A 230,686-nucleotide genomic window follows, 5' to 3' on the forward strand; every position below is an offset into this window, starting at 1 on the left:
GGTTTCGTGACTCGCGTTTACCAAGGCGTGAAAGAGAACGGCGCGATCTTCTCGCATCCAAACCCATGGGCATGGGTAGCCGAAGCGAAACTGGGTCGTGGTGATCGTGCGATGGAGCTGTATGACGCACTCAACCCATACAACCAAAACGACATCATCGAAACCCGTATTGCTGAACCGTACTCTTACGTACAGTTCATCATGGGGCGTGACCACCAAGATCACGGCCGCGCTAACCACCCATGGTTAACCGGTACTTCTGGCTGGGCATACCATGCGACCACCAACTATATCTTGGGTATCAAAGCGGGCTTCGATGCACTGGAGATCGATCCTTGTATCCCAACTTCATGGCCGGGTTTTGAAGTCACTCGCGAATGGCGTGATGCGACTTACCAGATCAAAGTTGAAAACCCGCAAGGTGTTTCAAAAGGCGTGAAATCCATCACCCTGAATGGTCAAGCGATTGAAGGTGCCGTTCCTGTGCAAGCCGCAGGCAGCGTTAACCAAGTCGTGGTTGTTCTAGGTTAATCCATTTTCGGGCACTCGCTGAGTGCCCGTTTGCTAATACCTAAGCGTTTTATATGCCCAGACCACTTGTCGTTGCAGCCAACACTCTTGCAGCGCCAAGTGGGAAGGGATAGGGGGAGAAAATGATTAAATTTGGTACTGGCGGCTGGCGTGCGTTTATTGGTGAAGAATTCACTAAAGATAATGTGCGCTTGGTGGCTCAAGCGTTAGCCAACATCATCCATCATGAACAAGCCGCAAACGAAGGCTTCGTAATTGGTTACGATCGCCGTTTTCTGTCAGACAAAGCAGGGCGCTGGTTTGCTGAAGTGTTAGCCGCCAATGGCGTTGTGGTGAGCTTTATTGATAAGTTCGTACCAACCCCTGTGGTGATGTTTAAAGCCAAAGAAATGGATTGCGCTTATTCAGCTTGTATTACCGCCTCACACAACCCAGCCGACTATAACGGCATCAAAGTGTTTATTCGTGGTGGCCGTGATGCAGATGAAGTGATCACTCAGAAGATCGAGCAGCAAATTGCCACACTGACTTTACAAGACGTGAAATCGATCGACTTTGATCAAGCCGTCAACGACAAACTGATCGACATCATCAACCCGATGAACGAGTTCGTCGACAGCATCATCAACTTCATCGATATTGAAGCGATCAAAAAAGCCAATCTGCGAGTGTTGATCGACCCGATGTTCGGGGTGGCGAAAAACGCGCTGCAAACGGTACTGATCAATGGCCGCTGCGACGTGGACGTGATCAACGATGGCAAAAACCCTGATTTCGGTGGTTTGATGCCTTCGCCTAGCGCTGCCACCTTGTATCGCTTGAAGCATCTGGTGAAACACGAAGGTTATGACATCGGTATCGGTACCGATGGCGATGCGGACCGCCTTGGCATCATCGATGAAAAAGGCAACTTTATTCACCCGAACGAAGTGCTGATCCTGCTGTACTACTACATGCTTGAATACAAGGGCTGGAAAGGGTCTGTGGTGCGTAACATTGCAACTACGCATCTATTGGATAAGATCGCCGCCGATCATGGTGAGCGATGCTTTGAAGTACCAGTAGGCTTTAAACACATCTCTTCGCAAATGGAAGCAGACGACTCTCTGATTGGCGGAGAGAGCTCGGGTGGCCTTACGATTCGTGGCCACATCAAGGGTAAAGATGGCGTGTTCGCCTCTAGCCTATTGGTGGAAATGATCAGTGTGACGGGCAAGAAACTCTCTGAGCTGTTAACCGAGATCTATAGCCGTTACGGCTATGCCTACACTGCGGAAGGCGATTGCAAATTTAAGCCCGCCCAGCGTGATGAGATCTACAACAAAGTCTACATTGAGAAAAAACTGCCTGAGTTTGAATTCGACATCGACAAGGTCAGCTATGAAGATGGGGCGAAAGTCTACTTCAAGAATGGTGGCTGGGTAATTGCCCGCTTCTCCGGTACTGAACCTTTATTACGTATTTTCGCCGAAATGGCCGACAAAGATACTGCGGAGCGTGTTCTTCAACAGATGAAAGCTTTCTTGGCGTTGTAATCATCGCCTTGTCAAATCATCCCCTGAGGTTAAGTCCCCTCAGCGGAGAAGAACACTTGCCCGACGCTCGACGTCGGGCTTTTTTATGCAGGTAAAATACTTGGGTAACACAAGACGCTTGGCAGAAGGATTTAGGCGAAAGCGAGCACGCCTTGGGTATCAATATTGACCGAGACTGACTGCCCTAACTCCAGCGGTTGCGAAGAGGTCGCGATAAGCTGAGTGCCATGTGCATCAATCAGATAGCGACAATGGTCGCCCATAAACTGCTGCTCCGTCACCGTCACACGGCTCTCCTCTTCCGCGCGAATTTGCACCTGTTGTGGACGCAGCAGTAACTTACACTCCGCCTCTACCGCGATCGGTTGGCGCGCAATCGCTTCGACCACCCCAAGCGCCGTTTGGTACTGAGTTTCACTGATCCGCTTGGCGCTTAAATAACTGCCCCCGCCCAGAAAATCGGCCACAAATTGACTCGATGGTTGGTAGTAAAGCTCTGCGGCGGTGCCGTATTGTTCAATCACCCCACGATTCATCACCGCCATTTTATCAGCGAAGGCAAACGCTTCTTCGCGTGAGTGAGTGACGAAAATCGCCGTGACTCCGTGCTGTTTAAAGATCTTACGAATCTCAATGATCAGCTCATGGCGCACTTGAGTATCGATATTGGAAAACGGCTCATCAAGCAGTAACAGATCGGGCTTATACGCTAAGGCACGAGCAATGGCAACACGCTGCTGCTGCCCCCCCGATAGTTGATGCGGATAACGCTCTGCGAAAGCGTCAAGATGAACCAGAGCCAGCATCTCGGCAATTTTGGCCTGCTTTTGCTTCGCGGACATCGCATCTAACCCAAAACCAACGTTTTGCGCCACGGTAAGATGGGGAAACAATGCGTAATCTTGGAAAATCATTCCGATATTGCGCTGCTCAGGAGGCAACCAGCGTTTACCGTCATCCAAGGTGACACAGTTAAGGCTAAGCTGACCAGAAGCCAAAGGCAGCAAGCCGGCAATCGCCTTCAGCAAGGTGGTTTTACCACAACCACTTGCGCCAAGCAGACAGACAATTTCGCCCGGATTGACTTGCAAAGAGAGAGATTTCAATACGGTTTGTGCATCGTATTGGCAAGTGAGATTTTCAATCAGCAGTGCGCAACTCATTAGTGCTTTTGCTCCAAAGAACGGTTAACCATAACAAGAGGAATAAGCCCGACCAACACCAGTAAAATGGCGGGTAGCGCCGCCAACTCTAAACGCTCATCTGAAGCGTAGTTATAGACGTAAGTAGCGAGAGTTTCAAAGTTAAACGGGCGCAGCAAAATCGCCGCGTTCAATTCCTTCATCGATTCAATAAACACCAACAAGCCTGCGATTAATGCGCCGCGGCGAATCAGCGGCAAGTGTACACGCTTGAGCATTTGATTGGCATGGCAGCCCATAGTGCGCGCTGCCATATCCAACGAAGGTGACACTTTACTGAGGCTACTTTCGATGCTGCCAATGGCTACCGCCGAGAAACGCACCACCAGCGCGAACACAATCGCAAATAAGCTGCCGGAGAAAACAAGCCCAGGACGTCCCCACTCCATCATTTTAGCGATATCGTTGATCAAATGATCCAGTGCGAGCACAGGCACTAAAATGCCAATAGCCAGAACGGTTCCCGGCACCGCATAGCCCATCGAAGAGAGGCGCATCAAGGCAACACTGGTACGATTATTTTGTAAACGAGCATAAAAGTTAGCCACTAAAGCCACCAAGACCGCTACAACAGCTGCACTGATCGAGACGGTAAAACTGTTGATCGCGTACTCTTTAAATTGGGTGGTCCAACTCTGGGCAAAATAGGTCCACGCGTAACTGATAAGTTGCAGCAAAGGCAGAATAAACGCCACGGCTACTAATCCCCAGCACCAGATTAAAGCTGCCCATAAGCGCCAGCCTTTTAAGCTATAACGATACTCTTCATGGCTATTAAATTGGGTTTGATACAGTTTTTGTCGACGACGACTATAGCGCTCACTACTGAGCAGCAGCAGCACCATCAACAACATAATTGCCGAGATTTTTGCAGCCGCATTAAGATTAGAATAACCGAGCCAAGTATCGTAAACCGCGGTGGTCAACGTATTCACCGCAAACAGGCTTACCGTGCCGAAATCACCAATGGTTTCCATGGCCACCAAAGACAAACCCACCGCAATCGCAGGCCGTGCTAACGGCAGAGAAATACGTCGAAAACTTTGCCACGGTGAACACTTCAGTAAGCGCGCAGACTGAAGCAAAGTGACGTTTTGCTCCATAAACGCCGCGCGGCACAAAAGATACACATAAGGATAAAGCACCAGTGCTAGTACAACACTCGCACCGCCTAGGCTACGAATATCAGGAAACCAGTAGCTACCCGCTTGCCAACCGGTCCAATCACGCAAGGCGATTTGGATGGGACCTGCGTAATCAAACCAATGGGTAAATAAATACCCAATGATATAAGCAGGCATCGCCAATGGCAGGACAAGCGCCCATTGCAGCCAACGTTCACCGGGCAGTTTACACATGGCAATCAGCCAAGCTGACGGTACCCCAAACAGTAAAGCCAAGAGCAATACCGAGCAGGTTAATACCAAGGTATTAAAAATATAAGTGGGCATCACAGTCGCCAGAAGATGAGCAAAAACCTCATCACTGTTGCCGAATGCGGTATAGAAGATCGCTAAGATCGGTAAAACCAGCAGAGTGGTTAACACTAGGCTGCTGGCTTTCCAGGCAAAATATTTTTCTTTCATCGCCTATCAGTATAAGGCTTGAACAGCAAGCAGATACTGCATCCCTCAAATAAAATAGGGGTACGTTATACCCCTGATTTTACTTACAGGTCAAATTTGACTTCATCGATCAATTTGATCGCTGCAGCATTGTTATCTGCAATTTTTTCCAGTGGCAGACTGTCGGCTTTAAACTCGCCCCAAGACTCCACCAATGCAGAACGTTGTACACCCGGTTTGACTGGGTATTCGTAGTTCACTTCGGCATACATTTTCTGAGCCGTTTCACCAGTCAAAAACTCCATCAGTTTCTGCGCGTTTTCACGGTTAGGTGAGTATTTAGCCATCGCCATACCACTCACGTTAACGTGTGTTCCTTGCACATTTTGACCTGGGAAGTTGATGTACACCGCTTCAGCCCAAGATTTCTGCTCTTGATCATTCAGCATGGCGCCTAGGTAGTAGCTGTTACCCAATGAGACATCACACAGACCTTCTTTGATCGCGCGAACTTGGTCACGATCGTTGCCTTGCGGTTTGCGTGCTAGATTCGCTTTAACGCCTTCTAGCCAAACTTTGGCTTCCGCTTCACCGTGGTTAGCAATGATGGAAGCGACTAATGCGATGTTGTAAGGATGCTTACCACTACGAGTACAGATTTTGCCTTTGAACTCAGGCTTTGCCAGATCCATATAGTCAAAATCATCACCGAGCTTACCTAGGCGATCACGTGAAGAATAGACACTGCGAGTACGCTGAGTCAGAGCAAACCATTGATCGCCACTATCACGATATTGAGCCGGGATATTCTCTTCAATAATCTTGCTATCCAGTGGCTGCGTCAGGCCCTTTTCCGCCAACTCAAATAGACGGCTAAATTCAGCAGTTAAAACCACATCAGCAGGACTGTACTCACCTTCTTGAGCAAGCTTTTCGGCAATACCTTCTTTCGCAAACTTCACGTTAACTTTAATGCCAGTTTCTTTCGTAAATTCAGCAAACATCGGCTCAATAAGAAACGGTTGGCGATAAGAGTAAACATTGACTTCTTGAGCAGCAAAAGCAGAAGGGGCAAGCACACTGAGCGTTATCGCTGACAGGCTGAGCAGTTTTTTCATTGAGTATTCCTTTTTGACTAGTAATGATAACCTTTATCAATCGCAATGTATTATAGGAATGTTCAATAAGAAAACAATTGGCAAAAAAACAAAACCCGCCTTTACGGCAGGTTTTGTTCGGGTCAATTTGTAAAATGATATTTCACTTAACAGTAACAAACTCTGGGTAAGCACCGACACCACAATCGTGCATGTCCATCCCTTCCATCTCTTCTTCTTCAGAGACGCGGATCCCCATCGTCGCTTTAAGTACGCCCCAAACCACCAGACTTGCACCAAACACCCATGCGAAGATCACCGCAGCACCGAGTAATTGTGCGCCAAAGGTTGCATCAGCGTTGCTCAGTGGTACCACCATCAAACCGAAGAAACCACACACGCCGTGGACGGAAATCGCACCCACTGGATCATCAATTTTCAGCTTATCGAGGCCAATAATGCTAAACACCACCAGAGAACCAGATACTGCGCCAATCGCTACCGAATAAAGCGGTGAAGGAGAGAGAGGATCAGCCGTAATCGCCACTAAGCCCGCTAATGCACCATTCAGTACCATGGTGAGATCCGCTTTACCCCAAGTGGTTTTACACACTAAAAGTGCAGCGATAGCCCCTGCCGCCGCAGCCGCATTGGTATTGAGGAAAACTTTGCCCACGGACGTCGCATTTTCAAAATCCGACACCATCAACTGTGAGCCACCGTTAAAGCCAAACCAGCCGAACCACAGAATAAACGTACCAAGTGTGGCCAATGGCATGTTGGAACCGGGAATTGGGTAAATTTCACCATTTTTGCCGTATTTACCTTTACGAGCCCCGAGCAGAAGAACGCCCGCTAATGCTGCTGAAGCCCCCGCTAAATGCACTATGCCAGAACCAGCAAAATCGCTATAACCCGCTTCAGATAAGAAGCCCCCCCCCCAAGTCCAGTAACCTTCAACGGGGTAGATGAACGCGGTCAATACTGCGGAGAAAATCAAAAACGCCCAGAGTTTCATCCGTTCTGCGACGGCACCAGAGACGACAGACATCGCGGTTGCCACAAACACCACTTGGAAGAAGAAGTCCGATTCGAGCGAATGGTCAGCGCCATCGGCCTGTGAGCCAATCAGCGCACCAAACGAAGGCAACCAGCCACCTTCCGTATTATCGACATACATGATGTTGTAGCCGACGATCAAATAGGTGGTACAAGCAATCGCATACAGAACAAAGTTTTTCGTCAAAATTTCGGTGGTGTTCTTGGAGCGAACCAAACCCGCTTCCAACATAGCGAAACCTGCCGCCATCCACATGACGAGCGCTCCTGAGATCAGGAAGAAAAATGTATCGAGTGCGTAACGCAGCTCAGTAACTGTGATTGATAGTTCCATAATCAAATCTCATCCTTGAATTTAAAGGGCTTCTGAATCCATCTCGCCAGTACGGATACGCACCGCTTGGCTTAGGTCATACACAAAAATTTTGCCATCACCGATTTTTCCGGTGTGTGCCGCCTTAATGATCGCTTCAACCACGCGATCGACATTGTCGCTTTGAGTCGCAATTTCAATTTTGACTTTAGGGAGAAAATCGACCTGATACTCAGCACCGCGGTACAGTTCAGTGTGTCCTTTTTGACGTCCAAAGCCTTTCACTTCAGACACCGTCATCCCCTCAATCCCAACATCCGCCAGCGCTTCGCGAACATCATCCAATTTGAATGGTTTAATGATTGCGTTAATCAGTTTCATCTCTTCCTCTCTGAAGCAGTCGTCCATTTACTCTTCATTATCCAAGGGGCGTGCCAACTTTTTAACTTAATGATTTTTATGGATATATAGGCATTTGTTGAGTAAAAAAACAAAAGGCCGCACCGATTCGGTGCAGCCTTTTCCCAACAATAACGCACAGCGTATGAGCAGGATGGATTAGAACCTACCCTGATTTTGAATAAAGCTTTGCCACTGTGTCAGTAAGGCCACAAAGTCCTCTCGCCCACAGGCGGCAATACTTTCGCTGTCATACAGAGCAAAATCGGTTTCTAATTCATGCTCACTCTCATAAGCCAGCGCATTGTCTTGCACTGTGATTTCATCGCCTTGCACCAGTAATGAGATTTCACGTCCCGTCCATAAAAACTCTTGGGCTGGTGATTGTTCTGCCTTATCGATCAGCCCTAATACTTGATTAAGTTTGGCTAGGTCTTGGCCAATCTCTTCTTGTAGCCATCGCCCGACGATTTGGTGCTCCATATTGCATCGCACCGCATACTCACCGAGCAGGGTATTTTTAATAAATTCAAATTCCATGGTGAACACTCCACCGATCCACAATGGCGCGAGTATATCGCAAACCCCGTCACGATACTTAGACAAGTGATGACCACCGAATTAGACCGACGGAAAAATACCCATAATAAAGCCGCGACAAGCGCGGCTTTAAAAGAGGATTCAATCACTCTGCTTACGCAGGTTCTTGGAAGATGACCGAATCTGCTTTACTGGTGTACTGCCCCATACGGTGGAAGTTGAGGTAACGGTAGGTATCCGCAGCCGCTGCATCAATCTGCTTCGCATACTCCATGTACTCGGCCATAGTAGGAATTCGCCCCAGAATGGCACCGACTGCAGCGAGTTCAGCAGATGACAAATAAACGTTAGCCCCAGTGCCCAAACGGTTCGGGAAGTTACGCGTTGAAGTCGACATCACGGTTGCTTTGTCCGCTACACGTGCTTGGTTACCCATACACAACGAACATCCCGGCGTTTCGATACGCACGCCAGCACGACCGAAAATACCGTAGTAACCCTCTTCAATCAGCTGGTCACGATCCATCTTGGTTGGCGGAGCGACCCACAAACGGGTATTCAATTGGCCATTGAATTTCTCAAGCAATTTACCCGCCGCGCGGAAGTGCCCGATGTTGGTCATACAAGAGCCGATGAACACCTCATTGATGGCTTCACCCGCACACTCAGAAAGCAGACGGGCATCGTCTGGATCGTTTGGCGCACATAGGATTGGCTCTTTGATCTCAGCAAGATCAATCTCAATGACATACGCGTACTGCGCATCTTTGTCCGCTTCCATCAGTGTCGGGTTGGCTAACCAAGCTTCCATCGCTTGAATACGGCGCTCAATAGTACGGCGATCGCCATAACCTTCAGCAATCATCCACTTCAACATCACGATGTTCGAGTTGAGGTACTCTTCAATCGATGCTTGCGACAGCTTCACGGTACAACCTGCCGCTGAACGTTCTGCGGATGCATCAGACAACTCAAAGGCTTGCTCAACTGTTAGGTGTTCAACCCCTTCGATCTCTAGGATACGACCTGAGAATTCGTTGATCTTACCTGCTTTTTCTACCGTGAGCAGACCTTGCTTGATGCCGTAATAAGGGATGGCATGCACCAGATCACGTAACGTGATCCCCGGTTGCATCTTACCCTTAAAGCGCACCAGAACTGATTCAGGCATATCCAGTGGCATTACACCCGTCGCGGCCGCAAACGCCACCAGACCAGAACCTGCTGGGAATGAGATCCCGAGAGGGAAGCGAGTATGTGAGTCACCACCAGTACCGACCGTATCTGGCAGTAGCATGCGGTTTAACCATGAGTGAATAACACCATCGCCCGGACGCAGTGAAACACCGCCACGGTTCATGATGAAATCAGGTAATGTGTGGTGGGTTTGCACATCAACTGGTTTTGGATAAGCCGAGGTATGGCAGAAAGACTGCATCACTAAATCGGCAGAGAAACCAAGACAGGCCAGATCTTTCAATTCATCACGCGTCATTGGGCCTGTAGTATCTTGCGAACCGACGGTCGTCATCTTAGGTTCACAGTAAGTCCCTGGGCGAATACCTTGTACGCCACACGCTTTACCCACCATTTTCTGAGCCAGCGTATAGCCTTTACCGTTATCGGCAACCGCCACGGGACGACGAAACTCTTTTGACGCATCCAAACCCAATGCATGACGGGCTTTGTCTGTCAGGCCACGTCCAACGATCAGCGGTATACGGCCACCCGCACGCACTTCATCGTACAGGACATCGGTTTTCAGTTTGAAAGTCGCCAGTACTTCGCCCGTCGCGTGGTTACACACTTTGCCTTCAAATGGGTAAACGTCGATCACATCGCCCATATTGAGCTTAGCGACATCCACTTCGATCGGCAGCGCGCCAGCATCTTCCATGGTGTTAAAGAAAATTGGAGCGATTTTACCGCCAAGCACATATCCGCCCGTGCGCTTGTTAGGCACATTAGGAATATCGTCTCCCATAAACCACAACACTGAGTTGGTTGCCGATTTACGTGATGAACCGGTACCGACCACATCACCCACATAAACCAGTTGGTGACCTTTGGCTTTAAGTGCTTCGATCTGTTTGATCGGGCCAACTTTACCCGGTACATCCGGCTCAATGCCATCGCGCGCGTTTTTCAGCATGGCTAATGCGTGTACAGGAATATCAGGACGTGACCATGCATCAGGTGCTGGAGAGAGATCGTCCGTGTTGGTCTCACCCGTCACTTTAAATACGGTTAAGGTCACTTTTTCAGGCAGTGCCGGCTTAGATAGGAACCACTCTGCATCAGCCCAAGATTGCAGTACTTGTTTCGCAAATGGGTTACCCGCTTTGGCTTTTTCTTCCACATCGTAGAAGTTATCAAACATCAATAGGGTATGAGACAGCGCTTTCGCGGCAATCGGAGCCAGCGCGCTATCGTCCAGTAATTCAATCAGCGGTTCGATGTTGTAGCCGCCTTGCATGGTACCGAGTAGCTCAGCCGCTTTTTCACGACTCACCAACGGAGATGCGACCTCGCCTCTCGTAACGGCAGTCAAGAAACCCGCTTTCACGTAAGCCGCTTCATCGACACCCGGAGGAATGCGATTTTCAAGTAGGTCAAGAATGAAAGCTTCTTCACCTTGTGGGGGATTTTTCAGAAGTTCGACAAGTCCTGCGACTTGCTCTGCGTCTAGGGGTTTAGGTACAACTCCTTCAGCGGCACGCTCTGCGACGTGTTTACGGTAGGCTTCAAGCACGACTTTTTCCTCTCATTGCGGTTCACTCAGTTGATTATAAAAATACGAGCGAACATCCTTGGAAACTTGGCTCTCCCTAGCCCTTGTTTTCACTCAAATTGACTGAGAAACAGCGCCATAGAGGCCAAACTGTGGGCGTCAGAATAGCAAGTTTAACGATAAATTAAAATCTCATCATTTTGACCAACATAGCAACTTGAGACTAAAGTTTTAGCTTTCTCACTGAGTGAAAAGCGTGCAAACCCCACCCGTCTCAAGCTCTCACTATTTAAATGTGGTACCAATAATGAAATAGATCGAGTCATAATTCTGCTCGGTGCGACCATAGCCAAACATAATCGGCCCAATCGGCGAATTGACCCCAGCGAAGATCGAACCTGCGCCATACAAAGGGGCATCTTGCAAACGCAAATCGGGATCAGACCAGACGCCACCGTATTCAATCGATGCCCCTAAGTAGACGGGAGAAGTAAACATGCCAAAGTCATTATCAAACCAACGGTAACGGTAAACGAGGTTTCCATACAGCTTGTTTTGACCAATCAAGCTATTGCGAGGTATGCCCGACAAGTTGAGAAAACCACCGATGCTTTTCGGATCAATTGGGGTGGATGAGTGTTTACTTTTCACCACTCCCATATCCAAGTTTGCGACTAAAGTATGGCGTGAGAAGGTGTGTGCGGCGATCAATCGCCCAGAAAGCTCCGATACGGTATCGGAGAAGGGAGACTCCCCTGAAATGGGATTGCTACCATCAAAACTGTCTTTAGAGATCAGATATTCCAAGTCAAAATAAATCCCTTGCTGAGGCAGACTGAAGTCATCCAAAGTATCGTGTCGATAATCGAAAAACACCCCGCGGCGCTGGAAGGAAAAATCCCCAAAAACCGGTAATGAAGAAGCTTCGCCATTGCCTTTGCTGTAGCGAGTACCGAGTTTCATTTCTCGCCATAACTCGATCTGATAACCGAGTGCCAGTTCGGCAACCCATTCGGAATAGGTAACTGGTAAGTAATTCTCCGTAGCCGCGAGAGAGGTGTCATCAAAACCTGCTAAAGGAGCGTTTCGTCGCTCGTTGCTAAAATGCAGCAGTGCTGTCGTAAACGTTTTTTGTCCTGATAACAGTGGCGAATAAAGCTCGGCTTCAATCAGCTTATCAGTCCCCATATCCATATTCAGAGCCAACTCTGCACCGTGTGAGCTGATGTCCGTAAAATTGGTCGAAATTCCAAGGGCATACTGACTTTCCGTATCAAAGTCATCTTCTAAAAAGAAGCGGAAGTTGACGTAATTGGGCCCCCAAGACTTTTCACGCACATCGATTACCAGTTGTTGTTGGTCATCGAGTTGCTCGTATTGATAACGCACCAATTCGAAGCGATCTAGGGCATAGAGATCTTCTATGCTGGCTTCAATCTCTTCGGTGCTGAGCTTTTGTGCGGGCTCTAAATTGAGTCGGTTCAGTAATAGCAGATCGCTGTAGTGGGTGTTGTTTTGCAGAACAATGTCGTCCACCTGAACATTATCACCATAGCGCAAGGTTTTACGCCGCTCTTCTTTCTCATCCACATATTCTTGGTATTGCGCTGAACTTAGGGCAATTTTCTTGAAAAAAGCCTGATTATCCATCGCTTCTTGGTAGCCCATCGCAAACGCCGCCGGCATTTTGTCGAATTCCATGGTCTCCATTTTGCCCACGGGTGGGCGCAGCAGCAGATCGCGCGAGGTCAAATGATCGCTCTGTTTTTCCGTGCTGCGGCGAACTAAATAATTGGAAAGCTGGTCTGCAACCGTAAAAAGATTGGTGAAATCCTCTTGGCTTTTGTAGTCGGTACTGATGTCGACTGCGATGATAATATCCGCTCCCATCGCACGCGCGACCTCAACGGGCATGTTATTGGTGACACCACCATCCACCAGCCACAACCCGTCAATTTCATAAGGTGGTAACGCACCGGGTACTGACATGCTGGCCATCATGGCATCCACCAAAAAGCCTTTATCAAGCACGACTTCTTGAAGGTGAATAATGTCGGTCGCTACCGCGCGATACGGGATCACCAACCCATCAAAAGAATCGAAGGCGGGAAGATTGCCTGTGGTTTCACGCAACATGCGCAGCATGTTTTGTCCTTGCACTACGCCTTTTGGCGCGCGGACTTCCCCCCAGTGTAGGCCAAGATCTGTGGTGATTTGGTAGCGATCTTCATACTCTTTGTCACGGACTCGGCGCTGGCTACGATCGACACGATCTCGATAACCTCGGTTCCAATCCACGCTATAAATCAGCGCTTCAATCTCCTCAGCGCTCATTCCTGTTGCGTATAACCCACCGACATAAGCCCCCATGCTGGTACCAGTGATGATATCGACGGGGACGTGCATCTCTTCCAACGCTCGCAGCACCCCCATGTGCGCAGCGCCTTTGGCACCGCCCCCTGCCAGAACTAACGCGATTTTAGGTCGTTTGGCAACTTGAGCTTTAACTTCTTGTGCCAAGGCCAATGGGGCAAACAATATCCCTACGACTGCGCTGAATGATACCGCCCATTTCATCACGTGAGTTATCCTCGAAATCCTTAAGAATCAAACTAATATATACCTAAACCATTTGGAGTTACAGGTAGACGGTAAGTGAGTTCATTCCTATGAACATGCACAGGCTCTATGATTGGGGTGAACGAACTTAGCCAACACCACTACAACGTCAAGCAGGAAGGGAATAGTCACCTATTGCCACACAAACAACGTGAAGCTGCCGTTAAGACAACTTCACGCCAGCGAATGTATTACCAATCAAACAGCTTTTTGATCCACTCGGTTGGGCGGTTTTCACACTGCTGTTTTAACTGCTGTTGATTGTCCCAAATAGGCAGTTTAAACGCATTATCACAGTCGAGTTTCAATCCACCTTGCGTCTGTTTCGCAAAACCAAAGGTCGTGATGCCTTCAGGCCAAGGTAACTGCAATTTCTCAGGGATACGGTATGTCAAATACTGCGCATAAACACGCAATGCCCCACTCGCGCCAGTGAGCTTGGTTGGCTGATTATCATCACGGCCAAGCCAAATAGTGGTCACTTCACGGCCATCTACACCAACAAACCAACTGTCACGGTTATCGTTGGTAGTACCTGTTTTGCCCGCCAGTGCTGCACTACTGAACTGCGCGTTCAAATAACGTCCTGTACCTTCTTGTACCCCTTGTTTCATGGCGTAAGTCGTCAGCCAAGCGGCTTGCTGATCTACCGCTTGTGACACTTTCGGCAGGGATTCATACAGCACATTACCGTCCAGATCGAGCACAGAACGCAGCGCAGAAAGAGGCGCTTTTTTGCCAGAATTGGTCATAGTTTGGTACATCTGCGCCACTTGATATGGGGTGAGCGAAAATGAGCCTAGCAACATAGAAGGCACTGGGCGTATTTCATCACGATTAACACCTAAACTGGCTAAGGTTGCCGACACTTGATCAAGCCCAAGCTGCATACCTAGCTTAACGACTGGCACATTGAGTGACTTAGCTAAAGCCTGATAGAGAGGTACATCACCACGGTATTCACGGTCGTAGTTCCTTGGTGTCCATAATGAGCCATCACCCGCTTTCAAAGTCAGCGGTGTATCTTCCAAGGTCGTCGCTAAATTGTACTGCTCAGGATGGGCTAAAGCCGTGAGATAAACAGCAGGCTTAACCAGAGATCCAATCTGCCGACTGGCATTGAGCACGCGGTTAAAACCATCATAACCAGTACGCTTACCGCCAACCATGGCACGAATTTCACCACTATTACGATCCACGGCGATCGCGGCAGCTTCCAAATCTTTGCCTGCCGTTTTCGCCAATTGCGGGATCTGTTCGTGAATTGCTTGCTCCAGCTTGGATTGCGAGACGGGATCGAGTGAAGTAAACACTCTCAATCCGGAATCCGCTTTAAATTTGTCGCCCAGTTTTTGTTTAAGCTCAATCGATACTTGCTGGAAATACGCTGGCTGACGGCTAGCGATTTGTGCGGTTTTCTGCACATCCAACGGACGAGTTACCGCTTGCTGGTACTCTTGTGCGGTCAGAATATCGTGCTCCATCATCAGCTTCAGCACCAGATCGCGCCGCTCGCGAGCGCGATCTGGGTAACGCATTGGGTTGTAATAAGAAGGCCCTTTAACCATGCCGACCAACAATGCCAATTGATCAATCCGTAGCTCTTGCAGTGGCTGACCAAAATAGAGTCGAGAAGCCAATCCAAAACCGTGGATCGCATCCGCGCCACTTTGCCCTAAATAGACCTCGTTGAGATAGGCTTCAAGAATACGATCTTTGCTGTAACGATAATCGATGATCAGCGCCATATAGGCTTCACGCAGCTTACGCCACAAGGTGCGATCACTAGAAAGGAAGATGTTTTTAGCAAGTTGCTGGGTCAAAGTACTGCCCCCTTGCACCGTGCGCCCCGCTTTGAGGTTGACCACCATAGCGCGCCCAATCGCGAGAGGCGATACGCCATCGTGCTGATAAAAATCACGATCTTCGGTGACCAAGAGCGCATCAACCAAGACTTCAGGGAATTGATCGCGACGTAAAAAGAGTCGCTGCTCCGACGAATCTTTTTCCAGCATGCCCATCAATTTGGGATCTAAACGCAGGTAGCCTAGTTCCCGCTCTTGCTCTAATGATTCAATTTTGTTCAAACCACTGCCATCAAAGGTGAGCATCACTCGGCGATCCGGCTCTGGCCCATCCGCGAATTCAAATGGACGGCGGATCAGCTCAATTCGACTTGAAGAAGACGCGTACTCACCGGGAAAACGTGGCTGAGCGACTTTACGGTAGTTGAGTACATCCAGCTCATTACGCAGTTCCTGCAAACTGAGGCCGTTGCCCGGTTCAAGATTCAAGATGCGTGCATACACCACGGTCGGCAGATCAAATAACTGACCGTCAAAGCGCGGCTTGATTATCGAATCGAGATAAATACCAATAAAAACCAGCACTGCGGCCAGCGTCAATGCTAATTTCCAGCCAATACTCCAAATCCTTCCCAGCCAGATTTGCAGCTTGGAGGAAGAGGCTCTTTTACCACTGCGCGCTTTACGGCCACGCGATCTGTTACTACTTCTTCTCGTCATGCGTTCAATTGTCGTTTAGTTTTACTGGTTGCCACATGGTTGGCAGGATCATCCGGCCACACGTGTTTCGGGTAACGGCCTTTCATCTCTTTTTGTACTTCTTTGTACGCGCCTGCCCAAAAGCTGGCGAGATCGCTTGTGACTTGTAATGGTCGCTGCGCGGGAGAAAGCAGTTCCATTACCACCGCGCGCGTCTCTTTGGCAACGCGCGGCGAACTTTGCTCACCGAACATTTCCTGCATGCGCACGGAGAGTGTTGGCTCCATCCCCGGCTGATAACGAATTTTTTTGTGATTCCCCGTTGGCAGCAGGTGATGGGTTGGCAACCATTTATCAAGCTGCTGACTAAGCTCCCAGCCAAGATAGTGCTTTAGTGCTTGCAGCACGGAAACACTCTGTAAACCTTTTACCGAGGTCACGCCCACCAAATAAGGCTCTAACCACAGTTCTAGGCTCGCAAGTAATGCGTCATCATCCAAAGTTGGCCAAGCTTCTTCCGGCAGCCATTCGGCAGCACAGCGCGCACGAGCAAGCCACTCGCTTGCCTCTTCGCTCCACTGTAACACTGTTAAGCCCTTGCGCCGGACATAGCTCAGCAAAGCTTGTGTCATTTTTTGTCTATCTGGCTCAGGCAACTTTTCACGGCGAAGAATCAATTGATCAATTCGCCACTGCGCTTGTGCGCTCAAGCGACCCGCTTTTTCATCCCAATCTACTTGTTCAACCCGAGAAATCAGCGCTGGTAATACACGCTCAAGCGCGTGGATATCCAGCTCAAGCGCACTAAAAATTTGACTGGCTTGAGTTTGACCACGCATCAAATCCAAGGCGACCAGATAATCGGCGGCGGACAAACGCTCTTCCACCGCCAGCCACGCACCATGACCATTGGCGAGTAAAAATTGCCCCGTTTGCTGGCCGCGCTGCTGGGCAATCCGATCTGGAAAGGCCAAACACGCCACTAAAGGCAGCCATACTGAATCAACCGAGGAGAGTGAAAATACCGTATCGAGCTTGTGCGCCAAAGATTGGGCGCGTTGGAGCAGCAGTTGTTGCTTAGGATGACGACCTTGCTGCAAGCGGTGCAAGCTGTGCTGTACATCAAGCACTTGTCGCTCTGGCTCTTCAAGCAGTACCGCCAGAGCTAAAGCGCTTTGCCGCGCGGACTCGCCTAAGCGATCAGCGCTCAGCAGCATTGCGGCAATCCGTGGTTCAACCCCGAGTAAATGTGCTTCTTTACCGGACGCAGTGAGCTGTGCTCTTGCATCCAAAAGGCCAAGACGCTGCAACAATTGCTGCGCCTGCATAAACGCGCTGCTCGGTGGTAAATTCAACCAAGTCAAATCGCTCGGCTGCGCACCCCATTGCGCCAGCTCTAACGCCAGCGGCGCTAAATCCGTGTGTAGCATTTCCGGCTCCGGTACCCAAGGCTGCTGCTTGAGCTGCGCTTCGCTGTATAAGCGCACACAAATTCCCGGCTCTAAACGTCCGGCACGCCCTGCGCGCTGCTCGGCAGAGGATTGAGCAATCCGCACTTGTTCAAGGCGAGTAATGCCGGTTTTGAGATCAAAACGCGCACTGCGCTCAAGCCCACTATCAAGCACTATGCGAATGCCTTCAATGGTCAACGAAGTTTCAGCAATATTGGTTGCCAAAACCACTTTGCGCCGCCCAGCAAGTGGGGGAGCAATCGCGCGCTGCTGCGCGGCGAACTCCATCTGTCCGTACAAAGGGCAGATTTCAACCTCGCTAGCCAAATCGCTTAACTGTTCGGTTAAGTGGTTGATGCTAGCGGCACCGGGCAAAAAGGCCAGCAATGAGCCCGTTTCGTGCTGCAACAGGTGACGAATTTGTCGCTGCATCGCGATAACCAACGACTCATCAGAACGTAGAGGTTGATAGCGAATCTCTATCGGGAAACCGCGCCCTTGTGATTCGACATAGCTCGCTTGCGGCAGTAAGTTTTGCAAAGCTTGCTGATCGAGTGTGGCCGACATCACCACGATTTTTAAATCTTCCCGCAGCGCAGACTGCACTTCGAGCGCCAACGCTAAGGCAGTATCAGCGTGAATGCTGCGCTCATGAAACTCATCGAAAATCAGCACATCTATGCCATCCAATTCAGGATCGTTTTGCAACATGCGCGTCATAATGCCTTCGGTGACAATCTCCAACTGAGTGGCTCGGCTGACTCGGTTTTCACCGCGCACCCGATACCCTACACGCTGCCCGACCTCTTCCCCCAGTTGCTGCGCCAAATAACGGGCAATATTACGCGCAGCCAAACGCCGAGGCTCCAGCATAATGATTTTGCCGTGGAACAGTCCCGCTTGCAGTAACTGCAACGGAAAGTAGGTGGACTTACCGGCACCGGGTGCGGCTTTGAGGATGAGCTGTGGAGAGTCGGAGATGCCGGACAACAACTTCGGCATCACCTCAATAATCGGCAGTAGTGACAAGGGCGCTTCCTACAAGGTTAAATGGCCGCGCCATTGTACATAAAATGGAGTCAGTGCCCAAAGTGCATTCCTAGCAAGAAGCAAGGCATACAACCGACTTACTGTGGTGCTGAGTCTTCTGGTTGGGCACCTAAAGGTGCCTCCAGAGTGGGTTCAGATATCGCAGACTCACTCTCTTGGAGTTCAAGTTCTGCCTCTGTCGCACTGGAAAGCGATTCAGCTACAACCTCTGAGGGCATGTTTTCCACACTCGGCAGCACAGGCTCATCGCTAAGATGGGGAGAGATAACACTGGGCTCCGCCACGGCTTCAGTAGGAACGAGTTCGATTGCTGCCGCGATCTTAGACTTCATCCAAGCATTCAAAGCTAATGCCTGATCATCCGTTAAAATGCCGTTATGGCCAGCAATGACACCATCGGCCACAGCAAGTACCCACACCGCCTGACGGTTAGCATCTTCACAACTTTGTACGGTTTTGCGGGCGTGCAATCTGGCGCGAATTTTCCAGCCCGCCCCTTCCAATACCTGCATGCAACCGGGTTTCGCATCGTGATCAAGCAGCCACTGAGGGATTTTGACTACTTTATTGCAGTCGCGTCCAGAGCACGGATCCACATCATGAGTGATTGCCCACGAGTTACCGACGGCACGCTCGCCATCTTTGATCCAGTTAAAAGCCTCACGCACCGCAAAATCAGTTTTAGACTGCAACACCAGCATGGATGGCCCAAAACCGGCAGGGCTCATCCACTTATCCAGCGGCTGATACTCTTGGGCGGAAGCGGCGGGGTTTAAAAGCACAGTAAGATGAGTTTCACCGCGCCCTGCCGCCAGATTATCTAAAATCGCCTGTTTGCGAGCGTGCAGCGCAACCACGCCACCAAGGCTGTGACCCACGAGAATATAGCGCCCCAGCGTACCTTGACGGTGCAGCTTATCCAGAGAACTCAGCAGCTTTCTCACCCCATTCTCGCCCACTCTTCGCGCCACCTGTTTAGTGCTTAAAATGGTCGGAAAATCCAACGCTTCTACCCGACTTTCCGGATCATCCGAACCATCTAACCACAAGGGGTCATATTGATCACCACGCCAACCAATATACAACCCGATGAGACCGGGATTGGTCTTCGCCATCTGGCGATGAAAACGTTGAAAAGCGACAAAATTATCATCAGTGGGAGCCGCATTGTGGTGCCAACCGTGAATAAAAATCAGCAGTTCTGAACCTGGGTTTTTGGCTAACCTCGCCTTCAACATCTCGTATTGCCCAGGCAGGTGCATTTCACCCTCATCATTAAATTCAATCACATGGAAATCAGACCGGCTTAATTCGGGCGTGACTTGATGATAAGGCATATCGGGAATACGAGTAGACCAAATGGACAACGCGAGAACAGCCAACAATACAACCTTAAATATGGCTATATTTTTCAAAAACTTATGCAAGAAATCTTACTCAAAAACAGATACCCAGACTCGGGCGGGTCGCCATTATATGTTCAACTTCAACGCTTCACCAGAGGCCAATGATGTACTTTCTCACCTGCCGCTAACCTCTCGATGGCATCGGCCTTTAACAGCTTGAAACACCGTGGCTACCACTTGCAATAGGAAGGAGATTGCGATTGTGACAAAAGCCACTAGGGTATGTTTAAATGTCCTCGAAATTGGCTATGAACAAGAAGAAAAAAATGCATTTTTCCCCACCTCTGCAAAAAGGAACTTTACTCAAACGTTACCAACGCTTTTTGGCCGATGTCGCGCTGGAAGATGGTTCGGTGATCACCATGCACTGCGCGAACACGGGAGCCATGACTGGCTGCGCCGAGCCAGGCAGTACGGTTTGGTTTTCTACATCGGATAATCCGAAACGTAAATACGCCCACAGTTGGGAGTTGACGCAGACCCAAGCAGGTCACTGGATTTGCGTGAATACCGCGCGAGCCAACGCATTGGTAGTCGAAGCGATTTTGGCAGGAGAGATCCCACAACTACGGGGTTATGACACCCTCAGTACTGAAGTGAAGTATGGTAATGAAAATAGCCGTATTGATATCTTGCTAAAGTCAGATTCTCAACCACACTGCTTTATAGAAGTAAAAAGCGTCACTCTTTTGGATGAGATTCAAGGCGATAAAGGGCAGGGCTACTTCCCTGATACGGTGACAATCCGTGGGCAGAAGCATTTACGTGAACTGGCTGAAGTTGCCAAAGATGGAAGCAGGTCGATACTTTTATTTGCTGTTTTGCATTCAGGGATTGAAAAAGTCGCTCCTGCTCTCCATATAGACGCGAACTATTCACAGTTACTAAAAGCGGCACAAGAAGCCGGAGTGGAAGTGTTGTGCTACAAAGCGTCACTTTCAAAACACGAGATCAAAATGGTATCTGAGGTCAAATTTGCCCATCAAGTGACAAAAAATTGATGGTGTCTTCACATTGACGATAACTTTACCTTCGATTGTTTGCCTCCCCCACTTCTTTTTGCTATAGATACCCGCCTTAAATTTAACTGCTCTCGCAGTTGACTAGGGTTAGTAGGAGATCTGTATGACAGAGTCTAAAAAGAAAACGCTAGGCATCCTAGCCATTGCTGGCGTTGAGCCATATCAGGAGAAGCCGGGTGAAGAGTATATGTCACCTGCGCAAATCACACATTTTACTAAGATTTTGGAAGCGTGGCGCAACCAACTAAGAGAAGAAGTGGACCGTACCGTTCACCACATGCAGGATGAAGCTGCCAACTTCCCAGACCCTGTTGACCGAGCTTCTCAAGAAGAAGAGTTCAGCTTAGAACTGCGTAATCGTGACCGTGAGCGTCGCTTGATTAAGAAAATCGAAAAAACCCTCGACAAAATCAAAGAAGAGGATTTCGGTTACTGTGAATCATGCGGTGTTGAAATTGGTGTTCGCCGTTTAGAAGCACGCCCAACAGCCGATCTCTGTATCGATTGCAAAACACTGGCAGAAATCAAAGAAAAGCAAATGCTTGGCTAAGATGAAACCGTAAAGAAAAGGGAGCACAAGCTCCCTTTTCTTGTTTATTTGCATTATCCCCACACTACTTGGAGTTACAGGTCAATCGCCCTATGAACTATATTGGTCGCTTCGCCCCCTCTCCTTCTGGTCCATTACATTTTGGTTCTTTGATTGCGGCGTTGGGAAGCTATTTCCAAGCCAAAGCACAACAAGGAACTTGGCTGGTCCGTATTGAAGATCTCGATCCGCCCCGGGAAATGCCGGGAGCAGCCGCGCACATTTTGCGTACATTAGAAGCCTACCACCTGCACTGGGATAGCACTGTGGTTTACCAAAGCCAACGTCACGCCTTATACCAAGATCAAATCGATGCTTGGCTCAGAACAGGCCAAGCCTACTACTGCCAATGTACCCGTAAAGAGATCAAAGGGATGGGCGGCTTTTATAATGGCCATTGCAAAAACCATCCGCCCGCACAGCAACAAGATTGCTCGATTCGGCTGCGAATGGATAATCCAGTGCAACAATTCATTGATTTGAAACACGGCACCATCACCATACCCAAGGCATTAGCAGAAGAAGATTTTATTATTAAGCGTCGCGATGGCTTGTTTGCTTACAATCTTGCTGTGGTGCTGGATGATATTGATCAAGGCGTGACTCAGGTGGTACGCGGCGCCGATTTGATAGAACCGACAGGGCGGCAAATCAGCTTGTATCACACTTTAAAACAAAAGCCGGTCAGCTACTTACATTTGCCTTTGGCGATGGATGGGAACGGGAATAAACTCTCGAAACAGAATCACGCTCCGGCCATTGACTCAACCGCGCCTCGGCAGACCATTTCCCATGCGATGCTGTTTTTAGGCTTTACGCTGCCCGCGGATTTTTCCGATGCCAGTGCAGAGCAAATGCTGGCTTGGGGCTGCCAACATTGGCAGGTGAGCCAGCTACCGGAAGCGATCGAGATCACACCAAGATTCTCAAATGGTCCTGCTTAAGCTATTATTAGCGCCAAATTCCGTCCGTTTGAGCGTCAAATTAAGCAGCGTAGCGCTTACAGCGGCAACAGCAATCATTGTCAGAAGCACATGAATAATAACGATTTTGAACCGAGCAACACTCGCACATATCCAGACTTAGCTTTGACCATCATTCCGCGTCAGGAACACCCTATCTCGCGTCAGCAGATCAGCGAAAATGCGCTGAAAGTGCTCTATCGTCTGCATGGTGCGGGGTTTGAGGCCTTTCTGGTCGGCGGCGGTGTGCGTGACTTACTTCTGGGTGGCAAGCCGAAAGACTTTGATGTGGCCACCAACGCAACCCCAGAGCAGCTGCGCCAACTGTTTCGCAACTGCCGTCTGATTGGTCGCCGTTTCCGTCTCGCGCACATTATGTTTGGACGCGACATCGTCGAAGTCGCCACTTTCCGTGGCCACCATCAAGAGACGAGTCAAAGCCAAAATATTGCGGCGCAATCCGAAGCAGGCATGCTGCTGCGTGATAACGTGTACGGCACGATTGATGAAGATGCCGAGCGCCGCGATTTCACCATCAATGCCATGTATTACAACATTGCCGACTACAGCATCCACGACTATGCCGGCGGCATGGAAGATCTGGAAGATCGTTTGGTGCGCCTGATTGGCGATCCTGAAACGCGTTATCGTGAAGATCCGGTACGCATGCTGCGCGCGGTACGTTTTGCGGTCAAACTCGATTTTGATATTGAAGAAGATACGGCAGCGCCGATTGAGCAACTTGCGCCGTTGCTGCGTGATATTCCCGCGGCTCGTCTCTACGAAGAATCGCTCAAAATGCTGCAAGCGGGTCATGGTTTAGAAACCTACCACTTAATGCGTCAATACAATCTGTTCCAGCAACTTTTCCCAACTATAGCCGAGCATTTCACTGCCGATTACAGCTCAAAAACTGAGCAGATGTTGGATTTGGTGCTGGATGCGACCGACATTCGGGTTGAAGAAGATCTGCGCATCAATCCGGCCTTTATGTTTGCCGCCATGCTGTGGTATCCGATGATTGATCTCGCGGATCGCTTAATGGAATCGCTCGATCTCAATGAGTTTGATGCCATTACCGAAGCCAGCAACCGCATCTTAGATGAAGTGGTCAAGCGTATCGCTATTCCGCGCCGCCACACCACTACAGTTCGTGATATTTGGCAGTTGCAACAGCGCTTACCCCGTCGCAGTGGTAAAAGGGCCTTCCGTCTACTTGAACTGAACAAGTTCCGTGCAGGCTTTGATTTCCTCGAAATGCGTGGCGAAATTGAAGGCGGTGAAACCAAACAATTAGCGGAATGGTGGGCCACCTTCCAAAGCGCGGGACGCAATATGCGCCAAGCCATGGTGGGTGATATCGGTAATGCAACGGGCAGCAGCAAATCTGGCGCTCGCCGCCGTAAACCATCACGCAACAAATCCAAGAGTAAATCCAGCGAATGATGCTTGCCTACATTGCGATTGGCAGTAATTTGGGCGACCCTGTCGCCCAAGCACAACTGGCCATACAACAGCTTACTCTCTTACCGAAGTCGCGCCTTATCGCGGCTTCATCGCTCTATAGCAGCACTCCGATGGGGCCGCAAAATCAGCCTGATTACATCAACGCTGTCGCCGCCATCGAAACCGAATTAACGCCACTGGAATTGCTCGATTGCACACAACGCATTGAGCTAGAACAAGGGCGTGTCCGTAAAAGCGAACGATGGGGACCGAGAACCCTCGATCTCGATATTGTGCTTTACGGCAATGAGGTGATAGAGACCGAGCGCCTCACCATTCCTCACTATGGAATGAAAGTACGTGAATTCGTGCTTTACCCGCTCGCGGAAATCGCACCAAATTTAACCCTCCCAGACGGGACTGAAATCCAAGCGTTATTGCAACAAGTACCGCTCAATGGGCTCAGCATTTGGCACTCGCCAACGTCGAGTAAGGACTAAACATGAAAAAAATTACCATAAACGACCTGATGAAATGGAAGCAGGAAGGTCGCAAATTTGCTACATCAACCGCTTATGATGCGAGTTTTGCTCAGTTATTTGAGAGCCAAGAAATGCCCGTCTTATTGGTCGGTGATTCACTTGGCATGGTGTTACAGGGAGAAGCCGACACCTTACCCGTAACGGTGGATGACATTGCGTATCACACCCGCTGTGTACGTAAAGGCAGCCCTAATTGTCTGCTGATGGCAGATATGCCTTTTATGAGCTACGCCACACCAGAACAAGCGTGTGAAAACGCGGCCAAACTGGTTCGCGCCGGTGCAAACATGGTGAAAATTGAAGGTGGCGATTGGTTAGTCGACACCGTAAAAATGTTGACTGAACGTGCAGTGCCTGTGTGTGCTCACTTGGGCTTAACGCCTCAGTCGGTCAACATCTTCGGCGGCTACAAAGTTCAAGGCCGTGAACAAGATAAAGCGGACCGCATGGTACGTGATGCACTGGCGCTGCAAGAAGCAGGGGCACAAATTGTGCTGCTAGAGTGCGTTCCTGCCGAACTCGCCAACCGAATTACTCAAATTTTGGATGTTCCTGTGATCGGTATTGGCGCGGGTAATGGTACTGACGGCCAAATTTTGGTGATGCACGATATGTTTGGAATTTCGGCGAACTACATGCCAAAATTCTCGAAAAATTTCTTGGCTGAGACTGGCGATATTCGCCAAGCCGTTGCCAAATATATCGAAGATGTTACCAGTGGTGCGTTTCCCGATCTCGCCCACACCATTGCCTAAGGAGTCATACATGCAAGTTTTTGCTGACATCGCCGTTCTTCGCGAGCAGATCAAACAGATCAAGCGCGAAGGTCGCCGCGTCGCTTTTGTACCGACCATGGGTAATTTACATGAAGGCCATTTAACCCTGGTTCGTAAAGCTCGTGAGCTCGCTGACGTCGTCGTCGTGAGTATTTTCGTCAATCCAATGCAGTTTGATCGCGCAGAAGATTTGAAAAACTACCCACGTACGCTTGAAGAAGACCTGAGCAAACTCAACGGCGAAGGGGTTGATCTGGTTTTAACGCCGACACCAGAAACCATGTATCCACAAGGGTTGGATAAGCAGACCTTTGTTGAAGTGCCGGGGCTCTCTTACATGCTCGAAGGCGCTTCTCGCCCAGGTCATTTCCGTGGTGTAGCAACGATCGTCACTAAACTGTTTAATATTGTGCAGCCTGATGTGGCCTGCTTTGGCGAAAAAGATTTCCAACAATTGGCGGTGATCCGTCAAATGGTGGAAGACTTGTGCATGGATATCGAGATTGTTGGCGTAGCGACCGTACGTGAGTTAGATGGTCTTGCCATGAGTTCACGTAATAATTTGCTAACGCTGGATGAGCGCCAACGTGCGCCCGTTTTGGCGCGCACTATGCGCTGGATCAGTAGCGCCATTCGTGGTGGTCGTGATGATTATCCATCAATCATTGAAGATGCGGTGGATCAGTTGCGCGCGGCGGATTTAGAGCCAGATGAAATCTTCATTCGTGATGCACGCACTCTGCTACCCATCTGCAGTGACAGTAAGCAAGCCGTGATCCTGATGTCCGCTTTCCTCGGTAAAGTACGTTTGATTGATAACCAAGTTCTCGATCTGCAAACCGACACCAAAGCCAGCAGCGAAGAAGAATAATCCTCTTTGTCTCTGGATCAAAGAAGGTCAACCTCGGTTGACCTTCTTTATATCGATTACCTGATTAGCTGCGTAGCCCTTTTCCTTTAGTCACTAAATAGTGTGCCACCGCATACAGCGCGGCAACAAAGACTAACAGCACCGCAAACGAGGTGGTGATATCCACATCCGATACGCCAAGGAAACCGTAGCGGAACGCATTGACCATGTAGACAATCGGATTGATCTTCGAGACACCTTGCCAAAACTCCGGCAGCAAGCTAATCGAATAAAATACCCCACCAAGGTAAGTCAGCGGCGTCAGCACGAAGGTCGGGACAATTGAGATATCATCAAACGTTTTGGCAAACACCGCGTTAATCAATCCTCCAAGTGAAAACACCACCGAGGTTAAAAATACCGTGGCAATAATGATGCCCCAATGATCGACCTGCAAATCGACAAACAATAATGAAACCGCCGTCACCATAGCGCCTACCAACAATCCACGCGCGACGCCGCCCATCACGTAACCTGCGATAATCACATAGTTTGGCACTGGAGCGACTAACAGCTCTTCAATGTTCTTTTGAAACTTAGAGCTAAAGAAAGAGGACGCCACATTGGAATAAGAGTTGGTGATCACCGACATCATAATGAGGCCGGGTACGATGTACTCCATGTAGCTGAAACCGTTCATCTGGCCGATTCGAGAACCAATCAAATTACCGAAGATGATGAAGTACAGCGTCATAGTGATGGCGGGTGGCACCAAAGTTTGTACCCAAATACGGGTAAAACGGTTAATTTCTTTGCCGAGCAGACTACAAAATGCCGTCCAATAAATTTGATACATGTTGATTAACCTCGCTTACCGCTGTTGACTATGCTGACAAACAGCTCTTCCAAACGGTTCACTTTGTTGCGCATCGACAACACTTTCACCCCTTGCTCGGTGAGTTGGGTAAACACATGGTTGATCCCTTGGCTTTTTTCTAATTCGATCTCCAGCGAGCCTTCCACCATCTGCTGTTTAACCACACCTTGCAGTGGTGCAATGGGTGCGTTGCCATCCACATCGAGAACAAACGTCTCAACGTGCAACTTACCAAGCAGAGATTTCATGGTGGTGTTTTCAATCAATTCCCCGCGTTGAATGATGCCAATGTGGCGACAGAGCATTTCCGCTTCTTCGAGGTAGTGAGTGGTGAGAATGATCGTCACCCCTTGCGCGTTGATTTGCTTGAGAAACTCCCACATGGAGCGGCGCAGTTCGATATCAACGCCAGCGGTTGGCTCATCTAGGATCAGCAGTTGCGGCTCATGCATTAACGCGCGCGCAATCATCAAACGGCGCTTCATGCCGCCAGAGAGGTTTCTTGCTCGTTCGCTGCGTTTTTCCCACAAATCAAGTTGCGTGAGGTACTTTTGCGCACGCTCCTTGGCTAACGCTTTCGGCACACCATAGTAACCGGCTTGCTGCAAAACTATCTGCTCAACCGTTTCAAAGGGGTTGAAGTTAAACTCTTGCGGTACTAAACCAAGCTGCTGTTTCGCAAGCTCAAGCTGTGAATCGAGATCGTAACCAAATACTGTAACTTTGCCGGAGGTTTTATTGACCAGCGATGAGATGATGCCAATGGTGGTCGACTTCCCCGCACCATTAGGTCCCAGCAGAGCGTAAAAATCGCCTTTTTTGACTTGTAGACTAATGCCTTTGAGGGCTTCAAAGCCACCAGCATACGTTTTTCTAAGTTGTTCTATTTCCAGTGCGTACATGGTAGGAACCTTGTTATCAATAACAACAAGGATGTTGCGCTTGTATGGCGTTTTTTCAACCCTTTATACCAAAACTACTTGGAATTGCAGCTAGACGGCAAGAGAGTGACAAATTTGTCTGGAACAAATTTGCACAGCCATCGGCTGGCCTTTGGTGAGAGCCAAGGATGGATCTCATAATCCCCATGAGCATAGATAAACTATGTGACTGGGGTGAGCGAACGTAGCCAACATCGCTGCAACTTCAAGTAGGAAGGGGATATTGGACAATGATCAATACAGAAATAGCTAATATAGGCTTGCCCTTGATTCAAAGGTCAGAGACAAAAATGCCGCATGACTGCGGCATTTTGGCTATCGCCATCAACGAAAGGTTAGGTATTCACCTGTTTGACTGCCGCATTAAGCGCTTCATAACGGAAGGTAAACATATTCTGATCCGGCACCAAGTCGATGACATGAAATTTCTCGAGTTCAGAACGAGTTTTCTCGTTAGGACAGAGAAGATAAACTTCACAGTTCACTTCTAAGGCATTGCGAATCGCATTTTCTAACGCTAAACCAACAGTGACATCAATCATCGGCACATCGGTCAGATCGAGAATCATCGCTTGGTATTGATCAACACTGCTGTGCTGGCGCGTAATGGCTTTCGATACACTGAAAATCATCGGCCCTGATAGGTAGAAAAACAGTACCTTACCATTGGCTTTATCCAGCAGCTTACGCTCACTCTCCGTCAGCGGCACATCATCGTCATCCGCATCACTGATCGCCTTCACTTGGCGAGCCTGCTCACGGCTTAAACGTTCAATGACCAGAATGTTGGAGATAAATACGCCAAGGCCAACCGCCACAATCAGATCGACAAAAACGGTCAGCAACATAACGCCATACATGATGGCCATACCTTGCAGACTGATTTTGTGCGCACGTTGAATGAATGCCCAGTCGAGGATATTCACCCCAACATACACCGCGATACCGGCCAATACCGCCATGGGGATTGGCTCAGTCAATCCACCAGCGACTAACACCACCAGCGCCAACATTAAAGCGCGAGTCACTCCAGACAATGGCGAGCGCGCCCCTACTTGAATGTTGGTCACTGTGCCCATGGTGGCACCCGCACCGGGCAAAGCACCAAATAATCCCGCGACCATATTGGCAATCCCCTGCCCTTGCAGCTCGCGATCCGAATCATGCTCTTTACGCGTGAGAGAATCTCCAATGACTGCCGTTAGCAGCGTATCGATACAGCCCAGAGTACCGAGTACAAGGGCATCAATCACCATTGTCACGACAATATCGCTAGTGAAAGTAGGCACGACGATACTCGGTAATCCCGCTGGGATTTCACCAATCCGACGAATGTCATCAGTAGCAAAGAAAATCACCGAAAACAGGGTCACGACGACCAAGGCGACTAACTGCGCAGGAACTTGCTTGCGGTATTTTTGTGGTAAAAAAAACAAAATCCCGAGGGTGAGCAAGCCCAAAAACAGCTCACTGAATTTTAAATTGGCGAGCAAATCGGGCAGCGCCGATAAGGTACCGAGCACACCGCCACCAGGAGAAGGGTGCCCGAGCAGTGGTGAGAGTTGCAGGATAATCAGGATCACCCCGATACCCGACATAAAGCCCGAAACCACGCTGTATGGCATCAACGTAATGTATTTACCGAGCTTGAGGGTACCGAGCAAAATCTGAAATGCTCCGGCCATCATGACCACGGTAAAAGCAATCGCTGCGCCCGATTCAGGATAGCGTGCCACCATGGCGGTTAAAATCGCCGTCATGATCACCGTCATCGGCCCGGTTGGCTCAGAAATCAGCGTGGAGGAGCCTCCAAATAAGGCGGCAAAAAGGCCAACTAAAATCGCTCCCCACAAACCCGCCTCCGCTCCTGCCCCAGAAGCCACCCCAAACGCTAACGCTAATGGCAGTGAAATGATGGCGGTGGTTACCCCACCAAACAGGTCACCACGTAAATTAAGATCCGCAAATCTCGCCTGAAACACGCACTATTCCTTAAGGTGTCATCGAATGCCCCTAGTTTAAGACCAATGTTGTAAAAACACGTCAGATGAGTTAAGCAGAAAGTAAATTAGATGAGCTTGAATTTGTAACATTGTGTATATTGTTGGCAATTATTTAAGGGAAGTAAGATGCCAGAAATTAAACAACTTTTTGAGAACAACGCAAAATGGTCCGAATCGATCAAAGCAGAAACTCCGGAATATTTTGCCAAACTCGCTAAAGGGCAAAACCCAGATTTTTTGTGGATAGGATGTGCCGACAGCCGAGTGCCAGCCGAACGGCTCACCGGCCTTTACTCGGGTGAATTATTTGTCCACCGTAACGTCGCCAATCAAGTTATCCATACCGATCTCAACTGTCTTTCTGTCGTTCAATACGCGGTCGATGTGCTGCAAGTCAAACACATTATTGTTTGTGGCCACTATGGGTGTGGTGGGGTTACTGCAGCGATCGATAATCCACAACTTGGCTTAATCAATAACTGGTTACTGCATATTCGCGATTACTACCTTAAACATCGTGAATATCTCGATCAGATGCCAGCCGAAGATCGCTCCGATAAACTGGCGGAAATCAATGTCGCCGAGCAAGTCTACAACTTGGCTAACTCAACCGTGTTACAGAATGCTTGGGAGCGTGGACAAGCGGTAGAAGTACACGGTTTTGTCTACGGTATCGAAGATGGTCGACTGGAATATCTCGGTGTACGCTGCGCGTCACGCAGTGCGGTGGAAGATAATTACCACAAAGCGTTAGAGAAGATACTCAATCCTAATCATCGCCTACTGTGTCGTTAATTCTCTCCCAAAGAGCAACGCCCACGAGTTCGTGGGCGTTGTCGGCAATCTTTTATTGTCAATCGTGAGCTTGGATTATTCCGCCAGAGGCACCACTTTACCAATATAAGGCAAGTGACGATATTTCTGCGCGTAGTCGATACCAACACCGACCACAAATTCGTCAGGAATTTCAAAACCGACCCAATTCACTTCAACGTCCACTTCACGACGGGTTGGCTTATCCAACAGTGTACAAATACGGATCGATTTGGGCTCACGCAGCGCCAGAATCTCTTTCACTTTGTTTAAAGTATTCCCTGTATCGATAATATCTTCTACTAGCAATACATCTTTACCTTTGATGTCGTCATCGAGATCTTTCAGAATTCGCACATCACGTGAGCTTTGCATGCTATTGCCATAGCTAGAGGCGGTCATAAAATCGACTTGATGAGTCAGATGAATTTGACGAGCAAGATCTGCCATAAATACAAAGGAACCACGCAGCAATCCAACCAAAACTAAATCACTACTCCCCTGATAATGTTCCGTGATCTGTTGACCTAATTCGCGAATGCGCTGGGCAACCTCTTGCTCAGAAATCATGACTTCAACTGTGTGTTTCATACCATTCTCGTTGTGTTGGGCGATGTCAGCATCGCTGATTTTGGTGGCGCGTATAGTACCACTTCACTCAAATCCTGTTAATCGTTTCCCTACTCATCCTCACTTTGTTATGCACCCGCTCAATAAAACAAACTGAAACGACAAATAATTAACATAGTTGCACATTTTTCACCCAACAAAGATTGACCTTGAATATATGCACCATTACACTCATAGGGCTTTAAATAGCAAATAACAAAATAATCATTAGAGCAAAATGCTCAATCAACAACTCAATTGGCAAGGATATACCCCTATGGACGCATCAATCGTCGAACTCGGCTGTCGCCTCAAAAACGTAAACTACAACTGATGGAAATCGCATTGGAAGTATTTGCTAAACGTGGCATTGGTCGCGGTGGTCACGCTGATATTGCAGAGATTGCGCAAGTCTCCGTAGCAACCGTGTTCAACTACTTCCCAACTCGCGAAGATCTCGTCGACGATGTGCTGAATTTTGTGGTTCGTCAGTACTCCAACTTCTTGACCGATCACATCGATCTTGATTTGGATGTGAAAACCAACCTACAAACCCTGTGCAAAGAGATGGTGAAATTGGCGATGACCGATTGTCACTGGCTCAAAGTCTGGTTTGAGTGGAGTGCATCAACCCGTGACGAAGTTTGGCCACTGTTTGTATCCACCAACCGTACGAACCAACTGCTGATCAGAAATATGTTTATGAAAGCGATGGAGCGTGGCGAATTGTGTGAGAAACACGATGTCGACAACATGGCTAGCCTATTCCACGGCATCTTCTACTCCATCTTCTTACAAGTGAACCGTTTAGGTGAACAAGAAGCGGTGTATAAGCTGGTCGATAGCTACCTCAATATGCTGTGTATCTATAAGAACTAGTTTCTTTGACAGCACTAAGGGCGCATCAGCGCCCTTTTTTGTTTTCAGATGGGTATCACTTCCAGAGGTAATATGCCTAAACGACTTGGAGTTGCAGGCAGGTGGCAAATGAGTGAATCCCCATGAGCATAGATACACTATGTAATTGGGGCGAGCGAATGTTGCCAACACCGCTGCAGCTTCAAGTAGGAAGGGAATAGGAGAGAAAATTATTCGCCTAAATTCTCCAGGCCCCATTTATACAACGCATTCTTTTTCAGCTGGTGAATTTCAGCCACTAAGGCGGCGGCTTTTTTCAATGGCAGCTCTTTAGTCAAAATCGTTAACGTGCGAATAGCCTCATCTGGCAGTTGCTGCTCACCCGCATCGCGATAACCATGAACCAACAACACCATCTCACCTCTTTTACGGTTATCATCTTCAGCAATCCATTCAATCAGTTGTGCTAAAGGCATACCTTGAATCGTTTCGAACGTTTTGGTGAGTTCACGGGCAAGTACCACTTCACGCTCTCCACCTAGCACTTCTAACATATCTTGCAGTGACTCGCAGATCCGGTGCGGCGATTCGTAAAAAATACAGGTACGGCTCACTTTCGCGATCTCTAACAGTTTATCCTTACGTGCTTTGCTTTTTGCTGGCAAAAAACCCTCAAAACTAAAACTATCAGAGGGAAGACCAGATGCGCTCAGCGCTGTGATCACCGCACATGGACCAGGAAGCGGCACAACTTTAACACCTGCTTGACGACACTGAGTAACTAAGTGATAACCTGGATCGCTGATCAAAGGTGTGCCCGCGTCAGACACCAAGGCAATCGATAGACCGGACAGCAGCTTATCCACCAAGACTTGGGCTTTCTGCTGCTCATTATGATCGTGCAAAGCAAATGTTTTCGTCGAAATGTTGAAGTGAGCTAACAATTTTCCGGTATGACGCGTATCCTCAGCGGCAATCATATCTACACTTGCTAATACATCTAGAGCGCGTTGTGTGATGTCACCCAGATTACCAATCGGGGTTGGGACAATATAAAGAGTTGGAGCACCATTTGGCACGGTTTTATTATCTGTCATTTGTTTACCATCACATCAACGATTAATATAGAGACAATTTTACACGGACTAACGAAAGAACTCATGGCTATGAACCACCATCAGCGACGCAGTGTACCACGCTTACTTACTCCGATTGCATTATCAATCGTTTTATCGGCCTGTTCGACCCAACCCTCGTCACCGGACGTGGTCGATATTACCACTCAACCACTCTTAACGGCGCAGACATATTTGATGCGAGCCGATGCCAGCCAAGGTAACCAGCAAACTGATTGGCTGATCATGGCACTCAAAGCTGCCATAGAGGAAAATAATCCCGACCAAGCACAACTTCTGATTATGCGTTTGGCGAAACAACCCTTGACCCCGACTCAGCAAGCACAATGGCAACTGCTGCGCGCACAGTTGTTGGCCAATGCCGAACAATATCAAGCAGCTCTGGAGCAACTGAGTTTCCAAGCAAATTGGTCGTTACCTCAAGTTCAATGGCAGGAATATCATCAGCTTCGTGCGGACATATTCACGGCTCTTGATCGATCTTTTGATTCTACTAGAGAGCTAGTGGCACTCTATGGCCTCTCATCTGATAAGGACAAAGAGGCTTTAGCGGATCAAATCTGGGCCAATCTCAATCACTACTCTGCCAGCAAAATTAGCAAGCTTTCTGCCAAGCCAGATGAAGCACAACTGGATGGTTGGCTACAACTTGCGATCTACATGAAAACGCTGGGTAGCGATCTGCCACAGCTGAAAAATACCCTAGAAAAGTGGCTAGCAGAAAATCCTAAGCATCCTGCGGCGATTTATACCCCTAAAGCCATTACCGATATTTTGGCTTTAGAAATCGTCAAACCGACCAACACGGCTCTACTATTACCTTTAACTGGCAAGTTTGCTAAACAAGCCCAATTTATTCGTGATGGATTTGTATTTGCCATGATGAACGATTCTGATCGCCAAACAAACACGGCGTTGACGATCATCGACACCAATGCAGAAACGCTTGAATCTGTTGATGCGATTCTGACTAGCAAACAAATTGATTTTGTTGTGGGCCCACTGATCAAAAGTAATATCGAAAAACTGCAACAATTCCAGCAAAGCCGTGGTCAGATGATCCCGACTCTGGCGTTGAACATCCCAGATCAAATTGATACTGCTGCAGGCGCTTGTTATCTCGCATTATCACCAGAACAAGAAGTGGCACAAGCCGCGAAACATCTATTCACTCAAGGGTACCGCTACCCACTGATCCTCGCGCCACAAAATGCTTATGGTGAACGCGTGGTTGAAGCCTTTAATGAAGAGTGGCGTCGTTACAGCAAAAACAAAGTGGCAGTCAATCTTTTTGGCGACAAGCGTCAATTACAACGCAATATCAACTCCATTTTTGGCTTACAGGATAGCCAACAAAATATCGCACAGATGGAATCGCTGCTTGGTATGGGATTAGAAAGCCAGCCTCGTAGCCGCCGTGATATCGATGCTGTGTATATTGTCGCAAACAGCTCAGAACTCACCTTGATCAAGCCATTTATTGAAGTGGCTATCAACCCAGATACCCGCCCACCAAAACTGTTCTCTAACTCAAACAGCAATACAGGCGGCCGTCAATACGAAGATTTGTCAGGCGTCACTTACAGTGATATTCCACTGCTAATACAGCCGGCACCCAGCCTTAAAGAGCAGCTAACCAAAATCTGGCCAGAAAGCTCAAATGCCGAGCGCCGCTTGCAAGCTCTGGGGATGGATGCCTACCGTTTGATGGTGGAACTTCCACAGATGAAAATCGTCGAAGGTTATACGATTGATGGGCAAACTGGTGTACTAAGTATTGATGAACAATGTGTGGTTCAGCGTGAAATCAGCTGGGCAGAGCATGGTGTTCGTTAATTCTAGGCAACAAGGAAATCATTACGAACAAATGGCGGCGGACTATCTTCGCCGCCAAGGCCTTTCTTTAGTCACACAAAATGTGAACTATCGGTTTGGCGAATTAGACTTAATCATGCGTGATGGAAACACATTGGTGTTTGTCGAAGTACGCTATCGAAACAATACTCAACATGGTCACGCCTCCGAAACCATAACGAGAACAAAGCGGGCTCGCTTGATCAAAGCCGCAAATTGTTGGATGCTCGCCAACAAGATTAATAGTCACAGTGCGGATTTTCGTTTTGATGTGATTGCTATTCACCAGCAAGGGCAACATATTGATTGGTTAAAAAACGCTATTACTGAAGGATAGACAATGCTCGATAGCATTAAAGACAGTTTTACCGAAAGCATTCAAATTCAAATCGCCGCGGCCGAGGCGTTACCCGATGCGATTATGCATGCCGCACAAGCCATGGTGGCGAGTTTACTTAACGGTCATAAAATTCTCTGCTGTGGTAACGGTGGCTCGTCGGTCAATGCACAACAATTTGTTTCCTGCCTTTTAAATCGCTTTGAAACCGAGCGTCCAAGCTTGCCGGGAATGGCTCTGACTGCAGACAATACTACGCTAACCGCCGTTGCTAACGACTATCACTATCAAGAAATCTTCTCAAAACAGGTTCGAGCTTTTGGTCAACCTGGTGATATCTTGCTGGCAATATCAACCAGCGGTAATAGTAAAAATATCATCAAAGCAATGGAAGCGGCCGTAACTCGCGACATGACTATCATTGCTCTCACAGGCAAAGATGGTGGTGAAATGGCCGGTCTACTTGGTGAGAATGATGTGGAAATTCGGATACCATCACATCGTACCGCTCGCATTCATGAAGTTCACATGGTAACACTACACTGCCTATGTGATTTAATTGATCAAGTGTTATTTCCAGCCCATGAAGAGTAAATATGAAAAACATTAAACTTCTTATCGTCTCCGTCTTGCTCGCCACACTAACGGGGTGTGCAGGACTGTTTATCGCGGGTGCCGCTACCACAGCCAATATCGTTACCGATCCGCGCAGTACGCAAGAGATCTGGAAGGATAACAATGTTGAACTTGAAGTTGCAGGTCTTGCCAATAAAGAGCCTTACCGCAAAGATGCCCGCATTTCTGCCGTCGCATACCGTGGAACCGTCGTTTTATTGGGACAGTCACGTAATCAAGCGATCTTAGAGCAATTTATGGCTCAAGCTCGTCAACTTAAAGATGTGAAAGAACTACATAACCAAGTTCAAATTAAAGCGCCACTCTCCGTTGGTGAAATCAGCAACGATAGCTGGATTACCACCAAGGTAAAATCGGCGCTTTTAACGAAATCTGAGCTCAACGGCATAAAAGTTAAAGTGGTGACAGAGGATCGCGTTGTTTATCTGTTTGGATACGTTTCCTCTGAACATGCAGAGATAGCTATTGATGTCGCAAGAAATATCATAGGTGTCAAACAGGTTGTGAAGGCGTTTCATTACGCTCAGTAGCAATTTTTCCCGAAAGGTTGGGATATGAAAAAGGCAGCGAAACAGCTGCCTTTTTGGTTTTATGCGATTAATTTACTTCACGACACGTAAACTCGGTTTACCTTTAGGGCGTGGCGCCTCTTCAGTGTGCTCATCTGCAACATCAGTTTCTAGCTCAATGAAGGAGTCTTCTGAATCAATCTCTTCAGGAAAATCGACCATATCTAAATAAGCAGGCTCTGGCTCAAACATAGTACCTGCGCCATTTTCGCGAGCATAAATGGCCTGCACTGCGTAAATAGGCACGATAACTAAATGAGGACGACCACCAAAACGGGCATTAAAGGTAACTTCATCATTGCCCAACTCGAGGTTTCCCACTGCACGTGGAGCAACATTTAGAATAATTTGACCATCTTGAACGAATTCAAGTGGCACCTTTACGCCTGGTAAAGTGGCATCAACGACGAGATGTGGCGTTAATTCATTTTCCAGTAACCAATCATAAAATGCACGTAGCAAATATGGTCGGCGTGGTGTCATTTGACCAATATCCATTCCGGCATCCATTAGCGAGCCAGACGCATCTCGCGTTCAGCTTCAGTCAGTGAAGCCAAGAATGAATCACGTTCAAATACACGGTTCATATACACTTTCAGCTCTTTTGAACCTGGGCCAATTAAGTCAATGCCCAGCACAGGCAAACGCCATAACAAGGGAGCAAGATAGCAATCGATCAGGCTGAACTCTTCACTCATGAAGTATTCAAACTCAGCAAACACAGGCCCTAAAGTTAACAGATCATTGCGTAGCTTATTACGCGCATTTTCAGCGACTTCAGGAGAACCATTCACTACTTTTTCTGCCAATGAATACCAGTTTCTTTCGATACGATAAATCATCAGACGGCTGTTACCACGTGCAACTGGGTAAACAGGCATAAGGGGCGGATGAGGGAAACGCTCATCTAAGTATTCCATGATGATCTTTGAGTCATACAGAGCGAGCTCGCGATCAACCAGTGTTGGAACCGTTTTATAAGGATTTAGCTCAATCAGTTCCGCTGGAAGGTTGTTCTCATCAACCAACTCAACTTCAAAACTGACGCCTTTTTCAGCTAGCACAATGCGAACCTGATGGCTATACATGTCAGATGCACTTGAAAATAGAGTCATCACAGAACGTTTGTTGGCAGCTACAGCCATGGAGCCCTCCGGTACAGATGCGGGTACAAAAAATCAATGGAGGCTAGAGCCTCCACTGATGAGTTAACAATCGGGAATTAGCGAAGCATAATAGCACAATTAGTGCACATCACGCCAATACTCTTTCTTGAGTGCGACAACGACAATAGTAAAGATCACTAAGAAACCCATTGTCCACCAGCCCAAATTTTGGCGCTCAAGCTTCATCGGCTCACCGGAATATTCCAGGAAGTTCACTAAGTCGCGTACTGCTTGGTTATATTCCCCTTCACTCAATTCACCGTTTCCACGTGACTTCACGCCAACCACATGTTGAACCTCGTTGCCATCGACGACTTTGGTTTCAAAAATAGGCTCAGGAGTACCTTGTAATTCTTCAAGAACATGGGGCATACCTACGCTTGGAAACACAATGTTATTCACGCCAAAAGGACGTGAAGGATCCGTGTAAAATGAGCGCAAATAGGTATACAACCAATCGGTTCCACGCACACGAGCAACCAGTGTCAAATCTGGTGGCGGCGCGCCAAACCATTTCGCCGCTGAGGTATCCGGAATCGCATTTTCCATCAATTCACCAATTTTGGTTTCTGGATTAAAAATGAGGTTTTCCTTCATTAAATCAGCTGGGATGCCAAGATCATTGGCAACCCGTTCATAACGTTGATATTGAGTAGAATGGCAACCAAAGCAGTAATTCATAAACAGTTTGGCACCATTTTGTAGCGAAGCCTGATCTGTCAAATCGTTATTCGCTTTATCTAAATGCACATTTGCTCCAGCCGCCATCGCCAGTGAAGGCAGCATAGCAAACAAAACTACAATCCATTTTTTCATTTGTATGTCACCCTTGTTGGTAATGGCTTAGTGGCTTCGTTTTTGCTGTAGAAGAACAGCAACACAAAGAACATGAAGTAACACAAGCTAAATATCTGAGCCAACAGTGTGTAGGTTGGAGTTGCAGGTAGCGCGCCTAAAACCCCTAATGCAATAAAACTAACAGTGAACTGGGCAATATTGAATAAATGGAATTTGCTACGGTAACGGTAAGAACGAACCTTACAACGATCCAGCCAAGGTAACAGGAACAATACAACAATCGATGCCCCCATCGCGATAACCCCTAGCAGCTTATCTGGAACCGCACGCAAGATGGCGTAAAACGGCGTAAAGTACCAAACAGGCGCAATATGTTCTGGTGTTTTCAGTGGGTTAGCTGCTTCAAAGTTGGGCGGCTCAAGGAAGTACCCTCCCATCTCTGGATTGAAGAACAACACATAGCAGAACAAGAATAAGAATCCCGCGACACCAATTAAATCTTTCACCGTGCCATAAGGATGGAATGGGATCGAATCGATAATGTCGTACTTCTTAGTGTAGTACTCATGGAATTTAAACTGGGTTTCGTAGCCTTCACCCATTGCACCTTTCGGTAATTTGGTCTCAATACCATCAGGGTTGTTTGAGCCAACTTCGTGCAGAGCCAGAATATGCAGCACGATCAGAAGCAGCAATACGATTGGCAACGCAATCACATGCAAGGCGAAGAAACGGTTTAGTGTGGCACCAGAAATGACGTAGTCACCACGGATCCACAGTGTGAGATCATCACCAATAACCGGAATTGCACCAAACAGCGAAATGATTACCTGTGCGCCCCAGTAAGACATCTGTCCCCAAGGTAACAAGTAGCCCATAAAGGCTTCTGCCATCAACACAAGGAAAATCAGCATACCGAAGATCCACAATAGCTCACGAGGCTTTTGGTATGAACCATAAATTAAACCACGGAACATGTGCAGATAAACCACCACGAAAAATGCAGAAGCTCCGGTTGAATGCATATAACGCAATAACCAACCATACTCCACATCACGCATGATGTATTCAATCGAAGCAAAAGCACCCTCTCCCGATGGCACATAGTTCATGGTTAACCAAATACCGGTAAGGAGTTGGTTAACCAAGACCAACATCGCAAGTGAACCAAACAGATACCAAAAGTTAAAGTTCTTTGGCATGGGGTATTCTGAAAGGTGTTTCTTGTACGCATTCATGGCAGGTAGGCGTTTTTCTACCCAATCAAGTAGAGCTTGCATTATGCCTCCCCTGTCTCATCAAGACCAATCACAATCCGCGTATCACTGAGATACATGTGCGGCGGGATAACAAGATTTAGTGGTGCCGGAACAGCTTGGAATACTCGCCCTGCCATATCAAACTTTGAACCATGACATGGACAGAAGAATCCAGATTTGACTCCTTGGACTTGCTCAGAAAAAGAATCTGGAAGATAAGTTGGTGAACAACCCAAATGAGTACAAATACCGACTGCGATAAAGTACTCAGGCTTAATCGAACGGTAAGGATTCTGAGCATAATTAGGCTGTTGTAGCTCGTCAGAATTCGGATCACGAAGTTGGTTTTCGTGACTTTTCAAACTTTCAACGACAGCTTGTGAACGACGAACCACCCAAACAGGCTTACCACGCCATTCGACACGAACCATCTGCCCTTCTTCGAGTTTACTGATTTCAACCTCGACAGGGGCACCAGCCGCTTTTGCTTTCGCGCTCGGGTTCCACGATTTTATAAAAGGTACGGCAACCGCAACGGCTCCTAAACCACCTACAACGGCCGTTGTAGCGGTCAGAAATCGTCTGCGGCCTTGATTTAGAGGCGCATTACTCATCCAGACATTCTCCCATTTGCTCCTTATGGATCCTGCTTATTCCGTTTAAAGAGCAAGGCTAACAAACACGAGTTTATTTTGTATTTATTTGATAGCAAATGATAAATAAAACCCTACTTTTTGACAAGATAAAGCTACCTTTCTGTAACATTTGTCAATTCAAATCGCTCGCGGCATCACAAAAGGAACAACTTATTTATCGAGTATTGAGAAGAGGGGAATTAGGAATCTGCCAAGCAGACTTTGAGATGTAAAAAACCCGGCCATAAAGCCGGGTTTTGAACCACATCCAGTAACACTGGAGCGTATTTTTCCAAAAGGAAAAATTAACGCTTAGAGAACTGTGGACGACGACGTGCTTTACGTAGACCCACTTTCTTACGTTCAACGCGACGAGCGTCACGAGTAACGTAGCCAGCAGCACGTAGAGCAGGACGTAGAGACTCATCGTATTCCATCAGAGCGCGAGTGATACCGTGACGGATAGCACCAGCTTGACCAGAAATACCACCACCTTTAACAGTGATGTACAGATCCAGTTTTTCTACCATGTCAACCAGTTCAAGCGGTTGCTTAACAACCATGCAAGAAGTTGGACGACCGAAGTACTCTTCAAGGCTACGCTTGTTGATTACGATGTTGCCGCTGCCTGGTTTAATAAAAACACGAGCAGCTGAGCTTTTGCGACGGCCAGTGCCGTAGTATTGATTCTCTGCCATTTCCGAAATCCCCGATTAGATGTCCAGTACTTTTGGTTGTTGAGCAGCATGGTTGTGCTCAGCGCCAGCGTAAACTTTCAGCTTACGGTACATAGCACGGCCTAGAGGACCTTTTGGCAACATACCTTTAACCGCTAACTCAAGTACCATTTCTGGCTTACGCTCAATCAGCTTCTCGAAGCTGAATGATTTCAGGCCACCTGGGAACTCAGAGTGACGGTGGTACATCTTGTTCTTAGCCTTGTTACCTGTAACAGTAACTTTCTCCGCATTAACAACGATGATGTAATCACCAGTGTCAACGTGTGGAGTGTATTCAGCTTTGTGTTTGCCACGTAGGCGAGATGCAATTTCACTTGCTAGACGGCCAAGAGTTTTACCTTCAGCGTCTACAACGTACCAGTCGCGTTTTACAGTTTCTGGTTTAGCAACGAAAGTTTTCATGCTAATAATAACCCGTTAATTTAAATTTACACTTCAAGGAGCTTTCGCTCCCACTGTCTAAGAGCCCAGTCATCACCCCTTCGAGTGGGTGGCACTCTCGGCCACAAAGGACCTGCAGTAACGGTGGGTCGCAGGATTATAGAGAAGGGCGCAGAAAAAATCACCTTTTTTTGCATGAAAAGAGAAAAAAAATCCACGCCTTACTGGGGAAGCCATTTTGTGCTCAGCCCAAGTGCTCCTTCGCTAAGTAATCATGACTTTGCATTTCAATTAAGCGTGATTGGCAGCGTTTAAATTCAAATTCTAACAAACCATCGGTATACAGATCGGTAAGGGGCACTTCAGCAGAAATAATTAACTTTACATGTCGCTCATAAAACTCATCCACCAGCGCAATAAAGCGCCTCGCGGCATCATCGCTACTTTTGTTCATCTGTTTGACATCTGCCAGCAGCACGGTGTGATAAATTTTCGACAGCTCAATATAGTCATTTTGGCTACGTGCCGTTTGGCATAACTGAGCAAAGGTCGCATACAGTACTCCATCGCCAGCCGCTTCAACCGTAATCATTCGATGGTTAACGTCAATTTGCGTCTCTGGAGTCTGCTCTGAGCTTATCAACTGCTGGAAATAACGCTGTAGGTTATCGGTCGCTTTGCTATCTAAAGGGTAATGATAAATTTCCGCTTGCTGTAAGGTTCTCAAACGATAATCGACACCACTATCTACATTTAGGATCTGACAATGCGTTTCCACCAACGCAATTGCAGGTAGGAATCTGGCTCGCTGTAACCCATTGCTGTACAAATCCTTAGGTGCAATATTCGAAGTGGCTACCAATACGATCCCGCGTCTAAATAAAGCCTCGAACAGAGTTCCAAGGATCATCGCATCGGTAATATCCGAGACAAAAAACTCATCAAAACAGATAATCTTTGCCTCAGCACAAAAGCGATCGGCCACAATTTCAAGTGGGTCACTGACGTCTGATAAAGTGCGCAATTCATCGTGCACCCGATACATAAAGCGATGAAAATGAACCCTAAGCTTCTTTTCTGTCGGCAAGGCTTCAAAAAAAGTATCCATAAGATAGGTTTTACCGCGTCCGACGCCTCCCCACATATACAGACCTTGTGGCGGTTGCGTCACTGTTGGCTTCTTACCGAACAGCTTTTGCCACACAGAAGGTCGTACCACTGGCTGATTGAGGTAATTTAGCCATTGGTGATACAAATTATCTAAGGCATCGACGGCACGTGCCTGCGCTTCATCACTATAAAAATCAGTGCGTTGTAAATCTTTTTCGTATCGCTGCTTCGGAGTCATCTTGGTCTACTACAGTTACAAGGAGAGCCATAAACGCAAAATAGCTGACGTGCATTTTGCTTTATCCAACTTGGGTCTCATAGTAACATGTCCCCCGTACATGTGTAACCAATGGGTAAAAAACATGTTAAATAACAACAATAAGGAGCTGTTATGCCTTGGATCTATGCCATTGCTGGATTGCTAGTGGGGATTGCTGTCGGGATGCTGATTGCTCGTTTGACTACCCCCCAATATAAGACGCAGAAGAACCTGCAAAAAGAACTTGAGAGCGCAAAATTCACCATAGAGCAACAGCGCCAAGAACTGTCTGATCATTTTGCGCAGACAGCAGAAATGCTCGACACCCTAGGAAAAGATTACACTAAGCTATATCAACACATGGCGAAAACCGCCACCGATTTGATCCCCAATTTACCTGAGCAAGACAACCCATTCAGTAAATTGGCTCAGCAAAAAGAAGAGAGCAAACAGCCAGAAGAGCTCGAACAACCACCTAAAGATTACGCATTGGGTGCCACAGGCCTTTTGCGCGGTGAAGAAAAAGCGATCATTCGCTCAGCGGATTTGCTTAACGCCAAAGCCAGCTAATCGATTCCCACTACTTTACGGTGAACTTTGTAAAGGTTTTTGAGTCATAACTCGCAGACTGTCAGTTGAAGTTTCTTGAAATGGACATATTTTCTACTTCAACCGGACGTTAATTTGTTGAGGAGCCTATGATGAAAAAACCTTTACTTGTTTTAACTGCTCTGTCTCTTAGTTTGAGCGCGATTCTCTCGCCTTTGCCTGCAACTGCAGCGCTTCCTCTCTCAGTCAATGGAGAGCAGATCCCTAGCCTCGCCCCCATGCTTGAAAAGGTCACACCCGCAGTGGTGAGCATTGCTGTGGAAGGAACTCAAGTTTCAAGACAGCGTCTGCCGGATCAGTTTCGTTTTTTCTTCGGACCGGATTTTCCGACCGAACAACTCCAAGAGCGGCCTTTCCGTGGCTTAGGTTCTGGGGTCATCATTAACGCGGATAAAGGTTATGTCGTCACCAACTACCATGTCATTAATGGTGCTGAAAAAATTCGCGTCAAGCTTTATGACGGTCGCGAGTTTGATGCAGAACTTGTCGGTGGTGATGAGATGTCTGATGTCGCCTTGCTCAAGCTAAACAAAGCGAAAAACCTCACTGAGATCCGTATCGCAGACTCCGATAAACTGCGAGTCGGTGATTTTGCAGTGGCCATCGGTAACCCATTTGGCTTAGGGCAAACTGTGACCTCTGGCATTGTCTCAGCGTTAGGGCGTAGTGGTTTGAATATCGAAAATTTTGAAAACTTCATCCAGACCGATGCCGCCATCAACAGCGGAAACTCAGGGGGTGCTCTGGTTAACCTTAATGGTGAACTCATCGGTATCAACACTGCGATCCTTGGTCCAAACGGTGGCAACGTAGGTATAGGTTTTGCCATCCCATCCAATATGATGAAAAATCTGACCGATCAAATTCTTGAGTTTGGTGAAGTGAAACGCGGCATGCTTGGTGTACAAGGCGGTGAAATCACTTCCGAACTGGCTGATGCGCTCGGCTATGAATCCTCAAAAGGTGCTTTTGTGAGCCAAGTGGTTCCTGACAGTGCAGCGGACAAAGCGGGCATCAAAGCGGGTGACATCATTACGTCGCTGAATGGTAAAAAAATCGATACCTTCTCTGAGCTACGCGCGAAAGTCGCGACCCTAGGCGCAGGAAAAACCATTACTCTTGGAGTGCTGCGTGATGGTAAGAATCAAAATATTGATGTAACGCTTGGGGAGCAGCAAAATGCCAAGACCAAAGCAGAATCACTGCATCAAGGTTTGAGCGGCGCGGAGTTAAGCAACACCACTGACAGCGATCCTATTCAGGGCGTTAAGGTTACTGAGGTTCAAAAAGGCTCTGCCGCTGAATCTTACCAGCTACAAAAAGACGACATTATCATTGGCGTGAATCGTAAGCGGGTGAAAAATATCGCCGAGTTGCGTGCGATTATGGAAAAATCACCGAATATTTTGGCATTGAATATCCAACGTGGAGAGAGAACGCTTTACTTGGTTGTTCGTTAATTATCACTCAGCGTTACCGCTTACTGAGCGGTAACGCTTTCTTTCCCTCAAAAATCCCCAAACTTGCACAAAAACTTATTCATAAGCTACAGATGCAACTTTGGCGAAATGCCTTTCCAGTGTTATTCTTGCCCACTCGCAGTGAGGAATTTAGTCAATATTGAGTTGGGGAAACTATGCTGAAATTTTGGGTTCGCTCAATCAGCCTTGGGTTGTTGGCTGCGATTGCCATTATTATGGTGACACCCTCACTACGCGCCAAATTAATGCCCGTTGTCGAACAACCACGCAACCTCGGCGCTCTACAAATCTCATTTAATGAAGCGGTGCGCAAAGCCGCCCCTGCCGTCGTCAATATTTATAACCGTAAATACAGCGAAAATGATCGCCGTAAACTGTCGATTCAAGGTTTAGGATCCGGTGTCATTGTCAGCGAAAAAGGCTACATCATCACCAACTACCACGTCGTCGCGCAGGCCGATCAAATTGTCGTTGCTCTACAAGATGGGCGAGCAGCAGCGGCACAATTGGTGGGGAAAGATCGCCGTACCGACATCGCCATACTGCGAGTTGAAGGTACAGGTTTACCGGTGATTCCACTCAATCCAAATTACCAACCTAAAGTCGGGGATGTGGTATTGGCGATTGGTAACCCATACAACTTGGGGCAAACCACGACTTTTGGAATTATCTCAGCTACCGGGCGCTCATCTATCAGTGCTGATGGTCGTCAAGCCTTTATTCAAACTGATGCCGCAATCAATGACGGCAACTCAGGTGGCGCATTGGTTAATACCCAAGGTGAACTGGTCGGCATCAATACCGCCTCTTTTCAACAAGCCACCGATCTCGAAACTTACGGTATCTCGTTTGCCATCCCCTACTCTTTGGCCAGTAAAATCATGACCAAAATTATTGCTGATGGCCGCGTGATCCGCGGTTATATCGGCGTCGACGGTCAAGATATTAACTCGATGACGTCACGTTTGCTGGGGAATGAGCATGTCGGCGGGATCATTATTTTAGGGGTTGACCCGAATGGACCCGCAGCCCGAGCAGGCTTCCTAGAGCAAGATATTTTGCTGAAAATCGACGGTAAAAAAATTAATGGTCGCCAGAATGTCACGGATACCGTCACCGATCTTCGCCCCGGTACTGTGGTGGATTTTACCCTGCTGCGTAAGGGTGAAGAGATAATACTCCCTGTCACTATTGGAGAGGACACTCGTGATTAAACGCGAGTGATTCTGAAAGATTCCACTTATCGAAGAGATTAACCTCGACCTTAAAAATAGAACACAAAAAAGCGGAGCCCGAGGGCTCCGCTTTTTACTACGAGAACGAGAGTTCTAGCATTACTTCTTAGCCAGCTTCTCTTTGATACGAGCAGCTTTACCAGATAGGTCACGCAGGTAGTACAGTTTGGCACGACGTACTGCACCGCGACGTTTAACTTCAATGCTATCAACTACTGGAGAGTGAGTTTGGAACGTACGCTCAACACCTTCGCCGTTAGAGATTTTACGAACGGTGAATGCTGAGTGCAGACCACGGTTACGGATTGCGATTACGATGCCTTCAAAAGCCTGTAGACGCTCACGGTCACCTTCTTTTACCTTAACTTGAACCACAACAGTGTCGCCTGGTGCAAATTGAGGCAGGTCTTGTTTCATTTGCTCTTGTTCTAGAGCCTTGATGATGTTACTCATTGTCTAAATTCCTAGAATAAACTGATACTAAATTTAATAGGTTACTGATGGCGAGTCTCTTTAATGTACTCGGTCAGTAATTGTTCCTGTTCGTCAGTCAGAGCTAGGTTTTCCAGGAGCTCCGGTCTTCTAAGCCAGGTACGGCCAAGCGACTGCTTGAGTCGCCAACGACGAATGTCCTCGTGATTGCCGGATTTCAGTACCGCTGGCACCTCTTTTCCGTCCAATACCTCGGGACGTGTGTAGTGAGGACAATCCAACAAACCATTGGCAAAAGAATCTTCTTCTGCTGACGCGAAATCCCCTAATACTCCCGGAATGAACCGCGAGACAGAATCAATCAACGTCATGGCTGGGAGTTCCCCACCCGTCATTACGAAATCACCAATTGACCATTCTTCGTCAACTTCAGATTCAATAATGCGTTCATCTACCCCTTCATAGCGACCGCAAATCAGAATCAGATTCTGGTTTTGCGCCAGCTCTTCCACACCTTGTTGATCGAGTTTTCGACCTTGCGGAGAGAGATAAATCACTTTCGTCTTACCCGGTGACGCTTGTTTCGCAGCATGGATGGCATCGCGCAAAGGTTGCACCATCATCAACATGCCGGGACCGCCACCGTAGGGTTTATCATCGACGGTGCGACGTTTGTCATGAGCGAAATCACGAGGATTCCAAGCTTCAACTGACAACAACCCTTTTTTAACCGCCTGACCTGTTACTCCAAAATCGGTAACGCTGCGGAACATTTCAGGAAATAGGCTAACAATGCCAACCCACATGTTTCCTCGCTTATTCGATTTTTGAGTTAAAACGCAGGATCCCAGTCAACTTCGATCCGTTGAGCTTGGCGATCAACAACTTTGATCACTTGCTCTTCAAGAAACGGTATTAACCGTTCCTTTTGGCCGAAAGCATCTTTCAGATTCGCTTTCACCACGAGAACATCGTTGGAGCCGGTTTCCATCATATCAGTTACAACACCAAGGTCGTAGCCGTTAGTGGTCACCACTTGCATTCCAAACAATTCACGCCAGTAGAACTCATCTTCTGACAATTCAGGTAGTGATGCGGGGTCAATAGCAATTTCAAAGTTAGTCAGCAGGTTTGCATCTTCGCGGATATCAAGTCCTTGAAGTTTTACCACCCAACCTTTGTTGTGGCGTTTCCAGCCTTCTACTTTGTATTCAACCCACTCGCCCTTTTGTTCAATGAACCAAGGACTGTAATCGAAAATACTTTCTGGATTGTCTGTGTAGGAAAAAACTTTAAGCCAGCCACGAATGCCGTAAGAAGAACCTAGTTTTCCCACAACCAATCTTTCGTCTTGCTTGCTCATTGTTTGTTTACCTTTCATCGACATAAACTAGTTACTACTTAACAGTAATAATTAAGCCGCTTTTTGAGCGGTTTTAACTAGCTGTGCTACGCGATCAGACAGAGATGCGCCTTGTGAAACCCAGTGGTTCACGCGATCTAGGTCTAGACGCAGGCCTTCTTCTTGACCAGTAGCAGTAGGGTTAAAGAAACCTACTTTCTCGATGAAACGGCCAGTTGCTGAGTTGCGGCTGTCAGCTACAACGATTTGATAGAATGGACGCTTTTTCGCGCCGTGACGTGCCAAACGAATGGTTACCATGTCGTCCTCTTTGCTTTTCAAAAATAAAATTAACCCCGAAAACCACTTTGCAAAAAATTCACAAAATCAGTTTAGGGTCTCGTGCCAAAATAAAGCCTCGGGATTTTACTCTTATTCCGAGGCTTTGCAAGGGGTTTAGCTACTTTTTCGCCAGCTTAAAGCGCTACAAATTACCGTGATTCAGTTAACAAATTGGAAAGTTCACTGAACACTCAAGCGGTTGCGTGCGAGTGAATTAACGACCGAAGAAACCGCCGCCGAAACCACCACGGCCACCGCCGCCCATCAGGCCTTGCATGTTACGCATCATGCCTTTCATGCCACCTTGTTGCATTTTTTTCATCATCTTCTGCATCTGGGTAAATTGCTTGAGCAGGCGGTTTACGTCTTGCACTTGGGTACCTGAACCTGCAGCAATCCGTTTTTTGCGTGAGCCTTTGATGAGGTCTGGGTTTTGACGCTCTTTCATGGTCATTGAGTTGATGATGGCTTCCATCTGTTTGAAAACGCGATCATCCACTTTGTCTTTCATATCCGCAGGCAGTTGAGACATTCCGGGCAGTTTATCGAGCATCCCCATCATGCCGCCCATGTTTTTCATCTGACCTAATTGCTCACGAAAATCTTCTAAATCAAAGCCTTTCTTCTCTTTGAATTTTTTCGCGAGTTTTTCGGCTTTCTCTTGGTCAACGTTGCGCTGCAGATCTTCAATCAGTGACAGTACATCACCCATACCAAGAATGCGTGAAGCGATACGATCTGGATGGAATGGCTCTAAGGCATCGGTTTTTTCACCGACACCGATAAATTTGATCGGTTTGCCTGTGATATGACGCACCGAGAGTGCCGCACCACCACGCGCATCACCATCGACCTTGGTCAGGATCACCCCGGTCAGTGGCAATGCATCACCAAACGCTTTCGCGGTATTGGCTGCATCTTGACCCGTCATGGCATCGACCACGAACAGCGTTTCAACCGGATTGATCGCTTTATGCAGGTCTTGAATCTCTGCCATCATCTGTTCGTCAATCGCTAAACGACCAGCGGTATCGACAATCAATACGTCGTAGAATTTCTTCTTGGCGTGATCAATCGCAGCATTCGCGATATCGATCGGTTTTTGATCCGGTGATGATGGGAAGAAATCAACACCTAAATCGTTGGCTAGGGTTTCGAGCTGTTTGATCGCCGCAGGGCGATACACGTCAGCGGAAACCACCAACACTTTCTTCTTATCACGCTCTTTTAAAAGCTTAGAAAGCTTACCCACTGAGGTGGTTTTACCCGCACCTTGCAAACCGGCCATCAAAATAACCGCAGGTGGCTGAGCAGCAAGATTCAAAGCTTCGTTGGATTCGCCCATCACCGCTTCAAGTTGCTGGCGGACGATTTTGATGAACTCTTGACCCGGAGTCAGAGATTTGGAAACTTCGACCCCCACCGCGCCTTCTTTAACGCGGTTGACGAAATCACGAACGACAGGTAGCGCAACGTCCGCTTCTAACAGTGCCATGCGCACTTCGCGCAGGGTCTCTTTAATGTTGTCTTCAGTAAGACGACCTTTGCCGCTGATATTCTTCAGCGTTTTGGACAATCGATCGGTTAAATTCTCAAACATCTTTTTTCTCTTCGCTAAGCGGCGATAAATTGGCGTGAGTATACCTTAGACAATCGGTCAGGAATACCCGTTACCCAATGCTCACATTCACGAATATCATTTTGAGCCATATTTTGTGCTCTAACCTCTCAAAAACGAAGGTGATACAAAGTAGCCCATTAGCACAGAGCAAGGTATAATTCGCCCACTTAACCCTTATCTATGTGGCAGGTATGGACAACTTAATCGCGATTGCCGCGGCGATGTTATATCTCTTGTCGATTGCGACCATCGTACCCGGGCTGGTCAATCAAACCGGGATCCGAGCAAAAACCGTGTTTATCAGTGCAGCGATTGCACTGCTGTTTCATGGCTGGTTACTGAGTGATTTGATCCTACACAGCAGTGGGCAAAACCTCAGTATCCTTAATGTGGCTTCCTTGATTAGCTTCATCATCTCTTTAGCGATGAGCTTAGCCATGTTCAAAACTCGCCTCTGGTTTTTGCTGCCTGTTGCCTACAGTTTTTCTGCCATTAACCTTTCTGCAGCCACATTCTTACCGGGAACTTTTATTACCCATTTGGAAAGTGATCCCAAACTGCTGCTGCACATCTCTTTAGCGCTATTCTCTTATTCAACATTGAGCATCGGTGCCTTGTATGCGCTGCAGCTTGCTTGGCTCGACCATAAGCTGAAAAGTAAAAAAGTCTTCTCTATTAATCCTAATTTACCGCCTCTGCTGCTGGTTGAGCGTCAATTATTTAAGATCATTTTGATTGGTAACTTACTGCTCACGGGCACCTTATTGACTGGTTTTATCTTTGTGCAAGATATGTTTGCTCAAGGCAAAGCTCATAAAGGCATCCTCTCGTTCTTAGCATGGATTGTGTATTCTATTTTGCTCTGGGGTCATTACCGTAAGGGCTGGCGCGGCAAAAAGGTCACTTGGTTTGCTATCGCGGGCGCCACGTTACTCACCTTGGCTTACTTCGGTAGCCGTTTTGTACGTGAAATCATTCTGCGCTGAATAAGATTCATCGAGCTGTCATTTGACACTCGCAATACATTCAGCCTTTAATTAGAACTCTGTCATAAGGAAAATTCGCGTTTTGGACGACATATCAACGGGTATCTTATTTGCGCTACTCGCGTGTCTCATCATTATTTCCGCCTATTTCTCCGGCTCTGAAACCGGCATGATGGCTCTCAACCGTTACCGTTTAAAGCATTTGGCCAACAGCGGCCATAAAGGTGCTAAACGAGTTGAGAAGCTACTGGATCGTCCAGATCGTTTGATTGGCTTAATCCTGATTGGTAACAACCTCGTCAATATCCTCGCCTCTGCGATTGCCACCATTATCGGTATGCGCCTGTATGGCGATTTAGGTGTCGCGATTGCCACGGGAGCCTTAACTTTAGTGATTCTAGTGTTTGCAGAAGTCACGCCTAAAACTCTAGCCGCGCTGTACCCAGAGCGAGTCTCTTACGCCAGCAGCGTGTTACTGACGATTTTGATGAAGCTGCTTTCACCTTTGGTGCTGTTCGTTAACTTAATGACCAATGGTTTGATCCGCATTCTCGGCATCTCGCCGAAACATGGCAAAGGCGATCATTTAAGCTCAGAAGAGTTACGTACTGTGGTGAATGAAGCGGGAGGACTCATCCCCCGTCGTCACCAAGATATGCTGCTGTCGATCCTCGATTTAGAAAACGTTACCGTCAACGACATCATGATCCCGCGTAATGAGATAACCGGTATTAATATCAATGATGATTGGAAATCGATCGTGCGTCAGTTAGTCCACTCACCACACGGGCGAATCGTGTTGTACCGTGACAAGATTGACGAAGTGGTCGGTATTTTGCGTTTGCGTGAAGCTTCTCGCTTTATGCTTGAGAAGAATGACTTTAATAAAGAAATGCTGCTACGCGCAGCCGATGAGATTTACTTTATCCCTGAAGGCACACCGCTTAACGTTCAGCTTCTCAAGTTTCAACGCAATAAAGAGCGCATTGGCCTTATCGTCGATGAATATGGCGAGATCATTGGTTTAACCACGCTCGAAGATATTTTGGAGGAAATTGTCGGTGAATTTACCACGTCCATGTCTCCAAGTTTGGCCGATGAGATTGCTCCGCAAGGTGATGGCAGTTTCTTGATTGAAGGCAGTGCCAATATTCGTGATATTAATAAGAGCCTGAAGTGGAAGCTGCCCACAGATGGACCACGAACCTTAAACGGTTTGATTTTAGAGCACCTTGAAGAGATCCCAGCGAGCAACCTGAGTGTGAAAGTGGCACAGCATAAAATGGAGATCCTTGAACTGGAAGAGAACCGTATTAAGCTAGTCAAAGTCTACCCAAAGAAAAATAAAGCTAGCTTAGTGTAAAACATACCAACACAAAAAAGCCCGAACTCAAATTCGGGCTTTTGCATTTTTAACGTGCACAGAACCGACTTAGTGAACCTTCAGCTCATTGAGCATAGATTCAGGTAGCGCCAACTCATCGTTACGGTTAACCGAGATCCCTGCCGCAATCACGTTTTTCGCAATCGTTTTGGCTTCTTCGAGCGAGTGCATCGCCGCAGTGCCGCACTGGTACTCATTCAGCTCAGGAATTTGCTCTTGGCTTTCTACTTTCAACACATCTTGCATTGCGGCTAGCCATGCTTGTGCCACTTGCTGCTCTGTCGGCGCACCAATCAAGCTCATATAGAAACCAGTACGGCAACCCATTGGTGAAATATCGATGATCTCCACTTGGCTGCCGTTGAGGTGATTACGCATAAAGCCCGCGTAGAGATGCTCTAGAGTATGGATACCGCGCTCAGACAAGATATCTTTGTTTGGCATAGTAAAACGCAAATCAAATACGGTAATCGTATCCCCTTTTGGGGTTTGCATGGTTTTCGCAACACGCACCGCCGGTGCATTCATACGGGTATGATCGACGGTAAAACTGTCTAATAATGGCATTTCCTTTCTCCCTTTCTGGCTCGCTTACTGCGCACCACTAAAACTAAATTAACTCGCCGCCTGTCAGTATACCCAAACGACTTGGAGCTGCAGGTAGGCGGCAAGTAAGTGACAAATTTGTCTGGAACAAATTTGCACAGCCATCGGCTGCCTTTGGTGAGAGCCAAGGATGGCTCTCATAATCCCCATGAGCATAGGCAAACTATGTGATTGGGGTGAACGAACGTAGCCAACACCGCTGCAGCTTCAAGCAGGAAGGGTATAGGCAAAATATTGCGTTAGGTAAGCATCAAAATTGAGCGTCTCTTTCGCTTCAATGTCGGCTTGCGCTTGAATCGAGCGGCGCACTTCCTGCTCCATCTCATCTTGTGAGTAGAACTGGTATTGGTGCTGTAAATTAGCCGCTCGATACTCATTACCTAACGCGCAGCCTGTTTTACCTAAGCCGCTGTGCTGTTTAATTTCTGCTAGGATTTGTGCCGAGAGCGTCAGCTCAGGATTTTCTATCCAAGTCTCTAGTTTGGCACACACCGCTTGGTAGGCATCACCACCGAGAGCGGCATCCATAGTTTTAGCGATCACACGTAGATCGGCAAACACACGTTTCGCCCAGGCCTGTAAAGTCAACACTTCACCATGGCAGCCAATTTGCAGTTCTAAGCCCGGTTTGCGACCTGCCAGTACTACTTTACGCCAGTTGTCACGCCAACAAGCCAGTTCACAGCCATCCATTGGATCAGAATCTGACAGCGCTGTCCATGCTAAGAATAGGTCGAGAAAACGAACCTGATCTTCATTAATTCCAATCGGGCTAAATGGGTTCACATCGAGCGAGCGCACTTCAATATATTCCACCCCAGCACGCGCTAGGGCTTGCGAAGGTCGCTCACCACTTTGTGTCACACGTTTTGGACGAATCGGCGCATACAGCTCATTTTCAATTTGCAGTACGTTGCTATTGAGCTGGCGATATTCTCCCTCTACTTTCACACCCAGTTTGGCAAACTCGGCTGAGGGGGTGCGGATCGCTTCATTTAACCCTTGCAGATACTGCTCTATGCTATTGAAACCAATTTGCAGCACACTTTGCGCGCTGTTGGTGTAGCCCAAATCGCTTAGACGCAGCGAGGTGGCATAAGGCAGATACAAGGTTTTACCAATGGACTCGAACGGCAGATCGGTTTTGCGACCTTGTAAAAAAGACGAGCAGAGAGCGGGGGAAGCGCCAAACAGATACGGGATCAACCAACCAAAACGGTAGTAATTACGAATGACGCCAAAATAGGCCGCGGATTTACTCGTTTGACGAGCCGACTCTTCTTGCTCACCAAACAAGGCATCCCAGAAGCTTTCTGGGAATGAAAAATTGAAATGTACTCCGGAAATAATCTGCATCAGGCTGCCATAACGACGCTTGAGCCCTTCACGGTACAAGGTTTTCATTTTTCCAGTGTTCGACGAACCGTATTGTGCCAGCACTATCCCCTCTTCACTGCCGACGTAGCAAGGCATGGAGAGAGGCCAAAGTTTTTCATCGCCCAGCTTGGTCTGCGCGAAATGGTGAATATCCGACATCTGCGCCAGCAGAGTATCGACTTCATGCGAGACAGGGGTGATGAACTCCAGCAGGGACTCCGCAAAATCTGTGGTGATCCAACGGTGAGTTAATGCCGCTCCCAGTGCTTTCGGGTGTGGCGTTTGCGTGAGAGCACCTTCCGGCGTGTAACGCAGCGATTCGCGCTCCAATCCACGGCTAAACTTTTGAAATACTTCTGGTTTGTTTGCAACTGTTTGTAGTCGCTCGGCAAATTTACTCAAAATACGCTTCGCTTATGTAGGTGGTTCCAGTCGCACGCCGCCTGTTAAGCGTGGTGCTTAAGCAGCATAGCGAGTTTGGGGCGCAATCCGCCCCACTATTAAATGTGTACTCTAACGGATGATTTCAAGCTCTTCTAGCGGAATGCCTAACTTTTCCAACTGCGGCTTGAGTCGCTTGGCATCGCCCACCACAATAATTTGGTAATCCTCAGGATTGAACCATTTGGCCGCCAGTTCATTGAGTGTTGAGCGATCAACGCTTTTCACTATCTCATTACGTTGCTGTAGATAATCACGATCTAAACTGTACGTCAGAATACTGGAGACAAGTTGAGCTTTCTGCGCGGGTGTTTCATACATCAGCGCATCTTGTTGACCGACAGCGAGACGTAAAAATTTCATCTCTTCCTCGCTCATCCCCGCTTGGCTGAAATGATGCATCTCTTTGATCATTTCTTGAATCGCTTCAACGGTCACATCCGCACGTACTGGAGCGTTAAATACAATGGCCCCAATCTCACGGTTACTGGCAAAATAACTTCCTGCGCCGTAGGTATACCCTTTGTCTTCACGCAGATTTTGGTTTATCCGGCTATTGAAGTTACCTGCTAAGTTAAAATTCGCCAATTGAGTTAAGTACAACTCACCCGTGGCATCAAAGGGAAGCCCTTTACGCACCATACGGATGATACTTTGCGGCGCTCCCGGCTTATCCACTAAATAGATTTTCTGCTTAGTTAACGTTGGCACCACTTGTGGGTTAATCAGCGGGGCCGCTTCGCCTTTCCAATCGGCAATAAACTGCAACTGCTGACGAATTTCTCGCGCACTGATATCCCCCACTACCGCAATTTGCGCGCCATGCGGGGTGTAATGTTGACGGTAGAATTGCTTCACATCCTTCAAGGTCAAGGCAGAGATAGAAGCTTGCGTACCATCACCGGAGCGGGCAAACAAACTCTCCCCCCATAATACTTGGCGGGTGGCTTGCGATGCTAACCAGCTCGGTTGCTGGTGTTGGTAAACCACCCCTTGCAACATTTGCTGCTGTAAACGTGCAAAATCACTCTGTTTGAAAGCAGGTTTGAGCAGCATCTCTTGGGTGATTTGCAACGTCTCCGGCAAGTTTTTCTTCAAACTCGATACCACAATGCTGGTTGAATAGGCTCCCGCCACGACTTGAATGCTTGAGCCGAGTTTATCCAGTTGCGCTTGAATGGCTTCGGCGCTACGGTTTTGGCTGCCTTCTTGCAGCAGGCTGGCGGTTAAGTTAGCCAAGCCTTCTTTCCCCATCGCGACTTGACGCTCGCCCGCAGGTAATTGAATTTCAATCAGTACTGTCGGTGTTTCACGAGTTTGCGTGCCAAGCAGTTGTACGCCGTTGTCAAAATAGACATCGTACAGTTTAGGTAAACGTGGCTGAACCGCTTGTGCCACTTGCGGCATCTGCGAGCGATCAAAGCTATCTTTGACTTCGCGATAGGCAAGCTGCTCATCACCAATTTTTTGATATTCCGGCAGTTGACGTTCAGGAGTGATAAAGGTTGCCGGACGTACCGCAAAGTCCGTTTTGCCTTTTGCCACTACACTAAGTGTCACTTTCGGCTGGCCATCCAGATAGCGAGTGAACACCTGCTGCACCGACTCTGGTGTCACTGCGCGGATTTTCTCTAGCTGACTTTCAATGCGATCTGGCTGGTCAAAGAAGGTTTGATTGGCCGCCAATTGGCTGACTTTGCCTTTGACACTCTCTAGCGCAAATACAGCACTGGCCTCTTCTGAGCCGATGATCTGTTCTAGACGCGAAGCAGAGACGCCCTGCAGCTTAAACTTTTCCAGCACTTGCAGGGTTTCTTGATACAGTGGAGCAAGCTTACCTTTGGCTCCCGAGGGAGCCATGGCATACACATAAAAGGTACAGGCGAGCTCAGCACAGTCTTGGAATGCGCCCGCATCAACCGCCTTTTGAGTTTTTACTAGCTCTTGATAGAGCAGGCTGTTGTTGCCACTGCCTAGGGCACTGGCTAGAGCATCCAGTGCGACTTGATCCTCTGCGCCCAGATATTGCGTTGGCCACCCTATGAGCAGCATCGGTTGCTGCACACGATCTTCCAACGTAATAAAACGATCTTCACTCAACCTTGCTGGCTGCTTCGGTGCATCGACCACTTCTGGGCCTTTCGTGATCGAGCCAAAGTATTTTTGAACCCAAGCTAAGGTTTGTTTAACATCCAGATCGCCACCTATGGTTAACACCGCGTTATTTGGGCCATACCAACGTAGGAAAAAGGCTTTTAAATCATTGACATCAACCCGGTCTAAATCGCTGACATAACCAATCGTTTGCCAAGAATAAGGGTGCCCTTCGGGATAAAGTGCCTCACCCATTTTTTCCCACATCAAGCCATAAGGGCGGTTGTCATAATTCTGAGCGCGCTCATTTTTCACGGTATCACGCTGGATCTCAAACTTGCGCTGCGAAACCGCATCGAGCAAAAAGCCCATTCGATCCGCCTCAAGCCACAACATTTTTTCTAATTGATTGGCAGGAACCGTTTCAAAATAGTTGGTACGGTCGCGGTTGGTGGTGCCATTGAGCGAGCCGCCCGCTTCAGTGATCAAACGAAAATGCTGCTGATCGCCGACATGTTTAGAGCCTTGGAACATCATGTGCTCAAAGAAATGAGCAAAGCCCGATTTACCAATCTCCTCACGAGCGGAACCCACGTGATAGGTCACATCAACATGCACCAAGGGGTCGGAGTCATCCGGTGAAAGGATCACGGTCAGTCCATTTTCCAAACGATACTTCGAGTACGGGATCATGACTTTACCCGGTTCGGCTTTCACCTCTTCGACCAAGGTGACGCCTTTCGGCAAAGAAGAAAACAGCGGCAACGATGAGTCAGAACTACTGCATCCCGCTAATAACAAAAGAGAAAATCCAAACAACGCGACTTTTCTCATCACATCTCCTTAAAACAAACCGTAATACAGCGCAGCAAGCAATGAATAACGCAGCGCCTTGCCAATCAAAATCATCAAAAATGCAGGGAATACTTTTAAACGTAGCCAACCTGCCGCTAAACAGAGTGGGTCACCAATAATCGGCAACCAACTCCCAAGCAACGCCCAATAACCGTAACGTTGCAACCAGAGCTTGGCTTTATGACCTTGTTTTTGTGAATCAGTTCGATGTGGCAGCCATAAACCTAACGCGTAGTTGGTCATGCCACCTAAAGTGTTCCCGGCCGTTGATACCGCTACGATGAGCCAAACCGGATGTTGAGCGAGCGATAAACTCGCCAACAACGCAGCTTCAGAGCCGCCCGGTAATAATGTTGCACTGAGAAAACCACTCCAGAACAGTAAACTCAGCGGCGATTCAGCAAAGAGAGCAATGAGTAGCGCAGAAGAGTCATTCCACCACTCTAGCATTTCATATCAAGAAGCAACTTGCCTCGCGTGTGTCCGGATTCAATCTGCTCATGCGCTTGCGCGGCGTCTAACAGTGAATAGATGTGCTGAATTTCGATTTTCAGTAGCCCGACACTGACCATATACAGCATGGTATCGAGCTGCTCTGGATTCGGATCTACCAACATGCCCGTAGCTTCAAAACCGAGTAGCTTGGCTTTTTCGCAGATAAGCTCGGCGGTTAACGTCGGTACAGTAATGACGCGAGCGTTATCTTTTAGGCATTTAAGCGCATCCAACGCCGCCTCTCCCCCCACCAGATCGATTAACACATCCACCTCTTCTAAACGCTGAGAGACGGGCGCAAATTGGTAATTGATCGCATGAGCGCCAAGCGTGGCCAGATAGTCTAGATTCGCTTCACTGCAAGTGGTAAACACTTCTGCTTTAGCGGCCAGTGCAATTTGCACTGCAATATGCCCAACGCCCCCCGCCCCCGCAAGAATTAACACACGTTCACCTTCTTGAACCTGTGCTTTACTCAAGGCTTGCGCGGCGGTTTGCCCAGCCAAAGGCAGTGCGGCGGCAGCTTCTAACGTTACCGCATCAGGAACCAGACTCAATTCCTGCTCAGGCACACAAACATACTGACTGTAACCACCACCGCGCAATGGAAAACCAATAAATCCCGCCACATTATCCCGCTCTTTAAGACGAGTTACCTCTTCTCCAACGGCGATGATTCGTCCTGAGATATCGTAACCGGGTATCCACGGCAGTTTGTCTTTATTTTGTGCTGCCGCCCATCCTAAACCCGCCCGGGTTTTCACATCGATAGGGTTAACACTCGCGAAAGCAACTTTCACTAATACTTCACCCGCTTTGGGGGTTGGAATTGGCGCACTTTGCATAGCCAACACATCCGGTGTACCAAATTGGGTAATGACGATTCGTTTGTTTTCCATTTCCACTATCCCTATCGCGCGAATAAAAAGGGATGCCGAAGCATCCCTTTGAATATATACCAATTTCTTTTAAGTCGTTAACTTTGCATCGCTATTTTGCACAAAGTGCAACCAGCTTATGATTAACCCACTAGAGCCAACAGTACACCCGCCGCAACAGCAGAACCTAAAACGCCAGCCACATTTGGCCCCATGGCATGCATCAACAAAAAGTTTTGCGGGTTGGCCTCTAGACCCACTTTATTGACGACTCGCGCCGCCATAGGTACCGCAGAAACACCCGCAGCGCCAATCAATGGGTTGATATCCTCTTTCGAAAATTTATTGAGCATCTTCGCCATCATAACCCCACCGGCAGTACCAAGACTAAAGGCCACTGCACCTAAGGCTAAAATTCCCAACGTATTGGCATTTAGAAAGGTATCAGCTTGTAGCTTAGAGCCAACGCCTAGTCCCAAGAAAATGGTCACTATATTGATCAGCTCGTTTTGCGCCGTTTTAGATAAACGATCAACCACACCCGCTTCACGCATCAAATTGCCCAAACAGAACATGCCGACTAGAGGTGTAGCAGCAGGCAAAAATAGAATAGTCATCAACAATACCAGCAGAGGAAAGACGATTTTCTCAGTTTTTCCAACATGGCGTAGTTGGGCCATCTTAATTTGGCGCTCTTCTGGTGTGGTTAGCGCTTTCATGATCGGAGGCTGAATGATTGGCACCAAAGCCATATAGCTATAAGCAGCAACAGCAATAGCCCCCAATAAATCGGGCGATAACTTACTAGCCAGAAAAATCGCCGTAGGACCATCAGCTCCGCCAATAATCGCAATCGAAGCCGCATCCGCCATAGTAAAATCAATACCCGGAATCCAATTGAGTAAGATAGCACCGAACAGAGTAGCAAAGATGCCAAACTGCGCTGCTGCTCCTAACCACAAGGTTTTCGGATTTGCTATCAACGCACCAAAATCAGTCATCGCTCCGACGCCCATGAAGATCAGCAACGGAAATATTCCCGATTCAATACCAAGGTAGTAAACATAGTACAGTAGGCCACCAGGCTCAGTGAAACCTGCATTAGGAATATTGGCTAATACAGCTCCAAAGCCAATTGGTAACAGCAGTAGTGGCTCAAATCCTTTGCTGATGGCTAAAAAAAGTAGCGTACAGCCCACTATGATCATGATGATCTGGCCTAATTCAAAATTGGCAATGCCCGTCTCTTGCCATAAGGTGATTAATCCGTCCATGATCTTCCCTTATGCCAAGCTCAGCAGTGATGCGCCAACGCGAACGCTGTCGCCTTCTTTGACATGCAGTTCCTGAATCACACCATTGCGCGCTGCACGAATTTCAGTTTCCATCTTCATCGCTTCCAACACGATAAGCACATCGCCTTCTGCAACTTCATCACCTTGTTCAACTTGGATTTTAAAAATGGTCCCCGCCAAAGGGGCGGCAACCGCTTCAGCACCTTGAATGGTTGTTACAACAGTCGGTTTTGGTGCTGCTTTTTGGCCAGCGGGTACCACTGAGGTCAATTGACCTTGTGGACCCACTTCAACGTCATACACCACGCCGTCCACTTTCACACTGTAACTCTCTATACCCGCTGCAGGTTTGGTAGTCGCAGGGGCGGTAGCCACCTGAGCGGGCTCTTTGCCGGGCGCAGGTTCAAACGCCTCTGGATTATGGCGATTTTTCAGAAATTTCAGGCCAACTTGTGGGAACAGTGCATAAGTCAGAACATCGTCTACCTGTGCATCCGCTAAGGTGATATTTTCTACTTGCGCTTTTTCAAGCAGCTCTTTAGTGAGATGGTCCAGTTCATCTTGCAGCAGATCTGCGGGGCGACAAGTAATCGCTTGCCCACCTTCTAATACGCGCGTTTGCAGCTCAGCATTCACGCTAGCAGGCGTTGCACCGTATTCACCTTTAAGGACGCCCGCGGTTTCTTTGGTAATGCTCTTATAGCGCTCACCGGTTAACACGTTGATCACCGCTTGAGTGCCGACAATCTGCGAGGTAGGAGTCACTAAAGGAATAAACCCAAGATCCTGACGAACGCGAGGGATCTCTTCCAATACCTCATCGATGCGATGCGCCGCACCTTGCTCTTTCAACTGGCTTTCCATATTAGTCAGCATGCCGCCGGGCACCTGCGCAATCAGAATGCGTGAATCAACACCTTTTAACTGACCTTCAAACTTGGCGTATTTTTTACGAACCTCACGGAAATACGCGGCGATCGGTTCAAGTTGATCCAATTTGAGTTGTGTATCACGCGGCGTATCCTGCAGCATCGCGACCACGGTTTCCGTCGGCGTATGACCATAAGTCTGGCTCATTGAGGAAATCGCGGTATCAAGAATATCAATCCCCGCTTCCACTGCTTTGACTGCCGTAGCTGTAGATAAACCCGTTGTCGCGTGACAATGCAGCGCCAAAGGCACCGCGCAAGACTGCTTAATACGCGTGATTAACTCTTCGGCCTCATAAGGTTTGAGTAGACCCGACATGTCTTTGATACACAAAGAGTGGCAGCCGAGATCTTCAAGACGTTTTGCTAAATCCACCCAAGTCTGCGTATTGTGCACAGGGCTCGTCGTGTAAGAGAGCGTACCTTGCGCATGGGCACCTACATCAAGAGTCGCTTTTACCGCTTTTTCAAAATTGCGTACATCATTCATCGCATCAAAAATACGAAAAACATCCATGCCATTGGCATGGGCACGCTCGACAAATTTCTCGACGACATCATCCGCGTAATGACGATAACCGAGTAAGTTTTGACCGCGCAGTAACATCTGCATTGGGGTATTCGGCATCGCTTTTTTCAAAACGTGCAGACGTTCCCATGGATCTTCACCCAGGAAACGGATGCAAGCATCAAACGTCGCCCCCCCCCAAGTTTCCAACGACCAGTAACCGATTTTATCCAACTCAGCCGCGATCGGCAGCATATCTTCAATACGCATACGCGTAGCAAAGAGTGATTGGTGGGCGTCACGTAGGACGACATCGGTGATGGCTAATGGTTTAGACATGCTCATTAACTCCTTTTAATCCTTGTAATCCAGACTACTGTTTCGCTGTCGCACTGCGGTGCTGATGCACAGCCGCAGCGATTGCCGCCACGACTTGTGGACTAACGGAATCAGTGACTGGTTGAACTTTTTGACTTTTCTTGGGCGTTGCAGCAGCCTCGGGTACCTCTTGCGGTATCACACGAGACATAAACTGAACGAGATAAACGAGAAGAGTAAGAAATAGGAATACCACAAACATTCCGGTGACCATCAGAGTGGCGGCATCCAATAATAGACTTCCAATATGTGTCATTTTGCTTCCTTTGCGTGTCATCCTGACCCTCTTCTGAGTGCAAACATTTTCATGCTTCGCACAGAAGAAGTGGGATTATCTCGACTGAACAATAATTGTCAATTTGGTTACAAGCACTCTTTTAGCTCTGGCACAAACTGGAACAATAACTCATCAACTGAGGCTGAAACCAATGAAAGAGCAAAACCAAGAGGCTGCTTTTTGACCGACTAAAGTTAACTTAGCGCGAAAGAGGGGCAAATACTGCGATGAAGTTAATATCGCGGGGAATATCCTTCACAAAACAATAAGTTTTGAAAAAATAGTAAATAAATCGATCCTGAAATGTAAAAAAGCCCTGCATTATCATGCAGGGCTTCTAATATGGCGCGCTCGAGAGGATTCGAACCTCTGACCGCCTGGTTCGTAGCCAGGTACTCTATCCAGCTGAGCTACGAGCGCGCAATGTTTAATGATTTGATAATGAAAAATCCAGTATCAGGGTATTACCATTCTCTCTTAACGAGATAAAAGTGGCGCGTCCGAGAGGATTCGAACCTCTGACCGCCTGGTTCGTAGCCAGGTACTCTATCCAGCTGAGCTACGGACGCGCAGGCTTTGATTGTTTTCACAATCGACTCCCGAACATTCAGGAGCTTTAAATAGTGGCGCGCTCGAGAGGATTCGAACCTCTGACCGCCTGGTTCGTAGCCAGGTACTCTATCCAGCTGAGCTACGAGCGCGCAATGTTTAATGATTTAATACCGATATCTCAGTATTAGGGTATTACCTTTCTCTCTTAACGAGATAAAAGTGGCGCGTCCGAGAGGATTCGAACCTCTGACCGCCTGGTTCGTAGCCAGGTACTCTATCCAGCTGAGCTACGGACGCGCAGGCTTTGATTGTTTTCACAATCGACTCCCGAATATTCAGGAGCTTTAAATAGTGGCGCGCTCGAGAGGATTCGAACCTCTGACCGCCTGGTTCGTAGCCAGGTACTCTATCCAGCTGAGCTACGAGCGCGCAGGTTGTGAACTGTATCACAAATACTTTCTTCTAGAACAAAAAAATTGACCATAGGCCAATAAATGGCGGTGAGGGAGGGATTCGAACCCTCGATACGGCTATAAACCGTATACTCCCTTAGCAGGGGAGCGCCTTCAGCCTCTCGGCCACCTCACCACTTTCATATTCCAGAAGAATATGGCGCGTCCGAGAGGATTCGAACCTCTGACCGCCTGGTTCGTAGCCAGGTACTCTATCCAGCTGAGCTACGGACGCGCTGTGGCTTATCGAAATAAGCATTGCAAGAAATGGCGGTGAAGGAGGGATTCGAACCCTCGATACGGCTATAAACCGTATACTCCCTTAGCAGGGGAGCGCCTTCAGCCTCTCGGCCACCTCACCGTCTTGCGGAGGCACATATTACGATTTACCAAAAATATGTCAAACACTTTCTTGGTGAAAACTCAGCAAAACAACTCAACCGTTGGCAAATTAACCAAAGCGCTGAGAATTTGCACTTTCTAAATAAAAACACGGGGATAAACAAAAAGGTCGGCGTTAACGGCCGACCTTTCTTCGATAATTAGTAGTTGCCAGACGCAACGCCACCATTACCTTTTTCAGCTTGAATGCGCATGTAGATTTCTTCACGGTGCACAGACACTTCTTTCGGTGCGTTCACACCGATACGGACTTGGTTACCTTTTACACCTAATACTGTCACGGTCACTTCGTCACCGATCATCAGGGTTTCGCCAACACGGCGAGTCAAAATAAGCATTCTTAGCTCCTTGAGTAATCTCTGTATTTTCTTGCAACCACACTATTATCCATCAAAAGTTATGACAACGTAAACTCTCAATGGTGCCCGTTTAACCTAAAAAGGTTTGTTTTAGACCAAACTCTTGAGGGATTTCCGTCGTCACATAGGTCTCGTGCAAAATATTTGCCGCACGATCCACATTTGCAGGGTCTAACATTAGCATAGATGATTGTTCCGAGGCCGAGACATAACGCACATCGATACCATGTTGCGCTAAGGTCTGACGTGCATGAGTAACTAATGCCCCAGCTTGTAAACCAACCTTGGTGATGAGGCTCACGGGCTCTGAACCACGAATTTTCTCTGCGCCGACTAATTGTAGCTTGGCATAAGCATCGCGTTTAATCACAAATGCACTATTGGTAGGCTCTTCAATGGTTGTGCAGACGTCAATGCCGAGCATTTGGCACTGCTTGATGATACTTGGGAAAGATTCACTCTCCACTCTTATCAGGGTCATGTCTCGTTGAATAGCAATACCACATACTGCGTGAGTTGCGGCACTGCCTTTAATTAAACTGCCTTGGTTTACTTCAAAGGTAGAGAGCACTCTGAGTGGTACAGCATGCTTCCAAGCGTACTGCACGCACGGTAGGTGCAACACTTTTGCGCCTTTGCGTGCCATCTCTTCCATGGAAGGAAAATCAATCACATCCAGCTTACGAGCACTTGGTACAATGCGTGGATCACAAGTGTATATCCCATCGACATCAGTGAATATTTGGCATTCGTCGGCATTCAGTGCTCCAGCCAATGCTACAGCACTGGTGTCTGAGCCACCACGGCCTAACGTAGTGATATCCCCATTTTCATTAATGCCCTGAAAACCCGCAACTATCACAATAAAATCTTGTTCTAGAAGCTCGGTAATCGTTCGAGTATCAATATGTTTAATCGTCGCGTCATTGTGTTGATTGTCCGTCACAATATTCGCTTGAGCTCCGGTTAGTGAGCGGGCGGCATAGCCCATTTTGTGCAGTGTCATTGCCACTAAGGCCATTGACACCTGCTCACCAGCAGAGAGCAAAACATCAAGTTCTCTAGCGTTTGGTACGCTATCTACTTGCTGAGCTAAACCCACCAGTCGATTGGTTTCCCCTGCCATGGCAGAGACTACTACGACAACTTGATTGCCATCATTCTTCGCCTTAATGATGTGTTCGGCTACGGTTTGCATTCTTTCTATTGAACCCACCGAAGTTCCGCCGAACTTTTGCACGATAAGGGGCTTTTTCACCAGTATTCACCTTCCCAAGACCAAAGTCTCATCGGGATCAAACTTGTTTAACTTACATGTCGAACAAGGTTTGATCGTTACCAAAATAAAACCAAGCGGCTAATTGGCTTAGTCTATACCCAAACTACTTAGAGTTGCAGGTAGGCGGCAAGTGAGTTCATCCCCATGAGCATAGATACACTATGTGATTGGGGTGAACGAACGTAGCCAACACCGCTTCAGCTTCAAGTAGGAAGGGTATATATTTGCGCCAATTAAACCACTTGGTAGACCAGATAAAATTACGCTCAATCAACAAATATTGATTGAGCGTAATCTATTTATCACTGTTATAGACGCTCGGCAATCCAAGCGTCGACAGACTCTAAGGCCGATGGCAGAGCGTGAGCATCTGTCCCTCCAGCTTGAGCCATGTCAGGGCGGCCACCACCCTTACCACCGACTTGTAGTGCGACCATGTTGACCAGCTCACCCGCTTTGACTTTATTGGTCAAATCGTTAGTTACGCCAGCAATCAGGCCAACTTTGCCTTCAGCCACATTACCCAGCATGATGATGCCGCTGCTTAATTGGTTTTTGAGATCATCTACCATGCCACGTAGCGCTTTGTTGTCTGCACCGTTGAGCTGCGCAACCAATACGTTAACACCAGCGATCTGCTTAACTTGGTTAATAAGACCCGCGCTCTCTTTCGCCGCCAGCTTATCTTTCAACTGTTGGATCTCTTTCTCCAGCAGTTTGGCTTTTACCGCCATTTCAGACACTTTGGCATCATGCTGTGCTTGCTGTGCGTCGAGGTAATCTAATGCGCCTTCACCAGTCACCGCTTCAATACGGCGAATACCCGCAGCAATACCACCTTCAGAGATGATTTTGAACAGGCCAATATCGCCTGTGTTGCTTGCGTGGATACCACCACACAGCTCAGTTGAGAAGTCGCCCATCGACAGTACGCGCACTTGGTCATCATATTTCTCACCAAACAGCGCCATCGCACCTTTCGCTTTCGCTTCATCAATATTCATGATGTTGGTTTCGATGTGGTGATTGTGGCGGATCTCTTGGTTCACCAAACGCTCCACTTCTTTGATCTCAGCGGGCGTCATCGCTTCAAGGTGAGAGAAGTCAAAACGCAGGGTTTCCGCACGCACTAGAGAGCCTTTCTGTGCCACGTGTTCACCCAGCACTTTTCGTAGTGCTGCATGCAACAAGTGAGTCGCCGAGTGGTTCAGCGAAATTGCCGCACGGCGCTTTTCATCAACGATGGCATCCACCTGATCGCCTGTTGCCAATACGCCTTGAGCGAGCACACCGTGATGCGCAATCGCGTTACCTAATTTTTGGGTATCTTCAACATGGAAAATACCTGCGTCGGTTTTCAAAACGCCAGTATCGCCACATTGACCACCTGATTCTGCGTAGAATGGCGTGTTGTCTAGTACGATGATGGCTTTATCACCGGCTGACAGCGCAGAAACTTCCGCGCCCTCCACGAACATTTCGCGTACCACACTTTGGCCACGACTCGCCGTGTAACCGCAGAATTCGGTATTGGTGGCGGATTTGATCAGCGAATTATAATCCGTACCAAATTGACCAGCTTCACGAGCGCGTTGACGCTGCTCTTCCATCGCTTGTTCAAAACCCGCTTCATCAATGCTAAAGCCACGCTCACGCGCCACATCATTGGTTAAATCCGCAGGGAAACCATAGGTGTCGTAGAGTTTGAAGACGGTTTCACCATCCAGCACTTGGCCTGATAGTTGATCCAGCGCGTCATTCAGAATGCTCATGCCGCGATCCAGCGTACGTCCAAAGTTTTCTTCTTCGATACGTAGCACTTTTTCAACCAGAGCTTGCTGCTTTTTCAGCTCAACGCCTGCAGTACCCATCACTTCCGCCAATGGTCCCACCAACTTGTGGAAGAATGCACCTTGCGCACCGAGCTTATTGCCATGACGAACGGCACGACGAATGATACGACGCAGTACATAACCACGACCTTCGTTAGACGGCATCACGCCATCCACAATCAAAAAGGCACATGAACGGATGTGATCCGCGACAACGCGCAGAGACTGATTAGTCAGATCTTGGTAACCAATTGCGTCTGCGGCTGCTTTGATCAGCGTTTGGAATACGTCGATTTCGTAGTTGGAGTGCACGCCTTGCATGATCGCCGAGATACGCTCGATACCCATGCCCGTATCCACAGACGGCTTAGGTAGCGGCTCCATCGTGCCATCCGCATGACGGTTGAACTGCATGAAAACGTTGTTCCAAATTTCGATGAAGCGATCACCGTCTTCTTCAGGTGAACCCGGAGGTCCGCCCCAAATGTGCTCGCCGTGGTCATAGAAGATTTCGGTACATGGGCCGCAAGGACCAGTGTCACCCATCTGCCAGAAGTTGTCAGAATCGAACTTCTTGCCACCTTTTTTATCGCCGATACGAATAATGCGATCAGCAGGAATGCCGACTTTTTTATTCCAAATATCAAAGGCTTCATCATCGGTTTCATAAACCGTGACTAACAAGCGCTCTTTCGGCAGTTGCAGAACGTCAGTCAGAAACTCCCATGCATACTGGATCGCATCTTCTTTGAAATAGTCACCGAAACTGAAATTACCCAGCATTTCGAAGAAAGTGTGGTGACGTGCAGTGAAACCGACGTTTTCTAGGTCGTTGTGCTTACCGCCCGCGCGGACACAACGTTGAGCGGTCGTGGCGCGAGTGTAGGCACGCTTTTCCAAGCCCAAGAAACAGTCTTTAAATTGGTTCATCCCTGCGTTGGTAAACAGCAGGGTCGGATCGTTAGCAGGCACCAGAGAAGAACTTTCTACAATTTGGTGACCTTTGCTTTCAAAGAATGAGAGGAACGCGCGGCGCACCTCATCCGTGCTCATAAACATGCAGCTCTTCCTGAAATAATCAAGTTAGAATTTTGCGCTATTGTAAAGCAAGGATAACAGTTCGCCTAGTTTCTTCTCTTCAGCAAACTGAATGTGTGTCGAGCGGCAGCTCAGCCAAGATGCATAAAATCCAGAGCGGGATTAATAAGAGGAATGTAGAGGGTGAAAGCGGTTACTCATCAATCTCACTGGCTTGAAGCGCATAGCGGATTTGCTCAAAATTGAAACCACGGTACTGTAAGTACCGAACTTGTTTGGCGTATTGCGAGCGCTCAAGGCTGATGCCGCTTTTGAATTTCTTGTGTGCGACCTCTTTCGCTAGTTCAAACCAATCTATCGTTTGCTCGGCGAGGACTTGCTCAATCACCTCTTCCGCGACCCGCTTTTCTTTGAGTTGCTGGCGCAAACGCTGCTCACCGTAACCTTTCTGAACGATTTGTCGAACCTGACTTGCTGCGTAACGGGCATCACTCAAATACCCTAGCTCTAAAACGTACTTCACAACCTCATCAATCACTTCGGTAGGATGACCTTTGAGAGCTAATTTTTGGTGTAGCTCATATTCGCTATGATCGCGGCGACTCAGAAGTTGCAAGGCACTTTGTCGGCAAGTGGCTAAGTAGAAACTCATGGAACTCCCTATTAGGCTAACGGTGAGTTTTGAGTCACTCACTCAATTGGCAGCCAAAAAGAAGCCCTGCATTGCAGGGCTTCATTCACATCGAGATTGAGAGGCTGAACCTATTTGCTTTCAGCCTGCCGATTAAAACTCTTCTGGCACCGCGCCAAATTCAACGTCATCCGCCGCAGAAGATGCTTCAGCGATCAGCTGCATGTTTTCTGGGTTTAACAGCATTTCACGCAGTTTTTTATCTAGAGTTTTCGCAATTTCTGGGTTTTCTTTCAGATACTTGCAGGCATTCGCTTTACCTTGGCCGATTTTATCGCCGTTATAGCTGTACCAAGCACCTGACTTTTCAACCATCTTGTGTTTCACACCAAGATCGATGAGCTCGCCTTCGCGGTTAAAACCTTGGCCATACATAATTTGAGTGTTGGCTTCTTTAAACGGTGCCGCAATCTTGTTCTTCACAACCTTGATACGGGTTTCGTTACCCACCACTTCTTCGCCTTCTTTGATTGCACCAGTACGGCGAATATCCAGACGAACAGAAGCGTAGAATTTCAGTGCGTTACCGCCTGTCGTGGTTTCTGGGTTACCAAACATCACACCAATCTTCATACGAATTTGGTTGATGAAGATACACATACAGTTGGATTGCTTGAGGTTACCCGTCAATTTACGCATCGCTTGCGACAACATACGCGCTTGGAGACCCATGTGGCTATCGCCCATTTCGCCTTCAATTTCAGCTTTTGGTGTCAAAGCCGCGACCGAGTCAACAACAATCACATCTACCGCACCAGAACGAGCCAGTGCATCACAAATTTCCAGTGCTTGCTCGCCGGTATCTGGCTGAGAAACCAGTAGCTCATCGATATTCACGCCCAATTTCTTGGCATAAACCGGGTCCAACGCGTGCTCGGCATCGATAAACGCACAGGTTTTTCCTTCACGTTGCGCAGCAGCAATCAGTTCCAGAGTCAGTGTCGTTTTACCCGAAGATTCAGGGCCGAAGATCTCAACGATACGTCCCATTGGTAGGCCACCAGCACCCAACGCGATATCCAGAGACAGAGAACCGGTCGAAATGGTTTCTACATCCATCGCGCGGTTGTCGCCTAAGCGCATGATGGAGCCTTTACCAAATTGTTTTTCAATTTGACCGAGGGCGGCCGCAAGTGCCTTCTGTTTATTCTCGTCCATTACTCTCTCCGGATAGTCACTCTCAGGTGATAGGTAATTGTGTCGAAATCGGGTCGACGCTGATTTGTCATGTTGGGGCTCATTATACTGTTGATTTGTACAGTGTCCACCCCTGTATAGAAAAAAGTTTGGCTCAGTTAACGTTTTGAACCTGATCTGCTGCGAGATGTTCAATCAAGCTTTGCAACACATGCGCTATGGCTTGCTGACGCACTTGTTCGCGATCGCCTGCAAAATGGCAGGTTTCCACTTTGAGCCAACCTTGAACACTGGCAAAACCGAAGCAAACGGTGCCAACTGGCTTTTCTACGCTACCGCCACCAGGGCCAGCAATGCCGCTAATCGAAGCTGCTAGCGTAGCCCTTGAATGCAAGAGCGCGCCAAGCGCCATCTCTTCAACGGTCTGCTCTGAAACCGCACCAAATTGTTGTAATGTTGCTTGCCGAACACCGAGCATTTCTTGTTTGGCTTCATTACTGTAAGTCACAAAACTGCGATCAAACCATGCCGAACTTCCGGCCACTTCAGTCACCCAATAAGCCACACCACCGCCGGTGCAAGATTCTGCGCTAGCGAGGATCTGCTGCTGGTTAGCCAGTAGCCCTCCTAGCTGCTCACTCAAGGAATGCAGTGTTTTCATACGCTTGCCTCTCGCTTCTGTTTTATTGTGTCACTGGTGTTTCATTTTGCTTGGTAAAACTGCAGGCTAAACTACCGAATTAGGCGCTAATTGCAATCGTCCCAAATAGAAAGAGTGCCCTTGGGCACTCTTTCTCGGTCTAATTTCAGCCATCGTATTTCAAGCATCAGATTTCAAACATCAAACTACCCGGAGCCAAGAATGGCCAGCGTAGGACGCTCGGGCTACTTTGTCCTTCACTGGCAAAGAAATAGCCCACTTGCGGTGTAGCGAAGACTTGATCGCCGCGACTCAAGCGTTTTTCGCTTAAAGAACGATGTGAAAGTTTGGCTTCCCACAACTCTTGGCTTTGCCAACCGACAGGCGCTAGCTCAACGCGTACTTCTGCCCCAACCGGGTTAATCGAGACCACTTCAAACGGCAATGAGGCTTGGCTGTTCTCTTTATCTGACAGCGCCAACTCATGGCTGCGCACATAGAGCAAACCACTTTGACGCGTCGCGTCACTCTCTGGTGGCTGAATAAAGGCAGAGCCATTAACCCACTGACCATTTTGCCACTCACCCGCAAATTGATTAACGTTCCCAAAGAAATCAAACACAAAGCGGCTATTGGGCTGAGCGTAAAGTTCAACCGGCGAATCAATCTGCTCAATGCGGCCATTACTCATCACCACCACGCGATCAGACAGCTCTAAGGCTTCATCCTGATCGTGCGTCACAAACACGCTGGTAAAACCTAACTCATCATGCAGACTACGCAGCCAACGGCGCAGCTCTTTACGCACTTTGGCATCCAAAGCGCCAAACGGTTCATCCAACAGTAGCACTTCAGGTTGAGTTGCCAGTGCGCGAGCCAGCGCAATACGCTGCTTTTGGCCTCCAGAAAGCTGCTCTGGATAACGATGCGCCAAATGACCAAGTTGTACGATTTCAAGCAGTTGCTTCACGCGCTTTTGAATTTCCGCCGGATTTGGACGCTGAGCACGCTCCATCACCTGCAAGCCAAACGCTACGTTATCGGCCACCGTCATATGACGAAACAGCGCATAGTTTTGGAACACAAAGCCAACTCGGCGGTCGCGCACATGCACATTGGTTACGTCACGATCACGAAAATGAATCGTGCCAGAATCCGCCCCTTCCAAACCGGCAATAATGCGCAGTAACGTGGTTTTTCCGGAGCCAGATGGCCCTAACAAACCAATCATTTCACCATCTTCAATCTTGAGAGAAAGCGGGGCAAGCGCCTGAAACTGGCCAAAATGTTTAGAGATATTATCTAGACGAATGCTCATAAAGTTCCCTGCTCATTATGCTCGACCGCCTGAAGGCGCTCTTGACGCCACTCGACCAAAGCTTTCAGTAATAGTGTTAATAGGGCGATAAACGCCAGTAGCGAAGCGCTAGCAAAGGCCGCTTGCGATTGATAATCCTCGTACAGAAGCTGTACATGCAAAGGCAAGGTATTGGTTTCACCTCGAATATTGCCTGAAACGACGGCTACCGCGCCAAACTCCCCCACCGCGCGAGCATTGGTGAGGATCACGCCATAAATCAGTGCCCACTTAATGTTAGGCAGAGTGACTCGGCGAAACAGCTGCCACCATGATGCGCCCAAAATCACCGCAGCTTCTTCATCCGAACGTCCTTGCTGCTGCATAAGTGGAATTAGTTCACGCGCCACAAACGGACAGGTCACAAACACAGTCACCAGTACAATGCCCGGCCAAGCAAACATGATTTGCAGATCGCGCTCATACAACCATTCGCCCAACCAGCCACTGGTGCCATAGAGCAGCAGGTAAAGTAGCCCCGCCACCACCGGAGAAACAGCGAACGGAATATCAATCAAGGTAATCAAAAACTTGCGACCAACAAATTCAAAGCGGGTCACTAGCCAAGAGAGCAGCACACCAAACACCAGATTGATTGGCACTGTCAGTAGTGCCACCACCAGAGTTAACCCAATCGCGTGGCGCGTATCGGGGTCATTAAAGTAACTGAAATAAGCGCTAATGCCGTTGGCAAACGCTTGTTGGAAAATACTCAGCAGTGGGATCAGCAGCAGAACGGCCACCAATAGCAGAGCCAATGCGATCAAACTCCATTTCACCCACGGCTTTTCACCGACACGTAAAGGCTGAGAATGTGCCATAAACTGATTCCTATCGTCCGTGAATGCGACGCAGATAAGCGCCTTGCCAGAGGTTAATCATCAGTAGTAACAAAAGTGAGGTCAGCAGCACAACCGAGGCAATCGCGCTCGCCGCTGGGAAATCAAACTCTTGCAGACGCACGAAGATCATTAACGAGGTAATTTCGCTGATGTAGGGCATGTTGCCGGCAATAAAGATCACCGCTCCGAACTCCCCTAAACTGCGCGTAAAAGACAACGCCGTTCCGACCAATAAAGCGGGTTTGAGTGAAGGGAGAATCACTTTCCAAAACACAGCAGCGTCGGATGCACCTAACGTCATGCCCGCTTCTTCTTCTTCACGGGAAATTTCTTCTAACACAGGCTGAACCGTGCGCACCACAAAGGGAATACTGGTAAAGGCCATCGCCACAATAATACCAAGTGGCGTATAAGCGACCTTGATGCCTAACTCAGCAAGTACACTACCAATCCAGCCATTGGTCGAATACAGCGTTGCCAAGGTAATCCCAGCCACCGCGGTGGGCAGCGCAAAAGGAAGATCGACCAGCGCATCAAGAATACGTTTGCCGGGAAAAGTGTAACGCACCAACACCCAAGCAAGCAGCAAACCAAACAAGCCATTAAACAGTGAAGCAATCAAGGCCGAGCCAACCGTCACTTTATAACTTGCCACAACACGAGGGTCGGCAATCACTTGCCAATACTCGCTAAAGGTCATGTTGCTGGTCTGCATGATAAGCCCAGTGGCAGGCAGCAGCAGGATCAAGCTGACAAACAGCAAAGAGACACCGAGGCTCAACGCAAAACCGGGTAAAACCCGTTGCTGGCGCGGGCGAGAGTGTGCAAGCGTTTGACCCATAAAACCTCTTTCGATACATCAGGGTGGAATTAAGGTTGCCCATCCATTGGGCAACCTAGAGAAATGTCAGACAAGATTAGCGGCGCAGCAGTTGATCCAATTTAGCCCCATTCGCGAACTGGGTTTTCATCGCTTGCTCCCAGCCACCGGCGATCCCTTCCACAGTCAGCAATTCAACGGCGGGAAAACGCTCAGCAAACTCAGCTTGTACCTTGGCATCGTGCACACGGTAGTTAAATTCTGCAAGCAAACGCTGTGCTGGCTCACTGTACAGGTATGAAACGTATTCGGTCGCCACATCATAAGTCCCATTACGTTTTGCCACTTTCTCCACTACCGCGACCGGGAATTCAGCCAAAATCGAGGTTTTCGGCACCACCACTTGGTAATCATCCGCACCGTATTGCTGACGAATGTTATTCACTTCCGATTCAAAGGTGATCAGCACATCGCCAATCCCACGCTCAACGAATGATGTGGTTGCACCACGACCGCCAGTATCAAATACCGCGACGTTAGCCAGAAACTTCTTCAAAAACTCATCTTGCTGCGCTTGGTTATCCTGACCAAATTGTTTTTGTGCAAAGCCTAGCGCTGCCAAGTAGGTGTAACGCGCATTACCTGAGGTTTTCGGGTTCGGGAACACACTTTTCACATCATCACGTACCAAATCACTCCAATCTTGGATGTTCTTCGGATTGCCTTTGCGCACCAAAAATGCGGTGGTGGAGTAATAAGGCGAGCTCGCGTTTGGTAGCAGGGTTTGCCAGTTTGCTGGGATCAGCTTGCCTTTGTCGTGCAGAATTTGCACATCAGTCACTTGGTTAAACGTCACCACATCTGCCGCTAGGCCTTGCAGAATAGAACGCGCTTGAGCCGATGATCCAGCGTGCGACTGTTTAATTTCGACCGTCTTCCCTGTTTTTTGTTGCCAATGCTCAGCAAACACAGGGTTGTAAGCCACAAACAGCTCACGAGCAATATCATAAGATGAGTTGAGAATGGTTTGATCGGCCGCAGAGGCTTGGAACGAGCCTGCTAGCAGTAACGCTGTTAATGTCGATTTAATTCGGTTCATGTTGTTCTACTCCAGAATCACAAGTGCCAAGATGGCTTCCTTTATGCTGCTAGATTATGAGGAAAATCGTTTATAAAAAAGAACATTAATAGAACGTTTTGGAATAATTTCTAGCAATAAATTGTATGCCGAAGATAAAGTCGTTCTTATACTGCTGACATGAAAATAACGCCGCTGGCAAAGAGTCGTCTTACGCTGCGCCGTCAATCAACAGAAGCTTTATACCCAAACAACTTGGAGTTGCAGGTAGGCGGCAAGTGAGTGAGTCCCCATGAGCATAGATAGACTATGTGATTGGGGTGAACGAACGTAGCCAACACCGCTGCAGCTTCAAGTAGGAAGGGTATATCGGTTGTCACTATTAGAATAGAAGGATCGCCCTGTGTCTGATTTCCCCACTCTTGAAGATTATGTAGGTCAAACGCCCTTGGTGCGTTTACAGCGCCTCGATTCAGGCCGCTCTACAGTATTGGTGAAGCTCGAAGGCAATAATCCAGCGGGTTCCGTGAAAGATAGACCAGCCCTTAATATGATTGTGCAAGCCGAAGCGCGCGGCAGTTTGCAGCCCGGCGATACCATTATTGAAGCCACCAGTGGTAATACTGGCATAGCGTTGGCTATGGCTGCCGCCATCAAAGGCTACAAGATGATTCTGATCATGCCCGATAACGCCACTCAAGAGCGCAAAGATTCGATGCGCGCGTATGGCGCTGAGCTGATTTTGGTTAGCAAAGAACAAGGGATGGAAGGCGCACGCGATTTAGCCTTACAGATGCAGCAAGAAGGTAAAGGCAAGGTATTGGATCAATTCAATAACTTGGATAACCCTGACGCACATTTTCGCTCCACTGGCCCAGAAATCTGGCAGCAAAGCCAAGGCAAAATCACTCATTTTGTTTCAAGCATGGGCACCACAGGCACCATAATGGGCGTCTCTCGCTACCTGAAACAGCAAAATCCGCAGATCCAGATCATCGGCTTACAACCCTCGGAAGGCAGCGCAATTCCCGGCATTCGCCGTTGGCCACAAGCCTACCTCCCCGGCATTTTTGATGCTGCACGAGTCGATCAGGTTCTGGACGTGACTCAAACTGACGCCGAACAGACCGCTCGCGCCCTTGCGCGTGAAGAAGGAATTTGCGCCGGCGTCAGCTCTGGCGGAGCCGTGTTTGCCGCTTTGCAGATTGCCCAACAAAATCCGGGATCCGTAGTGGTAGCGATTGTGTGCGATCGTGGCGACCGTTATTTATCCTCAGGATTATTTTCCTAACCGAGCTTTCCGACACTCGGCTTAGGCTGAGTGTCGAAACCGGTTTGACTTGGTATCCATATCACGCTCCCTACGCGCTTTTCGGTAAACCTCTTGCGGCGATGGCCTGATGAGCCGTAAGGTCATCACCATGCAAAGCAAGAGCTCAATTGCCCCGCCCTAGTCAGGTTTGCTATTCTCTGTAACCGTTTTTAAGTGACCCATGCCCGCCTTGTGATGAAATGCCGCAAGGCCTGCGCAGATGATGATAAGCAGCGACATAAGATTATGATGAAATCGAACGCCTCACCGAGCGAGTCTCTTTCGCACCACACCCCGATGATGCAACAGTATTTAAGACTCAAGGCGGAAAACCCAGACATTCTGCTGTTCTATCGCATGGGTGATTTTTACGAACTGTTTTATGACGATGCCAAACGCGCCTCTGAACTGCTAGATATTTCCTTAACCAAACGCGGCGCATCGGCGGGTGAACCCATTCCTATGGCGGGTGTGCCTTTCCATGCCGTGGAAGGTTATTTGGCGAAACTCGTCCAGATGGGGGAATCGGTCGCGATCTGCGAACAGATTGGCGATCCAGCCACCAGCAAAGGCCCCGTTGAGCGCAAAGTGGTGCGGATTGTGACCCCGGGAACGGTGACCGATGAAGCCCTGCTCTCAGAGCGAGTCGATAACCTGATCGCGGCGATTTATCACCATAACGGCCGCTTTGGCTACGCGACCATGGATATCACCTCCGGCCGTTTTCAGCTCAGTGAACCGCAAACCGAAGAAGAGATGGCGGCAGAACTGCAACGCACTTCGCCTCGTGAACTCTTGTTTCCTGAAGATTTTTCGCCAGTGCATCTAATGGCAAGCCGCCAAGGCAACCGCCGTCGCCCAATTTGGGAGTTTGAACTCGATACCGCGAAACAGCAGCTCAACCAGCAATTTGGCACGCGCGATCTGGTTGGCTTTGGGGTTGAGCAAGCAAAACTTGGCTTGTGCGCAGCAGGCTGCTTGATCCAATACGTGAAAGATACTCAGCGTACTGCTTTGCCACACATCCGTTCACTGACTTGGGATCGCCAAGATCAATCGGTGATTTTGGATGCCGCGACGCGGCGCAATCTTGAGCTCACTTATAACTTAGCTGGTGGAACGGACAATACATTGGCCGATGTGCTCGACCATTGTGCTACCCCCATGGGCAGCCGCATGCTCAAACGTTGGATCCACCAACCGATGCGCGATAACGCCACTCTCAATCAGCGTTTAGATGCGATCACTGAGCTCAAAGAAACAGCGTTGTATGATGAACTGCATCCTGTACTCAAGCAGATTGGCGATATTGAACGGATCCTCGCCCGTCTAGCGCTGCGCTCAGCGCGGCCGCGCGATTTAGCTCGCCTACGTCACGCCATGCAGCAGTTACCAGAATTGCACTCGGTCATGAGCGAGCTTAAGCAGCCTCACCTTACCGAGCTACGCACCTATGCCGAGCCGATGAATGAATTGTGCGATTTACTCGAACGTGCGATCAAAGAAAACCCACCCGTAGTGATTCGTGATGGTGGTGTCATTGCCGATGGTTACAGTGCCGAACTGGATGAATGGCGCGATTTAGCCAATGGCGCAACCGAATTTCTGGAACGCTTGGAAGCCGAAGAGCGCGATCGTCACGGCATTGATACCCTGAAAGTGGGTTATAACAATGTGCACGGTTTCTACATTCAAGTGAGCCGGGGTCAGAGCCATTTAGTGCCTCCCCACTATGTACGCCGCCAAACCTTAAAAAATGCTGAGCGTTACATCATCGAAGAACTTAAACAGCATGAAGATAAAGTGCTCAATTCTAAGTCTCGTGCTTTAGCGTTAGAAAAACAGCTGTGGGAAGAGTTGTTTGATTTGCTGTTGCCGCATCTTGAGCAATTGCAACAACTGGCGGCTTCCGTTGCTCAATTGGATGTGCTGCAAAACCTCGCAGAGCGTGCAGAAAACTTGGAATATTGTCGCCCAACGCTGGTTCAAGAGGCGGGTATTCACATCCAAGGTGGTCGCCACCCTGTGGTAGAGCGAGTAATGAATGAGCCGTTTATCGCCAACCCGATCGAACTTAATCCACAGCGACGCATGCTGATCATTACTGGCCCGAATATGGGCGGTAAATCGACTTACATGCGTCAAACCGCCTTGATTGCACTGATGGCGCATATCGGCAGTTATGTGCCTGCTGAAAGTGCGTCAATCGGCCCACTGGATCGTATTTTTACCCGTATCGGCGCGTCCGATGATCTTGCGTCCGGCCGCTCAACCTTTATGGTGGAGATGACGGAGACCGCCAATATTTTGCACAATGCGACCCGTAACAGCTTGGTGTTGATGGATGAGATTGGCCGCGGTACCAGTACTTATGACGGACTCTCGCTCGCTTGGGCGAGTGCCGAGTGGCTTGCCAAAGAGATTGGTGCCATGACGCTGTTTGCTACTCACTATTTTGAGTTAACCGAACTGCCGAATGTGTTACCTCATCTAGCGAATGTTCATTTAGATGCGGTTGAACATGGTGATGGCATCGCCTTTATGCATGCAGTGCAAGAGGGTGCCGCGAGTAAATCGTATGGTTTAGCCGTAGCAGGACTGGCTGGCGTACCCAAGCCCGTGATTAAAAATGCGCGCGCCAAGTTACAACAACTTGAGCTATTAAGCTCACAACCTGCCGAGACTCGTAAGCCAAGCCGCGTCGATATTGCCAACCAGTTGAGCTTAATTCCTGAGCCAAGTGCCGTTGAGCAAGCCTTGGCAGGCGTAGATCCTGACCAGCTCACACCTCGCCAAGCTCTGGATATGCTCTATCAATTGAAAAAGCTGCTCTAGCTATTGCCCATATCTCAAGCATGGAATCTACAGATTCCAGAAACAACAAGGCACCCCACCGGGTGCCTTAGTTTTGGATGAGTCTGGAAAAAATTAGTTGTCGTATTCGACGTTAAACAGCGCTTCCATATTCAAACCTTGTTTCACCAAAATCTCACGCAGACGACGTAGACCTTCCACTTGGATTTGGCGAACACGCTCACGAGTGAGATTGATCTCACGACCCACTTCTTCCAAGGTCGATGGTTCATAGCCAAGAAGCCCAAAGCGACGAGCAAGCACTTCTTTTTGCTTTGGATTAAGTTCATCCAACCAGTTGAGCAGCGATTCACGAATGTCATCATCTTGAGTTGAAAACTCAGGATCGGCATTGTGAGAGTCTGGCAAAATATCCAGCAGTGCCTTATCTCCATCCCCACCAATTGGCGTATCCACTGAGCTGATCCGTTCGTTAAGACGCAGCATCTTAGTGACATCATCGACAGGTCGATCTAACTCAAGAGCAATTTCTTCTGGCGTAGGTTCGTGGTCAAGGCGCTGTGATAATTCGCGAGCAGTACGCAAATAAATGTTCAGCTCTTTGACGACATGAATCGGTAGACGAATGGTGCGTGTTTGGTTCATCAGCGCACGTTCAATGGTTTGACGGATCCACCATGTTGCGTAGGTAGAGAAGCGGAAACCGCGTTCTGGATCGAATTTCTCAACCGCACGGATCAGACCAAGATTACCTTCTTCAATCAGATCGAGCAGTGCTAATCCTCGGTTGCTGTAACGGCGTGAAATTTTTACCACCAGACGCAAGTTACTTTCAATCATGCGTTTACGTGCGGCTTCATCACCACGTAAGGCACGACGAGCATAAAGCACTTCTTCTTCGGCAGTAAGGAGCGGTGAAAAACCAATTTCGCTGAGATACATCTGGGTCGCATCAAGACTTTTCGCAGAAGCATCAAACTCTTCACGAACGTCTTCACTTGCCCCTTCAACAGCAACTAATTCTTCATCACTGGCGAGCTCGGTATCAGTTTCTAGCACTTCCAGTGCTTCATCTTCAAAATCGAACTCTTCTACTTTGGTTACGGTATTGCTGACACTCATAGCGGCCTCCCCCTGGCAACTTTGCGAGTCATAGCGATTTACAACCTTTGCAGTATGACCTTAGCAATATGAGTTAAGGTAAGTAGCGTTTAGGATTCACTGACTTCCCTTGATAACGGATCTCGAAGTGCAAGCGTACGCTGTTAGTACCAGAACTTCCCATGGTGGCGATCTTCTGGCCGGCTTGCACTGTTTGTCCTTCCTTTGCTAGCAGCTGATCATTGTGGGCATAGGCACTTAGGTAGTGCTCATTATGTTTTATGATGATTAGGTTGCCATAACCACGTAATGCATTGCCCGAATACACTACGGTTCCATCTGCAGTAGCAACGACAGCCTGACCACGTTGGCCAGCGATGTCTATCCCTTTGTTGCCTTGATCGCCCGCAGAAAAATTCTTTATGACTGTACCTTTTGTCGGCCATAGCCACTTTGCTACCTTCTCATCCGAAGGTTTAGCTTTTACTACATTAACATTAACATTTTGTTTACCGACAGGTTCAACATACTCCTTTGTTTTTGTTTGATCAACCGTCTTAACTGAATCTTTTTTAGTCAAATTTTGACTATTCACTGACCCATTTTGTACATTTTTGGTATTAGAGCTTTTGCTCACTGGTTGAGCAACTGTCGTCGTCGCCACCGTTTTGGCTGCACTCGCACTTGTGCTTGAAGCCACAGTCACTGTAGCTGCGCCTCCAGTTCCACCATAGGCAGGAGGAGTATAATTAGGCAACCAAAGCTTAATCTTTTGTCCAGGATGAATGGTGTACGGTGGAGCGAGGTTGTTGTAACTGATCAAGTCATTTACATCTTTATCTGTGAGGTAGGCAATAAAATAGAGCGTGTCGCCTTTTTTAACTTCATAGTAACTTCCGCGATAACTACCACGCTCAACTTTGTTGTAATCTTTACCCAATCCAGAGACTGGTGCTGGGGTAGGCGCAGTACAGCCAAGTAATAAGCTGCAAAACAATAATAAGCCCAGTCGGAAAGAGTAAAGCGTCATCAGGCAAGATCTCCCGCGACCAGTGGCACAAAACGCACGGCTTCAACTCGATCAGAAATAAACTGACTACCTTGGCGTACAATTTTGTACAGATATTGCTCATCCTCGCCAACAGGGATCACCATACGCCCGCCATCAGCAAGCTGATCCAACAGACTTTGCGGCACCTTTGCCGCAGCTGCCGTAACAAGGATCGCATCAAAAAGTCCACGAGCAGGCCAACCTTGCCAGCCATCCCCATGCTTGGTAGACACATTATAGATATCTAACTGTTTCAAGCGTCTTTTCGCATCCCATTGCAGGGTTTTGATCCGCTCGACAGTAAACACATGATTAACCAGTTTGGCGAGCACTGCGGTTTGATAACCAGATCCCGTGCCAATTTCTAGCACTTTGGTTTCTGGGGTTAATGCCAACAATTCAGTCATCTTCGCCACGATATAGGGTTGCGAAATGGTCTGGCCTTGCCCTATAGGCAGCGCATTATTGTCATAGGCTTGATGCATCATAGCTGGGGCGACAAAAAACTCGCGTGGCAGTGCATGGATTGCCGCCAACACTTGTGGTGAGGTAATCCCCTGCTCAGTTAAAAATTGAATCAGTCTGTCGGCTTTTGGGTTAGCCATTCACCTTTTCCTTTAACCAATGATCCATGCTGCGCAGTGATTCATGTGCCGTTAGGTCAACTTGTAGCGGCGTGAGTGATACCCAGCCACGCTCAATCGCATGAAAATCTGTTCCCGGACCGGCATCTTGCTCTTTCCCTGGAGGTCCAAGCCAATAAATATCATGCCCACGCGGATCTTTCTGCTTTATCATGCTTTCGGCGTGATGACGCGCACCTAAGCGGGTTACTTCGATACCTTGAATGTGTTCTAAAGGCCGATCTGGAATATTCACGTTAAGTAAGCGATTGGTAGGAATGGGGTTAGCCAGATGCAATTCAACCAATTGACGCACAAAGTGAGCAGCGCTGGCAAAATGAGTCGTTCCCGCCAGAGAAAAGGCGATTGACTGCACACCAAGAAAATGCCCTTCCATTGCCGCCGCAACCGTACCGGAATAAAGTACGTCATCACCCAAGTTAGCTCCGTGATTAATTCCGCTCAGCACCAGATCCGGTAGCGCGTCTTTCATCAGCTCATTAAGCGCAAAGTGTACGCAATCGGTCGGAGTACCTTGCACGGAATAGGTATTCTCGGCAATTTGCGACACTCGTAATGGATGCTCTAAGGTCAGTGAATTCGAGGCACCACTGCGGTTACGATCCGGCGCGACAATCACAATCTCCGCTAAATCACGCAATGCATCCGCCAAAGCATGAATGCCTTGTGCGTAAACGCCATCATCATTACTGAGTAGAATCTTCATCTTAATCTTCACTCTCTGAATCGCGGTTCTCTTGTTCATGGTTTTGATCATAATGGCGTACAACAGGGATCTCTTCGATCAGTTCACGCACCAAAGAAGTCGCAAAACTGCCTGCATCCAGTGAGAAACGCAGAGTAATTTGATCGTCTTGCACTTGCCAGCTTAAATTTTGCGCTTTTAAGGCGATCGCTCGGCGATCATGGCGCATGCGATTACCTCGGATCAACGCCATTAAATCAGGCTCGGCATCCAATTCGGCTTGTTCCAGTTGTAATGCTTGGCCAAAAGTCGGCAAAGCATTATCGCCCGCCAAAGCCGCTGAAATCGCTACCTCTCCGGCTTGTAAACGTTGCTCCCAATGGGCTAAATCACCATCAACATTAAACATTTGCTGCTCAGCTAAAGCAATATCACCCTCAATAAAGCGAGCAAAACAGCCTTGTTCAATTCGCTTTGAGACAATCTGGTTGAAAATCCACGAACGAGCGGCAGATAGATAGAGGCTGCGCTGATTCTGATTGCGCGAACGGACATTATCACGTCCCCAACGGCGTGCTTCACTGAGGTTATTGCCATGACGTCCAAAACGTTGGCTACCAAAGTAATTGGGCACACCCAGTTCAGCGACCGTTTGCAACCGGCTTAATACCGCAGGAACATCGCTCACTTCGGATAAGGTGACGATAAACTCATTACCTTGCAAATCGCCCGGACGCAGTTTTTTATCGTGACGAGTGACCTCAAGAATTTCAATGCTAGGGTATTGCGCCAGAAACGCAGAGAAGTCCGGTGTTTCGCCATTCGGCAGATGCACGCTCAGCCACTGCTCGGTAACCGCGTGTCTATCTTTCAACCCGGCCCAGCTCACCGCGCGTGAAGGCACGCCACAAGCCTTGGCTAATTCATTGGCCACAAAGCTGGTATTCTCCCCTGTCTTACGAATACGCACCATTAAGTGTTCACCACTGCCAGTTAAGGAGTAACCCAACACTTCATTGACTTGAAAGTGTTCTGGTAGCGCTTTGAGTTTGGCTTTCGCAGTCGGTTTACCGCACAAATAAGCCAGAGGAGAGAGAATATCAGTCATCTTAATTCCAAAATTTTTTATAGGCTGAGTTAAGCTTTGCGCAAAAGTACAACCGCTTCGCAGGCAATACCTTCTTTACGTCCGGTAAAGCCAAGTTTTTCTGTTGTGGTAGCTTTGACATTAATATTGCCCAGATCAGTTTCCAGATCTTCGGCAATCGCCGCGCACATCGCCTGTATATAAGGGGCCATTTTCGGCGCTTGAGCAATGATAGTGACGTCCGCATTACCAAGCACATAACCTTGTGCTTTGACACGGCGATACACATCTTTGAGGAGCTCGCGGCTGTCTGCCTCTTTCCATTTATCATCGGTATCCGGGAAGTGGCGGCCAATGTCTCCGGCAGCAATCGCGCCGAGCAAGGCATCACTTAACGCGTGCAGTGCCACATCACCGTCAGAATGGGCGATCAATCCTTGCTCATAAGGGATCTTCACTCCACCAATAATGATGGGACCTTCGCCGCCAAAACGGTGTACATCAAAGCCGTGGCCAATTCTGATCATGATTTTTCCTTATTACGACTTAAATAGAACTCGGCCAACGCGAGATCTTCAGGTTGAGTAATTTTGATATTGTCGGAACGTCCTGTCACTAAAGCAGGCTTTTCGCCTCGCCATTCAAAAGCTGAGGCTTCATCGGTAATCGTGACTTGCTGCTGCAACGCGGCAAATAACCTCTCTCGCAGTGATTGGGTACGAAACATTTGCGGTGTCAGCGCATGCCAAAGCGCGGTGCGATCGACCGTATGCTCAATCTGCTGTAAGTGATCGCCACGTTTCATGGTATCGCGCACGGGCGAGGCCAAAATCGCACCAATCGGATGAGCTAAAGCCGTGGTGATGAGCTGAGTGATATCGGCGTGAGTCACACACGGACGCGCCGCATCATGCACCAATACCCATTCACTGAGGCGATGCTGACCGACATATTCCAGTGCCGACAATACCGAATCAGCCCGCTCTTTGCCGCCATCGACACGAATCACACGCGTATGATGCGCCAGAGGCAAATTCGCAAAATAGGGGTCATCAGCACTCACCGCCACCACAACGTGTTCGATGAGAGGATGTTCTAAAAGATGTTCAACGGTGTGTTCGAGCACCGTTTTACCGAGCAAGGTTAAATACTGCTTAGGGCGATCCGCTTGCATGCGGCTACCCACACCCGCGGCGGGCACAATCGCTGTCATGTTGTTCATTGGCGCGACTCCTCACCTATGATGCGATAGAAGGTTTCTCCATCTTTGACCATACCCAATTCGTTACGGGCACGCTCTTCAATCGCATCTAGCCCTTGGCGCAGGTCATCAATTTCAGCAAACATCTCTTGGTTGCGTAGGTGAAGGTTGGCATTCACCTGCTGCTGCACTTCAATTTCCGCTTGTACAGCGCGAAAATCCATCACACCGTTTTTGCCCCACATCAGGGTATAAAGCAGCCAGACCAATAGCAGGCTTAGAGTCAAAGCAAATACTCGCATAACCAATCCATCTTTCTTTCAAAACCAACGCCACAAAATCGTGGCGTTGGTCACTTGCTCGAATGCTGCCTATTTATACCATAAAGCCTAGAAAAGGCGCTCGCTGGCAGGTGATTATTGAGTTAATAAAAACGCAAATAAACCTACACCAAGCACTAAGCGATAAATCACAAACGGGGTCATGCCCATACGAGAGATGAGCTTCAGGAAGAAGTGAATACAGATGTAAGCACTGATAAATGAAGTGATGATGCCTGTCAGTAAGAAACCGCTGTGTACGGGTTCACCACTGGTCACCAGTTTCAATCCCAGATAACTGCCCGCCAATACGATAATTGGAATCGACATTAAGAATGAAAAACGCGCCGCCGCTTCACGGGTAAAACCAAGATAGAGCGCAGCGGTGATGGTTGCGCCAGAGCGTGAAGTGCCAGGAATAATAGCCACGGCCTGCGCTAAACCAATAAACAGCGCTTTTTTCCAATCTGCTTGATATTCGTCGGCTTTGAGCTCTGCATGTTTATCGACATACCAGAGTAAAAGGCCAAACACGATAGTCGTTGTCGCGATGACCCAAGCGCTGCGCAAATAGAGCTCAACAATATCTTTCATCACAAAACCGAACAGACAAGCCGGAATCGTAGCCAGCACGATCAACCACGCCAATTTGGCTTCTTTGCTGCGATCACCTTTAAAAATCGAAGCAAAAAAAGCACTTAATAACGAAACCACTTCTTTTCGAAAGTAGATCACGACGGCAGCAAGTGTGCCTACGTGCACGGCCACATCAAAAGCTAGGCCTTGATCTTCCCAACCTAAAATAGCCGAAGGCAAGATCAGGTGTGCGGAGCTAGAAATCGGTAAAAACTCGGTAAAGCCTTGAATTAAAGCCAGAATGAACGACTCAAAATAACTCATGATTGTTTCTTCTCGTTAATAGAAAACCAGATCGGTACTGGGGTGAGTAATGCTAAATCCTGCGCTTGTTGCCAAATCTGCTCAACAGTTCGACCATCACCAGCAATCACTCGCTGCGGACAGAGCTCATATAAAGGTTGAATCACAAACGGATAGCGATAGATATCCGGTCGAGGCAGCACTGGATCATTCTCCGATACGCAATCGCCATACAGCACAATATCAAGATCCAGTGTTCGATCCTGATACTTTTGTGCATTCGGCAAACGGCCACAACGCAGTTCGATCGCTTTTAACTGCTTCATCAGTTCAGGCAGCGCAAGCTCTGTCTCAATCTCAACCATCAGATTGAAGAAAGGATGACTGGCAAACCCAACGGATGGACACTCATAAATCGTGGACAGACGCCACTGACTCGCCAGCTCGGCTAATGCACGAAGGCCTGCTTCAATCGACTGATGGCGATCCTGATTTGAGCCAACACCAATATAAGCGGTGATCATCCACGCGCTCGCTCGATGATCACGCCGACTCCTTTGGCTTGCGGCACTGCGCCCGGCTTGGTCAAACGGATGCGGATCCAAGGCACAGCAAAGCGAGTCATGATCAGTTCAGCCACTTCTTCAGCCACACGCTCTACCAGTAAAAAACGCCCTTGTTCGATATGCTCCAGCACAGCTTGGCTGACTTGGGCATAGTCCAGAGCATCCGCTACATCATCACTTTTTCCCGCTGCACGGTTGTCGTGCGCCATTTCCAGATCGAGCACCAATTTCTGCTTAATCTGCTGTTCCCAGTCGTAGACCCCAATCGTAGTGATCACTTCCAACTGTTCAATAAACACTTTATCCATGCTCAATCGCTTCCTGTTCACAGGTCGGATACCCAAACCGATGAAAAAATCGTACTATCCGCTCAATCGCGATATGATATACCCAAACCTGTTCAAGATGCTAAATCCTAAAAGATTTTTTCTTATTCAACAGGGAATAAAAATACTTATTCGAGATAACTTTTCGAAACACGCAGTTTGAGGCTGTTATGACTCCATTGGCGCTCAGCATGATCATTTTTGCCTATCTACTGGGGTCAATTTCCAGTGCGGTGTTGATTTGTCGTGTTCTGCGTCTCCCCGATCCGCGTGACGTGGGCTCACAAAACCCCGGAGCCACCAATGTGCTGCGCATCGGTGGCAAAAAAGCCGCAGTGGCCGTTTTGTTGTGTGACATGCTCAAAGGCACCATCCCTGTTTGGGGCGGTTACTTCCTCAATATTGAACCTTTTATGTTGGGGTTGGTGGCAATCGCCGCCTGCCTTGGTCACATGTACCCGATTTTTTTCCATTTCAAAGGTGGAAAAGGCGTGGCAACCGCGTTAGGTGCAATCGCACCGATTGGGCTCGATTTAACCGCTATGGTGATGGCCACATGGCTTGTCGTTGTCGTACTGTTTCGCTACTCGTCGCTTGCAGCCTTAGTCACTGTGTTGCTCGCGCCCCTCTACACTTGGCTGATTAAGCCACAGTACACGCTTCCAGTTGCCATGTTGTGCTGTTTGATTGTGCTGCGCCATCATCAAAACGTGAAGCGCCTGTTTGCGGGTACCGAGCCCAAGGTCGGTGAAAAGAATAAGAAGCCGAGCGATGATGAAGAGAGCCGCGTCGTGTAACCGTGCGCGGCTCAATAGGTGATCGCCATTTCATCAATGGCAGAAAAATCAATATACGGTTGCTAAGAACGTTTGCAGGTGGTGTGTCACCGATTCTGCCTGCTCCAAACTACTGATATGTCCCGCCCCTTCAATCACTTCAAGTTGACTGCCTCGAATCGTATCTTGCATCAGGTAAGACTCTAATGCTGGGCGAGGAGTATCTTCACTGCCGACCATGATGAGTACAGGCAGAGTTAAGTGTTCGATCTCATCCATCAAATCACGACGCCCGAAAATCATGCGCCCTAAACGCGCCACTTCAACAGCACGCTCGCCGCTCAAACCTTGCAGAGCCGAGCGAAATTGCGCCACAACAGGCAACTCGTTTTTCAACGTGTTAGATGCAAAAAACATAGGAACAACCGCCTCCACAATCGGAGCGGGCACCGCTTGCAGCTGAGCAATGGTATCTAACATGGCGAAGTATTTTTTGTGGGTCACTTCCGGTTCAAGACCCACGAAAGTATCCATCATAACCAGAGATTGAACTCGCTTTGGCGCGAGTAAGGCTAGCTCTGCGCCCCACATCCCACCCACCGACAAGCCAATCACAGAGAAATGCTCAATCTGCAGATGATCCATCAGCGCCAACATATGCTGAGCGTAATCTTTGAGATTGCTCATCGTAGCAGGGGCGGCCTCTGAAGCGCCATGCGCCCAAAAATCTGGAACAATGCAACGATAGCGTTGACTTAACGCCGCCACTTGCGGAGCCCACATTTGGTGATCCCACAAATAGCTGTGCCCAAAGAGCAACACTTCGCCTTCCCCGACATCAAGGTAAGCCATTTTTTGGCCATCAATCAGCATCGAATTCATTTTAGTTATTTATCCATCAATAAAGTAGACGCTGACTGTAACATGAGATGCAAAGCAGACAACTCTGAGCAGAAATTCAGCATTATCTAATTCATTCTTTTGTTTAGAAAAAACGGCCACTAGCGCGACCGTTTCAATACTATTGCGTTGTACTTATTTTTTTTATAGGCGTTAGCTGATCAATCGGCCAACGCGGGCGAGCTTGCAAGCCAAGTTCACACACATCACCATTTTTCAAACGTTGCATGCCCGCATAAGCGATCATCGCTCCGTTATCGGTACAAAATTCAGTACGTGGGTAATACACTTCACCACCGATTTTTTTCGCTAGTTTTTCCAAATCAGCACGCAACTGCTTGTTGGCACTCACACCACCCGCAATCACCACACGCTTAAGTCCCGTCTCTTCCAATGCGCGTTTACATTTAATGACTAAAGTGTCACACACGGCCTCTTGGAAGGCGTAAGCAATATCCGCACGGGTCTGTTCATCGTCGCCATTGGCAGCAATGGTATTGGCAGTAAAGGTTTTTAAACCAGAAAAGCTCATATCGAGCCCCGGTCTGTCCGTCATTGGACGGGGAAATTTAAAGCGTCCCGGAGTCCCTTTTTCTGCCAGCTTGGCCAATAACGGGCCACCTGGATAATCCAATCCCATCAATTTGGCGGTTTTATCAAAGGCTTCACCAGCCGCGTCATCGATAGACTCACCTAAGATGCGGTATTCACCAATGTTTTTCACTTCCACCAGCATGGTGTGGCCGCCCGATACCAGCAAAGCGACAAACGGAAACGGCGGCGGATTCTCTTCCAGCATCGGAGCAAGAAGATGCCCTTCCATGTGATGAACCGGCACCGCTGGCACATTCCAAGCGTACGCTAAACTGCGCCCAATCGTAGCGCCAACCAAGAGCGCTCCCACCAAACCTGGGCCTGCGGTAAAAGCCACACCGTCTAAATCTTGCGGCGTCACGTTTGCCTCTGCCATCGCCGCCTTGATGAGTGGGATGGTTTTTTTTACATGATCACGCGAAGCCAGCTCAGGCACCACACCACCATAATCGGCATGCAGTTTGACCTGACTGTAAAGCTTATGAGACAGCAGTCCTTTTTCGTCATCGTAAATCGCGATACCCGTTTCGTCACAAGAGGTTTCAATACCAATAATGCGCATAGTTTTCTCAGCACGCTGCCATCTAAAATCAAATATGGCATCATGTTACCTCGCCTTGGCGCGACAAACAAACCTTGTCCAGAATGTAAGCGACAAAGTGCTTTACAAAGGAAGGACGATCGGATTAAAATTCCGCACCATTTTGATCTGGCTGGTTATCGACTTGGCGCACAAGGGTTCTTGCTGCTCTGGTCATCAAAATATCAGCATTAACGAATTAACCCCCGAGGTGAAAGGCATATGCCAGTAGTTAAAGTACGTGAAAACGAACCGTTCGACGTAGCTCTGCGTCGTTTCAAACGCTCTTGCGAAAAAGCAGGTATCCTTTCTGAAGTGCGCCGTCGTGAGCACTACGAAAAGCCAACTACCGTTCGCAAACGCGCTAAAGCAGCTGCTCAAAAGCGTCACGCTAAGAAGCTAGCTCGCGAAAACGCACGTCGCGTTCGTCTGTACTAATAACAGCTTCCTAAACTAAGGAATTTGTTATGGCTCTGATTGAGAATCTCAAAGAAGAGCAAAAACTAGCGATGAAAGCCAAGGATAAACCACGCCTTGGCGCTATCCGTTTAGTGTTGGCCGCTATTAAACAACGTGAAGTCGATGAGCAGATCACTCTGAGCGATGACGACATTGTTGCAGTGCTGACCAAGATGGTGAAACAGCGTCGCGACTCTGTAAGCCAATACGAAGCAGCAGGTCGTCAAGACTTGGCTGATGCGGAAAAAGCAGAGATCACTGTACTTGAGGAGTTTATGCCTCAACCTCTGAGCGATGATGAAGTGAAAGCCCTGATTGACAGCGCAATCACTGAATCAGCCGCCGCAGGCATGCAAGACATGGGTAAGGTGATGGCTGTACTTAAACCGTATATTCAAGGGCGTGCAGACATGGGTAAAGTGAGCGGTTTGGTCCGCGCTAAACTGGCTTAATCCCAACCCAATTACAGCAAGCCGTGCAATCCTTTGGAACGCACGGCTTGTTTGTATTTGACCTTATCTTTCGGTGCATGCAAAGATTTATGGCAGGACACATCCCCCGCAGTTTTATTGATGACCTCCTTGCTCGACTCGATATTGTCGACGTTATTGACGCACGCGTAAAACTGAAGAAGAAAGGCAAAAACTACAGCGCCTGCTGCCCTTTCCATAACGAAAAAACCCCTTCATTCAGTGTCAGTCAGGAAAAACAGTTCTATCACTGCTTCGGCTGTGGTGCTCATGGCAATGCCATCGACTTTGTCATGGAATATGAGCGCATGGAGTTTCCTGAGGCCATTGAAGAGCTGGCGTCGACCATAGGTCTTGAAGTTCAGCGTGAAGAAAGAACGCCTTCCAGCCCCTTTGCGAAAAATACGCCAGCCGTCAAAAGTGAAGATAAGCGCAGCCTGTATGACTTGATGGGCAGCATCGCCCAGTTTTATCGTCAGCAGCTTAAAGTTCCTGCCAACAAGAATGCGATTGAATACTTAAAAAATCGTGGTTTATCTGGAGAAATCGTCCAGAAATTTGGCATTGGATACATAGCGGATGAATGGGATCTTGTACGGCGCAATTTTGGTCAGCAGCGCAGCAGTGAAGATATGCTTGTCACCGCAGGTATGCTGATTGAAAACGATAACGGCCGCCGTTATGACCGCTTTCGCGGGCGAGTCATGTTCCCAATTCGCGATCGTCGAGGTCGAGTCATTGGGTTTGGTGGCCGTATCACCGATCAAGGCACACCGAAATACCTGAACTCGCCTGAAACCCCGATTTTCCATAAAGGCAAAGAACTGTACGGATTATATGAAGTTCTGCAAGCCTATCGAGAGCCACCACAAATTTTAGTCGTGGAAGGCTATATGGATGTTGTGGCGCTCGCTCAATATGGTGTCGATTACTCTGTAGCCTCTCTGGGCACCTCAACCACGGGCGATCACTTACAACTGCTGTTTCGCCAAACTAACCATGTCATCTGTTGTTATGACGGTGACCGAGCAGGACGAGAGGCCGCATGGCGCGCATTAGAAAATGCACTCAGCTACCTCAAAAGCGGCAATATCTTAAAGTTTCTGTTTCTACCAGATGGTGAAGACCCCGATAGCTACGTGCGTAAATACGGCAAAGCCGATTTTGAACAACAGGTTGCCAATGCCACACCGCTGTCGCTGTACTTATTTGAGAACTTGATTGAACTGCACCAAATTAACTTGGGTAGCCATGAAGGTAAATCGGCACTGCGCGCCGTTGCAACACCACTTATCGACAAAATTCCGGATCCTTTTTTACAAGAGATCCTAGAGAAAATACTCGATGAACGGACAGGTTTTGATCACCAACTGCGCCGTAAAAAAGCACGTAATACAGAAAATCGACCCGCACCACATAAAGCAATAAAACGGACTCCCATGCGTGATGTTATCGCGCTCTTGATACAAAATCCGAGCTATGCTGAATTGGTACCAGACCTAGCGAGTGTGCGTCATTTGATGATCCCCGGTCTCGATACCTTCAGTGAAGTACTTGAGAAATGTCGTCAATATCCCCATATCACTACGGGTCAATTACTCGAACATTGGCGAGACTCAAAAAATGAGACACTTCTGTCTCGTCTGGCAAGTTGGGAAATTCCCCTTGTCGAAGACAATCAAGAAGAACTATTTTTAGACTCATTGGACAAAATTCTTGCCCAGTGCGTAGAAAAACAAATTGAAAATTTGCAGGCCAAAGAGCGAAGTGTCGGTTTATCAACCGAAGAGAAAAGAGAGCTACAAGACTTGATCTTAAAAGGCTTGAAAGCGTAACTCTGTTGAGATAGTCAGCAAAGAATAAATTTGTTAGTATACGTGGTTTGCATTGCGCATACTTATTCCTTCACCAGATACGAAGTTGGATACCGTCTATGGATCAAAATCCGCAGTCACAGCTTAAACAACTTGTCCTCCGCGGCAAGGAACAGGGCTATCTGACCTACGCCGAAGTAAATGACCACTTGCCTGCTGAAATCGTTGATTCAGAGCAGGTGGAAGATATTATTCAGATGATTAATGACATGGGCATTAAGGTCGTGGAAACCGCACCTGATGCCGATGATCTTGCCCTCAGCGATGATACCACCATCACTGACGAAGACGCTGCCGAAGCAGCCGCCGCGGCACTTTCTAGCGTAGAGAGTGAGATTGGCCGCACCACCGACCCTGTGCGTATGTATATGCGTGAGATGGGTACGGTTGAGCTTTTGACACGTGAAGGTGAAATCGATATTGCCAAGCGCATTGAAGATGGTATTAACCAAGTTCAAAGTGCGATTGCCGAGTATCCTGGAACCATCCCTTACATTCTTGAGCAGTTTGATCGTGTTCAGGCCGAAGAGTTACGTCTCACTGACCTAATTTCAGGCTTCGTTGATCCTAACGACATGGAAACCGAAGCGCCGACCGCAACTCACATCGGCTCTGAGCTTTCTGAAGCGGATCTCGCGGATGAAGATGAGGCTGTCGTCGAGGATGAAGACGAAGATGAAGACGAAGAGAGCGATGGTGAAAGCAGCGACAGCGAAGAAGAAGTCGGTATCGACCCTGAACTTGCTCGTGAGAAGTTCAATGAACTGCGCGGTAAATTCCAAAACCTGCAATTAGCAGTGAATGAGTTTGGCCGTGACAGTAATCAAGCTTCTGAAGCTTCAGGTTTAGTGCTAGATATCTTCCGTGAATTCCGCCTAACACCGAAACAGTTTGACCACTTGGTTGAAACTCTGCGCACTTCAATGGATCGTGTTCGCACCCAAGAACGCTTGGTGATGAAAGCGGTGGTTGAAGTTGCGAAGATGCCGAAAAAATCTTTCATCGCCCTGTTTACAGGCAATGAATCGAATGAAGAGTGGCTGGATAAAGTCCTTGCTTCTGACAAGCCTTACGTAGCGAAAGTCCGTGAGCAAGAAGAAGAAATCCGCCGTTCAATTCAGAAACTACAAATGATCGAGCAAGAGACATCACTGTCTGTTGAACGCATCAAAGACATCAGCCGTCGTATGTCAATCGGTGAGGCAAAAGCTCGCCGTGCGAAGAAAGAGATGGTTGAAGCAAACTTACGTCTGGTAATTTCGATTGCTAAGAAATACACCAACCGTGGTCTGCAATTCTTGGATCTGATCCAAGAAGGTAACATCGGTTTGATGAAAGCCGTCGATAAGTTTGAATACCGTCGTGGTTATAAATTCTCAACTTATGCGACTTGGTGGATCCGTCAGGCAATCACTCGTTCTATTGCTGACCAAGCACGTACGATTCGTATTCCAGTACACATGATCGAGACGATCAATAAACTGAATCGAATTTCGCGCCAAATGCTGCAAGAGATGGGGCGTGAGCCACTGCCTGAAGAATTGGCAGAACGCATGCAAATGCCAGAAGACAAAATCCGCAAAGTGCTGAAAATTGCCAAAGAACCCATCTCCATGGAAACACCGATTGGTGATGATGAAGATTCGCATCTGGGTGATTTTATCGAGGATACCACCCTCGAGCTGCCACTGGATTCTGCGACCGCAACCAGCCTTAAAGCTGCCACTCGCGATGTATTAGCAGGCCTAACACCTCGTGAAGCGAAAGTGCTGCGTATGCGTTTCGGTATCGATATGAATACCGACCATACTCTGGAAGAAGTGGGTAAGCAGTTTGATGTAACACGTGAACGTATTCGTCAGATTGAAGCGAAAGCACTGCGTAAACTGCGTCATCCAAGCCGTTCAGAAGTTCTGCGCAGCTTCTTGGATGAATAATTCAAGTTGGTTATGAACTGAAAAAGGTGAGCTGAGCTCACCTTTTCTTTTTTATACAAGCTAAGTGAATAAATTGTAAGCACTATTGAACCCGCTTTGGCTAGACACATCTACCCCCTTCCAATATAATCTGACACCTAATTTGGCCCCTTAGCTCAGTGGTTAGAGCAGGCGACTCATAATCGCTTGGTCCCCAGTTCGAACCTGGGAGGGGCCACCAAATTCTAGAAGGTTAGTAAGCGTAGTGTTTACTAACCTTTTTTTGTACCTGACGATTTTGGGTCAGGTAATGGGTCAGGTAAGCCCCGATCACGCACTCTTCTCTGTCTTCTCCCAATACTAATCCGAATACTACGCTGTTGCCAAATATGTCCTTCTAGCTGATAAAACTCTCTCATAGATAACAAAGAGAGGTATTAAACTCGCAAACCAACCATAAGTAACTTAAATTGCACTTATAGATAATTTCTTATACAGCCACGACAAAAGTGAGTTATAGTGAACTTATATATCAAGACGAACCCAATAGTGATAAAAGTACATTAAAAGGCACTTATGAAAAAAGGTAAGATGGTAAAGGCACAACCTATGCCTGATTTGAATACCGAGTTCAGTATGGAAACGCTGGGGAGCGCCATTCGCTCAAAGCGCACCGATAGAGGCTGGCGTATTGATGATCTCGCTTCAAAAGCCAACTTATCTCGTAGAACAGTCATGAAAGTAGAAAAAGGCGATACCAGTGTCACCTTTGCCAATGTACTCGTCCTCATGGACATCTTAGGGCTATCTTTACGCCTTATCGATGTAAAGCTATTTGTTCGTCCACATAGCCAAATAACCTCCCAAGCTGAAAACAGCGTGAGAAACAATGAGGACGGTTGGTATGAGTAAGTTACAACAGTTAGACGTGTTTATCGGTACGAATACCAAAATTGGTCGTTTGATTCTTCCTGTCGGAACAGAAACAGAGTTCTCATTCATCTATGAAGATGAATGGAAACACACTGGTTTCCCAATTTCGCCACACATCCCTTTCGATGATCGGGCTTCGCCACGTAGTATTGAGAACTACCTCAGAAATCTCCTTCCTGAAGGAGAAGCCTTTGAGGAGATGATACAAAACACCACTATCTCCAAAAGCAACACGTTCGGGCTGATTCGTAAGCTTGGTGCGGAAACATCTGGCGCATTGTCTTTTCGAGTTCCAGACTCAGAACCTGGGGAAACTAGTTTTAGATCTGTACCTGATGATGAACTAATAGAACGACTAGAGCGAAATCTAGCGCCATTAGTGTATTGGGACGGTAAGGTTCGCCTTTCGGTTGCTGGTGTTCAAAACAAGTTAAACTTACTTAAGCGCGGTGATGAGTGGGGGTTTGGTGAAGGCAAATTAAGTTCGAACTACATTCTGAAATTTGAAAGCGGTAAAGCACCGTGTATTGCTGTTAATGAGTTCTTTTGCATGACATTAGCCAAGCTAGCAGGTTTGGACGTCGCTAATGTTGAGTTAACTCGCATTGGGAAGACTAGAACACTACTCATAGAGCGGTTCGATCGTGCCTATATCGAGGCTCGTGATGTCGTTCAACGAAGACATGTGATTGATGGCTGTCAGGCGACTGACTTACCTCCAGGTTACAAATACGAGCGTCAGAATGGAGATGAAGGCGATGGCGTATATATGCGTGATGGCGTTTCTTTCCCACGCCTACTGAGCGTCAAAACCATAGACACGGTCATCACTAACCTAAAGCTCACTCAATGGATGCTCTTTAATCTAGCAACGCTAAACTACGATGCCCATGGTAAAAATATTAGCTTCTTCGTCACCCCTAAAGGGCTGGAACTAACCCCTTTTTATGATTTAGTAAACATAGAAGCCATCGCTCAAGAGGGAACAAAACGCAACTCACGAAGCGGTAAGTTGTCTGCTGATGAGAGGCGTGCCGCCAGTATCCCTCAATATTTTGCAATGTCGATTGGAGGTTGGGAAAGTGAAGACTTTCAAAATCCGCCGAAAGGTAACTTCAAACGCCCTATCACCAGCTATGATTTAGCTGAATTCGGCACTCTGCTGGGTTATTCAGGCACCAAAATGGCTTCCATAATGGTAGAAACCGTTGGTGCTATAAAAAATGCTCTGAAGGAAGCAATTGACCTTACCGAAGCTCAAGGAATCGATGATGGGGAACGTGAACATATAGAGCTATGTGTGTCACTCATCCAAACAGAGTGTGAATACTTGCTAGAGCAAGCCAACAGTGTGCCAGAAATGAGTGAGCTTCTTTAATGGCTAATGCATGGGCTATAGTAAGCAATTTATAAATTATTTTGGACATAAGCGCGTTAGAGTATTTAGTCTGGACTCTAAACTGAGATAAGGATAAAGCCGCGTTAAGATGATACGCGTAAACGCAATACCGAAGTACCAGTATTGCGCTTTAAACAATAATACACACTAAAAATACCACTCGTTGCGAATCACTCTTAAACAGTTTGTATGACGCTACAGCGTCGTAGGTGCACTTTGACCAGCTTGGAATGCGACATAGTATTTTGAAATATTTGCGTGTTTTGCTGCGCTTGCTAAGTCTTCTTTACAAATACCAATTGCATCAGTTTTTGTGACACCTTCTTTGAAAGAACACGTCCAAGCAGTAGTTAAGTTGTCTAACTTAGCCCATTTTTCTTTTTCGAGATAGTCGTAAAATTTCTGCCTAGCTTCAGAGTTTGCATTGGGTAAATCAAGAGTCAGTAGAACATAGAATTTCATATAAGGGTCCTCAAATTAGAGCGTTTGTAAAAGTGATATGGGAGCTTGAATGATGAATCCAACTGGTTTCATACATGGAATGTACTCCAATTATAAATATTGTGAAGTAGCGCAAGAGCACCACTTACAGGGTTAAAAACGATTTTGATGTGCCACTAAAAAGATAGTGGGGCAAGAACGAGCCAGTGGCCTTGTTAAATCAGCCATTAATAGATGACAACAAGTTTATGCCCAGTTTTGACTGGTACAAACTAGATGGGAAAACAGTCAAAATTTTTGACATTTCGTGTTGTTTAAAACTTGATTCGTCCTATCATATGAACTCAATTTAATTTAAGGATAACGTGATGACACCAAGTAGTAGTCAGCCAAATAAACAAGTTTTCAAATTATCTTATGATATGAAGGAAACCGCAGAACATACAATTGATGCTGAGATGCTTGGTCATGCAATTTTAAGTATGACAAGCACTATGAAAACTGCGAATAAGCTACTAAATGGTGACAATTCAGATCTGCAAGTTCAAATTCGAGCACATCAAGAAGGCTCGTTTGTGGTTGAGTTTGTGACGTGGCTTAATAATGGCGGTGCCGATGTTCTTCAAATTTTAGGTATCACTACTGCTGCTAGCGTTGCAGGAACTAAGACGGTTTTAGGGGCGATGGAAGAGCTGAAAGGTCGAAAAATTGTTGGTAGTGTTCAACGTGACGGTAAAGTCATATTAAAAACTAAAGATGGCTCAAATCATGAACTGGAACCTGATGTTGCAAAAATCCTACTAGACCAAGACGTTCGTAAGGGTATTGAAACGGTATTTAAAGCTCCGATTGCGGATAAAGATGATGCTAAGCTCATCATTAAGAATGCAGATGATGAAGAGCTAAAAGTGGTTAAAAGTGAAGATGCTATTTCATTTAAAAGACTACCTCAAAAAACACTTGAAAGCGTTTCAGAAGAAACAAAGCAGATGACAATTTATTTTTCTCAAGTAAACTTTGACGCGCTTACGGGTTGGAAGTGTAAGTTACCAAACGGTGATATTGAATCTGTAAAGATGAATCACGAAGCATTCATTGATCGCATAAATAAAGGATATGAGAAGTTTTCAAAGACTGAGCCATACATTGTTCGAATGAAAACGGTCAAGACGACTAAGCCAGATAACACCGTGAACACACGTTATACTCTGGAAGAAGTTATTCGTCAGCAGAGTAAACAAAACTAATATTATGAGCCTAGAACACGATACGATCATGAGTTTATTATTTACGGTAGGATTATTGATGTCCTTGCCGTGGCTTGCTCGTATTTTTTATATGCTAGGTCGTATCATTGTTCTCTATGTTGTACCAACAACAACAGTAACCTTAACTGATGAAGATGGACGAGAAAGAGTAATCAAATTAAAAAACACTGATGAATTAGCTGATGTGATACTAAGCAGAACGGGACATTTAAAACGTGACTGAATCAGCAAATACAACACCTGCTAAAGTACCAGCAGGTATCTCAGTCGGTGGTATGTCCACTGTTATCATTATTGCGTATAACAAGTGGGGTAACCCTGATGATGCTGCAACGATGGCGGCGATTGTTCCCATACTCGTTGGTGGCCTTTTCTGGGGGCTTGAATTGCTGTTCGCAAAGCTAGGTTGGTGGCGACCTCTACACGAGACAAAGATTATCAGTGCTTTTAATAAAGATATTAAAGAATTAGAAGAACAAATCAACAAGGCTAAATCATTAGGTTACCAAGAAGAAGATATTAGTGAACTCGTTAAGCAGCACAAAAAGCTAGTTATAGCCAAAAGTGAAATAAGCTCAGGCCCAACAAAGAGTCAACTGGCATAATGAAAGAGTAAAGCTCACTTTTTTTGTGGGTTTTATTCTTAAAGGCCGTAAACTAAGTTAGAGTGCGTTCAAGCATCTTCTGCTTGCCTTTTTCTTACCCCTGAACGCCACGGATCAGCTTTGCGTTCTTACCTGCTATATAGACAGTCCAACCTACATCATCAGATTGCCTCTGATTGACTGTATCAACACCGAATGGGCAAAAGTGTTTCAGAGCTTACGTTCATTACCCCATTGGTTCTGACGAACCCACTTATGAAGATAATGGGTAACATTTTTTCACCAGAGAGTTCGGCACTAAGAGAGCTTTTTTATCTATCAATGAAATGAGCAAACTTTAGTTTTTGATGATTTGAGCGAGAACAGTGTTCTCGCAGTAGCATTCCTCTCAGGCAGCTAGACTCAAAAGGTTAACTTTTATGTTCTGAGAACACCCTTCTATACGGTTAAACTGCTTGAATTCTCACTCACATTCAACAGTCGCAAGTGTAGCGACACTTAGGATACGCAGAGCAACCATAGAAACTTTTACCCGCATTACGACCTTTTTTAGCAACACGAATCACAAGGCTAGACTGGCAGTTTGGGCAAACCTTGGAATGAGGAGCGGGTGTAGGCTCATCAATGACTGGCTTATTCATAAAGCTACGACCATCTTCAATCATGTGGACTAGCTCGCTACCATTGACCAACCACAGGCGCTTCTCTTGAGCAAAGGCGATAGCTTCAGAAGTAAAATCTCCCGATGTTACGATGATCATTTTGCTAGCACGATTGTCGATCATCACACCATACATTTCTCTTAAGACTTGAACTCCGACTTTTCTAGCTTTCCAGTGCTTACATTGTACAAGACTCAACTCACCGTCTTTAGTTAACCAAAGATCAACCCCACCATCCGCCTGCTTTGAGAAAGATTGTTTAACGTCGTAGCCTTGCTGCTTAAAGTACTCGCCAATATAGCTTTCAAATTCAATCCAGCTGAGGGAATTAAGCGGAGTCGTGTTTTTGTTTGCTCTGATTTGAGACGTCGTCGCAAGATAATTATGCTTTCGCTGATACTGCTTAAAGAATGCAATGGGAGCAGGAATTAAAAACAAAAAAGCAAAATACGGTGCTATTTGCGGAAGATTCGGCCCAATGGCATTGAAGATGAAGTTATCACTGCCAGCCGCCAAATCAGGCAATAGGAAGGATAAACCAACATAAATGCCTGCTGAGAACAAGATACTCACCCACCACGGCGCATCCATCAAATGCCAAATAATTCCATCATTTTTCCGAGCCATAACTCCTCCCAATGAGCATCAAAATGCATTAAAGCACAATTGCCAGACCTAATACATAGAGTTAAATCATGTATTTAGTGGGAGAACAAACAGCTAGAACATAGTTCTAGCAAGAGCATTTTTTATTTATTAATTAAATGACCAAACTTTAGTTTTTGATGATGTGAGCGAGAACAGTGTTCTCGCAGTAGCGTTTGAAAGCTATCAGCCTTTGCCTGAGATACCCAAACACTAGTCGGATAATACCTAACTCTGCCTCTCGTCATTTCGGAGAACATCGTTCTCCGTTCAACTAATGAAGATTCGAGATGAAATTAGCTCCCTGAGATAGACAAAAGCAGGAACAAGGTTCCTGCAAGAGCATTTTTATTCGTGTTATTAATCATGTACACAATGACTTACTTTATATTTATGAAGGTTAAGCGAGAACACTGTTCTCGCAGTAACAAGTGCATCTATTTTTGTTCTTCTAGCCATCGCTCAATGTCTTTTCTTTGCCACCCAACAACTCTAGAACTTAGCGTAACAACAGGTGGTATTTTTCCATCTCGACGCCAGCGCCACAAAGTACTAACACTTACTCCCATCTCTTTAGCTAACTGATCTTGTCTTACAAACATTTTATTACCTTTATTTCTCTATTATTTAGTCGCATCTTAGATTCTCATCACCTGACTCGTAATATAGAATAAGCAACAAACCATATTGACATGATGGCTCATGGACTTAGATCAAAAACGCAATGCATTGAGACTACAGCTAGAAACAGCAATCAATGACTTAAAAAAACAGGCCGAATCTCAAGGTTGTAAAATTGCTCAGCGACGTCGAGTTGGGTATTTATACGCTGTTGATGCCGCTCGGAACATTGTTCTGGAAACGTGGTTTACCAAGTTACTCAGCCAGCATGGTTCTGTGCTCAAAAAGCACCGTAGCTCTAACGCTATCAAGCTTGCGGACATCGTAGAAATTTATGGCGGATTAAATAAAACAATCAAACTTATCGAAGCGGTATTAGCCTTGCGGGGAGTAGGGCTGCATACTCAACAACGTATCGATTATATGGATCAAGTACTGTGGGGGTTAAAAGATTTACGTTCACTCACGCCACAGCACCAAGAGGAAGCGATACGCTGGAACAGTGTTCTTCCGTATTGCGCTTTATGCTGGCGTCTACGCAGCCGATCTCACTACTACTGCGAAAAACACCATCCCATCAAGTCCACTAAACTTTATAAACAGCAAAAATACGCAGCTATCACTGCATTGAAATATCTGCCCAACCAGAACAGTGCAGCTTACGAAAAGTATCTAGCACAACCTAACAAACAGAAAAATCTGGGACGACAATTGTATGATCTGGTCGGCGGCTATGCGCCGCATCCACGAGTATTTCTACGCCACTGTAAAGATAGCGCGAAGGCAGGAGACTGGCTCTCGCTATCAAAGAACATTGTTCAGACATGCAAAGTGACTTATCCAGCTAGCTATAAAAAAATAAAACAAATCAAACCAGATGATTTTAGAAACTGGCCCTCGTGGTGTATCGCGATAGTGAGATGTTTAGATCCTACGGAGCCAAATGCTTGGAACGAAAAAGAGTGCCTGGCGCTTTTCAATGAGTTGAATACTTGGACCACACTGATTGGGATCTTGCATCGCTTTGAGTGTGTAGAACGAATCAATAGCATTGAAACTAAGCGTGGCCCAGACGTTGGATATGGAGCCAATCTAGAACAACACCAGTTGATCAAAGAGCTGTTAAAACAACAACTAGCCACGAATAGCAAAACTAACTTAAGTGATATCGCCAGAACGCTTGGGCTTAGCAGACAACGCGTACACCAGATCATAAAAAAAAAAATCAATTGCTCTCACAACAGCAAAGTAACTGTGCAAAAAACAATCGAATTTATTTTGCATTTTTAATTATTAAATCAAATAAAAATCATAAATATAATTACGAATAATTTAATCATTAAATTGAGCCAAGATAATTATGGCAATAAAATAGTTTTTACTTATTGACTTTTTCATGTTATAACTATTATAACTGTTATAATTATTATAAAGTTATAATTCTAATATAACGTTCATCTATTAAATTTTGGATTCTTAAACGGAATATTCTAATTTTTAGGTCTAAATTTTAGTGCCACCATTGGCACATTCGCTGCCCACAGTGGCATTTCCTCTGCCATCCTTGACAGTTTCGCTGCCAATCTTGGCAAAAAAATGTGCCAAGCAATTTTGATCTAAAAAACTTAGGCAGACATACAGTGCATTATTTTAATAAATAAAAAGTAACACTTTGTGTTTATTATTTTCTATATATTACATTCAAGGTAAAGAAAAATATTTATTTGAACAATACTACAGTTCAAGTGTATATTATTCATAATATCGTTATTGAGAATATTCTTATGAGTAGATTTGTACTCTCCGCAGACTTGCACCTCGGACATGATAATATATTGAAATATCGTTCAGGATTCGATTCTCCTGATGAGCACCATAATATTCTATTTGATAACCTTGCATCATTTGTACAACCTCGTGACACGTTAATCCTACTTGGAGATATTGCAACGACCCCATTTTGGCTAGAGAGGGTTGCAAGTATTCAATGTACGAAGAAGGTGCTCATACTTGGCAATCATTGTACAAACATGAGGGTCAACGGCAAGATGCTCGCACTCGCAGATGGCTTCGATGAGATTCACTCGATGCTATCTAAACGAAATACCTGGTTTACACACTGCCCTATACATCCTCAGGAATTACATGGAAAGATCAATGTTCACGGGCATTTACATGACAGTATCATTCTAGATGATGCAGGCAAACCAGATCCCCGCTATATCAATGTATCAGTAGATCAGACTCAATTTAGACCAGTCTTGTTCGGTGACGTCGTTAGTCAAATCACTCGCTAAATGACTCTTGCCAACACTTGCCAACACTCTGTTTGATAAACGAGACAAAACCATATAGCAAAAAAGGCTCACTGGTAATGGAAACGCTAACTGCATATATGAACAACGAGCTTGTCGGGACTCTAGCAAGAGCAAGGTATCCAGACAACAGACTCCGCTTTAAATATGATTCTTCCTGGCTGAACAATGACAACGCTCGGCCTTTATCTCTGTCTCTTAAAATGCAGAAAAACACTATATCTTCTGAAGCGGTCTTCAACTACTTTGACAATCTTCTCCCAGACTCACCTGATACAAGAAGCCGTTTAGCCGCCAGATTTAAAACCTCCACTAAACAACCTTTCGATTTGCTCACAGCAGTTGGTCGTGATGTTGTAGGTGCTCTTACTCTACTGCCACCTGATACAAAAAATGATAAGCCAGACTTGGAGTATGAAATCCTAGATGAAAAAACGCTCGAACTCATATTGTCAGCACTACAGGCAGGAACACCACATGGAATGATTGAAGGTTCCAATGATTTCCGTATAGCCATTGCTGGCGCACAAGCTAAAACTGCGTTACTGAAAGTGGATAACCATTGGTGTTTACCAAGTGGCAATACTCCGACAACTCACATCATCAAACTCCCAATGGGAGTTCTCCAACAACCAAACTGCACGTTAGACTTAACGGATAGCGTTGAGAATGAATATCTCTGTATCGAACTCGCACGAGAGCTAGGGTTTGATGTACCTAATATTGAAATTATTCAAACTCTGAACTTCAAAGGGTTGGCTGTTGAACGTTTTGACCGAAAATGGACGAATGAGAATACTCACATTCAACGTTTATCACAAGAAGATATGTGTCAGGCAGCTTCGCTGCCAGCATCAATCAAGTACGAATCTGATGGCGGTATTGGAATCTTGGAAATTATGGACTTGTTATCTGGGTCTTCAAATGCCTTTGCCGACCGATACAATTTTATGAAATTCCAGGTGTATCAATGGGCCATTGGAGCGACTGATGGTCATGCGAAAAACTATTCGCTCACAATTGAGCAATCAGGGAGCTACCGCTTAACACCTTTCTATGACATTTTGTCTGCTTACCCTTTATTAGGTAAAAAAGGGCTTAACATCAGGCAGTTAAAGCTAGCCATGGGGCTAAGAGCATCAAGGGGTAAAAAATACGAAATCAACAAGATTTACCCTCGCCATTTTCTGGCAACCGCACAGCATGTCCGCTTTGAACAGGACATAATGCAGGAAATTCTCGACACAATGAAAACCGAGCTTCCAAATGCTATTGACCGTGTAAATATGAGGTTGCCAAATGACTTTCCAGAACATATCTCTAGCCCTATTTTCGACAATACATTGAAAATGCTTAAAAGACTCTCCTTACAGGCATCCGAGTAGAGTACAAGCAGTATGTCAAAAGCGGCTTACCCCTTGAAGGGATAAACATCATTAAACTTTTTTGGAAAAACCTATGGCATTCACATTTAAATTAGATTCCCCTATCCGTGAGCTTCAAGCATCTAGAGCACTTCTAGTTCCAAACGTTCCAGAGCAGAATCTAGTTGAACAGTTAATTGAGCTTGCAACAAAAGAATATATTTCCTCATTAGAAAAAGGAAAAAATGGGGAGTTCGGCTTACTAATTCATGACAGCAACGGAGAGGAAGTCATTCATCTTGCTTATCGTAGTGACATAACTTACCTCACGCAATTTGATAAAACCAAAACTCACATTATTAAATATGCTAGCGAAAAAAACATACCTACTAAGGAATTAGCTCTACCTAACGGTGAGGTATTAGTTATGTGCAAAAACAATGCTGACTCTGACGCTTGGTGCCAGTTGTTAATGAATTTTTCCGTGCAGAAAGTGGCTCAGATTGAGAGATTAGATTTACACCCTACTCTGCAAAGGCAAGGTTTTTTCACTAAGTTAGTAAACCAATTACTCTGCATTGCTGATACAGAGTATGTATTAGTGACTAACATCATCAATGACGAATGGTTTGAGTATTTAAAAGATGTAGCAGATGAAATAGTAGAAAATCGTTTTCAATGCAATGCTTTGTTTAACCAGAAGTAGTCCCTCCAATCGGGGAAGCTTTGAGGATTATAGTGGCTAAAAAACTATGCGCGAGAAGATTTTCAACAATGGCTTGTATCATCAAAAAAACAACGACTCATGATGGTATAAAGCCATTAACAACATGCTGCAATCGAGTATTATTAGACCTCAGCGAGCGACGAAGAAAGAAACTACACATATCTATCGAGAGCGCAGTTGGCACTGGTAAGTTGGTTTGTATTGACTGCATTAGGGAGCTAGGATTATTTGACTACAGTCTCTACGAAATAAAACGTAAAGCGAATACCTCATTAGTAACACTATCCTTTCTCAGCGAATTTAGTGTGTATTTTGATGATGCGTTAACTAAAGACCTTAAAAGTGAACTAAGCGTTGGTGCACAACAAGCTAAGAGCGAAGTCCTTAGAGAAGAGAAGGCACTAGCTAAAGCTAAAGAGCGTGCTATCCGACAAGCTGAGAGAGAAGCCCGTAGAAAAGAGAAGGCACTGGTTAAAGCTAAAGAGCGTGCTATCCGACAAGCTGAGAAGCGAGCTAAACGTGTAAGAGATACAACAGAAAGGTTATACCAGAAGGAACTGGCTGCGCTCAGCAAACCTCTAGAAACCAATATAAAACGGATGCAAAACTTAGCCAAGAGAGATAAAGCAAAGGAAAATAGCAAGAAAGCACTAGCTCAAATCTGGGACTTATCTCACTCACATAAATCCGACAAGTGTCTGTCTTATTAAACAAATATTATGCTATTTTAACTATCACTTGATCAGATTTGAGTCTAGCAGGTACTTTTTGGGGTAATTCTTATCTGCCAATGCCAAAAAACACTGTAGTTCAGCAAACTTATCATATCCAACTTTTAATGAGCTAGAGTTTTTAAAGAAGATATCAAAGTGATATCTAGGATGAACATCTCCATTCTGGTGGTCAGGGTCATCATCGAATCGAAAATACCCATGATCATCAGAGAGTAGCGATGCAAACGTATCTGAATACTTAGCTGCCTCAGTCCATTCCATACCAAAGTGTTCATACAGCGAAAGAACAATATCATCATGGGAATAATTGTTTCCTTGAACTGTTTGAATCGCATTCCTAATGATTGAAATAAACCTACCACTTACTGCTTCCTCAAGCACATCACAGTTGAATGATATTTCATTGTTACCCAAGTGGACTTGAAATGGATTTGACATAGAAAAATATCCATCATCTTTTCTAACCAAAAATCGATGAAAATCTTTGGTGAACACAGCCACATCAAACCCACCTTCACCAGTCTCTACTTGTTTTTCTGGGTGAGAATTAATCGCTTCAACTAGAGCTAGTACGTTCCATAAGTTGTCAACAGGGTCTCTGACGGATCGCAGCCGCTGCATAAAATGTGTAGGAAAATTTTTATAGTAAAATATGCTCATAACTTTTCAAAACGCTTGTATTCTGCGTTGATAAGAACGTTAAAATAGTCTTCCTCATATTCAACATCGCCCATCACCTCAGCCATTCTTTGTATAAGTTTGGCTTTTAACCTTGGACTCGCTCCGTTCTCTTCACAGTAAGCGACGACTCTGTCTTCTAGAGATGGTTCTTCATCCCAAACAATCAATGCTTTTTGATTTTCGATTTCTTGAGCAGATGGTATACGCAAATTCATATAGCCATTAGAGTTCATACATTCGATACCTGATTTTAGGGCAGTAAGTAGTTTTGTATCTGTCTGTTTTCCTAACACCAAATGACTTTCTAAAAAGGAGCGTGCCATCATCGTATATAACCCATTCCTGAATGCTGGATGGCGATGCAAATTCAGTGCGAAACAGATAACGAAAGGGAATTCTAAGCCCTTGGCATTGTTAATGTTTGAAATGAAAAATTTAGAAGGGTCGCTAGTCTTACTTTCATGAGAAATGTTGACGTCCCACCCTAAACGCTCGGTAACAATGTTTGCTAGTTCTGGTATAACGTTGTAAATATATTTACCTGTATCTAGAAATAGAACAGCAATGTCGCCAGGTTCGACACTTTTATGCCGTTCCTTAATCTGTTCAACAACATCGAAAATAGAGTTAGAAATACTTTGACCATCTTCGGTTAGATGAATGGTAGTTGATTGAAATTCCTGAGGAATGTCTTCAAATCTACGTAGAGGGTCTCTGCTAATAATGGCACGACCATCTACTTCGCTATAATTGTAGCCACAAGCACTCCACTCGTTATCTTGCAGCCACCTCAGAACTGGCATTTCATAAAGTCCCATACCAAGGGCATGCGAGAACATTAGATTCTTAGGATCTGTTCGGTAACATTTTTTTAGAACTAGATCGGCATGGCTTACAGAGTCATCAATTGTTCTAAAAATGTTCTGGAACACATCACCTGCCACAAACACTTTTTTCTCTGTAACTAACTCACAGAGTTCAACAAAGTGCTCTCCAAAGTCTTGGCTTTCATCAATGAAAACATAGTCAAATATAAACTTTTGGTTATTTGGCTCTGCTGCACTTTTGATGTCTTCGATTGCCTTTTTACAGAGTTGATCAAACGAACCAGCAGCTAACGTCCCAAACGGAATTTCATACTTGTGGCAAATATAGCGATACATACCAGAGTAAGGGTATCGTCCACTTCCCCAGGAGTGGAAACAGAAGAGTTTATTCTCCCAATCGATTTGTCTCTCAACTTTCATAAAGTCAAAAAACTGAGGTATGCGACTTCTCATACTTGAAGCTAGTATTTTATTGAAACACGTAAATGCAATTCGTGCTTCCTGCTCGTTTGAGTAAACTTCTTTGAGTTTATGCAGAAGAAGTTCCGTCTTACCTGAGCCTGCTAATCCTTGAATGACGAATTTTTTACTAGCTCCCATCTTAAAGACGAAGCCCGTCTGATCTGTATCGAAGAGCACTATCTTTGATTTAATGCTATCTAGGAGGTTGTTGGCATCTAAGTCAACTTTGTTGACGTCATTGATACTACCAATGACCAAAGAAGTTAACAGGTCTGCTACTCGTCTATCTGTAGGGTTTTCAAGTACTAAGGAATCTAAGTCTAAGTTGTCACATGTTGTAGTTTCAATAAGCTCCAACCACTGCTTTTTTCTACCAATTTTTTTCCGATACTCAAACTTCTCAGACAAAAAAGCAATGTCGTCAATGAAGTCATCCACGAATTCCTTAAACTCTTCTTTGTTGTTAGATGTATCGACAAAACAAGGCTTTCGTCCCGATGAAAAAATTACAAATGCATGTTCGTATTCGTAAGTAAGATCTTCTTTTGATAGTGGGCGCGAGAGTACGTAAATTTGCTTTTTATTGGTTTCAGCGTACTGTTCTAACCACTCTTTCAGATTGGCGGACTCTGCAAGTGCTTGGGATTCAGGAGTAAAAAAGCAGTATTCGGACATTTTGTTTCCTTAGGAGAATAAGTACTAAGCCAACGTCACTCTATAGATTTAGAAGGCGTACCTTGTCACGTAGTATGCAAATACCATCTATTTGTCATTAAGTTAAGAGTTTATAGTACTAGATGTAGGCGACTTTTCCCAATCCATATCTATAAGCAATTAGATTCACACTGAATCATTAGGGAAATTTGGTCAAATACTAATGACTAGAAATGGTATTGGTAGAAACTCTAAATTAAAATGGGGCAAAACCAAGCTAGCTCTGTATTGGGTAGAACATAATTCGCACTATCAGCATTTGATTTTTGGTAAATCTTGCCAACGGGTGGTGTATTGAGGCGACAACATTTCACGCCGCATTGCCCATTTTTGAGTTATGCCTTGAGCAGCAAGGAAGATAGCATCACTCCCAAATCGATTGTTTAACGTGTCATACACATTCATTAGCTTAGGATTATTCGGGGTCAGGTTGAACAGATCGGGCTGCTCATGCAGCCCGTCAACTAAGTCAATCAGCCCAACACCAATTTTATAAAATCTCACATCCTGTTGGAATAACTGCTCTGCCAGTCGAGAGGCGGCTTGAGTTATCAGAGTCACATCAGCAGTTGGATACGCAAAACGATGAACCGCTCGGCGTGCCACAAGAAGTGGGTCAAATGGTGAACTGTTAGCGAAACAAAGCATCACTCGACACAGTGACTTTTGTTTTCGAGCCTTAAAGGAAGCAATATTGGCATGCTTGCACAACGCTTGCTGCAACGACTCAAGGTCAGTAATTCTCTGACCTGCACTGCGGGTAGAGAATATTTGCTTTTTATCCGCTCTAGCCGCATCCCAGCCCTTACATTTTTGTCCATTGAGTTCACGCACTGTACGCTCCACTTCTACGTTAAACTCTTTTCTAATCAATGCAGGAGGATAATTGGCAAGCTTGAGCGCTGTATTAATTCCCATCATCTCTAATCGATGGGTTAGTTTCCTGCCTATGCCCCACACCTCTGAGACATGCAGTTGCCCTAAAACCGCCTTACGCTCTCGTTCGCTATCTAAGACACATACCCCATTGTACCCTTCGATTTTTTTCGCAGCATGATTGGCCGCTTTGGCGAGTGTCAATGTTTGCCCAAACCCTACACATACTGCTAAGCGGCATTCACGCCAAACAGCGCGTCGTAATTTCATGCCATGCTCTTTGAGAGAAGGAATGGCTGGAAAGCTATGTTCAAATGAAAGGAAAGACTCATCGATACTGTATATGTGTTGCTCAGGTGCGAAGCGACCAATAACCTGCATCATTTTGGCAGATAAATCCGCATACAACTCATAGTTCGATGACAGAGCAATCACCCCCTTCTGTTCACAAAGTGCCTTAACTTGAAAGTAAGGCTTGAACTTTTCTATCCCAGCTTCTTTAGCTTGTCGATTTGCTGCGACAATGCAACCGTCGTTGTTGGACAAAACGATCATCGGCTTTCCACGCCAATCGGGGCGGAAAACTTGCTCAGCGCTACAGTAGAAAGAATTAGCATCAACCAAAGCAAACATTATCTTGCTCTCAACAATGGACTCACTCGGTGGCAGCGAATTGAGCGAGTTACAATCCCTTCAAGGGAAAATTGATCAAATTCGTGGATAGGAACGGGCTGGTATCGCTCATTAGCAGAGAGGAGTAATCGACGATTGAGGTCGATTTGTTTACAAATAAATTCCCCATTTAGGTTTGCCACTATGATGTCGAAATCTTGTACATCTAATGAGCGATCTACAATGAGTAAATCTTTATCAAAGATACCCACATCTTGCATAGAATCTCCACATGCATACCCCAGAAAGGTGGCGCAAGGATGATCAATAAGAAGCTGGTCTAGATCTAAAGCGAGCTGCGTATACTCTTCAGCAGGACTCTCGAAGCCTGTGATACCAGCATGAGCAAAGATAGGGATGACTTTCATACAAAAAACACACTGTATATAAATACAGTTTATTGTATTTCAGATTAGGCATTTTGCAACAGCACTACGCTAACTAAAAATCAGCATCACTTTGAGAGATTTATGAATATTAGAATACGTACTAAGAGAAATCTCCCGTTTCAATCCTAGTTATCATTTCGAGGACTTTTGCTTTTCCATCTGCTTCATTTAGTGCCTCAAAAGGGCTTAAACCACCTAATGTTTTTTTACTATTGCTTAGCCACACATCGCATAACGCTTCATCATTAAAAATGGCCATCAGGCGCGACTTAATTTCAGCATCTAAGTGTTCATTCATTCTGTTATCTCTAATAAGTTAGCAGTACAATGATAATGATTAGATCGATTTGATAGAACGACGATACATTATAGATCAATCGCGTTCATATCTTCGATGTGCCTCTATATTTCTACGGTAGGTTTAGTGGCCTGCTTCATTATGGGCAAAAACCAATATCTAAACACAGCTTGGGGCAGAAATTTGTTAGCTAGGGTCTCACTGAGAAATCCCTGGACAAATGTTGTGACAAATCTTTATAAGCGCCGAGAAGCTTAGAATACTTCTGCTAAGGGAAAGCACTGAAATTGTCTCCCAAATGATGTTCAGTTTCACTCATCCACTACAGCTTGCCCCCTAGGATGCATTATTGAATCTGACTCAACGGTGTTTATGATCGGTCAAAGGTCACATGAGAGTAATACCTTACAATTCCCATTCTTATCAGTTACTTAAATATAATTCACAGCGCTTTGATATCGTTGTTCTTCTATTTTATCTAACCTCTCACATATCTAGTTCTGATCACTCCTGCACCAGCATTTTTATAGTGAAGAGCACTCCTAGACCTGATTAAGATATCTGCTGCACGCAAAATTAAAAGTACTGCTCAACAGATCCCCTGCTAACCAATAAAGATTAAAACTAACAATAAAAATATACAAATCAGATACTTAAATACAAAATGGGAATTTTAATAGTAATACGCCAAAATATAAACGTACTCATCAAAAAACACACGAAATCAAAAAAAACACTAAATATCATATAATTATGTGCAACTAAAAGTTAGACACTAAAAGTTAGACGTCATAGTAGTGCAGAACGAACCTACATCATCAAGCGGCTTTAATTGAAGCAACTAATAGACAGAAAGCCCCAGAGGGGCTTTCAAAAACAATCTTTATTTAAGATTAGCTCTTAGCGACTGGGGACTTTTAATGTCTGGAAAAGGTAACGTTTCAGCGGAAGGTACAACTGACAACGCTGGTGGAACATACCCAATCAACTCTTTCAATTTACTGCTCCAGGTTTCAAGCCCACCAAGCTTATCGTCAAAATAGTCATAGCGATCATAGTGACGTGTACTTACATCTTGTAAGGCGTGATTTTGAATACGATCTCGAACTTCTTTGCTGATTCGGCATGCCCCCATCAAAGTTTTACACGTTCGACGCAAATCTTTAGGCACAAACTTATCGAACCCCACAGCATCGCGATAACGAGTCACTGCACGACAAATTGAGCTAGTTTTCATGGGTTCTTCTGCATCTTTGGGATTTGGAAAAACATATCGTCCACCACCAGAAAGCTCATATTGTTTCTGAAGTATTTCAAAAGCCAATCCGTTCAACGGTACGATATGATCTTTTTTGTTTTTGGAACGTTCTTTAGTGATGCAGACAAACCTTTCTTCCCAATCAACATTCCACCATTCAAGTGTAATCACCTCATATGGTCGTTGCCCCCCTAGATAGATGCACAGTTGAAGTAAGTGCCTCAAATCTTGTCCGATGGGTACAAGATCATAGTTTTCACGAAGATCTTTTAGTAGACGCCGTAACTCTCGCCATTCTAAGAACCTTTCACCAATGCGCTCTCCATCTTTTTGCTTTGGAATTGATGCTACTGGATTGTATTTTATGCCAAATTTCGACTCTAAAGAGAAATAGCGAGGATCGTTATCAAAGCGCATCCCATGGTTAAACGCCGCCATCACATAGCTACGTACTCGGTTGCTTTGGGTGATAGCTCCACGCTGGATCATCATACTAATAACGTATTTAATATCATCTGTCGTTACATCACACGCTTTGGTGTTTTTGTCTATATATGGATAGAACTCTCGTACCAGCGCATTTCGCACGTCTTCATACGTTCTCTTTCCATCTATTTTCATACGCTCCGTATAGCTATGAAATAGCTCATCAATGGTTCCTAAGCTTTTACTCTCAGCATCAATTTTTTTCTGCTCGCTCTCTTGTTGTTCAAGGTGCAATTTAGGATCTTTTCCGCCGAGCAACAGTTGTGAGAAAACTTCGGCTTTCTCGCGAGCTTCTGTAAGAGTCATGCTGCCAGCACGTGCACTGAATAAACCGATTGAGATAAATTTTTCTTTCTGGTGCTGGTAGTAGCGAAACACGAACTGCTTTTTCCCACTAGTGAAAATTTTTACTCCTAAACGCCCTGTACCGCGTTGACCTGATTGATCCCAGAGATAATAGGAATTTTTACTACTGGTCGCGGATTGAATTTTAGTAACAGTTAACATTCTGATTTTCTCTTGTCTTTTTTGGCGAAGTTAACTTTCTAGGCCAATAGGCATAACCTAAAAGAAGCCAAAAATGATGTTGACAGATTTTCTGCCTAAGCAAAGCTAGGTCAGGTAATGGGTCAGACAAGAGAAAAGTGACATGAAAATCAATGCAAACTAACGCAATAAAGATAAACACATAACTAATTGAATTTAATGATAATTACCAAGTATTGCATACTCATAAAAATGAACCTGGTAGGACTCATAATCGCTTGGTCCCCAGTTCGAACCTGGGAGGGGCCACCAGATTTCGATAAGGCTTATGGAAAAATCCGTAAGCCTTTTTCGTTCTAGTCCTTTCCATATCCGGTCCGCAATTACTTCCGGTAAGCTCTGGTCCATTAGGTCAGCCGAAATACGCCACGTAGTCACCACAGAGTCACACTTCCCCTACCAGAGTGATAGCCACCATCAGAACCTTCTCTCGTCTGTACAACGTGAATCAGAGCAGAGACATACCACTCAACACCAGAACCGAACCCCAGAAAAACTTCGCGCAGGAACCAACAAAAATATAACCAATATTCTGTCCCATTAGGTCTAGTCACTAATATAAATATAATTTAGATACCTGAATGGGGTTCTAACTGAGATTACGCAGGAGACTCAGCACCGAAGATTAGGACAAGATGAATGTTGAATCATGATGACCGATTACCCTTAGTGGTAATCGCTCTGTCTTTCTCGTAAATGATTTAAGTCAGTAGTAAGCAGCTGTCAACCACAGCCCCAGAAACAGCAGCTAATCACCGGACTGATATTCATACTGCAACCTGAAAAACCAACGGCACACTGGATTACAGCGCGAATCTGGTATGAGCTAGGGTGTCAAGTTGGGTTAGTGGAATCAGATGGAACTACCATTGATGACGACGGCCATTGGAGCCTATTTCTACCACACACTAAGTCGGGGCTGTCGAGAGCTGTCCTGCTAAACCATCTAGCTAAGGAAGTCATTCATGATCAACGACGATTTCAACAACCGAAGACCCCCTATATCTTTGCTGGAAATGCACCCGGTAGGCCTATCGCTCATCCGAAGAAAGCATTTGCTCGAATCAAGAAAGCTGCCGCGATTACAGACAACTTCCGAATTCATGATTTGAGGCATAGCTTCGCATCGATACTGATAAAGCCACTCTCTATGATGTTCAGCATTTATTGGGGCATCAGTGTCCACAGACCAGCGCTAGGTATGCTCAGTTGGCTTAGGGTAGGCTGATGGAGGTAAGTGCTAATGTGGCTGAGTTGGTAGGTTGTATCTAATGACGATTAAAGCAGTAGTTTTCTAATGATATACTGCTTTTCATCACGTATTATCTACTTATGATTAAATTTGTTGCACAACTGGACTGGCATGATAAGGGTAGTTAGTATGTAACTTATTGTTCAGAATCAATGTTAATCAGAACTTACGTTCTACGTTTACTAGGAACTTAATATGCACTCCAGTCTGGCATTTTTAACCAAGCGTAATACCAATACAGAGGACCACAAGACGGAAGAACCTGACGCTGACAACAGATTGGCTAGTAACTCTGCAGAAGGTATAAACAGTAAGTCCAATACCATGGATCTACACTTTAATCTCTGGGATGTGTCAACTTCGCAGAGGAGTAAAAGTTGTTTTCTTGATGTAGGTATTCGTGTAAACAAAATTGATGAAATAGAAGATCTTTTAGTATATTTTCCATTTTCTATTTCTAGAGAAGATTTTATTGATTTGCATTCTTGTTTCAGTACGAACTCAGAACTTGTTAGAACAATATTTAACGAGAACCTTTCTTTTGAAAGTGTTACACAAAATTTGTCTTTCGTTAGATTTGATAATAAATCCAAAGATAATAAGTTTTTCATCCATGAGACGCCATTTTCCAATGAGTCATTAATTTCAATAAATCATGGTAACTTTTTTTACAACGGTGATAAATTAGATTCAACACTTTTAAGTTTTAAATGTGAGTTCATTAAAAACTTAAAAAAATATCACGAAAATCAAAAACATCTCGGTCGAGATAGTACAGATGCATATTTTAGGTTTAGAGTTCCATTAGAAAAAAGAAACGTATTTATAGAACAATACAAACAAGGCAGTGGTTTGATAACCGGTTCTTTGAGTAAAAGTGAAATTGTTGATTTTAGAGTAAATGAAGTACGAAGTTTACCTGCACAATTGTATCAGGAAAAAGATATTAGAGATCTTAATTTTGCATCGTGCAGAGTAGACTATTTCCTAGTTAAAGATGCAAAGTGTGAATATCAAACATCACATGGGTCTTTTAAAAAATCTAGAACTTTAGAGAAAAGCTTTTGGAAAGATTATTTGCTGTACGAAAGTAAAAACTCAAATTTAAAGAAAGTTCTTGAAGAAAAAGAACCAATGGTAATATACCATTGGAATAAAATCAAAGATATTGGTGATGAATTTATAGGGTTTTCTGCATTCTCTAAGTTTGTAGAACCTAGAGTGCATCTTATGAAAATTGTTACTTATATAGCTATGATTATTTTATTTGCCATATTTGCTAATATAGCCACAAGCCATCTGGAATCATATTTTCCGGCCCTATTTGGCGATCAAAACATCAACTGTGATAAACAGGAATGTCTCACAAATGGCAGGGAGCAATAATGAATAATTTTGGTAGATCAATAAATTGTTTGCCTAGCTCTGGTTTCACTGTTTCTATTATCGATAGAGACTATGTGATAAAATATTGGAAGAAAATTAATCTACCTCCAATTGATTACCAACTTTCCCTTTTCTGCAGAAAATTATTTGAAGATGTGTGGGAATTTTACCCCAATTTTTTTGACTGGATTGATAGAAAGTTTATTCCAGGTTTGATAAATGGAGAGAGAGAAATTGTAATAATTTCAGAAAGAGGTAATTTGCTAGGTTATTCCGCCTTAAAAAAGACACATAAAGAAAATAAAATTTGCACTTTATATGTAAAAGGTTTTGCAAGAGATTCTGGCATCGGAACCATTCTTCTAAATGTGTCCAAAATACGACTTAACGAAGATAGACCGTTAATTACAGTTAGTGAAGATAGAATTGAGCTTTTTGAAAGCATGTTTAACAAAAACAACTTTAAATTAGTTAATAGTATAAACAATCTCTATCTGGATGGGAAAAAAGAGTACGTATTCAATAAGGAGATGACAACAGATGAAAGCTCTATTGTCGATAAAGCCTAAGTATGTAGATGAAATTATATCAGGTAAAAAAAAATATGAATTCAGAAAAAAAATCTTCAAGAGAGACATAGATTCAATCATTGTATACTGCACATCTCCAATAAAAATGGTTGTTGGGGAAATTTTTTTCAACGAAACGATATCAGATACTCCACGTGAAATTTGGAAACAATGCTCAGATTCATCTGGAATTAGTAAGGATGAATTTTTTTCTTATTATGAAGGCTGTCCAATTGCGTACGCTATAAAAATTAATAGATTCAAGCTTTACGATAAACCTTTGTTACTTTCTGATATAAAAAAAGATTTAAAGGCGCCACAATCATTTATCTATATAGGTGAAAAATGAAAAACATATTCATATCGGGAATTCATGGCGTTGGAAAAACCACCTTAGCAAAAGAGCTTAGTAAAAAACTAGAGTTACAACATTACGCTTGTAGTTCATTAATTAATAACTATATAGATAAAACTGATGAAAATAAGCGTGTAACTAACATCCAAGAAAATCAACGTGTGCTTATTAATGCCTATAAGAATTTGGCGAGTGAGCATACGATTATATTAGATGGACATGTTACATTGTTGGACGATGAAGGCAACCCAACCCCAATTAAATCTAGTGTATTCCGTGAGTTGGATGTCGGTGTTTTTGTTTTAGTAGTCGATGATGTTGATGAAATTCTTGAACGTCTTCAACTTAGAGATAACTTGAAATGGAATGTTCGTTATATAAAAGAAATGAAAAGCTGCGAGAAGAAAACTATAGAAATGATTTCGCGAGAATTAAATATAGAACTAATAGAGTATAAGTTTGATAATGATATTGATAAATTGGCTCTATACTTGAAAGAATTTTTTTGTTGATTTTTATCTCAACACCTACCAATCTAAAATCCTAGATCGCTGGGTCGGTCACACCAGACTGCCCCTGTAATCTCGCTCTAAGGCTTATCCTGCCTAACTTCCTGCATGATGTGGTTTCTGTAATTATCGCGACGGCGTCGTCGACGGTAGTTCCATCTGATTCCACTAATCCAACTCGACACCCTAACTCATACCAGATTCACGCTGTAGTCCAGTGTGTCGTTGGTTTTTCCGGTTGCAGTATGAATACCAGTCCAGTGATTAGCAGCTGGTTCTGGTATTATGGTTGAGTGTCGATGATTACTGGTCGAAATTACATTAGAGATAGACAGACCGATTACCACTGAGGGTAATCGGTCATCACGATTCAACATTCATCTTGTCCGAATCTCCGGTACTGAGTCTCCTGCGTAATCTCAGCTAGAACCCCATTCAGGCATCTAAATTATATTTATAACTAGACCTAATGGGACAGAATATTGGTTATATTCTTGTTGGTGCCAGCTCGAAGTTTTTCTGGGGTACCGGTCTGGTGTTGAGTGGTATGTATCTGCTCTGATTCACGTTGTACAGACGAGAGAAGGTTCTGATGGTAGCTATCACTCTGGTAGGGGAAGTGTGACTCTGTGGTGACTACGTGGCGTATTTCAGCTGACCTAATGGACCAGACCAGAAAAGATAAAGGCCCGTAGATTTCTCTACAAGCCTTCTAGAATTCGGTTCAGACAATGGGTCAAGTAAGCTTATCCTTAACGTTTCTGAACGGTTTAAGACGGCACTCTAACCCACCATTTTATGCTCTAGAAATGGCAACGGGAGCATAAGCTCCCGTCTATTCCAGATCAGCAAATCAAAGGTGTAATGTTGTTTTGATTAGTTGCGTTTTACCCGCCTAAACAAACTAGCATTAAAATTCATCTCGCATCACACTTTTTGTACAAATTGTGAGCAAATGGACTTATTTCTGAAATTGTCACATAAATTTCAGCCTATTTTCACTGCCTATCATCACCAGATACCTTGCGGTGACTGTTCAAGGATATTCCGCGCAACAAAAAGCTCATCAGACTGTCGTGATTTTGCAATATGTAGCCTCTAGCCTCTTGGTAAACCATCACATAAGAGGTTGCTATGCTTTCTACTTCTCCATTTGTTCTGCCACGAAAAACCCCATTTGGTTTAGGTGAACACTTAGCGGAATGGGCAACAGGACTGAAACGTCTCAATCAATTCTATGCTCAACGCCCAGCAAGCGGTGATACTCAAGCGTTTTTGCGCTTTACCTTGGATGTTCTTGGTATCGATTATCAAGTAGTACGCGGCAAGCTCACACATGTTCCAGCTCAAGGGGCAACTATCGTGGTCGCCAACCACCCTTTAGGCTGCGTTGAAGGGGTTATTTTGGCTGAGCTACTGCTTTGCGTTCGCTCAGATGTAAAAATTCTCGCTAATCAGTATCTAAAGCTGGTGCCCGAGCTTGCCTCACTGTTTATCGGCGTCGATGTATTTGAAGGCGCTGATGCCGCAAAAGCGAATCTGCATGCACTTCGCCAAGCGCATAAACATCTTGAGCAAGGTGGGTTGCTACTGATGTTTCCTGCTGGGGAAGTCTCCCAATTGGTTGACAGCAAGCAAGGTCGTTTGGAGGACAAAGAGTGGAGCCAATCGGTCAGTCGCCTCGTTAAAAAACACCAAGCGCATACAGTCCCAGTTTATATTGATGGCCATAACTCAACCCCTTTTTACCTTGCAGGAAAAATTCACCCTATGCTGCGCACCTTGATGTTGGGCCGCGAACTGCTCAATAAACAGCATACTCAAATTGGTATCGCGATTGGTGAAGGGATTTCACACAGCGAAGTACAGCATCTTTGTGATCAACAGTTGGTCAACTATCTGCGCCTCAATACCTATCTTTTACAATCTTCTCCCGTGCGTAACAAAACCGCCAGTGATCGATCCTTGCCTCCCGTTGCAGAGCGCCTTCCATTAGCCGATCTGCTCGAAGATATCGCGCAGTTGCCTTACGCCGACCATATGCTGCGCCATAACCAATTTGATGTGTATTGCACCACAGCGGATAACATTCCTTCGTTGATGCATGAAATTGGCCGCATTCGCGAGTTGAATTTTCGTGAGGTGGGCGAAGGAACGGGCTGTGCGCTGGATATTGATCGATTTGATCGCGATTACCTGCACCTATTCATTTGGGATAGAGAGAAAAATCAGCTGGTGGGCGCATACCGTTTAGGGCTCGTTGATAAGCTTATTGAGCACAAGGGGATCAGCGGCCTCTACTCCAGTACCCTATTTCATTATGATCAACGCTTCCTCAATAACATGGGCAATGCGATTGAAATGGGGCGTTCGGTGATTGACAGCCAATATCAAAAAAGCATGGCGGCCCTGCTTTTACTTTGGAAAGGCATTGGTACTTATGTCGAACGCCATCCACAATATACTCACCTTTTTGGTCCTGTGAGTATCAGCAACGATTACAGTGAACAAGCCAGGCGCTTACTCGCCGATACCATGACTCTGCACTATTACGATAGTGAACAAGCCGAGTTAGTGATGGCCACCAACCCTCTACCTACTGGGAAAGAACAATGGAATGCCAGCCTTCTGACGTCACTTGCCGACTTGCAGCTCCTGTCACGAGTGATTGCTCGGATCGATGAAGGAAAGGGAATTCCAGTGCTACTGCGCCAATATCTAGGATTAAATGGGAAGCTGGTGAGCTTTAATGTGGATCCTGCATTCAATAATGCGTTAGATGGCTTGATCGTGGTTGACATTCGCAATATACCCACGAAAACGTTAGCGCGTTACATGGGGCAATCTGAAGCTCTGCGCTATCTTGCCACCCACCAATATTTTAGCGATATCTAACCCGTCACGCCAAGGTGCTTCACCTTGGCGTGACCCATCAAACACTTCTTGAATCAAAATAAAATGCTATTGAGTTAAAATTTCCTCTCAATATCGCTAGTTTGATGCTGACTAATCATCAAGATCGCACTTCATTTACATGAAAATTTAGCATTTCAGACTAACCTACCCGACCATTTTACCTGCCTTGATGATTGACTCTTTTTTTAGCAACTTAGACTCTACAGCCTCAATAACGATAACAATGAGGAAGTTATGTCAACCACAACCTATTTAAGTAAAAGCCGCATCGCTCTTGCTCTTATCCTAAGCACAGTTTTAGGAGTCGCACAGGCCAACGAACCTCCCGTTTATAAACTGACGCTGGCCGAAACATGGGGGGCAAATACTCCGATCCTCGGCGATGCACCGAAAAATATGGCTAAATTGGCCGCTGAAATGTCCAATGGCCGTATTCAAATCCGTATCGACTCGGCCAACAAACACAAAGCACCGCTGGGCGTGTTTGATATGGTGAAATCCGGTCAATACGATCTCGGTCACTCCAGCTCTTATTATTGGAAAGGCAAGGTTCCGAATACCCTCTTTTTCTCTTCGATGCCGTTTGGCATGATCGCAACTGAGCAATACGCCTGGTTCTATTATGGCGGTGGGATGCCGTTGATGGAGAAGGTGTACGCGCCGCATAACCTCTTGTCGTTTCCGGGCGGTAACTCAGATATTCAAATGGGCGGATGGTTTAAAAAAGAGATCAACAGCGTTGACGATCTGCAAGGGCTGAAAATGCGTATTCCGGGATTTGCGGGTGAAGTGTTGGCAAAACTTGGCGCGAAACCCACGAACATTGCACCGGGAGAGCTTTATACCTCGCTAGAACGCGGCACTATCGACGCACTTGAATGGGTCGGCCCTGCCTTTGATCTGCGCATGGGTTTTCATAAAATCGCCCCTTACTATTACACCGCATGGCATGAACCTGGCTCCGAAACGCAATTTCTAGTCAATAAGAAGAAGTGGGATACACTACCAAAAGACATCCAAGTGATCTTAGAAACCGCTTTCCGCGTCGCCGCTTTCGATATGTACAACCAAGCGATCGATGCGAATGCGACGAGCTGGGCAGCGATGAAAAGTGAGTACCCAGACATCAAAGTTCGTGATTTTCCACCCGCAGTTCTTGCCGCGCTACGCCAAGCCAACAATGAACTTCTGCAAGAGCAGGCAGCAAGCGATCCGCTCGCTAAAGAGATCATCGACTCTCAGCAGGCGTACTTAACCAAAGTGCGTGATTGGACTCGGATCTCGACACAAGCGTACTTAAATACCAATCCTTAATGGCAATGCGCTGGATAAACAAAGGGCTACCCTCTGGTAGCCCTTTGATTTATTGAACATTTACTCGACAGTTACCGCTTTAGCAAGGTTACGAGGCTGGTCAACATCGGTACCCTTGATTAAAGCCACATGGTAAGAGAGCAGTTGCATTGGGATGGTGTAATAAATCGGAGCCACAATCTCGCTGACATGCGGCATCGCAATGATTTTCATCGTCTCATCTGCTTCAAAGCCCGCCACTTCATCGGCAAATACGTACAGTAAACCACCGCGCGCACGCACTTCTTCAATATTGGATTTAAGCTTTTCTAAGAGTTCATTACTTGGTGCAACCACAACCACTGGCATATCCGCATCGATCAACGCCAATGGACCATGCTTTAACTCGCCCGCTGCATAGGCTTCTGCGTGGATGTAAGAGATCTCTTTCAGTTTAAGAGAGGCCTCTACCGCAATCGGGTAGTACTCACCGCGCCCCAAAAAGAGGGTGTGATGCTTATCGGCAAAATCTTGCGCGAGCGTTTCAATCTGTTTTTCAAACGACAATGCGGTTTCAATCTGCTTCGGCAGTTGATGCAATGCATGTACGATCTCAGCTTCTAACTCGCGACCAATGCGCTGTTGCTGCTTACCAAGTGCAGTCACCAGCATCAGTAACGTAACAAGCTGAGTGGTAAAGGCTTTGGTTGAAGCCACACCAATCTCAGTGCCTGCGCGAGTCATAAAGGCGAAATCCGATTCACGCACGAGAGAAGAACCCGCAACGTTACAAATCGTCATCGCCGCCATATAGCCTTTCTCTTTCGCTAAACGTAGCGCGGCTAAGGTATCTGCCGTTTCACCAGACTGAGATAGAGTGATCAGTAGGCTATTGGGGCGCGTGACAAATTTGCGATAGCGGAATTCAGACGCGATTTCGACATCACAGCTCACACCCGCTAACGATTCAAACCAGTAACGTGCCGTCATCCCTGCATTATAAGAGGTACCGCAGGCAACGATCTGTACATGTTCCACTTTTGCCAAAATCTCTGCCGCGTGCACACCAATGCTTTCCACCACCACGCTGTCATGGGTAATACGCCCTTCCATGGTGTTGATCAGCGCCTTTGGCTGCTCGAAAATCTCTTTTTGCATGTAGTGGCGGTAGTGACCTTTGTCCGCAGCATCATGTTCTAGATTGGATTCGCTGATTTCACGTTGTACAGGTTGCCCCAGAGCATCAAATACGCGCACATCACGACGAGTCATTTCCGCCACATCACCCTCTTCCAGATACATAAAGCGGCGTGTCACGTTAAGTAGCGCGAGTTGGTCTGACGCGAGGAAGTTTTCACCGATGCCAAAACCAATCACAATTGGGCTACCTGAGCGAGCGACCACTAAGCGCGAAGGGTCGTTACGATCCATCACCACAGTGCCGTAAGCTCCTGTAAGCTGTTTAACGGTGGTTTGCACCGCTTCTAGTAAAGAGGAAGCACTGCGCAATTCCCACTCCACTAAATGAGCAATGACTTCAGTATCCGTTTGTGAAGTAAACACATAACCACGCTCTTGCAGCATAGTACGCAGTATTTCGTGATTTTCGATAATGCCGTTGTGTACCACCGTAATGTCACCAGAAAGATGGGGGTGAGCATTGATCTCAGAAGGCTCACCATGCGTTGCCCAACGGGTATGCGCGATACCTGTACCGCCCGCTACTTGTGCCGCTTCAACCGCATCCGCCAACTCTTGTACTTTACCCAAACGGCGTAAACGCGTGAGCTGCTTATCGCTATCCACGACAGCTACACCCGCAGAGTCATAGCCGCGGTATTCAAGACGGCGTAGGCCCTGTACTAAAATTTCAGCAACATCGCGTTGTGCAACCGCACCAACAATTCCACACATAGTTAAACTCCATATTTTTTATACTGTCGCGCCCTGACTTGATAAGTCGCGCTAAGGGATTTTTATTTCACGGTTGCACGGATCACGCGCACTTGGTGAGATTCAATTTGTTTGGCAAACTCGTCACTCAATTCATGATCTGTGACTAAGACATCAATGTTGTCCCAGCTCAGCTCTAAGTTCGGAATTTTGCGGCCCACTTTGTCTGACTCAATCATCACGATCACTTCACGCGAGACTTCAGCCATCACTTTGCTAAGCCCAACCAGCTCATTGAACGTGGTCGTCCCCCGGTCAAGATCGATGCCATCAGCACCGATAAACAGCTGGTCAAAATCGTAAGAGCGCAGTACCGATTCTGCGACTTTGCCTTGGAAGGATTCAGAATGGGTATCCCAAGTACCGCCAGTCATCAGCAGTGTGGGTTCATTTTCTAATTCATTGAGTGCATTCGCGACATGCAATGAGTTGGTCATCACGACCAGCCCTCGCTTGTCATTCAGTTGCTGAATTAACGCCGCCGTGGTGCTGCCACTATCAATCACAATCCGATTATGATCACGGATTAGTTTCGCTGCAGCTTTAGCCAGAGAAATCTTTCGAACTGAAACTTTTTCATTCAATTCATCGTGCATCACTTCTTTCGGTAATGCGATAGCACCGCCATAGCGACGCAGCAATTGGCCATTTTTTTCAAGAGAAGCTAAGTCTTTGCGAATAGTCACTTCTGATGTTTCAAACTGAGAAGAGAGAGCCTCAACACTCACCTCACCTTGTTCATTAACCAGCTTAACTATTGTGTGTCTTCTCAGTTGTGTGTTTCGTTTTGACATTATAAAACACAATTAAAGTTACGAATCGAAACGAAGTATAGTTAAAACGAAACAAATAAGTCCATTTATTTCGATCCAAAAAATTAATATTTCACGCTAAAACCTTGTCCTAAGACAATTCTTAGACAGTGATATTACTGTCATTCAATGGTAGAATTCGGCCTCGAAAAGAAAAAAAATTACAGAATTGAGTAAAAATAACGCCCATAGCCCGCGCTATACTGCCGCTAACTGGCGATTTTTCTGAAATTTTTGATCAAACAGTCAGTCATAAAATGACTAAATCTGTTGAAAGACTTTCAGTTTTGGAGTGCTGTGAACTCGTGAGCTAGACTTGGCAATTGACGAAATAAAGTTGCTACCGCCGAGAACACTTCAAAACCACCACCAACTTCAAAATCATTTTGTTTATCGGAGAAACTCTTCCATGAAAAAGACCAAAATCGTATGTACGATTGGCCCAAAAACTGAGTCTGTAGAGAAACTGACTGAGCTTGTAAACGCTGGCATGAATGTTATGCGTCTCAACTTCTCTCACGGTGACTACGTTGAGCACGGCACTCGTATCACTAACTTCCGCAAAGTGATGGAAGTGACCGGTAAACAACTGGCGATCCTACTGGATACTAAAGGTCCAGAGATCCGTACTATCAAGCTGGAAAACGGTGATGATGTGGATCTGGTCGCTGGCCAAGAGTTCACTTTCACAACTGACACGAAAGTTGTTGGTAACAAAGAGCGCGTAGCAGTCACTTACTCTGGTTTTGCAAAAGACCTGAACGTAGGCAACCGTATTCTGGTTGACGACGGTCTTATCGAGATGGAAGTACTGGCGACCACTGACACTGAAGTGAAGTGTAAAGTTCTGAACAACGGCGCGCTGGGTGAAAACAAAGGTGTTAACCTGCCAGGCGTTTCTGTCAATCTGCCAGCGCTGTCTGAAAAAGACAAAAACGACCTGAAATTTGGTTGTGAGCAAGGCGTAGATTTCGTTGCTGCCTCTTTCATCCGTAAAGGTTCTGACGTGAAAGAAATCCGTGAAGTATTAGCTTCACACGGCGGTCAAAACATTCAAATCATCTCTAAAATCGAAAACCAAGAAGGCTTGGACAACTTCGATGAGATCCTTGAGCTGTCTGACGGCATCATGGTTGCACGTGGCGACCTAGGTGTAGAAATCCCAGCAGAAGAAGTTATCTTCGCTCAAAAGATGATGATCGAGAAATGTAACCGTGCACGTAAAGTGGTTATCACGGCAACGCAAATGCTGGATTCAATGATCAAGAACCCACGTCCAACTCGCGCAGAAGCGGGCGACGTTGCGAACGCGATCATGGATGGTACTGATGCTGTAATGCTTTCTGGCGAAACAGCAAAAGGTAAGTACCCAGTTGAAGCGGTGAAGATCATGGCGCAAATCGCTGAGCGTACTGATCCTGTACTGAAAGCAGAACTGGGTTCACGCCTAGACAGCCCACGTCTACGTATCACTGAAGCCGTATGTAAAGGTGCAGTAGACACCGCTGAGAAACTGGCAGCGCCACTGATCATCGTAGCAACTGAAGCGGGTAAATCTGCTCGTTCAGTTCGTAAGTACTTCCCAACGGCTAACATTATTGCAGTCACCACCAACAAGAAAACAGCAGCTCAGTTAGTGCTTTCTAAAGGTGTAACGCCAGTTGTGGTTGACGCGATTGACAACACTGACGCTTTCTACCACCTAGGTAAAGAGATTGCGCTGCAATCTGGCCTTGGCAAGAAAGGCGACATCGTAGTGATGGTTTCAGGCGCACTGGTTGCTTCTGGCACAACGAACACTGCATCAGTACACGTACTGTAATCGGACAAATGCGACGGCCTCGCCTCGCTGAAAACGATATAAAAACGGAGCCCAATGGGCTCCGTTTTTTATTACCAACCGAAAAACTCTTTGTGATGAGTATTGAGCAAAAGCACCATAGGTAGAAAATAAAGTGCGCTGAGCTTAATGCCTAATACCAACAAACAGCCAATCGTTAGTCTGACCAGAAGATGATTCAACATACACTGCCTCTCAGTTGCTCAGTGTGTTTGATTCCCTATGCCTAAGCACCACAGAAAGTAACTGTCACTTTCTTTCAATCAATGAGCATTATTGATGAAAAGGTCAGCAGTTTACTTATTACTCAGTCTAGCTCAATAAATCAGCAATATTAGACTTTAGTCTAACTGTAATGAAAAAATGACAAACGGTCATTTTTAAAATCAATACAATAAGATAGAAAAAGCCGCCCATCTCGAAAAGCGGCTTTGTATAAAATATGAATAAAAATAAGCAAATAGGGGCGACTTTCGTCGCCCCCACTCTTCATCATTATGCTGACTTAACATTGGCTATGGTGCCAACTTATATACCACATCCACTCGATCACGAATCACCAAGGAAGACTCTTGATAGGTATCTGCCACATCCATTTTTTCGCTTAGATTCGCCGCTCGCATCATGATCGGCTCAACACTTGGCGTGTTGTAGTCTATCCGCCAAACGCCTTCTAAGCGGCGCTCAAATCCCTTAGCTAAAGACTGAGCTTTGAGCTTGGCATCTTCAATCGCCGCCATACGCGCTTGCTGCTGGTATTTCTCTTGATCACGCACCTTCAATTGAATGCTATTGACTTGATTGATACCAGACTCTAAGGCGATATCCAGATACTGATTCAGCTTACTCACCTCTTCGACCCTGACTGTAATCGAGCGAGATGCTTGATAGCCCACTAACTCTGGCTTGCCGTTTGCTGGATAGTGATATTGCGGGTTGATGTACAGATTTGAGCTCGAGATATTCTGCTGTGCGACACCGGATTTCACCAATTTTGAGGTGAATTCCGTTACCGCCTTATCCACTGCCGCTTTCGCTTGTTCCGCATTCATTGTCGATTCAACAACCTTCACGGAAAACTCCGCCATATCAGGTACAGCAGTCACTTCACCATAACCTGAGGTCGAAATATGTGGAAAATCCCATTCCTGTGCAAAGGTTGGGCTTGAAAGAACAGAGAGCAGTAAAACCACCGGTGCAAATAATTTCATCGTTTCGATCCTTAATGTCATCGACTGCCCACATCATAAGCGAAGCAGTGCATAGATTCAGTCTCTACGCATAAAAATCACACAACTTTGACTCGGTCAATTATTGGGGCAGTACGCTTTTCGCATAAGCGGTGATCGCTTCGCTAATTTCAAGTAAGACTCCCGTTTCAAGCTGCCAATGATGCCAAAAAATCGGATATGACAGCATAAAATCAGGCGTCATATTGATGAGAGCACCGCTTTCCAATTCCGAAATGATCTGCAAACGTGGGATCAAACAGTAAGCCGCGCCAGAAAGCGCTAAACGGACGAAAGCTTCTGAGCTGCCAACCGTGTGGTTGATGACTTTATCGCGTGGTACAGCAAAGTAATCCCATAAGAATTTATTGTGCAATTCGTCATATTGATCGTAAGACACCGCAGGCGCTTTGATTAATGAACGCGGGGTGACCCCCTTAGCAAAGTATTTTTGATAGAACTCAGGGCTTGCGACGCACAGATACTCCATCTGACCCAAATACTCCGCACTACACCCAGTGATCGGTTGTGGCTCCAAACTGATTGCACCGACCACTTCACCATTTTTGAGCTTATCGAGGGTACGTGACTCACCATAAATCACCAGATTCAATTCCACTTGGCGGCTTTTCATTACCTTATCCAGCGCCGGTAACAACCAAGTGGCTAGGCTATCTGCATTGGTCGCAATCGACATAGAAACCGGGCGAACATGCTCTTGGTTCGTCAACTCCGGAACCAACTCTTGTTCGATTAAGCAGACTCGGCGATAGAGCCCAAGCAACTTTTTGCCAACCAAGGTTGGCCTTGGTGGCTGCTCTCGGATCAACACTGGCTGAGCTAAGTATTTTTCTAACTGTTTAATCCGTTGTGATACAGCAGATTGGGAGATAAAGAGCTGCTCAGCCGCTCGTTCAAAACTGCCTTTACTCACCACACTATCTAGAGCTTCAATCCACCGATAATCCAGACCACGCATTGCTTTCCTTATCTATTTATTAGCCTTGTTAATATGATATTAAAATCATTAATTATACTTATCCACCTCAAATTATTATCTTGCTCAGCCTATCCCTTCGATCTGACGTTGCAACTTCAAATCGGAACGAAATCACACTCCAATCATGCGGTATGAGGTAAAAAATGAACTGGTGGATTCTGCTACAAGGATTCAGCTTGGGAGCGACCATGATTATTCCCATTGGTGCTCAAAATGCTTATGTATTAAATCAAGGGATTAAACGTCATCACCACTTAACCACCGCAGCCACTTGTGGGGTGCTGGATATGATTTTTATCACGCTGGGGATTTTTGGCGGTGGTGCTCTCATCTCGCAAAATACCAGCTTGTTAATTGGTGTCACTTTGGCTGGAATTCTTTTTCTGTGTGGTTATGGGTTTCTTTCTTTGCGTGCTGCGCTCAAACCGCCCCAAGCATCTGAATCCACGGCAAATCCGATGGCTGCAGGACGTAAAGCGGTCATTTTTGGTGCCTTTGCGGTCACTGTGTTTAACCCGCATCTCTATTTGGATACCGTGGTGATCTTAGGGTCAATCGGAGGCCAATTCCAAGGTGATGAGCGTATCTCATTTGCCATTGGTACCATTCTCGCCTCATTCGTGTGGTTTTTTACTCTTTCACTCGGAGCAGCAAAATTGAGCACCACACTCTCTAAACCTAGAGTCAGACAAGTGATTGATATGGCAGTCGCAGCGATGATGTTCATTATTGCCTTCGCGTTGACTAAGAACTTATATCTCAATCACTGGTTAAATTAAGCTATTACCGACAAAAAAGCGGAGTAAACACTCCGCTTTGGTATTTTGTATATAGCAAAACCATTAATTGATTTTGTTCAGATGCACATCCATTTGTGGGAATGGAATTTCGATACCGTTGGCATCCAGCGCTTCTTTGATCGCTTGCATCGAATCAAAGTACACTGCCCAATAGTCCGAAGTTTTACACCATGGACGAACCACAAAGTTGATTGATGAATCCGCCAGCGTCAGCACACCAATGGTCATATCCGGATCTTTGAGGATACGAGGATCTTTTTCCAGCGTCTCACGCAGAACACGTTTGGTTTTCTGCAGATCAGACTTGTAAGAAACCCCAATCACCATGTCGACACGACGCGTTTCGTGACGTGAATAGTTAGTAATAGCACCGCCAATGACCGCCGAGTTTGGTACCACAACCATTTTGTTATCTGGACTTTTCAGGACAGTTTGGAAAATTTGGATAGAATCAACCGAGCCGGCGACGCCACCAATTTCTACATAATCACCGGATTTGAATGGGCGGAATGCCACAATCAGTACACCGGCTGCAAAATTAGACAGCGAACCCTGTAGAGCCAAACCAACGGCCAGACCCGCAGCACCAATCACAGCGACAACCGACGCAGTTTGCACACCAATACGACTCAACGCCGCAATCAACACAATAATAAACAGCGTGTAACGAACAAGACCGTGGATAAAGTCTACGACAGCCTTATCCATCTCTTTCTTTTTCAATACATTCGCCACACTACCTGCAACCCCTTTAACCACAAGGTTACCGATAAATAGGATCAGAATAGCGGAAATCACATTCACGCCGTACTGAATCAAAAGATCCGAATTATTGGTTAACCAAGTATTCACTTGGTTAAAACTTTCGACGATAGGCACTTCAACACCAATCGATTCACCAGCCATAGTGTATTCCTCTTACAAGTAATCAAAAAATTAGCGGAAATAATGAGAAATGATAAACATCCCACTCAAATAAACCACCAAAAGTCAGAATTTTGGCAAAATAGCGCATACTTAACGCTTCGCAAAGTCAAAGTTTGGTAAATAATGACAAAACAGAAGGTTACGTAATAATTGCTACGCTCCCGTTACAGGTTAAACAATATTCGATCTCTCTGCTACCCATCCCACTGAGACTGCATAAAAAAGAAACCCGCACTTGGCGGGTTTCTTCATTCAATCGAATTCGAAATACGAATTACAGTACGTCGATCGCGTTCAGATCAGAGAATGCTTTCTCTAGACGAGCAACCATGGCTGCTTGACCGGCACGTAGCCATACGCGTGGATCGTAGTACTTCTTGTTCGGTGCATCTTCACCCGTTGGGTTACCGATTTGACCTTGCAGGTAGTCATGGTTTTTCGCTTCGTATTGACGAATACCATCCCATGTTGCCCACTGAGTATCAGTATCGATGTTCATTTTGATCACGCCGTAAGAGATAGACTCACGGATTTCTTCCAGAGAAGAGCCTGAACCGCCGTGGAATACGAAGTTCAGAGAGTTCTCTGGCAGACCAAACTTCTCAGAAACGTATTTTTGAGAATCACGTAGGATAGTTGGAGTCAGAACTACGTTACCTGGCTTGTAAACGCCGTGTACGTTACCGAAAGAAGCCGCGATAGTGAAACGGTGGCTGATTGCGTTCAGTTTCTCGTAAGCGTATGCCACGTCTTCTGGAGAAGTGTACAGCTCCGAAGAATCCATATCTGAGTTATCAACGCCGTCTTCTTCACCGCCAGTACAACCCAGTTCGATCTCCAGAGTCATGTTCATTTTCGCCATGCGCTCTAGGTATTTTGCAGAGATCTCGATGTTCTCTTCCAGAGACTCTTCAGACAGGTCAATCATGTGTGAAGAAAACAGTGGTTTACCGGTTTCTGCGAAGTGTTTTTCACCCGCGTCTAGCAGACCGTCGATCCAAGGTAGTAGGTTTTTCGCTGCGTGGTCAGTGTGCAGAATCACTGGAACGCCGTAAGCTTCCGCTACAGTGTGAACGTATTTCGCACCCGCGATCGCGCCCAGAATTTGTGCTTGTTGACCTTCAAGTTTCAGACCTTTACCAGCAAAGAATGCTGCGCCGCCGTTAGAGAACTGCACGATAACAGGCGCTTTCACTTTTGCTGCTGCTTCTAGAACGCCGTTTACAGAGTCAGTACCTACACAGTTTACTGCTGGAAGTGCAAAGCCATTTTGTTTTGCTACTTCAAAAACTTTCTGTACGTCATCACCAGAGATAACACCAGGTTTTACAAAATCAAAGATCTTAGACATGGATGGAATCCTATTTTCTGTCGTTTTAAAAAATAAAAACGGTAAGTTTCAATTCTTGCAAACGTTTGCTCACCAATCGCGGCATTCTACCAAACAAATGCTCGCCGTGCAGCAAACAAGAAAGCGGGAGTCTTCCCCCCGCTCTCATTCGATTATTACGCTTTAGCGCGTGCTTCTAGCATTTCTACTGCAGGCAGTTTTTTGCCTTCAACGAATTCAAGGAACGCGCCGCCACCAGTAGAGATGTAAGAAACATCGGCTTTGATGCCGAACTTGTCGATCGCCGCTAGCGTGTCACCGCCACCAGCAACAGAGAACCCTGCTGATTTCGCGATCGCTTCAGAGATACCTTTAGTACCCGCTTCGAAATTCTTAAATTCAAATACGCCAACTGGACCATTCCATAGAATAGTTTTTGCATTAGCAATGATTTCAGCTAGAGCCGCTGTTGAATCTGGGCCTAGGTCGAAAATCATGTCGTCGTCTTGAACTTCAGAAACGTGTTTGATTTCTGCTTCTGCGTTCTCATCAAAAGCTTTGGCACACGCTACGTCAGTGGCAACTGGAATTGAACACTCTTCCATCAGCTTTTTCGCCGTTTCAACAAGGTCTGCTTCGTACAGAGACTTACCGACGTTGTGACCTGCAGCTGCAATGAAGGTGTTCGCGATACCACCACCGACCACCAATTGGTCAGCGATTTTTGATAGCGACTCAAGAACGGTTAGCTTAGTCGATACTTTAGAACCACCCACGATAGCCACTAGAGGACGCTCTGGATTGGTCATTGCTTTACCTAGCGCTTCAAGTTCAGCAGCTAATAGAGGTCCTGCACAAGCAACGTCAGCAAACATACCAATACCGTGAGTTGATGCTTGAGCACGGTGCGCAGTACCAAACGCGTCCATCACGAATACGTCACACAGTGCCGCATATTTCTTAGACAGAGCTTCTTCGTTTTTCTTTTCGCCTTTGTTAAAGCGAACGTTTTCCAGAACAACCAGTTCACCGGCGTTCAGTTCAACGCCGTCTAGGTAGTCTTTCACTAGGCGAACTTCGCAATCGAGAGCATCGTTCAGGTAGTTAACCACAGGCAGTAGAGAGAACTCTTCAGCGTACTCACCTTCCGTTGGACGACCTAGGTGAGAAGTGACCATTACTTTCGCGCCCGCTTCCAAGCAGTGCTTAATGGTAGGTAGTGATGCAAGGATACGTGCATCAGAAGTCACTTTGCCGTCTTTTACTGGTACGTTCAGGTCAGCACGGATAAATACGCGTTTACCTGCAAGATCCAGGTCAATCATCTTGATTACAGACATGATTTGTCCTCTCAAACTATTTAAAGAAATGAAAATTCTGCAACTCGGCGACCCTGCCGAGTCGGTAAAATCTTAGCTGTTTACCGATATGGGGATGCGTCCTTCGGGTTTCAATGTTCAAACCTGATTTGAAGTGCATGCTTAGCCGCTACTGCGTGGCCTGCATTGCCAATGCGGTATCTAACATCCGGTTGGCAAAGCCCCATTCGTTATCACACCAAACGAGCATTTTTACTAACTGCCCGTTACTGACTCTCGTTTGTGTTCCATCCACAATCGCGCTGTGCGGATCGTGGTTAAAATCGATGGAAACCAAAGGCGCTTCAGTATAGTCAACAATGTTACGTAATGTACACTGAGATGCGTTAACAATGGTTTGATTTACGTCATTAACTTTCACATTTGATTTAATTGTGACACTCAAATCCATCGCGGTCACATTTACCGTCGGCACACGTACCGAAATCGCCTCAAATTTGTTAGAAAATTTCGGAAATATTCTTTCAATACCTTTATGCAATTTGGTATCGACAGGGATGATCGATTGACTAGCCGCTCTGGTTCGACGTAAATCAGTGTGATAAGCATCAATCACTTGTTGATCGTTCATCGAGGAATGGATGGTGGTGATGGTGCCAGAATCAATGCCGAATGCGTCATCCAATACCTTGATGATGGGCACAATGCAATTGGTGGTACAAGAGCCGTTAGAAACAATTTTATGCTCAGCAGTGAGCGTCTCATGATTCACGCCATAGATGATGGTGTTGTCGAGATCGCTAGCACCAGGATGGGAAAATAAAACTAATTTCGCCCCCGCATCAATATGTTGCTGACCATCCTCTTGGCAACCATACACACCTGTACAGTCGAGGACTAAATCCACGCCCAAATCACGCCAAGGCAACAGTGGGATTTCAGAAAGATGCAGAATGCGGATTGAGTCATACTCACCATTTTGATGGTGAACGTAGATATGCTGCTGATCATGGCTGATTTTTTTGCCAAAGCGACCGTGGCTAGTATCGTACTGAAGGAGGTGTGCCATCGCATCTGGCTTGGCAAGCTCGTTCACCGCAACCACTTGAATGCGGTCACGTTTACCACTTTCATACACAGCGCGTAATACATTACGCCCAATGCGCCCAAAGCCGTTAATTGCTACCCTCAGCATCTTATTTCGCCTATCGCTCTCAGATTGGTTGGCAATAGTAACCGATACTCTAGGCTTTGGCACGGCGATCCTGTGCAATAAATGATTCCACTGCCGATCGCAAAACAAACAGAGGATTGGCGCTGCCGCCAATCCTCTGAACCACTCCCTCTAGCTTTAGCAATTAGAAGGCGATGTCTAAGCCCAACCAATAGCGGCGGCCATCTTCTACGTAGTCATATTCTGCGTAATTCACATCCTGATCAAACAGGTTGTACACCGCCGCTTTAATCGTTGCGGTATCAGTTAACGCATAGGTAATACCAGCATCGATAAAGGTGTAACTCGGTGCCATTTTTTTACTGCTCGAAGCACTCCCGTTCGATTGAACCTCTTTGCCACGATAATTGAGGTTAGTCCAACTGCTTAAGCGATCTGTAGTTTGCCAGTTAAGGCTGCTTGAAAACAGATGCTTAGGTAACTTCTCCAACGGCTTACCCGCAAACTCCCCTGTTTTCTGCTCTGAACGTGTGTAGGTATAACTTGACCCGAAGTCAATCGTGTCTGTAATCGGGAAGCCGAACTCAGCTTCAGCACCGTAAGTTTCCGCTTCATCGATATTGACGCGGTAGGTGGGATCGGCACCAAATTGGTTCTTACCTGACGTACAGATAGAATCAGGACATTTAACACGTGTAATCTTATCTTTAAAATCATTATGGAACGCAGTTAATGAAGCACTTAGCCCTGCATCTGATAGATAGCCGAGACTCAGCTCTTTATTGATTGACGTTTCAGGTTGTAGGTCAGGGTTACCGTAAATGTTTCCGCCACGGCTTACCTGTCCCCAATCTGGTGTTACTTCACGTAACTGCGGTGCGCGGAAGCCAGTAGAAACGCCACCTTTTACAGTCCAAGCAGAATCAAGATTCCACACCCCATACACACGTGGGCTGAAGTGGCTGCCGTAGTTTTTATCATGATCCAGACGTCCACCAAAGGTCAGGCGGAATTGCTCTGCGAGCGCCCATTCATCTTCAATGAATCCTGCCCATTGAGTGTTTGAGATATGCGTGCGAGACGAAATTTTGTTGGAGGTTTTATCCTCTAAACTTTCGTGTTTACCTTCCACACCAAAGCTCAACATGTGCTCACCAATAGGAGCCACTAACGTGGATTTGAACACAGTGTTGTCAATGCTCATCTCACGAGATTTATTGGTGTTCTCTTCATATTGCAGATAGGTATCGGACTGCCCAACATCCTGCCAATCCCCTTGGTGAGAAACGGCAATATGATTGCGACGATACTCATTATCCGTCTTGCTGCCGCTGGATTGCGCCGACTTGCCCACGTTATTTTCGCGATCTTGGGCTGATACACCCGCTTCCAGTTGCAGTTGATGATCAGGATTGAGCTGGTAGTTGAGCTTTGAGGTTAAGCTGCGCAGTGATTTATCGCCGTAACCATGCTCAATTTCGTCTTCATCGCGTTGCGTGGTTTGTCCGTAGACTTGCAGCGATAGAGCATCACTTAAAGGTCCTGTTACGAAGAAATTAGCGCTTTGTTCATCGCCTGAAGCGCGATTTTCTTGCACCACAGTCGATAGCTGCACATTGCCTGACCACTGCTGCTGATCTTTACGAGTGATGATGTTGATCACACCGCCAATCGCATCCGAGCCATACAGCGTAGACATCGGTCCACGGATCACTTCAATGCGCTCAATCGCTTGCAGTGGCGGTAGCCAACCTTGCTCAATGCCCGGGCCGTCGCTGTTTGGACGGGTCTGACGTGATGTTTGGCGCTTACCATCCACCAAGATAAGAGTATAGTTTGACCCCATACCACGAATGCTGATGTCGGTATTATCGCCACCACCAGTAACGGTAACACCTGGTACATTTTTCAGCGCATCGGTCACATCACGGTAATAGCGAGATTCCAGGTCTTCCCTTGAAATCACACTGATACTGGCTGGCGCATTTTGAATCGCTTGCGAAAAACCAGCCGCAGTGACTACCATGGTTTCGTCTGTTTTCGTCGTGTCTTGAGCAAAAGCGCTAGCCGAAAACATTAAGCCTAGTGTCACAGATAAACTGACGGGGGATGGATTGAATCTGGACATTTACCACTCCTTTAAATGATAATTATTCTTAATTTCAGAAGCGGATTATTCATATATTCTGTACAGGAGATAGATCGACACATGGAATAGTTCGGTCCAAATATGGAACGTCTGTGGTAATTATTGTTTAAGGGTCAAATACCTATGCAAGATCTCAGCGCTGTAAAAGCCTTCCATGCGCTTTGCCAACATAAGAGTCTGACTGCCGCTGCCAAAGCGCTTGAACAGCCTAAATCAACCCTGAGTCGCCGTTTAGCGCAACTCGAAGAGGACTTGGGACAAAGCTTGTTGATGCGTCAAGGCAACCGCTTAACACTCACCAAAGCAGGAGAAGTGTTCGCGGTTTACTCGGAGCAGCTACTTGAACTGGCCAATAAAAGTCAGGAAGCGTTGCAAGAATTGAACAATCAAGTCACTGGCGAACTCACGCTGGTGGTGCACCCTAATTTGATCCGTGGCTGGCTCAGCCAAGTACTGGATGAGTTTATGCAGCAGCATTCGACATTGAAGATCCGGCTACTCAGCCAGTTTCAACACAGTGATGAGGTGTTTGAGCCCGATTTGATCATTTGGATTGAACACGCCGCCCCGATGGGTTATCGCAAAGAACGCTTAGGCTATTGGCGCTATGCCGCTTACGCCTCTCCAAAATATTTGGCCCATCGAGATAAACCAACCCATCCTCGTGAGCTGATTCATCACCCATGGATTGATTTTATTGCTTGTCGGCGCGCGGAACTTGAACTGTACCATCCAGAGTTCGGCAGTTATTCACTGCCAGCACTAGAGAGTCGTTTACAAAGCGATAATCTTGCGATGCAAGCCGATGCAATTGCTAAAGGTCGTGGTATTGGTTTGCTTCCCACTTGGTTTGCCAATGGTTTTGAAACGGCGCATCCGGGCAGCCTCATTCCTTGCGTCAACGGATGGCAATCACAGCCAACAGAAATCAACTGCTTCTATCCGCTCGGTCGTCATCCACTTCGGCTGCGCCTATTTATTGATGCGCTCCGCCAAGCAAGGCCTGATGAGTGGCAATAAAAAATCCCGCCGCAGCGGGATTTTTTATCATCGATTTTTCTTTGCGTAACAAAGAAATGAATCGCTTTTAATTACGCCAGCAACTCTTTGGCTTGTTTCACTACGTTTTCAGTCGTGAAACCAAACAGTTTGAACAGCTCACCCGCAGGTGCGGATTCACCAAAGCTGGTCATACCGATGATGCGACCACCAAAGCCAACATACTTGTACCAGAAGTCGGCAATACCCGCTTCAATCGCGATACGCTTGGTCACTGCCGCTGGCAGAACGGCTTCACGGTAAGCCGCATCTTGCTTATCAAACGCGTCGGTTGATGGCATAGAGACCACGCGAACCGCTTTGCCTTCTGCGCTCAGTTGCTCGTAAGCGGCAACTGCGAGTTCCACTTCAGAGCCGGTCGCAATCAGGATAAGCTCAGGTTGGCCTGCACAATCTTTCAGGATGTAGCCGCCTTTGGCGATGTTCGCGACTTGCTCAGTGCTGCGAGGTTGCTGCGCGAGGTTTTGACGCGAGAAAATCAGCGCAGATGGCGCATCTTTACGCTCGATGGCCAGTTTCCAAGCCACTGCCGATTCCACTTGGTCACATGGACGCCATGTGCTCATGTTTGGTGTCATACGCAGGGAAGCGATTTGCTCAACCGGTTGGTGAGTTGGGCCATCTTCACCCAGACCAATCGAGTCATGCGTGTACACTTGGATGTTCTGAATCTTCATCAGTGCAGCCATACGCATCGCGTTACGCGCGTATTCCATAAACATCAGGAAGGTTGCACCATAAGGCACAAAGCCACCGTGCAGCGCGATACCGTTGATGATGGCGGTCATACCAAACTCACGCACACCGTAGTGGATGTAGTTGCCTGAGAAGTCTTCTGCTCTAAGAGACTTAGAGCCAGACCACATGGTGAGGTTAGAAGGCGCTAGGTCAGCTGAGCCACCCATAAATTCTGGCAGCAGTTTGCCGAACGCTTCCAGCGCATTTTGTGATGCTTTACGCGATGCGATGTTGGCAGGGTTAGCTTGCAGGTTAGCGATAATTTCGCTGGTTGCCGCTTCCCAATTCGCTGGCAGCTCGCCTGCTACGCGGCGTTTGTATTCAGCAGCTTCGGCTGGGTAAGCTTTCGCGTAAGCGGCGAATTTCTCATCCCAATCGGCTTCTTTACTTGCGCCTGCTTGTTTTGCATCCCACGCTGCGTAGATGTCCGCTGGGATTTCAAACGGAGCGTATTCCCAACCCAAGAATTCACGCGCGGCTTTGATTTCATCGTTGCCCAGAGGCGCGCCGTGACAGTCGTGTGAGCCCGCTTTGTTTGGAGAGCCGAAACCGATGATGGTTTTGGTACAAATCAGCGTTGGGCGAGAGGTTTCTGCTTTCGCCGCTTCAATCGCAGCGTTAATCGCATCTGCATCGTGACCATCAACTGCTGGAATTACGTGCCAGCCGTACGCTTCAAAACGTTTTGGCGTGTCGTCTGAGAACCAGCCTTCCACGTGACCGTCGATAGATATGCCGTTGTCATCCCAGAACGCAATCAGTTTGCCCAGACCCAGCGTACCTGCCAGTGAACAAGCTTCGTGCGAAATGCCTTCCATCAAACAGCCATCACCCATGAACACATAAGTGAAGTGGTCAACGATGTCGTGACCCGGTTTGTTGAACTGCGCTGCCAGAGCTTTCTCAGCAATCGCCATACCTACGGCATTGGTGATGCCTTGGCCTAGTGGGCCCGTAGTGGTTTCGATGCCCGGTGCGTAACCGTATTCTGGGTGACCTGGTGTTTTTGAGTGCAGTTGACGGAAGTTTTTCAAATCGTCAATCGACAGCTCGTAGCCGCTCAGGTGCAGCAGCGAGTAAATCAGCATAGAGCCGTGGCCGTTAGACAGTACGAAACGGTCGCGATCAGCCCAATTTGGGTTTTGTGGGTTGTGGTTTAAGTGTGAACGCCACAGTACTTCGGCGATATCCGCCATGCCCATCGGGGCTCCCGGGTGGCCAGAGTTAGCTTTTTGAACGCCGTCCATGCTCAGGGCACGGATAGCATTGGCAAGTTGTTTGCGAGAAGACATGTCGACTCCTAAATGGGAAGTAAGCGAAATGAATGGATGCGGAAAATCAGTGGCGGCTATTGTCGCAAAGCCCCCCTGCTGCTGCAAACGATTTACTGGTGCTTTGCTCCGATTTTGTCACACTTTTTAGCACATTCTCGCTTTGTAGTGGCAAAGCTGACTTTTTTAAGCAAACGTTTGGTTATGCGCTAAATAGAAAAAGAGCTTGTAATTTGAGCGCCCGACACTAGAATAGCCGTCTAGATGTAGAAACGCCTACAAAATGTACTAAATTGATCGATAACGTCATTATCTCTAAGCGACTCAAACCATAGGTCGGAAAGAACTGAGACGTTAGCGAATAACCACAAATATTGGAGCTATCATGGCGATTAAGCACCTGTTTACTTCAGAATCGGTATCAGAAGGCCATCCAGATAAAATTGCAGACCAGATCTCTGATGCAGTGTTGGACGCGATTTTTGAGCAAGATCCTAAAGCTCGCGTTGCTTGCGAAACTTACGTAAAAACTGGCATGGTGATGGTGGGCGGTGAAATCACGACTTCCGCTTGGGTTGATATCGAAGAGATTACTCGTCAAACCGTTCGTGAAATTGGTTACGTGCACTCAGACATGGGCTTTGATGCCAACTCTTGTGCGGTACTGAACACCATAGGTAAACAATCGCCAGACATCAACCAAGGTGTTGATAAAGCCGATCCTAAAGAGCAAGGCGCGGGCGACCAAGGCATCATGTTTGGTTATGCGACCAACGAAACTGAAGTGCTGATGCCAGCACCGATCACCTACGCGCATCGTCTGATGCAGCGCCAAGCTGAAGTTCGTAAAAATGGCACACTGCCATGGCTGCGTCCTGATGCGAAATCTCAGGTAACCTTCCAGTATGACCAAGGCAAGATCGTAGGTATTGATGCTGTAGTTCTGTCGACTCAACACAGTGATTCAATCTCTACCGCAGATCTGCGTGAAGCGGTGATGGAAGAGATCATCAAGCCAGTTCTGCCAGCAGAATGGTTGAGCAAAGAGACCAAATACTTCATCAACCCAACTGGTCGTTTCGTGATTGGTGGTCCAATGGGTGACTGTGGTCTGACCGGTCGTAAGATCATCGTTGATACCTACGGCGGCGCAGCGCGTCACGGTGGTGGTGCATTCTCTGGTAAGGATCCATCCAAGGTTGACCGTTCAGCGGCTTACGCAGCACGTTATGTTGCGAAAAACATCGTTGCGGCGGGTATGGCTGATCGTTGTGAAATCCAACTCTCTTATGCTATCGGTGTCGCGGATCCAACGTCGATCATGGTGGAAACTTTCGGTACTGAGAAAGTGTCGCAAGAGATCATCATTGAAGCCGTTCGCCAGTTCTTCGACCTGCGTCCATACGGTCTGCAAGAGATGCTGAACCTGCTGCAACCTATCTACAAGAAAACCGCCGCTTACGGTCACTTCGGCCGTGAAGAGTTCCCTTGGGAAGCCACCGACAAAGCCGCGCTACTGCGTGACTTCGCTGGTCTAAAATAAGCATTATTTCAACTCATCGCTGACAAACGGCGAGGATTGCAATACAGTTCAAGGCCCTTTCTCATGAAAGGGCCTTTTTTATGAGTTCGATGACAGAGTTTTTAGAGGTAGACATTCGCTAATGGTTCGTTTTGATCTGCACTGCCAAGCTGAGCAGAAAATCAAACAATGTATCGCTACCGCCAGCGAGGCTTTGCAACGCCCCTTTAAACTGCCCAAACTCAATTACCGTTTACGTGGACGCGCTGCCGGTAAAGCCTATTTGCAGCTGTGGGAAATCCGCCTTAATCCGGTGCTGTTTGCCGAAAACGTCGATGACTTCCTCCAGCAAGTGATCCCACACGAAATCGCGCATCTGATTACGTATCAGCTTTATGGCCGAGTACGTCCACACGGCGTCGAATGGCAACAAGTGATGAGCCAAGTCTTTCAACTCGAACCCAAAACCACTCACACCTTTTCTGTCGCTTCAGTACAGGGCAAAACCTTCCACTACCGCTGTGCCTGTCGTGAATACCCGCTCACCATTCGTCGCCACAATAAAATATTGCGCGGTGAAGCCACCTATCGCTGTCAAAGCTGCCAACAAAACTTGATCTACCAAGCCTAACCTTTGATTGGCTGCGGCCACTTCTATAGGCTTTGCCTTGCTCTCGCCAAAAACTAACAAAAGCATCAACGACAAAGGCAATTTATGAGTGTTAAACTGATACAAAACCTACTTATCTACGTCTTTTATGATGATTTTTCGTTTCGTTACCACGCTTGCTGCTAGCTTACCTCTGCTCACCTTTGCCGCCCCCATGTCTTTTAGTCATGCCAAAAATGAAGCGGTGAAGATTTATCAGGATCATCCGGTCTCTTTTTACTGCGGCTGTGAGATTCGCTGGCAGGGCAAAAAAGGCATCCCAGATTTGGAGAGTTGCGGCTATCAAGTACGCAAAAATGAGAATCGTGCTTCGCGGATTGAATGGGAACATGTAGTACCCGCTTGGCAATTTGGTCATCAGTTGCAATGCTGGCAACAAGGTGGCCGTAAAAACTGCACTCGTACTAGCCCTGAGTTCAATCAGATGGAAGCGGATCTGCACAACCTCACTCCGGCGATTGGCGAAGTAAATGGCGATCGTTCTAACTTCGAGTTCAGCCAATGGAATGGGATTGATGGAGCCACCTACGGCCAATGCGAAATGCAAGTGAACTTCAAAGCGCGTAAAGCCATGCCGCCAGAGCGTGCACGAGGGGCGATTGCGCGTACTTATCTGTACATGAGTGAGCAGTACGGTTTGCGACTTTCCAAAGCGCAAAACCAATTAATGCAGGCGTGGAACAATCAGTATCCGGTCAGCGAATGGGAATGTGTGCGTGACCAACGGATCGAAAAAGTGCAAGGCAACTCGAACCGCTTTGTGCGTGAACAATGCCCGAACTGATGGGCAGAATCTCATCCTGCCCCCTTGTATTTTGCCCCACTTGCATCCATGTTAGAGGCCAGATATCCCTCTTCCAACTGAAGTTACCGCTTTACGTTGGAAGAGGGTAACCTCGTTTAATGATTAGGAATTATCCGCATGCGCATCCCTCGAATTTATCATCCAGAACCGATCCACCAGCTTGGCACCGTTGCCCTGAGTGAAGATGCCGCAGGGCATATCGGTCGCGTATTGCGTATGCAAGCTGGACAAGAAGTGCTGCTGTTTGATGGTTTTGGGGCTGAATTCCCAGCCGTGATCAGTGAAGTCGGCAAAAAACAGGTATTGGTCAATATCACCGAGCGCGTAGAAAACAGCATTGAATCGCCGCTCGATCTGCATCTTGGTCAGGTGGTTTCTCGCGGCGATAAGATGGAATTCACCATCCAAAAATCGGTGGAATTGGGGGTCACTACCATCACCCCTCTGCTTTCTGAGCGTTGTGGCGTGAAGCTGGATGAAAAACGCTTCGAGAAGAAGATTCAGCAGTGGCAGAAAATTGCGATCAGCGCTTGTGAGCAGTGTGGCCGTAATACTGTGCCAGAAATCCGCCCAATTATGGATCTCGAAGCTTGGTGCGCAGAGCCCACCGAGGCACTGAAACTCAATTTGCACCCACGCGCTAAATACTCGATCAACACCTTGCCTACCCCAGTGAGCAAAGTTCGTTTGCTGATTGGTCCTGAAGGCGGCTTGTCAGCGGAAGAAATTGATATGACTCGCCGTTACCAGTTTGAAGAAACCTTGTTAGGCCCACGCGTACTGCGCACAGAAACGGCGGCGCTCACGGCGATAACTGCACTACAAGTTCGTTTCGGCGATCTTGGCTAAATGGAGATAAACCATGATTAAACTCGGTATTGTGATGGATCCCATCGCTTCCATTAACATCAAAAAAGATTCCAGCTTTGCCATGATGCTTGAAGCGCAGCGTCGCGGTTATGAAATCCATTATATGGAGATGAATGATCTACACTTAGAGCAAGGTGTAGCACTGGCCGATACTAAAGTTGTCGAGCTGAAAGAAGATCCGAGCGGTTGGTATCAATTCAAATCTGAGCAAACCATCGCACTTTCTGAATTGGATGCGATTTTAATGCGTAAGGATCCGCCGTTCGACACCGAATACATCTACGCAACCTACATTTTGGAGCGCGCGGAAGATGAAGGCGTGTTAGTGGTGAACAAACCACAAAGCCTGCGCGATTGTAATGAAAAACTGTTCACCGCTTGGTTCCCAGAGCTGACGCCGATCACTATGGTGACGCGCAAAGCCGAGAAAATTAAAGCCTTCCGTGAACAGCACGGGGATGTGATCCTAAAACCCCTCGACGGTATGGGCGGTGCTTCGATTTTCCGCGTTAAAGAGGGCGATCCAAACCTCTCAGTGATCATCGAAACCTTAACCAACCACGGCCAGAATTACTGCATGGCGCAGACCTTTGTGCCAGATATCAGCAACGGTGATAAACGCATTTTGGTGGTCGATGGTGAACCTATGCCTTACTGCTTGGCGCGTATCCCCGCCAAAGGGGAAACCCGCGGTAACTTGGCGGCCGGCGGTCGTGGTGAGCCACGCCCACTGAGTGAAACCGATAAGAAAATTGCCCTAGCGGTCGCACCGACTCTCAAAGAGAAAGGGCTGCTGTTTGTAGGCTTAGATGTCATTGGCGATAAACTGACCGAAATTAACGTCACCAGCCCAACCTGCATTCGAGAGATTGAAGCTGCGTACGATATTTCCATCACAGGCAAGCTGATGGATGCCATTGAGCGTCGCTTAAAAGCGACGGCGATGTGAGCAACCATAGCAGTGACATAGAGGTTGGACACAGTATGAATCTTACCAATCATTTTCTGGTTGCCATGCCAAGCATGAAGGATCCTTACTTCAAGCGCAGCGTGATTTATATTTGCGAGCACAACCAAGATGGTGCGATGGGGTTAATGATCAATGCGCCGATCGATATTACGGTCGGCGGCATGCTCAAGCAGGTCGATATTGAGCCCGCTTACCCACAATCGCACCAAGAGAGTTTGAAAAAGCCGGTGTTTAATGGCGGACCTGTGTCGGAAGATCGCGGGTTTATTCTGCATCGTCCACGCGATCACTACGAATCGAGCATGAAGATGACCGATGACATCGCCGTCACCACCTCGAAGGATATTCTCACTGTACTCGGTACCGAGGCGGAGCCTGAAGGCTACATTGTCGCGCTGGGCTATTCGGGTTGGTCTGCTGGCCAGTTAGAGGTGGAACTCACCGAAAACTCGTGGCTCACCATAGAAGCGGATCCTGAGCTGATTTTTAACACGCCCGTGCATGAGAAATGGCAAAAGGCTATTCAAAAACTCGGTATCTCCCCTGCGCAGCTTTCCAGCGACGCCGGACACGCCTAACCATATCCAAGGCTGCGATCACGCAGCCTCATTTTTACTGTCATTTTTTATTGAACATTTTTTATTAAAAGAGAAATCGCATGTCACGTACCGTTATGGCCTTTGATTACGGCACCAAAAGCATTGGCAGTGCAATCGGTCAAGAGATCACGGGCACGGCGTCTCCGCTGAAAGCGTTTAAAGCCAATGATGGCATCCCCAATTGGGATGAAATTGAAAAACAGATCAAAGAGTGGCAACCCAATTTATTGATTGTTGGCCTGCCTACCGATCTGCACGGCAAAGATCTGGACACCATCACCCCACGCGCAAAGAAATTCGCTCAGCGTTTGCATGGCCGTTTTGGTTTGCCCGTAGAACTGCATGATGAGCGTCTTTCCACCACCGAAGCGCGCGCAGAGCTGTTCGCCATGGGCGGTTACAAAGCACTGAGCAAAGGCAATGTGGACTGCCAATCGGCGGTGATCATTCTAGAGAGTTGGTTTGAAAGTCAGTGGGGCTAACCCCACTGCTTCTATCAAACGATTTTACTCAGCCAAACCTTCCAATTTGATCAAAGCAAACTGCTTCTTACCGCGTTGCAACACATAGTAGCGATCAAACAGAGCAAAGCCCGATAACACACCCTCTTGCTGTGCTCGCTCACCATTGACGCGAATCGCCCCATTCTCCAGCCACTCGCGCGCTTGGCGCTTAGAACTGGCTAAACCTGAGCTAAGCAGCAAATCGAGTAAGGAGTCGCTGCGTGATGCAGCCACACAAGGCAAACCATCCAACTCTAACTGAGCCAACTCACTTAAGCTGAGATAGCTGACATCGCCGCTAAACAGCGCTTGAGTAATCCGCTGCGCCGCCGCGAGTCCCTCTTCACCATGCACAAAACGGGTCACGTGCTCTGCCAAAATCTGCTGCGCTTGTGGCTTGCCTGCATGTAACGCATCGGCTTGACGGATTCTCTCAATCTCAGCCGTGCTCAAAAAGGTGTAATACGCCAAGAAACGGTACACATCCGCATCATCACTGTTTAACCAAAACTGGTAGAAGCGATAGGGCGAGGTTTTACTGCTCTCAAGCCACACGGCGCCACTTTCGGTTTTACCAAATTTAGTGCCATCGGATTTGGTAATGAGCGGCAGAGTTAAACCACACACCTCAGCCCCATTCAGGCGACGGGTCAAATCAATTCCGCTGACAATATTGCCCCACTGATCATTGCCACCAATTTGCAGCGCGCAGCCAAACTCACGATTGAGATGCGCAAAGTCATAGGATTGCAGCAAAGAGTAACTGAACTCGGTAAAAGAGATGCCTTGATCCGGACGCGCCAAACGCTGCTTTACCGATTCACGATTGATCATGGTATTGACGGAAAAATGCTTGCCCACATCGCGGAAAAAATCGATCAGATTGATCTTGCCGATCCAATCAGCATTATTGACGGTCATCAGCGATGCGCAGTTTTCGCTCTGCGAGGTCATCAATTGCGTGATTTGCTGGCTTAAATCACTCACCCACTGCTGCACGGTTTGCGCACTATTGAGCACCCGCTCGTTGGCTTTGAAGCTTGGATCGCCAATCATGCCTGTGGCACCACCGATAAGCGCAATCGCTTGATGTCCGGCGTTTTGAAAACGCTTAAGCATCAGCAGTGGCACCAAATGGCCGATGTGCAAACTGCCGGCAGTGGGGTCAAAACCGCAATACAGCACTTGCGGCGAAGCAAAGCGCTCAACCAGCGCCTCTAAAGGTGTGCTTTGCGCGATCAAACCGCGCTGCTGTAAATCATCAAAAAGTTGCTGTGAATTCATTCTGCCTCCTAAAAGTCTTGGCAAGCAGAGTAACCAACTTTAAACCTGAGGAGCGATGTCCCTAAAGGGACAATCTTGGTAATTGATGACAGAAGGAAGAGAGACAGCCTAATCCGCGGCTGCGCCAATCAGATGATTGAGAAACAGTTGAAACAGCTCGCTTAACGAGCTGACATGCAGCTGCGCATAGATGCGTTTACGATGATTTTTGACTGTGCCGTGGCTGATGGCCAGTGCCTCGGCAATCTCTTGTGAGTCTAAACCTTGGATGAGCAGTGCAGTGATCTCCTGCTCACGCGGGCTTAAACGCTGCGCGCCAAAACTCTGGATTGCCTGTTCAACCCAAGTCCGTAACTCTTGGCTTGGCTGCGCACTTTCCGCTAACCGCAGTGGCTGCTGCTGCCAATGCTGCTGACACAAGGCTTGCAACACAGTAAACCGCTGTTGCAACGCGGCTATCTGTTCACGAGGAAAAGAGCGCGGCTTAAAGCAGCCGAGATACACCACAATCGCACGCTCGCCATCAAGATTGACCACCAAACTCACTTCATCTTGCCAACCGGTTTGCGCATAAAACTGGTGTTGATAGGCTTTTTGCTGTGGATTGAGCGGCATTAAATCGGAAAGATGAAACACCCCTGAGCGCGTGTTGTGCTGCAAAGCGCTATAGAAAGGATCATCAAGATAAGCATGAGTCAGATAACGCTGAAACAGCAGCTCACGCTGGGTCGAGAGCGAGTCATACAGATAAATCGGATGTTTTTTGGGACGATAGCCCAAGATCACCGCGCAATCAAAATCGGCAATACAGCGTAGCACTGCCACAAGATGCGACGTAAATTGCGGCGTCTTTAACGCCGCAATCGCGTCACCTAATGCGAGATATTCTTGAGTCGTGATCGGCATGCGCACTCCACCTATTCAGCCGAGAAAGTGGCAGTATGCCCAATCCAGACTCGAAGCTCTATCCCAAATTCGCTTGAGTTGCAGGGCGTAAAAGCAAAGCGCACAAAGTAACCATCGCTACTCCATATCAATCTTCACGTTCTGCAAAGAGCCGCTGCCGTAGTCATCACCACGCTTGGTTTTGAGCATCAAACGCAGATCGTTGGCTGAATCGGCACTGTGCAGGGCATCTTGCTCACTGATTTTGTCATCCACCACAAGCTGGTATAAAGCTTGATCGAAAGTTTGCATCCCCACTTCCTGCGAACGAGCCATGGTCGCTTTCAGCTCGTGTAGCTCGCCACGGCGGATCAAATCGGAAATGCGCGGGCTATTGAGCAGAATTTCAAACACCCCGTGTCGACCTTTGCCATTTTTATCGCGCAATAATTGCTGAGCAATCACGCCTTTGAGGTTGAGTGACAAATCGAGCAAAAACTGCTCACGCTGCTCTTTCGGCACTAAATGCAAAATCCGCTCTAAGGCTTGGTTAGCATTGTTAGCGTGCAGCGTGGCCATACACAAATGCCCGGTTTCCGCGAAAGTCATCGCGTATTCCATGGTTTCTCGGCTACGGATTTCGCCAATCAAAATCATATCGGGGGCTTGGCGCAGCGAGTTTTTCAGCGCCACTTCATAACTTTCGGTATCGAGCCCCACTTCTCGCTGCGTCACGATACAGCGCTTGTGTTCATGCACAAACTCAATGGGATCTTCGACCGTCAAAATATGCCCGGTGCGATGCTGATTACGATAGCCAGTCATGGCTGCCATAGTGGTCGATTTACCCGAACCGGTTGCGCCGACCACCAACACTAAACCGCGTTTGGCAATCGCCAAATTTTGCAGCACTTCAGGCAATTTCAGTTCTTCAAAGGTGGGAATGCGCGTTTCAATCCGGCGGATCACCGCCCCCGGCAATTCACGTTGGAAAAATGCACTGACCCGAAAACGGCCACTGTCACGCACCACAGCAAAGTTCGCTTCGCGCGTCTGCTTAAATTCTGCTTGCCTTGCGTCATCCATCATCGCATGCAATAAGGCCGTCACATCCGCCACGCTGAGCACTTCACCTTGTGCACGCAATTCACCATCGACTCGATACAAAATCGGTGCACCCACCGTAATGTACAGATCCGATGCTTTATGAGTCAGCATGCCATCCAGATATTGATTCAACTCCATCTGTCTTTACCTACCTAAAATGCTTTTAAATCCAACTCGATTTTGCTCTGTACTTCTTGCGCATCCACCACACCACGCGCCATCAGCTGTTTGGCGTTTTGCTCCATGGTTTGCATGCCGTGTGCGGCACCGGTTTGGATGATCGAATACATCTGCGCCACTTTATCTTCACGGATCAAGTTCCGGATCGCCGGCGTTGCCAGCATGATTTCATGACACGCAACACGACCACCCCCGACGCGTTTTAGGAGCTTTTGCGCGATAACAGCACGCAGCGATTCCGACAGCATGGAACGCACCATGTCTTTGTCGCTGCCCGGAAAAACATCAATAATCCGGTCAATGGTTTTCGCCGCCGAGCTGGTGTGCAGTGTACCAAACACCAAGTGACCCGTTTCTGCCGCGGTAAGCGCCAAGCTAATGGTTTCTTGGTCACGCAGCTCACCAACCAGAATCACATCTGGGTCTTCACGCAATGCCGAGCGCAATGCATTTTTAAAGCTGTGGGTATCACGGTGCACTTCGCGTTGGTTGATCAAACACTTATTGTTGCTATGCACAAATTCAATCGGATCTTCAATGGTCAAAATATGCTTATTGTGATGAGCATTGACATAGTTCACCATCGCCGCCAAGGTCGTCGACTTACCCGAGCCCGTTGGTCCAGTCACTAAAACTAACCCTTTTTCATAATTGGCAATTTTGCTGAAGATCTCAGGAGCATCCAATTGCTCTAACGTCGGGATAACTGTGGGAATGGTACGAAACACCGCCGAGCATCCGCGCGCTTGATGAAACGCGTTAACTCGGAAACGGCCAACACTAGGCAGTTCAAAAGAAAAATCGACTTCTAATTTCTCTTCATATTCACTGCGTTGACCATCGTTCATGATCTCAAAAATCAAACGGTGTACATCAGAATGGGTAAAAGCAGGCACGCCAAGCTTCCTAACTTCGCCATCAATCCGTACCATAGGCGGAACACCTGCGGAAAGATGTAGATCTGAGGCGTTATGCTTTACACTAAATTCCAGTAACTCAGCGATATCCATTTAAATTCCTTAAAAAAGTCTGGCTATGCGTAGTATTCAACAAAACATTGAACATATCACTGCACAGATTGAGAGCGCGCAACAAAAGTGTGGACGCGCTCGAAGCACTGTGCAACTTCTCGCGGTAAGTAAAACCAAACCCGTCGAGGCAATTCTTGAGGCGACTCAAGCAGGTCAACGCTACTTTGGTGAGAATTATGTGCAGGAAGGCGTGGATAAAATCCGCTATTTTGCCGAACATCACCCGCAGTTAGTACTGGAGTGGCACTTTATCGGTCCACTACAGTCGAATAAAACGCGCTTAGTGGCAGAGCATTTTGACTGGGTACACACCATTGATCGCGAGAAAATTGCCTTGCGCCTCAGTGAACAGCGCCCTGTGGATATGCCACCGCTGCAAGTGCTGATTCAGGTCAACACCAGCGGTGAAGCCTCAAAATCTGGCATCGAACCGCAGCAATTATTTACATTAGCTGAATTGATTTCTCGTCTGCCAAACCTCACCTTAAGAGGGCTGATGTCAATTCCTGAGAACGTGCCGGATTACCCTGCGCAACTGGCGGCATTTACCCAATTAGCCGAATTGCAGCAACAACTGGCTCAGAAATACCCGCAGATTGACACCTTATCCATGGGTATGAGTGGCGATATGCAAGCAGCGATTGAAGCAGGCAGCACCATAGTGCGTATTGGTACCGCGATTTTCGGCGAGCGCGATTACAGCCGCAACGCTTAACGTTTGGGATGCTCGTTGCAACGAGTGCCCCTTTTAGATTTGAGAGTATCGAATGGAACAGAGAAGCATCGCCTTTATTGGCGCAGGTAACATGGCACGCGCCATCATTGCGGGATTGATTGCCAGTGGTTACGCCGCCGATAAGATCATTGCAACCGCCCCTTCACTCACGCGCCGCGAGCCTCTTGAAGCGCAATACGGTATTCGCACCACCAGCGATAACCTTGCTGCGGCGCAACAAGCGGATGTGGTGGTGTTAGCGGTCAAACCGCAGCTGATGGCGGAGGTGTGCAAACCGCTGCAAGTGGTCGATTTCTCTGCAAAGTTGGTTATCTCGATTGCGGCGGGTGTGTCAGTCAAAAGACTCAATGAGATGCTGGCCACCCAGCTCAATTTAGTGCGTGTGATGCCCAATACGCCATCACTGGTAAACCTTGGCATGAGCGGTTTGTACGCCCCTGATTCAGTGAGCGAAGCGGATAAAGCCTTTACCACACAACTGATGCAAAGCGTGGGTGAAGTGTGCTGGGTAGAAAACGAATCTGGCATCAACAGCGTGATTGCCGCCGCAGGGAGTGCTCCTGCTTATTTCTTCTTGTTTATGCAAGCTATGCAGCAAGAAGCCATGGCACAAGGCTTTGATGAAGCCACCGCCCGTTTGTTAGTACAACAATCGGCGCTCGGTGCGGCCGCCATGGTCAAAGCCAACCCAGAACTCTCACTGGCCACTTTGCGTGAACAAGTGACGTCAAAAGGCGGCACCACGGCGCAAGCGATCCAGACCTTTAACGCTCACCAACTCAGCGACATCGTTGCCAAAGCGATGCAAGCGGCGGTAACACGCGCGCAAGAGATGGAACAACTGTTTTAATGTTTAAGGCGTCCACTCAAACTGAGCGGTCGCCAAATCAATAAGGGCAACTTATGAATTCACTGAGCTTTCTCATCAACACCCTATTTGACCTCTACATCATGGTGGTCATTTTGCGCATTTGGCTGCAAGCCGCGCGCGCTGATTTCTACAATCCGTTTTCACAATTTATCGTAAAAGCGACCCAACCCGTGGTCGGCCCGCTACGCCGTGTGATCCCATCGATTGGCAGCATTGATTTAGCCACCATCGTTTTTGCGTACGTCCTATGCGTACTGAAATTCATGGCCTTAGTCTTGATTGCCTCCAGCGGCTCCGTGTCGTTCAGTGCAGATTTCCTCTTCCTCGGCTTGCTCTCTCTGATCAAAGCTGCGGGCGGTTTGTTGTTCTGGGTCTTGTTGATCCGCGCTATCCTAAGCTGGGTCAGCCAAGGCCGCAGCCCAATCGAATACGTGTTCCATCAATTGACTGAACCTATGCTCGCGCCGATCCGTCGCATTATTCCGGTGATGGGCGGCTTTGATCTCAGCATTCTGGTGCTGTTTATTGTGCTGCAATTTGCCAACTTCCTGATGGGCGATGTGATTGGTCCTATCTGGTATCAGTTGTAATGGCTGCCGTATGGCGCGAAGGAGATGACTTACTGCTGCGGCTCTATATTCAACCCAAAGCGAGCCGCGACAGCATTGTCGGCCTACATGGCGAGGAACTCAAAGTCGCCATCACCGCGCCGCCGATTGATGGTAAAGCTAATGCACACTTGAGCAAGTATCTCGCCAAGCGGTGCAAAGTGGCGAAAGGTTCGGTAGTGATCGAAAAAGGCGAACTAGGACGCCACAAACAGGTGCGTATCCTACAGCCAAGCCAGATCCCAGCTGAAATTGCAGCACTGATTGAATAATCACACTCCCTCTTTGAGGGAGTTTTTTCACAAGGAGAATCGATTATGCGTAAATGGATGATGTCACTACTGCTCACCCTATTGGCTTTGCCAGCGAGCGCTGAGCAGCAAAAAACCATTAAAGATATTGAAGTGCACTATTCGGCGTTCAACTCAACGTTTCTCACCCCTAAGGTGGCGAGCAGTTATCAGCTGACGCGCAACGGCTATACCGCAATTCTCAATATCAGCGTGTTAGATCGCGCGTCACTCGGTAAACCAGCGACTGAAGCCAAGCTGACCGGCCATGCCAAAAACCTGATTGGTAACTTGCGTGAACTGAGCTTTAAGCAAGTCAAAGAAGGCAACGCGATTTACTACTTGGCGGAAATTCCGATCAGCAATGAAGAGATGCTGACCTTTGATATTGATGTCGATGCTGGTCTGAAAGGGGCGGGAAAACTGACCTTCAGCCAGAAGTTCTATACCGAACAGTAATTTTATACAAGATCAGGGGAATCCACGACGCAGCCGTCGCTTTTCCCCATACAAACCACAGAGAACAGCATGAAAAAGATCGTTTTAGCCACGGGCAATCAAGGCAAAGTGCGTGAAATGGCGGACCTATTGTCCGATTTTGGGTTTGATGTCGTCGCACAAAGCGAATTCAACGTCCCTGAAGCCGCAGAAACAGGCACCACTTTTATTGAAAATGCGATCATCAAGGCACGTCATGCCGCGAAAATTACCGGCTTACCGGCGATTGCCGATGATTCCGGTTTGGAAGTGGATTATCTAAACGGTGCCCCGGGCATCTATTCTGCGCGCTACGCGGGCGAGCATGCCAGCGACGGCGATAATCTCAATAAGCTGCTAGTGGCGATGCAAGATGTGCCAGACGACCAGCGCAGCGCGCGTTTTCATTGTGTATTGGTGTTGATGCGCCACGCCGATGATCCAACGCCTATCGTTTGCCACGGTAAATGGGAAGGCAAAATCCTCACCGCACCACACGGCAGTAATGGCTTTGGTTACGATCCTATTTTCTGGGTTCCGGAAGAAAACTGCGCTTCTGCTGAGCTAGAACCGGTGCGCAAAAAGCAGCTATCCCATCGCGGCAAAGCCCTGCAAAAACTGTTCAAAGCGATTGAAGAGCAGAGTACATGCTAACGCCTCCACCGCTTAGCTTATACATTCATATTCCGTGGTGTGTGCAGAAATGCCCGTACTGCGATTTCAACTCGCACGCGCAGAAAGGCGAAATTCCTGAGCAAGAGTATTTGGATGCACTGCTGCAAGATCTGGATCGTGACATCGAACGTTACCAGCTCAAGGGCGATCCGCGCCTGCTGCACTCGATCTTTATTGGCGGTGGCACACCAAGCCTTATCTCAGCAGAAGGGATCGCGCGCTTGCTGCAAGGTGTTGCCGAGCGTATTGCGTTTAAGCCAGAGATTGAAATCACCATGGAAGCTAACCCCGGCACGATTGAAGCCCAGCGCTTTGCAGGCTATCGCACCGCTGGGGTTACACGTATTTCGATTGGTGTGCAGAGTTTTGAGCCAGAAAAATTAGCGCGTTTAGGGCGCATTCACGGCCAACAAGAAGCGGTTCGCGCCGCACAGCTCGCGCACCAAATTGGCCTCAACAGCTTTAATTTGGATTTGATGCACGGTCTACCAGATCAAACTCCCGAGCAAGCACTGGCTGATTTGGATCAGGCGATCGCGCTCAATCCGCCGCATCTGTCTTGGTATCAACTGACGATTGAACCCAACACGCTGTTTTACTCGAAACCGCCTAAGCTGCCAGATGAAGATGCGCTATGGGATATTTTCGAGCTCGGCCATCAAAAGCTCAGTGAGGCAGGGTATGTGCAGTATGAGATTTCTGGCTACAGCAAGCTGGGCTATCAGTGCCAGCACAACCTCAACTATTGGCGCTTTGGGGATTACCTCGGGATTGGCTGTGGCGCGCACGGTAAACTGAGTTTTACCGATGGACGCATTGTCCGCACCACCAAAACCAAGCACCCGCGCGGCTACTTGGCAGCGTTGAACAATCTGGCCAAAGCTTATTTGGATAGCGAGCAGTTGGTTGCCGATCAAGACAAGCCGTTTGAGTTTTTTATGAATCGCTTTCGTTTGATTGAGCCCTGCCCGAAAGCCGATTTTACCGCCACCACGGGACTTACGATTGACGTGATCCGCCCAACCTTAGATTGGGCAATCAGTGAAGGTTATCTCAGTGAAGATGATCAGCACTGGCAAATCACGGAAAAGGGCAAATTGTTCCTCAATGATCTGCTCGAAGCCTTTATGGCCGATGAAGAAGAATAACCAAGAGGCGCATGCGCCTCTTTATTTTTATCTTTTATACCAAAACTACTTGCAGTTGCAGTTGCAGGTAGCCGGCAAACGAGTGACAAATTTGTCTGGAAAAAATTTGCACAGCCATCGGCTGGCCTTTGGTGAGAGCCAAGGATGGCTCTCATAATCCCAATCACATAGATCCACTATGTAATTGGGTGAGCGAATGCTGCCAACACCGCTGCAGCTTCAAGTAAAAAGGGGAGCTTAGAAAATTGAGCGACCAATCCGCTGCGCGAGTAACTCTAAGGCGCGAGTCCCCGCGAGCGAGTTACCCGATTGATCCAGCGCGGGGGACCATACTGCAATCGTCATCTCTCCCGGCACCACAGCAATTATCCCACCGCCGACACCTGATTTTCCGGGCATACCGACTCGATAGGCAAACTCTCCTGCCCCATCATACAAGCCGCACGTGGCGAGCAAGGCATTGGTTTGTTTGCTTTGGGTTGGGGTTATCACTGTTTCGCCCGTCACCACAGAAACTCCTTTATTGGCCAGATAGCTGAAGGTTTTCGCCAGCTCAACACAGCTCATTTTCAATGCGCAGGCGTGAAAATAGTTGTGCAGTACCGGAATAACCTCATTGTGGAAATTGCCAAAAGAACGCATCAAATAGGCAATCGCGGCGTTGCGATCACTGTGCATCATCTCCGATGCTGCCACGATTTTGTCATAAGCAATGAGCGGCTCACCGCTGAGTTGGCGTACAAACTCCAACAGACGCTGACGAGGTGCAGAGAGGCGACTTTGCAGCATATCGCACACCACAATCGCGCCGGCATTGATAAATGGATTACGCGGAATTCCCTGCTCCATTTCAAGCTGAATCAATGAGTTAAATGCTTGCCCTGAAGGCTCTTTACCCACGCGGCTCCACAGTTCATCTGGCTGATACAAGCCCATCGCGAGCGTCAAGCTCAGCACTTTGGAGATCGACTGAATCGAAAACCCTTCCTGTGCATCGCCTGCCGTGATCACTTCTCCTTGATTGGTGAACACGGCAATGCCCAGTTTTTCACTCGGTACTTTGGCGAGTGCGGGAATGTAATCGGCGACTTTACCCTGCCCAATGAGCGGGCGAACTTCTTCAATAATGCTGGCTAAAATCTCTGCGGTAGGCTTCATCAATGACTCTTTATTATAGGTTTGTCTCTCACTACTTCAGCTTATCCGTAGCCTGAGGATTAGGGTCAAAAAAGCCAACATCAAATGTTGGCCTAAGCAAAATTCTCTCTTTACGCAGTGCGCTGGTACTTGATGTCCCACACTCCGTGACCTAAACGGTGACCACGCTGCTCAAACTTAGTCAGCGGGCGCTCATCAGGACGCGGAATGTAATCGCCATCGGTTGCCAAGTTAGCAAAACTGGGCGCTTGATTCATCACTTCAATCATGTGTTCTGCGTAGTTTTCCCAGTCGGTTGCCATGTGGAATACACCGCTGCCGATGATGAGCTTTTGGCGTACCATTTCAGCAAATTCAAGCTGCACGATACGGCGCTTGTGGTGACGCTTCTTGTGCCAAGGATCTGGGAAGAATAATTGCAAAGTGTGCAGGCTGTTATCTGGGATCATGTGTGCAAACACTTCCACCGCGTCATGGCACATCACACGCAAGTTAGTCACACCCGCTTCACGCGCCGAAGCCAAACAAGCACCGACACCTGGGCTGTGCACTTCAATGCCGAGGAAGTTTTTCTCTGGTGCGTTTTTCGCCATTTCGACCAAGGACGCGCCCATGCCAAAACCAATCTCCAACACAACCGGATTATCGTTACCAAACACCTGTTGCCAATCCAACAGCTCTGGCTGGTAATCAATCCCCATGGTTGGCCAGCACTCTTTCATTGCGGCTTCCTGGCCTTTGGTCAAACGACCTTCACGACGAACAAAGCTACGAATACGACGCAGCACTTTGCCATCTTCGGTATATTCCTGGGTGATGACTTCGCTCATTTCTATTGCCTGCACATTACTAAATCAGAGCGGGAATTATCCAAAGAATCGTCAACGGTGCAAGTGTTATTACTGACCGCTTACCATCCTACCCCAAACTCTTTGCCGTTACCGCCAACACCGCCACAGCTTCGAACAGGAAGGAGGAGAATATCCCCAATGTTTGTCGGTTTTACTTCACCACCAATCTGTGGTGCAATTTTGCTCCACTAGTTTAGACAATAATAATGAGCAAGTCGTGACTCCTTTTGCACAGGCCATCCTTACTTGGTATGACGCCTACGGCCGCAAAAACCTGCCGTGGCAACAAAATAAAAATGCGTATCGCGTTTGGTTATCGGAAATCATGTTACAGCAGACCCAAGTCGCGACCGTGATCCCCTACTTTGAACGCTTTTTAGAGCGCTTTCCGACCGTACACGCCCTCGCGGCAGCGCCGCAAGATGAAGTGCTGCATTTCTGGACGGGGCTTGGCTACTACGCCAGAGCGCGCAATCTACATAAAGCAGCGAAAATGATTGTGAGTGAATATGGCGGCGAATTTCCCACCGATTTAGAGCAGATGAATGCGCTACCCGGTGTTGGCCGTTCTACCGCGGCAGCCGTGCTCTCTTCTGTGTATAAAAAACCGCATGCGATTTTGGATGGCAACGTGAAACGCACGTTAGCGCGCTGCTTTGCCGTGGAAGGTTGGCCGGGGCAAAAAAGTGTCGAAAACCAGCTTTGGCATTATGCAGAAATGCATACGCCCAAAGTGGATGTCGATAAATACAACCAAGCCATGATGGATATGGGCGCGATGATCTGCACTCGCAGCAAGCCAAAATGCAGCCTGTGCCCAGTAGAATCGTTTTGCCTTGCCAAACAGCAAGGCAATCCCCAAGAGTATCCGGGCAAGAAACCCAAAACAGACAAACCCGTCAAAGCCACTTGGTTTGTCATGCTCTATCACGACAATGCCGTCTGGCTTGAGCAGCGCCCGCAAAGTGGAATTTGGGGCGGTTTGTACTGCTTCCCACAATCAGAGATCGCCAATATTCAAACCACCATAGATCAGCGAGCCATCAGCGATAGCACAATAACATCGCAGCAAACCCTGATCGCATTTCGCCATACCTTTAGCCACTACCATCTCGATATCACGCCGATTTTGCTGCAATTAAGCCGCAAACCAGACATCATAATGGAAGGGAGCAAAGGTCTTTGGTATAACTTAAGCCAACCCGATGAGATTGGTCTCGCAGCACCAGTGAAACAACTGTTGCACAGCTTACCTTTCGACATTGATAGCCACATTTAAAGAGGAAGAGTGAATGGCTCGCACCGTATTTTGTACCCGATTGCAGAAAGAAGCCGATGGCTTGGATTTCCAACTCTATCCCGGAGAACTGGGCAAACGCATTTTCGACAACATCTGCAAAGAAGCTTGGGCACAATGGCAGACCAAACAGACCATGCTGATCAATGAAAAAAAGCTCAACATGATGGATCCTGAGCACCGCAAATTGCTGGAGCAAGAAATGGTGAACTTCCTGTTTGAAGGTAAAGAAGTCCATATCGAAGGTTATACACCGCCAGCTAAATAAGCACTAGTTTTGCGCTATAGCCCCAAACGGCTTAGAGCTAAAGCTTAGCTTCAAGTCGGAAGAGAATATCGACTAATGACATCATAATAACTGCAGTTATTATGATGTCGTTTTTGTATGTCACATCCCCCAAACAGCTTGCTGTTTTATATAGCAAAGGGGATAAACAAGATTATCTTAATGTAAGGAAACGCATGAAAAGGTTAGGGCTATATCTAGTCGTAGTTCTATTACTGAGCGGTTGTAGCCGTGAAGCCATTGAAAATATGTATCAAGTTGATTATGAGCCAACTAACCGCTTCGCCAAAAACTTAGCGGGTATGCCCGGGCAATATTCGAAAGATACGGATGGTTTCGACGCCCTGATCAACAGTTTTTCTGGCAATATCGAAAAACGTTGGGGTCGGGATCAGCTAAAAATGGCAGGCCGTACTAACTACGTAAAATACATAGATAATTATCTTAGCCGAAGTGACATTAGTTTTAGCGAAGGAAAAATCACCGTTGAAACCGTCTCTCCAACCGACCCTAAAGCGCATTTACGTAACGCCATCATTACCACACTACTCACCCCAGACGACCCTGCTGGTGTTGAGCTTTTTTCTTCAAAAAACATAACATTAGCAAATAAAGGCGAGCCTTTTTTATATCAACAAGTTGTTGACCAAGATAAGCAGCCGATCCAATGGTCTTGGCGCGCTAACCGTTATGCTGATTATCTCATAGCCAACCACTTACAAGTTAAGCAAGTCGGTTTTAAAAAAGCTTACTATGTTGTGATCCCTATGGTGAAAAACCAAGTCGAAATTCGTGGTAACCGCTATGCTGATATTATCCGTCGCGCATCGCGTAAATACGATATTCCTGAAGATTTAATCCTAGCCATCATCAAAACTGAAAGTAGTTTTAACCCTTACGCTGTGAGTTGGGCGAATGCATACGGCCTAATGCAAGTCGTTCCTGCGACAGCAGGACGGGATGTTTTCCGTATGGTGAAAAATCGCCCAGGCGATCCCACACCAGAGTATCTATTCAACCCTGAAAATAATATCGATACTGGCACTGCCTATTTTTACTTACTCAAAAATCACTATTTGAAAGATGTACGCCACCCACTCTCCCTAGAATACAGTATGATTTCTGCTTATAACGGCGGTGCAGGCGGTGTGCTCAATACCTTTCATTCTGATCGTAAACGTGCCATGCAAGATCTTAACTCGCTACAACCTAATCAAGTGTATTGGGCATTAACCCAAAAACACGCCAATGCAGAAGCACGCCGTTATCTAGAAAAAGTGACCAAATTTAAGAAAGAATTTAACTAGGGATAACAAAAAAACCGCACATTGCCGAAAATAGCGCCAATCAAACTGATTTTTCGAAATATTTCAAAAAACAGGTTGACTGAGAAAGGGAAAATCCGTTTAATAGCGCTCCGTTGCCCGGATAGCTCAGTCGGTAGAGCAGAGGATTGAAAATCCTCGTGTCGGTGGTTCGATTCCGCCTCCGGGCACCACGAATTTTAGATTGTTGGTGTAATAAGACACAAACAGCAAAGGTTACGTGTGCCGGCTTAGCTCAGTAGGTAGAGCAACTGACTTGTAATCAGTAGGTCGCCAGTTCGATTCCGGCAGCCGGCACCATTTAAAATTTGCCTCGATAGCTCAGTCGGTAGAGCAGAGGATTGAAAATCCTCGTGTCGGTGGTTCGATTCCGCCTCGAGGCACCACGATTAAAAGTTGTGCCATAGACACAATAAAAATTGTTCCTCCTTAGCTCAGTCGGTAGAGCGACGGACTGTTAATCCGCAGGTCGCTGGTTCAAGTCCAGCAGGAGGAGCCACTTTTAAAAACCCAGTCATTGACTGGGTTTTCTTTTATCTGCATTTTGAATTTTTTCTCGTCTCACTCTCAAACCATCCCACCTCAACTAGCTTATCCGTATCACCATTCTTTTTATTTCGAGGCAAAAATTTAATCCAACTCATACTTTCACACTTACTTCGTATCAATAAATAAGCAAGCTCATTACTATCACGCCGACATCAAACTGTCACAAAAATTTAATCTGCCTACACCTTCCCAATAGGGTTCAAACTATGAAATTAAAAACCCAAGCTTATTTATTATCTGCCATCATTCTCGCTGCTCTTCTCGCGCTAGCCACAACAGGGCTGTGGACGTTACGTGTGGCCAGCAATCTCGATAACAAAGCGCGTGTAACCGAGCTGTTTAATAGTGCCTACAGTATTTTGACTGAGGTAGAGAAGCTGGCTCAAGAAGGCAAGATGTCGGAGCCAGAAGCCAAAGCGCTCGCCACCCGCCTAATGCGTAACAATCTCTACAAAGATAATGAATATGTGTATGTGGCAGATGAAAATATGACTTTCGTGGCGACGCCGCTCGATCCACAACTGCACGACACCAGTTTCCACGATTTTAAAGATGGCAAAGGCAATAGTGTTGGCCGTTTAATTCAAGATGTGCTGCGTCATCAGTCTGGCAAGTTGGTGGAATACACGTGGACACAAAAGCAAGCTGACGGTTCGATTGAAGAAAAGCTCTCGATCGCGCGCAAAACGCCACACTGGGGCTGGGTTGTCGGCACGGGTATTGGTTTTAACGAAGCCAATGCGCGTTTTTGGTCTACCGCGCAATGGCAATTAAGCTTATGTGTGGTGATCGCCGTTGCGATTTTATCTCTGTTACTGGTCGCGATTCGTAAAATACTGCTGATTATCGGCGGTGAACCAAATGAGGTACGCAGCGCAGTACAAGCTGTGGCACAAGGCCGCATTTGTCGTGAATTTGCTATAAAAGCCCCTAAAGAGAGTATTTATGGTGCAGTGCAGCAAATGAGCAGCTCACTTGCAGACTTGGTGGCTAAGCTTGAGCAATCCATGGTTGCTTTACGTTCTGAATTAGCTGGCGCAGGTACTCGCGCCAAAAGCATTGCCGAATTAACGGATAGCCAGCAGCAATCTACCGCCATGATTGCCACGGCAATGACCGAAATGGCCTCTTCAGCGAACCAAGTCGCCGATTCTGCGCGTGATACCGCATTCAACACAGATCAAGCGGATCAGCAAAGCCAGCATACGCAAAAGCTCATCCACAACACGGTGAGCAATATTCAAGGCTTGGCGACTCAATTACAAACCGCGAGCACCGCGGTTGCCGATCTGGATTTGGATGTCAAAAACATCGCTAAAGTACTGGATGTGATTGGCGATATTGCAGAGCAAACCAATTTACTGGCGCTGAATGCTGCGATTGAAGCAGCACGCGCTGGCGAGCAAGGACGCGGCTTTGCCGTCGTGGCAGATGAAGTGCGTAACTTAGCGGGCCGCACGCAAACCAGTACCAAAGAGATCCAGCAGATGATCCACAATTTGCAGGAAGGGTCGCGTAATGCGATTCAAACCATCCAGATTTGTGGGCAAACCAGTCAAAGCAGTGTGCAAGAGTCAGAAAATGCCGCTTCTGCGCTGGCATTGATTGTCAGCGCACTCGAAAGCGTCTCTTCGATGAGCCATCAAATAGCCACGGCGGCGGCCGAGCAAACCCAAGTCAGCGATGATATTGCGCGCCGAATCAATATGATTGAAGAAAGTGGCTCAAAACTGAGCCGAGTGGTGATGGAGAGCCACAATAGTACGCAAACTCTCACAAAACTCGCCCGCGAGTTAGAGCAATGGGCTGCGCATTTTGAGGTAACTCGTTAAGCATACGTTCAGTTCAGTGATCGCAAAACGTTTCACTGAACTGATGGGTTACTCGTCGTTTTCAAGTAGGAAGGCTATAACTGAAAATATTTATCAAGCAGGTATTTTTACGTACTTTGTGATTTTCTGACTACGCTAAAAACTCTCTCTTTCACTGAGCGAGTGGGTCTTGCGGTTCATTTAGCGATATTTTGGCAAACGAAATGGACAAAAACAGGCCATTAAGTATAGAAAAACAACAAACGATATTTTTTTTAGATTTTCATGTTGACGACCTCCACGAAAAACCTTTTAATACACCCCGTCGCCCGGATAGCTCAGTCGGTAGAGCAGAGGATTGAAAATCCTCGTGTCGGTGGTTCGATTCCGCCTCCGGGCACCACAATTTTGATTGTTGGTGCTTGCACGAACAATAACAAATGTGCCGACTTAGCTCAGTAGGTAGAGCAACTGACTTGTAATCAGTAGGTCACCAGTTCGATTCCGGTAGTCGGCACCATTAAAAAAGAATAATTCCTCCTTAGCTCAGTCGGTAGAGCGACGGACTGTTAATCCGCAGGTCGCTGGTTCAAGTCCAGCAGGAGGAGCCAATTTCTTACTTGCCTTGCAAGTAGATTTGCCGACTTAGCTCAGTAGGTAGAGCAACTGACTTGTAATCAGTAGGTCACCAGTTCGATTCCGGTAGTCGGCACCATTAAAAAGAATAATTCCTCCTTAGCTCAGTCGGTAGAGCGACGGACTGTTAATCCGCAGGTCGCTGGTTCAAGTCCAGCAGGAGGAGCCACTTTTAGAAACCCAGTCCTTGACTGGGTTTTGTTTTATCTGTCGAAAGTGTTATCTATCGAAAACCGCCCCACTCCAATTGCTCTTTTGACTGCAAAAGAAAGGCAAACAGTTAAGTTTGCCTTAGAAAAGGTAAGCGCATAATTACGATGAGCTTACTTAATGCCTTTCTCCTTTCGGATCAGCTCATAAGCGTGTTGGATTTGCTGAGATTTCTCTTTCGCGACGTTCATCATCTCTGGTGGTAAACCTTTCGCCATCAGCTTATCTGGGTGGTGCTCATTCATCAGCTTGCGATAAGCTCGCTTCACCTCTTGTGCACTCGCACTTTCGCTCACCCCAAGCACTTCGTAGGCATCGGCCAATTGATTGCGTGATGAAGGCTGCTGCCATTGCTGCCCACTATGGGATTGCTGCTGCGAACCACCAAAGCCACCACCTTGTTGAAATCGAAACGCCGCTTCCTGCATACGTAAACGGCGCTCTAACTGCTCGGAAGAAAAACCAAGCCCACGCGCAATACGGTGCAGTACTTGACGCTCACTGGGGTGCACATCCCCATCAGCAAATGCAGAAGAAATTTGCAGCTCAAGGAAAAACTGTAACAGGTCAAAACGCCCGCCCGTGGCGATTTTCACGCGATCTAACACTTGCTCTAGAGGAAAATCGCTTTCTTTACCGTCACGAAACGCATCTTGTGCGGCACGTTTTTGCTCTAGGGTCAGGTTCATGCGATCCATCATAATGGTCGCGAGTTGGATCTCTTCTTTGGTGACTTGCCCCTTGGCTTTTGCTACATGCCCCATCACCGAAAATGCGGATTTAAAAAAATCCTCTTGGCGCTCAGCTTGGCTAGGCCCTGCACCAAATGTACCACTTTGAAAGCCAGCCTGATTTAAACGACGCGCCTTATCAAACTGATGGCCAAGGAAGATCCCAAAGATTGCGCCAAAAGGGCCACCAAACAGGAAGCCAAAAAAAGCGCCAAGAATTTTGCCAAAAATATGCATTATGTGCTCTCAATCTATGAATTTTTCTGGAGTGAAGCGGTCTGATAGTGGCGCAAGCGTCAAATTCCTTTATGATAAGGACCGTTTATATTTCAGGCTCCTAAGTTCGGAATCCATCAAGTTCAACAGGCCACAAGTTCAACAGGATGTACAACCCCATGTCATGCTTTTCTCGCACGTTTTTAGCCGCTTCGATTAGCGCTGCACTCTTTGCACCTCAGATACAAGCAGAAGCGAGTGTGGATGACAATCGCGCTCAATTACCTAATGGTGAGCAGTGTTTAGTCAACCAGCCTGAGCCTACTAATCCCGGCCAACAGCCTATCAATGTCGAAGCGGATAAGCTAGAGGCAATCAATGGGCAAAAGGCAACCTATTCAGGGAATGTCGTTGTCGTACAAGGTAAAAAACGCATCGCTGCGGATAACGTGACTTTGCATCAACAAGAGAATGTGGTTGTCGCTGAGGGTAATGTTCAGTTTAGTGATGGTGAGATCAAAACTCACTCCACCAAAGCGACTAATAATCTCAATACCGATGAAATGACGTTAGAAAATACCCGCTACCAGTTTTTGTGTGAACCGGGGCGTGGTGAAGCGGTGTATGTTTCGAAAACGGGCAAAGCCGTGTATGAAATTGAAGATGGCTCTATCACCTCATGTCCTGATGGTGATAACGCATGGCGGATGCGCGCTTCCAGCATTGATGTGGACCAGAATGAAGAGATTGCGACCTTCTACAATCCACGTCTTGAAGTGCAAAACGTACCAGTGTTCTATCTCCCCTATTTGACTGTGCCTATCGGTGATACGCGTAAAACTGGTTTTCTATACCCGACCGCCTCTTATGGCTCACGAAATGGCTATTCGTTTGAAGTGCCAATTTATTGGAACTTAGCCCCCCAATATGATTTAGAAACCACCTTCAACTACATGCAAAAGCGCGGAACACAACTCAATAGTGTGTTCCGGTATCTGACGGATTTTGGTGCGGGTCAAATCAAATCTGAATATCTTGCCGAAGATCAACTGCACACCGAGCTAGGCGAGCGCTGGGCACTCCAATATGAACATAGCGGTATCTATCAACAAGCATGGAAGTTTGAAATCGACTACTCAAAAGTCAGCGATATCAACTATTTCTCTGACTTAGATTCGGGAGTCGGTAAACGTGAAGATGGTCAATTAATCCAACAAGGACGTGCAACCTATCGTACTCAAAATTGGGACTCGTCATTACTAGTCCGAGACTTCCAATTGCTGACCAAAGACACAACGAGCACCAACCTGCCCTATCGATTGATGCCGCAACTCAGCTATAACTATTACTCACCTGAACTATTCAAATATTTAGATTTGGATCTGCTCAGTCACATATCGCGTTTTGAAACCGATGCAAGAGGCAAACCTTCTGCAACTCGAGTGCACATCGAACCAGGCTTAAAAATTCCGTTCAGCAACACTTGGGGCAACTGGACCACCGAAGCACGTATACTCGGTACCTATTATCAGCAAGAGCTTGATAATACGACTGATGCAAAACTCGAAGAAAGCTTAACTCGAGTTATCCCTGAGTTTCGCACGGCTGCTGGCATTGTACTGGAGCGTAATACCACTATTCTCAGTGGTTACACTCAGACCCTAGAGCCCAAGATTCAATATCTTTATGTACCAGAAAAAGATCAGAGTCATATCGGCTTATATGACACAACCTTATTGCAAACCGATTATTACGGCCTGTTTCGCCAGCGTAAGCATAGTGGTGTCGATCGCATAGCCTCAGCGAACCAAGTAAGTTATGGCGCATCAAGTCGATTTTTTGATGAGGCCTATAAAGAGCGCCTCAATATTGCATTTGGTCAGATTTTCTATCTCGATAGTAAACTCAATCCATCCAATAAAAATCCTAATCGCGTCTCTGATGACTCCAGCTATTCCGCTTGGGCAGTCGAGATGGATTTTAACTTTGCTGATTACTTGTTCTATCATGGTGGAATTCAATACGACGTGAATAGCCAAGATATTCAACTCGGTAATAGCACCTTAGAATACCGAGTTGCAGATGGTTATATTCAGGGGAATTACCGCTATGTTTCATATGATTATATATGTAATACAGTGACAGGCGTTGATTGCATTAGTACTGACAATAGCCAAGAATATGACATATCTCAAGTTGGTATTTTAGCTGGTTATCAGTTAAGTCGTAGATGGTCTGCCAGCGGTCAGTATTACTACGATTTGACCACTGAACAAGCCCTAGAGTGGCTTGCTAATCTGACTTATACCTCTGATTGTTGGTATATCGGCTTTAGCTACAGTAATCAATTAAAGAATTGGCTTGGAACTCCAACTAATCCTTATACCACTCCAATTTATGAAAATAACTTCAGCTTTAACGTCGGGATTATTGGTTTTGGTACCAGTATCGGAGCAGGTTCGAGCATGACGGGCATAAGCAGCGCTGGTAACTCACTCGGTTATGGTCGCCCATTCTTCCTCAATAACTAATTCACCTAGCCTGAGGAAACTCAGGCTTAAAACATTTTAGATAGGACTGCACATGAAATTGTGGAAACCCACACTAATTAGCGTTCTCAGTGCGCTGACTTTCTTTAACGCTCACGCAGCACCCAAGCAGCTCGATAGCGTGGCGGTGATTGTGAATAGTGGCGTCATATTACAAAGTGATGTGGACAGCGCCCTGAAAACCATCAAGGCTAACGCCAAGCAAAACAAGCAGCCTTTACCGCAAGAAACAGTGCTGCGCGAACAAGTATTAGAAAAGCTGATCATTGATACTTTGCAGCAGCAAGAAGCGGATCGGATTGGAGTAAAGATTGACGACAACCGCCTCAACGAAGCAATTAAAGAGATAGCAAACAACAACCAACAGACTCAGGATCAACTAATTGCTTCAATAGCGCAAGAAGGCTTAACCTACCCTGAGTTCCGTGAGCAAATCCGTAAAGAGATGGCAGCGAGTGATGCACGCAATGCTTTAGTTCGTCGTCGTATCAACATTCTGCCCGCCGAGGTTGATACGTTAGCTGAGCTGCTTGCACAGGAAACCGATGCCACAGTGCAATACAAAATCAGTCATATCCAACTGCGAGTCGATGACGGACAAGATAAAAGTGCCGCTGAAACCTTGGCCAACAAGCTGGTCAACGACCTAAAAAATGGGGCAGACTTTGCGCAAATGGCGTACGCCTACTCCAAAGGTCCCAAAGCCCTGCAAGGGGGAGATTGGGGATGGATGCGCAAAGAAGAGATGCCAACCATCTTTGCTGATCAGATCAAAATGCAAAACAAAGGCAGCATTATTGGCCCGTTTCGCAGTGGTGTCGGTTTTCACATCCTGAAAATTGATGATGTCAAAGGCTTAGAAACGGTCGCGGTAACAGAAGTTAATGCTCGTCACATTTTGATCAAACCGACCATCATCCTCAGCGATGAAGGCGCGCAAAAGCAGCTCAATGAATTTGTACAGCGCATCAAAAATGGCGAAGTGACCTTTGCAGAATTAGCCCAACAATATAGCCAAGACCCCGGCTCTGCCGCGCAAAAAGGTGAACTGGGCTATCAAACTCCCGATCTGTATGTGCCAGAATTTAAACACCAGATTGAAACCTTACCCGTAGGCCAAATCAGTGAACCGTTTAAAACCGTACATGGGTGGCATATCGTAGAAGTGCTCGATCGTCGCGAAGTGGACAGAACTGATTCCGCACTGAAAAACAAGGCCTACCGTATCTTGTTCAATCGTAAATTCAATGAAGAAGCCAGTGCTTGGCTGCAAGAGCTGCGTGCCAGCGCCTTTGTTGAAGTATTGAAGGACGAGAAGGATGAGCAGTAAACGCATCATTGTCACAGCCGGTGAGCCCGCGGGGATTGGTCCCGATCTAGTGCTCGCCCTCTCCGCGCAAGATTGGCCACATCAACTGGTGGTGTGTGCCGATAAGGCGTTATTGGCGCAGCGGGCCGTGCAACTTGGAATACAGGTTAAGCTACTGGATTATCAACGCGATAATCCAGTGCAAGCTCAACAAGCTGGAACCTTGTTGGTTGAGCATATTTCTCTCGCTGAACCCGTCGTCGCCGGTCAACTCAATCCAGCGAATGGACACTATGTGTTAAAAACGCTGGAAAGAGCGGCAAAAGGCTGTATGAATGGCGAATTTGATGCTATTGTCACCGGCCCTGTGCACAAGGGGGTGATCAACCGTGCGGGGGTGGCTTTCAGCGGTCATACCGAATTTTTTGCTGAACAGTCAAAAACTCCCCTCGTCGTGATGATGCTGGCCACCGAAGGCTTACGTACTGCGTTAGTCACTACACATCTGCCACTCGCAGAAGTGCCGCAAGCGATAACTTGTGAACGTCTAGAACAGATTGTTCATATTCTCCACAAGGATTTAGTCGAGAAATTTGCCATTGCAGAACCTAAAATCTACGTATGTGGGTTAAATCCACACGCAGGTGAAGACGGCGTATTGGGCATGGAGGAGATCGAAACCATCACTCCTACCCTACAGCGTTTGCGTGAGCAATATGGCATGCAATTGGTTGGTCCTTTACCAGCCGATACTATTTTTAGTGAAAAATACTTGCAACAAGCGGATGCCGTTCTCGGCATGTACCATGATCAAGTGCTTCCAGTGCTGAAATACAAAGGCTTTGGCCGCTCAGTCAATATTACGCTCGGGCTGCCTTTTATCCGCACTTCGGTCGATCACGGTACGGCACTCGATCTGGCTGGAACGGGTCAAGCTGATGCCGGAAGCTTTTGGACTGCATTAGCTTACGCAATTGAATTAGTTGATAAAAAAGCGCAATAACTTAGAGAAAACTATGAGAAATGATGTCCACTTAGGGCACAAAGCGCGTAAACGCTTTGGTCAGAACTTCCTCAATGATCCTTACATCATTGATGGTATTGTGTCGGCAATTAATCCCAAACCGGGGCAAAACTTGGTTGAAATCGGCCCAGGGTTAGGCGCCATCACAGAACCGGTAGGACGTGAAGTGGATAAGTTCACTGTCATTGAGCTTGACCGCGATCTGGCCGAACGCCTGCGTAATCATCCAGAATTAGCCAGCAAGCTGACCATTCATGAAGGCGATGCGATGCGTTTCGACTTCAAGCAGTTGGTGAAACCCAATAACAAATTACGTATCTTTGGTAACTTGCCGTACAACATATCTACCCCATTGATGTTCCATCTATTTGAATTCCATCGTGATATTCAAGACATGCACTTTATGTTGCAAAAAGAGGTGGTTAACCGTTTGGCTGCAGGACCAGATAGCAAGGCCTACGGACGTCTCACTGTCATGGCGCAATACTACTGTAAAGTGGTTCCGGTATTGGAAGTGCCACCGAGCGCATTTGTGCCACCACCGAAAGTAGATTCGGCCGTGGTACGTTTGGTGCCTTATGAAGATCTCCCACATCCCGCATCCAGCTTAGAGTGGTTAGATCGCGTGGTACGTGAAGGCTTTAACCAACGCCGTAAAACGGTGCGTAACTGTTATAAAGGTTTGGCTGAACCAGAAACACTGGAAACTCTGGGCATCAACCCAGGTATGCGCCCAGAAAATCTGACCTTGGCTCAATTTGTGGCATTAGCGAACTGGCTTGATGCAACACACAAAACTCACGCATAATCGACAAGGACGACATTCAGTCGTCCTTTGTTTATCTGCCAATACCTGACTACTAAGCTGAGGAGTCGCTCATGGATGTTTCGCTGCCCTGTATCAAAATTCAGGTTCAAACTCGCTACATTGAGGAACAATCAAATCCTGAGTATCAGCGCTTTGTGTTCGCCTATCTCATCACCATCAAAAACCTCAGCTCCCAGACCGTCCAATTGATGAGTCGGCGCTGGTTGATCACGGATGCCGATGGCAAACAGACCGTGGTTGAAGGCGATGGCGTTGTGGGAGAGCAACCTCGCATCAAAGCTAACGATGAATATACCTACAGCAGTGGCACAGCCTTAGATACTCCAGTCGGTGTGATGCAGGGTCAATACTTGATGATCGATGAACAAGGTGAGTCTTTCACGGTTGAGATTGAACCATTTCGTTTAGCCGTTCCGCATGTATTGAATTAAGGGGGGTGTGTGGCGAATTATATCGTTGGAGATATTCAAGGCTGCTTTGACGAGCTACAGCAACTGCTCAAACAGGCCGAATTTAATTCTCAGCTTGATACGCTGTGGTTTGCGGGGGATTTGGTCGCTCGTGGTCCAAAATCACTAGAAACCTTACGTTTTGCCTATCAGTTAGGGGATGCAGCACGAGTCGTGCTCGGCAATCATGATTTGCATTTGCTCTCGGTAGCACTCGGTCACCACTCCGCTAAACGGCGCGATCAAACCCAAGCAATTTTAGATGCGCCTGACGCCGAGCCATTACTCGATTGGCTACGTCAGCAGCCTTTGCTCGCTGAACATCAAGAGTTTGTACTGTGCCATGCTGGCATCTCACCACAATGGGATCTCGCCACTGCACGTCAAGCAGCACAAGAGGTCGAGTCTGTACTTCGTAGCCCCGAGTGGAGCACCCTGATTCAGCAGATGTACAGTGACCAACCCGACGCATGGCATCCAACGCTACAAGGGATAGATCGCTTGCGTTATATCGTTAACGCATTTACTCGTATGCGCTTTTGTTTCCCAGATGGCCGTTTAGATATGCAATGCAAACTGCCACCACAAGAAGTGACTGACGGTAGCTTACTACCTTGGTTCCAATTACCGCAGCGCATTGCTCTTGAAAAGACGGTGATTTTTGGCCATTGGGCGGCATTAGAAGGGTATGTGAGTGAAACGGTGATCGGCCTAGATACGGGTTGCGTATGGGGCGGAGCCCTGACTATGCTGCGTTGGGAAGATAAACACTACTTTAGCCAAGCAGCGCTGCCAGCATAAAACAACACCCGTTAATACGGGTGTTGATTGTGTTTGCTCTGACGATACCTGCAATGACGATACCCAAACGACTTGGAGGTGCAGGTCGGCGGCAAAAAGTGACAAATGTGTCTGGAATCAATTTGCACAGCCAACACTACTGTACATCAAATAGGAAGGGGATTTTGGCGTTCAAAAATCACAAAATCCATCCCGTAGGCATTTTTTTCATCGGCAGGATAATGCTCACGAGAGCGCTCTAACCAATCACTCCCCCATTCAGGAAACTGAGTATCACCCTCCAGTTTTGCATGGATCTCGGTAATATACAGTTTATGAGCCATAGGTAAACAGGCCGCATACAAGCTACCACCTCCGATGATCATCACCTCGTCGACCTCACCCGCTTTCGCCAGCGCCGCCTCAATGGAGCTCACCACATCCACCCCCTCAATCTGCAAACTCGCATCACGGGAGATCACAATATTGTGCCGCCCCGGTAAAGGACGTCCGATCGATTGGTAGGTTTTACGTCCCATCACCACAGGCTTACCTAATGTACAGCGTTTGAACCACGCGAAATCAGCCGGTAGATGCCAAGGCATCTGGTTATCTTTACCAATAATGCGCTGGTCTGCCATCGCGGCAATCATACTGATCATCATCTTTCTCATACCTTAAATAATCGGTTTGCGGCGGTAGAATAACAGTCCAGGTACAGCAAGGCCAACCGCCAAACCCGCAATGATAAACATGGCTTTCAGGAAGTTTTCTAATAAGGCTTCCATCAGCTCGGGCGAAAAACCCACATGGTTAATTTCGACTAACGCGATCATGGCTTTAAATGCAAAAACACCAGGAACCATGGGAATAAGCGCTGCAACCGTAAACACTTTAGGATGAGCCAGAAAACGACGAGACCAATAAACACCAACCATACCCACTAGAGTGGCGGCAAAAAAACTCGCCCACTCAATCGGTACGCCAAAGTGCATCATCAAATAACGCGATCCATGCCCAAGCGCACCGCCTAACGCACAATATTTCAATGCGGGCACAGGCACATTGAAGACTAAAGCGAACCCAACCGCCGGAATCGCGGCAAAAAACATGTCGTTGAGTAGTCCGAAAAACAGATCCCAGCTTAGCATTACCACCCCCAAATTCCGGTGATGCTCATTGCCGCGACAATACCGAGCGCCGTGGCTAGAGTCAGCAAACTCGCCATCACAAAGCGTGCGATGCCCATATTGATGTAACCTTTGAGCATATCTGCGACCGCATTAATTAATGGAAAGCCAGGCACCAGCATCAACACAGAAGAAGCCATCACGATCGTTGGTTTATTGCCGAGTTGATAAATCACAGCTTGGGCAGAAATCACGGAAGTCACGAAAGCCGTTGCCGCAAAATTGATGAGAGGATTGAATTGACGATGGCCGATTTCTTGGCGAACGATCATCCCAACAGATGAGGCGATCAAGGTGATCAAGAACACCATCCAATCCCCCCCAGCCAAACGGCTGAATGCCGCGCAAGAGAGGCCAATCATGACCACAACTAGCCAACGATTGTAACGCTCTGGACTGATGTGATTGAGTTTTCGCTGCGCTAAGCCATGATCAAGAATGCCTTTTTCCATCATGATGCAGATCCTTTGGATCTGCGTCACCACACGCATATTGATGCCGCGATCTGGGCTGCGTCGCGCAGTCGTAATGCAGTGCTCTTTATAGACGGTCGTCACCACAAGCGAGCTCGCCGAGAGAGAGACTTCGACTTCACTCATTCCACTCGCCAAACCCATGCGGCGCATTATATCGCCGACTAAAGTACTTTCTGCGCCATGCGCTAATAACATCTGCCCTGCCTGAGCAATCAAACGAGAAACGGCTCTCTGTTTGGATTCCATGATTCCTTTCCTAAAACCTAAATATGCCGAAGAGAGAGTAAGTGTGCCCGAAACAAACTTTAGGAAAGTTGATTTAGACACAAAAAAGCCGCAACTAAGTTGCGGCATACCAGTGAGTTAATCAGTCACGAACATAGATAACGTGGCCGTCATCTTCTTCGTCGTCCCAATCATCCCAATCGTCATCATCTTCAGTGATCACTTCACGACCAGCCAAGCCGTCTTTATGGTTATAATCCCATGTGAAATCGACTTTTTCGGCTTCTGTTTTCTCTTCCGCTTCTCTTGGTAAGGTATCCATGAACTCGGCAAGCTTCATGCACAGCTCTTTGGTGCCTTGACGATTCGCAGCAGAGATTTTGAAGTAATCGCCCTCCCATGCCAGAGCATCGATGATGTCTTGAATAATCTCATCTGCTTCTTCTTCTGACATCAGATCAACTTTGTTGAACACCAACCAACGTGGCTTTTTCGCCAGCTTTTCACTGTACTGTTCAAGCTCATCAATAATGGTCAACGCATTGTGTGCAGGATCGCTTTGATCAGCTGGCATGATATCAATCATGTGTAGCAGCACGCGACAACGTTCAAGGTGTTTAAGGAAACGAATCCCTAAACCTGCCCCTTCTGCAGCGCCTTCAATCAAGCCTGGGATATCAGCCACCACAAAGCTTTTCTCCGGCAGCACGCTCACCACACCAAGACTTGGTACTAGCGTGGTAAACGGATAATCCGCCACTTTAGGTTTAGCCGCAGAAACAGCACGAATGAAAGTCGATTTACCCGCATTTGGCATGCCGAGCATACCGACGTCTGCCAACAGCAGCAGCTCTAAACGAATATCACGCAGCTCACCCTTGGTACCCATGGTTTTTTGACGTGGAGAGCGGTTAACCGACGATTTAAAACGGGCGTTGCCCAAACCATGCCAGCCACCTTTGGCGATCATGACTTTTTTGCCATGTTCGGCCACTTCACCAATGATTTCATTGGTGTGAATATCGACGGCACGAGTACCTACTGGTACGCGCAGCTCTTTGTCTTTACCGCTTTTACCCGTACAGTTACCGCCACCGCCATTTTTACCACGTTCCGCTTCATAAAAGCGCTGGAAACGATAGTCAATCAAGGTGTTGAGGTTTTCATCAGCGACCATATACACATCGCCACCATCACCACCATCACCGCCATCAGGGCCGCCATTGGTAACGAATTTTTCACGCCAGAAGCTCACAACACCGTTGCCGCCATCACCAGCTTGAACTTTAATTACCGCTTCATCTACGAATTTCATTTTTCCTCCACTCAATCTCGTGGGAAATCTTAATCAGTCTAGTAAACCTGAGAACGTAGATCCCAGAAAACAATCGCCTGCTTGGATCAGGCTACATTCAGGTCTAGGGTCTAGGGTCTAGGGTCTAGGGTCTAGGGTCTAGGGTCTAGGGTCGACCACACTTTCGATAAATAAAAAACCCCACCAAACGGCAGGGCTTTTAAATTCATCAAGAAACTTGGCTTATTCAGCAGTTTCGATGCTAACGAATTTACGGTTGTTAGGACCTTTAACCTCGAACTTCACTTTACCATCAGATAGAGCGAATAGAGTGTGGTCTTTACCGATACCTACGTTAGTGCCAGCGTGGAACTTAGTACCACGTTGACGAACAATGATGTTACCTGCAAGTACAGATTCACCACCGAAACGCTTAACACCTAGACGTTTGCTTTCTGAATCGCGGCCGTTACGAGTAGAACCACCAGCTTTTTTGTGTGCCATTGTTGAACTCTCCTAATAACTTAAGCGTTGATACCAGTGATTTTCACTTCTGTGAACCACTGACGGTGACCTTGTTGCTTACGAGAGTGCTTACGACGACGGAACTTAACGATTTTTACTTTATCGCCACGACCGTGTTGTACCACTTCAGCAACTACTTTACCGCCCTCAACCAGAGGAGCACCTACTTTAATGTCTTCACCGTTAGCAACCAGCAGAACTTTATCAAATTCTACAGTTGCACCAGTTTCAACGTCTAATTTCTCTAAACGAAGAGTTTGACCTTCGCTTACACGGTGTTGTTTACCACCAGATTGGAAAACAGCGTACATATTTTACTCCGCTCTTTCCGCACAGCCTATGCTTATATTTTATGCGATAAGGGTGTGCGCTAAACTAATCATCAATAGGGCGCAGATTCTACGTGAATGATGTGCCTATGACAAGCCATATTTTGAAAAAAATGGCGAAAAGCTAATCGCCAAACAAAAGTGCCGCAATCATGCCTTTAAGCCATGTATTAATCAATGATTTTTAGTGTATTATGCAGCGATTCCAGAAGACTAAATGCCTTACACGCTCTTATTTCAGCCGGATTTACGATGGATTTTAAAGCTATCCAAGCGCTTACTGCCAATGACATGGCAAAAGTGAACGAAACGATTCACGCTCAACTCAATTCTGACGTTTCCCTAATCAACCAACTGGGGTTCTATATCATCAGTGGTGGTGGGAAGCGTTTACGCCCATTGCTGGCGGTTTTATCCGCCAAAGCGCTCGGTTATCAAGGGTCACATCACACGACTGCAGCTGCGTTTATTGAATTCATTCATACGGCAACCCTGTTGCACGATGATGTGGTCGATGAATCGGACTTGCGCCGCGGTAAAGCAACCGCCAATGCCGCGTTTGGTAATGCCGCCAGCGTATTAGTCGGAGATTTTATCTACACTCGCTCGTTTCAGATGATGACAGAATTAGGATCAATGAAGATCCTGAAACTGATGAGTGATGCGGTAAACGTGATCGCTGAAGGTGAAGTACAGCAATTAATGAACTGTAACGATCCTGATACTACCGAAGCCAGCTACATGCAGGTCATCTACTCCAAAACTGCACGTCTGTTTGAAGCTGCAACCCAGATTGGCGCTATCCTGTGTGATGCGTCTCCTGAAGTCGAACTGGCGATGCAAAACTACGGTAAATACCTAGGCACAGCCTTCCAACTGATTGATGATGTGATGGATTACACTTCAGATGGCGATGAGATGGGTAAAAACGTCGGCGACGATCTGGCAGAAGGAAAACCTACCCTACCACTGCTCTATGCGATGCAGCACGGTAATCCTGAGCAAGCCGCGATGATCCGTGAAGCCATCGAGAAAGCTAATGGCATGTCGCGCCTCAATGAGATTCTTGCAGCAATGGAGCAAACCGGCTCTCTGCACTACACCGTCGAAAAAGCGCAACGTGAAGCGGATAAAGCCATTGCTGAACTAGCGGTTTTGCCAGAAAGCGAATACAAACAAGCCTTGATCACGCTCGCTCATATGGCGGTCAATCGCAGTAAATAGTCTGCAAATTCGGTGAGATGGCCACAGCAACTCACTCAACAATAGATTGCGTTTTGTTACTAAAGACCCCCCTCAGCTCAACGAGCTTGAGGGGGGGCTTTTATCCGTCTATCCGTGTTTTAGACAATGTCGACTATGGCATCAACGCCTTTTACCAAGCGCCTTGCCAAAGCATGCCTGCCGCCCCAACGGCAAATAGCAGTAGGGTGCTGGCTCCGACCATTTCTCGGCCGCAGAATGCTTTTACACCTTGCTCACGCTTTGCTTTGAGATAGAAAGCAAAGCCCGGTACATACAACAGGGTTGAGAGCATCAAATAGTGCAAACCTGACGCATACAGCAACCATAAACCATAAGCCGTTGCGCCAAAGCCAATCAATAGCAATTTCCCTCGATCTCTTTGCTCCAGAGCAAGCTTAAGGGTAAAAGCGCCCACCAGAAAATACGGCACTAAAATCATCTCAGAGGCAAAGATCAATAAGCTATCGTAAGTGCTGGCGGTATAGCGCACCAATATCAAGGAGATTTGAATACAGAGTGTGGTTAAGAACAAGGCATTAACTGGACTTCCCGCTTGATTCTGCTTGGTAAAATGGCGGGGAAACATCTTATCTTTGGCGGCAAGGAAAGGGGCTTCGGAAGCCAATACCGTCCAACTCAAAAACGCACCGCAAACCGAGATCAAAAGCCCAACCGAAATAATGTACTTACCCCACGGACCAATAATCGCAGTCAACACTTGCGCCATAGAAGGATTCGGGTATTGCGCCAACTCATTGACATGAATTACACCCATCGACAATAGCGTGACTAAGACATAAATCGACAGAGCCGTGAGCAAACCAAGAATAGTCGCTCGCCCAATGTCTTTACGTTGTCGTGCCCGGCTTGATACCACCACTGCACCTTCAATCCCGACAAAGACCCAGACAGTAATCAGCATAGTTGCTTTTACTTGTCCAAGTAGATCTGCACCAGAGATATGGTGCAGGCCAGCAAAATCCAAACTAAAGGTTTGCCAACGAAAAGCTAATAGTGCGCATACAATAAACAGCAGCAAAGGCACCATTTTGGTCATAGTAGTGATGAGATTGATTAGCGCGGCGGTTTGTACCCCTCTTAATACTAAGCTGTGAACTCCCCACAACAGTAGAGAAGCCCCACCAATTGACCACCAAGTATTGCCAGAGCCAAAGATAATCTGATCAGGCGTATCAAACAGCAGTCCTAAAGTACTGAACACAATCACCAGATAAGAGACGTTGGCGACCATAGCACTAAACCAGTAGCCCCACGCCGAGCAAAATCCGGCAAAATCACCAAAACCTTCACGAGCAAAACCAAACACACCACCATTTACATGGGGTTTATTGACGGCTAAATATTGAAAAGAGAGCGCAAGAAAGATCATGCCGATCCCAGTGATCGACCAACCGATCATCACTGCCAGTGGACTGGCAACCGCTGCCATATTTTGTGGCAAGCTAAACACGCCCGCACCAATCATTGAACCAATCACTAGCGCAGTGAGAGAGCCTAAACCCAGTTTTTTATCCATTATTTTTTAATCACCAATAACAGAGGTAAAAAGCCATCTTCCCCTTCCAAAAATCGGTCACAAACAACAGAAAATCCGCCTGCAACAGCCGAAGGGCAACCATTCCACTCACAAGACATGAGTCGAAGAATACAAAAAACAGCGCATATTACACGAAAAGCAGTGGGATGAAATGATAATTAGATAAGTAACATAAGAATTCACTAGTGGAAAACCAATGCATGGAATTTAAAACTGGAAAATCAAATAATTAATTTTAAGACCTCCCAAATCTCAAACTACTTGAAGTTGCAGGTAGGCGGCAAGTAAGTGAATCCCCATAAGCATAGGCATAGACATAGGCAAACTATGTGATTGTGGTGAACGAGTGTAGCCAACACCGCTGCAGCTTCAAGTAGGAAGGGGATATCATTGAGATAAAAAAATACCGCTCTTCAAGAGCGGTATTTTCCAATGCTTAAATCGATTGTCGATTATTTTACAAACTCAACACCGATTTGAATGTCGCCTTTGAGCGTGTCTAACATGCCATCCAGCGCGGCTTGCTCATAAGCGCTCAGTTTGCCAATATCCAGCAATTCTTCAACGCCATTTTTACCTAGCTTGATAGGTTGGGCAAAGAATGGAGCGTACTCACCCTCACCTTCTACATACGCATACTCAACGACATCAGATTCGCCTTGCAGTGCTTTAACCAGTGCAAGACCAAAACGACATGCCGCTTGGCCCATAGAAAGAGTCGCTGAACCGCCACCCGCCTTAGCTTCAACCACCTCGGTACCCGCGTTTTGGATACGTTTAGTCAAAGCGGCGACTTCTTCATCGGTAAAGCTTACGCCTTCTACTTGCGACAGCAGAGGCAGGATGGTAACCCCTGAGTGACCGCCAATTACAGGCACACGAACTTGACCTGGATCTTTATCTTTCAGCGCCGCAACGAAGGTTTCAGAGCGGATCACATCCAGTGTGGTGACACCAAATAGCTTACGCTTATCATACACACCGGCTTTTTTCAGCACTTCGGCTGCGATAGGGACCGTTGTGTTCACTGGGTTCGTAATAATGCCAACACAGGCTTTCGGACACACCACGGCAATTTTTTCTGCCAAGGCTTTGACAATACCAGCGTTCACATTGAACAGATCCGCACGATCCATACCTGGCTTACGAGCAACCCCCGCAGAAACCAGAACCACATCCGCACCTTCCAGCGCAGGCGTAGGGTCTTCACCCGCATAGCCTTTGATGGTAACTGGTGTTGGGATATGACTCAGATCCGCCGCGACACCCGGTGTGACAGGCGCAATATCATACAGCGCGAGATCAGAACCAGCAGGAAGACGGTTTTTGAGTAACAGAGCAAGGGCTTGACCAATGCCGCCAGCGGCACCAATAACAGCGACTTTCATCGTAAATCTCCTTGAGAGTAATCTCTTATATGTTTGTAGGGTGATTAGGTGTATCCGACCGTCAAACGCTATAGTAATCACAATCTGATTACAATCAATTAACGTCAGCTTTGCGACTTTGCGCAATACTGCGGAGAAGGCGTTACAGCATCAAAGACGATTATCGGTTAATGTTCAATTTAGACAAAGAGTTATAGGACTATCTAAGCGGATATTAAAAACATTTACAGTGACAGTTAAGACAATTTTAGCGAGTCGTTTGGTGTGTCATGCATAGGTATGCGAGAATATGCACAAATCGATCATTTAACCAAAGTAAGAAGAACCATGCGTAACGTAGATAAACAAGACAACCTAGTCCGAGCCTTCAAAGCCTTACTAAAAGAAGAACGCTTTGGCTCACAAGGCGATATTGTTGAAGCGCTAAAAAATGAAGGCTTTGACAACATCAACCAATCCAAAGTATCGCGCATGCTGACCAAGTTTGGCGCGGTGCGTACCCGTAACGCTAAGATGGAGATGGTTTACTGCTTGCCTGCAGAATTAGGCGTACCGACAGCGAGTAGCTCACTGCGAGAATTAGTGTTGGATGTGGATTACAACAACGCGTTAGTGGTGATCCGCACGGGCCCGGGAGCGGCACAATTGATCGCTCGTTTGCTCGACTCTCTCGGTAAATCCGAAGGCATTCTCGGGGTAGTCGCTGGCGATGACACGATTTTTATCACTCCGACCTTAGATGTTCCGGTGAAAGATCTGTTCCACTCTGTGTGCGAATTGTTTGAATACGCCGGTTAACCACTTTCTCATTTAATGATGTTTAGTCACGCCATAGTGCGTGACTAGACTCACATCTTAGAAACATCATCCCTCACCACTTAAACACATTAATCCTTTGAAATTAAAAGAGTATATTTACGGAATACTCAACGTTTTGCTGTTTAATAAATGAGTCAATCACACTATAAATTTTAACAGTTGTGTAATTATCTGTTGTTTTTTTGGTATGATTCCGCTGCTTTATCGTTCTTTGCCGCGAATAAAGCAACGTTTCTCAGGCAGGAAAGCTCGAAGCCGCGCTGACGCTTTGGGTTACATTACCAATGAAGGAAGGGAAATTCATGTCATTACCTAAAATAATCAAAATGGGTGCTATCGCAGCCGCAATTATCGGCTCTGGTGTCGCCAGCGCACAGGATTTCATTACTATCGGTACCGGTTCGGTTACTGGTGTTTATTACCCGACAGGCGGCGCTATCTGTAAATTAGTCAACAAGGATCGTAAAGATCACAACATTCGTTGTTCCGTTGAATCGACTGGTGGCTCTATTTACAACGTCAACACTATCCGTTCTGGTGAATTAGATTTCGGTATTGTGCAATCAGATTGGCAGTACCATGGTTACAACGGCACGAGCGAATTTGCAGAACAAGGCCCATACAAGAAACTGCGCGCCGTATTCTCAATGCACACTGAGCCTTTCAATATCATCGCGCGTGCTGATTCAGGCATTGAAAACGTGAAAGACCTCGCGGGCAAGCGCGTGAACATTGGTAACCCAGGCTCAGGCGATCGCGCCACTATGCAAGTGGTGATGGATGCCTTCGGTTGGAATAACGCCAGCTTTAAACTGGCGGCAGAGCTCAAAGGTTCAGAGCGCTCACAAGCGCTGTGTGACAACAAGATTGATGCCTTCATCTACATGGTTGGCCATCCAAATGGTGCCATCAAAGAAGCGACCACCTCTTGTGCTGCCAAACTGGTTCCCGCTACGGGCCCTGAGATCGAAAAGATCGTCGCCAACAACCCTTACTATGCATACAGCGTTGTACCGGCTGGCATGTACAGCGGCACAGCTCAAGAAGTGAAAAGCTTTGGTGTGGCAGCAACGTTAGTCACCACGGAAGATGTGTCTGAAGCGGTCGTCTACAACCTGACCAAAGCGGTATTTGAAAACTTCGATACCTTTACTCGCCTCCACCCAGCGTTTGCTAACTTGAAAAAAGAAGACATGGTGACCGCAGGGAACTCTATCCCACTCCACCCAGGTGCAGTGAAATACTACAAAGAAGCGGGTTTGATTAAGTAACGCGTTTCAACTGAGAAGGGAGAGGAAATCCTCACCCGTAAAAATAAAAAAAGAGGAGGCAAATGCCTCCTCCTTAGTATCACGTTCACGTTTGGTGATACTACTTTCAGGTACAACACTCTCAGTACCGATGACAAGTCTATGGAACATCAATAATAAGGATAAGGTACATGACGCAGACAACAACACCGTCGCAAGATGTGCAAGAGATGGTGGCGCAAGCAGACACTGGCGCTCGAGCCCCCAAAGGGCTTCCGGGGCGTGTGCTTTGGTTTGTTCCGCTCTGTTGGTCACTTTTCCAACTTTGGTACGCTTCACCACTCCCCTTTATCTTCGACTTTGGCGTACTCAATGATACGCAAGCTCGCTCCATTCACTTAACGTTTGCCGTTTTTCTCGCCTTCACGGCCTATCCGGCAATGAAAGGTTCGCCGCGCGATCGCATTCCTTTAACCGACTGGCTTTTAGCACTCGCGGGAAGCTTTTCCGCTGCTTATATCTACCTGTTTTACGCCGAGCTCGCAGGACGCTCAGGCGCACCCACTCAGTTTGATGTGATCGCCTCTGTGGTCGGCATGGTATTACTCCTCGAAGCGACACGCCGGGCATTAGGCCCACCACTGATGATGGTGGCCGCGCTCTTTTTACTTTACACCTTCGCTGGCCCTTACATGCCCGATGTGATTGCCCATAAAGGGGCGAGTCTAAATAAGGCGATGTCACACTTGTGGCTCACCACGGAAGGAGTATTTGGTGTCGCACTTGGGGTATCTACCTCATTCGTGTTCCTATTTGTGCTTTTTGGTGCCATGTTGGAGCGGGCTGGTGCGGGCGCTTACTTCATCAAAGTGGCTTTCTCTATGCTCGGGCACATGCGTGGCGGCCCAGCCAAAGCGGCCGTGGTAGCGTCAGGCCTTTCCGGATTGGTTTCTGGCTCTTCAATCGCCAACGTGGTCACCACGGGAACCTTCACCATTCCTTTAATGAAGCGTGTGGGTTTTCCCGGCACCAAAGCGGGCGCGGTGGAAGTGGCCGCCTCCACCAACGGCCAACTAACGCCACCGATTATGGGCGCAGCGGCTTTCTTAATGGTGGAATATGTCGGGATTTCCTATGTTGAAGTGATCAAAGCGGCGATCCTACCCGCACTGATTTCTTATATCGCGCTGATTTATATCGTTCACCTTGAAGCGTGTAAGGCGGGCATGAGTGGTTTGCCTCGTCGTCATCAATCGACGGTGGCTCAAAAGCTGCTCTCATTTACCGCCACGATTCTTGGCTTATGCGTGATAAGTGCCGTGGTTTATTACGGTATCGGCTGGACTAAAGAAGCCTTTGGCGACGCAGCAACGCCCATCCTCACTGTGGTGTTATTGGCTGCTTATGTCGGCTTAGTGAAAATCTCCGCCCCCTACGCCAAAGAGGGGTTAGGGATTGATGAGCATTTGCAGTACGTCCCCGATGTCGCCCCGACGCTAAAATCCGGTTTGCACTACTTGCTGCCGATTGTAGTATTGGTGTGGTGTTTGACGGTTGAGCGCTTTTCGCCTGGCTTATCAGCCTTCTGGGCCAGCGTGTTTATGATTTTCATCCTACTCACGCAACGTCCACTGATGGCTCTTTTTAATCGCACCGGTTCACTGGGTAATGCGGCGAAAGAGGGCGTGACTGATCTTTTTGAAAGCTTAGTCTCAGGTGCCCGCAATATGATCGGAATTGGGGTCGCAACCGCTGCCGCTGGCACAGTCGTGGGGGTAGTTACCCTGACTGGGATTGGTTTAGTGATGACCGACTTTGTCGAGTTTATCTCTGGTGGTAACTTGATGCTGATGCTGATTTTCACTGCCGTGATCAGCTTAATTCTAGGCATGGGCTTACCGACTACCGCCAACTACATTGTAGTTTCTACCTTGATGGCTCCAGTCATCGTGACTCTAGGCGCTGAACATGGCTTAATCATCCCTCTGATTGCGGTGCATCTGTTCGTATTCTATTTCGGTATTTTGGCCGATGATACGCCTCCGGTCGGACTTGCCGCATTTGCCGCGGCGGCGATCGCCAAATCCGATCCGATCCGCACCGGTATCCAAGGCTTTGCCTACGATATCCGCACAGCGATTTTGCCATTTATGTTTGTGTTTAATACTCAACTACTGCTAATGGGGATAGACACATGGTGGCATTTATTGCTGACCATTCTCTCGTCCATCACGGCAATGCTGCTGTTCTCGGCGGCAACGCAAGGCTGGTGGCTAACCAAAACCAAATGGTGGGAAGTGGTCATGTTGCTGGTACTGACCTTTACTTTCTTCCGTCCTGGTTTTTGGTGGGACATGATTTATCCCGCACAAACGCTATATCCTGGAACTGAATTGGAGCAAATTGTCGAGCAAGCACCCATCGGTCAGCCGATACAATTAGTCGTCGCAGGAGAAAACCTCAAGGGAGAATACCGCTCTAAAACAGTACAACTCCCCTTTGCCGATCGTGCAATCGGCGCAGAGCAACGCATCGCCTCGATGGGCTTAACTCTGCTCAATGATAAAAACCGCATGCTGGTAGAAATGGTTGAGTTTGGCAGCCCAGCCGAAGCGGCGGGTATCGATTTCGATTGGGAAATTCGCTCGGTGGTGGTCGATAGCGATCGACCAATGAAAGAGTGGGTATTCTTGCCTGCGATTTTGCTGACCTTACTGCTGGCTTGGAACCAAAAAAGACGGATAAAAAAGGCGTAACAAGGTGCTATATCAATATGCCTGAGTCAAATCAGGCATATACTTATCCCGTCAATCAATCATCGCCAACGCATCCCTAAGACGCATGTTGTGGGATGACGAATAAACCATAGAGAGCGTCATGTATAAACATATTCTTGTTCCGGTTGATTTGAATGAACAAGGCTTTGCCGACAAAGCGGTGCAACTTGCTGTCTGGCACGCTAAGCATTCCAATGCCGAAATTCACTTGCTGAACGTGTTGCCTGGTATTCACATGTCCATGGTGGCGACTTATTTTCCCAAAGACGCTGCCGCGCAGATGAAAAATGATGTGCGAGCACAACTCAAAACCTTTGCAGAGAAGTACATCGCGGAAGAGGTGGTGTACAAACTCCACATCGCCGAAGGCAAACCCTACGCCACCATCCTTGATTATGCCGAGCGCTTAGGGGCTGACTTAATTGTTATGCCAAGCCACAAACGCTCACGCATTGATAAAGTGATGCTCGGCTCCGTGGCCAGTAAAGTGGTAGAAAATTCACCAATTAACGTCATGGTTGTCAAACCACAAGGCTAATCGGCACTCATCTTCAATCTTTTACTCAAGGCGCATATTGCGCCTTTTTTGTTCACCGATTCCTATCGCAATAATTGGTTTTGCCTGTTTGAATAACTGAGAACGATTATCGATAATCAACTCATCGAACAAGATCAGGTGGACTGAATCATGAAAAAGACATTAAGTTTTGCAGCAATACACTTTACCATCGCGTTTACGGTAGCGTATGTACTGACAGGCGATGTCATCATCGGCAGCCTGATTGCGATGCTCGAACCAATGGTGAATACCGTTGCGTTTTACTTCCATGAAAAAGCATGGGTGAAATCAGCCGCTTTACAACGCTTTGCGGGTGACCCAAGAATCAAAACGGCCAGCTTCGCGACGATTCACTTTACCGTAGCGTTTAGCGTGGTTTACCTGTTGACGGGCAGTTGGTTGGTCGGTGGGGTGATGGCGATGATTGAACCCAGCATCAACACTTGCGCCTACTACTTCCATGAGAAAGTTTGGCAAAGCAAACACGCAGGCCATCTTGGTTGCGCTCACTAAGTGATGCAAAAGCTTCTTCAAACGCCTTCTTAATGAAGGCGTTTTGTATTGTTGATGCAAAAAATGTTACAGCGGGAAATGGCTAACACAATGCGCTTCACTCAAACCCAGTCGGAAACGCTTAACTTGCCCATCCAACTGAACGGTGATCAGATACAGATCTTCTGCTCGCGGGTGGCGCACATCGTAGATCTTGGGGGCATCAACCTGAAAGAGTACGCTCGCATGATCGCTACGCACATCAATCGGTACTTGATAGGTTCGCCCGTCAAATTTTACCGCAGCGGAAACCAAGCCCGGCGAATAGGTAGTGAAAAACAGGTTTACCAGCAACTCACAGCCGCTGTGGTGCCAGATTTGCTCAGTTGAAACATGAGTCAGACGCAAATGACGGATGCATTGTAGATAAGGCGCTTTCCAGATCCCCATACGCTGATCATAACTTGGCACATCCTGCTCGCCCAAGAAACACAACTCGCTCTCCTCTTCATCCAACAACCCATCCTCATCCGCTTCTAAAAATAGAATTTCAAATCGGTTGCGCCCCGGCTTCAATAATGGACGAATGTCTTTGCGGTAAATCGCTTGTGAGCCATCACAGTCAAACAGCGCCGCACCGTTGAGGCGCACTTCGGCGTGGTAATCAATGCCTTCAATAACCAAATCAATGGCGGCAAAACTCAACAAATCGTCATCCACCTCTATATCGTGCATTAAATGCCACTCTTGCTGCGCAATGTCGTCTTCGCTCAATGTTTTGGGCAAAACGGCACTTAATGGCGCAGGAAAGGTGATGTCATCTTGAGGGATGGAGAGATCCGTCAGTGGAGAGAGTTGCCAAAGGCCGGCGAGTGAGAGCTGCATAAGGTTCCAATTCCTGTTGGTTTGCGCGCATTATACCCGAAGTGAAATCTATTGCAGCGTCCATGTAACACAGTGATTGTGGCTTACAATCGATTGGTACAGGCAAAAAAATACCAGCCCTGTGGCTGGTATCTTAGACTCGAGAATTAATGCTCGTCGTCTTCATCCTCATCTTCGTCAGAGTACAAGGCGTCTTCGCCTTCGTAGTAGGTACCCCAACCGTCATAAATGATGTCAAATTTTTCAGCCAGATTGACCAGTTTTTCCACTTGTTCATCAATCAGTTTGGCATCCAATGCAGACTGCATGCTGGCATCAAAGCAGAGCAGCTTATTGCCATCTTCGTCTTCCGTTTCTTCCGCTTCCAGCACTTCAAAACCCATTTTGAACGCTTCAACGGCCGCTTTTTCCAGCTTATCGAAATCTTCGGCAAACAGATGGTGCTCAATCTCATACAAGGCATCTGGATCACTGCCATCTTCGAGCAGGGCCTGAATAATGTCGCGAGTCTCTTCCTTTTGGATCTCGATTAATTCTTCAACAGATAGATAATCATCTTGGTGAGACATGATGTGCTCCAGATAGTCAATGGGATCAGAAATTTGTGCGGCGCACTATCGCATGGATTGAAGGGAATTTCTAGCCACAAAACGAGCCGGGAAGATCTTTCACTGAACTCACGATCCTTTCCTTACATGGTTTTTAACATTTTTTTATCAAATGCCAAATTCAGCATAATCTGTGCTCTCTCTATCCATTTAAATCGAGCGGCTGATTGCCTGTTTATGGAGAGATAATGCATAGCTAAAAACCGACTAAAAAGGGAAAAAATGCCACCCTTCCCTTCAAGCACTCACCCATTGTGAATAAATAGTTAATTAAAGAACGAAAAATGCATAAACACATCGGCTTATGCTGCGCATAGCTAAGCAAATTGAGCAACGACAGACTTCTTAGGTGCAAAAAGAATACAGCGCTAAAAATCACACTCATGAAAGAAAAATAAGCTAAAAAATGAAAACAAAGCAAAATTTAATAACACAAAGCCAACTTGCAACTTCATAAAAATCTCTTCATAACTATATCGAACCGAAGAATTGGCAAGCAGGATGCTTGTTATACCCAAACGACTTGGAGTGGCAGGTAGGCGGCAAGAGAGTTCATCCCCATGAGCATAGATAAACACTGTGACAGGGGTGAACGAACGTAGCCAACACCGCTGCAAATAGGAAAGGGATAAGCCATCGCTACCTACACATCGCTGCGGGTGGCAAAGAAGAAAGGAAGGAAACCCGATGAATCGTTTGTATGTGGGCTCTGAAGTGGGGCAACTGCGCCGTGTATTGTTAAATCGTCCGGAGCGGGCACTCACCCATTTAACCCCCTCTAACTGCCATGAACTCTTGTTTGATGATGTACTGGCCGTGGAAGCAGCGGGCGTTGAGCACGATGCCTTTGCCAATACGTTGCGCACGCAAGATGTGGAAGTGTTACTGCTGCACGATTTACTCGAAGAGACACTCGCCATTCCTGAAGCCAGACAGTGGCTACTGAACACTCAGATTAGCGATTTTCGCTTTGGTCCAACCTTTGCTCGCGAGCTGCGCCACTCTCTTAACCATCTTGATGATCATCATCTCACCACGCTTTTACTGGGTGGGCTGGCTTTTTCTGAATTGCACCTCGAATCCGATTCGATGCTGCCGAAAATGAGTCAGCCGCTCGATTTTGTGATTGAGCCGCTGCCCAATCACCTGTTTACTCGTGATACCTCATGCTGGGTGTATGGAGGGGTGTCACTTAATCCAATGATGAAACCTGCTCGCCAGCGTGAAACCAACCATTTACGCGCGATTTATCGCTGGCACCCGATTTTTGCCCAGCATCCTTTTATCCACTATTTCGGTATTGATGATCTGCACTACGACAACGCCAATATCGAGGGTGGTGATGTGCTGGTGATCGGCAAAGGCGCGGTGTTGATTGGTATGTCAGAACGCACTTCACCACAAGGGGTGGAAAATTTAGCGGCCGCGCTCTTTAAACATGGTCAAGCCAGCGAAGTAATTGCGATCAACCTGCCCAAACATCGCTCGTGCATGCATTTAGATACGGTGATGACTCATATAGATGTGGATACTTTTTCCGTTTATCCAGAGGTCATGCGTAAAGATCTGCCGACTTGGCGACTCACCCCCAAGGGCAATAACGGCGATATGCGCGTTGAGCAAGTCCCTAGCTATTTACACGCCATTGAGCAAGCACTTGAGGTCGATTATTTGAAAATCATCACCACAGGTGGCAACAGTTACCAAGCCGAACGCGAGCAATGGAATGACGCCAATAACGTCCTCACTGTCAAACCTGGGGTAGTGATTGGTTACGAACGCAATGTTTATACCAATGAAAAATATGATAAGGCCGGCATAAAGGTGCTGACGATACCCGGCAATGAGCTAGGCCGAGGCCGAGGCGGCGCACGCTGTATGAGCTGCCCGATTGAACGTGACGGGATTTAAACGTCGTCAGTGAGGCGTGCCAAGCACGCCTCAACGCTTCAGTTGAGTGCCAGTTCCACATCCGATTCCGCCAACGTCGAACAAGCCAACACATAGCCTTGCTCAATCTCCTCTTCGCTCAGCGTTTCTTGGCTTAAACGACGGACACGACCATCTAGCACGCGGCATTTACACGAACCACAAATACCACTGCGACAAGCCGCAATGATCGGCAGTTTTCCGGTTTCTAACGCTTCTAACAGCACTTTTTCACTCGGCGCATCCACCTCTACTCCAAAGGCAGGCACGCGAATTTTCACCTGCTGGCGAACAGTGGGAGCGGAATCCTCCTCATTGATTAACGTCATTTCAGGCGAAAAACTCTCTTGATGAAAATGCGCCATATCAAAGCCAAGCGCTTGTAAATAACCACTCACATCCTGCATAAAACCTTCTGGACCACACAGATACACGCTTCTTTCCAACACATCCGGAACCTGTTCAATCAGAGTTTCCTGAGTTAAACGACCTTGGGCAAAGCCACTCTCACCCGCGTCTTTAAGTAACAGCTTCAAGTGGAAATTCGAATGCTGCGCCGCTAACTGCTGTAACTCTTGCCAATAGATGGTTTGTTCTGGATTGCGTGCGATGTGCAGAAAATCGATCTCTCTTACATCGTTCTGTTTGTCGCTTGATTCGGCTAACCAAGCTTTGGCCATCGCCATGACTGGCGTGATGCCACACCCCGCGCTGATCAGTAATACACGGGATTTGGGAGCACAATCGGTGCTATTGAAGCGGCCTTGGGGTTTCATGGCCGTCACGCTATCCCCCAACTTCAACTCATCCACCACATGTTGAGACACCAACCCCTGCGCGACTCGCTTTACCGTAAAACGTAAATACGGCTGCTGAGCCTGCGAGCTGATGGAGTAAGAGCGATACACCGTCTGACCATTAATGGAAAAGCCTAAGTTCGCGAACTGCCCCGGCTTAAAGTTGAAGTGGCGCTCACGATGCGGATCTGTCAACTCAAAGCTCACACAATCTGGGGTTTCTTGCCATTTGCGCACACACACCAAGGTTTCATTGTCTTGTTCTGCCCATGCAGACATGTTATTTCTCCTCATCGGCATCAGCCCCACACTGTGGGGCTGGGTGGTCAATTAAGCAGCCAGAATGGTGCACAGATCATCTTCCGCTGTGGTAATACTGCGTAGATCAAACTGCTGTTGCAGGATCGCCATCAGATTTGGCGTGAGAAACGCTGGTGCGGTAGGCCCCGTGTAAATACCTTTTACACCTAAAGCGAGTAAGGTCAGCAGGATCACGATCGCTTTTTGCTCGAACCACGAGAGCACCAGAGTCAGCGGCAGATCGTTCACTCCACACTCGAAGGTTTCAGCCAGCGCAAGCGCCAGTTGAATCGCTGAATAAGCATCATTGCATTGACCCACATCGAGCAATCGTGGAATACCGTTGATCGCGCCAAACTCATTTTTGTTGAAGCGGAACTTACCGCAAGCCAAGGTCAGAATCACACTGTCCTCCGGCGCTTGCGCAGTAAAATCTTGATAGTAGTTGCGCTCGGCTTTATCACCGTCACAGCCACCGACCAAGAAGAAGTGCTTGATGTTACCTAATTTGACTTGCTCAACCACCGCAGGCGCTGCTGCCATTAAGGCATTGCGTCCAAAACCCACGGTGATCAGATGCTCAATCTCATCGTGCTTAAAACCTTCTTGTGCCAGTGCACATTCAATCACGGCTGAGAAATCGTCCCCTTCGATATGCGCCACACCCGGCCAACCGACAATGCTACGAGTAAACAGGCGATCTGCATATTGCCCAATATTAGGGTTAAGCAGGCAGTTCGAGGTCATCACGATCGCTCCGGGGAAGTTCGCAAATTCTTTCTGCTGGTTTTGCCAAGCACTGCCGTAGTTACCTACCAAGTGCGGGTATTTTTTCAGTTCTGGGTAAGCATGTGCAGGCAGCATTTCACCATTGGTGTAGACGTTGATCCCCATGCCTTGGGTCTGTTGCAAGATTTTCTCTAAATCATGCAGATCATGGCCAGACACCAGAATGCATTTGCCTTTGACGGGTTTGACGTTCACCGTCGTCGGCTCTGGATGACCAAAGGTTTCGGTTTCGCCTTTATCTAAGATCTCCATGATGCGGTAGTTCATCAGGCCAATTTGCATCGCCGTATCCAACAGCGCACTCAGTTCCACAGGATCGGTACCCAACCATGCCATGATTTGATGGTACTGCGCATACAGCTCAGCATCCGTTTGTCCTAACACACGCGCATGTTCAAGATAGGCCGCCGCCCCTTTCAAGCCATACAAACAGAGCAGACGCAAACCAATCACGTCCTCATGCAAACTCTCTTTGCCGCGGTTTACCGCTGCTGCTGGAGCAAATGCCAGAATGGCGGCTTTATCGGTCGGTAACGAAAATTGCGCCGCCGGTGACAACGCAGGAAGCTCAAAACCGGTTAATACCGCAGCCGCACGGACTTGTTGTTCTAGCTGCTGTTTATAGCTTTCCGCTTGCTGCGCCAGTTCAACAATGCGTTCTGGATCAAAGTTAACGTTGGTGAGCGTAGCAAAAAAGGCTTTCGGTGCCCATTGGTCAATTTCAGGAACGGCGACACCACAAGCACGGCCTAGATTGGCCCAAAAAGAGACACCTTGCAGCGCGTAAACCAACACATCTTGTAAGTCCGACACCTCTGCGGTTTTACCGCACATCCCTTGGGCATAGGCACACCCTTTCGCGATTGGGGTTTGAATGGTTTGCTCACATTGAATACAGAACATTATGCTTCTCCAGTTTCATTGATAAGCTGTGATAGCTTAGATTTACTGAAGACATCGCATATTACGTGCCAAATTTTATTTATTTGATTTTCAATGCATTTAACAAAATATGCACAACTTTTTTGTGTCAATTAGACTAAGGATTAAATACAATTTTACTTCATGAAGTCATATTGACACATTTCATCATACACATCAGGACACTTCTCTTATATCGAGATAAAAAATGCCGCAGCGACATCGGCTACGGCATTTTTCAGTAATGTTTATTGAGGCTGAATTACTCAGTGCCACCCACGGTCAGGGCATCCAACTTCAGAGTTGGCTGGCCAACGCCCACAGGCACGCTTTGTCCGGCTTTACCACACACGCCAACACCGCGATCCAGCGCCAGATCGTTACCGACCATAGAGACCTGCTGCATGGCTTCAATACCAGAGCCAATCAGAGTTGCGCCTTTGATTGGACGGGTGATTTTGCCGTTTTCAATTAAGTAAGCTTCTGAAGCTGAGAACACAAACTTACCGGAGGTGATATCCACCTGACCGCCGCCAAAGTTCGGAGCGTAAATGCCTTTTTTCACCGAAGCGATGATTTCTTCTGGTGTGTGCTCACCCGGCAGCATGTAGGTATTGGTCATACGCGGCATCGGCAGATGAGCGTAAGACTCGCGGCGACCGTTACCCGTTGGTGCCACACCCATTAAACGCGCATTGAGTTTGTCTTGGATGTAGCCTTTCAAAATGCCTTTTTCGATCAGCACGTTGTATTGACCACTCACCCCTTCATCATCGACGTTGAGAGAGCCGCGCAGATCTTTGAGAGTACCGTCATCGACAATCGTACACAGATCGGAAGTGACTTTTTTGCCCACTTTGCCTGCAAATACCGATGAGCCTTTACGGTTAAAATCGCCTTCAAGGCCATGACCCACCGCTTCATGCAGCAGTACACCCGGCCAACCGGATCCGAGAACCACAGGCATGGTTCCGGCAGGAGCCGCTACCGCTTCAAGATTGACCAGCGCTTGGCGAATCGCTTCATCAGCGAAAGAAAACGCGATTTTTTGTCCCGCTTCTTCTTGTAAGAAATAGTCGTAACCAAAACGGCCACCACCACCTGCGCTACCGCGTTCACGGCGATCGCCTTTTTGCGCTAGCACGCTAATCGAAAGACGAACCAGAGGACGAATATCCCCTGCATACGTGCCATCGGTAGCCGCCACGAGGATCTGCTCATGCACACCGCTTAAACTGACTGACACTTCGGTGATGAGTGGCTCTTTAGTACGAATGTACGCATCCAGCTGTTTCAGCAGTTCAGTTTTTTGCTGTTTTTCCCAACTTTCCAGTGGGTTGTGCGCGCCATAAAACGCAGGATGTTGCGCGCGCTTAAACGCTTGCACGGTGAGATTTTGGCCTTGTTGAGCAATCCCACGCGCCGCGATGGCACTCTGCCTTAAACCTTCTAACTGAATTTGATCAGAGTAAGCAAAACCGGTTTTTTCACCACTGACGGCGCGCACACCGACTCCACAATCAATATTGAATGAGCCATCTTTAATGATGCTGTCTTCCAGCACCAGAGATTCATGCCAGCTGGATTGGAAATAAATATCGGCATAATCAATCTGGCGAGTCGCAATACTGGACAGCGTATCGGCAATATCCTGTTCAGTGAGCCCAGCGGGTGCCAGCAGTGCCGTTTCAATTTGGTTCATCGTCATCAGTGTGTGTTCTCTATTAATTGATGGGTAAAACGCGTGTGCTGTGTAATCGGCATTGCGCGTCTCACAGAATCGAGCGTTGCAAGATCGAACTCGACCACTTTACTTTGTACTTCGGCGCCTAAATTGGCGATCACTTCACCCCACGGGCTAATCACCATGGAATGTCCCCACGTCTCTCGTCCGCATGGATGATGTCCAGTTTGACCCACGGCAATCACCCAGCATTGCGTTTCAATGGCTCGGGCGCGTAACAAGACTTCCCAGTGGGCTTGGCCCGTCACCGCAGTAAAGGCCGCAGGAACCAGCAAAATCTGTGCACCTTGGCGCCGTAATTCTGCGTATAAGTGCGGAAAGCGCACATCGTAGCAAATCGATAGGCCCAACGCTCCAAACGGCGTTGAGGTGACGACCACCTGTTGCCCCGGCGTAAAGGTTTCTGATTCGCGATAACGCTGATGGCCATCGGCGACATCGACATCGAACATATGCAGTTTATCGTAAACCGCCACTCGCTCACCTTGTGCATTCCACAATAGGCTACTGGTGGTGACCCCGTCAGCGCGGCGGATCGGCATACTGCCTATCAATAACCATACACCATATTCTTTGGCGAGACTCGCTAAGGCGTGCTGAACTGGGCCATGATCCAGTGATTCGGCTTGTTGATGGTATTGTTCACGATTCCCCAACAGCAGGGCATTTTCTGGTGTCACAATCCATTGCGCTCCTTGCTGAGCAAGCTTGGCCACCTCTTGCTTGAGATAAGCCAGATTGAAGCTCATCTCGGACCCTGAGGTCATTTGCACCAGTCCAACTCGTTGCATTTTCTTCCCTATTCAGCCAGTTTACGCAGCTTTTCCGGCAACTTGAACTCGCCTTTACTGCGCGAAAGCTCTTTCACCGTCGGTGAATCGAGCGGTCCTTTTACTTCGTATTTTACTTGAGTAAACACTTCCACCACCGGAGAGATCACTGTGGTGATCGCCAGCACATACAAGGCGGTTTGCGGTGTCACTGCAAACGCCGTCAATACTGGAATGCCAGATGTGATATCTGGAACGAAATTCACTTCTGCATCGACAGTGCGCGTATTGAGATCGGCAAGACCTTTAATCGTCATCTGTCCCGCCACCGCATCCATTTTGATGTTATTGGTGACAAAAATCCCTTGGGACAGCTCACCACTGCCGGAGATCGAATCAAACGCCATTCCTTTATCAAACACATCGCTAAAGTCGAGCTGCATTTTGCGTATGATCGAATCAAGGCTAAATAGACCAAGTAGCTTTGCCGCACCACTCACATCGGAAATCACCCCTTTACCAAGTTTGGTATCCACCTTGCCTTGCAAAGTGTTGACCTGCATTGACCACGGAGCGCCATCCCATTGCGTGCTTGCGGTAATCTCAAACGGCGCACGCTGGATACCAGAGTTAATTCCAAAACGCGCCATCAAGTCACTGTTGTTATCACCCTTCATATCCAAATTCATTTGGGTTCGGCTCTGTGTATCGGTCAGCGTCCAAGTGCCATTAACATGCAGTTGGTTGGTACCACTAGTGAAATCAATGCTCTTCCACAGCAGCGTATCCCCTTGGCGCTGAAAATCGACATTCGCTTGACCGATTTTATAGCCTTGCAACCAAAAATCTTTGATGGTCAACGTAAGGTTAGGCATCCATTGATGGAATTTACGATCAAAATCGGTGATAAGCGGTAATTTCGGGCGATCAAGGTCGACCAGCAACGCCTCTTCCCCCACCTCGAGCTGAGGCAAAAACAGATGCAGGCGCTCAAGCGCAATACTCAAATCATAAGGCTCAATATAATTGGCTTGGCCTTTGATCTCTTGGCTATCCAGATTGAGAAGCCATCCGAGGTCTTTGCGCCGCGCATTAAGATCCACGTCATGCCAATCCAACCCTGCAAAGGTCAGCTCTTTAACCGCCGCATCCACTCGCTCCGGGATTGGAAATGCAGGCGTATTTAAGCTGGCCAGCTTAGATTTTCGCGATTTAGGCGCAGGCTTTTCATTCAAAATGGCGAGCCAATCATCCAGATTAAACGCTTGGCTACGCAGCTGGACATGATGCCCCACCACTGGGCTAATTTTAAAACTGCCCTGCCCAAGCACCAAATTAGTGGCTTTCAAAATCGGCACTTTAGGCGTCAAATCAATCTCGGCCTGATACTTTGCCTGTGGCAGTTGCAAACGAACAGAAACCATCTCTTGATTGCCGGAGGCTTGCAACAGAGCCTGTCCTTTCACTTTCATCGCTTTTTGGAGTGGGAAAGGATAGCGGCTCTCTAACCCGCGCAGATCCGCCTTACCATCTAATTGATAAGTAAAACCCACATCATTGAGCTGAATATCGACACGTGCCTGCCAAGGGGCATGGCCTTTTACTCGGCTTAACCAACGCTCGCCCACAAACGGGATCAGCGGCTTGACTTCCCAATCCCCAACCACATCAATGCCAACCACATAACCCCGCTTGGCATCTTCGCCTTTAAAATCGATTGAGACGGGTTGCTTGAGCAAACGGGCATCTAGCCCCGCCGCACTCACGCGATCATTATCGAACTCGATTTTGCCAGACACTGAGGTTAGGCTCATCGGCGGCGTATCAATATCCACCGCGTTATTGCTCAGCTCGGCAAAACCCCAAGCCCGCGGCTCTGCACCGCTGTGGAAAGGAATATTAAGTTGAAACTCTGAGCGCACTGGGCCTTTAACTTGAATCGTAGTCAGCGCTGCGCCTACGGAATCGACTAACGGGGTCGCCATCATGTAATTGCGAATCGCGTTACCTTGTTGGGCACTGGCTACCGCTTCAATCTCGATATGACCCAGCTCGGCCAACTCTGGAATACGACCGGTGATCCGTTCAGCACTTACCTCCATCAAGGTAGCAGAGCGCGAGTCGAGATACATGGCGTCATTTTCAAACAGCAGATCGAGCTGCAAATCGGTGATCGGTGGCCAAGCCGTATCAAAGGCAAATTTGGCCTCTTTTAAACCAACCCAAGCTTGGAACACACCATTGTGCATGCGATAAGGAAACTGATCTAACGCGCCATACCAGATCAGTTTCGCGGTATTGACCTGTCCCGCTTGAATCGCGGTCGAGAGATAATCGGTCAGCTCACGCCCTAACGCCAACGTCGGCAAGTAGCGCCATGTCTCCCCAGCATTAAAGAGATCGGCTTCGGCATAAAATGAGAGAAATGGGCTAGCATCATCCGGAAAATCGAGGCGAAATGCGCCCAGTGCTTGCAAATCCGGCGTCGCTACCGTGACTTTATCGGACCAAAGCGACCATCCATATTGCTCTTGCTGCCAGACAATATTCACTGCGCCTTGGCGGATATGGAGTGGAGCTTGGAACACCTCACCATAGGGCAACACGTCATCCACCATGCTGGCTTTAATGAGTGCTTTACTCGGTGAGCCTTGAATTTGCGCTTGCAGAGCATTGACTTGTGGCAGCAACTCCCATTGCGCTATTCCACCATCAATTAATGATGCCGAATAACGTAACGATTCCAACGTTGCGCCTTTGGCAATGCGCACATCTTCCAAAGTCCCTTTTGGCTTTAAGGTTGTCAGCCAGTGATTGAGCGTTTGTGACTCGGGGATCAACTTAGCCAGAGGTAACAGGTTTTCAATATTGAGCTGAGAGAGATTAAGCCGCCACTCATCGGGCTGCCAATCCATCGCCACATCCAAAAGCGGCCATAGCTCATCATCACTTCGTAAACGCAGTGAGTGGGCATTCACTTGCCAACCTTTCTCAGTTGGTTTGAGTTCGACAATCCCTGATTCAAGCAGCAGTTCATGGGTCTGTTCACCGTTTTGCCACACCAACTCCGAAGGCTTGAATTCGACATAGCCATCTTTCGGCTGATTGTGCTCAAGGGTCGCCCAAGCATTTAAGCTTACTTGGCCTTTTTGAATGCCGGTTTGATCTTTTAAATATCGTGTTAGCCAAGGTAATACGCGCACTTTATCCGCACTGACATAGAAATCGCCCGACACATCGCGCAGCGAACCGTGATCAATAAAGTTAGCACTTACCAACAAAGAGTTGATGTTGATACCCGCAATGCTGACCACCCCTTCAGCAAAGTGGCGTAGACCTTGGTTTTGCCAACGCAGTTTTTCAATGTCGAGCTGGCGCAAATCTCCGGCAAAAGTGCGATACAAAATCGCTGAGTTTTTGAGGGTAAAATCATCCAGTTGACGCAGTAAAAGATCATCAAGCTGCTTGACCACTCGCCCTTGGCGCGACTGTTTCGGGTTAGGATTTTGCTCTAAGGCCAACCAGTCGATTGCCCGTAAATCAAGGACTAAACCATTGACGGTAAGATCGGCAACCACAGGTTGCCGCTGCCAGAGTGATTGCAGCAGGTCGAACTCAATCTCAACACTGGCCGCATTCAGCTGAATATCGTTACTGTCCGGCCAATGGGCTTGTAAGGTTTGCAGTGATAATGAGGGATGCGTATTACGCCAGTAACCTTGCACATCGGCAATCGCCACTTGTACCGACGAGTTTTGATTCAGCCAATGCTGAATCTCCGCCTGAAAACGGTTCATCTGTGGCAGCAAAATGCGCAGGGCTGTGACGGCCAAAGCCAGCACAATCAGCAGGCTGACCAGCAGCCACATAAGGATCCGCCCGAGGCGGGTTACTGTCGAAATCACCCGATGCCCTATTTACATCATCACAACATCAAATTGCTCTTGGTTGTAGAGTGGTTCTGCTTGAATTCGCACTTCTTTACCAATGAACACTTCCAACTCTGCCAAGGCATGTGACTCTTCACCTTGCAAAGTATCGGCCACTGCCGGTGAAGCATAGACCACGAATTTGTCCGCATCGTAGGCCCGATTCACGCGCGTAATTTCGCGCAAAATCTCAAAGCAAACTGTTTCCACGGTTTTCACGCTGCCTCGCCCTTCACACGTTGGACAAGTCGAACAGAGCACATGTTCAATGCTTTCTCGGGTTCTTTTACGCGTCATCTCCACCAACCCAAGCTGAGTAAAGCCGTTGATGTTGGTTTTGACCCGATCTTTCATCAACGCCGTCTCTAAAGAGGTGAGCACTCGCTTACGGTGCTCATCCGACGCCATATCGATAAAATCAATAATGATAATCCCACCCAGATTGCGTAGACGCAGCTGACGAGCAATCGCCTGAGTCGCTTCAATATTGGTGTTGAAAATGGTCTCTTCGAGATTACGCCGACCCACAAACGCACCAGTATTGATATCGATAGTGGTCATCGCCTCGGTCTGATCGATGATCAGATAACCGCCAGATTTGAGCTCCACTTTACGTTCGAGAGAGCGCTGAATCTCATTTTCCGTATCGTACATGTCAAAAATGGGCTTATCGCCGTGGTACAGCTCTAATTTAGCCGTCAGCTCAGGGACATATTCGGAGGTAAACTCTTTGAGGTTTTCGAACTCTTGTCGTGAATCGATGAGAATTTTGGTCAGTTCGGTACCGACAAAGTCACGCAAAATGCGCTGCGCCAGACCAAGCTCACCATACAACATAGAGCGGTTCTTGTATTTGCTGCGCCGCTCAATCACTTTTGACCACAAACGCTTAAGAAACGCCGCATCTTGAGTCAACTCTTTTTCGTTTGCCCCTTCTGCTGCGGTACGGATAATGAACCCGCCATGCTCATCGCAATAATGAGAAACGATTTTCTTTAGGCGTTCGCGCTCCGCTTCACTTTCGATGCGTTGTGATACGCCGACATGGCTTGCCCCCGGCATAAAGACCAGATAACGAGAAGGGAGCGTGATATCGGTGGTTAAACGCGCGCCCTTAGTGCCAAGCGGGTCTTTGACCACTTGCACGACAATATCTTGCCCTTGGCGCACCAACTCGGAAATATCACGCACTTGGAACTGCTGCTTCTCGCTTTCAGCAACACACTCGGTGTGGGGCACAATATCCGAGGCATGTAAAAAAGCGGCCTTGTCGAGTCCAATATCAACAAAAGCAGCTTGCATGCCCGGTAACACCCGGCTTACTTTGCCTTTGTAAATATTGCCAACAATGCCGCGTTTGGCTTCACGTTCAATATGGATTTCCTGAAGGATTCCCCCTTCAATCATCGCCACCCGAGTTTCACTCGGGGTGACGTTTAACAGCAACTCTGCACTCATGAGCGCACCTCAATGATTAAAATGATTAGAATTTGTGCAGAAGCTGGTCAGTCTCGTAGAGTGGCAATCCGACTACCGCGTGGTAGCTGCCTTCAATCCTCGTAACAAATCGTCCACCCAATCCCTGAATGCCGTAACTGCCAGCTTTATCGCAGGGCTCACCACTTTGCCAATAGGCTTCTATTTCTTGTTCTGACAAAGTTTTAAACCACACATCCGTGGTCACCACCACGGAGTGAGTGATGTCGCGGCAAGTCACACTCACCGCGGTCATCACTTGGTGTTGGCTACCGGAAAGCTTGAGTAACATGCGTTTTGCATCAGCAAAATCACGCGGCTTTTCCAACACCTGTTTATCTTTCACAACTATCGTATCTGAACCAATCACGACCGCCTCGGCCGCGACCAACGCAGCTCCCGCTAACGCTTTATCGCGAGAAAGCCGTTCAACATATTGCGCAGGCGACTCAGCCGCTGCGCGTCTCTCTTCGACATTCGGTACCACGACCTCAAACTGATAACCCATTTGAGCGAGCAGTTCACGACGTCTAGGGGATCCCGAAGCCAATACTAATTTCGATATTGTCATTTCACATGCCAATGGCGTCGAACTCGGCGCAGTAATAAAAACAACCACGGCCAAAGTATACAGGCAATCACTCCGCTCCAGAGTGACAACGGATTGAATGTCACATTCTGGATCAGGTACTCACCACAGAAAATCAGCACTTCTAGGAGCATAGACAGCATGCCTATCACAATAGCTTGCTGCCATAACGCCATGTTACGTAACACTAAAAAATTCATCGCCACTAGGTAGATAAGGATGGACATCATCATGCCGCGAATGCCTAAGGTGGAACCGAGTAGCAAATCCCACAATAAGCCCATCACCAAAGCGCTGCCGACATTCACTCGGTGCGGCAATGCTAACACCCAGTAACAACAGACCAGTAGCAACCATGGTGGCCGGAACAGATCTAAGGTTCCTGGCCATGGGATGGTTTGTAAAATCAGCGCCAGTAAAAATGAGGCAAGAATGACCATGCGGCCTTTAATATCACTGCTGAGCATTGGCTTCTTCCTCTAAGAGCATTTGCGGATCAGCCTGCATCACTTTTTGTAAGCGATCTTCGTTTGGCCAAATCAGCAATAAGTAGCGCAAGCGATCAAATTCCACTACAGGATCGGCTTTGATCGAGGCAAACTCACGGCGCGTGTCTTTATCCACCTGCGACACGATCGCCACTGGATAGCCTTCTGGGTAAACCCCACCTAAGCCAGAGGTAACGAGCATATCGCCAACTTCAATATCGGTACTGGTCGGTATATGTTCCAGTTGGATTTGATCGGTTTGTCCATTGCCTGAGGCGATCACTCGAATATCATTACGAATATTCTGTACCGGAATCGCGGTATTAGGGTCAATCAGAAGCAATACTCGGCTATTGTGCGCAGCAACAAAACTTACCTGACCAACAATGCCTTTTTCATTGATGATCGGCTGTCCTTCATACACTCCATCCACGCGGCCTTTATCGATCACAACCTGATGACGATAAGGCGATGTGTCTACCGCCATCACCTCAGTGACGACCTTTTTTTCATCACGTAAAAAGGACGATCCAAGCAGCTTACGTAGCCGTTGGTTTTCTTCTTTGTATTGTTCAAGCAGTAACAAATTGCTTTTTAAGGTCAGAACTTCTCGTTTAAGTAGCTGGTTATTTTCCCGTAACTGCTGACGAGAGCTAATGCTGTCATAAAAATCATCAAACAGTCCACGCGGCATATCCGCTGCGAACTGAATCGGCGCAACCAGACTATTGAGCAGAAAACGTACATTTGAGAATGTACCTAAACGACTATCAGCCAGCATAAGGCTGGCTGATAGCATAACCGCAAAAAATAGCCGCAGCTGCAGAGAAGGTCCTCGACCAAAGATAGGTTTCATCCAATAACCATCCTAGCGCTGAGCAAAGTACCACACTGAATAGGTGGCAATACGGATTATTCGTCGCTAAACAGATCGCCGCCATGCATGTCGATCATTTCTAAGGCTTTACCACCCCCACGAGCCACACAAGTCAATGGATCATCAGCGATCACTACAGGAATTCCTGTCTCTTCCATTAAGAGGCGATCGAGATCTTTCAGCAGTGCACCACCGCCAGTAAGAACCATGCCGTTTTCAGAGATATCAGAAGCCAGCTCTGGTGGACACTGCTCGAGTGCAACCATCACCGCAGAAACAATCCCTGTCAGCGGCTCTTGCAGCGCTTCAAGGATCTCGTTCGAGTTCAGCGTGAAACTGCGTGGTACACCTTCAGCAAGGTTACGGCCACGCACTTCAAGCTCTTGCACGTCATCGCCCGGATAAGCAGAGCCAATTTCGTGTTTGATCTTTTCTGCAGTGGCTTCACCAATCAGGCTACCGTAGTTACGGCGCACATAATTAATAATGGCTTCATCAAAACGGTCACCACCGATACGCACAGAAGAGGAGTAAACCACACCGTTGAGCGAGATCACCGCGACTTCCGTCGTGCCACCACCGATATCAATCACCATTGAACCGGTTGGCTCAGAAACACGCAGACCTGCACCGATGGCGGCCGCCATTGGCTCATCAATCAAGTAAACCTCACGAGCGCCCGCACCGAGTGCCGATTCACGGATCGCGCGACGTTCAACTTGAGTTGAACCACAAGGCACACAGACTAGTACACGTGGGCTTGGTTTTAACACGCTGTTATCGTGCACTTGGCGAATAAAATGCTGCAGCATTTTTTCAGTGACATAGAAATCCGCAATTACGCCGTCTTTCATTGGGCGAATGGCTGAAATATTACCTGGGGTTCTACCGAGCATCTGTTTTGCGGCATGGCCAACCGCGGCAACGGTTTTACCGCCACGACCTTTGTCTTGACGAATCGCAACAACCGAGGGTTCATCAAGAACAATGCCCTGTCCTTTGACATAAATAAGTGTATTGGCGGTACCTAAATCGATCGATAGGTCGTTAGAAAACATGCCACGAAGTTTTTTAAACATATTCTTCGTTCGTCCTGCAAGAAATGAGAAAAGGAAAATTGCACTAAATGTACCAATGCCTTGCCATCACAGCAAGGCGTTGATCCATAAACATGGACTAAAACACGCAATTTCTAACCGTTCTCTAACGGAAAGAGAAAATTATTGATCCATTACGCATTCAGAGTGAGTGCGATTCACGCCACCAGATCACCCGATCACTGCCGCGATACAAGCCAAATTGCGCTCGACCTTGGGTGGTTTGATCAAAATTGTTGTCGCCATCTTTGTCTTCGGCAAGCCACAGCAAGTTGTGCGCATTGAGATCTAACACCGAATCAATCACACCACGCGCCCCCGCTCCCGGCGCACTAAAGCGGATAGTACGCTGACCTTGGGCTAACTTGCCAGTATCATGTTCAGCGCGCACCTGTGGTGGAATGGCGCTGCCAGATGTTAACACCATATAATCATTCGATTGCAAGGTAAAACCTGTGATCGCAGGCAGTGCTGTGCAACTGTCCTCAATCGTACGAACAAAACCATTGTTGGTGAAATGCTCGACATACATGGGTTGCTCCAAGGCTTGAGTCTCTGGCCCATACACATCTTGAATGACTAATTTGCCCCAATACAGCGGCATAGCTCCATCAATGTGTGAAAACGTATATCCCAAACAAGGGGATACGGCATTCTGCCGATAACAGACCCCATCCAGATCCGTTAAGTTAGAGGCATTTAAGGTCAGATCAAACGCCGCCTTAAACACTTCCTTAAGCTGCACTGGTTTTTCATACCACACCCTTTCACCATTTAAGACAATGCCACTGTTGTTTAATGCCTGTCTGCTGATAGGCGAAGTCTGCAGATTATCGAAACCAAGATTCACACCGTTTGCACTATCACTGTAAGTGCGACCATTCCATTGATTGTTATAACGCCACCAAGGGTCGATGAGATAATTTTGCGTATCCGCATTATTGGCGGATTTAGGCTGTAAATAGAGTCCCGGACTATTGGAATACTCGAACGGCTGACCGAGATAACTAAAGGCATTACCGGTTTTACATGCCGCATCTAAGGTGACATTACTCATCGGAGATACCGAAAAGTAAGCGGGAATAAAGCGCCCAATCGGCCCAGTTGACACAACATCGATCGGTAGATTGGCGCTCGCTAAGTCAAGGCCAAGATAATGGGTGGGTGCGACCAAAGAGAAATCAAACACCCCGACTTCACTCACTTTTTGCGCAACAGTCGTTGTCCCCCCAAGTAGATGAGTGTATTCATTTACGCCTAACACACCCGACTGCCCTGCCGATGGCTGCACCAGAGTGTGTTGTAGCGCGATATTTTGTTGCTGGTAGTTATAAGCCGTTAAATTGTTTGTGAAATCATTATCTTCAATGGGCGCAGCAACAACGGCTCGAATTTTCAGATCAAAGTTTTCATCGGCTCTCGCAAAAACATTACAACTGATATCTTCTGTAGAACATTGGCCATTTTGATGTGTCGGGTTATATGAATGATTAGCACTGAGTACCAATGCCCTAGGGACACGAATAAAGCTATCTTCTCCCTCCAAGAGCAGACCTTGCTCATCACCGCTGCCCGTGAAACGAGTATGCAGAGCTAGACTACCCACTTCACGATAAGAGATCGGGAAACTCGCCTCACCATTTTGATTAAAGTTCAAACTTATCGAGGTCGCGTTATTTGCAGACTGACCAATTGGCGTTCCATTTACCCCCACACTGACAGATTGGAATCCACTATTATTGGCCGTCGGATTGAGGTATTCACTCCAAAACGCCACTGATTTTTGGACATTGCCAAAACTTGGTAAGCATTGTTGTGAAGCATTATCTTTGCGCACCGCTTTTATGGTGCCCGTCACCGTCTGGTTAGCATAAGCATTGGGTACATCGACAATAAAGCCGCTGTCTGCAAAGTTGACGGTACAATTGGCCGTAGAGTAACTGTTGGGATTGTTCGTGTAGCTACAGAGGTTGACCTGAAAAGGCTTACTGGCAGGAGTCGAACCAAGTACATTGACTGACACATTCCCTACACTATTACGTCTCAGTTGCGCCGTGGCAATTCCATTATTGAAATTCACTTGTGAGCCGCTCACCCAACCACCAGTCGCACTCGGTGCTGAATTTGGAGAGAGCGTAGCCGTCACAGGATCCGTGTATAGCTGACTACAATTGTCATTCGCACAAGCTTTGATCTGAACCTCAGAAGCGCTACAAGTCAGCCCTTGCTGTGGCAGAGTGAAACGGAAGTGGTCAATTAATTGTCCAACAGGGCGAGATTTCAATGCACACACTTTGAAGTTCTCAATTTCATGATTATTGACCGAAGCGCCCGTTGAACCCGCTAATGAAAGTAAAAAATCCACCGGTATTGCCCCCTGATTCGGGTTACTCAGCGCGTTATACCAGTTAATTAAGGTTTGCATCGTGCCATTCACGGAGCGATCGACACGAACCCAAACGGCACCACCACTGCGCGAATCAATGGTGATGAAATAACGATGGCCGGGTCCTGCACCAGGGAAAATACAAGATGAACAAGCTCGACGCACATCTAATTTAGGATTGAGATTGGCGGCAGTGCCCACTAAATATTGATAATTCGCTGACTCAGAACCACGAATCGCCACAGCTTGCTGACGAAAACCGGGGCCACCTTGTCGCCCTTCGGTTGGGTTGGAATAGTTACCCCATTCATCAAGACCGACACCTAACCAACCTCCAGCAAATCCAGGCTTGACTGGGTTAGAGTCTGTGCGCGGTGCATAACCTAGAGAGCCACCAAAGCCTCCCGTTCTCGGAGTCACCGTCGCATCTGAAAAAATTACCGAAACCCCATCGGCTCCATTACCGGTTAAATTCGCCCATGCATAATAATCAAACTCGACGGTAACCAAATTGCCTGCTGCAGGAAAAATGCGCTGATAAGTCACTGCTGTCGCTTGATTGGTTATCGCTTCTGTTAAACGCATTCGGTTACTAATAATACTCGGTGTGAAATTACCGCTACTGGTGTAAGGAATCCAATTTTGCCCAAGAGATGAGCGATTAAAATCATCGGTAAAACAAGCATAGCCTTGCTGTTCATTTTGGTTAATCTCAGTATTAGCCTCCATAAATAATCGATGACTTGTGACCCGTCCATTAATGACAGATGTGTTATGCAGAGTTAATGTGCCACCGACATAGAGATAAGCCTTTACCTGATTCGATTGATTTAATGTGATATTGTTATAACCAACAATGGTTAAATTGCCTGATCCTGAGACATTAATCTGTGCACTATTCCAATCAGAACTATTTCGAATAAAAAGGCGTACATCCCCATCAACAACAACTTGGCTGCCTTGGTTTAACTCCAGTGATTCAATCCAGTAATCCCCCGACGAAAGCACAACCACTGCTCCTCCTCCCGCCGTGAGTGATGTCACTTTATACTCGTTCTGATTACTGAAAGTTAAAGTACAGGCTTGATACAATTCTATCCGTCCATGATTAGATTGGGTAACCTGTAAGCTTTGTCCACTCTGACATCCGTTAATTTGAGTAGCGGTATTTGAGGAGAATTGAAATTGATTCCCCCCACTTAACGAGAGTGAGGGAACGGTATTTCCTGAAACTTGACAAAGATTATTATCACACCGAGCATCGGTGCGTTCTGATGTAGGGTTAATAGAACAAAAATCTACAACTGAATTATTCGTTCCGTTAATTCTTGCGCTGTTGTATTGAATTAACTGCGGATTCGGTGCGCCGCTACAACTGCCATGGCCTTGAACAACACTGGGAAAATAAATTGAGTGATCAATATCCTGAAATGCCAAAGCATAAGCAGAGAGCAATGCAAAACATCCCAATCCCACTAGCGTTTTGGCTAACCACTTATTCACTTTTCACTCCTACTTCAATAATGCGTTGTAAGCTCCAATCTCCTACCTGACAACGCCCTATTGCGCTGAGTTGGTAGACTTCTTGCCCATTATCTAACGCCCCCAGAGATTGACACGTTACCGAGGCCACGCACTGCCCCAATCCTTCCCCCACAAAATCAATATTCTGTAAGGTGCTCGTATGGCAACTACCTGTGGTGGTTTGATAAAAACGACTGAGCTCGATATTAAGCGCCGAGCGTGCAGCCATTTCAGCTCGCGTCCCCAAAACCATAGACACCAGTTGTTGGCTACTACGCGCTTGATTGCGATTGGCCACCAGCGCAACAAATCCAACCACTACGATAATAAAAACCACGAGAATCAAGGCATTGCCCTGCTGCTTACGGTGTGTTGTAGACCAGAGCATCATGATCAAACCTTACTTGCTCACCTTTATCGGCAAAAGTCAGCTCAATTTTGACTAATCCATTGCGCTGCAACTGTGGGGCTAACACACTGAAATTGGCACCACTCAGGCTCTGCGCCATTAACACCCCATTCCCTAAATAGGCAGGTGACAAGGCCGTTCTATTCAAACTATAGCCTGCATAGCGGTAGATGCTGTTACCTTGGTAACAATATGCCACGGGGGTAGTATAAAAATAGGCGCGATTCGCGGGCGACTGTAGGGTAAACAAAGTGCCCTGCACTAAGGGGACATTCACCATAGTACGATCCTGTGGTGGTGTGAAATCAACGGTGCTGGCCACTTCGGCAATTTGCCCCGCTGCTGGCAAGAGAGCGGCGCGTAACGCAGCAGGATCATTGGGAGAAATCACTAAACGCTCTCCCGCTTGGATCGACTTAGTGATAGGCAAGAGGCGCAGAGTATCCACGGTATTCGTCGGTAATGACTGGTAAATCGCGCTGTTTACAATCGGCAGAAACTCAATACAACCATTGGCCACCATGACACTATTGGGCACGGCTTCACGCAGTTCACGACTCATACGTTCTGTTAAAAAACGTCCTTGCTGGATTAAGGCTTCACGCGCAGTGGTATCGACGTAAATCCCCATCGCTTGCCCAGCAATATTGCCCAGAAATAAGCCAACAATGCCAAGCAAGATAATAGTGATCACCATTTCGATTAGGGTGAAACCACGGCTCATCAGTAGTTCCCCTTAATCGCAGCAAACGGATACGCATTACCTTGCGGATCGTAAATCACTAATGCAATACGTTTGTAGTGGGTTCGCTCTGTGGCAGGCGTTGCCGAAAATTGACCGCCATTATCTGATACATAAAACACTTGTATCGATACGCTAAAGCGTTGGTATTCAGAGGAAATATCCGTACCCAGCACATCAGTGACGGGTATTGGGCTTGATGTGATGTAATCATCCACGTCGTTGAATTCTGTGTTATTGGATTCACCTGTATCTTTACCTAACGCGGATGGTGCACTGCAAAGCGTACGTTCAGCCGTTTCCGTAATCACACATTCAGGTAAGCCACCATTTGGGCCTGAGTGTTGATCAAAAGCACGCCCCAAAACTTCATCCAGTACTGCCCGCCCCAATTCTGCAGCTTTCACCGATAACACTTGCTCTGCACTCTGTTTGGAGCGTGGATATAACGAGGTGGTTACGCCAACTAGTGCAACACCCAACACCACAATCACGATGATCATCTCAACCAAGGTAAAACCACGCGTAGCAATCATCGGCTTAACAGGCATAAATATACCCTTCGGTATTGATGCAGACTTGGCGAACCTCATTGTGCGTCGAACTACTGATGCTCACCGTGCACCCAGCACTGATACATTGCGTAGCACGGCCTAAACTATCGAAATCAAGAAAAGAAGTCCCACCCGAACCCGTTAAGGAAAGCGCCACACCACTGGCGGTGGCATCCACCCACGAAGGGTCGGTAGGGTTACTGGGAAAAACGCTAAGACAACTGCCTTGCATGGCTTGCGGGGAGACTTGCACTGCCGCAGCGCTGGTGAGCAACCAACGATTACAATACCCCGTACGCTGCATCGCGCGGCTTTGGGTTAAACGCAGTGAGGCTAATATTTCACTCTGCGTGGTTACCACCGCAAAGGAGGAAGGCCCCAAAAATCGGCTCGCCGTATAAGCAGAGAGTATCCCTAGTAGGATAATCACCACTACCAGTTCAATAAGGGTAAAACCTTGTGTTTTACCCTGAGACAACTCAATACTGCTTTGCCGCATGGCGAATAAATTTAGCTCAAGCCGTTAGAGAACAAAGGCCAGACAAGCTGGCCTTTAAAATCAGTCACATTTACTAACTGAGATTGTAGGTTGAGCATTACTCACTGTTGTAAACAGAGAATATGTTACAGAGCATTTAGTTGCATTAGCACCAGTAACACCATTTTTAAAGCTATATGATATCGACTCAGAACCTGCTGTAGCACTTGATGCAACAACAGACCAATCTGAATTTAATCCTGAAACAGCCAAGCCAATACCATTAGCATTGGCTGCTGGGTACCCCCAAACAAGAGCCACATTATCACTGCCGATTGTTACTTCCTGCCCAGTTGGAATTCCTTCTTTTCCATCTAATGCAGCTCGGCCGTAAACGATACCTGCTGCACCTTGCATTGCACCTTTTAGGCCTTGCAGTGATGCCTCTCGCGCATCGCCTTGCAGGTTTAAGAAACGGGGCGCTGCTGTGACGGCCAAGATACCGAGAATTACAATCACCACGACCAATTCGATTAGGGTGAAACCACCTTGTCTTTTCATTATTACCATCTCTCTTTCATGTGAATACGCAGCATTACTGCAAGGTTACGGTCACGCGACCAGTGTTAACTTCATAAACAAATTCATGTTGGCTGCCTTTTTCATTTTGCGCATAAGTGCATGTGGCAGCACTACTATTCGCTTTCGCTGAATATTTGTAATTAGAATTACTCGCTGCTTGAGTTTCCGTGCCCACTTGAGGTGGGTTTTGCAGCAAATTATTCATTAAATCTATGCAAGCCTGATCTGTGATACCTGAAGGATAAGTCGCATTATCGGTATTCAAGCCCAAAGGATAACCATCACGATAGCCGCTGGTTGCGGAGGTGGTTAACCAAAAATTGACTCCATCATAATTAATGGACGGATAATTATTGGCGGTCAACGTAGGGCGAGCTTGCGCCTCCCATTGCGCTCGTGCAGAGAGGACACCAGTGGCAAAGCCCCCTGCAACCCCCTCAATACTGGCTTTCTTCGCCTCATCGGTCACATCAAGAAAACGGGGCAAAGCGGCGACAGCCAGTAACCCAACCACCACAATCACGATGACCAGTTCCACCAATGAAAAGCCTTGCTGCATTTTCTTCATATTTTTCAACTCATTTACGTAACGTACGGCGTGCATTATACGCCCTTTTTTAACTTTGATGTGGTTAACGTGTCAAAAATTCAGCGCATCAAAAAACTGGCATTTATCGCAAAGTAGCGATCCTTCAATTCCACGTCGAGTTGCACCATATCACCGTATTGATAACGGCACTGGTAGCCATTCGCACGCTGGAATGCCGTCACTCTTGGTAACCAGTCCAACACCTTACGATCAGGATAGAGCAAAAATAGCACTTTTTCACAATCAACTCCTTGATCGAGCTTGGGAAAAACCCACCCATGTTGCATTGGAATCTCGGCTTGTTCTATCTGTAAGTGTGCTGGGTGCCCTTGCAATACCCACTCTTGCTTATAAGTGTTCGCCCGATCAATCAGTTGCAACCTTGTCATCTCTAAGGCGGTGTGTAGCGTATCACTGAACATAGACCGCCATACCGAAAACATCGCCGTCAATAAAACCACCACCAAAGCGAACCAGAGAACAAATCGGGTACGCTCAAATCCTATTTTCATTATCAGCCCTTGAGTGCATCCATCATGCCCCACATAGGAAGGAAGATGCCCAGCGCCAATACCAGTACCATGGCCGCGACAAACAGCAATAAAATAGGCTCAATGCGTGCCGTGAGCGTTTTTAAATCATAGTCGACTTCACGATCATAAAAATCAGACACTTCTAGCAGAAGTTCATCGATACGCCCGGTTTCTTCTCCCACCGACATCATCTGAATCACTAAAGGGGTAAAAATTTTGGCATTGATCGCTGTGGCAGAAACCGCCACCCCAGATTCAATCTGGCTTTTCATCTCTAAAATACGCTGCTCTAGAAACTTGTTATCTATCGCTTCTGCCGACAGCGCTAACGATTGATTAAGCGGCACGCCTGCCGACAGCATCAAGGAGAAAGTACGCGCAAAACGTGAAAGCTGCGCACGATTAACAATGTCTCCCACAATCGGCATACGCAGACGCAAATGATCCCACCGAATGCGGCCATTCGTGGTATTGACCCAAGCCCGAAACGCAAACAGTAACCCAACAATGATCCCGAGCAGTAAGCTCCAGTAGTTCACAAAAAAATCGGACGTGGTAATCAAAATCCGTGTTGGCAAGGGTAAATCGACCCCAAAGCGGCTAAACATACTAGTAAATTGCGGGATCACTTTGACGTTCAAAATAAACATCGCTAACAGCACAAAAGTGATGACGAAAGTCGGATAGCGCATCGCCGTTTTGATTCTTTTGCGCGTTTCCACTTCTTGTTCGTAGTAGCCAGCCAATTGCAACAAAGCCTGATCTAATCGCCCTGTATTTTCTCCCACTTGGATCATAGAAACAAACAAAGGGCTAAAAATCGCGGGATGCAACTGCATGGAAGCCGACAAGTTACGACCATTGGTCAGCTCATTACAGACTGAATCAAGCGCCGCTTTGAGCTGCTTATTGTGACTATTCTGGGCTAAGCCGCGCATGGAGCGCAGTAAAGGCACCCCCGCTTTGGTTAAGCTGTACATTTGTCGGCAAAAAATCACCAGCACTTCCAGTGGTACGGAGGGAGTCAGTAGCGCTTTCCAGTTAAAATCGAAGGCACTTTTTTCCACCTCCCCCTGCGCAATCGAAGTAGGCACAATACCTTTGTTGAGCAGCATTTCTGCGGCTAATTCCTCAGTGGCAGCCTCGACTAACCCAGAGGCTTTGCTGCCATCGGCATTACGCCCCTGATAATAAAACGTCGCCATGCCTACTCCTACAGATAAATCGGTTCAACCAGACCAGAGGAATCACCTTCACCCAGCGACATCACTTCATCAAGACTGATGATACCTTGCAGCGCTAACTCCATCGCCGAAGCCAGTAGCGGTTTGTAATCGGTGTTACTGCGTGCGGCTTTAGAGAAGGCCACAGCATCATTTGCCCGCAAGCAATCCATCATCGGCTGATCCAGCTCAAGCATTTCGAATACACCGATCCGGCCGCGATAACCGGTTAAGTTACAGTTTTGGCAGCCGCGTCCACGAGTGAATTTGGCGGCAACTTGGTTAGGGAAACGCGTCACAAGCCATTGGCGACGCGCTTCATCCACCTCATCATGTCCACTACAATCCGGACAGACTTTACGCACCAATCGCTGCGCAACCACGGCACGTACCGCACTGGCGACCAGATAACCGGGCGCGCCCATATCAATCAAACGCAGCGCGCTATCGACGGCATCATTAGTGTGCAACGTACTTAAGACTAAGTGACCAGTTAAGGCGGCGCGCAGGCCAATTTCGACCGTCTCTTGGTCACGCATCTCACCGACCAGAATAATATCTGGGTCTTGACGCAAGAAAGTGCGCAGTAACGTAGAGAAATCGAGATTGATTTTCGGGTTCACTTGTACCTGATTGATCCGTGAAATCCGGTATTCCACCGGATCTTCCGCAGTAATGATTTTTTTGCCGGACGTATTGAGCTCGTTGAGTGCGCCATACAAGGTGGTGGTTTTCCCCGAGCCAGTAGGTCCCGTCACCAGAATCATGCCATGAGGGCGTTTCAACTGCTGACGCAAACGCAGCAATAAATGAGGCGGAATACCGGACTCTTCGAGCTTTCTAACCCCTGCAGATTGGTTGAGCAGACGCATCACCACCGATTCACCATGCTGGATAGGCATGGTTGACATCCGGATATCGACGGATTGCCCTTTTACGCGGATGTTAAAACGTCCATCTTGCGGAAGGCGTTTTTCTGAAATATCCAGATTCGCCATCAATTTTAAGCGCAGCACTAAGGCGGAGGCGATATTCACTTCATGGAGCAAGGTTTCATGCAATACCCCATCGATCCGTTGGCGCAAACGCAGTACGTTGGCATCCGGCTCAATATGTATATCCGAGGCTCCCACTTGAATCGCATCCTCAAACAGAGAGTTGATCAGTTTAACAACCGTCACTTCATCGCTATCTGAATCAGTGATCTCAAAATCAAAACTATCATTGGTTTTGTGTTCGGCATGCAATTGCTCGGCAAACGAGACAATTTCTTTGGTGCGGCGATAGTAACGATCAAAACCATCCACCAACTGCTTTTCAGGGGCGATGACAAACTCAAAACCATAATCAGGTAACTGATTGAGCAGAGCCTCTTGAGCAAACAGATCCGCAGGATCACTCATAGCTACGCGCAGCGTATCGCCACTACGACCGATCACCAGCGCACGCAAACGGCGAGCATGGACTTCGGGCAGCAAAGGAACCGCATCAATATCGACATGGGCACGGCTCAGATCGATCACTGGCAAACTCAATTGCTGCGCCAAAAAGTTCAGCAACTGGGTTTCGCTTAAAAAGCCAAGCGAAATTAAGGTATCCCCTAAGCGACGTCCGGTCTTTTTCTGGGCATTGAGCGCTTGTTCAAGCTGCGCTTCACTCACAATCTCTTCTTCAACCAGCAAGTCACCAAGCCGTTTACGCAGTTTATTAATTGGCACCTTGTGTCTCCTCTAAACTGGCCAGTAATTGCAAGCGTTGATGAATAAACGCTTGCGATTGACTGGACAATCCAACTTTATTGAGAGCTTGTTGATAGGCGCGCTGCGCCGCAGGCCATTGTAGAGCGCGCTCTTGTTGAATCGCCAACCCTAACCACCAACGCCCATTATTGGGATCTTTCTCTGTTAGTTGTTGATAGCTTTCCCGCGCGATCTCATCTTGCTTGGTTTTCTGCGCGAGAGCAGCACGCAGTGACAGATACTCAATTGAGGGCTGCGAAGGCAGATAAGCCAAAGGCACCAAAGCCGCGGCGTCTTGCTTTTCTTTGACCAGTAACTTGGCGAGCGCCAAACGCAGCACTTCACCGTCCGGATTACGCTCAATCCCGGCTTGCATCAAATCAAACGCTTTGCGCCCATCGCCTTTGCCATAGTAGAGCGCCGCCAGTTTTTGCCTTACCATTTCATCATGCGGGGTATAACGCAGCGCTTCCGTATAGGCGGAGACTGCCGTCTGTAACTCATTACTTTCCATCGCTTTTTGCGCACGCTGTAAGGCTTTTTGCGCTAACTGTTCCGGCGTTAATGAGACTTGCTCTACGATCATCACCGGCGATGAGCTCGGTAAGCTTGAGACCTCTTCTTCGAAAAAGCTCAGTTCTGAATTATCAGCAAGATTCAGAACCGGCTCTGCGTTTAACTCAGTCCCTAGCGCGGTTTGCTCTCGCTGACGATTCGCAGTCTGCTTGAGTGAGGAGGGTGAGCTTTCTACCTTAGCAAGTACTGCGTTTTTGACAGCAGTTTCGTTCTTGGGCAACGTTTCTTTTTGGACCAAAGTTTCATTCTTAACCAAAGCTTCGCTGTTAATCGGTGCTTGATATAAGGCGATGCTTTGCTGTGTGGTCTTTTGGGTCGGTGACGGCACTTCTGGCTGCACAATCTCCGCTGACGACGGAATAGCATCCACCGATTGCAATGAGATAGACCAACCACCAACGGCAAGACTCACGCCAAAGCCTAGCATCACCCATAACCACGCTGGACGAGCTTTCGGCTTTGCAACATCAATCCGCTCAATATTCGAAAGGCGTGAGTGACTTCGCTGCGCACTCTTTGCTAATGCTTCATTCACCACACTCATGGTTTGCTCCATCCCCACAAAATTGGGGTTTTAAATCTTGGTTTGCAGCTGTCATAGGTGTCATGAATCGCTGCAAAAAGATGATGTTGATTGACCAACGGGCTCTGCTCATGCCAAGCGAGTAACAGCGCCTTATGACAAATTTGATTGATCAAACGCGGGATCCCTTGTGATGCACGCCAGACAGCTTTTTTCAGGGTCGCATTGAACAGCGGATACGGCGCTTGGGCTTTCTGTAAACGGCTCTCAATATACACCTCAGTCTCAGCTTGAGTTAACGGGCGCAAATTGGCGTTAAAGGTGATCCGTTGCCGAAACTGACGCAAATGATGCTGCGCTAATCGCACATCGAGTTCAGGTTGCCCAATTAAAACAATCTGCAGCAGCTTAGTTTGTTCCGTTTCTAAGTTGCCAAATAAGCGCAAGGTTTCTAGCGCTTCATCAGACAACGCCTGCGCTTCATCGACCAAAGCAACCACGCGTTTACCTTGTTGGTGAAGCTCAATCAGTCGTGTTTGGATCTGCTCGACCACTCGCACGGGCGATACAACATCCAACTGCAATTCCGCTGCGACCGCCTGCCTTAATTCTTCGCCGCTCAGCATAGGATTGGGCAGATAAATCAGCGCCACTTCATCGCCTAAGTGCGTCAACAACATGCGGCAGACCATGGTTTTTCCAGTACCGACCTCTCCAGTGAGCTTGCTGACGCCTTCCCCCATCTCAATCGCCGCACTTAAGGTTTGAATCGCCTCAAAGTGCGGTGCGAGCCCCAGAAACAATTCGGTATCCGGAGTGAGATGAAAAGGTAACTGTTCAAGGCCAAAGTGCGATAAATACATACGCTTATTGACTATCCGGGAACCATTCCTGTAGCAAACTGCGCGAGCGCTCCAGCTCTTTTTGCCAAGTATTTACTCCGACGACCGTCGGCTTGAGCAAGATAACCAGTTCTGTTTTCTGTGTTAGTTTTGTCGTGTTACGAAATAGGTTCCCCAAAGCGGGAACATCGCCTAAAAATGGCACTTTTGACACTTGGTCAACGGTATTTGACTTCATCAAACCACCGATCACCACTACATCGCCATCTTTCGCCCGAATAACCGAATCCGACTCTCGAATTGAACTTCTCGCCAACGGCAGTTCAATCTCTTCACTTCGGTATAAAATTTTCTTGGTCTGTTGCTCGACTTCAATCACCGCAGGATGCAGCACATGCAGTAATACATTGCCTTGGTCGTCAATTTGCGGCGTGACATCCAACGAAATCCCCGAGAAGAAAGGTGTAAGGGTAATATTGGGTGAGGCTTGTGCGTTATCTCCGCTTCCAACCACACTGGATAAGTCGGTCACATAATATTCATCCGTACCGACTTTAATCACCGCTTTTTGGTTGTTGGACGCGGTTACTCGCGGGCTAGACAGAACATTTAAATCGCCCTGTGTCGCCATAAAACTGATCACCGCATCAAAGCTGCCACTGGAGATCACCACATTGGATTGACCGCCTAATAGGCTGCCTATCGCATCTAAGCCGGGTAATGTAGAAGTGATGGGATTGCCATTACTGTCTTTGGCTATACCGGTGCCCAATTTATAATTGGCACCATTGGATGAAAAGGCTTTGCTCCAGTTGATCCCTTGTTGGTAACCATCACTGAGGGTCACTTCAAGGATCTTGGCTTCGAGGATCACTTGTCGATGCATTCGCTGTTGCGAGATGCCAAGAAACTCGTTCACCTGACGAATTTCATCGGGGTAAGCGCGTAGGGTTAATACCCCTGCTTGCGGATTGGCAATCACCGTTTGGCCACCGCTACCGCCAAGCAACTGAGCCACCGCTTTTTCTAGTAGCGGCCAGAAATCACTTTCGTTCGTGGTTTCAATCTCCGTTCCGCCACGAGCATCGCTTCTTTTGGAATTAGAGTTGCTCGAAGTGCCATCCGAAGAGCTATTACGGCTAATATTGGACGAGGAGCTACTACTTGAATTTGAGTTATTGGTGTCTGTATTGGTGATGGTGCCCGTCGTAATCGCGGTTAATGAGCGCCCTGTGCGTTTAAATTGCAGATAGTCAACTGGGATAGTTACCGTTCGTAACCCAGCTGGATAGATTTGGATGACTTTCCCTTCTTTCACCACCTCAAAACCGTACAAATCACGCACTACACCCAAGGCTTCATCTAGAGTCACGTCGGTCAAGTTGAGAGTAATTCGCCCAGTCACCGCAGGGTGGATCGCCGCACTGTACTCGGTTCCCTGCACTAAACTGGCAAAAAAGGCCTTCGCTTCGACATCCTCAGCTTGGATCCGAAAACGCTGCAAAGTTTTCGGCTCGCTAGCGGTAAGCGTGTCTATGTCGGGCATCAAATCAGCTTCTACCGAGGGCGGTAATTGGTCAATCTGACGACTGTTCGTCTCGTTAATAGCTTGGTTAAGGGCTTGCTTAGCTTCAACAGGATCGCGGTGTCCCATTGAACATCCCACCAAAGAAGTCAGCACTGAAGCGAGTACGATTTTACGCATAAGACTCTGTTACCTTTATTGTTTTATATCGAGCGTAAACAGTGCTAGTCGCCACTCTTTACCTGCTCGGGTGAGTTTCACCAGATCGGGATGGATCGCTGCCACACGATACCCATTCACCACATCCCCTTGTGCTACGACTCTTTGTTCAATAATCGCATAACAGCTTCTACCTTCTGCACAAACAATGCTTTGCAGAGTAGGCACCGGATAACTCGGCTTTTGCAATTCCGGTTTAGCCGGACTGACCCAGCCTAAAGGCGCCGTAGGATCTTCACCTGCATAACTATAGGCCGCTGCAATTAACACCAAGAGAACACCATATCTAACCACCGATAAACTCCTCTCGACTGCCTAAAGTGTAGACTTCTAGGATCACCCGAGCCCGTGGGTAACTTTCCACTCGGTAATGAAAGTGACGCCAATAATATTTCACAGGCAAAGCTTCCAAGGCTTGCAGATAATCTCGGATAGCAAAGTAGGATCCCGTTAACTCCATACGCACAGGGTGAATATAGTATTCTGATTCAGATCCGGATTCCTTTGCGCGCACAATCGGCTCTGCCGGCAAAGACTCCAAGGAGACCAACTTCAGTTGTTGCCCTTGTTTTAATACGCTTTCGAGCAAATTGGGCATCTCTGACGCGGCGACCATAGAGGTCATTTTGGCCGCCAGCAGCTCGGAAATCTCCTGACTTTGCAACGTAAGTTGGCTCAGCTCCACATCCAACTCTTGATCTGGATTTTTCGCCAACTGCGCTTGCAGCGCCATGATTTCCCCTTGAAGCTGCTGGTTACTTGACATCAGGGTTTGCATTTGCAATTGACGTGCTTGGCCCTGTTTTAAGGCAGGCTCAATCAATCCCAGCAATAGCATCATTAGAATGAGCACGCTACCGCACAGCGTAATTAACCCTTTCTCTCGTTGCGACAACGCGGAGAAGCGACTTTCGAAGTTTTGCCAACCCGATTTCATCTTGGCACTCCTCGTTGAGTGTTGAGTTCAAAGGTGATCATATCTTGATCATTACGGCCAATTTTCAGTTGCTCAAAGCTTCTACCCATTAGATGTAATTCTTGTTTAAATTGATTGATCCAGTTCGGTATCGCGGCAGGATCACGAGCGAGCCCCTGCACATTTAATTGTGAAGAATCCAAGGTAATACTGCTTAAAGAGATATCGCTACGCGCCAGTCGAGCCAAAGAGTTCAATACGCCGGAATAGCCCGTTTGCTGAGCCACATCAAACTGCCCAATCGCGTCTAATGCTTGCTGCTTGCTAGAGATCTCTTGCTTTATGCGCCCTATCGCCGCCTGTTTAGCGGGCGAAGGAAGATGAACCGCCACCTGTTGACGTAAGTTGGCCGCTTGTTCTGTTAACGATTGATTTTTTTGCTGTTGCTCTTGCCACTGCTGTTGGATAACCCAGTTTTGATACCCAACCCCTGCGTACCCAAGCAATAACACAACGCTCAAGGCCAACCACGCCAACAAGAGATTGGTTAAGGTGAACTTTTCACGCTTCGGCTTGAGGTGGTCTTGATAGAAATTGATGGTTTCTTGTGGGATATCGCGTGCATAACGAGCCAGTTGTTCACCACAGATGGCCGCTTCACCATCAAGTCCTGATGCTCGCACACTTAAGCGCTCATTGAGTCCGGTGATCAAAGCCTGTTGTTCTTCACCATCACAACACACTTTTAGCTGCTGCAAAGAGCCGCCCTTTAACTGGGCGGATAAGTAATCAATCGAGCGCTGTAGCTCTAACGCCAAGCTATCTAACTGAAGAGCACTGGCCGCGTTATCGGTGACAGGCGCAGTGATCCCACGCAAGGTGCGTTGAAAACTGCACTGACGATCAACGAAAGCATCTAGCTTAAAGCTGCCCCCCATGCTTCTATGCAGTAACAGGAAGTGGCTCAATTCTCCGCCCACCAGCCCCCAAATGGCTTGCTCGGGGATCACTCGTCCTAGCGTTAATCCTGCCGCCACCGCCATGCTTTGCAGCTCAAGGATCGTACGTTTGCTGATCACATAGGCTTGTACTTTACCACTGCCGGGAAGAGGGTGAGCATCCGCCACCACATCCGTCACTTTTTCACTCAACATGTCCTTGAGCAGGAAAGGTAAGGCTGCAGACCACTCTTCACGCGGAATGCTCGGCTGTTCAATTTGATAAGTTTGATAAAGCTGTGAATGCAGTACAAGGTGGATTTGCACATCATGGACAGCGTGCTTTTGCAGCGTCTGTACCAGTACGCTTTGCCAACTTTGTTGCAGTAATGGCTGGGGAGAAATAGGCGATAAATCATCGGATGTGAAGTACAAGTGCTCTGGCTGCACCACAACATATAACTGTTGCGAGGCAACCTTAGGGGCAATCAGTTTCTCTATCCAACTCGGTTTCTTCATTCTCTACCACTGCTATTTGGTTCGCCATCGATTACGCTTGCCGATGGGCTTTATAGAGATACGTTGAGGTTGTTTCAACTGCTCTGGTAGTACAGGAGGCAACATCTGCTGTTCCTCACCAAACAAGCGTCCTTGAACACCACTGACACCCAGCATCTGTAAGGTTTGCCATTCTTGCGCAGTCTCAACCCCCACTGCAACTACTTCTGCTTGGGTACCGCCACACACACCTACCAAACTGCGTACGAACAACTGATTTTCATGGCGTTGGTCAATTTTCTTTATCAAACTCCGATGAAGTTTAAGATAGTTGACTTTTAAGTCTTTGATATAGTGAGTACTGACAATTGTTCGTCCCGCTTGACCCACCACTATCTTGCAACCAAGCGCGGCTAACATACGAATGATGGGGCGCATGTAGTCTAAATGGTTGACCAAATGCGCTTCTGAAAACTCAAAAGAGAGTGCTGCTCTAAGAGAAAAAGGCATTTGCATCAATTCGTTACGAATCCAGCGAGCATACCGTTTATCGTTAAATGGAACAACGTGCAAGTTTACCGAGAGTGGTTCAACCTGTTCAGAACGCTTCAGAAAACTCACTATAGAACTGAATACCGCACGATCCAGCATGGCTTCATAACCGACCGTTTCTAAAGCAGAGCTAAAACGCGACGCTTTGAGAATGCCTTGTTGCGGATCCTGAATACGCGCAAATAACTCATAATGTAGGAATTCCCGCTCTCCATTGACAGAAATACGGTAACAGGGTTGGCGATAGAGCAAAATCTCTTCTGGGCGAAGTACCTGTTCAAACAATGTACGCCACCGAACGCTACCGCGATCTTCTTGTAACTGTTTGGGCTTTTGAAAACGGCTCCATGCATTCACCCCTTGCAGTTGAGCACTTTTGAGCGCGGTTTCCATCTCATCAATAATCCGTCCACGCCGCTCACCTTCTTGATACATGGTCACACCAATGTGGAACCAATTGTCTTCAAGTAGGGGCTCGGGGGGATTGATGCGCTCAATCAACTTGATCGCCTGTGCCGCCACTTGAGCAATATCTTTACTGCCTTGATGAGGGATAAACAGCGCAAACACATCATCATAGTAGCGAGAAAGTATGGCATCCGGATAACGCTGTACTATGTTGGATAAACACTCACCCACCTCAATGATAAACTCATCGACCGCACGTTTAGGGCTCTCTTCTCGCGCCGACTCTAAATCATCGACACGCAACATCATAACGCCGCCGTGAGCGCCGCTTTCCAGTAAAGCCGATTCCAGCTTACTGTCATACAACACCCGATTCGCCGTCCCGGTCAGTTGATCTAGGAAGGTTTGGCTGCGAATAAAGGTATCAAAACGGCTACGTTCTTGACGTGCATCTTGCAACTCTTCAATCAAGCGATCTAAGGCTTCACTTGCCGTGAAAGGCCACTCTCGCGGATCCCCCTTGGCATGTTGCTCCACTCGTCCAGCAAGAATCATTCGTCCTCGCTCTTCCAGTAACTCCGATCCTAGTAGTTGCTCTTTCAACCATTTCAAACCACGGATTAAGAAAAATACGATCAATAGTACCGCTAAGGTGGTTGACCACATGGCTTGCAGTGAATAGTTGTAATTGAGGTAGGGAGGCACCGCTTTAAAATGCATCACGTAACCGGGATTACGCTTGAGCGGCAAAGCGACTTGATGCAAACGTGAAGCTTCAATAGTGTTGGTGGTGTCTTTAAAACGGTAGACAGTGCCCGCTTCGGAAGTGAGCTGCATCTCAATGATGTCACTCGCTTGGAGCATTTTAGGCATCCAACGCTGCATAGAGTAAGCGGCGTCTGGGTCTTCCATCTCTTTGTCTACGACTTCAACTATCCCTTGTAGATAGTGATTGAGGTATTCTTGTCCCAGACGCTGAAAAGATAAGGTGCCACCAAGGAACAGGATAAACATGGCACTGATCACCGTCATAGTAACGAACGCCACTAACCGAGTGCTCAGTTTTAATGTCGGTGTATACCTCATTTGTGCCACGTTCCTTATGTGCGCCGCTACCTATCATTCAGAGGCGAGAAGTGTACATTAAACAATTGAGATAACTATATAAAAAAGCCGCGGAATCCGCGGCTTTTTTCGTCAACAACAATTCTAGAATGGGATGTCGTCATCAAAATCCATCGGCGGCTCGTTGTACTGCGGTTGGGAGTACTGTTGAGGCGCTGATTGTTGCATAGGTTGATGCTGCTTCGATGGTTGTTGCGGTTGTCCCCAGTTACTTTGCTGTGCCGGAGCATTCATACCGCCTTGAGCAGGCATTCCACCTTGTTGTGTGCGACCACCTAGCATCTGCATAATGCCATTGTATCCTTGCACGACAATATCGGTAGAATAACGATCTTGTCCATTTTGATCTTGCCACTTGCGAGTCTGTAGCTGCCCTTCAATGTAGACTTGAGAGCCTTTACGCAAGTACTCACCTGCAACTTCAGCCAATTTTCCATACAAAGTCACACGGTGCCATTCAGTTTTTTCCTTCTGTTCACCTGTGGCTTTATCACGCCAGGTTTCAGAGGTCGCGATGGTGATATTCGCTACTGCGCCGCCGCTTGGCATATAACGCACTTCAGGATCTTGGCCTAAGTTACCAATCAAAATTACTTTGTTCACGCCACGGCTTGCCATGTTTTGCTCCGTAATCAAGTCATGTCTATCAATTTGAAGTAGTCGGCAAGGATAACACCGTTTTGCTGACTGAACCAATCGAATTCCCTTATTCTGATGGCAGCCGAACTCATTTCACTGATCTTGTTTGCCCATTTTCAAGGTAGCTTCACCTAAATAACTCACTGATAAACTTATCTGTTACCTCACCTATTGAGGTGCTCCGCAAACTGCTTTTATCGCATAGCGTCAAAATCCATTTTTCGCCATATTAAGTGCATTATTTCATATCAACTGAGTCTGCAATTCATCATGCAACGAGCCAACTATGCACGCACGATTTATTTATTAACAACACAACCGAAGGCTTTACATCCCAGTGCTCAAGCCGCCATTGAGCAATTGAACCTGCCCGTCCCTGTGATTGAGCCAGAACGCTTATTACGCGAGTATCAATCCGATAAACACAAAATATTGTTGCTCGACTACGCGGAAAATGTCCTGATACGCCAGCAATTAGGCCCCCTTAAGCTTACCAGCCCCTACTTCGAAACTATTTTGTTTAATGTCGAGAAACGGTTAAGAACGGAAGATCTGCTCACTTTTGGAAATCTCAAGGGTTTGTTTTACGCCAATGAAGATATTGGCTTTATCGCCCACGGTCTTGGGGAGATCATTAATGGCCAAAACTGGCTACCTCGCCATGTTAGTAGCCAGTTACTGCATTACTATCGTTACGCTTTCCAAAGCCATCAAGTTCAAGCCACTGTCGATTTGACTGCACGTGAAATTCAGATCCTGCGCTGTTTACAAACTGGTGCATCGAATATGCAAATCGCTGAGAATTTATTTATTAGTGAGTTCACGGTGAAATCGCATCTTTATCAGATATTTAAAAAACTAAACGTGAAAAATAGAGTCAAAGCGATCGCTTGGGTTAATCAAAATTTACTGTAAAAGCGCTCAACCTAACGGGGTGCATTCACCATGAGTGAGTGGAGAAAAATGTAGTAACAATGCGACTTCACACACATTTTTTCGGCCAAGAGCGCCAACGTAATGCAGTTGTGAATCAGAAGTGGTAGAGTCGGCAAAAATTTCTCCCTAGCACACCATAGAGCAAAAATTATGATTAAGAAGTGTCTATTTCCGGCCGCTGGCTACGGTACACGATTCCTACCAGCGACTAAGTCGATGCCCAAAGAGATGATGCCGGTGGTTAACAAACCACTGATTGAATACGGCGTGGATGAAGCAATCCAAGCGGGTATCACAGGTATGTGTATTGTGACTGGTCGTGGTAAGCACTCGATCATGGATCACTTTGACATGAACTACGAGTTAGAGCACCAAATCCGCGGTACGAATAAAGAAGAGCTATTGGGTGATATCCGTAAAATCATCGAAAGCGCTAACTTTACCTTTATTCGCCAGCGCGAAATGAAAGGTTTGGGGCATGCTATTTTAACCGGTAAAGAACTGGTGGGTGATGAGCCGTTTGCCGTTGTGCTAGCGGATGACCTATGTGTAAACGAAGAGCAAGGCGTACTGGCGCAGATGGTTGCACTGTACAAGCAGTTCCGCTGCTCTATCGTGGCAGTGCAAGAGGTTCCAGAAAACGAAACTCACAAATACGGCGTGATCGCGGGTGAAATGATTAAAGACGATCTGTTCCGCGTCGATAACATGGTCGAAAAACCAGAGCCGGGCACAGCACCAAGCAACCTCGCCATCATTGGCCGTTATATCCTCACGCCAGATATTTTTGATCTGATTGAGCAGACCGAGCCAGGCAAAGGCGGTGAAATTCAAATCACTGACGCGCTGCTCAAACAAGCCAAAGCGGGTTGTGTACTGGCTTATAAATTCAAAGGTAAGCGCTTCGATTGTGGTAGCGTTGAAGGCTATATCGAAGCCACCAACTTCTGCTACGAAAACATGTACAAGAAAAACGACCAAAAAGTGGAGTTGGCTAAAAAGTCGACGCACAAAGGTCAGTAATTCGCTATCTAAACAATGCATTTAAAAGCCAACCTGCAACCTCTCAGGTTGGCTTTTTTGCTTTTGATATGACTGTTTTTTTATCCAGTAATTGCTTGCACTTTGTTCACGCTATGTAATACTTGCTGCACTTCGTTTAGCAAAGAGCAACCCAGATGGACAAAATCGAAGTACGCGGCGCTCGTACCCATAACCTCAAAAATATCAATCTGACCATTCCTCGTGACAAATTGATTGTCATCACCGGGCTCTCTGGCTCAGGTAAATCCTCACTGGCTTTTGATACGCTCTACGCAGAAGGTCAACGGCGTTATGTCGAATCACTCTCGGCTTATGCGCGCCAATTCCTTTCTCTGATGGAAAAGCCGGATGTAGACCACATTGAGGGGCTTTCACCCGCGATTTCGATTGAGCAGAAATCCACTTCCCATAACCCACGCTCTACCGTGGGTACGATTACGGAAGTGTATGACTATTTACGTCTACTCTACGCTCGGGTTGGGGAACCACGCTGCCCCGAACACCAAGTGCCACTGAAAGCGCAAACCATCAGTCAGATGGTAGACAAAGTACTGGAATTGCCAGAAGGCAGCAAAATGATGCTGCTGGCAACCATAGTCAAAGAGCGTAAAGGCGAACACGTTAAAACGTTAGAAAATTTAGCCGCGCAAGGCTTTATTCGTGCGCGTATCGATGGTGAAACCTGCGATCTGACCGATCCACCAAAACTCGAACTGCACAAAAAGCACACCATTGAAGTGATTGTCGACCGTTTCAAAGTGCGCAGTGATCTGCAGCAACGCTTAGCCGAGTCGTTTGAAACTGCGCTAGAACTTTCCGGCGGTATCGTCGTTGTCGCACCGATGGAAGGTGATGGCGAAGAGCAGATTTTCTCGGCTAACTTTGCTTGTCCACATTGTGGTTACAGCATGCGCGAGCTTGAACCACGCCTGTTCTCTTTCAACAACCCAGCCGGTGCTTGCCCAACCTGTGATGGTTTAGGAGTACAGCAGTATTTCGATCCAGATCGAGTGATTCAAGATGCCAATTTAAGTTTGGCGCAAGGGGCAATTCGTGGCTGGGATCAAAAGAACTTTTACTATTTCCAGATGCTGACTGCACTGGCCGAGCACTACGATTTTGATGTACACACGCCCTTCAATAAGCTGAGTAAAAAGATTCAAGACATCATCCTTCACGGCTCTGGTCGCACCGAAATTGAATTTAAGTACATCAATGATCGGGGTGATATTCGCCTTAAAAAACATCCTTTTGAAGGAATTTTGCATAATTTGGAGCGCCGCTATCGCGATACCGAATCCAACTCGGTGCGTGAGGAGCTGGCAAAATACATCTCCAACAAGTCTTGCAGCAGTTGTGATGGTACGCGCTTAAAAATCGAAGCACGCAATGTGTTTATTAATGATACTGCGTTGCCAACGATTGTAGAACTGAGCATTGCTGATGCGCTAACGTTCTTCCAAGAGCTCAAACTGGAAGGCCAACGTGCACAAATCGCTGAAAAAGTGATGAAAGAGATTAATGACCGGCTGCAATTTTTGGTCAATGTCGGGCTCAATTACTTAAATCTCTCGCGCAGCGCCGAGACGCTTTCCGGTGGCGAAGCTCAGCGTATTCGCCTAGCCAGTCAGATTGGTGCCGGTTTAGTCGGTGTAATGTATGTCCTTGATGAACCCTCGATTGGCCTCCACCAACGCGACAACGAACGCTTGCTGCAAACCCTCACCCACTTACGCAATCTAGGTAATACCGTGTTAGTGGTTGAGCATGATGAAGATGCGATTCGCATGGCAGATCATGTGATTGATATTGGCCCAGGTGCTGGCGTACACGGCGGCATGGTGGTTGCCGAAGGCAATGTGCAGGAAATCATCGCCAATCCAAACTCACTCACAGGTCAATATCTCAGTGGCGTGAAAAAAATCGCGGTACCAGAGCAGCGCACACCAAAAGATGCGAAGAAAACGGTAGAGCTTAAAGGCGCGGTCGGTAATAACTTAAAAAATGTTGACCTGTCTATTCCTGTTGGCCTGTTTACTTGTGTGACGGGCGTTTCAGGTTCGGGAAAATCCACTCTGATCAACGATACCTTCTTTAAGATTGCCCATACCGCACTCAATGGCGCGACGACGGCGACACCTGCGCCTTATCGCTCCATTCAAGGTCTAGAACACTTTGATAAAGTGATCGATATCGATCAGAGCCCAATTGGTCGCACTCCTCGCTCCAACCCCGCCACTTACACCGGAATCTTCACTCCAATTCGTGAATTGTTTGCCGGAACACAAGAGTCTCGCTCGCGTGGTTATCCGCCGGGACGCTTTAGTTTCAACGTGCGTGGTGGGCGCTGTGAAGCGTGTCAAGGCGATGGCGTGATCAAGGTAGAAATGCATTTCTTGCCTGATGTGTATGTACCTTGTGATGTGTGTAAAGGTAAACGCTATAACCGAGAAACACTGGAAGTACGCTACAAAGGCAAAACCATTGATGAAGTATTGGAAATGACTGTTGAAGACGCACGCGAGTTTTTTGACCCAGTACCTGTGATAGCACGTAAGTTGCAAACCTTGATGGATGTTGGGTTGTCCTACATTCGTCTTGGGCAATCAGCCACCACCTTATCAGGAGGTGAAGCGCAGCGGGTAAAATTAGCGCGTGAACTCTCCAAACGAGATACGGGCAAAACCCTGTATATTTTGGATGAACCAACCACGGGCCTACACTTCCACGATATTCAGCAACTATTGAGCGTTCTGCACCGCTTGCGTGACCATGGCAATACCGTGGTGGTGATTGAGCATAACTTGGATGTGATCAAAACGGCTGACTGGATCATCGATTTGGGCCCGGAAGGCGGCCAAGGCGGCGGACTGATTATTGCAGAAGGAACACCAGAAGATGTGGCGCAGATCGAAGCTTCACATACCGCACGTTTCCTCAAGCCTTTGTTGAATTAGAAAAAAAGGCTAAAGTAATGAAACCAGCGAACTGTGCGCTGGTTTCTTTTTTAAGGTGAACTGCATGGCAACTTTGCTGTTAAGTGGCACTCGGTTGGAGCCTCACGCTCCGAGCCTACCACTCAATAAACCGTTTCTTTTTGCCTTGGCTGTGGTTTATCTACTCGCCATGCATTTCTTTATGCCCAACCCCGGCGGCGCAGGGCTGGCACTCTCCTTCAATACTACGGTCTGGATCGCGACCAGCATAACACTGGCGATTGGTCTGTATCAGTTGGCGAATAATCAAGCGCTGCGTTATTCCAAGCTGACCATTGGACTTTGGTTAAGCTGTGTTCTGCTAACCCTACCCATCACTTACTCGAATGCCGATTGGTTTCATACTCTTGGCCGCTTAGTGGGTCTCTGGGCTGGATTTACTCTGTTTCTCGTCTTACAACAATTTCGCTTTAGCAACAAACATAAACAGCGTTTGCTGTGGTTTATTCTACTGGGTAGCGTCATTGAAGCCGTGATCGGTTTAATTCAATACTTTTGGTTAGAGCCGGGTAACCCTTTTGGTTATGACACCGAAGCAAATCGACCGTATGGTATTTTCCAGCAGCCCAATGTGATGGCCAGTTTCCTCGCAACAGGGCTGGTGTTGTCAGGTTATTTGCTGGCCAGACAACCGGAAAAATATGACTCGCGCTGGAGCAAAATCGGCATCCTTTACGCGACACCGCTACTCACGGCTCCCTTACTGGTCGTACTCGCCTCTCGCACTGGGTGGCTGGCCAGTTTATTGAGTATCGCTCTGGTTGCCCCTTACTTATATCGATTCGCTTCACGTCGGCGCTTTACGCTCTGGCTTCTTGCCATAGCTCTTGGGATTTGTGCAGGTTTTACCGCTATGTATGGCCAAGGAACCTCTGGTTTTGTCGCGAATAAGGCTGACTTAGAAAGCCCACGTCGTTTCACATTTCCACAAACCATAGATATGATCATCGAAAAGCCTTTTACAGGCTATGGTTATGGCAAATTTGAGGCGCAGTATCTGCTTTATACTGCTCGCCAGCATCAGTTAAATAGCAGCTATCCCGCTGGCTTAGCATCGATGGATCACCCACATAATGAGCTGTTGTACTGGGGGGTAGAAGGCGGATTACTGCCTGTAATGGGTATATTACTCGCCGCCTGTTTTTGTGCTCTACGCATTTATGCCGCTAAGCGTGGCACTCGCATGGCCATGCTGGCTCTGTTTGTGCCGATAACCTTACACGCTCAATTGGAGTATCCGTTTTACCACTCCGCAATCCACTGGATCACCTTTATCATCCTCATCTACTGGGTAGATCAACGGGTCGCACGCTATCGGCTGGCCAGCTTCACCACGCTCACGAAATCTTTACTGCGTATTACCAGCTTAGTGCTGCCGATTGTCACCAGCTTGTATATGGTCACAGCGTTACACACCAATTATGTGTTAACGCAATTTGAAAAATCTCAGCCACTCAATCCTGAATTGCTGAAAAACGTGACTAACCCATTGGTATGGCAAGACCGATTTGATTGGAATATCTACAGCACCTATCTGAACATCGGGCTCCATGAACAAAAAGCGGAGCTTATCCAACCCTATATCGATTGGTCGTTACAGATCATTCAACATAAACCGCGCCCGGCCTTCTATTCAAACATGATTTTGGCTTATCAAGGATTAGGCGATACGAGCCGTGCGCAGCAAATCCGCCGCGAGGCCGAATTTCTGTTCCCCAATCAAGATTTCAGTACAGTCCAGTACCACCCCTCGATAAAGGTCAACAGTGCCGCATCTGATGCTGAAGCTCCCTCAGCCGCGACGCCCTAAGCTCTTCAAGAAACAATAAGGGTGGCTTTTAAGCCACCCTTATTTCGCTTTCATACAGCTTTTCTCTTGCGTATGGTATTAACGCAGCGACTCTTCGAGCGCTCGCAAACAGAGCGCGATATTTTCTGAACGCGCGCCATAGCCCATAACCCCAATGCGCCACGCTTTGCCGGCTAATGCCCCGAGCCCAGCGCCAATTTCCAAATTGTATTCATTGAGTAGATGGCTGCGTACTTTGGCTTCCTCAATACCTTCCGGCACATAAATCGCGTTCAACTGCGGCAAACGATACGGCTCTGCGACCACAAATTGAAAACCGAGTTGCTCTAACCCTTGTTTAAGCTTCTCATGCATCAGACGATGGCGCTGCCACGCGTGCTCTAAACCTTCTTGTTGCAAAAGCAGTAGCGCTTCGTGTAGCGCGTACAAACTATTAACCGGAGCGGTATGGTGATAACTACGTTTGCCTGCGCCACTCCAATAACCTAATACCAAGCTTTGATCGAGGAACCAGCTTTGAATCGGTGTTTTTCGTGATTGAATCTTCTCAATGGCACGAGGTGAAAACGTCAACGGAGCCAATCCCGGCACACAAGAGAGGCATTTTTGGCTGCCAGAATACACCGCATCCAGTTGCCACTCATCCACCAGCAGGGGAACGCCACCGAGCGAGGTCACCGCATCAACAATCGTCAACAAACCATATTGCTTCGCTAGAGCACCTAACGCTTGCGCATCACTTAAGGCTCCAGTTGACGTTTCTGCTTGTACAAAAGCCAGTATTTTCGCATCCGGATGCTCATCTATCACGGCTTGCACTTTTTCAACGCTGACTGGGCAACCCCATTCATCATCAACCACCACAACTTCGGCCCCACAACGCACAGCGTTATCGCGCATCCGCTCACCAAACACCCCATTGCGGCAAACAATCACTTTATCGCCCGGCTCGACGAGGTTAACAAAACAGGCTTCCATACCCGCACTACCCGGCGCAGAAACGGCAATCGTAAATTCGTTTTCCGTTTGGAAAGCATATTTCAAGAGCTGTTTCAGCTCATCCATCATACCGATAAACAGTGGATCAAGATGACCAACCGTTGGGCGACTAAGCGCTTGCAGAACTTGAGGAGAGATAGCCGAAGGCCCAGGGCCCATCAAAATCCGATGCGGGGGAATAAAACTGCGAATTGTCATAACGACTCCTTGTTGTGGCGACCAGAACCACTAGCCTAATGCAATTCAGTAGCAGCAACAATTCGACCTATGTCCAGAGTGTTAATCCTTGTCACACTAATGTCATTTTTATTTGCACTTTTAGAACATTTTGTCGTTGACAAGATTTCGCCAACACCGTTCAATGTGTGAGCTATCTAGCAGAAGAGGAGCACTGCCCAGGCAGATGTTTTGTGGAGCCTCAACTCCAATACAGAACATTCAGGGGGAGTAGTGCCGAGGTGAATCAAAGTTGTGGCTTTGGTTTATCGGTTGAACGGGCTGAATCCCTTCAACTGTCATCAGCTCGAATCTGATGAAGAGCTTCTGAGGGAAATCTTTCTATAGTCACTCCTCTATTTTGCTCTATAAAAAACACTCTCTTCACAACATTGGACGTTGGGTTACCAACAACTCGTTTTTCAGGAAGTCTGGGAGAATTGCCGTGAGCACATTTAACGTCGCCAAGTTTGGTGGTACTAGTGTCGCCAACTTTGAAGCCATGAGCCGTTGTTCGGCCATTATCGAAAACAATCCACAAACACGCTTAGTGGTCAGCAGCGCCTGCTCAGGGGTGACCAATTTATTGGTCGAACTCGCCAATGGCGTGGCCTCAGCTGAACGCCGCCAAGCGATTTTGCAACAGTTGGCCGATATCCATTATGTGATTATCGACCAGCTCGCCGATCCGACACGCGTCGAAAAAGAAGTCAAAGCCGTGCTAGATTCTGTGGCCAGTGCTGCAGAAGCGGCGTCATTTCAATCCAGTAAAAAACTGACCGACCATCTCGTCGCCTGTGGTGAGCTCATCTCCACCCACATCCTGACTCAACTGATGCGTGAGCGTGGTCTCGACGCGGTACGTTTTGATATCCGCGAAGTGCTACGCACTGACGATCATTACGGTCGCGCCGAACCTCAATTGAAAGAAATTGCTCAATTAGCCAAAGAGAAACTGGTGCCACTGTGTGAGCAATATGTCGTCGTCACTCAAGGCTTTATCGGATCAGATGCGCAAGGTCATA

208 protein-coding genes, 18 tRNA genes, 1 pseudogene and 1 riboswitch (2 of these 228 running past the window's edge) are annotated in these 230,686 nt (G+C 47.2%); of the genes and pseudogenes, 93 read left to right on the plus strand and 134 right to left on the minus strand.

The window, feature by feature from the left end:
- Together R4537_RS16050 and R4537_RS16055 are read left to right on the plus strand one after the other, a co-directional pair.
- Positions 1-531 carry the 3' end of a glycoside hydrolase family 94 protein gene (locus tag R4537_RS16050; protein ID WP_071179693.1) on the plus strand. 1,875 nt of this gene lie to the left of the window's left edge, so 531 of the gene's 2,406 nt are visible here — the last part of the coding sequence; the start codon falls outside the window, past its left edge; it ends in the stop codon at positions 529-531.
- Positions 532-653: 122 nt separating this feature from the next.
- Positions 654-2,066 (plus strand): phosphoglucomutase/phosphomannomutase family protein, encoded by a 1,413-nt coding sequence (locus R4537_RS16055; RefSeq protein ID WP_002031082.1) that lies wholly within the window; start codon positions 654-656, stop codon positions 2,064-2,066.
- A 131-nt stretch (positions 2,067-2,197) separates the two neighbouring features.
- On the opposite strand, the gene R4537_RS16060 is transcribed toward R4537_RS16055, so the two are convergent.
- The 11 genes from R4537_RS16060 to R4537_RS16110 form a co-directional block, all read right to left on the minus strand.
- The gene (locus R4537_RS16060; protein WP_071179692.1) at positions 2,198-3,229 is read right to left on the minus strand and encodes an ABC transporter ATP-binding protein; all 1,032 of its coding nucleotides are present in this window, start codon (positions 3,227-3,229) and stop codon (positions 2,198-2,200) included.
- Complete coding sequence (locus tag R4537_RS16065) at positions 3,229-4,854, minus strand: ABC transporter permease (protein ID WP_071179691.1); 1,626 nt, start codon at positions 4,852-4,854, stop codon at positions 3,229-3,231. The genes R4537_RS16060 and R4537_RS16065 overlap by 1 nt, the downstream gene beginning before the upstream one ends.
- A gap of 83 nt (positions 4,855-4,937) precedes the next feature.
- On the minus strand, positions 4,938-5,951 hold the full coding sequence (locus R4537_RS16070) for a Fe(3+) ABC transporter substrate-binding protein (protein WP_071179690.1): 1,014 nt from the start codon (positions 5,949-5,951) through the stop codon (positions 4,938-4,940).
- Between the two features lie 142 nt (positions 5,952-6,093).
- A complete protein-coding gene (locus tag R4537_RS16075; protein WP_000423543.1) occupies positions 6,094-7,323 on the minus strand; it encodes an ammonium transporter in 1,230 nt (409 codons plus the stop codon).
- A gap of 21 nt (positions 7,324-7,344) precedes the next feature.
- Positions 7,345-7,683 carry a P-II family nitrogen regulator gene (gene glnK, locus R4537_RS16080; protein WP_000767166.1) on the minus strand — a complete coding sequence of 113 codons (339 nt, stop codon included), beginning with the start codon at positions 7,681-7,683 and terminating at the stop codon, positions 7,345-7,347.
- 177 nt (positions 7,684-7,860) lie between these two features.
- Positions 7,861-8,241 carry a YacL family protein gene (locus R4537_RS16085; RefSeq protein ID WP_071179689.1) on the minus strand — a complete coding sequence of 127 codons (381 nt, stop codon included), beginning with the start codon at positions 8,239-8,241 and terminating at the stop codon, positions 7,861-7,863.
- A 154-nt stretch (positions 8,242-8,395) separates the two neighbouring features.
- Entirely contained in the window at positions 8,396-10,993 is a 2,598-nt protein-coding gene (acnB, locus tag R4537_RS16090; RefSeq protein WP_071179688.1) for a bifunctional aconitate hydratase 2/2-methylisocitrate dehydratase, read from the minus strand.
- A gap of 264 nt (positions 10,994-11,257) precedes the next feature.
- Positions 11,258-13,549 (minus strand): patatin-like phospholipase family protein, encoded by a 2,292-nt coding sequence (locus R4537_RS16095; RefSeq protein WP_071179687.1) that lies wholly within the window; start codon positions 13,547-13,549, stop codon positions 11,258-11,260.
- A gap of 233 nt (positions 13,550-13,782) precedes the next feature.
- Positions 13,783-16,116 carry a penicillin-binding protein 1B gene (gene mrcB / locus R4537_RS16100; protein WP_071179686.1) on the minus strand — a complete coding sequence of 778 codons (2,334 nt, stop codon included), beginning with the start codon at positions 16,114-16,116 and terminating at the stop codon, positions 13,783-13,785.
- Positions 16,113-18,575 (minus strand): ATP-dependent helicase HrpB, encoded by a 2,463-nt coding sequence (gene hrpB, locus R4537_RS16105; protein ID WP_071179685.1) that lies wholly within the window; start codon positions 18,573-18,575, stop codon positions 16,113-16,115. Before hrpB ends, mrcB begins: the two co-directional genes overlap by 4 nt.
- Positions 18,576-18,673: 98 nt before the next feature.
- On the minus strand, positions 18,674-19,996 hold the full coding sequence (locus R4537_RS16110) for an alpha/beta hydrolase (RefSeq protein WP_071179748.1): 1,323 nt from the start codon (positions 19,994-19,996) through the stop codon (positions 18,674-18,676).
- Between the two features lie 272 nt (positions 19,997-20,268).
- On the opposite strand from R4537_RS16110, the gene sfsA reads away from it, so the two are divergent.
- The 7 genes from sfsA (at position 20,269) to panC (ending at position 26,210) form a co-directional block, all read left to right on the plus strand.
- Complete coding sequence (sfsA, locus tag R4537_RS16115; RefSeq protein WP_071179684.1) at positions 20,269-21,003, plus strand: DNA/RNA nuclease SfsA; 735 nt, start codon at positions 20,269-20,271, stop codon at positions 21,001-21,003.
- A gap of 124 nt (positions 21,004-21,127) precedes the next feature.
- Positions 21,128-21,574: an RNA polymerase-binding protein DksA gene (dksA, locus tag R4537_RS16120; RefSeq protein WP_071179683.1), complete on the plus strand. Its 447-nt coding sequence runs from the start codon at positions 21,128-21,130 to the stop codon at positions 21,572-21,574.
- 92 nt (positions 21,575-21,666) lie between these two features.
- Positions 21,667-22,557 carry a tRNA glutamyl-Q(34) synthetase GluQRS gene (gluQRS, locus tag R4537_RS16125; RefSeq protein WP_071179682.1) on the plus strand — a complete coding sequence of 297 codons (891 nt, stop codon included), beginning with the start codon at positions 21,667-21,669 and terminating at the stop codon, positions 22,555-22,557.
- 90 nt (positions 22,558-22,647) lie between these two features.
- The gene (gene pcnB, locus R4537_RS16130) at positions 22,648-24,021 is read left to right on the plus strand and encodes a polynucleotide adenylyltransferase PcnB (protein WP_001062040.1); all 1,374 of its coding nucleotides are present in this window, start codon (positions 22,648-22,650) and stop codon (positions 24,019-24,021) included.
- Positions 24,018-24,521, plus strand: a complete 504-nt coding sequence (gene folK, locus R4537_RS16135) for a 2-amino-4-hydroxy-6-hydroxymethyldihydropteridine diphosphokinase (RefSeq protein ID WP_000978983.1) — start codon at positions 24,018-24,020, stop codon at positions 24,519-24,521. Before pcnB ends, folK (R4537_RS16135) begins: the two co-directional genes overlap by 4 nt.
- Positions 24,522-24,523: 2 nt before the next feature.
- A complete protein-coding gene (gene panB / locus R4537_RS16140) occupies positions 24,524-25,318 on the plus strand; it encodes a 3-methyl-2-oxobutanoate hydroxymethyltransferase (RefSeq protein WP_000724409.1) in 795 nt (264 codons plus the stop codon).
- 10 nt (positions 25,319-25,328) lie between these two features.
- On the plus strand, positions 25,329-26,210 hold the full coding sequence (panC, locus tag R4537_RS16145) for a pantoate--beta-alanine ligase (protein ID WP_001195747.1): 882 nt from the start codon (positions 25,329-25,331) through the stop codon (positions 26,208-26,210).
- 64 nt (positions 26,211-26,274) lie between these two features.
- On the opposite strand, the gene R4537_RS16150 is transcribed toward panC, so the two are convergent.
- The 3 genes from R4537_RS16150 to R4537_RS16160 all read right to left on the minus strand — a co-directional run bounded on the left by R4537_RS16150 (position 26,275) and on the right by R4537_RS16160 (position 29,989).
- On the minus strand, positions 26,275-27,045 hold the full coding sequence (locus R4537_RS16150; RefSeq protein ID WP_000284380.1) for an ABC transporter permease: 771 nt from the start codon (positions 27,043-27,045) through the stop codon (positions 26,275-26,277).
- Positions 27,046-27,050: 5 nt separating this feature from the next.
- A complete protein-coding gene (locus R4537_RS16155) occupies positions 27,051-27,968 on the minus strand; it encodes an ABC transporter ATP-binding protein (RefSeq protein ID WP_000271070.1) in 918 nt (305 codons plus the stop codon).
- Between the two features lie 374 nt (positions 27,969-28,342).
- Positions 28,343-29,989: a SulP family inorganic anion transporter gene (locus tag R4537_RS16160; protein ID WP_029627919.1), complete on the minus strand. Its 1,647-nt coding sequence runs from the start codon at positions 29,987-29,989 to the stop codon at positions 28,343-28,345.
- Positions 29,990-30,136: 147 nt separating this feature from the next.
- Between R4537_RS16160 and can the strand changes: the two genes are divergently transcribed.
- On the plus strand, positions 30,137-30,805 hold the full coding sequence (gene can / locus R4537_RS16165; protein WP_001114111.1) for a carbonate dehydratase: 669 nt from the start codon (positions 30,137-30,139) through the stop codon (positions 30,803-30,805).
- A 75-nt stretch (positions 30,806-30,880) separates the two neighbouring features.
- On the opposite strand, the gene hpt is transcribed toward can, so the two are convergent.
- The gene (hpt, locus tag R4537_RS16170; RefSeq protein WP_000683351.1) at positions 30,881-31,414 is read right to left on the minus strand and encodes a hypoxanthine phosphoribosyltransferase; all 534 of its coding nucleotides are present in this window, start codon (positions 31,412-31,414) and stop codon (positions 30,881-30,883) included.
- A 285-nt stretch (positions 31,415-31,699) separates the two neighbouring features.
- Between hpt and hapR the strand changes: the two genes are divergently transcribed.
- Positions 31,700-32,311 carry a quorum-sensing master transcriptional regulator HapR gene (gene hapR, locus R4537_RS16175; protein WP_422641472.1) on the plus strand — a complete coding sequence of 204 codons (612 nt, stop codon included), beginning with the start codon at positions 31,700-31,702 and terminating at the stop codon, positions 32,309-32,311.
- A 209-nt stretch (positions 32,312-32,520) separates the two neighbouring features.
- Here hapR and rsmI read toward each other — a convergent pair whose 3' ends face one another.
- Positions 32,521-33,387 (minus strand): 16S rRNA (cytidine(1402)-2'-O)-methyltransferase, encoded by an 867-nt coding sequence (gene rsmI, locus R4537_RS16180; protein WP_029627917.1) that lies wholly within the window; start codon positions 33,385-33,387, stop codon positions 32,521-32,523.
- A 69-nt stretch (positions 33,388-33,456) separates the two neighbouring features.
- Here rsmI and R4537_RS16185 point away from each other — a divergent pair, with 69 nt between their 5' ends.
- The 4 genes from R4537_RS16185 to R4537_RS16200 are packed head-to-tail and all read left to right on the plus strand — an operon-like array spanning position 33,457 to position 36,783.
- Entirely contained in the window at positions 33,457-35,262 is a 1,806-nt protein-coding gene (locus R4537_RS16185) for a penicillin-binding protein activator (protein WP_071179681.1), read from the plus strand.
- The gene (locus tag R4537_RS16190; protein ID WP_071179680.1) at positions 35,249-35,617 is read left to right on the plus strand and encodes a YraN family protein; all 369 of its coding nucleotides are present in this window, start codon (positions 35,249-35,251) and stop codon (positions 35,615-35,617) included. The genes R4537_RS16185 and R4537_RS16190 overlap by 14 nt, the downstream gene beginning before the upstream one ends.
- A 3-nt stretch (positions 35,618-35,620) precedes the next feature.
- On the plus strand, positions 35,621-36,211 hold the full coding sequence (locus R4537_RS16195; RefSeq protein WP_000887295.1) for a phosphoheptose isomerase: 591 nt from the start codon (positions 35,621-35,623) through the stop codon (positions 36,209-36,211).
- Between the two features lie 2 nt (positions 36,212-36,213).
- The gene (locus tag R4537_RS16200; RefSeq protein WP_000789633.1) at positions 36,214-36,783 is read left to right on the plus strand and encodes a BON domain-containing protein; all 570 of its coding nucleotides are present in this window, start codon (positions 36,214-36,216) and stop codon (positions 36,781-36,783) included.
- Positions 36,784-36,855: 72 nt separating this feature from the next.
- On the opposite strand, the gene sspB is transcribed toward R4537_RS16200, so the two are convergent.
- The 8 genes from sspB to zapE all read right to left on the minus strand — a co-directional run bounded on the left by sspB (position 36,856) and on the right by zapE (position 43,149).
- Complete coding sequence (gene sspB / locus R4537_RS16205) at positions 36,856-37,320, minus strand: ClpXP protease specificity-enhancing factor (protein WP_000351076.1); 465 nt, start codon at positions 37,318-37,320, stop codon at positions 36,856-36,858.
- A gap of 11 nt (positions 37,321-37,331) precedes the next feature.
- Positions 37,332-37,967, minus strand: a complete 636-nt coding sequence (gene sspA, locus R4537_RS16210; protein WP_000257304.1) for a stringent starvation protein SspA — start codon at positions 37,965-37,967, stop codon at positions 37,332-37,334.
- A gap of 99 nt (positions 37,968-38,066) precedes the next feature.
- Complete coding sequence (locus tag R4537_RS16215) at positions 38,067-38,804, minus strand: cytochrome c1 (protein ID WP_029627914.1); 738 nt, start codon at positions 38,802-38,804, stop codon at positions 38,067-38,069.
- Positions 38,801-40,066 (minus strand): cytochrome b, encoded by a 1,266-nt coding sequence (locus R4537_RS16220; protein ID WP_001148351.1) that lies wholly within the window; start codon positions 40,064-40,066, stop codon positions 38,801-38,803. The genes R4537_RS16215 and R4537_RS16220 overlap by 4 nt, the downstream gene beginning before the upstream one ends.
- Complete coding sequence (petA, locus tag R4537_RS16225) at positions 40,066-40,659, minus strand: ubiquinol-cytochrome c reductase iron-sulfur subunit (RefSeq protein WP_000063602.1); 594 nt, start codon at positions 40,657-40,659, stop codon at positions 40,066-40,068. Before petA ends, R4537_RS16220 begins: the two co-directional genes overlap by 1 nt.
- A 326-nt stretch (positions 40,660-40,985) precedes the next feature.
- On the minus strand, positions 40,986-41,378 hold the full coding sequence (rpsI, locus tag R4537_RS16230; RefSeq protein WP_000829822.1) for a 30S ribosomal protein S9: 393 nt from the start codon (positions 41,376-41,378) through the stop codon (positions 40,986-40,988).
- 15 nt (positions 41,379-41,393) lie between these two features.
- Positions 41,394-41,822, minus strand: coding sequence for a 50S ribosomal protein L13 (rplM, locus tag R4537_RS16235; RefSeq protein WP_000847599.1), 429 nt, complete (start codon positions 41,820-41,822; stop codon positions 41,394-41,396).
- A gap of 223 nt (positions 41,823-42,045) precedes the next feature.
- Positions 42,046-43,149 carry a cell division protein ZapE gene (gene zapE / locus R4537_RS16240; protein WP_071179679.1) on the minus strand — a complete coding sequence of 368 codons (1,104 nt, stop codon included), beginning with the start codon at positions 43,147-43,149 and terminating at the stop codon, positions 42,046-42,048.
- A gap of 153 nt (positions 43,150-43,302) precedes the next feature.
- On the opposite strand from zapE, the gene zapG reads away from it, so the two are divergent.
- The 3 genes from zapG (at position 43,303) to degS (ending at position 46,474) form a co-directional block, all read left to right on the plus strand.
- Positions 43,303-43,740 carry a Z-ring associated protein ZapG gene (gene zapG, locus R4537_RS16245; protein WP_001145861.1) on the plus strand — a complete coding sequence of 146 codons (438 nt, stop codon included), beginning with the start codon at positions 43,303-43,305 and terminating at the stop codon, positions 43,738-43,740.
- Between the two features lie 131 nt (positions 43,741-43,871).
- Complete coding sequence (locus R4537_RS16250) at positions 43,872-45,239, plus strand: DegQ family serine endoprotease (protein WP_000743130.1); 1,368 nt, start codon at positions 43,872-43,874, stop codon at positions 45,237-45,239.
- Between the two features lie 176 nt (positions 45,240-45,415).
- The gene (gene degS, locus R4537_RS16255) at positions 45,416-46,474 is read left to right on the plus strand and encodes an outer membrane-stress sensor serine endopeptidase DegS (RefSeq protein ID WP_071179678.1); all 1,059 of its coding nucleotides are present in this window, start codon (positions 45,416-45,418) and stop codon (positions 46,472-46,474) included.
- Positions 46,475-46,594: 120 nt separating this feature from the next.
- Here degS and rplS read toward each other — a convergent pair whose 3' ends face one another.
- The 5 genes from rplS to ffh all read right to left on the minus strand — a co-directional run bounded on the left by rplS (position 46,595) and on the right by ffh (position 50,211).
- Entirely contained in the window at positions 46,595-46,948 is a 354-nt protein-coding gene (gene rplS, locus R4537_RS16260) for a 50S ribosomal protein L19 (protein ID WP_000065250.1), read from the minus strand.
- Positions 46,949-46,989: 41 nt separating this feature from the next.
- On the minus strand, positions 46,990-47,733 hold the full coding sequence (gene trmD / locus R4537_RS16265; RefSeq protein ID WP_000270017.1) for a tRNA (guanosine(37)-N1)-methyltransferase TrmD: 744 nt from the start codon (positions 47,731-47,733) through the stop codon (positions 46,990-46,992).
- 26 nt (positions 47,734-47,759) lie between these two features.
- Positions 47,760-48,314, minus strand: coding sequence for a ribosome maturation factor RimM (gene rimM, locus R4537_RS16270; protein ID WP_002031055.1), 555 nt, complete (start codon positions 48,312-48,314; stop codon positions 47,760-47,762).
- Between the two features lie 27 nt (positions 48,315-48,341).
- Positions 48,342-48,590 (minus strand): 30S ribosomal protein S16, encoded by a 249-nt coding sequence (gene rpsP, locus R4537_RS16275; RefSeq protein ID WP_000256449.1) that lies wholly within the window; start codon positions 48,588-48,590, stop codon positions 48,342-48,344.
- A 235-nt stretch (positions 48,591-48,825) separates the two neighbouring features.
- Positions 48,826-50,211, minus strand: coding sequence for a signal recognition particle protein (ffh, locus tag R4537_RS16280; RefSeq protein ID WP_000462725.1), 1,386 nt, complete (start codon positions 50,209-50,211; stop codon positions 48,826-48,828).
- Positions 50,212-50,423: 212 nt separating this feature from the next.
- Here ffh and R4537_RS16285 point away from each other — a divergent pair, with 212 nt between their 5' ends.
- A complete protein-coding gene (locus R4537_RS16285; protein WP_000369277.1) occupies positions 50,424-51,218 on the plus strand; it encodes a cytochrome C assembly family protein in 795 nt (264 codons plus the stop codon).
- A gap of 82 nt (positions 51,219-51,300) precedes the next feature.
- Positions 51,301-52,581, plus strand: a complete 1,281-nt coding sequence (locus R4537_RS16290) for an HlyC/CorC family transporter (RefSeq protein WP_000340993.1) — start codon at positions 51,301-51,303, stop codon at positions 52,579-52,581.
- Positions 52,582-52,650: 69 nt separating this feature from the next.
- Here R4537_RS16290 and luxS read toward each other — a convergent pair whose 3' ends face one another.
- The 26 genes from luxS to cysP all read right to left on the minus strand — a co-directional run bounded on the left by luxS (position 52,651) and on the right by cysP (position 75,235).
- On the minus strand, positions 52,651-53,169 hold the full coding sequence (gene luxS / locus R4537_RS16295) for an S-ribosylhomocysteine lyase (protein ID WP_002031051.1): 519 nt from the start codon (positions 53,167-53,169) through the stop codon (positions 52,651-52,653).
- 246 nt (positions 53,170-53,415) lie between these two features.
- On the minus strand, positions 53,416-54,987 hold the full coding sequence (gshA, locus tag R4537_RS16300; protein WP_071179677.1) for a glutamate--cysteine ligase: 1,572 nt from the start codon (positions 54,985-54,987) through the stop codon (positions 53,416-53,418).
- Between the two features lie 111 nt (positions 54,988-55,098).
- Complete coding sequence (locus R4537_RS16305) at positions 55,099-57,954, minus strand: M16 family metallopeptidase (RefSeq protein WP_071179676.1); 2,856 nt, start codon at positions 57,952-57,954, stop codon at positions 55,099-55,101.
- Positions 57,955-57,963: 9 nt separating this feature from the next.
- Positions 57,964-58,425: a YqaA family protein gene (locus R4537_RS16310; RefSeq protein ID WP_071179675.1), complete on the minus strand. Its 462-nt coding sequence runs from the start codon at positions 58,423-58,425 to the stop codon at positions 57,964-57,966.
- Positions 58,419-59,369, minus strand: a complete 951-nt coding sequence (locus R4537_RS16315; RefSeq protein ID WP_071179674.1) for an NADP-dependent oxidoreductase — start codon at positions 59,367-59,369, stop codon at positions 58,419-58,421. The genes R4537_RS16310 and R4537_RS16315 overlap by 7 nt, the downstream gene beginning before the upstream one ends.
- Positions 59,370-59,491: 122 nt before the next feature.
- Positions 59,492-60,622 (minus strand): sodium ion-translocating decarboxylase subunit beta, encoded by a 1,131-nt coding sequence (locus R4537_RS16320; RefSeq protein ID WP_071179673.1) that lies wholly within the window; start codon positions 60,620-60,622, stop codon positions 59,492-59,494.
- 9 nt (positions 60,623-60,631) lie between these two features.
- Positions 60,632-62,419: a sodium-extruding oxaloacetate decarboxylase subunit alpha gene (gene oadA / locus R4537_RS16325; protein WP_071179672.1), complete on the minus strand. Its 1,788-nt coding sequence runs from the start codon at positions 62,417-62,419 to the stop codon at positions 60,632-60,634.
- Between the two features lie 34 nt (positions 62,420-62,453).
- Complete coding sequence (locus R4537_RS16330; protein ID WP_071179671.1) at positions 62,454-62,714, minus strand: oxaloacetate decarboxylase subunit gamma; 261 nt, start codon at positions 62,712-62,714, stop codon at positions 62,454-62,456.
- Between the two features lie 364 nt (positions 62,715-63,078).
- Positions 63,079-63,155, minus strand: a tRNA-Arg gene (locus tag R4537_RS16335).
- Positions 63,156-63,227: 72 nt separating this feature from the next.
- Positions 63,228-63,304 (minus strand) — tRNA-Arg (locus tag R4537_RS16340).
- Between the two features lie 55 nt (positions 63,305-63,359).
- Positions 63,360-63,436 (minus strand) — tRNA-Arg (locus R4537_RS16345).
- 71 nt (positions 63,437-63,507) lie between these two features.
- A tRNA-Arg gene (locus R4537_RS16350) sits at positions 63,508-63,584 on the minus strand.
- A 55-nt stretch (positions 63,585-63,639) separates the two neighbouring features.
- Positions 63,640-63,716, minus strand: a tRNA-Arg gene (locus tag R4537_RS16355).
- 66 nt (positions 63,717-63,782) lie between these two features.
- A tRNA-Ser gene (locus R4537_RS16360) sits at positions 63,783-63,875 on the minus strand.
- Between the two features lie 22 nt (positions 63,876-63,897).
- Positions 63,898-63,974 (minus strand) — tRNA-Arg (locus R4537_RS16365).
- 33 nt (positions 63,975-64,007) lie between these two features.
- Positions 64,008-64,100 (minus strand) — tRNA-Ser (locus tag R4537_RS16370).
- Between the two features lie 181 nt (positions 64,101-64,281).
- Positions 64,282-64,479 (minus strand): carbon storage regulator CsrA, encoded by a 198-nt coding sequence (csrA, locus tag R4537_RS16375; protein WP_000906485.1) that lies wholly within the window; start codon positions 64,477-64,479, stop codon positions 64,282-64,284.
- A 91-nt stretch (positions 64,480-64,570) separates the two neighbouring features.
- Entirely contained in the window at positions 64,571-65,758 is a 1,188-nt protein-coding gene (locus tag R4537_RS16380; protein ID WP_071179105.1) for an aspartate kinase, read from the minus strand.
- Between the two features lie 329 nt (positions 65,759-66,087).
- Positions 66,088-68,670: an alanine--tRNA ligase gene (gene alaS / locus R4537_RS16385; protein WP_071179104.1), complete on the minus strand. Its 2,583-nt coding sequence runs from the start codon at positions 68,668-68,670 to the stop codon at positions 66,088-66,090.
- Positions 68,671-68,842: 172 nt separating this feature from the next.
- Positions 68,843-69,301, minus strand: coding sequence for a recombination regulator RecX (gene recX, locus R4537_RS16390; RefSeq protein WP_071179103.1), 459 nt, complete (start codon positions 69,299-69,301; stop codon positions 68,843-68,845).
- 132 nt (positions 69,302-69,433) lie between these two features.
- A complete protein-coding gene (gene recA, locus R4537_RS16395) occupies positions 69,434-70,498 on the minus strand; it encodes a recombinase RecA (protein ID WP_002031026.1) in 1,065 nt (354 codons plus the stop codon).
- A 133-nt stretch (positions 70,499-70,631) separates the two neighbouring features.
- A complete protein-coding gene (gene pncC, locus R4537_RS16400) occupies positions 70,632-71,138 on the minus strand; it encodes a nicotinamide-nucleotide amidase (RefSeq protein WP_000853812.1) in 507 nt (168 codons plus the stop codon).
- 166 nt (positions 71,139-71,304) lie between these two features.
- Complete coding sequence (locus tag R4537_RS16405) at positions 71,305-72,435, minus strand: sulfate/molybdate ABC transporter ATP-binding protein (protein ID WP_000027769.1); 1,131 nt, start codon at positions 72,433-72,435, stop codon at positions 71,305-71,307.
- Entirely contained in the window at positions 72,432-73,295 is an 864-nt protein-coding gene (gene cysW, locus R4537_RS16410) for a sulfate ABC transporter permease subunit CysW (protein ID WP_000951362.1), read from the minus strand. Before cysW ends, R4537_RS16405 begins: the two co-directional genes overlap by 4 nt.
- Positions 73,296-73,305: 10 nt before the next feature.
- Positions 73,306-74,157 (minus strand): sulfate/thiosulfate ABC transporter permease CysT, encoded by an 852-nt coding sequence (gene cysT / locus R4537_RS16415; protein WP_001914089.1) that lies wholly within the window; start codon positions 74,155-74,157, stop codon positions 73,306-73,308.
- 76 nt (positions 74,158-74,233) lie between these two features.
- Positions 74,234-75,235 (minus strand): thiosulfate ABC transporter substrate-binding protein CysP, encoded by a 1,002-nt coding sequence (gene cysP / locus R4537_RS16420; protein WP_001079830.1) that lies wholly within the window; start codon positions 75,233-75,235, stop codon positions 74,234-74,236.
- A gap of 382 nt (positions 75,236-75,617) precedes the next feature.
- On the opposite strand from cysP, the gene cysM reads away from it, so the two are divergent.
- Together cysM and mutS are read left to right on the plus strand one after the other, a co-directional pair.
- Positions 75,618-76,505 (plus strand): cysteine synthase CysM, encoded by an 888-nt coding sequence (gene cysM, locus R4537_RS16425; RefSeq protein ID WP_001914090.1) that lies wholly within the window; start codon positions 75,618-75,620, stop codon positions 76,503-76,505.
- A 267-nt stretch (positions 76,506-76,772) separates the two neighbouring features.
- The gene (gene mutS / locus R4537_RS16430; protein ID WP_071179107.1) at positions 76,773-79,361 is read left to right on the plus strand and encodes a DNA mismatch repair protein MutS; all 2,589 of its coding nucleotides are present in this window, start codon (positions 76,773-76,775) and stop codon (positions 79,359-79,361) included.
- A 93-nt stretch (positions 79,362-79,454) separates the two neighbouring features.
- Here mutS and rpoS read toward each other — a convergent pair whose 3' ends face one another.
- The 11 genes from rpoS to folB form a co-directional block, all read right to left on the minus strand.
- Entirely contained in the window at positions 79,455-80,462 is a 1,008-nt protein-coding gene (gene rpoS, locus R4537_RS16435) for an RNA polymerase sigma factor RpoS (protein WP_000116739.1), read from the minus strand.
- A gap of 73 nt (positions 80,463-80,535) precedes the next feature.
- Positions 80,536-81,471 (minus strand): peptidoglycan DD-metalloendopeptidase family protein, encoded by a 936-nt coding sequence (locus R4537_RS16440; RefSeq protein ID WP_071179102.1) that lies wholly within the window; start codon positions 81,469-81,471, stop codon positions 80,536-80,538.
- A complete protein-coding gene (locus R4537_RS16445) occupies positions 81,471-82,097 on the minus strand; it encodes a protein-L-isoaspartate(D-aspartate) O-methyltransferase (RefSeq protein WP_000002980.1) in 627 nt (208 codons plus the stop codon). Before R4537_RS16445 ends, R4537_RS16440 begins: the two co-directional genes overlap by 1 nt.
- Positions 82,090-82,842, minus strand: a complete 753-nt coding sequence (gene surE, locus R4537_RS16450; protein ID WP_071179101.1) for a 5'/3'-nucleotidase SurE — start codon at positions 82,840-82,842, stop codon at positions 82,090-82,092. Before surE ends, R4537_RS16445 begins: the two co-directional genes overlap by 8 nt.
- Position 82,843: 1 nt before the next feature.
- Complete coding sequence (gene truD, locus R4537_RS16455) at positions 82,844-83,929, minus strand: tRNA pseudouridine(13) synthase TruD (protein ID WP_071179100.1); 1,086 nt, start codon at positions 83,927-83,929, stop codon at positions 82,844-82,846.
- A 29-nt stretch (positions 83,930-83,958) separates the two neighbouring features.
- Complete coding sequence (gene ispF / locus R4537_RS16460) at positions 83,959-84,435, minus strand: 2-C-methyl-D-erythritol 2,4-cyclodiphosphate synthase (RefSeq protein ID WP_071179099.1); 477 nt, start codon at positions 84,433-84,435, stop codon at positions 83,959-83,961.
- A complete protein-coding gene (ispD, locus tag R4537_RS16465) occupies positions 84,432-85,130 on the minus strand; it encodes a 2-C-methyl-D-erythritol 4-phosphate cytidylyltransferase (RefSeq protein WP_071179098.1) in 699 nt (232 codons plus the stop codon). The genes ispF and ispD overlap by 4 nt, the downstream gene beginning before the upstream one ends.
- Complete coding sequence (gene ftsB / locus R4537_RS16470; RefSeq protein WP_001263189.1) at positions 85,127-85,411, minus strand: cell division protein FtsB; 285 nt, start codon at positions 85,409-85,411, stop codon at positions 85,127-85,129. The genes ispD and ftsB overlap by 4 nt, the downstream gene beginning before the upstream one ends.
- A 114-nt stretch (positions 85,412-85,525) precedes the next feature.
- Entirely contained in the window at positions 85,526-86,329 is an 804-nt protein-coding gene (locus R4537_RS16475) for an undecaprenyl-diphosphate phosphatase (protein WP_071179097.1), read from the minus strand.
- Positions 86,326-86,832 (minus strand): 2-amino-4-hydroxy-6-hydroxymethyldihydropteridine diphosphokinase, encoded by a 507-nt coding sequence (gene folK / locus R4537_RS16480; protein WP_071179096.1) that lies wholly within the window; start codon positions 86,830-86,832, stop codon positions 86,326-86,328. Before folK (R4537_RS16480) ends, R4537_RS16475 begins: the two co-directional genes overlap by 4 nt.
- Positions 86,829-87,182, minus strand: a complete 354-nt coding sequence (gene folB / locus R4537_RS16485; RefSeq protein WP_000361952.1) for a bifunctional dihydroneopterin aldolase/7,8-dihydroneopterin epimerase — start codon at positions 87,180-87,182, stop codon at positions 86,829-86,831. Before folB ends, folK (R4537_RS16480) begins: the two co-directional genes overlap by 4 nt.
- Before the next feature lie 188 nt (positions 87,183-87,370).
- Here folB and plsY point away from each other — a divergent pair, with 188 nt between their 5' ends.
- Complete coding sequence (gene plsY / locus R4537_RS16490; RefSeq protein WP_000188020.1) at positions 87,371-87,997, plus strand: glycerol-3-phosphate 1-O-acyltransferase PlsY; 627 nt, start codon at positions 87,371-87,373, stop codon at positions 87,995-87,997.
- Positions 87,998-88,045: 48 nt separating this feature from the next.
- Here plsY and R4537_RS16495 read toward each other — a convergent pair whose 3' ends face one another.
- On the minus strand, positions 88,046-88,858 hold the full coding sequence (locus R4537_RS16495; protein ID WP_042988180.1) for an alpha/beta fold hydrolase: 813 nt from the start codon (positions 88,856-88,858) through the stop codon (positions 88,046-88,048).
- Between the two features lie 139 nt (positions 88,859-88,997).
- On the minus strand, positions 88,998-90,032 hold the full coding sequence (gene tsaD, locus R4537_RS16500) for a tRNA (adenosine(37)-N6)-threonylcarbamoyltransferase complex transferase subunit TsaD (RefSeq protein ID WP_071179094.1): 1,035 nt from the start codon (positions 90,030-90,032) through the stop codon (positions 88,998-89,000).
- 240 nt (positions 90,033-90,272) lie between these two features.
- Here tsaD and rpsU point away from each other — a divergent pair, with 240 nt between their 5' ends.
- The 7 genes from rpsU (at position 90,273) to R4537_RS16535 (ending at position 97,080) form a co-directional block, all read left to right on the plus strand.
- Complete coding sequence (gene rpsU, locus R4537_RS16505; RefSeq protein WP_001145625.1) at positions 90,273-90,488, plus strand: 30S ribosomal protein S21; 216 nt, start codon at positions 90,273-90,275, stop codon at positions 90,486-90,488.
- 29 nt (positions 90,489-90,517) lie between these two features.
- On the plus strand, positions 90,518-90,961 hold the full coding sequence (locus tag R4537_RS16510) for a GatB/YqeY domain-containing protein (RefSeq protein WP_071179093.1): 444 nt from the start codon (positions 90,518-90,520) through the stop codon (positions 90,959-90,961).
- An 89-nt stretch (positions 90,962-91,050) separates the two neighbouring features.
- On the plus strand, positions 91,051-92,814 hold the full coding sequence (gene dnaG / locus R4537_RS16515; RefSeq protein ID WP_071179092.1) for a DNA primase: 1,764 nt from the start codon (positions 91,051-91,053) through the stop codon (positions 92,812-92,814).
- Between the two features lie 98 nt (positions 92,815-92,912).
- Positions 92,913-94,790 carry an RNA polymerase sigma factor RpoD gene (gene rpoD / locus R4537_RS16520; protein ID WP_071179091.1) on the plus strand — a complete coding sequence of 626 codons (1,878 nt, stop codon included), beginning with the start codon at positions 92,913-92,915 and terminating at the stop codon, positions 94,788-94,790.
- 144 nt (positions 94,791-94,934) lie between these two features.
- Positions 94,935-95,010 (plus strand) — tRNA-Ile (locus R4537_RS16525).
- Between the two features lie 335 nt (positions 95,011-95,345).
- Entirely contained in the window at positions 95,346-95,681 is a 336-nt protein-coding gene (locus R4537_RS16530) for a helix-turn-helix domain-containing protein (RefSeq protein ID WP_071179090.1), read from the plus strand.
- A complete protein-coding gene (locus R4537_RS16535) occupies positions 95,674-97,080 on the plus strand; it encodes a HipA domain-containing protein (protein WP_071179089.1) in 1,407 nt (468 codons plus the stop codon). Before R4537_RS16530 ends, R4537_RS16535 begins: the two co-directional genes overlap by 8 nt.
- A gap of 216 nt (positions 97,081-97,296) precedes the next feature.
- Here the strand turns inward: R4537_RS16535 and R4537_RS16540 are convergent, their stop codons facing one another.
- Entirely contained in the window at positions 97,297-97,563 is a 267-nt protein-coding gene (locus R4537_RS16540; RefSeq protein WP_047725513.1) for a hypothetical protein, read from the minus strand.
- A gap of 347 nt (positions 97,564-97,910) precedes the next feature.
- On the opposite strand from R4537_RS16540, the gene R4537_RS16545 reads away from it, so the two are divergent.
- The 3 genes from R4537_RS16545 to R4537_RS16555 are packed head-to-tail and all read left to right on the plus strand — an operon-like array spanning position 97,911 to position 99,415.
- On the plus strand, positions 97,911-98,789 hold the full coding sequence (locus R4537_RS16545; protein ID WP_071179088.1) for an LAPAL motif-containing putative phage structural protein: 879 nt from the start codon (positions 97,911-97,913) through the stop codon (positions 98,787-98,789).
- A gap of 28 nt (positions 98,790-98,817) precedes the next feature.
- Positions 98,818-99,033: a hypothetical protein gene (locus R4537_RS16550; RefSeq protein WP_139121869.1), complete on the plus strand. Its 216-nt coding sequence runs from the start codon at positions 98,818-98,820 to the stop codon at positions 99,031-99,033.
- Positions 99,026-99,415: a hypothetical protein gene (locus R4537_RS16555; RefSeq protein ID WP_047725510.1), complete on the plus strand. Its 390-nt coding sequence runs from the start codon at positions 99,026-99,028 to the stop codon at positions 99,413-99,415. Before R4537_RS16550 ends, R4537_RS16555 begins: the two co-directional genes overlap by 8 nt.
- A gap of 473 nt (positions 99,416-99,888) precedes the next feature.
- On the opposite strand, the gene R4537_RS16560 is transcribed toward R4537_RS16555, so the two are convergent.
- Positions 99,889-100,704, minus strand: coding sequence for a restriction endonuclease (locus R4537_RS16560; protein ID WP_071179087.1), 816 nt, complete (start codon positions 100,702-100,704; stop codon positions 99,889-99,891).
- A gap of 455 nt (positions 100,705-101,159) precedes the next feature.
- On the minus strand, positions 101,160-101,324 hold the full coding sequence (locus tag R4537_RS16565) for a helix-turn-helix transcriptional regulator (RefSeq protein WP_000498071.1): 165 nt from the start codon (positions 101,322-101,324) through the stop codon (positions 101,160-101,162).
- Positions 101,325-101,424: 100 nt separating this feature from the next.
- Here R4537_RS16565 and R4537_RS16570 point away from each other — a divergent pair, with 100 nt between their 5' ends.
- From R4537_RS16570 to R4537_RS16590, 5 genes are all read left to right on the plus strand, one after another.
- Positions 101,425-102,633 carry a MarR family transcriptional regulator gene (locus R4537_RS16570; RefSeq protein ID WP_235859124.1) on the plus strand — a complete coding sequence of 403 codons (1,209 nt, stop codon included), beginning with the start codon at positions 101,425-101,427 and terminating at the stop codon, positions 102,631-102,633.
- 434 nt (positions 102,634-103,067) lie between these two features.
- Positions 103,068-103,640, plus strand: a complete 573-nt coding sequence (locus R4537_RS16575) for a hypothetical protein (RefSeq protein WP_340101441.1) — start codon at positions 103,068-103,070, stop codon at positions 103,638-103,640.
- A gap of 77 nt (positions 103,641-103,717) precedes the next feature.
- The gene (locus R4537_RS16580) at positions 103,718-105,043 is read left to right on the plus strand and encodes a type II toxin-antitoxin system HipA family toxin (protein WP_071179086.1); all 1,326 of its coding nucleotides are present in this window, start codon (positions 103,718-103,720) and stop codon (positions 105,041-105,043) included.
- A gap of 73 nt (positions 105,044-105,116) precedes the next feature.
- On the plus strand, positions 105,117-105,728 hold the full coding sequence (locus tag R4537_RS16585; RefSeq protein ID WP_000885983.1) for a hypothetical protein: 612 nt from the start codon (positions 105,117-105,119) through the stop codon (positions 105,726-105,728).
- A gap of 32 nt (positions 105,729-105,760) precedes the next feature.
- Positions 105,761-106,459: a hypothetical protein gene (locus R4537_RS16590; RefSeq protein ID WP_139284700.1), complete on the plus strand. Its 699-nt coding sequence runs from the start codon at positions 105,761-105,763 to the stop codon at positions 106,457-106,459.
- Between the two features lie 24 nt (positions 106,460-106,483).
- Here the strand turns inward: R4537_RS16590 and R4537_RS16595 are convergent, their stop codons facing one another.
- From R4537_RS16595 to R4537_RS16620, 6 genes are all read right to left on the minus strand, one after another.
- The gene (locus R4537_RS16595) at positions 106,484-107,143 is read right to left on the minus strand and encodes an STM2766 family helicase-associated protein (RefSeq protein ID WP_071179084.1); all 660 of its coding nucleotides are present in this window, start codon (positions 107,141-107,143) and stop codon (positions 106,484-106,486) included.
- The gene (locus tag R4537_RS16600) at positions 107,140-109,128 is read right to left on the minus strand and encodes an STM2767 family DEAD/DEAH box helicase (protein ID WP_071179083.1); all 1,989 of its coding nucleotides are present in this window, start codon (positions 109,126-109,128) and stop codon (positions 107,140-107,142) included. The genes R4537_RS16595 and R4537_RS16600 overlap by 4 nt, the downstream gene beginning before the upstream one ends.
- Before the next feature lie 291 nt (positions 109,129-109,419).
- Entirely contained in the window at positions 109,420-110,676 is a 1,257-nt protein-coding gene (locus tag R4537_RS16605) for a Y-family DNA polymerase (RefSeq protein WP_071179082.1), read from the minus strand.
- Positions 110,676-111,083 (minus strand): LexA family protein, encoded by a 408-nt coding sequence (locus R4537_RS16610; protein WP_000864700.1) that lies wholly within the window; start codon positions 111,081-111,083, stop codon positions 110,676-110,678. Before R4537_RS16610 ends, R4537_RS16605 begins: the two co-directional genes overlap by 1 nt.
- 121 nt (positions 111,084-111,204) lie before the next feature.
- Positions 111,205-111,402: an antitoxin Xre/MbcA/ParS toxin-binding domain-containing protein gene (locus tag R4537_RS16615; protein WP_001002117.1), complete on the minus strand. Its 198-nt coding sequence runs from the start codon at positions 111,400-111,402 to the stop codon at positions 111,205-111,207.
- An 883-nt stretch (positions 111,403-112,285) separates the two neighbouring features.
- Positions 112,286-113,653 carry a tyrosine-type recombinase/integrase gene (locus tag R4537_RS16620; RefSeq protein ID WP_000958826.1) on the minus strand — a complete coding sequence of 456 codons (1,368 nt, stop codon included), beginning with the start codon at positions 113,651-113,653 and terminating at the stop codon, positions 112,286-112,288.
- A gap of 901 nt (positions 113,654-114,554) precedes the next feature.
- On the opposite strand from R4537_RS16620, the pseudogene R4537_RS16625 reads away from it, so the two are divergent.
- From R4537_RS16625 to R4537_RS16655, 7 genes and pseudogenes are all read left to right on the plus strand, one after another.
- Positions 114,555-114,910: pseudogene (locus tag R4537_RS16625) on the plus strand (tyrosine-type recombinase/integrase); the annotation flags it as partial.
- A 229-nt stretch (positions 114,911-115,139) separates the two neighbouring features.
- Positions 115,140-116,330: a hypothetical protein gene (locus tag R4537_RS16630; RefSeq protein ID WP_071179081.1), complete on the plus strand. Its 1,191-nt coding sequence runs from the start codon at positions 115,140-115,142 to the stop codon at positions 116,328-116,330.
- On the plus strand, positions 116,330-116,899 hold the full coding sequence (locus tag R4537_RS16635; protein ID WP_071179080.1) for a GNAT family protein: 570 nt from the start codon (positions 116,330-116,332) through the stop codon (positions 116,897-116,899). The genes R4537_RS16630 and R4537_RS16635 overlap by 1 nt, the downstream gene beginning before the upstream one ends.
- On the plus strand, positions 116,871-117,248 hold the full coding sequence (locus R4537_RS16640; protein WP_071179079.1) for an ASCH domain-containing protein: 378 nt from the start codon (positions 116,871-116,873) through the stop codon (positions 117,246-117,248). Before R4537_RS16635 ends, R4537_RS16640 begins: the two co-directional genes overlap by 29 nt.
- Entirely contained in the window at positions 117,245-117,766 is a 522-nt protein-coding gene (locus tag R4537_RS16645) for an ATP-binding protein (RefSeq protein ID WP_071179078.1), read from the plus strand. Before R4537_RS16640 ends, R4537_RS16645 begins: the two co-directional genes overlap by 4 nt.
- Before the next feature lie 1,131 nt (positions 117,767-118,897).
- Positions 118,898-120,658: a lysophospholipid acyltransferase family protein gene (locus R4537_RS16650; RefSeq protein ID WP_071179077.1), complete on the plus strand. Its 1,761-nt coding sequence runs from the start codon at positions 118,898-118,900 to the stop codon at positions 120,656-120,658.
- Between the two features lie 255 nt (positions 120,659-120,913).
- Positions 120,914-121,993, plus strand: coding sequence for a TRAP transporter substrate-binding protein (locus R4537_RS16655; RefSeq protein WP_002030944.1), 1,080 nt, complete (start codon positions 120,914-120,916; stop codon positions 121,991-121,993).
- A gap of 60 nt (positions 121,994-122,053) precedes the next feature.
- On the opposite strand, the gene glmS is transcribed toward R4537_RS16655, so the two are convergent.
- Positions 122,054-123,886, minus strand: coding sequence for a glutamine--fructose-6-phosphate transaminase (isomerizing) (gene glmS / locus R4537_RS16660; protein ID WP_071179076.1), 1,833 nt, complete (start codon positions 123,884-123,886; stop codon positions 122,054-122,056).
- 62 nt (positions 123,887-123,948) lie between these two features.
- Positions 123,949-124,719, minus strand: coding sequence for a DeoR/GlpR family DNA-binding transcription regulator (locus tag R4537_RS16665; RefSeq protein WP_001906605.1), 771 nt, complete (start codon positions 124,717-124,719; stop codon positions 123,949-123,951).
- 427 nt (positions 124,720-125,146) lie between these two features.
- On the opposite strand from R4537_RS16665, the gene pykF reads away from it, so the two are divergent.
- A complete protein-coding gene (pykF, locus tag R4537_RS16670; RefSeq protein ID WP_000751457.1) occupies positions 125,147-126,559 on the plus strand; it encodes a pyruvate kinase PykF in 1,413 nt (470 codons plus the stop codon).
- A gap of 71 nt (positions 126,560-126,630) precedes the next feature.
- On the opposite strand, the gene R4537_RS16675 is transcribed toward pykF, so the two are convergent.
- The 3 genes from R4537_RS16675 to R4537_RS16685 all read right to left on the minus strand — a co-directional run bounded on the left by R4537_RS16675 (position 126,631) and on the right by R4537_RS16685 (position 128,785).
- Positions 126,631-126,762 carry a hypothetical protein gene (locus R4537_RS16675; RefSeq protein ID WP_000931888.1) on the minus strand — a complete coding sequence of 44 codons (132 nt, stop codon included), beginning with the start codon at positions 126,760-126,762 and terminating at the stop codon, positions 126,631-126,633.
- 330 nt (positions 126,763-127,092) lie between these two features.
- Positions 127,093-127,788, minus strand: a complete 696-nt coding sequence (locus tag R4537_RS16680) for an oxidative stress defense protein (RefSeq protein ID WP_000764703.1) — start codon at positions 127,786-127,788, stop codon at positions 127,093-127,095.
- A gap of 100 nt (positions 127,789-127,888) precedes the next feature.
- Positions 127,889-128,785: a LysR family transcriptional regulator ArgP gene (locus tag R4537_RS16685; RefSeq protein ID WP_001214483.1), complete on the minus strand. Its 897-nt coding sequence runs from the start codon at positions 128,783-128,785 to the stop codon at positions 127,889-127,891.
- A gap of 164 nt (positions 128,786-128,949) precedes the next feature.
- Between R4537_RS16685 and R4537_RS16690 the strand changes: the two genes are divergently transcribed.
- Entirely contained in the window at positions 128,950-129,585 is a 636-nt protein-coding gene (locus R4537_RS16690; protein ID WP_001104702.1) for a LysE/ArgO family amino acid transporter, read from the plus strand.
- Between the two features lie 63 nt (positions 129,586-129,648).
- Here R4537_RS16690 and mscS read toward each other — a convergent pair whose 3' ends face one another.
- From mscS to R4537_RS16715, 5 genes are all read right to left on the minus strand, one after another.
- Positions 129,649-130,512: a small-conductance mechanosensitive channel MscS gene (gene mscS / locus R4537_RS16695; protein WP_000896747.1), complete on the minus strand. Its 864-nt coding sequence runs from the start codon at positions 130,510-130,512 to the stop codon at positions 129,649-129,651.
- A 295-nt stretch (positions 130,513-130,807) separates the two neighbouring features.
- Positions 130,808-131,884: a class II fructose-bisphosphate aldolase gene (gene fbaA / locus R4537_RS16700; RefSeq protein WP_000034368.1), complete on the minus strand. Its 1,077-nt coding sequence runs from the start codon at positions 131,882-131,884 to the stop codon at positions 130,808-130,810.
- Positions 131,885-132,039: 155 nt separating this feature from the next.
- Complete coding sequence (locus R4537_RS16705) at positions 132,040-133,203, minus strand: phosphoglycerate kinase (protein ID WP_000111266.1); 1,164 nt, start codon at positions 133,201-133,203, stop codon at positions 132,040-132,042.
- 148 nt (positions 133,204-133,351) lie between these two features.
- Positions 133,352-134,377, minus strand: a complete 1,026-nt coding sequence (epd, locus tag R4537_RS16710; protein ID WP_000946628.1) for an erythrose-4-phosphate dehydrogenase — start codon at positions 134,375-134,377, stop codon at positions 133,352-133,354.
- Between the two features lie 163 nt (positions 134,378-134,540).
- Positions 134,541-136,484 carry a ligand-gated channel protein gene (locus R4537_RS16715; protein ID WP_071179075.1) on the minus strand — a complete coding sequence of 648 codons (1,944 nt, stop codon included), beginning with the start codon at positions 136,482-136,484 and terminating at the stop codon, positions 134,541-134,543.
- Positions 136,485-136,628: 144 nt separating this feature from the next.
- On the opposite strand from R4537_RS16715, the gene R4537_RS16720 reads away from it, so the two are divergent.
- A complete protein-coding gene (locus R4537_RS16720; RefSeq protein WP_001153531.1) occupies positions 136,629-137,525 on the plus strand; it encodes a LysR family transcriptional regulator in 897 nt (298 codons plus the stop codon).
- Positions 137,526-137,596: 71 nt separating this feature from the next.
- On the opposite strand, the gene tkt is transcribed toward R4537_RS16720, so the two are convergent.
- The gene (gene tkt, locus R4537_RS16725; RefSeq protein ID WP_071179074.1) at positions 137,597-139,594 is read right to left on the minus strand and encodes a transketolase; all 1,998 of its coding nucleotides are present in this window, start codon (positions 139,592-139,594) and stop codon (positions 137,597-137,599) included.
- Between the two features lie 364 nt (positions 139,595-139,958).
- Between tkt and metK the strand changes: the two genes are divergently transcribed.
- From metK to ruvX, 7 genes are all read left to right on the plus strand, one after another.
- Positions 139,959-141,116 carry a methionine adenosyltransferase gene (gene metK, locus R4537_RS16730; protein WP_000985183.1) on the plus strand — a complete coding sequence of 386 codons (1,158 nt, stop codon included), beginning with the start codon at positions 139,959-139,961 and terminating at the stop codon, positions 141,114-141,116.
- 121 nt (positions 141,117-141,237) lie between these two features.
- Positions 141,238-141,726: a SprT family zinc-dependent metalloprotease gene (locus tag R4537_RS16735; RefSeq protein WP_071179073.1), complete on the plus strand. Its 489-nt coding sequence runs from the start codon at positions 141,238-141,240 to the stop codon at positions 141,724-141,726.
- 127 nt (positions 141,727-141,853) lie between these two features.
- Positions 141,854-142,549 carry an extracellular deoxyribonuclease Dns gene (xds, locus tag R4537_RS16740; RefSeq protein WP_000972600.1) on the plus strand — a complete coding sequence of 232 codons (696 nt, stop codon included), beginning with the start codon at positions 141,854-141,856 and terminating at the stop codon, positions 142,547-142,549.
- A 138-nt stretch (positions 142,550-142,687) separates the two neighbouring features.
- Complete coding sequence (rsmE, locus tag R4537_RS16745) at positions 142,688-143,419, plus strand: 16S rRNA (uracil(1498)-N(3))-methyltransferase (protein ID WP_071179072.1); 732 nt, start codon at positions 142,688-142,690, stop codon at positions 143,417-143,419.
- A 13-nt stretch (positions 143,420-143,432) separates the two neighbouring features.
- The gene (gene gshB / locus R4537_RS16750; RefSeq protein ID WP_000593313.1) at positions 143,433-144,389 is read left to right on the plus strand and encodes a glutathione synthase; all 957 of its coding nucleotides are present in this window, start codon (positions 143,433-143,435) and stop codon (positions 144,387-144,389) included.
- Between the two features lie 35 nt (positions 144,390-144,424).
- On the plus strand, positions 144,425-144,988 hold the full coding sequence (locus R4537_RS16755) for a YqgE/AlgH family protein (protein WP_001054771.1): 564 nt from the start codon (positions 144,425-144,427) through the stop codon (positions 144,986-144,988).
- A gap of 80 nt (positions 144,989-145,068) precedes the next feature.
- Entirely contained in the window at positions 145,069-145,491 is a 423-nt protein-coding gene (ruvX, locus tag R4537_RS16760; RefSeq protein WP_000091869.1) for a Holliday junction resolvase RuvX, read from the plus strand.
- Between the two features lie 24 nt (positions 145,492-145,515).
- On the opposite strand, the gene tyrS is transcribed toward ruvX, so the two are convergent.
- From tyrS to R4537_RS16780, 4 genes are all read right to left on the minus strand, one after another.
- The gene (tyrS, locus tag R4537_RS16765) at positions 145,516-146,796 is read right to left on the minus strand and encodes a tyrosine--tRNA ligase (RefSeq protein WP_071179071.1); all 1,281 of its coding nucleotides are present in this window, start codon (positions 146,794-146,796) and stop codon (positions 145,516-145,518) included.
- Between the two features lie 108 nt (positions 146,797-146,904).
- Positions 146,905-147,702 carry a helix-turn-helix transcriptional regulator gene (locus R4537_RS16770; protein WP_071179070.1) on the minus strand — a complete coding sequence of 266 codons (798 nt, stop codon included), beginning with the start codon at positions 147,700-147,702 and terminating at the stop codon, positions 146,905-146,907.
- A gap of 117 nt (positions 147,703-147,819) precedes the next feature.
- On the minus strand, positions 147,820-148,926 hold the full coding sequence (locus tag R4537_RS16775; RefSeq protein WP_057644481.1) for a PilT/PilU family type 4a pilus ATPase: 1,107 nt from the start codon (positions 148,924-148,926) through the stop codon (positions 147,820-147,822).
- A gap of 14 nt (positions 148,927-148,940) precedes the next feature.
- A complete protein-coding gene (locus R4537_RS16780) occupies positions 148,941-149,978 on the minus strand; it encodes a type IV pilus twitching motility protein PilT (RefSeq protein ID WP_071179069.1) in 1,038 nt (345 codons plus the stop codon).
- Between the two features lie 25 nt (positions 149,979-150,003).
- Here R4537_RS16780 and R4537_RS16785 point away from each other — a divergent pair, with 25 nt between their 5' ends.
- The 7 genes from R4537_RS16785 to hemW all read left to right on the plus strand — a co-directional run bounded on the left by R4537_RS16785 (position 150,004) and on the right by hemW (position 154,804).
- Positions 150,004-150,714 (plus strand): YggS family pyridoxal phosphate-dependent enzyme, encoded by a 711-nt coding sequence (locus R4537_RS16785; protein ID WP_071179068.1) that lies wholly within the window; start codon positions 150,004-150,006, stop codon positions 150,712-150,714.
- A gap of 52 nt (positions 150,715-150,766) precedes the next feature.
- Positions 150,767-151,585 carry a pyrroline-5-carboxylate reductase gene (gene proC / locus R4537_RS16790; protein ID WP_071179067.1) on the plus strand — a complete coding sequence of 273 codons (819 nt, stop codon included), beginning with the start codon at positions 150,767-150,769 and terminating at the stop codon, positions 151,583-151,585.
- 53 nt (positions 151,586-151,638) lie between these two features.
- Positions 151,639-152,196 carry a YggT family protein gene (locus R4537_RS16795; RefSeq protein ID WP_001087261.1) on the plus strand — a complete coding sequence of 186 codons (558 nt, stop codon included), beginning with the start codon at positions 151,639-151,641 and terminating at the stop codon, positions 152,194-152,196.
- Positions 152,196-152,486, plus strand: coding sequence for a DUF167 family protein YggU (yggU, locus tag R4537_RS16800; protein WP_071179066.1), 291 nt, complete (start codon positions 152,196-152,198; stop codon positions 152,484-152,486). Before R4537_RS16795 ends, yggU begins: the two co-directional genes overlap by 1 nt.
- Before the next feature lie 45 nt (positions 152,487-152,531).
- The gene (locus R4537_RS16805; protein WP_001233673.1) at positions 152,532-152,963 is read left to right on the plus strand and encodes a DUF4426 domain-containing protein; all 432 of its coding nucleotides are present in this window, start codon (positions 152,532-152,534) and stop codon (positions 152,961-152,963) included.
- Positions 152,964-153,032: 69 nt separating this feature from the next.
- On the plus strand, positions 153,033-153,635 hold the full coding sequence (locus tag R4537_RS16810) for an XTP/dITP diphosphatase (protein WP_000725010.1): 603 nt from the start codon (positions 153,033-153,035) through the stop codon (positions 153,633-153,635).
- Complete coding sequence (gene hemW / locus R4537_RS16815; protein ID WP_071179065.1) at positions 153,629-154,804, plus strand: radical SAM family heme chaperone HemW; 1,176 nt, start codon at positions 153,629-153,631, stop codon at positions 154,802-154,804. The genes R4537_RS16810 and hemW overlap by 7 nt, the downstream gene beginning before the upstream one ends.
- Before the next feature lie 237 nt (positions 154,805-155,041).
- Here hemW and glsB read toward each other — a convergent pair whose 3' ends face one another.
- Both glsB and trmB read right to left on the minus strand, forming a co-directional pair.
- Positions 155,042-155,962, minus strand: a complete 921-nt coding sequence (gene glsB, locus R4537_RS16820; protein WP_071179064.1) for a glutaminase B — start codon at positions 155,960-155,962, stop codon at positions 155,042-155,044.
- A 110-nt stretch (positions 155,963-156,072) separates the two neighbouring features.
- Positions 156,073-156,792: a tRNA (guanosine(46)-N7)-methyltransferase TrmB gene (trmB, locus tag R4537_RS16825; RefSeq protein WP_057557447.1), complete on the minus strand. Its 720-nt coding sequence runs from the start codon at positions 156,790-156,792 to the stop codon at positions 156,073-156,075.
- Positions 156,793-157,030: 238 nt separating this feature from the next.
- Here trmB and mutY point away from each other — a divergent pair, with 238 nt between their 5' ends.
- From mutY to R4537_RS16890, 13 genes are all read left to right on the plus strand, one after another.
- On the plus strand, positions 157,031-158,092 hold the full coding sequence (gene mutY / locus R4537_RS16830) for an A/G-specific adenine glycosylase (protein WP_071179106.1): 1,062 nt from the start codon (positions 157,031-157,033) through the stop codon (positions 158,090-158,092).
- A gap of 13 nt (positions 158,093-158,105) precedes the next feature.
- Complete coding sequence (locus R4537_RS16835) at positions 158,106-158,378, plus strand: oxidative damage protection protein (protein ID WP_000124738.1); 273 nt, start codon at positions 158,106-158,108, stop codon at positions 158,376-158,378.
- 194 nt (positions 158,379-158,572) lie between these two features.
- Positions 158,573-159,703: a membrane-bound lytic murein transglycosylase MltC gene (gene mltC / locus R4537_RS16840; RefSeq protein WP_057645065.1), complete on the plus strand. Its 1,131-nt coding sequence runs from the start codon at positions 158,573-158,575 to the stop codon at positions 159,701-159,703.
- Positions 159,704-159,818: 115 nt separating this feature from the next.
- Positions 159,819-159,894, plus strand: a tRNA-Phe gene (locus tag R4537_RS16845).
- A gap of 51 nt (positions 159,895-159,945) precedes the next feature.
- Positions 159,946-160,021, plus strand: a tRNA-Thr gene (locus R4537_RS16850).
- Between the two features lie 10 nt (positions 160,022-160,031).
- Positions 160,032-160,107 (plus strand) — tRNA-Phe (locus R4537_RS16855).
- Between the two features lie 37 nt (positions 160,108-160,144).
- A tRNA-Asn gene (locus tag R4537_RS16860) sits at positions 160,145-160,220 on the plus strand.
- A 256-nt stretch (positions 160,221-160,476) separates the two neighbouring features.
- On the plus strand, positions 160,477-162,102 hold the full coding sequence (locus tag R4537_RS16865) for a methyl-accepting chemotaxis protein (RefSeq protein ID WP_071179108.1): 1,626 nt from the start codon (positions 160,477-160,479) through the stop codon (positions 162,100-162,102).
- A 306-nt stretch (positions 162,103-162,408) separates the two neighbouring features.
- A tRNA-Phe gene (locus R4537_RS16870) sits at positions 162,409-162,484 on the plus strand.
- A 41-nt stretch (positions 162,485-162,525) separates the two neighbouring features.
- Positions 162,526-162,601 (plus strand) — tRNA-Thr (locus tag R4537_RS16875).
- Positions 162,602-162,616: 15 nt separating this feature from the next.
- Positions 162,617-162,692: transfer RNA gene (locus R4537_RS16880), tRNA-Asn, on the plus strand.
- A gap of 28 nt (positions 162,693-162,720) precedes the next feature.
- Positions 162,721-162,796: transfer RNA gene (locus tag R4537_RS16885), tRNA-Thr, on the plus strand.
- 14 nt (positions 162,797-162,810) lie between these two features.
- Positions 162,811-162,886: transfer RNA gene (locus R4537_RS16890), tRNA-Asn, on the plus strand.
- Between the two features lie 154 nt (positions 162,887-163,040).
- Here the strand turns inward: R4537_RS16890 and djlA are convergent.
- Entirely contained in the window at positions 163,041-163,895 is an 855-nt protein-coding gene (djlA, locus tag R4537_RS16895) for a co-chaperone DjlA (RefSeq protein WP_032480393.1), read from the minus strand.
- A gap of 158 nt (positions 163,896-164,053) precedes the next feature.
- Between djlA and lptD the strand changes: the two genes are divergently transcribed.
- The 6 genes from lptD (at position 164,054) to R4537_RS16925 (ending at position 170,835) form a co-directional block, all read left to right on the plus strand.
- Positions 164,054-166,405 carry an LPS assembly protein LptD gene (lptD, locus tag R4537_RS16900; RefSeq protein WP_071178348.1) on the plus strand — a complete coding sequence of 784 codons (2,352 nt, stop codon included), beginning with the start codon at positions 164,054-164,056 and terminating at the stop codon, positions 166,403-166,405.
- Positions 166,406-166,457: 52 nt separating this feature from the next.
- Positions 166,458-167,753, plus strand: coding sequence for a peptidylprolyl isomerase SurA (surA, locus tag R4537_RS16905; protein WP_071178347.1), 1,296 nt, complete (start codon positions 166,458-166,460; stop codon positions 167,751-167,753).
- The gene (pdxA, locus tag R4537_RS16910; protein ID WP_032474902.1) at positions 167,743-168,735 is read left to right on the plus strand and encodes a 4-hydroxythreonine-4-phosphate dehydrogenase PdxA; all 993 of its coding nucleotides are present in this window, start codon (positions 167,743-167,745) and stop codon (positions 168,733-168,735) included. Before surA ends, pdxA begins: the two co-directional genes overlap by 11 nt.
- Before the next feature lie 13 nt (positions 168,736-168,748).
- Complete coding sequence (gene rsmA / locus R4537_RS16915) at positions 168,749-169,564, plus strand: 16S rRNA (adenine(1518)-N(6)/adenine(1519)-N(6))-dimethyltransferase RsmA (protein WP_071178346.1); 816 nt, start codon at positions 168,749-168,751, stop codon at positions 169,562-169,564.
- Between the two features lie 71 nt (positions 169,565-169,635).
- On the plus strand, positions 169,636-170,016 hold the full coding sequence (apaG, locus tag R4537_RS16920; protein WP_000383338.1) for a Co2+/Mg2+ efflux protein ApaG: 381 nt from the start codon (positions 169,636-169,638) through the stop codon (positions 170,014-170,016).
- Positions 170,017-170,025: 9 nt separating this feature from the next.
- A complete protein-coding gene (locus R4537_RS16925) occupies positions 170,026-170,835 on the plus strand; it encodes a symmetrical bis(5'-nucleosyl)-tetraphosphatase (RefSeq protein WP_071178345.1) in 810 nt (269 codons plus the stop codon).
- A gap of 146 nt (positions 170,836-170,981) precedes the next feature.
- On the opposite strand, the gene folA is transcribed toward R4537_RS16925, so the two are convergent.
- The 6 genes from folA to rplU form a co-directional block, all read right to left on the minus strand.
- The gene (folA, locus tag R4537_RS16930; RefSeq protein ID WP_071178344.1) at positions 170,982-171,479 is read right to left on the minus strand and encodes a type 3 dihydrofolate reductase; all 498 of its coding nucleotides are present in this window, start codon (positions 171,477-171,479) and stop codon (positions 170,982-170,984) included.
- A 12-nt stretch (positions 171,480-171,491) separates the two neighbouring features.
- Positions 171,492-171,965 carry a threonine/serine exporter family protein gene (locus R4537_RS16935; protein WP_000954087.1) on the minus strand — a complete coding sequence of 158 codons (474 nt, stop codon included), beginning with the start codon at positions 171,963-171,965 and terminating at the stop codon, positions 171,492-171,494.
- Complete coding sequence (locus tag R4537_RS16940; RefSeq protein ID WP_071178343.1) at positions 171,965-172,726, minus strand: threonine/serine exporter family protein; 762 nt, start codon at positions 172,724-172,726, stop codon at positions 171,965-171,967. The genes R4537_RS16935 and R4537_RS16940 overlap by 1 nt, the downstream gene beginning before the upstream one ends.
- Before the next feature lie 121 nt (positions 172,727-172,847).
- Positions 172,848-174,020: an Obg family GTPase CgtA gene (gene cgtA, locus R4537_RS16945; RefSeq protein ID WP_000673587.1), complete on the minus strand. Its 1,173-nt coding sequence runs from the start codon at positions 174,018-174,020 to the stop codon at positions 172,848-172,850.
- Between the two features lie 222 nt (positions 174,021-174,242).
- Positions 174,243-174,503: a 50S ribosomal protein L27 gene (gene rpmA, locus R4537_RS16950; protein ID WP_000940599.1), complete on the minus strand. Its 261-nt coding sequence runs from the start codon at positions 174,501-174,503 to the stop codon at positions 174,243-174,245.
- A 20-nt stretch (positions 174,504-174,523) separates the two neighbouring features.
- Positions 174,524-174,835, minus strand: a complete 312-nt coding sequence (gene rplU, locus R4537_RS16955) for a 50S ribosomal protein L21 (RefSeq protein ID WP_000271393.1) — start codon at positions 174,833-174,835, stop codon at positions 174,524-174,526.
- 270 nt (positions 174,836-175,105) lie between these two features.
- Here rplU and ispB point away from each other — a divergent pair, with 270 nt between their 5' ends.
- On the plus strand, positions 175,106-176,077 hold the full coding sequence (gene ispB / locus R4537_RS16960) for an octaprenyl diphosphate synthase (RefSeq protein WP_071178342.1): 972 nt from the start codon (positions 175,106-175,108) through the stop codon (positions 176,075-176,077).
- 151 nt (positions 176,078-176,228) lie between these two features.
- Here the strand turns inward: ispB and R4537_RS16965 are convergent, their stop codons facing one another.
- Together R4537_RS16965 and mdh are read right to left on the minus strand one after the other, a co-directional pair.
- A complete protein-coding gene (locus R4537_RS16965; RefSeq protein WP_071178341.1) occupies positions 176,229-177,635 on the minus strand; it encodes a basic amino acid/polyamine antiporter in 1,407 nt (468 codons plus the stop codon).
- A gap of 473 nt (positions 177,636-178,108) precedes the next feature.
- On the minus strand, positions 178,109-179,044 hold the full coding sequence (gene mdh, locus R4537_RS16970) for a malate dehydrogenase (RefSeq protein ID WP_000861564.1): 936 nt from the start codon (positions 179,042-179,044) through the stop codon (positions 178,109-178,111).
- A gap of 327 nt (positions 179,045-179,371) precedes the next feature.
- Between mdh and argR the strand changes: the two genes are divergently transcribed.
- The 5 genes from argR (at position 179,372) to R4537_RS16995 (ending at position 184,962) form a co-directional block, all read left to right on the plus strand.
- Positions 179,372-179,842, plus strand: a complete 471-nt coding sequence (gene argR, locus R4537_RS16975; RefSeq protein ID WP_001246634.1) for a transcriptional regulator ArgR — start codon at positions 179,372-179,374, stop codon at positions 179,840-179,842.
- Between the two features lie 323 nt (positions 179,843-180,165).
- Positions 180,166-181,134, plus strand: coding sequence for a TAXI family TRAP transporter solute-binding subunit (locus R4537_RS16980; RefSeq protein WP_071178340.1), 969 nt, complete (start codon positions 180,166-180,168; stop codon positions 181,132-181,134).
- A 170-nt stretch (positions 181,135-181,304) separates the two neighbouring features.
- The gene (locus R4537_RS16985) at positions 181,305-183,869 is read left to right on the plus strand and encodes a TRAP transporter permease (protein WP_071178339.1); all 2,565 of its coding nucleotides are present in this window, start codon (positions 181,305-181,307) and stop codon (positions 183,867-183,869) included.
- Positions 183,870-183,990: 121 nt separating this feature from the next.
- Complete coding sequence (locus tag R4537_RS16990) at positions 183,991-184,428, plus strand: universal stress protein (protein WP_071178338.1); 438 nt, start codon at positions 183,991-183,993, stop codon at positions 184,426-184,428.
- A 150-nt stretch (positions 184,429-184,578) separates the two neighbouring features.
- The gene (locus tag R4537_RS16995) at positions 184,579-184,962 is read left to right on the plus strand and encodes a DUF2061 domain-containing protein (RefSeq protein ID WP_000753232.1); all 384 of its coding nucleotides are present in this window, start codon (positions 184,579-184,581) and stop codon (positions 184,960-184,962) included.
- Positions 184,963-185,028: 66 nt separating this feature from the next.
- Here R4537_RS16995 and R4537_RS17000 read toward each other — a convergent pair whose 3' ends face one another.
- The gene (locus R4537_RS17000) at positions 185,029-185,826 is read right to left on the minus strand and encodes a glycosyl hydrolase 2 galactose-binding domain-containing protein (RefSeq protein WP_029627845.1); all 798 of its coding nucleotides are present in this window, start codon (positions 185,824-185,826) and stop codon (positions 185,029-185,031) included.
- Positions 185,827-185,972: 146 nt separating this feature from the next.
- Positions 185,973-186,395: a ribonuclease E inhibitor RraB gene (gene rraB, locus R4537_RS17005; protein WP_000019330.1), complete on the minus strand. Its 423-nt coding sequence runs from the start codon at positions 186,393-186,395 to the stop codon at positions 185,973-185,975.
- A gap of 726 nt (positions 186,396-187,121) precedes the next feature.
- On the opposite strand from rraB, the gene arcA reads away from it, so the two are divergent.
- Positions 187,122-188,345 carry an arginine deiminase gene (gene arcA, locus R4537_RS17010; protein ID WP_071178337.1) on the plus strand — a complete coding sequence of 408 codons (1,224 nt, stop codon included), beginning with the start codon at positions 187,122-187,124 and terminating at the stop codon, positions 188,343-188,345.
- Between the two features lie 38 nt (positions 188,346-188,383).
- Here arcA and R4537_RS17015 read toward each other — a convergent pair whose 3' ends face one another.
- The 28 genes from R4537_RS17015 to R4537_RS17150 form a co-directional block, all read right to left on the minus strand.
- The gene (locus tag R4537_RS17015) at positions 188,384-189,439 is read right to left on the minus strand and encodes an FAD-binding oxidoreductase (protein ID WP_071178336.1); all 1,056 of its coding nucleotides are present in this window, start codon (positions 189,437-189,439) and stop codon (positions 188,384-188,386) included.
- 51 nt (positions 189,440-189,490) lie between these two features.
- A complete protein-coding gene (gene hcp / locus R4537_RS17020; RefSeq protein WP_071178335.1) occupies positions 189,491-191,152 on the minus strand; it encodes a hydroxylamine reductase in 1,662 nt (553 codons plus the stop codon).
- 280 nt (positions 191,153-191,432) lie between these two features.
- On the minus strand, positions 191,433-192,878 hold the full coding sequence (tldD, locus tag R4537_RS17025) for a metalloprotease TldD (protein ID WP_071178334.1): 1,446 nt from the start codon (positions 192,876-192,878) through the stop codon (positions 191,433-191,435).
- Positions 192,878-193,705, minus strand: a complete 828-nt coding sequence (locus R4537_RS17030; protein WP_071178333.1) for a carbon-nitrogen hydrolase family protein — start codon at positions 193,703-193,705, stop codon at positions 192,878-192,880. The genes tldD and R4537_RS17030 overlap by 1 nt, the downstream gene beginning before the upstream one ends.
- Before the next feature lie 8 nt (positions 193,706-193,713).
- Positions 193,714-197,589 carry a YhdP family protein gene (locus R4537_RS17035; RefSeq protein WP_080483308.1) on the minus strand — a complete coding sequence of 1,292 codons (3,876 nt, stop codon included), beginning with the start codon at positions 197,587-197,589 and terminating at the stop codon, positions 193,714-193,716.
- 12 nt (positions 197,590-197,601) lie between these two features.
- Complete coding sequence (gene rng, locus R4537_RS17040) at positions 197,602-199,071, minus strand: ribonuclease G (protein ID WP_001271880.1); 1,470 nt, start codon at positions 199,069-199,071, stop codon at positions 197,602-197,604.
- A 25-nt stretch (positions 199,072-199,096) separates the two neighbouring features.
- Entirely contained in the window at positions 199,097-199,660 is a 564-nt protein-coding gene (locus R4537_RS17045; protein ID WP_162750089.1) for a Maf family protein, read from the minus strand.
- Positions 199,657-200,145 carry a rod shape-determining protein MreD gene (gene mreD / locus R4537_RS17050; RefSeq protein ID WP_000952872.1) on the minus strand — a complete coding sequence of 163 codons (489 nt, stop codon included), beginning with the start codon at positions 200,143-200,145 and terminating at the stop codon, positions 199,657-199,659. Before mreD ends, R4537_RS17045 begins: the two co-directional genes overlap by 4 nt.
- Positions 200,132-201,022 carry a rod shape-determining protein MreC gene (mreC, locus tag R4537_RS17055; protein WP_000802451.1) on the minus strand — a complete coding sequence of 297 codons (891 nt, stop codon included), beginning with the start codon at positions 201,020-201,022 and terminating at the stop codon, positions 200,132-200,134. The genes mreD and mreC overlap by 14 nt, the downstream gene beginning before the upstream one ends.
- Before the next feature lie 56 nt (positions 201,023-201,078).
- Entirely contained in the window at positions 201,079-202,122 is a 1,044-nt protein-coding gene (locus R4537_RS17060) for a rod shape-determining protein (protein ID WP_000473775.1), read from the minus strand.
- Positions 202,123-202,282: 160 nt separating this feature from the next.
- Positions 202,283-206,029, minus strand: a complete 3,747-nt coding sequence (locus R4537_RS17065; protein WP_071178331.1) for a DUF6701 domain-containing protein — start codon at positions 206,027-206,029, stop codon at positions 202,283-202,285.
- Positions 206,022-206,441, minus strand: a complete 420-nt coding sequence (locus tag R4537_RS17070) for a hypothetical protein (RefSeq protein ID WP_000979734.1) — start codon at positions 206,439-206,441, stop codon at positions 206,022-206,024. Before R4537_RS17070 ends, R4537_RS17065 begins: the two co-directional genes overlap by 8 nt.
- Positions 206,413-207,183 (minus strand): PilW family protein, encoded by a 771-nt coding sequence (locus tag R4537_RS17075; protein WP_042989134.1) that lies wholly within the window; start codon positions 207,181-207,183, stop codon positions 206,413-206,415. The genes R4537_RS17070 and R4537_RS17075 overlap by 29 nt, the downstream gene beginning before the upstream one ends.
- Entirely contained in the window at positions 207,183-207,752 is a 570-nt protein-coding gene (locus R4537_RS17080; protein WP_071178330.1) for a prepilin-type N-terminal cleavage/methylation domain-containing protein, read from the minus strand. Before R4537_RS17080 ends, R4537_RS17075 begins: the two co-directional genes overlap by 1 nt.
- A complete protein-coding gene (locus tag R4537_RS17085; protein WP_071178329.1) occupies positions 207,742-208,254 on the minus strand; it encodes a type II secretion system protein in 513 nt (170 codons plus the stop codon). The genes R4537_RS17080 and R4537_RS17085 overlap by 11 nt, the downstream gene beginning before the upstream one ends.
- Positions 208,255-208,314: 60 nt before the next feature.
- A complete protein-coding gene (locus R4537_RS17090; RefSeq protein WP_071178349.1) occupies positions 208,315-208,794 on the minus strand; it encodes a type II secretion system protein in 480 nt (159 codons plus the stop codon).
- A 34-nt stretch (positions 208,795-208,828) separates the two neighbouring features.
- On the minus strand, positions 208,829-209,383 hold the full coding sequence (locus R4537_RS17095; RefSeq protein ID WP_000738709.1) for a prepilin-type N-terminal cleavage/methylation domain-containing protein: 555 nt from the start codon (positions 209,381-209,383) through the stop codon (positions 208,829-208,831).
- An 80-nt stretch (positions 209,384-209,463) separates the two neighbouring features.
- On the minus strand, positions 209,464-209,916 hold the full coding sequence (locus R4537_RS17100; protein WP_071178328.1) for an MSHA biogenesis protein MshF: 453 nt from the start codon (positions 209,914-209,916) through the stop codon (positions 209,464-209,466).
- Between the two features lie 2 nt (positions 209,917-209,918).
- Entirely contained in the window at positions 209,919-211,142 is a 1,224-nt protein-coding gene (locus R4537_RS17105) for a type II secretion system F family protein (RefSeq protein WP_071178327.1), read from the minus strand.
- Positions 211,143-211,150: 8 nt separating this feature from the next.
- Entirely contained in the window at positions 211,151-212,878 is a 1,728-nt protein-coding gene (locus tag R4537_RS17110) for an MSHA fimbrial ATPase MshE (protein ID WP_071178326.1), read from the minus strand.
- On the minus strand, positions 212,868-214,019 hold the full coding sequence (locus tag R4537_RS17115) for a tetratricopeptide repeat protein (protein ID WP_071178325.1): 1,152 nt from the start codon (positions 214,017-214,019) through the stop codon (positions 212,868-212,870). The genes R4537_RS17110 and R4537_RS17115 overlap by 11 nt, the downstream gene beginning before the upstream one ends.
- Positions 214,016-214,861: an ExeA family protein gene (locus tag R4537_RS17120; protein WP_000281364.1), complete on the minus strand. Its 846-nt coding sequence runs from the start codon at positions 214,859-214,861 to the stop codon at positions 214,016-214,018. Before R4537_RS17120 ends, R4537_RS17115 begins: the two co-directional genes overlap by 4 nt.
- A 4-nt stretch (positions 214,862-214,865) precedes the next feature.
- Complete coding sequence (mshL, locus tag R4537_RS17125; RefSeq protein ID WP_071178324.1) at positions 214,866-216,545, minus strand: pilus (MSHA type) biogenesis protein MshL; 1,680 nt, start codon at positions 216,543-216,545, stop codon at positions 214,866-214,868.
- A gap of 15 nt (positions 216,546-216,560) precedes the next feature.
- Entirely contained in the window at positions 216,561-216,878 is a 318-nt protein-coding gene (locus tag R4537_RS17130; RefSeq protein WP_000252817.1) for a hypothetical protein, read from the minus strand.
- Positions 216,871-217,521, minus strand: a complete 651-nt coding sequence (gene gspM / locus R4537_RS17135) for a type II secretion system protein GspM (protein WP_071178323.1) — start codon at positions 217,519-217,521, stop codon at positions 216,871-216,873. Before gspM ends, R4537_RS17130 begins: the two co-directional genes overlap by 8 nt.
- Positions 217,518-218,957, minus strand: a complete 1,440-nt coding sequence (locus R4537_RS17140) for a PilN domain-containing protein (RefSeq protein WP_071178322.1) — start codon at positions 218,955-218,957, stop codon at positions 217,518-217,520. The genes gspM and R4537_RS17140 overlap by 4 nt, the downstream gene beginning before the upstream one ends.
- Before the next feature lie 12 nt (positions 218,958-218,969).
- Complete coding sequence (gene csrD, locus R4537_RS17145; RefSeq protein WP_071178321.1) at positions 218,970-220,982, minus strand: RNase E specificity factor CsrD; 2,013 nt, start codon at positions 220,980-220,982, stop codon at positions 218,970-218,972.
- Positions 220,983-221,105: 123 nt separating this feature from the next.
- Positions 221,106-221,639 (minus strand): single-stranded DNA-binding protein, encoded by a 534-nt coding sequence (locus R4537_RS17150; RefSeq protein ID WP_071178320.1) that lies wholly within the window; start codon positions 221,637-221,639, stop codon positions 221,106-221,108.
- 291 nt (positions 221,640-221,930) lie between these two features.
- On the opposite strand from R4537_RS17150, the gene R4537_RS17155 reads away from it, so the two are divergent.
- The 4 genes from R4537_RS17155 (at position 221,931) to R4537_RS17170 (ending at position 228,446) form a co-directional block, all read left to right on the plus strand.
- A complete protein-coding gene (locus R4537_RS17155; RefSeq protein ID WP_071178319.1) occupies positions 221,931-222,575 on the plus strand; it encodes a LuxR C-terminal-related transcriptional regulator in 645 nt (214 codons plus the stop codon).
- A 171-nt stretch (positions 222,576-222,746) separates the two neighbouring features.
- Positions 222,747-223,619, plus strand: a complete 873-nt coding sequence (gene galU / locus R4537_RS17160) for a UTP--glucose-1-phosphate uridylyltransferase GalU (protein ID WP_001920788.1) — start codon at positions 222,747-222,749, stop codon at positions 223,617-223,619.
- Positions 223,620-223,774: 155 nt separating this feature from the next.
- The gene (uvrA, locus tag R4537_RS17165) at positions 223,775-226,597 is read left to right on the plus strand and encodes an excinuclease ABC subunit UvrA (protein ID WP_032478782.1); all 2,823 of its coding nucleotides are present in this window, start codon (positions 223,775-223,777) and stop codon (positions 226,595-226,597) included.
- 64 nt (positions 226,598-226,661) lie between these two features.
- On the plus strand, positions 226,662-228,446 hold the full coding sequence (locus tag R4537_RS17170) for an oligosaccharyltransferase (protein ID WP_071178318.1): 1,785 nt from the start codon (positions 226,662-226,664) through the stop codon (positions 228,444-228,446).
- Positions 228,447-228,524: 78 nt separating this feature from the next.
- On the opposite strand, the gene R4537_RS17175 is transcribed toward R4537_RS17170, so the two are convergent.
- Positions 228,525-229,643: a pyridoxal-phosphate-dependent aminotransferase family protein gene (locus tag R4537_RS17175; protein ID WP_071178317.1), complete on the minus strand. Its 1,119-nt coding sequence runs from the start codon at positions 229,641-229,643 to the stop codon at positions 228,525-228,527.
- A 175-nt stretch (positions 229,644-229,818) separates the two neighbouring features.
- Positions 229,819-229,996, plus strand: a riboswitch (Lysine riboswitch).
- Between the two features lie 110 nt (positions 229,997-230,106).
- Here R4537_RS17175 and lysC point away from each other — a divergent pair.
- A protein-coding gene (gene lysC, locus R4537_RS17180) for a lysine-sensitive aspartokinase 3 (RefSeq protein ID WP_071178316.1) crosses the window boundary here: on the plus strand, positions 230,107-230,686 show its beginning. 776 nt of this gene lie beyond the right edge of the window; the window shows 580 of its 1,356 coding nt (coding positions 1-580); the start codon lies at positions 230,107-230,109; its stop codon lies beyond the right edge, outside the window.

It is taken from the genome of Vibrio paracholerae, assembly GCF_037672085.1.
Classification (GTDB): Bacteria; Pseudomonadota; Gammaproteobacteria; order Enterobacterales; family Vibrionaceae; genus Vibrio; species Vibrio cholerae.

What these genes read in the sequence shown, in the direction of transcription:
- R4537_RS16055 (WP_002031082.1), top strand. Translation starts at nt 654, where the DNA reads ATGATTAAATTTGGTACTGGCGGCTGGCGTGCGTTTATTGGTGAAGAA.
- R4537_RS16060 (WP_071179692.1), bottom strand. Translation starts at nt 3,229, where the DNA reads ATGAGTTGCGCACTGCTGATTGAAAATCTCACTTGCCAATACGATGCA.
- R4537_RS16065 (WP_071179691.1), bottom strand. Translation starts at nt 4,854, where the DNA reads ATGAAAGAAAAATATTTTGCCTGGAAAGCCAGCAGCCTAGTGTTAACC.
- R4537_RS16070 (WP_071179690.1), bottom strand. Translation starts at nt 5,951, where the DNA reads ATGAAAAAACTGCTCAGCCTGTCAGCGATAACGCTCAGTGTGCTTGCC.
- R4537_RS16075 (WP_000423543.1), bottom strand. Translation starts at nt 7,323, where the DNA reads ATGGAACTATCAATCACAGTTACTGAGCTGCGTTACGCACTCGATACA.
- glnK (WP_000767166.1), bottom strand. Translation starts at nt 7,683, where the DNA reads ATGAAACTGATTAACGCAATCATTAAACCATTCAAATTGGATGATGTT.
- R4537_RS16085 (WP_071179689.1), bottom strand. Translation starts at nt 8,241, where the DNA reads ATGGAATTTGAATTTATTAAAAATACCCTGCTCGGTGAGTATGCGGTG.
- R4537_RS16095 (WP_071179687.1), bottom strand. Translation starts at nt 13,549, where the DNA reads ATGAAATGGGCGGTATCATTCAGCGCAGTCGTAGGGATATTGTTTGCC.
- mrcB (WP_071179686.1), bottom strand. Translation starts at nt 16,116, where the DNA reads ATGACGAGAAGAAGTAGTAACAGATCGCGTGGCCGTAAAGCGCGCAGT.
- sfsA (WP_071179684.1), top strand. Translation starts at nt 20,269, where the DNA reads ATGCATTTTTCCCCACCTCTGCAAAAAGGAACTTTACTCAAACGTTAC.
- dksA (WP_071179683.1), top strand. Translation starts at nt 21,128, where the DNA reads ATGACAGAGTCTAAAAAGAAAACGCTAGGCATCCTAGCCATTGCTGGC.
- gluQRS (WP_071179682.1), top strand. Translation starts at nt 21,667, where the DNA reads ATGAACTATATTGGTCGCTTCGCCCCCTCTCCTTCTGGTCCATTACAT.
- pcnB (WP_001062040.1), top strand. Translation starts at nt 22,648, where the DNA reads ATGAATAATAACGATTTTGAACCGAGCAACACTCGCACATATCCAGAC.
- folK (WP_000978983.1), top strand. Translation starts at nt 24,018, where the DNA reads ATGATGCTTGCCTACATTGCGATTGGCAGTAATTTGGGCGACCCTGTC.
- panB (WP_000724409.1), top strand. Translation starts at nt 24,524, where the DNA reads ATGAAAAAAATTACCATAAACGACCTGATGAAATGGAAGCAGGAAGGT.
- panC (WP_001195747.1), top strand. Translation starts at nt 25,329, where the DNA reads ATGCAAGTTTTTGCTGACATCGCCGTTCTTCGCGAGCAGATCAAACAG.
- R4537_RS16150 (WP_000284380.1), bottom strand. Translation starts at nt 27,045, where the DNA reads ATGTATCAAATTTATTGGACGGCATTTTGTAGTCTGCTCGGCAAAGAA.
- R4537_RS16155 (WP_000271070.1), bottom strand. Translation starts at nt 27,968, where the DNA reads ATGTACGCACTGGAAATAGAACAACTTAGAAAAACGTATGCTGGTGGC.
- can (WP_001114111.1), top strand. Translation starts at nt 30,137, where the DNA reads ATGCCAGAAATTAAACAACTTTTTGAGAACAACGCAAAATGGTCCGAA.
- hpt (WP_000683351.1), bottom strand. Translation starts at nt 31,414, where the DNA reads ATGAAACACACAGTTGAAGTCATGATTTCTGAGCAAGAGGTTGCCCAG.
- rsmI (WP_029627917.1), bottom strand. Translation starts at nt 33,387, where the DNA reads ATGACAGATAATAAAACCGTGCCAAATGGTGCTCCAACTCTTTATATT.
- R4537_RS16185 (WP_071179681.1), top strand. Translation starts at nt 33,457, where the DNA reads ATGAACCACCATCAGCGACGCAGTGTACCACGCTTACTTACTCCGATT.
- R4537_RS16190 (WP_071179680.1), top strand. Translation starts at nt 35,249, where the DNA reads ATGGTGTTCGTTAATTCTAGGCAACAAGGAAATCATTACGAACAAATG.
- R4537_RS16195 (WP_000887295.1), top strand. Translation starts at nt 35,621, where the DNA reads ATGCTCGATAGCATTAAAGACAGTTTTACCGAAAGCATTCAAATTCAA.
- R4537_RS16200 (WP_000789633.1), top strand. Translation starts at nt 36,214, where the DNA reads ATGAAAAACATTAAACTTCTTATCGTCTCCGTCTTGCTCGCCACACTA.
- sspB (WP_000351076.1), bottom strand. Translation starts at nt 37,320, where the DNA reads ATGGATATTGGTCAAATGACACCACGCCGACCATATTTGCTACGTGCA.
- sspA (WP_000257304.1), bottom strand. Translation starts at nt 37,967, where the DNA reads ATGGCTGTAGCTGCCAACAAACGTTCTGTGATGACTCTATTTTCAAGT.
- R4537_RS16215 (WP_029627914.1), bottom strand. Translation starts at nt 38,804, where the DNA reads ATGAAAAAATGGATTGTAGTTTTGTTTGCTATGCTGCCTTCACTGGCG.
- R4537_RS16220 (WP_001148351.1), bottom strand. Translation starts at nt 40,066, where the DNA reads ATGCAAGCTCTACTTGATTGGGTAGAAAAACGCCTACCTGCCATGAAT.
- petA (WP_000063602.1), bottom strand. Translation starts at nt 40,659, where the DNA reads ATGAGTAATGCGCCTCTAAATCAAGGCCGCAGACGATTTCTGACCGCT.
- rpsI (WP_000829822.1), bottom strand. Translation starts at nt 41,378, where the DNA reads ATGGCAGAGAATCAATACTACGGCACTGGCCGTCGCAAAAGCTCAGCT.
- rplM (WP_000847599.1), bottom strand. Translation starts at nt 41,822, where the DNA reads ATGAAAACTTTCGTTGCTAAACCAGAAACTGTAAAACGCGACTGGTAC.
- zapE (WP_071179679.1), bottom strand. Translation starts at nt 43,149, where the DNA reads ATGACTCCGAAGCAGCGATACGAAAAAGATTTACAACGCACTGATTTT.
- zapG (WP_001145861.1), top strand. Translation starts at nt 43,303, where the DNA reads ATGCCTTGGATCTATGCCATTGCTGGATTGCTAGTGGGGATTGCTGTC.
- R4537_RS16250 (WP_000743130.1), top strand. Translation starts at nt 43,872, where the DNA reads ATGAAAAAACCTTTACTTGTTTTAACTGCTCTGTCTCTTAGTTTGAGC.
- degS (WP_071179678.1), top strand. Translation starts at nt 45,416, where the DNA reads ATGCTGAAATTTTGGGTTCGCTCAATCAGCCTTGGGTTGTTGGCTGCG.
- rplS (WP_000065250.1), bottom strand. Translation starts at nt 46,948, where the DNA reads ATGAGTAACATCATCAAGGCTCTAGAACAAGAGCAAATGAAACAAGAC.
- trmD (WP_000270017.1), bottom strand. Translation starts at nt 47,733, where the DNA reads ATGTGGGTTGGCATTGTTAGCCTATTTCCTGAAATGTTCCGCAGCGTT.
- rimM (WP_002031055.1), bottom strand. Translation starts at nt 48,314, where the DNA reads ATGTCGATGAAAGGTAAACAAACAATGAGCAAGCAAGACGAAAGATTG.
- rpsP (WP_000256449.1), bottom strand. Translation starts at nt 48,590, where the DNA reads ATGGTAACCATTCGTTTGGCACGTCACGGCGCGAAAAAGCGTCCATTC.
- ffh (WP_000462725.1), bottom strand. Translation starts at nt 50,211, where the DNA reads ATGTTTGAGAATTTAACCGATCGATTGTCCAAAACGCTGAAGAATATC.
- R4537_RS16285 (WP_000369277.1), top strand. Translation starts at nt 50,424, where the DNA reads ATGGACAACTTAATCGCGATTGCCGCGGCGATGTTATATCTCTTGTCG.
- luxS (WP_002031051.1), bottom strand. Translation starts at nt 53,169, where the DNA reads ATGCCATTATTAGACAGTTTTACCGTCGATCATACCCGTATGAATGCA.
- R4537_RS16305 (WP_071179676.1), bottom strand. Translation starts at nt 57,954, where the DNA reads ATGAGAAAAGTCGCGTTGTTTGGATTTTCTCTTTTGTTATTAGCGGGA.
- R4537_RS16310 (WP_071179675.1), bottom strand. Translation starts at nt 58,425, where the DNA reads ATGCTAGAGTGGTGGAATGACTCTTCTGCGCTACTCATTGCTCTCTTT.
- R4537_RS16315 (WP_071179674.1), bottom strand. Translation starts at nt 59,369, where the DNA reads ATGGAAAACAAACGAATCGTCATTACCCAATTTGGTACACCGGATGTG.
- R4537_RS16320 (WP_071179673.1), bottom strand. Translation starts at nt 60,622, where the DNA reads ATGGACGGATTAATCACCTTATGGCAAGAGACGGGCATTGCCAATTTT.
- oadA (WP_071179672.1), bottom strand. Translation starts at nt 62,419, where the DNA reads ATGTCTAAACCATTAGCCATCACCGATGTCGTCCTACGTGACGCCCAC.
- R4537_RS16330 (WP_071179671.1), bottom strand. Translation starts at nt 62,714, where the DNA reads ATGACACATATTGGAAGTCTATTATTGGATGCCGCCACTCTGATGGTC.
- csrA (WP_000906485.1), bottom strand. Translation starts at nt 64,479, where the DNA reads ATGCTTATTTTGACTCGCCGTGTTGGCGAAACCCTGATGATCGGTGAC.
- alaS (WP_071179104.1), bottom strand. Translation starts at nt 68,670, where the DNA reads ATGTTTATGAGCACGGATGAGGTGCGCCGCGCGTTCCTCTCATTCTTT.
- recX (WP_071179103.1), bottom strand. Translation starts at nt 69,301, where the DNA reads ATGAGTTTCTACTTAGCCACTTGCCGACAAAGTGCCTTGCAACTTCTG.
- recA (WP_002031026.1), bottom strand. Translation starts at nt 70,498, where the DNA reads ATGGACGAGAATAAACAGAAGGCACTTGCGGCCGCCCTCGGTCAAATT.
- pncC (WP_000853812.1), bottom strand. Translation starts at nt 71,138, where the DNA reads ATGAAAACACTGCATTCCTTGAGTGAGCAGCTAGGAGGGCTACTGGCT.
- R4537_RS16405 (WP_000027769.1), bottom strand. Translation starts at nt 72,435, where the DNA reads ATGAGCATTCGTCTAGATAATATCTCTAAACATTTTGGCCAGTTTCAG.
- cysW (WP_000951362.1), bottom strand. Translation starts at nt 73,295, where the DNA reads ATGGCACATTCTCAGCCTTTACGTGTCGGTGAAAAGCCGTGGGTGAAA.
- cysT (WP_001914089.1), bottom strand. Translation starts at nt 74,157, where the DNA reads ATGGGTCAAACGCTTGCACACTCTCGCCCGCGCCAGCAACGGGTTTTA.
- cysP (WP_001079830.1), bottom strand. Translation starts at nt 75,235, where the DNA reads ATGAACCGAATTAAATCGACATTAACAGCGTTACTGCTAGCAGGCTCG.
- mutS (WP_071179107.1), top strand. Translation starts at nt 76,773, where the DNA reads ATGATGAAATCGAACGCCTCACCGAGCGAGTCTCTTTCGCACCACACC.
- rpoS (WP_000116739.1), bottom strand. Translation starts at nt 80,462, where the DNA reads ATGAGTGTCAGCAATACCGTAACCAAAGTAGAAGAGTTCGATTTTGAA.
- R4537_RS16440 (WP_071179102.1), bottom strand. Translation starts at nt 81,471, where the DNA reads ATGACGCTTTACTCTTTCCGACTGGGCTTATTATTGTTTTGCAGCTTA.
- R4537_RS16445 (WP_000002980.1), bottom strand. Translation starts at nt 82,097, where the DNA reads ATGGCTAACCCAAAAGCCGACAGACTGATTCAATTTTTAACTGAGCAG.
- surE (WP_071179101.1), bottom strand. Translation starts at nt 82,842, where the DNA reads ATGAAGATTCTACTCAGTAATGATGATGGCGTTTACGCACAAGGCATT.
- truD (WP_071179100.1), bottom strand. Translation starts at nt 83,929, where the DNA reads ATGACTGATATTCTCTCTCCTCTGGCTTATTTGTGCGGTAAACCGACT.
- ispF (WP_071179099.1), bottom strand. Translation starts at nt 84,435, where the DNA reads ATGATCAGAATTGGCCACGGCTTTGATGTACACCGTTTTGGCGGCGAA.
- ispD (WP_071179098.1), bottom strand. Translation starts at nt 85,130, where the DNA reads ATGAACAACATGACAGCGATTGTGCCCGCCGCGGGTGTGGGTAGCCGC.
- ftsB (WP_001263189.1), bottom strand. Translation starts at nt 85,411, where the DNA reads ATGCGAGTATTTGCTTTGACTCTAAGCCTGCTATTGGTCTGGCTGCTT.
- R4537_RS16475 (WP_071179097.1), bottom strand. Translation starts at nt 86,329, where the DNA reads ATGAGTTATTTTGAGTCGTTCATTCTGGCTTTAATTCAAGGCTTTACC.
- folK (WP_071179096.1), bottom strand. Translation starts at nt 86,832, where the DNA reads ATGATCACCGCTTATATTGGTGTTGGCTCAAATCAGGATCGCCATCAG.
- folB (WP_000361952.1), bottom strand. Translation starts at nt 87,182, where the DNA reads ATGGATAAAGTGTTTATTGAACAGTTGGAAGTGATCACTACGATTGGG.
- plsY (WP_000188020.1), top strand. Translation starts at nt 87,371, where the DNA reads ATGACTCCATTGGCGCTCAGCATGATCATTTTTGCCTATCTACTGGGG.
- R4537_RS16495 (WP_042988180.1), bottom strand. Translation starts at nt 88,858, where the DNA reads ATGAATTCGATGCTGATTGATGGCCAAAAAATGGCTTACCTTGATGTC.
- tsaD (WP_071179094.1), bottom strand. Translation starts at nt 90,032, where the DNA reads ATGCGCATTATTGGTATTGAAACCTCTTGTGACGAAACGGGTATCGCG.
- rpsU (WP_001145625.1), top strand. Translation starts at nt 90,273, where the DNA reads ATGCCAGTAGTTAAAGTACGTGAAAACGAACCGTTCGACGTAGCTCTG.
- R4537_RS16510 (WP_071179093.1), top strand. Translation starts at nt 90,518, where the DNA reads ATGGCTCTGATTGAGAATCTCAAAGAAGAGCAAAAACTAGCGATGAAA.
- dnaG (WP_071179092.1), top strand. Translation starts at nt 91,051, where the DNA reads ATGGCAGGACACATCCCCCGCAGTTTTATTGATGACCTCCTTGCTCGA.
- rpoD (WP_071179091.1), top strand. Translation starts at nt 92,913, where the DNA reads ATGGATCAAAATCCGCAGTCACAGCTTAAACAACTTGTCCTCCGCGGC.
- R4537_RS16530 (WP_071179090.1), top strand. Translation starts at nt 95,346, where the DNA reads ATGAAAAAAGGTAAGATGGTAAAGGCACAACCTATGCCTGATTTGAAT.
- R4537_RS16535 (WP_071179089.1), top strand. Translation starts at nt 95,674, where the DNA reads ATGAGTAAGTTACAACAGTTAGACGTGTTTATCGGTACGAATACCAAA.
- R4537_RS16540 (WP_047725513.1), bottom strand. Translation starts at nt 97,563, where the DNA reads ATGAAATTCTATGTTCTACTGACTCTTGATTTACCCAATGCAAACTCT.
- R4537_RS16545 (WP_071179088.1), top strand. Translation starts at nt 97,911, where the DNA reads ATGACACCAAGTAGTAGTCAGCCAAATAAACAAGTTTTCAAATTATCT.
- R4537_RS16550 (WP_139121869.1), top strand. Translation starts at nt 98,818, where the DNA reads ATGAGTTTATTATTTACGGTAGGATTATTGATGTCCTTGCCGTGGCTT.
- R4537_RS16560 (WP_071179087.1), bottom strand. Translation starts at nt 100,704, where the DNA reads ATGGCTCGGAAAAATGATGGAATTATTTGGCATTTGATGGATGCGCCG.
- R4537_RS16565 (WP_000498071.1), bottom strand. Translation starts at nt 101,324, where the DNA reads ATGTTTGTAAGACAAGATCAGTTAGCTAAAGAGATGGGAGTAAGTGTT.
- R4537_RS16570 (WP_235859124.1), top strand. Translation starts at nt 101,425, where the DNA reads ATGGACTTAGATCAAAAACGCAATGCATTGAGACTACAGCTAGAAACA.
- R4537_RS16580 (WP_071179086.1), top strand. Translation starts at nt 103,718, where the DNA reads ATGGAAACGCTAACTGCATATATGAACAACGAGCTTGTCGGGACTCTA.
- R4537_RS16585 (WP_000885983.1), top strand. Translation starts at nt 105,117, where the DNA reads ATGGCATTCACATTTAAATTAGATTCCCCTATCCGTGAGCTTCAAGCA.
- R4537_RS16595 (WP_071179084.1), bottom strand. Translation starts at nt 107,143, where the DNA reads ATGAGCATATTTTACTATAAAAATTTTCCTACACATTTTATGCAGCGG.
- R4537_RS16600 (WP_071179083.1), bottom strand. Translation starts at nt 109,128, where the DNA reads ATGTCCGAATACTGCTTTTTTACTCCTGAATCCCAAGCACTTGCAGAG.
- R4537_RS16605 (WP_071179082.1), bottom strand. Translation starts at nt 110,676, where the DNA reads ATGTTTGCTTTGGTTGATGCTAATTCTTTCTACTGTAGCGCTGAGCAA.
- R4537_RS16610 (WP_000864700.1), bottom strand. Translation starts at nt 111,083, where the DNA reads ATGAAAGTCATCCCTATCTTTGCTCATGCTGGTATCACAGGCTTCGAG.
- R4537_RS16615 (WP_001002117.1), bottom strand. Translation starts at nt 111,402, where the DNA reads ATGAATGAACACTTAGATGCTGAAATTAAGTCGCGCCTGATGGCCATT.
- R4537_RS16620 (WP_000958826.1), bottom strand. Translation starts at nt 113,653, where the DNA reads ATGTTAACTGTTACTAAAATTCAATCCGCGACCAGTAGTAAAAATTCC.
- R4537_RS16630 (WP_071179081.1), top strand. Translation starts at nt 115,140, where the DNA reads ATGCACTCCAGTCTGGCATTTTTAACCAAGCGTAATACCAATACAGAG.
- R4537_RS16635 (WP_071179080.1), top strand. Translation starts at nt 116,330, where the DNA reads ATGAATAATTTTGGTAGATCAATAAATTGTTTGCCTAGCTCTGGTTTC.
- R4537_RS16640 (WP_071179079.1), top strand. Translation starts at nt 116,871, where the DNA reads ATGAAAGCTCTATTGTCGATAAAGCCTAAGTATGTAGATGAAATTATA.
- R4537_RS16645 (WP_071179078.1), top strand. Translation starts at nt 117,245, where the DNA reads ATGAAAAACATATTCATATCGGGAATTCATGGCGTTGGAAAAACCACC.
- R4537_RS16650 (WP_071179077.1), top strand. Translation starts at nt 118,898, where the DNA reads ATGCTTTCTACTTCTCCATTTGTTCTGCCACGAAAAACCCCATTTGGT.
- R4537_RS16655 (WP_002030944.1), top strand. Translation starts at nt 120,914, where the DNA reads ATGTCAACCACAACCTATTTAAGTAAAAGCCGCATCGCTCTTGCTCTT.
- glmS (WP_071179076.1), bottom strand. Translation starts at nt 123,886, where the DNA reads ATGTGTGGAATTGTTGGTGCGGTTGCACAACGCGATGTTGCTGAAATT.
- R4537_RS16665 (WP_001906605.1), bottom strand. Translation starts at nt 124,719, where the DNA reads ATGTCAAAACGAAACACACAACTGAGAAGACACACAATAGTTAAGCTG.
- pykF (WP_000751457.1), top strand. Translation starts at nt 125,147, where the DNA reads ATGAAAAAGACCAAAATCGTATGTACGATTGGCCCAAAAACTGAGTCT.
- R4537_RS16675 (WP_000931888.1), bottom strand. Translation starts at nt 126,762, where the DNA reads ATGTTGAATCATCTTCTGGTCAGACTAACGATTGGCTGTTTGTTGGTA.
- R4537_RS16680 (WP_000764703.1), bottom strand. Translation starts at nt 127,788, where the DNA reads ATGAAATTATTTGCACCGGTGGTTTTACTGCTCTCTGTTCTTTCAAGC.
- R4537_RS16685 (WP_001214483.1), bottom strand. Translation starts at nt 128,785, where the DNA reads ATGCGTGGTCTGGATTATCGGTGGATTGAAGCTCTAGATAGTGTGGTG.
- R4537_RS16690 (WP_001104702.1), top strand. Translation starts at nt 128,950, where the DNA reads ATGAACTGGTGGATTCTGCTACAAGGATTCAGCTTGGGAGCGACCATG.
- mscS (WP_000896747.1), bottom strand. Translation starts at nt 130,512, where the DNA reads ATGGCTGGTGAATCGATTGGTGTTGAAGTGCCTATCGTCGAAAGTTTT.
- fbaA (WP_000034368.1), bottom strand. Translation starts at nt 131,884, where the DNA reads ATGTCTAAGATCTTTGATTTTGTAAAACCTGGTGTTATCTCTGGTGAT.
- R4537_RS16705 (WP_000111266.1), bottom strand. Translation starts at nt 133,203, where the DNA reads ATGTCTGTAATCAAGATGATTGACCTGGATCTTGCAGGTAAACGCGTA.
- epd (WP_000946628.1), bottom strand. Translation starts at nt 134,377, where the DNA reads ATGCTGAGGGTAGCAATTAACGGCTTTGGGCGCATTGGGCGTAATGTA.
- R4537_RS16715 (WP_071179075.1), bottom strand. Translation starts at nt 136,484, where the DNA reads ATGTCCAGATTCAATCCATCCCCCGTCAGTTTATCTGTGACACTAGGC.
- R4537_RS16720 (WP_001153531.1), top strand. Translation starts at nt 136,629, where the DNA reads ATGCAAGATCTCAGCGCTGTAAAAGCCTTCCATGCGCTTTGCCAACAT.
- tkt (WP_071179074.1), bottom strand. Translation starts at nt 139,594, where the DNA reads ATGTCTTCTCGCAAACAACTTGCCAATGCTATCCGTGCCCTGAGCATG.
- metK (WP_000985183.1), top strand. Translation starts at nt 139,959, where the DNA reads ATGGCGATTAAGCACCTGTTTACTTCAGAATCGGTATCAGAAGGCCAT.
- R4537_RS16735 (WP_071179073.1), top strand. Translation starts at nt 141,238, where the DNA reads ATGGTTCGTTTTGATCTGCACTGCCAAGCTGAGCAGAAAATCAAACAA.
- xds (WP_000972600.1), top strand. Translation starts at nt 141,854, where the DNA reads ATGATGATTTTTCGTTTCGTTACCACGCTTGCTGCTAGCTTACCTCTG.
- rsmE (WP_071179072.1), top strand. Translation starts at nt 142,688, where the DNA reads ATGCGCATCCCTCGAATTTATCATCCAGAACCGATCCACCAGCTTGGC.
- gshB (WP_000593313.1), top strand. Translation starts at nt 143,433, where the DNA reads ATGATTAAACTCGGTATTGTGATGGATCCCATCGCTTCCATTAACATC.
- R4537_RS16755 (WP_001054771.1), top strand. Translation starts at nt 144,425, where the DNA reads ATGAATCTTACCAATCATTTTCTGGTTGCCATGCCAAGCATGAAGGAT.
- ruvX (WP_000091869.1), top strand. Translation starts at nt 145,069, where the DNA reads ATGTCACGTACCGTTATGGCCTTTGATTACGGCACCAAAAGCATTGGC.
- tyrS (WP_071179071.1), bottom strand. Translation starts at nt 146,796, where the DNA reads ATGAATTCACAGCAACTTTTTGATGATTTACAGCAGCGCGGTTTGATC.
- R4537_RS16770 (WP_071179070.1), bottom strand. Translation starts at nt 147,702, where the DNA reads ATGCCGATCACGACTCAAGAATATCTCGCATTAGGTGACGCGATTGCG.
- R4537_RS16775 (WP_057644481.1), bottom strand. Translation starts at nt 148,926, where the DNA reads ATGGAGTTGAATCAATATCTGGATGGCATGCTGACTCATAAAGCATCG.
- R4537_RS16780 (WP_071179069.1), bottom strand. Translation starts at nt 149,978, where the DNA reads ATGGATATCGCTGAGTTACTGGAATTTAGTGTAAAGCATAACGCCTCA.
- R4537_RS16785 (WP_071179068.1), top strand. Translation starts at nt 150,004, where the DNA reads ATGCGTAGTATTCAACAAAACATTGAACATATCACTGCACAGATTGAG.
- proC (WP_071179067.1), top strand. Translation starts at nt 150,767, where the DNA reads ATGGAACAGAGAAGCATCGCCTTTATTGGCGCAGGTAACATGGCACGC.
- R4537_RS16795 (WP_001087261.1), top strand. Translation starts at nt 151,639, where the DNA reads ATGAATTCACTGAGCTTTCTCATCAACACCCTATTTGACCTCTACATC.
- yggU (WP_071179066.1), top strand. Translation starts at nt 152,196, where the DNA reads ATGGCTGCCGTATGGCGCGAAGGAGATGACTTACTGCTGCGGCTCTAT.
- R4537_RS16805 (WP_001233673.1), top strand. Translation starts at nt 152,532, where the DNA reads ATGCGTAAATGGATGATGTCACTACTGCTCACCCTATTGGCTTTGCCA.
- R4537_RS16810 (WP_000725010.1), top strand. Translation starts at nt 153,033, where the DNA reads ATGAAAAAGATCGTTTTAGCCACGGGCAATCAAGGCAAAGTGCGTGAA.
- hemW (WP_071179065.1), top strand. Translation starts at nt 153,629, where the DNA reads ATGCTAACGCCTCCACCGCTTAGCTTATACATTCATATTCCGTGGTGT.
- glsB (WP_071179064.1), bottom strand. Translation starts at nt 155,962, where the DNA reads ATGAAGCCTACCGCAGAGATTTTAGCCAGCATTATTGAAGAAGTTCGC.
- trmB (WP_057557447.1), bottom strand. Translation starts at nt 156,792, where the DNA reads ATGAGCGAAGTCATCACCCAGGAATATACCGAAGATGGCAAAGTGCTG.
- R4537_RS16835 (WP_000124738.1), top strand. Translation starts at nt 158,106, where the DNA reads ATGGCTCGCACCGTATTTTGTACCCGATTGCAGAAAGAAGCCGATGGC.
- mltC (WP_057645065.1), top strand. Translation starts at nt 158,573, where the DNA reads ATGAAAAGGTTAGGGCTATATCTAGTCGTAGTTCTATTACTGAGCGGT.
- R4537_RS16865 (WP_071179108.1), top strand. Translation starts at nt 160,477, where the DNA reads ATGAAATTAAAAACCCAAGCTTATTTATTATCTGCCATCATTCTCGCT.
- djlA (WP_032480393.1), bottom strand. Translation starts at nt 163,895, where the DNA reads ATGCATATTTTTGGCAAAATTCTTGGCGCTTTTTTTGGCTTCCTGTTT.
- lptD (WP_071178348.1), top strand. Translation starts at nt 164,054, where the DNA reads ATGTCATGCTTTTCTCGCACGTTTTTAGCCGCTTCGATTAGCGCTGCA.
- surA (WP_071178347.1), top strand. Translation starts at nt 166,458, where the DNA reads ATGAAATTGTGGAAACCCACACTAATTAGCGTTCTCAGTGCGCTGACT.
- pdxA (WP_032474902.1), top strand. Translation starts at nt 167,743, where the DNA reads ATGAGCAGTAAACGCATCATTGTCACAGCCGGTGAGCCCGCGGGGATT.
- rsmA (WP_071178346.1), top strand. Translation starts at nt 168,749, where the DNA reads ATGAGAAATGATGTCCACTTAGGGCACAAAGCGCGTAAACGCTTTGGT.
- apaG (WP_000383338.1), top strand. Translation starts at nt 169,636, where the DNA reads ATGGATGTTTCGCTGCCCTGTATCAAAATTCAGGTTCAAACTCGCTAC.
- folA (WP_071178344.1), bottom strand. Translation starts at nt 171,479, where the DNA reads ATGATGATCAGTATGATTGCCGCGATGGCAGACCAGCGCATTATTGGT.
- R4537_RS16935 (WP_000954087.1), bottom strand. Translation starts at nt 171,965, where the DNA reads ATGCTAAGCTGGGATCTGTTTTTCGGACTACTCAACGACATGTTTTTT.
- R4537_RS16940 (WP_071178343.1), bottom strand. Translation starts at nt 172,726, where the DNA reads ATGGAATCCAAACAGAGAGCCGTTTCTCGTTTGATTGCTCAGGCAGGG.
- cgtA (WP_000673587.1), bottom strand. Translation starts at nt 174,020, where the DNA reads ATGAAATTCGTAGATGAAGCGGTAATTAAAGTTCAAGCTGGTGATGGC.
- rpmA (WP_000940599.1), bottom strand. Translation starts at nt 174,503, where the DNA reads ATGGCACACAAAAAAGCTGGTGGTTCTACTCGTAACGGCCGCGATTCA.
- rplU (WP_000271393.1), bottom strand. Translation starts at nt 174,835, where the DNA reads ATGTACGCTGTTTTCCAATCTGGTGGTAAACAACACCGTGTAAGCGAA.
- ispB (WP_071178342.1), top strand. Translation starts at nt 175,106, where the DNA reads ATGGATTTTAAAGCTATCCAAGCGCTTACTGCCAATGACATGGCAAAA.
- R4537_RS16965 (WP_071178341.1), bottom strand. Translation starts at nt 177,635, where the DNA reads ATGGATAAAAAACTGGGTTTAGGCTCTCTCACTGCGCTAGTGATTGGT.
- mdh (WP_000861564.1), bottom strand. Translation starts at nt 179,044, where the DNA reads ATGAAAGTCGCTGTTATTGGTGCCGCTGGCGGCATTGGTCAAGCCCTT.
- argR (WP_001246634.1), top strand. Translation starts at nt 179,372, where the DNA reads ATGCGTAACGTAGATAAACAAGACAACCTAGTCCGAGCCTTCAAAGCC.
- R4537_RS16980 (WP_071178340.1), top strand. Translation starts at nt 180,166, where the DNA reads ATGTCATTACCTAAAATAATCAAAATGGGTGCTATCGCAGCCGCAATT.
- R4537_RS16985 (WP_071178339.1), top strand. Translation starts at nt 181,305, where the DNA reads ATGACGCAGACAACAACACCGTCGCAAGATGTGCAAGAGATGGTGGCG.
- R4537_RS16990 (WP_071178338.1), top strand. Translation starts at nt 183,991, where the DNA reads ATGTATAAACATATTCTTGTTCCGGTTGATTTGAATGAACAAGGCTTT.
- R4537_RS16995 (WP_000753232.1), top strand. Translation starts at nt 184,579, where the DNA reads ATGAAAAAGACATTAAGTTTTGCAGCAATACACTTTACCATCGCGTTT.
- R4537_RS17000 (WP_029627845.1), bottom strand. Translation starts at nt 185,826, where the DNA reads ATGCAGCTCTCACTCGCCGGCCTTTGGCAACTCTCTCCACTGACGGAT.
- rraB (WP_000019330.1), bottom strand. Translation starts at nt 186,395, where the DNA reads ATGTCTCACCAAGATGATTATCTATCTGTTGAAGAATTAATCGAGATC.
- arcA (WP_071178337.1), top strand. Translation starts at nt 187,122, where the DNA reads ATGAATCGTTTGTATGTGGGCTCTGAAGTGGGGCAACTGCGCCGTGTA.
- R4537_RS17015 (WP_071178336.1), bottom strand. Translation starts at nt 189,439, where the DNA reads ATGTCTGCATGGGCAGAACAAGACAATGAAACCTTGGTGTGTGTGCGC.
- hcp (WP_071178335.1), bottom strand. Translation starts at nt 191,152, where the DNA reads ATGTTCTGTATTCAATGTGAGCAAACCATTCAAACCCCAATCGCGAAA.
- tldD (WP_071178334.1), bottom strand. Translation starts at nt 192,878, where the DNA reads ATGACGATGAACCAAATTGAAACGGCACTGCTGGCACCCGCTGGGCTC.
- R4537_RS17030 (WP_071178333.1), bottom strand. Translation starts at nt 193,705, where the DNA reads ATGCAACGAGTTGGACTGGTGCAAATGACCTCAGGGTCCGAGATGAGC.
- rng (WP_001271880.1), bottom strand. Translation starts at nt 199,071, where the DNA reads ATGAGTGCAGAGTTGCTGTTAAACGTCACCCCGAGTGAAACTCGGGTG.
- R4537_RS17045 (WP_162750089.1), bottom strand. Translation starts at nt 199,660, where the DNA reads ATGACAATATCGAAATTAGTATTGGCTTCGGGATCCCCTAGACGTCGT.
- mreD (WP_000952872.1), bottom strand. Translation starts at nt 200,145, where the DNA reads ATGCTCAGCAGTGATATTAAAGGCCGCATGGTCATTCTTGCCTCATTT.
- mreC (WP_000802451.1), bottom strand. Translation starts at nt 201,022, where the DNA reads ATGAAACCTATCTTTGGTCGAGGACCTTCTCTGCAGCTGCGGCTATTT.
- R4537_RS17060 (WP_000473775.1), bottom strand. Translation starts at nt 202,122, where the DNA reads ATGTTTAAAAAACTTCGTGGCATGTTTTCTAACGACCTATCGATCGAT.
- R4537_RS17070 (WP_000979734.1), bottom strand. Translation starts at nt 206,441, where the DNA reads ATGATGCTCTGGTCTACAACACACCGTAAGCAGCAGGGCAATGCCTTG.
- R4537_RS17075 (WP_042989134.1), bottom strand. Translation starts at nt 207,183, where the DNA reads ATGAGCCGTGGTTTCACCCTAATCGAAATGGTGATCACTATTATCTTG.
- R4537_RS17080 (WP_071178330.1), bottom strand. Translation starts at nt 207,752, where the DNA reads ATGCCTGTTAAGCCGATGATTGCTACGCGTGGTTTTACCTTGGTTGAG.
- R4537_RS17085 (WP_071178329.1), bottom strand. Translation starts at nt 208,254, where the DNA reads ATGCGGCAAAGCAGTATTGAGTTGTCTCAGGGTAAAACACAAGGTTTT.
- R4537_RS17090 (WP_071178349.1), bottom strand. Translation starts at nt 208,794, where the DNA reads ATGAAAAGACAAGGTGGTTTCACCCTAATCGAATTGGTCGTGGTGATT.
- R4537_RS17095 (WP_000738709.1), bottom strand. Translation starts at nt 209,383, where the DNA reads ATGAAGAAAATGCAGCAAGGCTTTTCATTGGTGGAACTGGTCATCGTG.
- R4537_RS17100 (WP_071178328.1), bottom strand. Translation starts at nt 209,916, where the DNA reads ATGAAAATAGGATTTGAGCGTACCCGATTTGTTCTCTGGTTCGCTTTG.
- R4537_RS17105 (WP_071178327.1), bottom strand. Translation starts at nt 211,142, where the DNA reads ATGGCGACGTTTTATTATCAGGGGCGTAATGCCGATGGCAGCAAAGCC.
- R4537_RS17115 (WP_071178325.1), bottom strand. Translation starts at nt 214,019, where the DNA reads ATGAGTGTGGTGAATGAAGCATTAGCAAAGAGTGCGCAGCGAAGTCAC.
- R4537_RS17120 (WP_000281364.1), bottom strand. Translation starts at nt 214,861, where the DNA reads ATGTATTTATCGCACTTTGGCCTTGAACAGTTACCTTTTCATCTCACT.
- mshL (WP_071178324.1), bottom strand. Translation starts at nt 216,545, where the DNA reads ATGCGTAAAATCGTACTCGCTTCAGTGCTGACTTCTTTGGTGGGATGT.
- gspM (WP_071178323.1), bottom strand. Translation starts at nt 217,521, where the DNA reads ATGAAATCGGGTTGGCAAAACTTCGAAAGTCGCTTCTCCGCGTTGTCG.
- R4537_RS17140 (WP_071178322.1), bottom strand. Translation starts at nt 218,957, where the DNA reads ATGAAGAAACCGAGTTGGATAGAGAAACTGATTGCCCCTAAGGTTGCC.
- csrD (WP_071178321.1), bottom strand. Translation starts at nt 220,982, where the DNA reads ATGAGGTATACACCGACATTAAAACTGAGCACTCGGTTAGTGGCGTTC.
- R4537_RS17150 (WP_071178320.1), bottom strand. Translation starts at nt 221,639, where the DNA reads ATGGCAAGCCGTGGCGTGAACAAAGTAATTTTGATTGGTAACTTAGGC.
- R4537_RS17155 (WP_071178319.1), top strand. Translation starts at nt 221,931, where the DNA reads ATGCAACGAGCCAACTATGCACGCACGATTTATTTATTAACAACACAA.
- galU (WP_001920788.1), top strand. Translation starts at nt 222,747, where the DNA reads ATGATTAAGAAGTGTCTATTTCCGGCCGCTGGCTACGGTACACGATTC.
- uvrA (WP_032478782.1), top strand. Translation starts at nt 223,775, where the DNA reads ATGGACAAAATCGAAGTACGCGGCGCTCGTACCCATAACCTCAAAAAT.
- R4537_RS17170 (WP_071178318.1), top strand. Translation starts at nt 226,662, where the DNA reads ATGGCAACTTTGCTGTTAAGTGGCACTCGGTTGGAGCCTCACGCTCCG.
- R4537_RS17175 (WP_071178317.1), bottom strand. Translation starts at nt 229,643, where the DNA reads ATGACAATTCGCAGTTTTATTCCCCCGCATCGGATTTTGATGGGCCCT.